This is a genomic window from Streptomyces luomodiensis (genome assembly GCF_031679605.1).
Classification (GTDB): Bacteria; Actinomycetota; Actinomycetes; order Streptomycetales; family Streptomycetaceae; genus Streptomyces; species Streptomyces luomodiensis.
Genome location: NZ_CP117522.1, coordinates 1,431,952 through 1,662,637 on the forward strand (window position 1 = coordinate 1,431,952; position 230,686 = coordinate 1,662,637).

Annotated in this window: 180 protein-coding genes, 3 rRNA genes, 4 pseudogenes and 2 riboswitches (2 of these 189 running past the window's edge); of the genes and pseudogenes, 63 read left to right on the forward strand and 124 right to left on the reverse strand. The window is 72.9% G+C overall.

The genetic code is table 11. The features are described 5' to 3' along the window. Positions 1 to 57, reverse strand: partial view of a helix-turn-helix transcriptional regulator gene (locus PS467_RS05960; protein ID WP_311034325.1) — the beginning only. It extends 756 nt beyond the left edge of the window; only the first 57 of its 813 coding nucleotides appear in the window; the start codon lies at positions 55 to 57; the stop codon falls past the left edge of the window. A 71-nt stretch (positions 58 to 128) separates the two neighbouring features. Between PS467_RS05960 and PS467_RS05965 the strand changes: the two genes are divergently transcribed. Further along, complete coding sequence (locus tag PS467_RS05965; RefSeq protein ID WP_311034326.1) at positions 129 to 845, forward strand: SDR family oxidoreductase; 717 nt, start codon at positions 129 to 131, stop codon at positions 843 to 845. Positions 846 to 922: 77 nt separating this feature from the next. On the opposite strand, the gene PS467_RS05970 is transcribed toward PS467_RS05965, so the two are convergent. The 3 genes from PS467_RS05970 to PS467_RS05980 all read right to left on the reverse strand — a co-directional run bounded on the left by PS467_RS05970 (position 923) and on the right by PS467_RS05980 (position 5,264). Continuing rightward, positions 923 to 2,530: an MDR family MFS transporter gene (locus tag PS467_RS05970; RefSeq protein WP_268970423.1), complete on the reverse strand. Its 1,608-nt coding sequence runs from the start codon at positions 2,528 to 2,530 to the stop codon at positions 923 to 925. A gap of 122 nt (positions 2,531 to 2,652) precedes the next feature. Next, on the reverse strand, positions 2,653 to 3,885 hold the full coding sequence (locus PS467_RS05975) for a glycosyltransferase (protein WP_311034327.1): 1,233 nt from the start codon (positions 3,883 to 3,885) through the stop codon (positions 2,653 to 2,655). 65 nt (positions 3,886 to 3,950) lie between these two features. Further along, a complete protein-coding gene (locus tag PS467_RS05980) occupies positions 3,951 to 5,264 on the reverse strand; it encodes a UDP-glucose dehydrogenase family protein (RefSeq protein ID WP_311034328.1) in 1,314 nt (437 codons plus the stop codon). 179 nt (positions 5,265 to 5,443) lie between these two features. On the opposite strand from PS467_RS05980, the gene PS467_RS05985 reads away from it, so the two are divergent. Beyond that, the gene (locus PS467_RS05985; RefSeq protein WP_311034329.1) at positions 5,444 to 6,088 is read left to right on the forward strand and encodes a TetR/AcrR family transcriptional regulator; all 645 of its coding nucleotides are present in this window, start codon (positions 5,444 to 5,446) and stop codon (positions 6,086 to 6,088) included. 49 nt (positions 6,089 to 6,137) lie between these two features. Here PS467_RS05985 and PS467_RS05990 read toward each other — a convergent pair whose 3' ends face one another. The 22 genes and pseudogenes from PS467_RS05990 to PS467_RS06090 all read right to left on the reverse strand — a co-directional run bounded on the left by PS467_RS05990 (position 6,138) and on the right by PS467_RS06090 (position 37,610). Continuing rightward, complete coding sequence (locus PS467_RS05990) at positions 6,138 to 7,010, reverse strand: peptidoglycan-binding protein (protein ID WP_311034330.1); 873 nt, start codon at positions 7,008 to 7,010, stop codon at positions 6,138 to 6,140. A gap of 78 nt (positions 7,011 to 7,088) precedes the next feature. Then, on the reverse strand, positions 7,089 to 8,609 hold the full coding sequence (locus PS467_RS05995) for a DUF6519 domain-containing protein (protein WP_311034331.1): 1,521 nt from the start codon (positions 8,607 to 8,609) through the stop codon (positions 7,089 to 7,091). Positions 8,610 to 8,694: 85 nt separating this feature from the next. Continuing rightward, positions 8,695 to 10,875 carry a hypothetical protein gene (locus tag PS467_RS06000; protein ID WP_311034332.1) on the reverse strand — a complete coding sequence of 727 codons (2,181 nt, stop codon included), beginning with the start codon at positions 10,873 to 10,875 and terminating at the stop codon, positions 8,695 to 8,697. Beyond that, on the reverse strand, positions 10,872 to 14,771 hold the full coding sequence (locus PS467_RS06005; RefSeq protein ID WP_311034333.1) for a putative baseplate assembly protein: 3,900 nt from the start codon (positions 14,769 to 14,771) through the stop codon (positions 10,872 to 10,874). Before PS467_RS06005 ends, PS467_RS06000 begins: the two co-directional genes overlap by 4 nt. Continuing rightward, positions 14,768 to 17,971 (reverse strand): putative baseplate assembly protein, encoded by a 3,204-nt coding sequence (locus tag PS467_RS06010; RefSeq protein WP_311034334.1) that lies wholly within the window; start codon positions 17,969 to 17,971, stop codon positions 14,768 to 14,770. The genes PS467_RS06005 and PS467_RS06010 overlap by 4 nt, the downstream gene beginning before the upstream one ends. After that, the gene (locus PS467_RS06015; protein ID WP_311034335.1) at positions 17,968 to 18,351 is read right to left on the reverse strand and encodes a GPW/gp25 family protein; all 384 of its coding nucleotides are present in this window, start codon (positions 18,349 to 18,351) and stop codon (positions 17,968 to 17,970) included. Before PS467_RS06015 ends, PS467_RS06010 begins: the two co-directional genes overlap by 4 nt. Next, on the reverse strand, positions 18,348 to 18,695 hold the full coding sequence (locus PS467_RS06020) for a hypothetical protein (protein WP_311034336.1): 348 nt from the start codon (positions 18,693 to 18,695) through the stop codon (positions 18,348 to 18,350). Before PS467_RS06020 ends, PS467_RS06015 begins: the two co-directional genes overlap by 4 nt. A gap of 51 nt (positions 18,696 to 18,746) precedes the next feature. Beyond that, positions 18,747 to 19,280 (reverse strand): phage baseplate assembly protein V, encoded by a 534-nt coding sequence (locus PS467_RS06025; protein WP_311034337.1) that lies wholly within the window; start codon positions 19,278 to 19,280, stop codon positions 18,747 to 18,749. 24 nt (positions 19,281 to 19,304) lie between these two features. Continuing rightward, positions 19,305 to 20,444: a hypothetical protein gene (locus tag PS467_RS06030; protein WP_311034338.1), complete on the reverse strand. Its 1,140-nt coding sequence runs from the start codon at positions 20,442 to 20,444 to the stop codon at positions 19,305 to 19,307. Further along, positions 20,434 to 20,808: a LysM peptidoglycan-binding domain-containing protein gene (locus PS467_RS06035; RefSeq protein ID WP_311034339.1), complete on the reverse strand. Its 375-nt coding sequence runs from the start codon at positions 20,806 to 20,808 to the stop codon at positions 20,434 to 20,436. The genes PS467_RS06030 and PS467_RS06035 overlap by 11 nt, the downstream gene beginning before the upstream one ends. 3 nt (positions 20,809 to 20,811) lie before the next feature. Next, on the reverse strand, positions 20,812 to 21,519 hold the full coding sequence (locus tag PS467_RS06040) for a hypothetical protein (RefSeq protein WP_311034340.1): 708 nt from the start codon (positions 21,517 to 21,519) through the stop codon (positions 20,812 to 20,814). Next, positions 21,516 to 22,295: a hypothetical protein gene (locus tag PS467_RS06045; protein ID WP_311034341.1), complete on the reverse strand. Its 780-nt coding sequence runs from the start codon at positions 22,293 to 22,295 to the stop codon at positions 21,516 to 21,518. The genes PS467_RS06040 and PS467_RS06045 overlap by 4 nt, the downstream gene beginning before the upstream one ends. Before the next feature lie 34 nt (positions 22,296 to 22,329). Beyond that, entirely contained in the window at positions 22,330 to 28,908 is a 6,579-nt protein-coding gene (locus PS467_RS06050; RefSeq protein ID WP_311034342.1) for an eCIS core domain-containing protein, read from the reverse strand. After that, positions 28,905 to 29,198 (reverse strand): hypothetical protein, encoded by a 294-nt coding sequence (locus PS467_RS06055; RefSeq protein ID WP_268970440.1) that lies wholly within the window; start codon positions 29,196 to 29,198, stop codon positions 28,905 to 28,907. The genes PS467_RS06050 and PS467_RS06055 overlap by 4 nt, the downstream gene beginning before the upstream one ends. Further along, entirely contained in the window at positions 29,189 to 31,312 is a 2,124-nt protein-coding gene (locus tag PS467_RS06060) for an ATP-binding protein (protein WP_311039770.1), read from the reverse strand. Before PS467_RS06060 ends, PS467_RS06055 begins: the two co-directional genes overlap by 10 nt. 35 nt (positions 31,313 to 31,347) lie before the next feature. Further along, positions 31,348 to 32,202: a Pvc16 family protein gene (locus tag PS467_RS06065; protein ID WP_311034343.1), complete on the reverse strand. Its 855-nt coding sequence runs from the start codon at positions 32,200 to 32,202 to the stop codon at positions 31,348 to 31,350. 1 nt (position 32,203) lies between these two features. Beyond that, entirely contained in the window at positions 32,204 to 32,965 is a 762-nt protein-coding gene (locus PS467_RS06070; RefSeq protein WP_311034344.1) for a hypothetical protein, read from the reverse strand. Further along, positions 32,958 to 33,353: pseudogene (locus tag PS467_RS06075) on the reverse strand (hypothetical protein); the annotation flags it as partial. The gene PS467_RS06070 and the pseudogene PS467_RS06075, both read right to left, overlap by 8 nt. 441 nt (positions 33,354 to 33,794) lie before the next feature. Beyond that, positions 33,795 to 34,091 (reverse strand): annotated as a pseudogene (locus tag PS467_RS42015) (hypothetical protein); the annotation flags it as partial. A gap of 95 nt (positions 34,092 to 34,186) precedes the next feature. Then, positions 34,187 to 34,711 (reverse strand): phage tail protein, encoded by a 525-nt coding sequence (locus tag PS467_RS06080; RefSeq protein ID WP_014058531.1) that lies wholly within the window; start codon positions 34,709 to 34,711, stop codon positions 34,187 to 34,189. 7 nt (positions 34,712 to 34,718) lie between these two features. Further along, entirely contained in the window at positions 34,719 to 36,566 is a 1,848-nt protein-coding gene (locus tag PS467_RS06085; protein ID WP_311034345.1) for a phage tail sheath C-terminal domain-containing protein, read from the reverse strand. Positions 36,567 to 37,034: 468 nt separating this feature from the next. Beyond that, complete coding sequence (locus tag PS467_RS06090) at positions 37,035 to 37,610, reverse strand: DUF6817 domain-containing protein (RefSeq protein WP_311034346.1); 576 nt, start codon at positions 37,608 to 37,610, stop codon at positions 37,035 to 37,037. Positions 37,611 to 37,790: 180 nt separating this feature from the next. Here PS467_RS06090 and PS467_RS06095 point away from each other — a divergent pair, with 180 nt between their 5' ends. The 4 genes from PS467_RS06095 (at position 37,791) to PS467_RS06110 (ending at position 41,351) form a co-directional block, all read left to right on the forward strand. After that, the gene (locus PS467_RS06095) at positions 37,791 to 38,732 is read left to right on the forward strand and encodes a LysR family transcriptional regulator (protein ID WP_311034347.1); all 942 of its coding nucleotides are present in this window, start codon (positions 37,791 to 37,793) and stop codon (positions 38,730 to 38,732) included. A 325-nt stretch (positions 38,733 to 39,057) separates the two neighbouring features. Next, positions 39,058 to 40,077 carry a sporulation protein gene (locus PS467_RS06100; RefSeq protein WP_311034348.1) on the forward strand — a complete coding sequence of 340 codons (1,020 nt, stop codon included), beginning with the start codon at positions 39,058 to 39,060 and terminating at the stop codon, positions 40,075 to 40,077. A 9-nt stretch (positions 40,078 to 40,086) separates the two neighbouring features. Then, complete coding sequence (locus tag PS467_RS06105) at positions 40,087 to 40,392, forward strand: hypothetical protein (protein WP_311034349.1); 306 nt, start codon at positions 40,087 to 40,089, stop codon at positions 40,390 to 40,392. A gap of 119 nt (positions 40,393 to 40,511) precedes the next feature. Beyond that, positions 40,512 to 41,351: an MBL fold metallo-hydrolase gene (locus PS467_RS06110; RefSeq protein ID WP_311034350.1), complete on the forward strand. Its 840-nt coding sequence runs from the start codon at positions 40,512 to 40,514 to the stop codon at positions 41,349 to 41,351. A gap of 106 nt (positions 41,352 to 41,457) precedes the next feature. On the opposite strand, the gene PS467_RS06115 is transcribed toward PS467_RS06110, so the two are convergent. Next, positions 41,458 to 41,997, reverse strand: a complete 540-nt coding sequence (locus tag PS467_RS06115; RefSeq protein ID WP_268970449.1) for a hypothetical protein — start codon at positions 41,995 to 41,997, stop codon at positions 41,458 to 41,460. 234 nt (positions 41,998 to 42,231) lie between these two features. Between PS467_RS06115 and PS467_RS06120 the strand changes: the two genes are divergently transcribed. Then, positions 42,232 to 43,164: a glycosyltransferase family 2 protein gene (locus tag PS467_RS06120; RefSeq protein WP_311034351.1), complete on the forward strand. Its 933-nt coding sequence runs from the start codon at positions 42,232 to 42,234 to the stop codon at positions 43,162 to 43,164. Further along, positions 43,155 to 44,081 (forward strand): glycosyltransferase family 2 protein, encoded by a 927-nt coding sequence (locus PS467_RS06125; protein WP_268970451.1) that lies wholly within the window; start codon positions 43,155 to 43,157, stop codon positions 44,079 to 44,081. The genes PS467_RS06120 and PS467_RS06125 overlap by 10 nt, the downstream gene beginning before the upstream one ends. A 647-nt stretch (positions 44,082 to 44,728) precedes the next feature. On the opposite strand, the gene PS467_RS06130 is transcribed toward PS467_RS06125, so the two are convergent. The 11 genes from PS467_RS06130 to PS467_RS06180 all read right to left on the reverse strand — a co-directional run bounded on the left by PS467_RS06130 (position 44,729) and on the right by PS467_RS06180 (position 57,890). Beyond that, complete coding sequence (locus PS467_RS06130; protein ID WP_311034352.1) at positions 44,729 to 45,778, reverse strand: glycosyltransferase family 9 protein; 1,050 nt, start codon at positions 45,776 to 45,778, stop codon at positions 44,729 to 44,731. After that, a complete protein-coding gene (gene rfaE2, locus PS467_RS06135; protein ID WP_311034353.1) occupies positions 45,775 to 47,238 on the reverse strand; it encodes a D-glycero-beta-D-manno-heptose 1-phosphate adenylyltransferase in 1,464 nt (487 codons plus the stop codon). The genes PS467_RS06130 and rfaE2 overlap by 4 nt, the downstream gene beginning before the upstream one ends. Before the next feature lie 62 nt (positions 47,239 to 47,300). Further along, positions 47,301 to 47,960 carry a D-sedoheptulose-7-phosphate isomerase gene (locus PS467_RS06140; RefSeq protein WP_311034354.1) on the reverse strand — a complete coding sequence of 220 codons (660 nt, stop codon included), beginning with the start codon at positions 47,958 to 47,960 and terminating at the stop codon, positions 47,301 to 47,303. A gap of 596 nt (positions 47,961 to 48,556) precedes the next feature. Then, positions 48,557 to 49,876 carry a glycosyltransferase gene (locus tag PS467_RS06145; protein ID WP_311034355.1) on the reverse strand — a complete coding sequence of 440 codons (1,320 nt, stop codon included), beginning with the start codon at positions 49,874 to 49,876 and terminating at the stop codon, positions 48,557 to 48,559. Then, positions 49,873 to 50,838: a glycosyltransferase gene (locus tag PS467_RS06150; protein WP_268970455.1), complete on the reverse strand. Its 966-nt coding sequence runs from the start codon at positions 50,836 to 50,838 to the stop codon at positions 49,873 to 49,875. Before PS467_RS06150 ends, PS467_RS06145 begins: the two co-directional genes overlap by 4 nt. Next, the gene (locus PS467_RS06155) at positions 50,835 to 51,887 is read right to left on the reverse strand and encodes a glycosyltransferase family 9 protein (protein WP_311034356.1); all 1,053 of its coding nucleotides are present in this window, start codon (positions 51,885 to 51,887) and stop codon (positions 50,835 to 50,837) included. Before PS467_RS06155 ends, PS467_RS06150 begins: the two co-directional genes overlap by 4 nt. Then, a complete protein-coding gene (locus PS467_RS06160; RefSeq protein ID WP_432280543.1) occupies positions 51,884 to 52,636 on the reverse strand; it encodes a D-glycero-alpha-D-manno-heptose-1,7-bisphosphate 7-phosphatase in 753 nt (250 codons plus the stop codon). Before PS467_RS06160 ends, PS467_RS06155 begins: the two co-directional genes overlap by 4 nt. A gap of 46 nt (positions 52,637 to 52,682) precedes the next feature. Then, the gene (locus tag PS467_RS06165) at positions 52,683 to 53,729 is read right to left on the reverse strand and encodes a glycosyltransferase family 2 protein (RefSeq protein WP_311034357.1); all 1,047 of its coding nucleotides are present in this window, start codon (positions 53,727 to 53,729) and stop codon (positions 52,683 to 52,685) included. Positions 53,730 to 53,797: 68 nt separating this feature from the next. Beyond that, positions 53,798 to 55,474 carry a carbamoyltransferase family protein gene (locus PS467_RS06170; protein WP_311034358.1) on the reverse strand — a complete coding sequence of 559 codons (1,677 nt, stop codon included), beginning with the start codon at positions 55,472 to 55,474 and terminating at the stop codon, positions 53,798 to 53,800. 75 nt (positions 55,475 to 55,549) lie between these two features. Next, the gene (locus PS467_RS06175) at positions 55,550 to 56,521 is read right to left on the reverse strand and encodes an NAD-dependent epimerase/dehydratase family protein (protein ID WP_311034359.1); all 972 of its coding nucleotides are present in this window, start codon (positions 56,519 to 56,521) and stop codon (positions 55,550 to 55,552) included. Positions 56,522 to 56,600: 79 nt separating this feature from the next. Beyond that, positions 56,601 to 57,890, reverse strand: a complete 1,290-nt coding sequence (locus PS467_RS06180) for an MFS transporter (RefSeq protein ID WP_432280544.1) — start codon at positions 57,888 to 57,890, stop codon at positions 56,601 to 56,603. 378 nt (positions 57,891 to 58,268) lie between these two features. Here PS467_RS06180 and PS467_RS06185 point away from each other — a divergent pair. From PS467_RS06185 to PS467_RS06195, 3 genes and pseudogenes are all read left to right on the forward strand, one after another. Next, positions 58,269 to 58,528: pseudogene (locus PS467_RS06185) on the forward strand (ArsR/SmtB family transcription factor); the annotation flags it as partial. A gap of 13 nt (positions 58,529 to 58,541) precedes the next feature. Next, positions 58,542 to 58,961, forward strand: a pseudogene (locus PS467_RS06190) (heavy metal translocating P-type ATPase); the annotation flags it as partial. A gap of 130 nt (positions 58,962 to 59,091) precedes the next feature. Further along, positions 59,092 to 59,451, forward strand: coding sequence for an ArsR/SmtB family transcription factor (locus tag PS467_RS06195; protein ID WP_311034361.1), 360 nt, complete (start codon positions 59,092 to 59,094; stop codon positions 59,449 to 59,451). A gap of 41 nt (positions 59,452 to 59,492) precedes the next feature. On the opposite strand, the gene PS467_RS06200 is transcribed toward PS467_RS06195, so the two are convergent. Both PS467_RS06200 and PS467_RS06205 read right to left on the reverse strand, forming a co-directional pair. Further along, positions 59,493 to 60,503 carry a cation diffusion facilitator family transporter gene (locus PS467_RS06200; protein WP_311034362.1) on the reverse strand — a complete coding sequence of 337 codons (1,011 nt, stop codon included), beginning with the start codon at positions 60,501 to 60,503 and terminating at the stop codon, positions 59,493 to 59,495. 101 nt (positions 60,504 to 60,604) lie between these two features. Then, complete coding sequence (locus PS467_RS06205; protein WP_311034363.1) at positions 60,605 to 61,456, reverse strand: helix-turn-helix transcriptional regulator; 852 nt, start codon at positions 61,454 to 61,456, stop codon at positions 60,605 to 60,607. A gap of 85 nt (positions 61,457 to 61,541) precedes the next feature. Between PS467_RS06205 and PS467_RS06210 the strand changes: the two genes are divergently transcribed. After that, a complete protein-coding gene (locus PS467_RS06210; protein WP_311034364.1) occupies positions 61,542 to 62,345 on the forward strand; it encodes an SDR family NAD(P)-dependent oxidoreductase in 804 nt (267 codons plus the stop codon). A gap of 102 nt (positions 62,346 to 62,447) precedes the next feature. Here PS467_RS06210 and rpsR read toward each other — a convergent pair whose 3' ends face one another. Genes rpsR through rpmG form a run of 4 tightly spaced genes read right to left on the reverse strand, consistent with a single transcriptional unit; the run spans position 62,448 to position 64,330 of the window. Then, on the reverse strand, positions 62,448 to 62,690 hold the full coding sequence (gene rpsR, locus PS467_RS06215) for a 30S ribosomal protein S18 (RefSeq protein ID WP_268970467.1): 243 nt from the start codon (positions 62,688 to 62,690) through the stop codon (positions 62,448 to 62,450). Between the two features lie 49 nt (positions 62,691 to 62,739). After that, a complete protein-coding gene (locus PS467_RS06220) occupies positions 62,740 to 63,906 on the reverse strand; it encodes a GTP-binding protein (protein ID WP_311034365.1) in 1,167 nt (388 codons plus the stop codon). Then, a complete protein-coding gene (locus tag PS467_RS06225; RefSeq protein WP_268970469.1) occupies positions 63,903 to 64,160 on the reverse strand; it encodes a type B 50S ribosomal protein L31 in 258 nt (85 codons plus the stop codon). The genes PS467_RS06220 and PS467_RS06225 overlap by 4 nt, the downstream gene beginning before the upstream one ends. 5 nt (positions 64,161 to 64,165) lie before the next feature. Then, the gene (gene rpmG, locus PS467_RS06230) at positions 64,166 to 64,330 is read right to left on the reverse strand and encodes a 50S ribosomal protein L33 (RefSeq protein WP_009719228.1); all 165 of its coding nucleotides are present in this window, start codon (positions 64,328 to 64,330) and stop codon (positions 64,166 to 64,168) included. Positions 64,331 to 64,424: 94 nt separating this feature from the next. Here rpmG and rpmB point away from each other — a divergent pair, with 94 nt between their 5' ends. Continuing rightward, complete coding sequence (gene rpmB / locus PS467_RS06235; RefSeq protein WP_311034366.1) at positions 64,425 to 64,661, forward strand: 50S ribosomal protein L28; 237 nt, start codon at positions 64,425 to 64,427, stop codon at positions 64,659 to 64,661. Next, positions 64,661 to 64,966, forward strand: a complete 306-nt coding sequence (gene rpsN, locus PS467_RS06240) for a 30S ribosomal protein S14 (protein WP_311034367.1) — start codon at positions 64,661 to 64,663, stop codon at positions 64,964 to 64,966. The genes rpmB and rpsN overlap by 1 nt, the downstream gene beginning before the upstream one ends. A 460-nt stretch (positions 64,967 to 65,426) precedes the next feature. On the opposite strand, the gene PS467_RS06245 is transcribed toward rpsN, so the two are convergent. Continuing rightward, positions 65,427 to 66,527, reverse strand: coding sequence for an enoyl-CoA hydratase/isomerase family protein (locus PS467_RS06245; protein WP_311034368.1), 1,101 nt, complete (start codon positions 66,525 to 66,527; stop codon positions 65,427 to 65,429). 218 nt (positions 66,528 to 66,745) lie between these two features. Here PS467_RS06245 and PS467_RS06250 point away from each other — a divergent pair, with 218 nt between their 5' ends. From PS467_RS06250 to PS467_RS06265, 4 genes are all read left to right on the forward strand, one after another. Next, positions 66,746 to 68,200: a serine hydrolase domain-containing protein gene (locus PS467_RS06250; RefSeq protein WP_311034369.1), complete on the forward strand. Its 1,455-nt coding sequence runs from the start codon at positions 66,746 to 66,748 to the stop codon at positions 68,198 to 68,200. Positions 68,201 to 69,173: 973 nt separating this feature from the next. After that, on the forward strand, positions 69,174 to 69,704 hold the full coding sequence (locus tag PS467_RS06255) for a hypothetical protein (protein WP_311034370.1): 531 nt from the start codon (positions 69,174 to 69,176) through the stop codon (positions 69,702 to 69,704). A 42-nt stretch (positions 69,705 to 69,746) separates the two neighbouring features. Beyond that, positions 69,747 to 71,273 (forward strand): FAD-dependent oxidoreductase, encoded by a 1,527-nt coding sequence (locus PS467_RS06260; RefSeq protein WP_311034371.1) that lies wholly within the window; start codon positions 69,747 to 69,749, stop codon positions 71,271 to 71,273. An 81-nt stretch (positions 71,274 to 71,354) separates the two neighbouring features. Beyond that, the gene (locus PS467_RS06265) at positions 71,355 to 71,603 is read left to right on the forward strand and encodes a DUF5133 domain-containing protein (RefSeq protein ID WP_268970477.1); all 249 of its coding nucleotides are present in this window, start codon (positions 71,355 to 71,357) and stop codon (positions 71,601 to 71,603) included. A gap of 40 nt (positions 71,604 to 71,643) precedes the next feature. On the opposite strand, the gene PS467_RS06270 is transcribed toward PS467_RS06265, so the two are convergent. After that, a complete protein-coding gene (locus tag PS467_RS06270; protein WP_311039772.1) occupies positions 71,644 to 72,552 on the reverse strand; it encodes an SCO4651 family lipoprotein in 909 nt (302 codons plus the stop codon). 403 nt (positions 72,553 to 72,955) lie between these two features. On the opposite strand from PS467_RS06270, the gene PS467_RS06275 reads away from it, so the two are divergent. Beyond that, the gene (locus tag PS467_RS06275) at positions 72,956 to 75,418 is read left to right on the forward strand and encodes a SpoIIE family protein phosphatase (RefSeq protein ID WP_311034372.1); all 2,463 of its coding nucleotides are present in this window, start codon (positions 72,956 to 72,958) and stop codon (positions 75,416 to 75,418) included. A gap of 98 nt (positions 75,419 to 75,516) precedes the next feature. Next, positions 75,517 to 76,827, forward strand: a complete 1,311-nt coding sequence (locus tag PS467_RS06280; RefSeq protein ID WP_311034373.1) for a GAF domain-containing protein — start codon at positions 75,517 to 75,519, stop codon at positions 76,825 to 76,827. A 35-nt stretch (positions 76,828 to 76,862) separates the two neighbouring features. On the opposite strand, the gene PS467_RS06285 is transcribed toward PS467_RS06280, so the two are convergent. After that, on the reverse strand, positions 76,863 to 77,897 hold the full coding sequence (locus tag PS467_RS06285) for an asparaginase (protein ID WP_311034374.1): 1,035 nt from the start codon (positions 77,895 to 77,897) through the stop codon (positions 76,863 to 76,865). A gap of 221 nt (positions 77,898 to 78,118) precedes the next feature. Beyond that, positions 78,119 to 78,874, reverse strand: coding sequence for a FadR/GntR family transcriptional regulator (locus PS467_RS06290; protein ID WP_311034375.1), 756 nt, complete (start codon positions 78,872 to 78,874; stop codon positions 78,119 to 78,121). Positions 78,875 to 78,951: 77 nt separating this feature from the next. Between PS467_RS06290 and PS467_RS06295 the strand changes: the two genes are divergently transcribed. Further along, entirely contained in the window at positions 78,952 to 81,429 is a 2,478-nt protein-coding gene (locus PS467_RS06295) for a SpoIIE family protein phosphatase (protein WP_432280545.1), read from the forward strand. A gap of 155 nt (positions 81,430 to 81,584) precedes the next feature. Then, the gene (gene lnt / locus PS467_RS06300) at positions 81,585 to 83,108 is read left to right on the forward strand and encodes an apolipoprotein N-acyltransferase (protein WP_311034376.1); all 1,524 of its coding nucleotides are present in this window, start codon (positions 81,585 to 81,587) and stop codon (positions 83,106 to 83,108) included. On the opposite strand, the gene PS467_RS06305 is transcribed toward lnt, so the two are convergent. Further along, entirely contained in the window at positions 83,020 to 83,985 is a 966-nt protein-coding gene (locus tag PS467_RS06305) for a Gfo/Idh/MocA family protein (RefSeq protein WP_311034377.1), read from the reverse strand. The two genes, lnt and PS467_RS06305, sit on opposite strands and share 89 nt — an antisense overlap. A gap of 143 nt (positions 83,986 to 84,128) precedes the next feature. Between PS467_RS06305 and PS467_RS06310 the strand changes: the two genes are divergently transcribed. Both PS467_RS06310 and PS467_RS06315 read left to right on the forward strand, forming a co-directional pair. Then, positions 84,129 to 84,803, forward strand: coding sequence for a TetR/AcrR family transcriptional regulator (locus tag PS467_RS06310; RefSeq protein WP_311034378.1), 675 nt, complete (start codon positions 84,129 to 84,131; stop codon positions 84,801 to 84,803). 43 nt (positions 84,804 to 84,846) lie between these two features. Further along, positions 84,847 to 85,353: a DinB family protein gene (locus tag PS467_RS06315; RefSeq protein WP_311034379.1), complete on the forward strand. Its 507-nt coding sequence runs from the start codon at positions 84,847 to 84,849 to the stop codon at positions 85,351 to 85,353. Here PS467_RS06315 and PS467_RS06320 read toward each other — a convergent pair. Both PS467_RS06320 and PS467_RS06325 read right to left on the reverse strand, forming a co-directional pair. Then, the gene (locus tag PS467_RS06320) at positions 85,350 to 85,835 is read right to left on the reverse strand and encodes a hypothetical protein (protein WP_311034380.1); all 486 of its coding nucleotides are present in this window, start codon (positions 85,833 to 85,835) and stop codon (positions 85,350 to 85,352) included. The genes PS467_RS06315 and PS467_RS06320 overlap by 4 nt on opposite strands. Before the next feature lie 45 nt (positions 85,836 to 85,880). After that, a complete protein-coding gene (locus PS467_RS06325) occupies positions 85,881 to 86,912 on the reverse strand; it encodes a helix-turn-helix transcriptional regulator (protein ID WP_432280546.1) in 1,032 nt (343 codons plus the stop codon). A 95-nt stretch (positions 86,913 to 87,007) separates the two neighbouring features. Here PS467_RS06325 and PS467_RS06330 point away from each other — a divergent pair, with 95 nt between their 5' ends. After that, positions 87,008 to 87,424, forward strand: a complete 417-nt coding sequence (locus PS467_RS06330; protein ID WP_311034382.1) for a DUF3224 domain-containing protein — start codon at positions 87,008 to 87,010, stop codon at positions 87,422 to 87,424. A gap of 10 nt (positions 87,425 to 87,434) precedes the next feature. On the opposite strand, the gene ung is transcribed toward PS467_RS06330, so the two are convergent. The 5 genes from ung to PS467_RS06355 form a co-directional block, all read right to left on the reverse strand. Beyond that, complete coding sequence (gene ung / locus PS467_RS06335) at positions 87,435 to 88,115, reverse strand: uracil-DNA glycosylase (protein ID WP_311034383.1); 681 nt, start codon at positions 88,113 to 88,115, stop codon at positions 87,435 to 87,437. Between the two features lie 124 nt (positions 88,116 to 88,239). After that, positions 88,240 to 89,001 (reverse strand): SDR family oxidoreductase, encoded by a 762-nt coding sequence (locus tag PS467_RS06340; protein ID WP_268970488.1) that lies wholly within the window; start codon positions 88,999 to 89,001, stop codon positions 88,240 to 88,242. A gap of 18 nt (positions 89,002 to 89,019) precedes the next feature. Continuing rightward, complete coding sequence (gene fabG, locus PS467_RS06345) at positions 89,020 to 89,781, reverse strand: 3-oxoacyl-ACP reductase FabG (RefSeq protein WP_268970489.1); 762 nt, start codon at positions 89,779 to 89,781, stop codon at positions 89,020 to 89,022. A gap of 163 nt (positions 89,782 to 89,944) precedes the next feature. After that, positions 89,945 to 90,340 (reverse strand): DUF3037 domain-containing protein, encoded by a 396-nt coding sequence (locus PS467_RS06350; protein WP_311034384.1) that lies wholly within the window; start codon positions 90,338 to 90,340, stop codon positions 89,945 to 89,947. After that, positions 90,337 to 91,161 (reverse strand): HipA family kinase, encoded by an 825-nt coding sequence (locus tag PS467_RS06355; RefSeq protein WP_311034385.1) that lies wholly within the window; start codon positions 91,159 to 91,161, stop codon positions 90,337 to 90,339. The genes PS467_RS06350 and PS467_RS06355 overlap by 4 nt, the downstream gene beginning before the upstream one ends. A gap of 138 nt (positions 91,162 to 91,299) precedes the next feature. Between PS467_RS06355 and PS467_RS06360 the strand changes: the two genes are divergently transcribed. Continuing rightward, a complete protein-coding gene (locus PS467_RS06360; RefSeq protein ID WP_311034386.1) occupies positions 91,300 to 91,518 on the forward strand; it encodes an EF-hand domain-containing protein in 219 nt (72 codons plus the stop codon). Positions 91,519 to 91,794: 276 nt separating this feature from the next. Here the strand turns inward: PS467_RS06360 and PS467_RS06365 are convergent, their stop codons facing one another. Beyond that, positions 91,795 to 92,238 (reverse strand): MarR family winged helix-turn-helix transcriptional regulator, encoded by a 444-nt coding sequence (locus PS467_RS06365; protein ID WP_311034387.1) that lies wholly within the window; start codon positions 92,236 to 92,238, stop codon positions 91,795 to 91,797. Between the two features lie 123 nt (positions 92,239 to 92,361). Between PS467_RS06365 and PS467_RS06370 the strand changes: the two genes are divergently transcribed. Together PS467_RS06370 and PS467_RS06375 are read left to right on the forward strand one after the other, a co-directional pair. Continuing rightward, a complete protein-coding gene (locus PS467_RS06370) occupies positions 92,362 to 93,285 on the forward strand; it encodes a quinone oxidoreductase family protein (RefSeq protein ID WP_311034388.1) in 924 nt (307 codons plus the stop codon). A gap of 122 nt (positions 93,286 to 93,407) precedes the next feature. Beyond that, the gene (locus tag PS467_RS06375; protein WP_311034389.1) at positions 93,408 to 93,905 is read left to right on the forward strand and encodes a Rieske (2Fe-2S) protein; all 498 of its coding nucleotides are present in this window, start codon (positions 93,408 to 93,410) and stop codon (positions 93,903 to 93,905) included. Here the strand turns inward: PS467_RS06375 and PS467_RS06380 are convergent. Then, on the reverse strand, positions 93,871 to 94,575 hold the full coding sequence (locus PS467_RS06380) for a cysteine hydrolase family protein (protein ID WP_432280547.1): 705 nt from the start codon (positions 94,573 to 94,575) through the stop codon (positions 93,871 to 93,873). The genes PS467_RS06375 and PS467_RS06380 overlap by 35 nt on opposite strands. A gap of 55 nt (positions 94,576 to 94,630) precedes the next feature. Here PS467_RS06380 and PS467_RS06385 point away from each other — a divergent pair, with 55 nt between their 5' ends. Beyond that, positions 94,631 to 95,098: a pyridoxamine 5'-phosphate oxidase family protein gene (locus PS467_RS06385; protein ID WP_311034391.1), complete on the forward strand. Its 468-nt coding sequence runs from the start codon at positions 94,631 to 94,633 to the stop codon at positions 95,096 to 95,098. A gap of 43 nt (positions 95,099 to 95,141) precedes the next feature. On the opposite strand, the gene PS467_RS06390 is transcribed toward PS467_RS06385, so the two are convergent. From PS467_RS06390 to PS467_RS06400, 3 genes are all read right to left on the reverse strand, one after another. After that, positions 95,142 to 96,050 carry a LysR family transcriptional regulator gene (locus PS467_RS06390; RefSeq protein WP_268970522.1) on the reverse strand — a complete coding sequence of 303 codons (909 nt, stop codon included), beginning with the start codon at positions 96,048 to 96,050 and terminating at the stop codon, positions 95,142 to 95,144. Positions 96,051 to 96,169: 119 nt separating this feature from the next. Next, positions 96,170 to 96,886: a GntR family transcriptional regulator gene (locus PS467_RS06395; protein WP_311034392.1), complete on the reverse strand. Its 717-nt coding sequence runs from the start codon at positions 96,884 to 96,886 to the stop codon at positions 96,170 to 96,172. 29 nt (positions 96,887 to 96,915) lie between these two features. Next, entirely contained in the window at positions 96,916 to 97,806 is an 891-nt protein-coding gene (locus PS467_RS06400; RefSeq protein ID WP_311034393.1) for a dihydrodipicolinate synthase family protein, read from the reverse strand. Positions 97,807 to 97,944: 138 nt separating this feature from the next. Here PS467_RS06400 and PS467_RS06405 point away from each other — a divergent pair, with 138 nt between their 5' ends. From PS467_RS06405 to dhaL, 3 genes are all read left to right on the forward strand, one after another. Further along, complete coding sequence (locus tag PS467_RS06405; RefSeq protein WP_311034394.1) at positions 97,945 to 99,315, forward strand: MFS transporter; 1,371 nt, start codon at positions 97,945 to 97,947, stop codon at positions 99,313 to 99,315. Between the two features lie 91 nt (positions 99,316 to 99,406). Next, positions 99,407 to 100,405, forward strand: coding sequence for a dihydroxyacetone kinase subunit DhaK (locus tag PS467_RS06410; RefSeq protein WP_311034395.1), 999 nt, complete (start codon positions 99,407 to 99,409; stop codon positions 100,403 to 100,405). A gap of 71 nt (positions 100,406 to 100,476) precedes the next feature. After that, positions 100,477 to 101,163 (forward strand): dihydroxyacetone kinase subunit DhaL, encoded by a 687-nt coding sequence (dhaL, locus tag PS467_RS06415; RefSeq protein ID WP_311034396.1) that lies wholly within the window; start codon positions 100,477 to 100,479, stop codon positions 101,161 to 101,163. Between the two features lie 331 nt (positions 101,164 to 101,494). On the opposite strand, the gene PS467_RS06420 is transcribed toward dhaL, so the two are convergent. Then, a complete protein-coding gene (locus PS467_RS06420; RefSeq protein WP_311034397.1) occupies positions 101,495 to 102,823 on the reverse strand; it encodes an aminotransferase class I/II-fold pyridoxal phosphate-dependent enzyme in 1,329 nt (442 codons plus the stop codon). A gap of 36 nt (positions 102,824 to 102,859) precedes the next feature. On the opposite strand from PS467_RS06420, the gene PS467_RS06425 reads away from it, so the two are divergent. Then, positions 102,860 to 103,561, forward strand: a complete 702-nt coding sequence (locus PS467_RS06425; RefSeq protein WP_311034398.1) for a pyridoxamine 5'-phosphate oxidase family protein — start codon at positions 102,860 to 102,862, stop codon at positions 103,559 to 103,561. 112 nt (positions 103,562 to 103,673) lie between these two features. Here PS467_RS06425 and PS467_RS06430 read toward each other — a convergent pair whose 3' ends face one another. Then, positions 103,674 to 104,657: an EamA family transporter gene (locus PS467_RS06430; RefSeq protein WP_311034399.1), complete on the reverse strand. Its 984-nt coding sequence runs from the start codon at positions 104,655 to 104,657 to the stop codon at positions 103,674 to 103,676. A 142-nt stretch (positions 104,658 to 104,799) separates the two neighbouring features. Between PS467_RS06430 and PS467_RS06435 the strand changes: the two genes are divergently transcribed. Further along, positions 104,800 to 105,228: a type II toxin-antitoxin system Rv0910 family toxin gene (locus tag PS467_RS06435; RefSeq protein WP_311034400.1), complete on the forward strand. Its 429-nt coding sequence runs from the start codon at positions 104,800 to 104,802 to the stop codon at positions 105,226 to 105,228. Positions 105,229 to 105,367: 139 nt separating this feature from the next. Here the strand turns inward: PS467_RS06435 and PS467_RS06440 are convergent, their stop codons facing one another. Next, positions 105,368 to 106,042 carry a PadR family transcriptional regulator gene (locus PS467_RS06440; RefSeq protein WP_311034401.1) on the reverse strand — a complete coding sequence of 225 codons (675 nt, stop codon included), beginning with the start codon at positions 106,040 to 106,042 and terminating at the stop codon, positions 105,368 to 105,370. A gap of 186 nt (positions 106,043 to 106,228) precedes the next feature. Between PS467_RS06440 and PS467_RS06445 the strand changes: the two genes are divergently transcribed. Further along, a complete protein-coding gene (locus PS467_RS06445; RefSeq protein WP_311034402.1) occupies positions 106,229 to 107,053 on the forward strand; it encodes a PhzF family phenazine biosynthesis protein in 825 nt (274 codons plus the stop codon). Positions 107,054 to 107,079: 26 nt separating this feature from the next. Here PS467_RS06445 and PS467_RS06450 read toward each other — a convergent pair whose 3' ends face one another. Beyond that, positions 107,080 to 107,889, reverse strand: coding sequence for a CPBP family intramembrane glutamic endopeptidase (locus tag PS467_RS06450; RefSeq protein WP_311034403.1), 810 nt, complete (start codon positions 107,887 to 107,889; stop codon positions 107,080 to 107,082). Between the two features lie 75 nt (positions 107,890 to 107,964). Beyond that, positions 107,965 to 109,467: a glutamate-cysteine ligase family protein gene (locus PS467_RS06455; RefSeq protein WP_311034404.1), complete on the reverse strand. Its 1,503-nt coding sequence runs from the start codon at positions 109,465 to 109,467 to the stop codon at positions 107,965 to 107,967. A gap of 448 nt (positions 109,468 to 109,915) precedes the next feature. On the opposite strand from PS467_RS06455, the gene PS467_RS06460 reads away from it, so the two are divergent. Continuing rightward, positions 109,916 to 110,503 (forward strand): hypothetical protein, encoded by a 588-nt coding sequence (locus PS467_RS06460; protein ID WP_311034405.1) that lies wholly within the window; start codon positions 109,916 to 109,918, stop codon positions 110,501 to 110,503. A 263-nt stretch (positions 110,504 to 110,766) separates the two neighbouring features. Next, positions 110,767 to 110,973, forward strand: coding sequence for a DUF5999 family protein (locus PS467_RS06465; RefSeq protein WP_037964925.1), 207 nt, complete (start codon positions 110,767 to 110,769; stop codon positions 110,971 to 110,973). Between the two features lie 96 nt (positions 110,974 to 111,069). Here the strand turns inward: PS467_RS06465 and gcvP are convergent, their stop codons facing one another. After that, a complete protein-coding gene (gene gcvP / locus PS467_RS06470; RefSeq protein ID WP_311034406.1) occupies positions 111,070 to 113,985 on the reverse strand; it encodes an aminomethyl-transferring glycine dehydrogenase in 2,916 nt (971 codons plus the stop codon). Between the two features lie 65 nt (positions 113,986 to 114,050). Next, positions 114,051 to 114,175, reverse strand: a riboswitch (glycine riboswitch). A gap of 1 nt (position 114,176) precedes the next feature. Then, a riboswitch (glycine riboswitch) is annotated at positions 114,177 to 114,274 on the reverse strand. A gap of 112 nt (positions 114,275 to 114,386) precedes the next feature. Between gcvP and PS467_RS06475 the strand changes: the two genes are divergently transcribed. Then, complete coding sequence (locus tag PS467_RS06475) at positions 114,387 to 114,716, forward strand: PRC-barrel domain-containing protein (RefSeq protein ID WP_268976853.1); 330 nt, start codon at positions 114,387 to 114,389, stop codon at positions 114,714 to 114,716. Here the strand turns inward: PS467_RS06475 and PS467_RS06480 are convergent. The 13 genes from PS467_RS06480 to PS467_RS06540 form a co-directional block, all read right to left on the reverse strand. Then, entirely contained in the window at positions 114,706 to 116,856 is a 2,151-nt protein-coding gene (locus tag PS467_RS06480; protein WP_311034407.1) for a DNA polymerase IV, read from the reverse strand. The two genes, PS467_RS06475 and PS467_RS06480, sit on opposite strands and share 11 nt — an antisense overlap. Positions 116,857 to 116,963: 107 nt before the next feature. Next, the gene (locus PS467_RS06485; protein ID WP_311034408.1) at positions 116,964 to 117,590 is read right to left on the reverse strand and encodes a MerR family transcriptional regulator; all 627 of its coding nucleotides are present in this window, start codon (positions 117,588 to 117,590) and stop codon (positions 116,964 to 116,966) included. 167 nt (positions 117,591 to 117,757) lie between these two features. After that, a complete protein-coding gene (locus PS467_RS06490; RefSeq protein ID WP_014058684.1) occupies positions 117,758 to 118,231 on the reverse strand; it encodes a bifunctional nuclease family protein in 474 nt (157 codons plus the stop codon). Positions 118,232 to 118,283: 52 nt separating this feature from the next. Next, on the reverse strand, positions 118,284 to 119,036 hold the full coding sequence (ftsR, locus tag PS467_RS06495; protein ID WP_311034409.1) for a transcriptional regulator FtsR: 753 nt from the start codon (positions 119,034 to 119,036) through the stop codon (positions 118,284 to 118,286). Positions 119,037 to 119,054: 18 nt separating this feature from the next. Further along, on the reverse strand, positions 119,055 to 119,885 hold the full coding sequence (locus PS467_RS06500) for a double zinc ribbon and FHA domain-containing protein (RefSeq protein ID WP_311034410.1): 831 nt from the start codon (positions 119,883 to 119,885) through the stop codon (positions 119,055 to 119,057). A gap of 130 nt (positions 119,886 to 120,015) precedes the next feature. Further along, positions 120,016 to 120,879: a DUF881 domain-containing protein gene (locus PS467_RS06505; RefSeq protein WP_432280720.1), complete on the reverse strand. Its 864-nt coding sequence runs from the start codon at positions 120,877 to 120,879 to the stop codon at positions 120,016 to 120,018. A gap of 431 nt (positions 120,880 to 121,310) precedes the next feature. Continuing rightward, complete coding sequence (locus PS467_RS06510; protein ID WP_065966735.1) at positions 121,311 to 121,643, reverse strand: small basic family protein; 333 nt, start codon at positions 121,641 to 121,643, stop codon at positions 121,311 to 121,313. Then, positions 121,640 to 122,566 (reverse strand): DUF881 domain-containing protein, encoded by a 927-nt coding sequence (locus PS467_RS06515; RefSeq protein WP_268970545.1) that lies wholly within the window; start codon positions 122,564 to 122,566, stop codon positions 121,640 to 121,642. The genes PS467_RS06510 and PS467_RS06515 overlap by 4 nt, the downstream gene beginning before the upstream one ends. Before the next feature lie 116 nt (positions 122,567 to 122,682). Then, positions 122,683 to 125,178, reverse strand: coding sequence for a sugar phosphate nucleotidyltransferase (locus PS467_RS06520; RefSeq protein WP_311034411.1), 2,496 nt, complete (start codon positions 125,176 to 125,178; stop codon positions 122,683 to 122,685). Between the two features lie 112 nt (positions 125,179 to 125,290). Continuing rightward, entirely contained in the window at positions 125,291 to 125,899 is a 609-nt protein-coding gene (gene clsA, locus PS467_RS06525) for a cardiolipin synthase ClsA (protein ID WP_268970547.1), read from the reverse strand. Positions 125,900 to 126,046: 147 nt separating this feature from the next. Then, positions 126,047 to 126,163, reverse strand: a 5S ribosomal RNA gene (rrf, locus tag PS467_RS06530). Between the two features lie 72 nt (positions 126,164 to 126,235). Further along, positions 126,236 to 129,355 (reverse strand): 23S ribosomal RNA (locus PS467_RS06535). 287 nt (positions 129,356 to 129,642) lie between these two features. After that, positions 129,643 to 131,169: ribosomal RNA gene (locus PS467_RS06540) — 16S ribosomal RNA — on the reverse strand. Together the 16S, 23S and 5S rRNA genes form the textbook arrangement of a ribosomal RNA operon. Positions 131,170 to 131,733: 564 nt before the next feature. Here PS467_RS06540 and PS467_RS06545 point away from each other — a divergent pair. Further along, on the forward strand, positions 131,734 to 132,180 hold the full coding sequence (locus PS467_RS06545; RefSeq protein ID WP_311034412.1) for a PTS sugar transporter subunit IIA: 447 nt from the start codon (positions 131,734 to 131,736) through the stop codon (positions 132,178 to 132,180). Between the two features lie 107 nt (positions 132,181 to 132,287). Continuing rightward, positions 132,288 to 133,958: a phosphoenolpyruvate--protein phosphotransferase gene (ptsP, locus tag PS467_RS06550; protein ID WP_268970549.1), complete on the forward strand. Its 1,671-nt coding sequence runs from the start codon at positions 132,288 to 132,290 to the stop codon at positions 133,956 to 133,958. A gap of 83 nt (positions 133,959 to 134,041) precedes the next feature. Here the strand turns inward: ptsP and PS467_RS06555 are convergent, their stop codons facing one another. Both PS467_RS06555 and PS467_RS06560 read right to left on the reverse strand, forming a co-directional pair. Beyond that, entirely contained in the window at positions 134,042 to 135,001 is a 960-nt protein-coding gene (locus tag PS467_RS06555) for a DUF8829 domain-containing protein (protein ID WP_311034413.1), read from the reverse strand. A gap of 23 nt (positions 135,002 to 135,024) precedes the next feature. Continuing rightward, positions 135,025 to 136,317 (reverse strand): MFS transporter, encoded by a 1,293-nt coding sequence (locus PS467_RS06560; RefSeq protein ID WP_311034414.1) that lies wholly within the window; start codon positions 136,315 to 136,317, stop codon positions 135,025 to 135,027. A gap of 47 nt (positions 136,318 to 136,364) precedes the next feature. Between PS467_RS06560 and PS467_RS06565 the strand changes: the two genes are divergently transcribed. After that, positions 136,365 to 137,684, forward strand: coding sequence for an aminotransferase class I/II-fold pyridoxal phosphate-dependent enzyme (locus tag PS467_RS06565; RefSeq protein WP_311034415.1), 1,320 nt, complete (start codon positions 136,365 to 136,367; stop codon positions 137,682 to 137,684). A 45-nt stretch (positions 137,685 to 137,729) separates the two neighbouring features. On the opposite strand, the gene PS467_RS06570 is transcribed toward PS467_RS06565, so the two are convergent. Then, on the reverse strand, positions 137,730 to 139,748 hold the full coding sequence (locus PS467_RS06570) for an acetoacetate--CoA ligase (RefSeq protein ID WP_311034416.1): 2,019 nt from the start codon (positions 139,746 to 139,748) through the stop codon (positions 137,730 to 137,732). 208 nt (positions 139,749 to 139,956) lie between these two features. Between PS467_RS06570 and PS467_RS06575 the strand changes: the two genes are divergently transcribed. After that, entirely contained in the window at positions 139,957 to 142,398 is a 2,442-nt protein-coding gene (locus PS467_RS06575) for a glycoside hydrolase family 31 protein (RefSeq protein WP_311034417.1), read from the forward strand. A 73-nt stretch (positions 142,399 to 142,471) separates the two neighbouring features. Then, positions 142,472 to 143,272 carry a M15 family metallopeptidase gene (locus tag PS467_RS06580; protein WP_311034418.1) on the forward strand — a complete coding sequence of 267 codons (801 nt, stop codon included), beginning with the start codon at positions 142,472 to 142,474 and terminating at the stop codon, positions 143,270 to 143,272. 52 nt (positions 143,273 to 143,324) lie between these two features. Here PS467_RS06580 and PS467_RS06585 read toward each other — a convergent pair whose 3' ends face one another. The 4 genes from PS467_RS06585 to PS467_RS06600 all read right to left on the reverse strand — a co-directional run bounded on the left by PS467_RS06585 (position 143,325) and on the right by PS467_RS06600 (position 147,406). Further along, positions 143,325 to 144,137: an ABC transporter permease gene (locus tag PS467_RS06585; protein WP_311034419.1), complete on the reverse strand. Its 813-nt coding sequence runs from the start codon at positions 144,135 to 144,137 to the stop codon at positions 143,325 to 143,327. 11 nt (positions 144,138 to 144,148) lie between these two features. Further along, positions 144,149 to 144,994 (reverse strand): ABC transporter permease, encoded by an 846-nt coding sequence (locus PS467_RS06590; RefSeq protein ID WP_268970556.1) that lies wholly within the window; start codon positions 144,992 to 144,994, stop codon positions 144,149 to 144,151. A 1-nt stretch (position 144,995) separates the two neighbouring features. Next, entirely contained in the window at positions 144,996 to 146,183 is a 1,188-nt protein-coding gene (locus tag PS467_RS06595; protein WP_311034420.1) for an ABC transporter substrate-binding protein, read from the reverse strand. 101 nt (positions 146,184 to 146,284) lie between these two features. Then, positions 146,285 to 147,406: an ABC transporter ATP-binding protein gene (locus PS467_RS06600; RefSeq protein ID WP_311039775.1), complete on the reverse strand. Its 1,122-nt coding sequence runs from the start codon at positions 147,404 to 147,406 to the stop codon at positions 146,285 to 146,287. Between the two features lie 354 nt (positions 147,407 to 147,760). Between PS467_RS06600 and PS467_RS06605 the strand changes: the two genes are divergently transcribed. Beyond that, entirely contained in the window at positions 147,761 to 148,534 is a 774-nt protein-coding gene (locus tag PS467_RS06605) for an MIP/aquaporin family protein (RefSeq protein WP_311034421.1), read from the forward strand. Positions 148,535 to 148,777: 243 nt separating this feature from the next. On the opposite strand, the gene PS467_RS06610 is transcribed toward PS467_RS06605, so the two are convergent. From PS467_RS06610 to PS467_RS06625, 4 genes are read right to left on the reverse strand one after another with little or no spacing between them, the layout of a single operon-like run. Next, a complete protein-coding gene (locus tag PS467_RS06610; RefSeq protein ID WP_268970561.1) occupies positions 148,778 to 149,371 on the reverse strand; it encodes a GTP-binding protein in 594 nt (197 codons plus the stop codon). After that, the gene (locus tag PS467_RS06615; protein ID WP_311034422.1) at positions 149,352 to 149,747 is read right to left on the reverse strand and encodes a DUF742 domain-containing protein; all 396 of its coding nucleotides are present in this window, start codon (positions 149,745 to 149,747) and stop codon (positions 149,352 to 149,354) included. Before PS467_RS06615 ends, PS467_RS06610 begins: the two co-directional genes overlap by 20 nt. A 16-nt stretch (positions 149,748 to 149,763) precedes the next feature. After that, a complete protein-coding gene (locus PS467_RS06620; protein ID WP_268970563.1) occupies positions 149,764 to 150,192 on the reverse strand; it encodes a roadblock/LC7 domain-containing protein in 429 nt (142 codons plus the stop codon). Next, positions 150,189 to 152,903: a sensor histidine kinase gene (locus PS467_RS06625; RefSeq protein WP_311034423.1), complete on the reverse strand. Its 2,715-nt coding sequence runs from the start codon at positions 152,901 to 152,903 to the stop codon at positions 150,189 to 150,191. The genes PS467_RS06620 and PS467_RS06625 overlap by 4 nt, the downstream gene beginning before the upstream one ends. A 367-nt stretch (positions 152,904 to 153,270) precedes the next feature. On the opposite strand from PS467_RS06625, the gene PS467_RS06630 reads away from it, so the two are divergent. After that, on the forward strand, positions 153,271 to 153,690 hold the full coding sequence (locus tag PS467_RS06630) for a hypothetical protein (RefSeq protein ID WP_311034424.1): 420 nt from the start codon (positions 153,271 to 153,273) through the stop codon (positions 153,688 to 153,690). Here the strand turns inward: PS467_RS06630 and PS467_RS06635 are convergent. Further along, on the reverse strand, positions 153,638 to 154,855 hold the full coding sequence (locus PS467_RS06635) for an NAD(P)/FAD-dependent oxidoreductase (protein ID WP_311034425.1): 1,218 nt from the start codon (positions 154,853 to 154,855) through the stop codon (positions 153,638 to 153,640). The genes PS467_RS06630 and PS467_RS06635 overlap by 53 nt on opposite strands. Beyond that, positions 154,852 to 155,214, reverse strand: a complete 363-nt coding sequence (locus PS467_RS06640) for a bifunctional 3-phenylpropionate/cinnamic acid dioxygenase ferredoxin subunit (protein ID WP_268970567.1) — start codon at positions 155,212 to 155,214, stop codon at positions 154,852 to 154,854. Before PS467_RS06640 ends, PS467_RS06635 begins: the two co-directional genes overlap by 4 nt. Positions 155,215 to 155,364: 150 nt before the next feature. On the opposite strand from PS467_RS06640, the gene PS467_RS06645 reads away from it, so the two are divergent. The 5 genes from PS467_RS06645 to PS467_RS06665 all read left to right on the forward strand — a co-directional run bounded on the left by PS467_RS06645 (position 155,365) and on the right by PS467_RS06665 (position 171,110). Next, a complete protein-coding gene (locus PS467_RS06645) occupies positions 155,365 to 156,162 on the forward strand; it encodes an IclR family transcriptional regulator (protein WP_311034426.1) in 798 nt (265 codons plus the stop codon). Between the two features lie 326 nt (positions 156,163 to 156,488). After that, positions 156,489 to 157,577 carry an S-(hydroxymethyl)mycothiol dehydrogenase gene (locus PS467_RS06650; protein WP_311034427.1) on the forward strand — a complete coding sequence of 363 codons (1,089 nt, stop codon included), beginning with the start codon at positions 156,489 to 156,491 and terminating at the stop codon, positions 157,575 to 157,577. Then, positions 157,574 to 160,039, forward strand: coding sequence for a GcvT family protein (locus PS467_RS06655; RefSeq protein ID WP_311034428.1), 2,466 nt, complete (start codon positions 157,574 to 157,576; stop codon positions 160,037 to 160,039). Before PS467_RS06650 ends, PS467_RS06655 begins: the two co-directional genes overlap by 4 nt. Positions 160,040 to 160,106: 67 nt before the next feature. Then, entirely contained in the window at positions 160,107 to 161,264 is a 1,158-nt protein-coding gene (locus PS467_RS06660; RefSeq protein WP_311034429.1) for an aromatic ring-hydroxylating oxygenase subunit alpha, read from the forward strand. Between the two features lie 192 nt (positions 161,265 to 161,456). After that, positions 161,457 to 171,110, forward strand: a complete 9,654-nt coding sequence (locus PS467_RS06665) for an Ig-like domain repeat protein (RefSeq protein ID WP_311034430.1) — start codon at positions 161,457 to 161,459, stop codon at positions 171,108 to 171,110. A gap of 10 nt (positions 171,111 to 171,120) precedes the next feature. On the opposite strand, the gene PS467_RS06670 is transcribed toward PS467_RS06665, so the two are convergent. The 8 genes from PS467_RS06670 to PS467_RS06705 all read right to left on the reverse strand — a co-directional run bounded on the left by PS467_RS06670 (position 171,121) and on the right by PS467_RS06705 (position 184,399). Next, complete coding sequence (locus tag PS467_RS06670; RefSeq protein WP_311034431.1) at positions 171,121 to 177,198, reverse strand: hypothetical protein; 6,078 nt, start codon at positions 177,196 to 177,198, stop codon at positions 171,121 to 171,123. Positions 177,199 to 177,251: 53 nt separating this feature from the next. Further along, positions 177,252 to 178,124 (reverse strand): hypothetical protein, encoded by an 873-nt coding sequence (locus PS467_RS06675; protein ID WP_268976856.1) that lies wholly within the window; start codon positions 178,122 to 178,124, stop codon positions 177,252 to 177,254. A gap of 262 nt (positions 178,125 to 178,386) precedes the next feature. Further along, the gene (locus tag PS467_RS06680; RefSeq protein WP_311034432.1) at positions 178,387 to 179,928 is read right to left on the reverse strand and encodes a hypothetical protein; all 1,542 of its coding nucleotides are present in this window, start codon (positions 179,926 to 179,928) and stop codon (positions 178,387 to 178,389) included. A gap of 130 nt (positions 179,929 to 180,058) precedes the next feature. Then, positions 180,059 to 181,120 carry a DUF2891 domain-containing protein gene (locus PS467_RS06685; protein ID WP_311039776.1) on the reverse strand — a complete coding sequence of 354 codons (1,062 nt, stop codon included), beginning with the start codon at positions 181,118 to 181,120 and terminating at the stop codon, positions 180,059 to 180,061. A 77-nt stretch (positions 181,121 to 181,197) separates the two neighbouring features. Then, positions 181,198 to 181,842 (reverse strand): pyroglutamyl-peptidase I, encoded by a 645-nt coding sequence (gene pcp / locus PS467_RS06690; RefSeq protein ID WP_311034433.1) that lies wholly within the window; start codon positions 181,840 to 181,842, stop codon positions 181,198 to 181,200. Positions 181,843 to 181,852: 10 nt separating this feature from the next. Further along, positions 181,853 to 182,821 carry a DUF979 domain-containing protein gene (locus PS467_RS06695; RefSeq protein WP_311034434.1) on the reverse strand — a complete coding sequence of 323 codons (969 nt, stop codon included), beginning with the start codon at positions 182,819 to 182,821 and terminating at the stop codon, positions 181,853 to 181,855. Further along, on the reverse strand, positions 182,818 to 183,540 hold the full coding sequence (locus PS467_RS06700; RefSeq protein ID WP_268970579.1) for a DUF969 domain-containing protein: 723 nt from the start codon (positions 183,538 to 183,540) through the stop codon (positions 182,818 to 182,820). Before PS467_RS06700 ends, PS467_RS06695 begins: the two co-directional genes overlap by 4 nt. A gap of 139 nt (positions 183,541 to 183,679) precedes the next feature. Next, positions 183,680 to 184,399, reverse strand: a complete 720-nt coding sequence (locus PS467_RS06705) for a GntR family transcriptional regulator (protein ID WP_268970580.1) — start codon at positions 184,397 to 184,399, stop codon at positions 183,680 to 183,682. Positions 184,400 to 184,628: 229 nt separating this feature from the next. On the opposite strand from PS467_RS06705, the gene PS467_RS06710 reads away from it, so the two are divergent. Genes PS467_RS06710 through PS467_RS06720 form a run of 3 tightly spaced genes read left to right on the forward strand, consistent with a single transcriptional unit; the run spans position 184,629 to position 187,074 of the window. Then, positions 184,629 to 185,417, forward strand: coding sequence for a LamB/YcsF family protein (locus PS467_RS06710; protein ID WP_311034435.1), 789 nt, complete (start codon positions 184,629 to 184,631; stop codon positions 185,415 to 185,417). Next, a complete protein-coding gene (gene pxpB / locus PS467_RS06715; protein ID WP_311034436.1) occupies positions 185,414 to 186,106 on the forward strand; it encodes a 5-oxoprolinase subunit PxpB in 693 nt (230 codons plus the stop codon). Before PS467_RS06710 ends, pxpB begins: the two co-directional genes overlap by 4 nt. Continuing rightward, positions 186,103 to 187,074 (forward strand): 5-oxoprolinase subunit C family protein, encoded by a 972-nt coding sequence (locus tag PS467_RS06720; RefSeq protein WP_311034437.1) that lies wholly within the window; start codon positions 186,103 to 186,105, stop codon positions 187,072 to 187,074. The genes pxpB and PS467_RS06720 overlap by 4 nt, the downstream gene beginning before the upstream one ends. Here PS467_RS06720 and PS467_RS06725 read toward each other — a convergent pair. The 5 genes from PS467_RS06725 to PS467_RS06745 form a co-directional block, all read right to left on the reverse strand. Next, on the reverse strand, positions 187,071 to 187,337 hold the full coding sequence (locus PS467_RS06725; RefSeq protein WP_268970585.1) for a WhiB family transcriptional regulator: 267 nt from the start codon (positions 187,335 to 187,337) through the stop codon (positions 187,071 to 187,073). The two genes, PS467_RS06720 and PS467_RS06725, sit on opposite strands and share 4 nt — an antisense overlap. A 178-nt stretch (positions 187,338 to 187,515) precedes the next feature. Beyond that, entirely contained in the window at positions 187,516 to 191,124 is a 3,609-nt protein-coding gene (locus PS467_RS06730; RefSeq protein ID WP_311039777.1) for a hydantoinase B/oxoprolinase family protein, read from the reverse strand. A 915-nt stretch (positions 191,125 to 192,039) separates the two neighbouring features. Further along, entirely contained in the window at positions 192,040 to 193,269 is a 1,230-nt protein-coding gene (locus PS467_RS06735; RefSeq protein WP_311034438.1) for a glycosyltransferase, read from the reverse strand. Between the two features lie 281 nt (positions 193,270 to 193,550). After that, a complete protein-coding gene (locus PS467_RS06740) occupies positions 193,551 to 194,717 on the reverse strand; it encodes a glycosyltransferase family 4 protein (RefSeq protein ID WP_311034439.1) in 1,167 nt (388 codons plus the stop codon). A 262-nt stretch (positions 194,718 to 194,979) separates the two neighbouring features. After that, on the reverse strand, positions 194,980 to 196,404 hold the full coding sequence (locus tag PS467_RS06745) for a HEAT repeat domain-containing protein (protein ID WP_311034440.1): 1,425 nt from the start codon (positions 196,402 to 196,404) through the stop codon (positions 194,980 to 194,982). A 313-nt stretch (positions 196,405 to 196,717) separates the two neighbouring features. On the opposite strand from PS467_RS06745, the gene PS467_RS06750 reads away from it, so the two are divergent. Then, positions 196,718 to 198,226, forward strand: a complete 1,509-nt coding sequence (locus PS467_RS06750; RefSeq protein WP_311034441.1) for a PP2C family protein-serine/threonine phosphatase — start codon at positions 196,718 to 196,720, stop codon at positions 198,224 to 198,226. Positions 198,227 to 198,341: 115 nt separating this feature from the next. Here the strand turns inward: PS467_RS06750 and PS467_RS06755 are convergent, their stop codons facing one another. Continuing rightward, on the reverse strand, positions 198,342 to 199,847 hold the full coding sequence (locus tag PS467_RS06755; protein WP_311034442.1) for a DNA-binding protein NsdB: 1,506 nt from the start codon (positions 199,845 to 199,847) through the stop codon (positions 198,342 to 198,344). 247 nt (positions 199,848 to 200,094) lie between these two features. On the opposite strand from PS467_RS06755, the gene PS467_RS06760 reads away from it, so the two are divergent. After that, positions 200,095 to 201,198: an aminoglycoside phosphotransferase family protein gene (locus PS467_RS06760; RefSeq protein WP_311034443.1), complete on the forward strand. Its 1,104-nt coding sequence runs from the start codon at positions 200,095 to 200,097 to the stop codon at positions 201,196 to 201,198. 162 nt (positions 201,199 to 201,360) lie between these two features. Further along, positions 201,361 to 203,391, forward strand: coding sequence for an N-acetylmuramoyl-L-alanine amidase (locus PS467_RS06765; protein WP_311034444.1), 2,031 nt, complete (start codon positions 201,361 to 201,363; stop codon positions 203,389 to 203,391). A 20-nt stretch (positions 203,392 to 203,411) separates the two neighbouring features. Here the strand turns inward: PS467_RS06765 and PS467_RS06770 are convergent, their stop codons facing one another. Continuing rightward, positions 203,412 to 203,912, reverse strand: coding sequence for a hypothetical protein (locus tag PS467_RS06770; protein ID WP_268970594.1), 501 nt, complete (start codon positions 203,910 to 203,912; stop codon positions 203,412 to 203,414). Positions 203,913 to 203,962: 50 nt separating this feature from the next. Continuing rightward, positions 203,963 to 206,890: an ATP-binding protein gene (locus tag PS467_RS06775; RefSeq protein WP_311034445.1), complete on the reverse strand. Its 2,928-nt coding sequence runs from the start codon at positions 206,888 to 206,890 to the stop codon at positions 203,963 to 203,965. A 251-nt stretch (positions 206,891 to 207,141) separates the two neighbouring features. Between PS467_RS06775 and PS467_RS06780 the strand changes: the two genes are divergently transcribed. Further along, a complete protein-coding gene (locus PS467_RS06780) occupies positions 207,142 to 208,299 on the forward strand; it encodes an isoafricanol synthase (RefSeq protein ID WP_311034446.1) in 1,158 nt (385 codons plus the stop codon). Positions 208,300 to 208,455: 156 nt separating this feature from the next. Here PS467_RS06780 and PS467_RS06785 read toward each other — a convergent pair whose 3' ends face one another. From PS467_RS06785 to PS467_RS06805, 5 genes are all read right to left on the reverse strand, one after another. Continuing rightward, positions 208,456 to 208,701, reverse strand: coding sequence for a DUF397 domain-containing protein (locus PS467_RS06785; protein ID WP_311034447.1), 246 nt, complete (start codon positions 208,699 to 208,701; stop codon positions 208,456 to 208,458). A gap of 95 nt (positions 208,702 to 208,796) precedes the next feature. Further along, on the reverse strand, positions 208,797 to 209,963 hold the full coding sequence (locus PS467_RS06790; RefSeq protein WP_268970598.1) for a thiolase family protein: 1,167 nt from the start codon (positions 209,961 to 209,963) through the stop codon (positions 208,797 to 208,799). Continuing rightward, positions 209,960 to 211,027: a thiolase family protein gene (locus tag PS467_RS06795; protein ID WP_311034448.1), complete on the reverse strand. Its 1,068-nt coding sequence runs from the start codon at positions 211,025 to 211,027 to the stop codon at positions 209,960 to 209,962. The genes PS467_RS06790 and PS467_RS06795 overlap by 4 nt, the downstream gene beginning before the upstream one ends. Then, complete coding sequence (locus PS467_RS06800) at positions 211,028 to 211,987, reverse strand: Zn-ribbon domain-containing OB-fold protein (RefSeq protein ID WP_311034449.1); 960 nt, start codon at positions 211,985 to 211,987, stop codon at positions 211,028 to 211,030. Positions 211,988 to 212,078: 91 nt separating this feature from the next. Next, entirely contained in the window at positions 212,079 to 212,885 is an 807-nt protein-coding gene (locus PS467_RS06805; RefSeq protein WP_268970601.1) for a crotonase/enoyl-CoA hydratase family protein, read from the reverse strand. Positions 212,886 to 213,047: 162 nt separating this feature from the next. Here PS467_RS06805 and PS467_RS06810 point away from each other — a divergent pair, with 162 nt between their 5' ends. Together PS467_RS06810 and PS467_RS06815 are read left to right on the forward strand one after the other, a co-directional pair. Further along, a complete protein-coding gene (locus PS467_RS06810) occupies positions 213,048 to 214,676 on the forward strand; it encodes an acyl-CoA synthetase (RefSeq protein ID WP_311034450.1) in 1,629 nt (542 codons plus the stop codon). 35 nt (positions 214,677 to 214,711) lie between these two features. Then, positions 214,712 to 215,269, forward strand: a complete 558-nt coding sequence (locus PS467_RS06815; protein WP_268970603.1) for a GNAT family N-acetyltransferase — start codon at positions 214,712 to 214,714, stop codon at positions 215,267 to 215,269. Between the two features lie 133 nt (positions 215,270 to 215,402). Here PS467_RS06815 and PS467_RS06820 read toward each other — a convergent pair whose 3' ends face one another. The 6 genes from PS467_RS06820 to PS467_RS06845 all read right to left on the reverse strand — a co-directional run bounded on the left by PS467_RS06820 (position 215,403) and on the right by PS467_RS06845 (position 221,629). Further along, positions 215,403 to 216,005, reverse strand: a complete 603-nt coding sequence (locus PS467_RS06820; RefSeq protein ID WP_311034451.1) for a chorismate mutase — start codon at positions 216,003 to 216,005, stop codon at positions 215,403 to 215,405. Between the two features lie 197 nt (positions 216,006 to 216,202). Then, positions 216,203 to 216,649, reverse strand: a complete 447-nt coding sequence (locus PS467_RS06825) for a DUF2267 domain-containing protein (RefSeq protein WP_268970605.1) — start codon at positions 216,647 to 216,649, stop codon at positions 216,203 to 216,205. 49 nt (positions 216,650 to 216,698) lie between these two features. After that, positions 216,699 to 217,124, reverse strand: coding sequence for an Hsp20/alpha crystallin family protein (locus PS467_RS06830; RefSeq protein WP_311034452.1), 426 nt, complete (start codon positions 217,122 to 217,124; stop codon positions 216,699 to 216,701). Positions 217,125 to 217,211: 87 nt separating this feature from the next. Continuing rightward, positions 217,212 to 218,783: an acyl-CoA synthetase gene (locus PS467_RS06835; RefSeq protein WP_311034453.1), complete on the reverse strand. Its 1,572-nt coding sequence runs from the start codon at positions 218,781 to 218,783 to the stop codon at positions 217,212 to 217,214. Between the two features lie 89 nt (positions 218,784 to 218,872). Next, a complete protein-coding gene (locus tag PS467_RS06840; RefSeq protein ID WP_311034454.1) occupies positions 218,873 to 219,976 on the reverse strand; it encodes an NAD(P)H-dependent flavin oxidoreductase in 1,104 nt (367 codons plus the stop codon). Positions 219,977 to 220,069: 93 nt separating this feature from the next. After that, positions 220,070 to 221,629, reverse strand: a complete 1,560-nt coding sequence (locus tag PS467_RS06845; RefSeq protein ID WP_311034455.1) for a phytoene desaturase family protein — start codon at positions 221,627 to 221,629, stop codon at positions 220,070 to 220,072. Positions 221,630 to 221,902: 273 nt separating this feature from the next. On the opposite strand from PS467_RS06845, the gene PS467_RS06850 reads away from it, so the two are divergent. Genes PS467_RS06850 through PS467_RS06860 form a run of 3 tightly spaced genes read left to right on the forward strand, consistent with a single transcriptional unit; the run spans position 221,903 to position 223,400 of the window. Beyond that, the gene (locus PS467_RS06850) at positions 221,903 to 222,061 is read left to right on the forward strand and encodes a hypothetical protein (protein ID WP_311034456.1); all 159 of its coding nucleotides are present in this window, start codon (positions 221,903 to 221,905) and stop codon (positions 222,059 to 222,061) included. Beyond that, a complete protein-coding gene (locus PS467_RS06855; protein WP_311034457.1) occupies positions 222,058 to 222,606 on the forward strand; it encodes a sigma-70 family RNA polymerase sigma factor in 549 nt (182 codons plus the stop codon). The genes PS467_RS06850 and PS467_RS06855 overlap by 4 nt, the downstream gene beginning before the upstream one ends. Then, positions 222,603 to 223,400 carry a hypothetical protein gene (locus PS467_RS06860; RefSeq protein WP_311034458.1) on the forward strand — a complete coding sequence of 266 codons (798 nt, stop codon included), beginning with the start codon at positions 222,603 to 222,605 and terminating at the stop codon, positions 223,398 to 223,400. Before PS467_RS06855 ends, PS467_RS06860 begins: the two co-directional genes overlap by 4 nt. Positions 223,401 to 223,510: 110 nt before the next feature. On the opposite strand, the gene PS467_RS06865 is transcribed toward PS467_RS06860, so the two are convergent. The 4 genes from PS467_RS06865 to PS467_RS06880 form a co-directional block, all read right to left on the reverse strand. Further along, positions 223,511 to 225,844, reverse strand: a complete 2,334-nt coding sequence (locus PS467_RS06865; RefSeq protein ID WP_311034459.1) for a serine/threonine-protein kinase — start codon at positions 225,842 to 225,844, stop codon at positions 223,511 to 223,513. Next, a complete protein-coding gene (locus PS467_RS06870; RefSeq protein WP_311034460.1) occupies positions 225,826 to 226,818 on the reverse strand; it encodes an oxygenase MpaB family protein in 993 nt (330 codons plus the stop codon). The genes PS467_RS06865 and PS467_RS06870 overlap by 19 nt, the downstream gene beginning before the upstream one ends. 114 nt (positions 226,819 to 226,932) lie before the next feature. Beyond that, the gene (locus tag PS467_RS06875; RefSeq protein ID WP_311034461.1) at positions 226,933 to 228,111 is read right to left on the reverse strand and encodes an acyl-CoA dehydrogenase family protein; all 1,179 of its coding nucleotides are present in this window, start codon (positions 228,109 to 228,111) and stop codon (positions 226,933 to 226,935) included. Positions 228,112 to 228,247: 136 nt separating this feature from the next. Then, positions 228,248 to 230,428 carry a pyridoxamine 5'-phosphate oxidase family protein gene (locus tag PS467_RS06880; RefSeq protein WP_311034462.1) on the reverse strand — a complete coding sequence of 727 codons (2,181 nt, stop codon included), beginning with the start codon at positions 230,426 to 230,428 and terminating at the stop codon, positions 228,248 to 228,250. 142 nt (positions 230,429 to 230,570) lie between these two features. Here PS467_RS06880 and dhaK point away from each other — a divergent pair, with 142 nt between their 5' ends. Further along, on the forward strand, positions 230,571 to 230,686 hold the beginning of the coding sequence (dhaK, locus tag PS467_RS06885) for a dihydroxyacetone kinase subunit DhaK (protein ID WP_311034463.1). The gene runs 877 nt beyond the window's last position; 116 of the gene's 993 nt are visible here — the first part of the coding sequence; the start codon lies at positions 230,571 to 230,573; its stop codon lies off the right edge, out of view.

A 230,686-nucleotide genomic window follows, 5' to 3' on the forward strand; every position in this document is an offset into this window, starting at 1 on the left:
GGGGCGCAGTCCCTCGCGGCGGTCCCGCAGGAAGCGGGCCAGTTCCTGTCTCGCCATGCTGCCTCCTTCGGCTGCCTGGTACAGGTTGTCCCTGGCAGGGTCGGCATGGCCAGGGAATCGTTGCTGTCATGAACGATCGCACAGCACTGGTCACCGGTGCCAACAAGGGCATCGGCAAGGAGATCGCACGCCAGCTCGTCGCCGAGGGCTTCACCGTCCACGTGGGGTCCCGCGACGCCGAACGGGGGCGGCGGGCCGTCCAGGAGATCGGCGGCGACGCCCGGCTCCTGGTGCTCGACGTGACCGACCCCGACAGCATCGCCACGGCCGCGGCGCGGGTGGAGCGGCTGGACGTGCTGGTCAACAACGCGGGCATCATGGTGGACGGCAAGACGGCGCCCGAGGCGGACCTCGACAGCTTCCGCCGGACCTACGAGACGAACGTCTTCGGTGTGCTCGCCGTCACCAACGCCTTTCTGCCGGCCCTGCGCCGCTCGGCGGCGCCCCGGATCGTCAATGTCTCCAGCGGCACCGGCTCGCTGACCTGGAGCGCGGATCCGGAGCACCAGTTCGCCGTCGCCGCCGGATCGGCTGCGGCCTACCGCTCGTCCAAGACCGCTCTGAACGCCCTGACCCTCTTCTCCGCGCAGACCCTGGCCGCCGAGGGGTTCAAGGTCAACGCGCTGGCCCCCGGGCTGCGCAGCACCGATCTGAACGCCCGCGCCGCCGCGAGCGACGGTGACCCGGCCGAGGGCGCGGCGGGCGCGGTCCGGCTCGCCCTCCTCCCGGACACCGGGCCCACCGGCGGCTTCTTCTCCTGGGACGGCACACCGGCGGCCTGGTAGACCGCCGGTGTCACGCGGACCGCGCGGCGGCGGGTGCGCCGCCGCGCGGTGTCCGCCGCCGGTCCCGTCGGCTCGGGTCAGTCGGCGGAGAGCTGGGTGTTCGGCACCCGCCAGGCGGCGATCACGAAGGCGATCAGCGCCACCGCGGCGCCGGCGAGGAAGACCACGCGCATGGCGCTGACATAGCCCTCCAGGAACGGCTGCGCCACGCCCGGGTCGAGGTGGCCGAGGAAGGCCGAGTCCTCCAGGTTCACCCCGCCGTCGGCCCGCACGACACCCTTCAGCGCGTCGGCGTTCGCCGGTTCCTCGGCGAGCCTGCGGAACGACGCGTCCTGACGGGCGGCGGCCCAGTGCTCGCTGATCCGGGAACCGGCCAGGGAGAAGAGGATGGACAGGAAGGCGGCGGCGCCCACTGTGCCGCCGTTGGAGCGGAAGAAGTTCACCGACGCGGTGGCCGCTCCCATGTCCCGGCCGGGCACCTCGGACTGGGCCAGTGTGGTGATCGTCTGCATCGCCGCGCCGAGGCCCGCCCCCATGAACAGCATGCCGATGGAGACGTACCACAGTGGGCTGTCGTCCCGCAGCGTGGCGAAGACCAGCATGGCGACGGTGAGCGAGCCGACGCCCGCCACCAGATGGACCTTGAACCGGCCGGTCCGGGACATCAGCCGGCCCACCACCAGGGTCACCGTCACGTTCGCCGCCATGGTCGGCAGCGTGGCCAGGCCCGCCCCCATCGGGCTCATCCCCTTGGCCAGCTGGAGATAGAGCGGAAGCGTGGTCATGGCGCCGAACATGGCGATGCCCACGGTGAAGTGCAGCACGGTGCCGAGCCGGAACGCGCGGATGCGGAACAGCCGGACCGGCAGCAGCGCGGCGTCTCCCATCCGCCGCTCCAGCAGGACGAAGGAGACCAGGCCGGCCAGCCCGATCGCGTACATCGTCAGCGCCCGCGGCGAACCCCAGCCCCAGCCGCGCCCCTGTTCGGCGACGAGGAGCAGCGGCACGATCCCGACCGCGAGGGTCAGCGCCCCGCCGTAGTCCAGGCGGTGGCGTACGGGGCGGTGGGGTACGTGCAGCACGCGCAGGATCACCACGATGGCGAGGATCGCCAGCGGCACGTTGACCAGGAAGATCCAGCGCCATCCGTCGATGCCCAGCAGGCTGGCGCGCTCGGCGAACACCCCGCCCACCAGGGGGCCGACCACGCTGGAACTGGCGAACACCGCCGTGATGTAGCCCTGGTAGCGGCCGCGCTCCCGGGGCGAGGTGATGTCGGCGATGATCGTCATGGCGAGGGACATCAGCCCGCCACCGCCGAGTCCCTGGACCGCCCGGAAGGCCGCGAGCTGGTGGATGGAGGTGGCGAACCCGCACAGCAGCGATCCGAAGGTGAACAGCACGATCGCGCTCAGATAGACCGGCCGGCGGCCGTAGATGTCGGACAGCTTCCCGTACAGCGGGGTGACGATGGTGGCGGTGACGAGGTAGGCGGTGGTCACCCACGCCTGGGCGGTGAGGCCGTGCAGATCGTCGGCGATGGTGCGCAGCGCCGAGGAGACCACGGTCTGGTCGAGCGCGGCGAGGAACATGCCGAGCACCAGCCCGGACAGCACGGTGACGACCTGACGGTGCGTCAGCCGGGCCGGGGCCTCGGGCTCGGTGGTGGTGGATGAGGACGACATACGTACTACCTGCGTACCTTCTCTGCCGCGCGTGGGAAGCGGGGGAAACGCCGCGCGTGGGGGGAGCGGGGGAAACCGGGGCCGGAGCCCGGACGCGGGGTCCGGGCTCCGGCGGCGGGGTGTTATCCGGCGATCTTCTCCAGGTCGGGGACCGCGCTCTCGATCTCCGGCAGCGCCAGCATCTCCAGCCGCGCCCGGCGGGCCGTGGCCCGGATGCCGTCGTCGGCCAGCACCTCACGGCAGGCGGTGGCGATGCCGTCCGGTGTGGTGTCGGTGATGTGCCGGCCGAGGCCGAGCTCCTGGACCCGCCGTGCGTTGCCGGGCTGATCGCCGAACTGGGGCAGCACCGCCAGCGGGGTCGCGGTGCGCATCGCTTCGCGGATGCTGTTGAAACCGCCGTGGGTGAGGAACAGGTCCACGGATTCCAGCAGCAGGGGCTGCGGCAGCCGGTCGGTGATGTGCACGTGCGCGGGCACCCCGTCGGTGTCCACGGGGATGCCGGAGGTGGAGAGGACGACGGTGCACCCCTCCAGTTGCGATACGCCCTGGACCATGGCGCGCAGCGTGTCCACCGGGTCCGGCATCGGCATGACCGACGCGGAGGCGTCCTCGCGTGCCTGGTCGCGGATCATGGGCAACGCGGTGCCGATGGCGGCGAACACCATCGGGCGGTCGGTGGGCAGTTCGGCGACCCAGCGCGGCAGCACGGCACCGCGGTCCACGTCCACCGTCTGCCGGTAGGCCCAGGACGCCGGCAGGTGCTGGGAGAAGGAGAAGGCCGGCGGTACGTAGTCGATGCGTCCGTGCGGGACGAGTGACGCCGGGTCGTCCGAGGTGGCCAGTCCGTGCCGGTCCCGCAGGGCGTTGAGACCCGGCAGCAGCACCGCCGGATCATAGGTGTTGGCGCTCCCGGACGGGGTGGACAGCTGGGGTATGCCGAGGGTTTCGGCGACGAGGCAGGAGCCGAGGTCCATGCCGTCGCGGAGAATGAGGTCGGGGCGGAAGTCGCGGGCCAGCGGGAGCACGGCGTCCAGCAGCGTGGAGGCCATCTGGCCGGACAGGACCTTGGTGATGACGCGCACCTGGAACGCCTGCCGCTCCTGGGCCTCCATCCGGTCCAGGTCCGGCGGACCGTCGGGGCCGGCCTCCTCGGCCAGCGCGGAGCCGAGGAAGGTTCCCGGGTTGAGGTCGTCGAAGCCCGCGGTCACCCGCACATCGTCGCGTTCGAAGACGGGGGCGAGGGTGGGGGTGGTGACCACCAGCACCTGGTGGCCGGCCGCCGCGAGGGCTCGGGCCAGGGGGAGCTGGGCGCGGCCGTGGGAGGGGCTGCCGAGCGTGGTGAACAGAACCCGCAACGCAGGGGCCTTTCTGTGGGAAGGGTCTCGGGTCGAGAGGATGGAGCGGGAATTCCCGAAAGTGGTCAGCGCGCCATCGCGGGCGTGCGGCCGATGCCCTCACAGGTCAGTCCGGCGCGGCGCAGCTCGTCCGGGTCCAGCAGGTTGCGGAAGTCGTAGACGACCGGGGTCTCCAGCAGTCCGGCGAGGTGCTCCCAGTCGAGGTCGCGGAACTCCGGCCACTCGGTGAGGACCAGGCAGGCGCGCGCTCCCCGCAGGGCTTCCTCGGGAGTGTCCGCGATCGTGAGCAGATCGCTGAGATCGGGGCGGGTCTCGCTGAGCGCGGGGTCGTAGGCGTGGAGTTCGGCGCCGCGCTCCTTGAGCAGCCGGGCGATGGCCAGGGCCGGCGAGTCGCGCAGATCGGAGGTGCCCGCCTTGAAGGCCAGGCCCAGCACGGCCAGCCGTACCCCGTGCAGCGAGCCGTCGCCCGGGGTGCACCCGGCCACCACTCGCTCCACGAGCAGCCGCTGGTGTTCGACGTTGGTCTCGATGGTGGCGCGCAGCAGCGGGAACTCCACGCCCGACTCCTGGCAGATCGTCAGCAGGGCGTGGGTGTCCTTGGGCAGGCAGGAGCCACCCCATCCGGGGCCCGGCTTGAGGAAGGCCGAGCCGATGCGGGGGTCGTGGCCGATACCGGCCAGCACATCGTCCACCTCGGCGCCGAAGTGCTCGCACAGGGTGGCGAGGTTGTTGGCGAAGGAGAGCTTCATGGCCAGGAAGAAGTTGGCCGCGTACTTGGCGAGTTCGGCGCCCGCGGCGTCGGTGAGCACCAGCGGGGCGTCGAGCCCGGCGTAGAGGTCGGCCACCCGCCGCGCCGCGTCCCGGTCGGCGGCGCCGACCACGATGCGGTCGGGGTTGAGGAAGTCGCGCACCGCGTAACCCTCGCGGAGGAACTCCGGGTTGCTCACCACGGTCACGTCGGGGCGGTCCAGCAGGGCCGCGACGCGCTCGGCGGTGCCGACGGGCACGGTGGACTTGTTCACCACCACGCTGCCGTGCGGCAGATCCGTGCGGATCTCGTCCGCCACGGCCTCGACGGCGGCCAGGTCGGCGGCGCCGCCGACGCCCATCGGGGTCGGCAGGCACAGGAACACCACGTCGGCGTCGGCGACCGCGGCCCGGGTGTCCTGGACGAACTCCAGCCGCCCGGAGTCCAGTCCCTCCCGGACCAGTTCGGGCAGGCGGGGTTCGAGGATGTCGACCTGTCCGCGGCTCAGCCGTTCGACCTTGTTGCGGTCGGTGTCCGCGCACACCACTCGATGGCCGAGCGAGGCCAGGCAGGCGCCGGTGGTCAGTCCGACGTAGCCGGTGCCCACCACGGCGACGCGTCGTATCTGCAAGGGGATCACCACTTCTGCTGAGGGGGGTTCAGCGGGTAGCCAAAGTCACCACGCGTTGACAAAACATAACGCGTCGGCCCTGATCTTGGTCAACATGTGATGACAAGAAGGGATGACTTCTGGACATGCGCCACTGAACCGGCAGCATGGAGGGACGGTCCAGGCGGAGGTTACGACAGGTGAACAGAGCAGATGACGCGCGACGAGGCGATGCCCTCCCCCCGCGTCCCCGCAAATACGACGCGGCGGGCACGCGCACCGCGCTGCTGAGCGCCGCGGCGCTGCGGTTCGCGCGATACGGCTACGACGGCTGCGGCGTGCGCGACATCGCCAAGGACGCCGGAGTGGACGCCGCCCTGGTCTACCGCTATTTCGGCTCAAAAAAGGGGCTGTTCGACACCGTGTCGGGAAACACCGCCAGTGTGTTCGAACCATTGCGCCATCTGCCGCTGGACGAGGTGTCGGGGTGGATCTGCGAGCTCGTCTCCAAGGCGCCCACGGAGGAGCAGGCCCCGCATCCGCTGCTGACCAAGCTGCGCTCCGCCAACCGGGAGGAGAGCCTGGGGCGGCTCCGCGAGGACATCGCCGAGGTGTTCTCGGAGCGGTTCGCCCGGCGTCTGGGGGGCGAGGACGCCGAGGTGCGGGCGGAGTTGCTGGGGGCGTGGATGATGGGCATCACCCTCATGCGCCTGTCCATCCGCTCACCGGCGCTGTCCGCCGCGTCGCACGACACACTGTTGCGCTACCTCCAGGCGGGTCTCGACCCGCTGCTGCACACGTGCTGCCCCGAGGCCGGCAACGAGGGTGGTGGCGAGGGCCGCTGACCCTCTCCCCGTTCCGGCCCCGGGGCAGCGGAAGCCGGCGTGGCGGCGGCTACACGTTGGGCACGCGCAGCTTGTCCCAGCTGGCCCTGCCGGGAACGCCGTCCGCGTCGTCGCCGGAGTAGCCCAGTTTGCGCTGCCAGGCCGCGTAGGACGTACGGTCCGCCTCGGTCCACTCGGGGCCCGGCCCCTCCTCGTAGCGTCCGCAGCCCTCGGCCACCAGCCGCTTGCCCATGGCCGTGATGATCTTGCTTTCGCGGCCGGTACGGAAGAAGCCGGCGCCCGGGAACGGCTCGTAGCCGGCCGGTGGTTGGGGAGCGGGGCCGTCCGGCTTGGCGCCGAGCCGCTTGGCGATGCGGCCGCGCATGGTGTCCATCGAGAAGCCACGCGGGTCCACCTTGCCCGGCTGCCACTCCAGATGACCGATCACCGAGCGCTCGGTCCAGCCGTGGGCACGGCAGATGGCCGCGGACACCTTCTCGATCGCCAGCTTCTGCGCCTCCGGCCAGGGGTCCTCGCCATCGCCGAGGTTGACGCACTCGAAACCGTAGAAGTGGCGGTTGCCGTCGGTGTCGGCCTCGTTGTCACGGGGCAGCGCGGACTCGTTGACGACGGCTTCGAGCACATCGCCGTCGCCGAGCCCCGCGTGGTTGGCGCGGCCGTTGCCGACCAGGTGGACCGCGCCGGACTTGTCGATGACGCCGTGGCACAGCGGCCCCGGCAGCGAGGAGTGTCCCTCGTAGCACAGCTCCACGGAGGAGGCCGTGCCCTGGGTGACGGTGTGATGGATCATCACCCCGTTGACCGGGCCCCAGGGGCCCTTGGCGTTGCGGTGGTGAGTGCGCCAGTCGCGGTACTCGTGGACGTCCAGTCCCTCGTCGCGCAGCGCCTTGAGCAGACGGTCGGCGGTGAGCGGTGTGGCCATGGTGATGTGCTCCTTAGGGGTGGGGCATGGTGATGTACGGATGCGCGGGGCGGGGGCTCGATCGGTCCCGCACCGGGCCTACGCCTCCTCGGCCCTGGCCTCGGCCTCCGCTTCGGCCTCCGCCGCGAGCGCCGCCGCGTCCGCTGCCGGGGCGGGCGTGGCCAGCGGCCCGAACACCATCCGCAGATCCAGCTCCGCCTGCTCGGCCGTCACCCACGCCAGTGGCGCGTAGTGCACCTCGATCCCGGCCGGGGGCTGGAGCAGCGGTGTGCGGGCCGCGTTCACCGGCCACTCCACGGCGCCCGTGGCGGTACGGGCCGGGATCAGCCAGTGGTCCCCGGCGCGGTAGGTGCCATCGGCGGCGAAGTACACCTCGACCCCGTCCTCCAGCGGCAGCCAGCGGCCCTCCTCGACCCGCAGCGCACCGCGCTTCAGCCGCGCCGCCGCGCCCTTGCGGGGGCGCCGGGTGCCCTCCCGGTGGTCCCAGCGGCGCAGGAACGGCCGCAGCTCAGGGCGGCGCCCGACCCCCGGCTCCGGCTCACCGGACAGCCGCACCCGCCGCCCCGGCGGATCGACCTCCTCCACCCGCAGCAGCGGCAGCGGTTCACCACGGCTGGTGGAGGCCGTGTCCGCGAACTCCACCAGGTCCCCGACGTTCAGATCCAGCTTGTCGTCGCCGCCCAGGGTCGCCAACTCCACCCAGGTGCCGTCCAGTTCGTCGACCGGGAAGACCACCGAGCCGTTCTCCCGCGACCACTTGAAGGTCGCCTCCCGCGCCGTGCCGCCCTCGTGGATCTCCACCCGGTACAGCTGGTTCTCCGGCCCCCGGTAGCGGGCGTCCGGCCGCACCGGACAAGGGTCCTGGTCCGCGTGTTCCGGCCGCTCGGCGCGGGCCGCCAGCCGGGACGCGGGCGCCGTCGCCTTCCCCGCCCACGCCTCGAACGCCTTGCCGACCTGGTCCTTGGTCGCCCCGTCCGGGTTCTCCAGCCCCAGGGCCGAGCCCTCCAGCGGCAGCACCTGCCAGACCACCTTGACCCGCGCCGCCGTGTCCGGCATCGCCGGGCCGAGGGCCACCTCGCGCAGCGCCGGGTCCTCGGCCGCGGAGACCGACCGCTCCCACACCTTGAGGCAGACCAGGAACGGCCGCTGCTCCGGCAGCCGGTCGCCCGGCCGCTCCGGGTCCCGGTAGGCGTCCGGCTGGTCCCAGTAGGTCCAGGTGGCGGGCGGCTCGTCCGGTTCGGACGCGTCCGCCTCGCCCTCCTTGCCCGGGGCCCCTTCCGGCGCCTCGTCGTCGACCGCGGCGGCGGGCCGCGGCCGGGTCGCGTCGCACAGGATGCCGTCGACGTAGTAGCGGCCGCCCTCGATGATCAGGTCGTCCAGATCGCGGCTGCCGCCCTTGAAGGTGATGTGGAAACCGGCGTCCGCGGCCGGGCCGCCGTGCCGCCCGATCAGATCGGCGGCGAGCGTACGGGCCTGGTGGAGCTGGATGGCGGTCTGCTCGTTGGCGTCGGCGTCGAGCTGGACGCGGCCCTGCTGGGCGACGACCGCGGAGTAGTGCCGCTCGGGCCGGAAGGTGAGCCGGGACAGATCGGCGTACATGGCAGGGGTCCCCCTCGATCAGGTTGGGAAGTCTGGCGGGCGCGGGCTCAGGCGAGTGGGCCGGGTTCGGCGGTGTCAGGTCGGCTCAGGTCACGGCGATGACTCCGGCGTCCGTACCGGCCGGTGTGTACTCCGCGAGCCGTGCCCGCAGGCTGTCCTCGCGCTGCGGCTGGTACAGGTCGTGGAAGGCGCCCATCTCGGCGCCGTCCTCGGCGCCCCGGCGGATCTCCTCCGCGCATCCGGCCGCCAGCTGCCCGTACACCGGCGTCCCGTACCGCTCGCCGCTGAACCGCGGCCGCACCCGCCCCGCCTCCTCGGCCCCCACCAGGTCCGGCTGGCAGCGGTAGCGGCGCGGAGTGCGCGAGCCCGGCGGCACATAGCTGAACCGCAGACACCCGATCCCGCGCCGCGCCACGTGCATCCGCCCGGTGAAGAGGCTGTTCTCGCCGATCTCGACGGCGTGGGTGTGCACTTCGCCGATGACGGTGGTGCGGTGGGCGTGCAGTACGGCGTGGGCGTGGCGGCAGTCCGGGGCGGCCAGCGCCGGGCGGTCGTGCCCGGTGGCGTCCAGGATGGAGTCGCGGATGTGCAGGGCGAGCGGGTCGGTGTGCACCTCCTCGCCGATGACCTCGATGGTGCCGAGGACGCTGTGCTCGATCTGGACGCAGGCGGTGGTGCGCTCCAGGACCAGGCTGGGCTCGTCGGGCGAGCGCGGCGCGCACTCCGGCTCCAGGGACCAGCCGGGGACGAGTGTGCAGTGGCGCAGCACCAGGGTGCCGACCGGCCCGGTGACGTTGAGGCCGCGCCCCGCGATCAGCAGCCCGTCCAGCACGATGCGCGGCGCCGCGCCACCGGTGTGCCCGCCGTCCTCCCGCGCCCGGATGTTGAGCGCGTCGGGGCGGTTGCTGTACCAGTCCAGCAGCCGGATCACCGGCCGGGTCCCCTCGGCGGCGCGCAGTTCGAGCCGGTCGCCGGGGTCCAGGTCGAAGTCCAGCTGCTCCTGGTAGGCGCCGCTGTGGGTGATCTCGATGATGCCCTCGGGGCCGCATCGCCCGCCCCGCCGGTCGTGCCGCCACTGCCGGTACGCGTCCATGATCCGCTGGTGGGCGCGGCCCGGCCCGACCCGGTAGACCGCCGCGTCCGGGGCGGTCTCGCGGTCGTCCCGGTCGTACTCCCCGCCGCCCATGTCGTCGGGGTACGCGTAGTGGTAGGTGACCCATACGCCGTGGCGCGGTGCCGTGCGCGAGCCGAAGGCGATCCGGCCGAGCTCGGGGTCGACGACCACCTGACCGCGCCCCGCCCGGTAGCGCCAGTCCGTCAGATCGGCCACCACGATGTCCGACGGCGGCACGGGCTCGTCGTGGCCGTCCCGCCGGATGGAAAAGCTCTTACCGGGCCCGTAGTAGTCGAGCAACCGGTCCGCGAGCTGCCTGCGGCGGATGGCGGCGGGCACGTTGTCCATGGTGGCGATGTGGGCGGCCGACGGCTCGGGTTCGGGGCGGGTCACCAGCGGGGTGTCGTTGCCGAGGATGGAGAACGTGTAGAGGTTGCGGGCCCGGTCCACGCAGTACGCGGGCGCGTGCCGCACGCGGTACGGCTTGAGCCGCCACACGAACAGCCCGACCCCGGCCGGGGTATGACCGCCCTGCCCGCGCCGGGAGCCCGCGCGCCGTACGTCCACCGAGCGCGCCACCGTCCCGAACGGCCCGCCCGCCAGGTCCAGCGCCGCCCCGTCCCGCAGATCGGCGAGCCGGCCGCGGGAGAGCCTGCGGAGGTCGGCCGCCGCGCCGCCCGTCCCCCCGTACAGCCTGACCGGCTGGTGGTGTGCGGTGAGCCGGGAGAACTCCACGGCGCGGGCGGGCCATCCGGCCACCGACACGGACAGCTCCTCCAGCAGCGCGAGCGTGCCCTTGCGCCGCCGGTTGGCGACGGTGGCGGCGACGTCCCGGCGCGGTGCCAGCGCCTCGGCCAGCAGCCGTGGCCGGGACGCGTCCGGCGGCCGGCCGTGGCGCAGTCCGGTGACCAGGACCCGCTCGTAGCCGGGCAGCGGGCGGTAGCCGACCAGATCGCCCAGGTAGGGCAGCACCCATGCGGCGGCGGTCTCCACGAACCAGTCGTCGTAACTTTGCTCGACCCCCTCGCGTACCCGGTCCACCTGTTCGGCGAGTACGGCGAGCAGGGCGCGCAGGGGCTCGCCCGCCTCCTCGTCCCTGAGGCGGTGCCACTGCGGAAGCAGTTCCGCCAGCCCGTCCGGCTCCCTGCTCATGAGGTGACCTCCGTAAGGATCAGCGTGTCCGGGACGTCCGGTGAGAACAGCGCGAGCCGCGCCGGGCGGATGCCGCGGAAGACGGACACCGAGCGGCCCCGGGGAAGCCGGCGGGTGTCGGTGATGTCGGGGTTGAGGCGCAGCAGTTCGGCGAGCGGGATGCCGTGGCGCCCGGCGATGTCGGTGAGCGTCTCGCCGTCCGGCGCGGTGACCCGGTAGGTGTCCTCGGCGTACTCGGCGGACCGGGCGGGAACCACGGCGCTGGGCTCGGTGAGCCGGGCGGCCGCCTCGGCCAGTTGCCGCGGGGTGCTGGAGGCCGGGACACCGGTGAAGACGTCCACGTCCACGTAGTCCACACCGGGCACCGAGTGGGCGGTGGCGAGCACCTCGGAGAGCACCGCCGGCTGCCCCAGCTCCCGGCCCGGATAGCCCAGTTCGCGCAGGAGTGCCTGGCGCAGGCGGGGTTCGACCAGCTCCCAGGCGTGGTCCGGCGCCACTTTCACCCGCGCCACCAGCACCAGCAGCACCAGCTCGCGCACCTGCACCCGGACCGGCAGCCGGGCGTCGCCGTAGGCGGCCAGTGCGGAGCGCAGGGCGCGCAGCACCTCCGCGTCCTCGCCGATCGGCGCGTCGTCCACACCGGCCACCGTCACATGGAGCACCGTGCGCCGCCCGTCGAAGAGTTCACGGGCGGCGGCGCGGCCGATGCCCGCGCGGGACCGGGCGAAGTCCTCGTAGTCCTGGAGGGACACCAGCCGGTCCAGCGCGGAGACCGCGAGCGGGATGGTGCGGCGGGTCATCCCGGGGCCGTCGCCGTCCGCGCCACCGGTGGCGGGCTGCGGGTTGGTGACGGCGGTGACACCGAGGGGCCGGGTCAGGGCCTGGGTGATGCGGTCCGCGGGGACGTTGGCGGCCGCTCCGGTGCCGAAGCGGTAGCGGGCCCGGACGTTCTCGTGGCCGCTGGGCAGCCGCGCACCGTGCACCCCGTCGCCGAAGGTCACCGTGGTCCGTCCGTCCCCGGTGGTGCCGGTGACGTACACGCGCTCCCGCGGGCCGCGGCCGGCCAGGCTGTCCACCCGGTGCCAGAGCAGCCCGTCGACCCGCACCTCCAGGGCGGGGACGGCACCCAGCGGGTTGTCGGCGGGGAGCCAGGTCAGCGGCGACTGCCACAGCGTGAAGCTCTGGTGGGCCAGGGCCGGGTCACCGCTGCCGATGGGCTCGTCGCGGCTCTCGCCGTGGGTGGCGGGCACGACGTTGCCCTGGACGCGGACCGTCTCCCGCCGGTAGCGGTGGGCCAGGTCGGCGGTGAGGGTGAGGGTGGTGTGGACGTGGTCGCCGGGGAGTTCCGGGTCGACCCGCTGGTCCACGGCGGCGATCACCGCGAGTTCGGTGCCCCGGACACCGCTCGCCCGGATGTCGGTGCGCTCACCGGAGACGACGATCCGGCGGCCGGGCCGCAGCCCGTCGTACAGCTCGGCGAGTTCGATCTCGTTGCCGTGCACATCCTCGCCCAGCGGCTCGTCCGCCGGGCGCAGCGGCTCCGCGCCCGCGTGCACGGTGGTGTCGCGGATGGCGGAGAGCACCACGTCGTGTTCGTCGAGCCAGGGGTCGGCGAGCGTCAGCTGGGTGCCCCGGCCGGTGATGCCGTAGTTGGTGTACGCGGCGGTGCGTACGGCGGTGACGCGGGTGGTGACGAGGGCGAGCTCGCGGTCGCCGGGGATGCCGTCCGGCTCGCCGGAGCCCTTGCGGGGGCGCTCGATGGCCACCCAGCTGCCGACCGTGATGGAGTCCTGGACCGAATCCAGCGGCAGGACATAGCGGTTGGCGGGCTCGGGCACGGTCGCGATGCCGATCTCGACGGCGGCGGGCTCGCTGCCGGAGGTGTACCGCAGCGTCAGTTCGTGGCTTCCGTAGGTGATCTGTTTCGGTGCTTCGCCCCGGCTCAGCATCCACTGCCGCTGCTCGCCACCGTCCACGACCACGTGCACCCGCCCGTCCTCGGCGGGCCGGGACACGAACAGGGTGAGCGCGGGCAGACCGGGCAGCAGCGTGGCGGTGACCCCGGGCTCCTGGGAGTCGGTGGGGCGGCTCCTGAGCCAGCCCAGGTCGTGGTCCTGGCCGGTGCGGGTGGACAGTCGGACCTTTCCGGGGCCGAGGTCGAACTCGGCGCTCTGCGGCAGGTTCTCGGTGCGCTGCCACGACGTCCCGGTCTCGATGTGCTGGAACTCCGCCTTCACCGGCACCTTGCCCGCTGTGTCGTAGACGATCCGCACCGCGGTCAGCTCACCTCCGGTCAGCGGCCAGTCGGTCTGCCGGATGACCCGGCCCCGGTCGTCCTGCACGGGCTTGAGCGGCGCCGTCGCCCCGAAGGGCGCCGCCGTCACCCGCAGGGCGAGCAGCTCGCGCAGGAGCGCGGGAGCGGTGGCCTTCGACGGTGCGGCGGCGGCCGGGGCGGCCCGGCGCCACGCCGCGTACATCCCGCTCTCCAGCCGCGGATCGAGGGTGGACAGCAGCCCGGCGGCCACGTCGGACCCCGGCCCGAAGAGCCGCCGCGGATCGTGCGCCGCCGTGGCGCGGGCGCCGGACGGGGGCCGTACCACGCGGGTGCGCAGGGCGGGGAGCACGGCGCCGAGCGCGGTCGCGGCCGCGAGGCCGTGCGCGGACTCGGCGGCGGTGGCCGAGAGGGGCTCGGCGGTGGGCCGGTCCTCGGCGAGCTGGGACCTCGGCCGCACCTCGGCGGGCCCGGCGGCGGCCAGCTCCCCGGCCCGCTCCCCCAGGTCGCCGATCACCGCTTCCAGTCGCTCGAACCAGGCGGCGACCTCCGCGTACGGGGCGGCCAGCACCTGTGCCTCCGCCAACCGGTCATGGGGTTCGGCGAGCCGCCGGACGAGCTGGCCGGGCGTGGTGATCCCGTCCAGATCGCCTCGTAGCGGCGCCAGGACCTGCGCGTCGAACTCCTCGATCAGACGGCTGACGGGGCGCGGCGCGGGGTGGTCCGGCACGGGCTCGGCGTCCCCCCGGTCGTCCGGGTCCTCGTCCGCCTCCGGGTCGGTGATCCACCGGCGTACCTCGTCCACCAGCTCCTTCAGGGAGGGCGGGGCGGACCGCGGCAGTCCGATCGCCGTCACGTCCTCCTCGCGGTCGACGGTCACCCGCGCGACCGGCAGCAGCATCCGGCCGCCGCTCCCGGACTCCGGTGTCCCGTCGAAGACGAAGAGCAGCTTGTCGCCGGCGGTCAGCCCGAGCGCGGTCCCGGACACCAGCAGTTCCGACCGGCGCTCCAGGTCGCCGGGGCCGATCAGGGCCGGGCAACGGCGGCGCACCGCCAGTTCGTTCCAGGCCCAGCGGGCCGTCAGATCCTCACTGGTCTGATAAGTCTGTGACTCCTCGTCGGAGGCCGCCGGGACGCTGTGGCTGATGGCCCCGCGCGGAATCGTCACCACGACGTCCTCGGCGCGCGGATCCCGGTCCAGGGTGTAGGCGAGGTGGGTGTCGGCGGCCACGCCCGGCCGTGGCACATGCCCGACCAGCCGTCCCAGGAGGGCGAGTGAGCGGTGGTCGTGCGCGGTGCGCAGATAGCCCTCGTCGGCGATCCGCTCGGAGTGGAAGGTGAGCAGGTCGGCCAGGACCGCCCAGGCGTCCAGCAGCCCGATGGCCGGGTCGTCCGGGGTGCGTACGGTCAGGCCGCGCAGCGCGGGGTAGGCGGGCGAGGCGAGCCGGTCGAGCATGGCGGCCAGGAAGGAGCCGTACTCGCCGACGCGGTAGTCCAGGGCGGTGCGGCCGGGCGGGTTGTGCGGGACGCCGGGGGCCGCCCGGCGCTCGTCGTGGCCGCCGCAGCCACAGCCGCAGGTGGTGGGGCGGTCGGGGCGGTCGAGGTGGTCGGGGTGGTCGCTCATCGGGCCCCCTTCAGCTCGATGACCAGGCGGCCGTTCTCGGGCCGGTCGGGGTCGTTGTCGCATTGGGCGATCTCCAGGGGACCGATGCGCAGGATGCCCTCCTCCAGCGCCTCGCCGTGTGTCGTCTCGTACGAGGTGCCGTCATCGGGCTCCTTCGGCCCCTCCAGCCCCTCGTGCCACAGCCGTCGCAACCGGGTGACCTCGACACCCAGCACCCCCGGCACCGCCGCGGCGACGGCCACCAGCCGGCTGAGCCGCACCGGTTCGCCGAAGGTCAGCGCGTCGGGGTGGAAGAAGCCGAGCCGCCCGCCGGGCAGCCGGTGGCGGCCCAGCACCCGGTACAGCTCGGCGAGGATCTGCCCGTGCTGGTGTCCGGGCGCGGCGCACACCGCGATCGCGATGTCCAGCGGCACGGCGCGGGCCGGACCGACCACCAGGTCGTGTCCGATGCGGCGGTAGCCCTCCAGGGCGTGCGCGACCGAGCCGAGGAGGGCGGGGGACGGTGCCCCGGTCCCGTGCGCGTCGACCGCGACATGGGCCTCCCGTACGCTGCCGGTCCAGCGGATCTCCGCCGCCGCGCGCCGGACGCCGGGCAGCTGGGCCGCGAGCGCCGCGTAGTCCTCGGCGGTGACGGCCCGCTGCCGGGTGCGCCTGAGGTCCAGCGGGGCGAGCCGGCGGACCTGCTCGACCGGTTCCGGTTCGGTGCCGCCGACGGCGGGGAGCGGGTTGCGCACCCCGGCCACGGGCATCGGCCGCCCGGTATCGGCGGCGTCCGGGTCCCGGCACAGCACGAGGTGGTTGATGGCCTCGGCCCCCACGTTGCCCGCCGTCCCGCCGCCCACCCGGTAGTGGGCCGCGAGGCGCGCCCCCGGCTCGGGCCTGGCGCCGTGCCGTCCGTCGCCGAAGCGCAGCGTGAGCCGCCCGTCGTCCGCCGGCTCCCCGACGAAGTGCCGGTCGCGGGGGCGGGAGTTCAGCAGATCGCGGCGCGGTGTCCAGGTGTGGTCCCCGTCGGTGAGGCGTACGGCGGGGAGCGCGGCCCGTGGGTCCTGGACGAGCGCGGCGGCCGGCCCGTGCAGCACCGGGTCCTCGGGGCGCAGTCCGGCCGCGTACGCCCGGCCCCAACTGTGCGCGATCTCCCAGGCGATGCGCTCGTCCAGGACGGTGCCCGACCGGGCCCTGGCGGTCAGGACGTCAAGGCGCCGCAGCTTGGCGTGGAGCAGCCGGTCGGAGCGGTGCAGCAGCTCGCGCAGGCCGCGCACGGGATGGCGGGCGAGTTCGAGGCGCTCCAGGACGCGCGGCCCGAACAGGACGGTGAGCTCGGCGATCTCCCCGTCGGAGAGCCCGTCGCGGTCGCGGGCAGCGCGCCACAGCTCCGTCAGCCGCCGCCGCACCCGGTCCGGGACGGCGGCCAGGCGCTCGGCCTGTCCGGCGGCGATGTGGCGGGGGTCGGGGAAGGGCACGGCCTGGGTGACGGGCGCGTGGTGCAGTACGGGCCGGAAGCGCGGCACGATGCCCGGGTAGACGGACTGGGCGAGCAGTGTCCGCAGCGCCTCGGCCTGGGCGTACGCGGTGCCGGGCACCACCTTCTCGCGCCGCTGCCCGGCCGACTCCAGCCCGATCCCGGCCCGGCCGGTCGCCTCCGGGCCGACCGTGGTGAACAGCCGCCGTACCTCGTCGGCGGTCAGCGGACGTCCGTGGCGGGTGGTGTCCAGCAGGGCGCCGATGAGCCGCGCGGGCGCGTTCCCGGCGTCCTTCTCGAAGCACCCGAACGCGGGAGGCGCGCAGGAGCCGACGACGGCCGGGACGGGCGGCACGGTGTGGACCTCCGGTGTGCCGCGGCAGAAGGTCAGCGAGCGGCCGTGGTCGACGAGCACCACATTGCCGCGCGCCACGCTCACGTCCTCGACGGGCGCGCAGTCCGTACCGCCCCTGGTGGCCAGGCACAGCGGGAAGGCGAGCGCGTCGTCCGAGGCCCAGGTGACCTCCAGTACGGGCTGTTCGGCCAGCCGGTCGACGGCGGGGGTGACGGAGGTGAGGCGCACGGCCTGCCGGTGGGACGGGTCCGCGTCGCCGGACGTACCGGAGCGCGGCCCCAGCACCTCCTCGAAGAGCAGCAGATCGCCGGGGCGCAGGTCGAGGGCGCGGGTCCGGCACTCCTCGTCGGTCCACTCGTCGCGCAACGTCGCGGACGTGGCGCCGCTCGGCAGCGAGCGCACCTCGCCGCCCCAGGTCCACAGGCGGACGCGGTTGTGTTCCGGCCGCAGCCGTAAGGGTTCATCGGGGACGACGGGCTCGAACACCTCCACCGACCCGCGTTCGTCGAGCGCGGCCAGCTCCCGGTCGTCCAGCACGGCCCCGATGTCCGGCCGGTCCAGCGGGCCGAGGTCGCGGACGTCGACGGCGGCGAAGCGGTACTCCCCGGGGCCCAGAGTCAGGGGCGCGGCCGTCTCCACGGTGACGAAGGCGCGCGCGTTGCAGCCCTCGTGCATCGGATAGTCGATGAGCCGCACATGGCGGCGTACGGACACCCGGCGGCGGGCGGTGTCGAGGTACGCCTCGGTGGCCACCGCGTCCTGCTGGTAGCTGATCCGGTCAGCGGTGTGGGCGAGCAGCTCGACCAGGGTGGTGCCCAGATCGGCGGCGTTGCGTTCGGTCCAGTCGGGGGTGGTGAGGCGGAGCCGGTCCAGGACGACCTGGCGGAGGGTGTCGTAGTCGCGGGCGGTGTAGTCGATGACGGGGGCGGGCGCGGGGCGGACGGCGGGCGGGCGGCCGGGCTCACCGGTCCCGCAGTCGAAGGGGGTCGGGCAGTCGGGCCGGAAGGTGAACTCGGCGGAGAAGTACCGCTGGTCGAAGCCGGGGAAGGGCTCGGTGCCGGGCCGCCCGTAGGGGTCGGTGCCGACGATGGAGAGCCGGTAGGCGGAGGTGTCCCCGGCGCGGTCCACGGTGACGTACAGCTTGTCGTCGAGCTCGGGGTCCTCCTCTCGCTCGACGGAGATCTCCAGGACCTCGATACCGGTGATCCGGCGGCCGCCGTCGACGCGTACGTTCTCCGGGCACAGGCCGTGCGGGGCCTTGCCGAGGAAGGTGACGGTGAGGGTGGTGCCCTGCTGGGTGCTGTCGCCGGCCTCGACGGCGTCGATGCCATGGAGGTGGGCGGCCCTGACGCGGCTGCGCCGCGACGCGGTGGCCGGGTCGCTCATGCGGCGCCCCTCCCCTCGAACACCTCGTCGCGCAGGCCGGCGGTGGAGCGCACCACGTACCGCAGATGGACGCGTACGACGTTCTCCTCGCTCACCACGTCCAGGGACGCCACCTCGATCAGCTCGCCGAGCCAGCGCTGCAACGACGCCTGGACGGACAGTTCGACGGCGGAGGCCAGCTCGGGGCTGGTGGGCGTGAAGACGAGGTCGAGGAGCCCGCACCCGAAGTCGGGCCGCATGACACGTTCGCCGGGACTGGTGAAGAGCAACTGCTCGATCAGATCGCGTACGTGGTCGTCGTGGTCGGCGTGCGCGGTCCGCCCGCGCCGGTCGATCCGGAACGGGAAGGCGATGTCGGTCCGTACGGTGCGCGTCCTCATCCGCACCTCACCCCCTGCCGCGCGGTGGGGACGACGGGTGGCCCCTGCGGCACGAGCCCCGCGCTGAAGCACTGTGCCGAGGAGGTGTCGAGCAGTACGGGCACGCCGTCGATCAGCACCCCGTCGCGGTCCGGAGTCCACCGGACGGTGGTGCACGGCGACGGGACGCGGTCGACGGTGTGCGGGCAGCCGACGACCGTGAAGGCGTCGTCGGCGGTCGGCACGGGCTGCCCGTCGAGCCGTACTCCGGACGCCGACGGCGCGGATACCGGCCGTACGCGTCCGCCGTGCGGGCAACTGATCACGGCGGTGTGGCTGACGAGATTCCCGGAATTCCCGGACACGTCCCTGGTCCCTCCCCGTTCGCTGCTGTTTCTCGCTCGGTTATCGCTCGGTCATCGCTTTTTGGGCACGGTGAGCCGGCCCTCGTTGAGGTCGACCTGAGTTCCGACCAGGGAAACGGACGCCCCCTGGCCGTTGTCGATATGCACCCCGGTCGCGTCGATCCTTATGGACGCACCGCCGGGCGCCTCCAGCAGAATGCCCTCGGCCGGAATGTCGGACATCACGATCTTGTGCTTTCCCGGCGTCTGGATCACCACGGGGTGGGACGTCGCCGGGTCGCCACGCGCGTCCTCCGGCAGCTGGTCCCTGACGCCGAACCAGCACCCCGTCCAGATGGGAAAGCTCGGGTCCCCCTGCTCGAACTCCACCCACACGCCCGCCCCGACGGACGGCACGACGTAACTCCCGGCGGGCCGCTGCTGGTCCCCGGTGAAGGGGAAGCAGGGCATGGCCCAGGTGGACGGCTCGTCGCCGAGGACATCGGGCACCTCGACGGTGATCCGGCCGATTCCGAGCGGGTCCTGGTTGTCCCGCACCCGGCCCCGGAATTTGCCGAGGAAGCGCTGGTTGGGCGTTGCCGCCATGGAGGCTCCTGATCCTTGTGCGGCCTACGGCCGGACGACGTTGCTGCGGGCGATCAGCCCTTCGCGGGTGAGCGTGAAGTTCTGCTGGAACGAGCCGGGCCGGAGGTTATGGGTGACGGATTTGACGAAGTACTCCCCGTCGTAGGTGACCCCCGTGCCCCGGACGCCGACGAGCTGACGCGGCTGGAGGAGGTACCCGTGCCGGCTGACGTCGAGCGAGCCGGACCCGGAGATGGCGTCGGCCGACGTGGCGGCGCGCGCGAGCGCCTCCGCCTCGGCCTGCGCCCGGTCCTTCTTGGCGGTGCCGGAGAGCGTCTTACGCTTGAGGGCGGGCGTGGCCCGTTTGCCCAGGGGCGGGCGGAGCGGACTGATGTCGGGCTGGGCGAGGAGGGTGGCGGTGCGGGTGGCCGGGTCCTGCACCCGGGCCTGCGGCTCCTCCCGGGCGGTCCCGTCATAGGCGAACGTCAGCTGGTCGACGGTGGAATTGACGTCCATGTTGACGGTGAGGGCGTGCTGGGGTGTGCCGATGCGCTTCTCGGGTCCCCAGTAGGCGGTGGAGACCCCGGGCACGGGCCCGGGGATGAGGTAGAAGACATAGCCGTTGGCCTGGGCGAGATCGGTGACGTACTGGAGGTCGGTGCCGGTCTGGTAGTCCACGCGGCGCTGTGCGTTGGGCGGTTGGAGGATCTTCTCCTTGACGACGTCGGCCTCGATGCCGTAGTCGGTGTACTTGGCCAGGATGCGGCTGACGCGCTGCCAGGGTGAGAGGTTGGGGTAGCGGTCGGTGCGCTCCTCGAGGTCCATGAGGAGGGTGAGGTCCTCGCCGGTGACGGTGAGGGTCGTCTGCCCCGGCTGATTGCTGGCCCCCACCTCGTGGCGCACGATGAGCCCGTCGAGGAGGACGATCGGCGTTCCCTTGACGACGGCCGTGACGATCACACGGGTGCGGGGGTCGAAGAACCCTTCCGGGAGCAGCCGGTCGACGATCGCCCCCTTCTTGGTGAGGTCGAACGCCATCTGGAAGCCGCTGCGTTCGCCCGCGGTGGTGGTGATCTGCGCGGACAGCAGCGCCTCGGTGACCTCGGCCGGCACCGGGCGGGTGAGCTGGGGCCCCATGCGTAATTCCAGGTGGATGGGCCCCTGCCCGACGGGCTCATCGGCCATGGCGCCCACCGCCTCCGCCCGGGAACCCGCCCGGGATCGCTATCTCCTCGCCCGGCTCGGCGGTCAGCTCGCGCGGGTCGAGGACGGGGTTGGCGTCGGCGATCCGCCACCAGGCGGCGGGGTCGCCGAAGTAGCGCTGACCGAGGTGGTCGGGGCGTTCGCCACTGCTGACGGTGTGGGTGGCGGTGTCCTCGGGGTCCGCGCTGATGGGCGGCAACAGCCGCCGCTTGACGTACCGGACGGGGGTGCCGTCGGGTTGGGTGTGGACCCCGATCTCGGCGTCGTGGTAGCGGCTGGAGCGGGGGTAGGGATGCGATCCGGGTATCGCGTCCAGCGCGCTCTCGTACGACTGTGGCTCTGCCATCCGCTACACCCTCCCCAGCCCGATGCCGCCGCTGTTCAGCCCGATGTCCCCGCTGTTCAGCCCCAACGCGCCGAGCGCCCCGCCACGCGCCGCCGCCGCGAGCCGCTCCTTCTGCGCGAGGTGCGCGAGGTAGAGCTCGGCGCCACGGTGGCCGGCGGGGAGGTCGCTGACGGTGAGCACCTTCAGCCCGATGCTGAGGGACGCCCGGATGGGATTGAGGTTGACGTCGAATGCCGATTCGTTGATGGAGAGTTCCGTGATGCGGACCGGCATGACGCGCTTGCTGCCCCAGGTGAAGAGCGTCAGCGGCATCTCGATCGGGGTGATCTCGATGGTCCCCTTCTTGGCGAGCCGCATGGCCTCCCGTAACTTCGCGGTGGTCGGCTGCACGAGCATTTCGAGCGTCGCGAGCTGCGGGTGTATCCCGTCGGGCGCGGCCACCTCGAACTGATCGGTCGCATCGATCTCCGCCGTGAACTTCCACGTCTCCTGGGCGGGCCCCTTGAGCCGGAGCGCCTCATTCCGGTCCCCGCTTCCGCTGCCGCCCCCGCCGCTGTCGGCTTGGTCGCCGGCGGATTGGGGTGAGAGCGAGCGTTCCAGGGTGTCGGGGTTGAACTGCAGCACGATGATGCGCTGGGGGGTGCCGCGCTCGGGGTCGACGAGGACGATGCCGGAGCGGATGGGCTTGGGGATGTCGGCGTAGGTGGTCACAGGCGGGCCTCCAGGCGCTCGACCAAGGGAGAGTAGTCATGGTCAGGGAAGATCTCCGGAAACAGCTCCAGCATGCCCTCAAGATATCCACGGATCTCTCCGAATCCCCGGGCGAGCGAAATATCGGTGTACAAATACTGCCACCCGTACGTCCCCTTGGTCAGCAAGATCGCGTCCAAGTACTCCCGGTACGTGATGTCCATTTTGATGAAACCGGGAGGGTAGGGGGAGGCACCAATATCCGCAACGTCGCTGTACCAGACCTCAAGCGGACCGAGGCCAGGCTTGAGCCGGATATACGTGAGCATGCCCGCTCCGGAACGCGGCGTCTGATCCATAACGCGTAGTTCCGACAGGAATTGGCGTTGGAACTCCGTGTCCGCTCCCCGGGCAGGGCCATCAGGCTGACTCAGTATGTCGTGGAAGGGGCGCAGGAAGAACTCGCCACTGATCTCCGGCAGTTCACGAGTATGGAGGATGCCGTTATCGGCCGCTTCTTCTTCGTCGTCGTAAGCGACGTCATCATCCTCGTCATCCTCCCCGGCTCGGGTCGACCATCGACATCCGAAGTCGATGAAGCGCAGTCCGCACGACCTGATGTCTTCATCCAGCACCAGGTCCGCCCATTTCTCGTTGAAGGCGCCCAGCGGAGGGAGGGCCTCCAAGGGAGGGGTCAGCCGGTCGGTGTCTCCACAGTCGGCGTCCAGTACCGGACAGTTCGCAATCTCCTCCAGTGACGTCAGATGCCGCTGTTCATTCGGGGTCAGCTCCGACATTGGCCGTTCCTTTCAGTGGCGCAGAACAGCGCGCTTAGTTGAACCTGAAGTAACCGTACCTTTCCCGGTGTTTCAGCATGGCCAGGAGTCCAGAAAGGTCTGCTATCACTCTCCCGCTCGGGAGGGAATACTTCCGCATCGCGTTTCTCATCTCCTGAAAGTCGTTGAACTTCCCGACCCTGCTCCGCTCCTGCATGAAGGCATCCATGAACGCTTTCCGCTGGGAGCGCTTACTGGAGAGATTCACCCGGAATCCAAATGCGACTTCGATTTCAGGACGCGTGGCCGTATTGATCGGAACCGAGGAGAGCGGGGCGTAGTTGTGCACCGGGACCGGAGGAGGTGGGAACTGCAGCGCCGCCACGTTCCGCGATCCGGGCTGTAGCTTTTTCCAATGCGAGCGGCTGCGTCCCGAACCTCGCTCCTTTTTGTACATGCCCCACGCGGCATCGATCTTTTCGGGGAATCCCCTGGGGTACGCGGGGCCATGCGGATAGGGGCTAGGGCTTTTGCCCGCGTAACGCTTCAGCTTCACCTCGTACCACCCGGGAAGTGGCGGATTCAACTTCGACGGTTCACCGAATATGTTCGCCGGTATCTTCTCGAAATTATCGTAGAAGGGTCCGTTTATGTCGTTCCTGGCAGGAACGAAGTTGGATGTCTTGGCGGGACCTCCCAATTGCCGGGGGATCAGGTGCATGCGATCCCATTGGTGCGGATTGTTCTGGAGGTCATACCTCACCAGGTAATCCCAGCCTTCGGTGTACTGCCCCGACGGTTTCCTCCCGTATTCCTTTCCATACTCTGGATTTATGTACTCGGCCACTGTCGTGATGGCCGGCCGCACATAGTTCTGTGGCGTCGGGCTGATCCCCGGATCCGGTAGTTGATATTTCTGGAGATACCGCATCACGCTCTGCTTGTAGCCTCGCGTCACTGTGCCGCCAGGGTTGAGGCTGGCGCGCACCTGAAATCTCTCGCCGCCCATCACGTAAAGCCGGGTGAGGCGATACCGGCGGCGCAGAACGGAAAGCAGGGAGTCCAGCGTATCCTTGTGCACTCCAGGCTCGAGCTCACCTTCGATGATCGGGCGAATCCTGGCGATGATCAGCGCCAACTGCGCATCCTTGAAGTTGGACGACTCCTCCTCTTCTTTCCGGTCGTCACGCTTTTCGCCCTTGTCCCCCTTATTCCCCTTATTCCCCTTCCCGCGTGGTCCCTTACTCCCTTTACCGTCCTTATCGGGTTTGGGTTTCCGGGAACCCGGCTTGTCTTCGTTCTTGTCGTGCTTGGGCCTCCTGCCGTCATCCTCCCCGGGCTTCTTGGACTTGTGAGGAGCGTCGTTGTCGCCCTTGGGCCTGCGGGGGCCGTCCTTGTCCTCTGTGGACTTGGTCGGGCCCGGATCCTCGGACTTGGCCAGGTCCTGGTCGTCGCGCTTCGGCGGGGAGCCGTTGTCGTCCTTGTCCGGCTTGGGCCTCGTCTCCGGTTCGGGCTTCGGCTTGGCCGGGGGGTCCGGCTTGGGTTTGGGCTTCGGGGACGGGGTCGGGCGGGTGTCGGGCTTGTCGTCCGTTGGGTCCTTCGGCTTGCCGTTCTTGTCCTTGGTTGTGGGGGCCGGGGTCTTGACGGCGGGTGTGGTCTTGGGGCTGCCGGGGGCTTCGGGCCTGGTGGGTTTGGGGTGGGGGCGCGACGGCGTTGTGGGCTTCGGCTTTGTGGTCGTTGTCGTTGTGGGGCGCGTTGCGGGAGTACTCGTCCTCGGTGAGGTCGGCTCTTGCGACTTCTCGTCGGGCTTCGGCTTGCCGCCCCGTCGGTCCGAGCCCTCCCCGTCCGTACCGCCCCTGCCGCCGGCTCCGTCCTTGCCGCCCTTGCCCTGGCCCAGCTTGGCGGCGATGGCCTTGAAGCGCCGGCCCACCTTGGCGACGTACTTGCCGATGCCGGACAGCAGGGCCTCGTAGGCCAGTTCGAGGAGCGCCACGATGCCCGCCGCGACGGCCTTCGCGAAGAGGATTCCCGCGCCGCCCATGCGGACGAGCTTCAGCCAGTCGAGGACCGCGCCCATCGCGCGCAGGATCGCGCCGAGCGCGCCGATGGCCGTGCGGATGGCGTCGATGACGGCCATCACCCAGCCGGCGCCCGGGATGAGCTTGGCGACGACCTTGGTGATGACGATCTCGCCGATGATGAGGGGGAGTTGGGGGACGATCGCGTCCCACGTCTCCTTGACGATCCGCTCCAGGGTGAAGCCGCCCTTGAACAGCTTGTCCAGGACGGCCTTCGGGACGCCGATGATCTCCTCGATCTTGGACTGGAACCACTCCTTGACGGCGGACTTGACCTCCCTGAACAGGTGGTTCTTCGCGCCGTCCACCGCCGAGTTCTTGGCGCCGCTCAGCCAGCCGCCGGGGTCGGAGAGGAAGTCGACCGCGATGAGCATGAAGTCGCCGAGCGCGCCCAGCAGTTTGGAGGCGAAGTCCAGGACTGCCTTGACCGCGTCCACGACGGCCTTCACCACGTCGAGCAGCATCTTCTTGAGGACGTCGAGGATGCTGCTCAGCAGCTTGCCGAGGGCGTTCAGCAGGTCGGTGATGGCCTGCTTGAGCATGGTGGCGAGCTTGTTGACGAGGGCGATCGCCGCCTCGATCAGGCCCGTGATGACGTTCCTGATGCGCTTGGCCAGGTCGATGACGGCCCGCACCATCGCCTTGGCGAACTCGATCAGGTCGTTGATGAAGTTCTTGATCGCGTCGGCGATCGCCTTGCGGGCGTCGTTGATCCAGCGTTCGACCGTCTCCTTGAAGTTCTTGATGAAGCCGACGACCGCGTCACGCGCCTCCCTGATGACGCGGACAATCGCGTTCTTGATCTCGATGACCTTGTTCTTGATCCAGTCGAAGGCCTTGCTGACCCAGTTGCCGGACTCCTGGACGCTGTCGTCGCGCTTCTTCTCGGCGTCCCGTTCGGCCTGGTCGCCCTTGTCCTGGATCTTCTTGTCGCTGTCGTCCTTCTCCTTGTCGACGTCCTTGTCGGTCTGCTCTTCCTTGTCCTTGACGTCCTTGCGGATCTTGTCGTGCCGTTCGGTTTTCTTGTCCCCGAGAGACCGGAGCTCCTTGTCCTGCTCCGTGCGCCAGTCCGCGCGTTCGGCGGTGACCTCTGTCATCGCCTTCTCGCGCTCGCTCGCCTGGCTCTTGGTGTTGGCGGCTATCTCGGCGTCGACCTGTCGCTTGTGTTGCTGCTGGCCGTCCCGGAAGTCGCGGTCCTTGGTCTGCCGCCCTTCGGACATGCGCTGCCGGCCGTCGGTGAATGCCGCCTGGAACTGCGGTCCGCGTTCGTGCTCGGCCACTTCCGACGCGGCCTCGGGCGGTACGGCCCCCGTCGTGGCGCCGCCCTGGGGCGCACCGCCGCCCCCGCCGCCCTGCTGTCCGGGGACCTTCGCGGCCATCTGTTCCTGGGGAGCGTCGGGATAGACCTGGTCCTCGCCCATCCCCCGGCCGGCGTCGTCGCGGCCCGTCGCGACGGTCTCCTGGCCCTTGGTGTCGACGGCGGAGCCCTGCTCACCGGCCGTCTGGTCGGCGGCGCCCCGCATCCGCACGCCCGGTGCGTTGCCCGCCTGGGCCTGCTTGAGCGCTTCGTCCTTGGTCGGCAGCCCGGCGAACTTCGCGGCCAGGGCCTGGGGGTCCACTACGGGTTTGTCGGCGCCGAAAAGGCTCGCGACCCCGTTCACGATCTTGCCGCCGATGAAGCCCAGCGCCATCTTGAAGGTGTCCCAGCCGCCCGGCTCCTCGGCCTTCTCCGCCTCGATCTGGCCCTCGGGCTCCTTGGCGCCCGTGACCTCGGCCTCTTCCTGCTCCGGGGCCTCGGACTTCTGGGCCGGGTCCTGCGAGTACTGGGCCGGTGCGTCGGTCTTCGGCTTGCCCTGGAGGGTCCGCGGGGCGCCTGCCGGGCGCCGCATCGAGGGCGGGGCGGCGGCGAGCGCCTTGTGTTCGTCGCTGACGGTGCGGTCCACCGAGCCGCTCACGCCGGTCATGGCCTCAAGCGCCACATGGGGCTTGAGCTTCGAGGCCGTGGACAGGCCCGCTTCCGGGGACACCTGGGAGAGGTTCGGGGACGGTCCGGAATCCTTCTTCTTGCTCTGGGCCGGGGCGGACGCCTTGCCGCCACCACCGCCCCCACCGCCTCCGCCGCCGCCCGCACCGCTGGGTGCCTTCGCCGCCGGAGCCGACGTGGACTTCTCGGTCTCCGGGGTCGGGGCCGGTGCGGACGCGGGGGCGGGGGCCGACGCCGCGGGTTCGGCGGTCTTCTTGGGTTCCGTGGTGGGCGGCGTCGGCTCCGCTGCCGGAGCCTCGGTCCGAGTCCCCGTACGCTCCCCCGGCGAACTCTGCTCGCTTCGCGCTCCGCTGCTCGCCCCGCCCGGCGTATCCGCGTTCGACCCACCCGTGACCTGGGTGTCCCGCGCGGGTGAGGGGGACGGGGAGTCGGCGGTCGGCTCGCTCCGGCCCGCCGGCGCCGCGGCCGTCTTCTTCTGTTCCCGTTCGGCCGTGGGCTCCTGCGCGGCCGCCTGACCGCCCACCGCCTGCTGGGACGCCTTTTCCCGCGCACCGCCGGATGTCTCGCCCGCCGCGGGAGTGTCCTTCTCCTCCTTCGCGGCCTGTTCCCCGGTCTCGCTGCCGCCGTCGGACCTGCCCGCGGCCTCCTGCACCGTCATCTGGGCGACGACGGGTCCGTCCTTCGGGTCGGCGCCGCTCTTCGGGTCCCTCGTCGCGGCCGGTCCCGGGCGGCTCTCCGCGGCCTGCTCCACGGCGAGACCGCCGAGGCCGCCGAGCCCGTCGCCTCCCGGAGCGCCGCGGTCCGCCTCTGCCGAGGGCTCGGGGGTTCCGGTGGCCACGTCGGCGGCGTCCTCCTCGGGTTCGGCCTCCGCCGCCTCGTCCTCGGCGTCCTCGGCGTCCCGCTCGGCCTGGACCTTGTCGGCCTTGGTCACCGGAGGGGCGGGGAAGGACGGGAGCGGAGGGGCGGCGGACGAGGAGGGGTCGAGCTCGTCCGCGGTCGGTACGCCGGAGACGTCGAGGTCCTGGGCGGGCAGGAAGTCCTCGGGCTGGAGCTTGATGTCCCAGGCGCTCTTCTCCTCGCCCCCGACGTCGACCTCCGACTCGCTGCCGGAGCCGAACGGATCCTCCTCGGCCTGCTCCTCCGGGCCGTCGAGGTCCTGGGCGCGTACCCCGTCGAGGGTGGAGATCGCGCCGGACGGCCGGGGGTCCTTGCCGGACGCCACCGGCGAACCTGTGGGCTTCTCCGCCCCCCGTTTGTCCTCCTGCTTCGGCTGCCTGCCCGCCACGAGCGCATCGACCGCGCCCGGACGGTTCTTGGCCGCCGACTCCTCCTTGCTCGGTGTCGCGACGCCCTGCTGTTCCTGCTCTTCCTGCTCTTCCTGCCCCTGTTGCTCTCTCCCGGCCTTCCCGGAGCCCTCGGACTGCTTCTCGCCGTCCTGTCGCCCATCCCCGGACGTCCGGTCCGAGGGCGAGGACGGTGCGGCCGGCTTCTGGCCCCCGTTCCCGCCCCCGTCCTGACCCCCCTTCTCGCCCTCGTTCCCGCCCCCGTCCTGGCCCTCCTTCCGCGACGCGTCCCCGCCGTTGCGCGGCGTACTGCCGGGGGCGCCCTCCGCGGCGGGCTGGTCCATCTCTGGGCCCGGTGCCGGTGCCGGCCGCCGCTCCTCCGCACGGTCCTCCTCCGCCGTCCGGCGCTCGTTCGCGCGCTCGAACAGCAGCTCCTCGACCGGGTCCGGCTCGACGGCCGGGGCCGCCAGGGGTTCCGGCTCCAGGTTGTCGTCCGCCTCGATCTCGTCGACGAAGTCGAGCACCCGCTCGTGCTCCGCGCTGAGGAGCCTGGTTTCGAGGCGGTCGAGGACCGCGTCCTGCACCTCGTCCGGCATCCGCGCCAGCTGCATTCGGGTGCGCTTGGAGCGGTCCTCCGGATCGCCGCGCAGGGAGCGGACGACGCTGTTGGCGAGGCGGTCGACCAGGGTGGCCGGGTCGAGCTTCTCCATGCGGTTGCGGTCGGCGTCGACCGTGGCGTAGCGGAGCCAGCCCGGGGTCGCGGACTCCTCCGGTGCCACGTCCGTTTCCGGTTGCCCGCCACGTTGCCCGCCGCCTTGCCCGCCGTGTACGAGTTCCTGGGCCGCGCTCTCCGCCTCGCGTTCGATGGCCTGCTGGGGCAGGCTCACCGCGCCCAGGCCGCGGCCCGCGCGGAGGGTGCCGAGGCCGTGGGGGTTCTGGACGGTGTGGAGCAGTTCGTGGGCGAGGAGGCGCCTGCCCTCCGTCGTGCCGGGGCGGTAGGTGTGCTCGCGGAAGAAGATGTCCTGGCCGACCGCCACCGCGTCCGCGCCCAGCAGTTCGGTGAGGTGGCCCGCGTCGCGGTCGGTGTGCAGGCGGACCTGGCCTAGGTCGTGGCCCAGCCGTTCTTCGAGGTCGCGACGGACGCTCGGGTCCAAGGGGTGCCCGGCGCCGCTGACGATGTCCTTGGGCTCGGGCGTACGGGTCGTACCGGCCCGCTCCTTGCGCTTGCGGCGCTTGGCGGACCGGGCGGAGGCGCGGTCGTCCCTTGTGGTGGACGGGGAATCGCTCATGTCCGCTTCCGCCCCCTTCCGGACAGGCCCGCGTGCACGGCCCGTGCCAGGGCCTCGCCCAGCCGGGCCGGGGAGGTGGTGGCGGGAAGCGGGGGGAGGCCGGCGAGCGCCTCGAACTCCCGGCTCTCGCCGTCCGCGGTCAGCGGTACGCCGCGCTCCCGTACGAGGCGGGTCAGCTCCGTCTGGAACGCGGTCCGGACCCGGTCCGGGTCGATGCGCGCGTCGAAGCCGGACAGCGCCAGCTCGCCGATGTCCACGTGGACCGCGCTCGGCTGCTCGTTCAGACCCATCCGTGGACCTCCGAGGGTGTGAGCGAACGGTCCAGCTTCTGGTACTCGGTGCGCGCCGCCGCCAGCATGTGGCGCATCTGGAGGCGGTCGCCCTCCTCGGCGGCCAGGAAGGCGCCGGAGAGCGCGATATTGCGGATGGAGCCGCCGGCCACGGTGAGTTGGGCGAGGCGTTCGGTGTCGATGTCCTTCATCGGCGCCTGGGCGGGCAGCACCCGGCGCCAGATCTCGGCGCGTTCGCCCGCGCCGGGGAAGGGGAAGTCGACGACGAAACGGATGCGGCGCATGAAGGCCGGGTCGAGGGCCTTCTTCATGTTGGTGGTGAGGACGGCCAGGCCCCGGTACGCCTCCATGCGCATCAGCAGATAGCTGACCTCCAGGTTGGCGTACCGGTCGTGGCTGTCCTTGACCTCGCTGCGCTTGCCGAACAGCGCGTCCGCCTCGTCGAAGAGCAGCAGCGCGCCCCCGCGCTCGGCGGCGTCGAAGACCTTGCGCAGGTTCTTCTCGGTCTCGCCGATGTATTTGCTGACCACCTGGGAGAGGTCGATGATGAAGAGGTCCAGGCCCAGCTCCTTGGCCAGCACCTCGGCGGCGAGGGTCTTGCCGGTGCCGGAGCCGCCCGCGAAGAGGGCGGTGACGCCCAGGCCACGGCGCAGTGTCGCGGCGAATCCCCACTCCTGGTGCACGGTGGCGCGCTGCCGTACGTGGGCGACGATCTCGCGCAGGATCCGCGACTGGTGATCGGCGAGCACCAGATCGTCCCAGGCGGCCTCGGGTTCGATACGGCGGCCCAGCTCGTCCAGGCCGATGCGCGCCTCGATGAGCCCGGCGCGCCAGGCGAGCGCGGTGGGGTCCGGGTCGGCCGCGTCCGGGAGGTCACGGCGTACGGCGGCGGCCGCGGACCGGATGACGTGCGGCGGCAGCTGGAACTGGGCCACGAGGGAGCGGAGATGGGTCTCCCGCATCTGGGGGATGTCCGCGAAGGCGTCGGCCCAGAGGGCGAGTTGTTCGGTGTCGTCCAGCGGGGGCACGGTGACGCGCTCGCCGCGCGCGCGGCCGGTCCGGCGCGGGTCCGGGCCGGAGACGACGAGGGGCACGGCGGCCGCGTCGATGAACGCGTCGGTGGCGGCGGCCTGTTCCCGGTCCATCTCGCCGACCTCCAGCAGGAGGGCGGCGGGCAGCAGGACGGCCTCACGCTGCCAGAGACGGGCGAGGCGGTCGCGTTCGGCCGCGTCGGAGGGAACGTCCTCCGAGGCCATGACGTACAGGGCGAGCCCGGTGCGGCGGGCGGCCGTGGCGGCGATATCGGTACGGGTGGTCAGGTCGCCGCCGACGAGCTCGACCCGCAGCGGGGCCTGCGGACGGGACTCGTTCCAGCCCTCGGCCACACGGTCCGCCGCCCGGTCGTACGAGGCGGGCAGCGGCGGTGGGACGGGGGCGCGGCGCAGCAGGCCGTGCAGACGCGCGTCGAGGTAGGGCGATCCGGCCAGGAAGTGCAGGACGCGCTCGTCGATCCGGAGCCGGGAGGTGGTGAGGCGGGTCTTGTCGTCGAGCTCGATCAGCCGCCAGCGGCGGAGCGGGGACACGGGAGTGAGCGCGCTCCAGTGCGGTTCGTCGAGCGCGGCGAGGGCGAGCGAGAAGGTGGGGTGCGTACGGGCCGGGTCGCCGCTCGCGGCGGCGCACCTGGCGGCGGCGGTGGGGTCCAGTTCGGCGGCCGCCGCGAGCAGGACGAGCTGACGCTCGAAGGTGCTGAGACCGAAGCAGGCGGCGAGCGCGTCGAGGGTGGCGGGGCCGTGGATCGCCTGCCGGTCCGCCTGCCGGTCCGCCTTCTGGTCCGCCTTTCGGTCCGCCTTCTCGCCGGACGCGGCCGCACCGCGTGCCCGCTCGCCGTGCGCGGCGGCGCCTGGTCGGTGGCCGTTGGTGGTGGCGTGGTGCGCGTGGGCGTCGACCCGGGCCAGTACGGCCTGGACGGCGGCCGCCAGGGCCTGTCCGTCCTCGGCCACGATGGACCCAGCCGCGAAGGAGTCTCCGCCCGCGCCGGTATTGGCGCCCGCGCCGGTATTGGCGCCCGCGCCGGCATCGGTGGCTGCCGATGCGCGGCGGTCCCGCGTACCCATGCTGTGGTCCACCCCCTTCTCCCCCACCGGGCGCCTCAGCTCTCCGGGTCCCCGGAGCGCCCGCCGCGGCGCCGGGCCGTGGTCTTGCGCGGACGGGTGGGCGCGGCGGCCGTCTTGGCAGCCGCCGTCTTCGCGGCCGCGGCGCGCTTCTTGGTGGGCTTGGCCGGGGCCGGGGGCTCGGTCTCCGGTGCCGTCTTCGCCTCTGCCTCCGCCTCCACCGGGGCGGACTCGGCAGACGGCTCGTGCGGTCCCGGCGAAGCCGGTGGCTCCGGCGCCCCCGGTGCGCCGAAGGGCACCGCGCGCACCGTGTGCCGTTCCACCGGCTTCGCCGGGACCGGCTGTTCGCGGCCCTCGATCAGGACCAGCGAGCCCTGGTAGCAGACCGACAGGACGTACGGGGTCTGGTAGAGCATCCCCCAGAGCTTCGAGGTCTCGTCCACATCCATCTGCGTCGGGGTGAAGCGCACCCGCTGCACCGACTCGGCCAGGTCGCTGCCCGCCAGGTACGAGCGCCGGGCGGCCTCCTCGATCACGTCCTTCGGCAGCATCGGTATTTCGTGCAGGATGCGCACCACGGCGCCGATCAGGCGCTGCCCGACCAGTTCGGATTCCTCCCCGTAGGCGCTGATCAGGTAGTGCAGGTCCATCGCCGCGGCCGGCCGCTTGAGGAGCGTGCCGTCCGAGGCCCGGGTGGGCAGGTCGGTGGCGCGCATGGAGGCGTTCGGGGTGACCTGGTAGAGGAAGATGTTGATCGTCGGTTCGGTGGGGGGCTCCGCCGGAGGTCTGTGGGTGTCCACCGTGACCGCGATGTCGATCTCGGGCCGCAGATTGTTCGCGATGAGCAGCGCGAGGGCCTGGGTGACGGTCGCGAAGGCGAGTCCGTTGCTCATGTCAGTCCCTCCTCTCGCCGCGTGCCAGGTAGTCGTCCAGGCTCAGCGCGGGTGCGCGCCGTCCCGTCGCTCCGGGGCGGGCCGCAGCTGAGCGGTCGGCGCCGGGCGGGGCGGCGGCGGTGACCTCCAGCCGCCCGATCTGGACGTGCACCGTGCGCTGCGCGGATCGGGCGCGGCGGCGCCCGGCGGGGAGCGGTGCGGTCTCCCGCCCCATGGCGGCGGCGGCCGCCCGGGGCGGCAGCGGTACGGCGGCGGCCGGGGACAGCACGCCCGCCGACGGCGGGCCGCTCGCGGGCCCCGCGGCAGCCGGTGCGGCGCCGGGAGCCGGGGACGCCGGGGCGCCCCGCCGGGTGGCCGGGGCCTCGTGGGCGGCCGGGTGCGGCCCGACGGCGATCTGGGTACTGGGGAGCAACAGCGGTGCGGGAGCCGGGATTTCGGCGTACCGGTCGATGTCCTCGTACGGTGCCGGATCGGCGCGTACGACGGTCTGCCGGTCGGTCCTGACCTCGCGCTCGTGCCGGACCACCTCCCGGTGGTGGTCGGCCGCCGGCGGCGGGGCCACCCGGGGAGGTGCGGACTCCTCCGGCAGCGGCGGTTCGCCCCGCAGCGCCTCGATCCGCTCGTACGGACCGGGCAGCCGCGGCCGGACCCGCACCGGGCGGCCGTCGGCGGCGCCGCCCGCCACCGGCTCGGCCCCGAGGCCGGGGCCGGGGCTCGGCGCGGGGGCGTGCCGCGCGAGCAGCCGGTCGAAGTAGTCAGCCATCTGCGCACAGCTCCAGGTAGTAACGGCGCCGCAGCGGGCTGAGCGCCAGGATCTGAGGCTCGCTCCAGCCGTATGCGGTGGCGAGCAGGTGGACGTCGAGGAGCAGGTCCCGTGCCCAGTGGTCGAGTTCGGCCCACAGGTAGGAGGCGATGTCCAGCTCGGCCCGGGTGGCCGCACCGCATGCGGGACAGGTGACGTTGAGCGTCACATCGGCCGCCGGGTCGGCACGTTCGGCGGCCTCCGCGAGCCGCCGCTGTACGGCTTCGGGCAGGCCGGCCACCGCCACGGCGAGGCGGTCGGCGGGGACCGGCCGCCCCGAGCGGTGGACGGACACCACGCATCGGACGAGCAGGGCCCGCCGGGCGCGGGCCGCGGCGGTGGTTTCGGCGGTGTCGGCGGTGTCGGCGGACGTATCTCCGGCAGCGTCTCCGCCCGCGCCCGAGAGTCCGCCCGCGTCCGGGGTCCCGTCCGCGCCCAGGAAACCCTCCACGTCCGAGAACCCGTGCACGTCCGAGAGACCGTCCGCACCCAGGAATCCCTCCGCGTCCGAGAGACCGTCCGCACCCACGAGCCCGTCCGCACCCAGGAGCCCGTCCGCGCCCGGGAGTCCGTCCCCGTCCAGGAGCCCGTCCCCGTCCGAGGGTCCGGGCGGTTCGGCCACGGCTTGCCCACCCACGGCGGCCACCGTCTGCCCGCCCGCCTCGGCCGCCGTCTGCCCGCCCGCCTCGGCCGCCGTCTGCCCGCCCGCCTCGGCCACCGCATGTGCCGCCGCTTCGAGGTCGGCGACGGTGGGCAGCCGGAACTCGACCGTCCACTCGCCCTCCTCCACCCGCAACGGGCCGTCCTGCCCCCGCGGGCGCACCCCCAAGTGGCGTGCGTCGAGGTCGAACTCCATGGCCTCGCCGCACGCCCCGCACTCGGCCCTGACCTGCATCCGCTCGCCGAACAGCGCTCGCCGCAGCGCGTACAGGTCCGCCTCGCGCTCGCCCACCGGCAGCGACCGCAGTTCGCCCGCGGCCGCCCCCGGGCGGGCCGCCCGGTGCAGCAGCAGGGCGCGGCCGGGGCCGTGGTGCGCCAGCCCCGCTTCCCAGATGGCCAGCAGCTCCGCGGGCCCCGTGTTCCCCATCTCTCAGGCCGTCCGCTCCCCGTACCGTGCCGTTGCCCGTACCGTGGCGTTGCCGTACCGCCCTGCTCCCCGTACCGCCCGCTCCCCTCCCCCGCCTACGCGGGGTGGGTGAACGAGGGCTCTTCCGGCTCCGGCACCTCGTAGTCCCGCTCCCAGCCCTCGCACTCCAGCTTCAGGCTCTGGATCGCGACCGCGTTGGCGTTGGCGTCCAGCTCACCGAGCACCTGGTATTCGCTCGGCCAGGTCCGGTAGAGCTTGTGCGAGACGGCCACCTGGCCCGCCTCGTTGAGGACCTGGATGACGATGTCCTTGCGGAAGTCGGCGAGCGAGACCTCGGCGCCGAGCCCCGCGCCGACCTGCCAGACCTTGTTGGCCCAGCGGTCGAACTCGGGGTCGTGGGTGACGCCGCGCTCCAGGGTGATCCCCTCGAACTCGGACCGGCCCGGGGACTTGCGGGGTGAGCTGGGGTCGCCGCCGTTGCGGTGTTTGACGACCTCGGTGGTGCGCTTGAGCGGACTGATCTTGCTGATGCCCGCGACCGTACGACCGTCCCAGAGGACCAGAAACTTGAAGTTCTTGTACGGGTCGAAGCGATGGGCGTTGACCTGGAACTCAGCCATCACATTCCTAAATCTCGAACTGCCCGGCCATCTGCTGGATCTTGACGATCACGAACTCCGCCGGCTTGACCGGCGCGATACCGACCACCACATTCACGATGCCGGCTGCGATGTCCTCGTCCGTCGTCGTGTCCTTGTCGCACTTGACGAAGTAGGCCTGACGCGGCGTACCACCCTTGAACGCGCCCTTCTCGAACAGGGTGTGCAGATAACCGGAGGCGCTCAGTCGGATCTGCTGCCACAACTGCTCCGTATTGGGTTCGAAAACGACCCATTGCAGTCCGCGGCGCAGACTCTCCTCGATATGCAGCGCCAGCCGCCGCACCGGTACGTACTTCCATTCGCTGTCGAGCGCGTCGGCGCCGCTCAGGGTGCGTGCGCCCCAGACCAGCGGGCCCACCACCGGGAAGGTGCGCAGGCAGTTGATGCCCAGCGGGTTGAGCAGGCCGTTCTCGCGGTCGGTCAGCTGGACGCCGAGCGAGTACACCCCGGCCAGCCGGGCCTCGGTCCCGGCCGGGGCCTTCCACACGCCGCGCTCGCCGTCCGTACGGGCGATGACGCCCGCGAGTGCCCCGGAGGGCGGGAAGGCGCGCAGCCGTCCGGTGAGCGGGTCGGTGAGCCGCAGCTGCGGGAAGTACAGCGCCGCGTGGTCGCTGCGGACCGGCTCGAAGGCGCCGATCCCGGCACGGGCCGCGTCCACGCTGCCCCAGGCGGAGGGCGCGTCGACGAGCAGGAAGATCCGCCGCTCCCGGCACAGCCGGTCGGCCGCCGACAGCACGGTGACCATGTCGTCGACCGACTCGTACGCGGCGAGTTCCGGTAGCGACAGCAGATTGACGTCCTCGACGTCGCGCAGCGCCTGGAGGCCGGTCTTGTCCGCCTCGCCGCCGATGAGGTCGCGGGGGCCGGGCGGGGCGCCGTCCTCGCCGCCGGACAGCGGGAAGACGGGCGGGTTGACCGAGGCCTCCAGGCCGAGGTCATTGGCGCATTCGCCCAGGAAGCGCACCACGTCCCCGGGATCGATGGAACCGGCGACGACCTGGAGGCGGCGGCCGAACGCGGTGACCTCGGTGCCCGCGAAGGCGTGCTTGCCGGGGGCGTCGGGCAGCGCGCGCAGCTTGCGCTCCAGGAGCAGGGCCAGCTCGGTGACGTCGCACGGAGCCTCGCCGTCACAGTCCGGGTCGTACAGGGTGAACGCGCGCTCCACCTCGCCGATCTTGACCGTCAGCTCGACGTTCAGATCGGGGAGTTCGCCCGCGAACGGCTTGGAGACCGTGCCGGAGGGGTCCGGCCGGCCCTCGCCGACTGTCTTGACCCGGACCAGCGCCGACCCGGCGTTGATCACGGTCTCGACGTGCCGCCCGTGGGCGGGGTCGGTGGACAGGTGGGTGAAGGACTCCCGGGAGGTGCCCCGTGCGTCGAGCACATGGAGGTTGAAGGTCTCCTCCGGGCACGGGGTGTCGTAGTCCACCGCGAGGCGCAGACCCGAGCCCCAGTGGCCGGGCTCCTTGGCGTACACCTCCAGCACCGGGCACGCGCTGTGGCCCTCGGTGGACTCGAGGGTGACGCGGGCGGCCTTGCCGGTCCCGGCCTTGGTCACGCGGACGACGACCGCCACGGTGCCGCCGTTGCCGAAGAACTGGTGCACCGCGTAGCCGACCGCGCTCTGCGAGGTCAGGCCGCCGAAGCGGCGTTCGAAGTCGGCGAAGCTGGTGACGCGCACCGGGGTGTTCAGCGGGCCCCGCCGGGTGTGGCCCACGAACGCGGTCACCGAGGTGGTGACCGAGGCGATGGTACGGACGCTGCTGGGAAGCTCTTCGATGTAGACACCCGGATAGCCCGCGTGCGTCGGCATTCCCCCTCCATTCTCTTCAGCGCATCAAGAGATGAGGAGGGGAAGTGAAGATCGCTCGCGCGGATTTCCCGCCGCGCCCACACGTTCTCCGTGTACTTCCCCCGGTCGCACGCCCCCGCGAAACCGGTATCGCAGGGCTCGGAACGTCGCTTGCGGCTCCTGATGCGTGAGTGCGATCTGAGTTTCCGCGCCGGACACGATCCCGGTCAAGACATTGATCCGGTCATCTCCTTCACGTCGAAATTCTAGATCGTTTCCCGGCCTCCACGAAGTTGACCAAGCTATTACCGTGCGCAATTCCTTCCAGTAATTCGTGATCGTAAAATTCCGCACGGAGTGCGCCGACGACGAGAACCCGCCGAAAAGGCAATCCGTTCGGCGTGCCGTTTTGCGGTTCCGCGCCCCCGGCGGTACCGACGGACGGTCAGGCGTCAGGCGCCGGGAGCCGGGCGTCAGGGGCGACGGCGGTCAGGCGTCGGGCGTCAGGGGCGACGGCGCGAGGACCGCGTGGCAGTCCAGCCAGGCGGACCGGCTGAGCAGCGGGCGCAGGCGGGTGAACAGGGCGAGGAGTTCGGGGCCCCGCCGCTCGCGGAAGACGGGGTCGCGGCGGGCGAGGTCGAGTTCATTGGCGGCCGACAGCTCGGCGAAGTCCCGGGCCAGCCGGGGTTCGGGAGTGTGGGTACGGCCGGTGAAGCGGTCGTGGAAGGCCGCGCCGGCGTCCCCGAGCCCCGGGCAGGTGGCCCTCCGGTCGCAGCTCGCGTAGAGGTACACGATGGCTTCGGCTTCCGCGCCGATCACCGCCGCCAGCTCACCGCGACGGCCGAGGGAGAGCAGGGTGACCGGAAAGCCGTCGGTTCCGTAGGACGCGTGGCACAGCCCCGCCAGTTGGAGCTCCGGGCGGGCTTCCCAGGCGGCGAGCCGGGCCCGTACGCGCTGGAGGTGGGCGAGGAGGGTGCCGCCGGGGTGCGCGATGCCCGCGGCGCCGAGCCGGCGCAGCAGGGTGACGGCCCGGTCAGCCGCGGCAGGAGGGGGAGCAGCAAGCACAGGTCCGTGTCCTTTCGTGCTCGGCAGGTCGGCACCCGTACCGCGCCGTCACCCGGTCCGGATCCGCGTGCCGGTGCCGTACGGGTTGCCGCCTGAGCCCTGCCACGATCGTCGCGAGCCGTGACCACCCCAGTCAATCCTGGGGATTGCTCGCCAACTCCAAGCTCTAGCTTGGAGGTTATGACTCTGGATGACCTTCGGGTGTTCGTGGCCGTGTGCCGCGCCGGGAGCCTGAGCGCCGTGGCCCGGGACCTGACCTGCACTCAGTCCGCGGTGAGCCAGCATGTGAAGCGGCTGGAACGCGAGACCGGTGTCAGCCTGCTGGAGCGCCAGCCGCGCGGTGTCGTGCCCACCCCGGCGGGACGTCTGCTGTGCGAGGCCGCCGCCGACGGGATCGCCGGTCTCGATCTGGCGCTGCGCCGCCTCGGCGACCTGGTGAACGGGGAGAGCGGTTCGGTGCGGATCACCACCGGCGGCACCACCGTACGGCACTTCATGGCCGAGGCGATCGTCTCCTTCCGCCGGCGCCACCCCAAGGTGAGCCTGGAGTTCCAGACCGAGAGCTCCAGCCGTGGCTGTTTCGACGCCCTCATCGCCAGCAATCTGGACCTGGCCTGGATCACCCTCGGCGCCCCGGTGCGCGGGATCGAGCAGCGGCCCGTGGTCGAGTTGCCGTGGGTGCTCGCCGTACGGGCCGGGGACCCGCTCGCGGCCCGGTCGCGGGTGGAGGTGTCCGACCTCGCCGATGTCCGTCTGGTGCGGCTGCCGCCGAACTCCACGTCCGGCGGACGGCTCGACGCGGCCCTCGCCGCGCTGGGCGTACGGGCCGGTTCCGATACGAGCGTCGCCGACTGGGACACCGCCCTGCTGCTGGCCGAACTCGGGCTGGGACGCGCCGTGGTGCCCGCCCTGCCGGGGCTGCCGGTGCCCGGGGACGAGGGGCCGCTGCGGCTCGTACCGATTCCCGCCCTGCCGCCGCTTCCGGTCGGCTGGGCCGTGCGCCGCTGGGACGCGCTCCCGCCGCTGGCCCGGACCTTCGCCGACACCGTGGCCCGCACTCTGCGCGCGGACGACCCCGACGAGCGGCACTCGACCGGGCGGCACTCGGCCGGGCGGCACTAGACCCGGCGGCACTCGACCGAAGAGCATTCCGACGAGCCGAACTCCGCCGGGCCCCGCGGGTGACCTTTTTCGGACTTCCCCCAGCCGACGCGGGGGATGGGTCACGTCACGGAGGGCACACACCCTATGCTTCTACATGCGTGTAGAAGTCCGGAGGGAGGACGAACTGCCAACGTGCCACCGGCCGCTGAGGTTCCGCGGCGCACGGCCCGTTGCCGCGCGGCCCCCGTCCCCCGCCGCACGCGCTCTCCCCCATCCACCCATGAGCGCGTGATCACACACGCACAACGCGACAGTACGCATACGTGAAGGAGTGAACGCCGCGATGGTGTTCAAACGACTGCTCGGCTCGCTCGGTGTCGGCGGGCCCACCGTGGACACGGTGCTGGACCCCGGCCCGGTATTCCCCGGCGGGCCGCTGACCGGTCAGGTCCATCTCGAGGGCGGCAAGGCGGACTTCGAGGTCGAGCAGATCACGCTGGAGCTCGTGGCCCGGGTGGAGGACGAGCGCGGCGACGAGGAGCGCGAAGGCGTCGTCCTCTTCGACCGCTTCACCGTCGCCGGCGGATTCCGGCTCGGCGAGGGCGAGCGCCGCAGCCTCCCGTTCACGGCCCACCTCCCCTGGGAGACGCCGATCACCGAGCTGTACGGGCAGCCGCTGGGCATCATCCTCGGGGTGCGCACCGGGCTGGAGATCGCGGGTGCGAAGGACAAGGGCGATCTGGACCAGCTGACCGTGAGTCCGCTGCCGGCCCAGGAGGCCGTGCTGGAGGCGCTGGGACAGCTCGGCTTCGGCTTCAAGTCCGCCGACCTGGAACTGGGCCATGTGGGCGGCACTGGGCAGCGGCTGCCGTTCTACCAGGAGATCGAGCTCTCTCCGGCCCCGCAGTACGCGCACGCCATCAACGAGCTCGAGGTGACCTTCCTGGCGAACCCCGGCGGCATGGACGTCGTCCTGGAGGCCGACAAGCGCGGCGGGTTCTTCTCCGAGGGGCACGACGCCCTCACGCTCTTCACCGTCGGCCATGAGGGCGTCGAGCACCGCGACTGGAACGCCGAGGTCGACGCCTGGGTCCGGCAGCTCGTCGAGCAGCGCGCCGCCCACGGCTCGTACGGCTCCTACGGCCACGGCGAGCCGTACCCGCCCGGTCACGGCTACGGGCGCCCGGACCACCACTACGGGCACCACGACGGGCACCACGACGGTCAGCGGCGCTCCGGCCCGAGCACGGCGGCGGTCGTCGGAGGCGTCGCGGCGGGTGTCGCGGTCGGCGTCGTCGGCGGAATGGTCGCCGCGGAGATCGTCGACGAGATCGGCGACGCCTTCGAGGACGACGAGGACTGACCGCCTCCCATGGCCGGGTCCCGGACGGACCCGGCCCTGGGCTCCCTGGCCCGGGACGTGGACTCCCGGGTCCAGGGCCTGGGCTCTCCGGCCCGGGACCTGGACTCCCGGGCCCGGGACGTGGACTCCCGGGCCCGGGGCCTGGGCTCCCGGGTCCAGGGCCTGGGCTCTCCGGCCCGGGACCTGGGCTCCCTGGCCCGGGACGTGGACTCTCGGGTCCGGGGCCTGGGCTCTCCGGCCCGGGGCCGGGCCGGGGAGCCCGGAGGCTGGTTGAAAGGCGCGGAGCTGGGCACCTCGTGGGGGCGCGTTGCCTGATACGGCCTTGCCGCCTCCGGAAGGACGATCATGAGCGAGCCCAGGCCATCCCCCCGCATGCTGCCCAGCGTCCACCCCACCCCCGGCCCGCCGGAGCCGCGGGAGGCGGTGGTCGGGCCATGATGCCGCCCCCGGAGGGCGCCGCCGAGATCCTCTTCATCGGCAACGCCACGCTGCTCATCCGCTACGGCGAGCTGACCCTGCTCACCGATCCGAACTTCCTGCACCGGGGCCAGCACGCCTATCTGGGCAAGGGGCTGACGTCCCGGCGGCTGACCGAGCCCGCCCTGGTCGTCGAGGACATCCCGGCCGACCTCGACGCCGTGGTGCTCTCGCATCTGCACGGCGACCACTGGGACCGGATCGCGCGCCGGCGGCTGGACCGCTCGCTGCCCATCATCACCACCCCGCACGCCTCCCGGCGGCTCCAGGGCCTCCACGGGTTCAGCCGGGCGACCGGGCTGCCCACCTGGCACGACCACGTACTGATCCGCGACCGCACCCAGGTCCGGATCACCGCGCTGCCCGGCAGGCACGCCCCCGGCCGGTGGCAGCGGCTGCTGCCACCGGTGATGGGGAGTCTGCTGGACTTCGGCGAACCGGGACGGCCTCCTCGGCTGCGGGTGTACCTCACCGGTGACACCCTGATGTTCCCGGGCATCCACGAGATCGCCCGACGCTGCCCGGATATGCATCTCGCGGTGGTCCACCTGGGCGGCACCCGGCTCCCGGGAGGGCTCATCGTGACCATGGACGCGCTCCAGGGGGCCGCTCTGGTCAAGGCCGTACGGCCGGAGCGGGTGCTGCCGGTGCACTACGACGACTACGCCGCCTTCAGCTCCCCGCTCTCCGCGTTCCTGGACGAGACCCGGCGCCCGGACTTTCCGTCCGCGGTGGTCTACTGCGCCCGGGGGGAGCGCATCACCGTGAGCGCGCGAGGGGCGCTCACGGCGCCCTGAAGGCGGCCCGCGCGGTCAGGCCGAGCATCGCTGACGGGCGGGCCAGGCCGGCATCGCGCTGACGGGCGGGCAGGCCAGCCACGCTGGGGGCGGGCCAGGCCATGGGTCAGGCCGCGCTGGTGGGTGTCCGGTCGCTGTGCAGCTGCCGCAGCCGCTCCAGCAGCTGCGGGTGGTGCAGCTCCGCGACGGGGGCCATTAGGTCCGGGTGGCGCAGCAGCGGCGCGGCCCGCCGGTCGTACGCGTCGGGCTCCGTGAGCCGCCGGAACTCCCTGGGGGACGCGGCGGCGTGCGGACAGTCGGCGAGCGCCGCCACGGCCTCACAGGCCAGGTCGGCGGAGGTGAGCAGGGCCGCCGCCCAGCTCGCCACGACCTCGTCCACCCAGGTGCGCCAGGCGCAGTCGGGGCCGCGGATCTCGTACGGCTCCGCGTCCACGAGCCAGTCCAGCCGGAAGGAGCCGCCCGGTCCGGCCAGGGCCACCAGGGCGGCGTCGGTGGGGGTCGGGTAGCGCAGCCAGGCGGCCACCGTCACGGCCTGTCGCGCCTGCGCCTCGGAGAGTGACGCGTTCATCGCCCCGTCGGCCGCCGGATAGGCCCTGACCAGCCACTGCGTGGTCGCCGTGATGACGGATGACAGGTCCAGGGACAAACGAAGCCGCTCCTCGCTACGACGGTGACGTCAGCACCGTACCCCCGGAACGGCGGTGTCCGACATGACGCAGATCACGGTGTGCGGCGGGGCGCTGTGGGCATGCCGGCCGCCGGGCCCGGCGCCACCGGGCCCCGGGCACCGCCGGTGCGCGCCGAACAGCGGCCGCCCGGCGGCCGCTTGGCGCATGGCCGGCCGGCGCTTGGCGGCCCGTGCGCCGGGTACCCGGCGGCCATGAACGCGCCAGGCCCCGCGGTCGGTGTGGTCATCGCCACGCGCGACCGCGCCGAGCGGCTCGCCATGACTCTGGCACACCTCACCGCCCTGCCGGAGCGGCCACCGGTCGTGGTCGTCGACAACGGCTCGACGGACCACACCAGGGCCATGGTCGCGGAGCGTTTCCCGCACGTGCGGGTCGTGGCGCACGCGGAGAACCGCGGGGCGCTCGCCCGCAACGACGGCGTACACGCCATCGGCACCCCCTACGTGGCCTTCAGCGACGACGACTCCTGGTGGGCGCCGGGGTCCCTGTCGGCGGCCGCGGATCTGCTGAACGCCCATCCACGGCTCGGACTGCTGGCGGCCCAGGTGCGGGTCGGCCCCGAGGAGCGGCCCGACCCGCTCAACGCCACGCTGGCCGCCTCCCCCGCCGGCCGGGCCGAGGACCTCCCCGGACCGGAGGTGTTCGGCTTCCTCGCCTGTGCGGCCGTGGTGCGCCGGGGCGCCTTCCTGGAGGCGGGCGGCTTCCATCCGCTGATCTTCTTCGGCGGGGAGGAGACCCTGCTCGCCTATGACCTCGCCGCGATGGGCTGGGGCGTCTCGTACTGCCCCGAGGTGGTCGCCCACCACCATCCGGCCCCCTCGCCGCGCGGGGACCGCGCCGCCGTGATGCGGCGCAACGAACTGATCGGCTGCTGGCTGCGCCGCCCGCTGCCGCTCGCCGCCCGGCGCACCGCCGGACTCCTCGCCGACGCCGGGAGGGACCCGGTGGCGCGGACCGCGCTGCGCGGGCTGCTCGCCCGGCTGCCGACCGCGCTGTGGCTGCGCCGGCCGCTGCCGCCGTGGGTCGAGGAGGCCGCCCGGCGGGTGGACGGGCAGCGGGCGGAGGGGTCCGGTACCGGGACAGCGGTCGGCACGCGGGAGGAGGGCCGTCCGCCATGGCCATGACGGATGACGTCGCCGCCGCAACGGCCGATGACCGCACGACGGTCGTCGTCATCACCCGCGACCGGCGGGCGGAGCTGCTGCACACCCTGGACCGGCTGGCCGAACTGCCCGAGCGGCCGCCCGTGATCGTCACCGACAACGGTTCCACGGACGGCACCGCCGAGGCGGTGGCCCGGCTCCACCCGCGCGTACGGCTGTTGCGCCCCGGCCGCAATCTCGGCGCCGTGGGCCGGAACGTCGCGGTACGCCAGGTGCGCACGCCCTACGTGGCCTTCTGCGACGACGACTCCTGGTGGGCGCCGGGGTCCCTGTCGGCGGCCGCGGATCTGCTGGACCGCCATCCGGGGCTGGCGTCGGTGACGGCCCGGATCCTCGTCGAGCCCCAGGGCACCGAGGACCCCATCGTGGCGGAGTTGCGCTCCTCGCCGGTGCCGGGCCCGCGGTGGCTGCCGGGCCCGGCGCTGGGGTCCGTCCTCGCCGCCGCGACCTGCCTGCGCACCGCGGCGTTCCGTGCCGTGGGCGGGTTCTCGCCCCGGCTGTGGCTCGGCGGGGAGGAGGAACTGCTCGCCGCCGATCTCGCGGCCCTTGGCTGGTGGATGGTGTTCGCACCGGAGCCGGTCATCCACCACGCGCCGTCGGTCGCCCGCGACGCCACGGCCCGGCGGGTGCGCGGGCTGCGGAACACGCTGTGGTTCACCTGGCAGCGCCGCCCACTGCCCTCCGCCGTACGCCGCACCCTGTTCCTGGCCCGCACAGTGCCCCGGGACCGGGCCAGCCTACGAGCCTTCGCCCAGGCCCTCGCGGGCCTCCCCGGCACCCTGGCTCGCCGGGCCGTGGTCCCCCCGAGGGTCGAGTACGGGCTGCGACTGCTGGACGAAACCCAACGAGCGTCGACGGCCCGGCGCTACGTGGGCTGACCTGGCGGCCACCGGCGCGACGGGGCTGACCCGCTGCCCCGGGGCCACGCGGGCTGGCCCGGCGGCCCGGGGTCACGTGGGCGGGTCCCGGGGCCCGGAGCTACGCAAGCCGACCCGGCGGCCCGGCACCACGCGAGCCGACCCCGTGGCCCGCCGCTCCGTGGGCTGCCCTGGGTCCGGCGGTACGGGGCTGACCCGCTGCCCCGGCGCCATGTGGGCTGGCCCGGCGGCGGCCCGGGGCTACGGGGGCTGGCCCGCTGCTCGGGGGGCACGTGGGCTGGCCCGGCGGCCCGGCGCGACGGGGGCCCGGGGCCCAGCACGACGTGGAGCCGACCCAGCGGCCCGGCGCTACGGGAGTCCCAGGGCCCGGCGGTACGTCGACCGGCCCAGCGGCCCAGCGTCACCTGAGCCGACCCGGCGACCCGGCGCTACGGGGGCCCTGTGGCCCGCCGCCACGTGAGCTGGCCCCGTGGCCTCCCACTCCATCGGCCGCCCCGGGGTCCGGCGGTACGTCGACCAACCCAGCGGCGCAGCACCACGTCAGCCGACCCAGCGACCACGCGCTACGCGGGCTGGCCCGGCGGTTCGCCGCCGCGTGAGCCGACCCAGTGGCGCAGCACCGTGTGAGCCGGTCCGGCCGGCAGGCGCTACGGGGGCTGGTTCGGTCGGGGGCCGGGGGGTCCGGCGCCGGTGAGGGTGGGCGGTCGGGGGTGGGGGGCGGGTTCGGGGAGTTGGGCCAGGGCTGCCAGGACCTCGGGCACCGTGATCCGCAGCAGCCGCTCGTCCGGGACGTCCCCATGGGCGTCCCCCGGGCGCGCGTGGTCGCCGTCCGGATGCCACAGCGCGCGGTGGAGCGCGCCGGGTGGTGGCCCCCACAGTCGGGGGCCCACCGGGCCGAACAGCACCACGGACGGGGTGCCCAGGGCGGTCGCCAGATGGGCCAGGCCGGTGTCGCCGACGACCACCGCCCGCGCCTGGGCGACCAGCGCGGCCAGTTCGGCGAACGGCGGGTCGGTGTGGCCGCCCAGCACGGCCGGCGCGGGCAGTCCGGCACACCGCGCCACGTCGTGGGCCCGCCCCGCCTCCCCCGCGCCCGCGGTGACGACGACCCGGTGCCCGGCGGCGCGCAGCGCGGCGCCTACGGCCGCGAACCGCTCGGCGGGCCACCGGCGCGCCGCCGCGTCCGCTCCGGGGTGGAGCACCACGGCGCCCGGGGCGGGCGAGGGGCGCACAGGTACGGGAAGGCGCAGGTCGTCGGGGTCGGCCGGGATGCCGTACCAGGACAGCAGACGGCACCAGCGGAGCCGTTCGTGCTCGTCCTCGCGCCACAGGGGCCCGGCGATCCGCGCCGGGGGGTGGGCGTAGGCCAGCAGCCGGGCGGGGCGCAGCCGGGACAGCGGGCGGTTGCTGGCCGGGCCGTTGCCGTGGAGGTCCACCGCGACATCCGGCGGCGGTCCGCTCCAGCCGATCCGGCCCGGGACGCCCCGGCCGGGGGCGGAGGCGGGGATCACCCGGTCGACGGCTCCGGTGGCGGCCGCGGCCGGGGCCTGCCGGGCGGGCGCGGCGAGCAGCAGCTCGTGGTCGGGATGGGCCCGCCGCAGCGCGCGCAGGGCGGGGACAGCGGTGAGCAGATCGCCGAGGCCCAGGGCGCGCAGGACCAGCAGCCGCGGGCGGTCGGCGGCGGGGCGGCCGCTCATCGGCGGGTACGCAAGGGTGGGGCGGCGGTCCGGCCGGAGCCGGGGTCGAGGGCGGGGCCGAGAGCGGCCCGGCGGGCGAGTTCGGTGGTGGAGCGCCCGTCGAGGTAGGGCAGGACGAGGGTCTGGCCGCCCCAGGCGCGCAGCACGGCCGCCTCGGGCAGGGCGTCCGCGCTGTAGTCGCCGCCCTTGACCCACACGTCCGGGCGCAGCCGCCGCAGCAGCCGCTCGGGGGTGTCCTCGTCGAAGACGGCGACGGCGTCCACACAGCCGAGTCCGGACAGGACGCGGACGCGGTCGGCCACCGGGGTGATGGGCCTGCCGGGCCCCTTGAGGCGGCCCACCGAGGCGTCGGAATTGACGCAGACGATGAGGCAGTCGCCGGTGCGGCGGGCGTTCTGGAGCAGCCCGACATGACCGGCGTGCAGCAGGTCGAAGCAGCCGCCGGTGGCGACGACCGTACCGCCCCGGGCGCGGACGGCCTCGGCCAGGGCGTAAGCGTCGGCGGGGCGGCGGGGCTCGGCGGGGCGGGTCCCCGGGCCGCCGGGGAGCTCCCACAGGGCGGGGTTCCCCGCGCCGCCCGCCGTGACGAACGCGGCCGCTTCGGCCACGGCGAGCTGCACCGCCTCCTCGGGGAGCCCGCCGTCGGCCAGCGCCCCGGCCGCGGTGGCGGCGAAGCAGTCCCCGGCGCCGCAGGGGTCGCCCTGGGCCCGGTGGGGCGCGGGCACGTACATGGGGCTGTCGCTGTGCGGGAGGGTGAGGATGGCGCCGCGCTCGCCGAGGGTCACAGCGACGGCGGCGGCCCGCCAGCGCTCGGCCAGACGGGCGCCCCGGCCGCCGTGCGCGTGCAGCGTGTCGGCCCCGCCGGACAGGGCGGGGCGGGCGGCGCCGAGCAGGGCGCGGGCCTCGGCGGCGCTGGGCGTGGCGAGCCGTGCGCCGGGCACGGGCTGCTCACCGCGCGGATGCGGGTCCCAGACCAGGGGGGCCCGGCGCGCGGCCGCGCCGAGTTGCTGCCGCAGCACGGTGGCCGTGCCGCGGCCGTAGTCGGCGACCAGGACGGCGCGGGCGTCCCGGAGCGCGGCGAGGGCGGCCGGGCCGGGGTTCCCGGGGGTGCCGCCGCCGCGGTCGACCCGGACGAGCGGACGGCCCCCGGCGCGGATGCGGGTCTTGACCGGCACGGTGCCCTCCAGCGGCAGCTCCACCAGCTCCAGACACGGTGCCAGCGCGTTCCGTACGGTCTGGCTCGCGGTGTCATCGCCCAGCGCCGTGACCAGGACGACCTCGCGGCCCTGGCGCGCGGCGAGCATGGCGACGAGTCCCGCTCCCCCGGGGCGGCTTCGGTCCACGGCCACATCGACGACGGGTGCCGGGGCGTCCGGCGCCAGGCGGGTGGCCTCGCCGTCGATGTCCTGGTCCAGCAGGACGTCTCCGACGACGACGAGCGGTCGCGGGGCGGTGGTCATGCTCACCTCCGATCAGAGGGGACGGATGCCCAGGAACGGATGCCCGGGGGGGAGGACGGATCTCAGGGCGGCGGATACGGCGCCACCACCCCGCCCCCGGACGCGGCCCCGTCCCCGTCCACCGATGCGGCCCCGTCCGGCAGCTCATCGCCGGGCACTCCGACCTCGTGGTCGAAGGACTCGCACAGCAGGTGCAGGGCGACCAGGTGCGACTCCTGGACGGTGGCGGTGGAGCCGGAGCCGATGCACAGGGCCTCGTCGGCGCGGAAGGCCAGCGGATTGGGGCGTGGGCCGGTCATGGCCCACACCCGCAGCCCTGCGGCCCGGCCGGTGTCGGCTGCGGCCAGCAGGTTGGGGCTGCGTCCGGAGGTGGACAGCAGCATCAGCACATCGCCCGGCCTGCCGTGCGCGGCCACCTGGCGGGCGTACAGCTCCTCGAAGCCGTAGTCGTTGCCGATGGCGGTGAGGGAGGAGGTGTCGGCGTGCAGGGCGATGGCCGAGTAGGCGGGACGCTCGCGCTGGTAGCGCCCGACGAGTTCGGCGGTGAGGTGCTGGGCCTGGGCGGCGCTGCCACCGTTGCCTCCGGCCAGCAGCCGGCCGCCGACGGGGAGGATGGCGGCGAGGTGACGGCCCCACTGGGCCACCTGCTCCAGGCCGCCTTCGCGCAGGGACACCAGGGCCTCTTGGAGCGACTGGCAGTGGGCGTGGGCCGCACGCAGCACGTCAGCCCTGGCCGCCCCCGTCCGGCCCTGGCCGGAGCCCAGCGCCTGAGGGCCGGAGTCAGACGGTCGGGAGTCAGAGCCAGACGCCCGAGAGCCGGACTCAGGCAATCGGGAGCCGGAGCCGGACGCCCGAGAATCGGAGCCAGGCGGCCGGGAGCCGGAGCCGAGCGACTGAGGGCCAGCGCCAGACGGCCAGGAACCAGAGCCAGACAGCCGAGGACCGGACCCAGACGCCCGAGAGCCGGACTCAGGCAGCCGGGAGCCGGAGCCAGACGGCCGAAAATCAGAGCCGGACCCAGACAGCCGGGGGCCAGAGCCAGACGGCCGAAAATCAGAGCCGGACCCAGACAGCCGGGGGCCAGGGCCGAGCGGCCGAGGACCGGACCCAGACGCCCGAGAGCCGGAGTCAGACGGCCGGGGACCGGAGCCAGACGGCTGGGGGCCGGAGCCGGACGGCCCAGAGCCGGACCCAGGCAGCCGGGGGCCAGGGCCGAGCGGCCGGGGGCCGGACCCAGACGGCTGGGGGCCGGAGCCGGACGGCCGGGGGCCGACGGCGGCTTCTTCTTCCTGGGGCTCAGGCCGCCCGTCGCGGGTGCTCATGCCGCCTCCGTCGTGACGGGTGCCGGGCGCAGGGCCAGGACGGCCAGGTAGGCGGCCTCGGTGGCGGCGGCCACTCGGTCCCAGCTGTAGCGGGTCAGCACCCGGCGGCGGCCCGCCACGCCGCATGCCGCGCGCGTCGCGGGGCGGGCGAGCAGGGTGGCGGCGGCGTCGGCGAGGGCGACCGGGTCGCGGGGCGGGACGAGTCGGCCGGTGCCGGGGTCGGCGACGGTGTCGCGCTGGCCGCCGACGGCGGAGGCGACGACGGGCGTTCCGCAGCTCATGGCCTCCAGGGGGACGATCCCGAAGGGCTCGTAGTCGGCGGGGCACAGCACCAGGTCGGCGGCGCGCAGCAGGTCGGGGATCCGTTCCGGGGGCAGTCCGCCGATGAGGCGGACCCGGTCGGCCACGCCCATGCGATCGGCGAGCCGGCGTAGCCGCCGCGCCTCGGGGTCGCCGTTCAGCTGGGCGGAGGGCGGCCCTCCGGCGATGACGAGTTCGGCGTCCGGCAGCAGGGTGAGCGCGGCGATGGAGACGGCGGCCCCCTTGCGCGGTACGAGCCGCCCGATCTGCGCCAGCAGGGCCCGGCGGGCCGGGCGGGGCGCCGTCGGGCCGGTGGGGGTGAACAGGCGCGGGTCGACACCGCAGGGCACCACGGTGATCCGGGCGGGGTCCAGGCCCATGGCGGCCAGTTCGCCGACCTCGTCACGGCAGGTGGCGACGATCCGGTCGCAGCCCTCGCCGACGGCCGTCTCCCAGGCGATGCGGTCCGGCGGGCTGGTGTCGGCGTCCGGCTGGTGGCGTCGCTTGACGGTGCCGAGCGCGTGGTAGGTGTGCGCGAGCGGCAGGCCGAGGGCGCGGGCGGCCTGGAGCGAGGCGACGCCGGACATCCAGAAGTGGGAGTGCACCAGGTCGGGTGGCGCGTCGGCCCATTCACGTGCCAGATACGCGCCGAACCGTGGCATGTACGGCAGGAGGTCGTCCTTGGGCAGCTGCCGGGCGGGCCCCGCGGGCACGTGCCGCACCTCGACGCCCGTGCGCAGGGGGACGCTCGGCGGCAGGTCGGGGGCGTCGCGGCGGGTGTAGACCCGGACGCGGTGGCCGCGGTCGGCGAGGGCCCCCGCGAGCCGGGCGACATGCACGTTCTGGCCGCCGGCGTCCACTCCGCCGAGCACGGCGAGCGGGCTGGCGTGCTCGGAGACGAGCGCGATGTCCAGTGGCTCGGTCAGCTCGGTCGAATCGGTCAGCTCAGTCGGCTCGGTCAGCTCAGTCGGCTCAGTCGATTCGGTCGGCTCGGTCGGTCCATGGCGCGGAGTCATCGGGTCACCTCCTCCATCAGCCGCTCCCAGTCGTCGAGGAAGCGTTTGAGTCCGTAGGCGTCGAGGGCCGCCCGGCGGGCCCGCGCCCCGTCCTCGGCGGCGGCGTCGGGGTCGGCGAGGTAGCCGCGTGCCGCGCGGGCGAGGACGTCGGGGCGGGTGGAGAGCACCCCGGCCCCGGCCGGGACCGCCTCGACGGCTTCGGTGGTGGCCAGGGCGACGACGGGCATGCCCAGGTGCATGGCCTCCAGGAGGGAGAGTCCGAGCGAGGTCCAGCGCACGGGGTGCAGATACAGCCGGCGCCGGGCCATCGCGGTGTGCAGTTCGGCCTGGGGCAGGTCGTGGGCGCGGCAGCGGTCGGCGGGCAGGCCGAGGTGGCGGGCGAGTCCTTCGGTGCGCATGCCGTAGACGTCGAGCGGGGCGGCCTCGCTGAGGGCGGGCAGCAGGTCGGTGCCGGTGTGTCGGCCGCGCCGGACCGGTTCGTTGACGACGACGGCGGCGCGGGCCAGCTCCCCGGTGTAGCGGTGCCCGGGGTCGACGATGCCGTGCTCGACGACGGCGGTGGGGGCGCGGCCGCTGTCCCAGAAGAGCCGGTTGAAGTGGGTGACGTGGACCAGGGTGAGGTCGTCGCGGTCGGCGCAGGGGTGGCGGGTGCCGGGGACGTCGTGGTCCGGGGCGTTGTGCTCCAGGTAGACGGCGGGCACCTCGCGGCCGGGGCGCCGGCCGCCGAGCCAGCGCGCGGCCAGCTCCGCCTCGTGGGGGCGCTGGAGGACGATCAGGTCCACGGGGGTCTTCCGCAGCTCGCGCGGGGTGATCTCGGTGACCGTGTCGGGCCAGGGGTAGGTGCGGGCCCGGCCGCGGCCGTCCGGGCCGCGGCCGGGGAGGACGGGGACCAGGTAGTGGTGCGGGCCCTGGACGAAGGCCGTGGTCCAGGAGCCGTGCACATGCCACAGGAGGATGTTCATCTGGCCTCCGGAGGGTCGTCGGCCCGGCCGGGCGCCAGCAGCGCGGCCACGGCGGTGAGCACCTCGGTGTCGGGGACGGAGTCCAGGCAGGGGTGGCCCGGTACCGGGCAGACCCGGGCGCGGCTGCCCGCGCACACCGCGTCCTGGCGGCCCAGCAGCCGGTGCGGCACGCGGTAGGGGGCCCAGCGTTCGGCGGGGACGACGGGGGCGAAGAGGCAGACCACCGGGGTGCCGACGGCGGCGGCCAGGTGGGAGGGCCCGGTGTTGCCGGTGACCACCACGGCGGCGCCCGCGAGGACCCCGGCGAGTTCGGGGAAGGAGGTGCGGCCGCCGAGGTCGAGGGCGATGCCGTCGGCGATGCCGGCCGTCAGTTCCTTCTCGGCAGGGCCGCCGGTGACCACCACGCGGTGGCCCGCCTCCTCCAGCGCGGCCACCGCCTGGGCGGCCCGGCCGGGGCTCCAGGCGCGGGCGGGCACGGCGGCGCCGGGGTGGACCACGACATAGGGGTCGGTGCCGGTGAGCGGGGCCGTGTCGGGGAGCGCGGTGAGGGCCAGCGCGCCGTCGTCGCCGGGCGGGAGGGCGAACCCGGACGCCTCGGCCAGGTCGAGCGCGGCCCGCGCCTCGTGGCGGTGCGGCGCGCGCCGGTGGCGCAGGTCCAGCAGGGTGCCGGGGTAGTGCTCGCTGTCGGCGGCGGTGAAGGGGATGCCGGCGAGCTTGAGCAGCAGGGCGGCGGGCAGCGGGCTCTGGTGGTACGAGGAGAGGATCAGGGCGCGGTCGAAGCGGCGTACGGCCAGGCAGTCCACGAGGGCGTCGATGAGCTCACGGCGCACCGGCGGGGCCTCGAAGCCCACCCAGGGCGCGTCGTGGACCAGCACCTCGTCGACGCCGGGCAGCATCCGGGCGGCGGGTTCGCCCAGCGGCCCGCACAGCATCGCGGTGTACGCCGACCCGGCGGCGACCGCGCGTACGGCGGGGCCGGCCAGCAGCACGTCTCCCGCGCTGTCGAGCCGTACGACGAGGGTGCGCGGCCCCGTGCGGCGCGGCCTCAAGGGTCGCCCTCCGGCCGGGCCGTGAGCCGCCGTACCGCCGTCAGCAGGTCCGGTGCGGTGCGTGCGGCGGCGGCGGTCTCCTCAGGGCGGGTCACGTCGTTGGGGACGAGCACCCCGTCGGCGCCCTCCGGCCGGGCCGTGAGCCGTCGTACCGCCGTCAGCAGGTCCGGTGCGGTGCGTGCGGCGGCGGCGGTCTCCTCGGGGCGGGTCATGTCGTTGGGGACGAGCACCCCGTGGGCGCCCGCCGCCCGCGCCGCCGCCAGGTCCGCGCCGATGTCGCCGAGGACGGCGGCCCGGCGCGGATCGGTGCCGAGCGCCGCGCAGGCGGCGCGGATCAGCCCGGGGGCGGGTTTGCGGCACGCGCAGCCGTCGCCGGGGCCGTGGGGGCATACGGCCCACAGGTCGAAGGGGCCGAGCAGTTCCTCGACCCGGCGCCGTACGGCCTCGACCGCGCCGAGGGTGAGCAGACCGCGGGCGACGCCCGACTGGTTGGTGACCACCGCGACCGGGATGCCCCGCTCCCGTACCGCGTCGACCGCGGCCCTGGCGTGCGGCATCGGCCGCACCCGGCCGGGGTCGCCGTTGTACGGGACGTCCCTGATCAGGGTGCCGTCCCGGTCGAAGAGCACCGCGCCGGGGAGCCCCCGGCGCACGGGCGCGCGGGCGGGGCCGCGCCGCGCCGGCGGGGCGAACAGCCAGGGCCCCGCACCGGGGACGGAAGGGGCTTTCAGGGCGTATCGGGCAAACACGGGCGTCGAGTAGCCCGAACACTCAATCACCAAACGCGACAGGGCGCTACACATGCCACAGGTCCCTGGCCCGCACCGTCCCAAGCCGCCGTGACACGGCGGCCGAGCGGTGCCGCACCAGCCCGGCCAGCCAGTGGCCGGTGGCCACGGCCGGGATGACCGCGCTGGTCAGGGCCATTGTGGTGATCTCGTCCCGGGTGCGCGGGCCCGGCCGGATGCGGGCCAGGGCGAATTCGGCGGTGCCCGCCAGCCACAGCGCCGCCCCCACCGCGGCCGGCCGCCGCCGGCCCGCCACGGTGCCGACGAGGGCGGCGGCACCGGCCGCCGCGATGGCCACATGGCGCGGCAGCCGGCCGCGCGGCGCGCCCGCCCTCGCCCACCAGTCGCGTCCGTGGATCCTGGTCATCAGCACGTCGTCCGCGTTGCCGGCCTGGGTGCGCACCGACACCCAGCGGTCGGCCGGGCGCACCGGATGGACCGTGCGGCGCGATCCCACCTCCAGCCGCCAGCCGGCGGCCATGATGCGCAGCGCCAGGTCGGCGTCCTCCCGGAAGGCGCGCGGAAACCGCTCGTCGAAGCCGCCGACCGACTCCAGGGCGGCCCGCCGGTACGCCATGTCGGCGGTGATCCAGCGGGCGGCGGCGAGCCCCGCGGTGGTGCGCTCCCAGTCCGTGGGCCGGCGGCCGGGCGGCAGCGGAACGGTGATCCGCGCCTGGACCCCCGCGGTGCCGGGGCCCGCCGCCGCCAGATCGGCGGCGAGGTCGTCGGCCCAGGTGGGGCCGGGGACGACATCGTCGTCGAGGAAGACGGTCCAGGGCTCGGGGGCGGCCCGGCGGCCGATGTTGCGCGCGGCGGCGGGGCCGGCGGCGCAGCCGGGCACGATCTCCACCAGGGGGGCGAGTTCGGCGGGGATGTCGGCGGGCAGCGGGGTGCAGTCCTCCAGCGGACGGTCGTCGACCAGGACGATCCGCCGGGGCGCGGGGCCCTTGGTGTCGGCGAGCGCCCTCAGGGCCACGGAGAGACTGGGGCGGCCCAGCGTCGGGATGACCACGGCGTACTCGGGTGCGTCCGTCCGCTCTCCGGCTTCCGTCATGTCCGGCTCCTCCCTCGTCGCGACGGGCCGTCGGCCGCCTCGTGACGGGCCGTCGGCGCTTCTCGTCGTCAGATCGCCTCGTGCGCGGCCGTGTCCGGACGGCCGCCCGCGAAGAAGGCGCCGCGGCGGATCACGAACGGGCCGATCGCCAGCAGGTCGACGGGGGCCGAGCCGAAGCACTCCAGCGCGTCCCGCGGGTCGTCGACCATGGGCCGGCCGGAGGTGTTGAGGCTGGTGTTGACGACCACGGGCAGCCCGGTGCGCCGTTCGAACGCGCTCAGCAGGCGGGCCACCAACGGTTCCGCGGCCGGGTCGACGGTCTGGATCCGGGCCGTGCCGTCCACGTGCACCACGGCCGGGATGCGGTCCCGCCAGTCCGGCGCGACCTGGTGCACGAAGAGCATGTACGGGCTGGGCAGGGGGCCGTCGAAGATCTCGGCCGCGCGCCCGGCGAGCACCATCGGGGCGACCGGCCGGAACTGCTCCCGCCCCTTGACGTCGTTGAGCCGCTCGAGGTTGCCGGAGCGGCCGGGGTGGGCGAGCAGCGAGCGGTGGCCCAGCGCCCGGGGCCCGTATTCGGAGCGCCCCTGGAACCAGGCCACGATCGCGTCCCGGGCGAGCGCCTCGGCCACCGTCTCGGCGACGTCGGCCGGGCGTTCGAAGGGCACGGCGGCCGTCTTCAGCCAGGCTTCCAGTTCGGCGTCCGACCAGCGGCGCCCGAGGTCGGCGCCGGCCATCGGCGCGGGCCGGTCGCCGCCGAGCGCGCCGAGGTAGAGGGCGCCGCCGAGCGCGGTGCCCGCGTCCCCGGCGGCGGGCTGCACCCAGACCCGGTCGAACGGGCCCTCGCGGGCGATGCGGGAGTTGGCCACGCAGTTGAGCGCCACTCCCCCGGCCAGGGTCAGCGTCCGGTCATGGGTACGTCCGTGCAGCCAGCGGACCAGGTCCAGCAGCGTCTCCTCCAGGCACGCCTGGGCGCTGGCGGCCAGGTCGGCGTGCGGCCGCGACCACGCCTGGCCGGGGCGCAGCGCGGGGCACAGCTCCGCCCAGGGCACCCCGGTGGCGTGGAAACCGCCGTCGCCGGTGGCGTACACGTACCGGCGCAGGGCGCCGAGCATCCGCGGGGTGCCGTAGGAGGCGAGGGCCATCACCTTGTACTCGTCGCTGGAGCGCAGGAAGCCCAGGTGTTCGGTGAGCTCTTCGTAGACCAGCCCCAGGGAGTGCGGCAGCCGCTGGCCGTGCAGCGGTTCGAGCCGATCGCCGGTGCGCCGCGCCGCGAGGTGGGAGGTGGCCTCACCGCGGCCGTCCAGGACGAGGACGGAGCTGGGATCGGCGCCGGGCGCGGCGAGCGCGGTGGAGGCGGCGTGGGCCAGGTGGTGGGGGACGAACCGCACGGCGTCGGGGTCCAGGCCGGGCAGGGCGGTACGCAGGAAGCCGGGGGCCTGGCGGGCGTAGGTGATCCGCAGCCGGTCCCAGGGGTCGTCCAGGCCCATGGCCTCGGCGGGGCGGGCGAGGGAGGGGTCGAAGGAGTAGGCGACGGCGTCCAGGTCCTCGGGGCGCAGCCCCGCCTGTGCCAGGCACCAGGCGGCCGACTTCTCCGGGAGCTCCCAGGCGGAGAAGGGCACCGGCCGCTTGCCGTGTTTGCGCCGGGAGAACCGCTCCTCCTCGGCGGCGGCGACGGTGCGGCCGTCGATGACCAGGGCGGCGGCCGGGTCGTGGAAGAGGGCGTTGATGCCGAGGATGCGCATGGGCGTGACCTTTCGGCGGCCCGGGGCCGCGGCGAAGGGGCGGCCGGGACCGGCGGGGGTGTGGGGGCCGGGGGATCAGGCGGCCTGGTGCCGGAACCAGTCGATGGTGCGGATCAGCCCCTCGTCGGCGGGGACGACCGGCGTCCACTGGAGCTTGCCGCGGGCGAGGGTGATGTCCGGGCAGCGCACGGCGGGGTCGTCGGCGGGGCGGTCGATGTACTCGACGGTGGAGCGGGACCCGGCCAGCTGGATGATCTTCTGGGCGAGGTCCAGCATGGTGATCTCGTCCGCGTTGCCGATGTTGACCGGTCCGAGGAGGTCGGACCCGGCCATGGCGAGGATGCCCCGCACGGTGTCGTCGATGTAGGCGAGCGAGCGGGTCTGGGTGCCGTCGCCGGTGACCGTGAGGGGTTCCCCGGCCAGCGCCTGCCGGATGAAGGTGGGCACGGCCCGTCCGTCGTGTCCGCGCATCCGCGGGCCGTAGGTGTTGAACAGCCGCACGATGCCGGTGTCCGTGCCGTTGGCGCCGGCCTCGGCGGTGGTCAGGGCCTCGCCGAAGCGCTTGGCCTCGTCGTAGACGCTGCGCGGTCCGACCGGGTTGACATGGCCCCAGTAGCGCTCGTTCTGCGGATGCTGCTGCGGATCGCCGTACGCCTCGGAGGTGGAGGCCAGGAGGAAGCGCGCGTCGTGGCGCCGGGCGAGGGCCAGGGCGTTGCGGGTGCCGAGGCTGCCCGTCTCCAGGGTGTGCAGCGGCAGCCGCAGATAGTCGGCGGGCGAGGCGGGGGACGCGAAGTGCAGCACCAGGTCGGCGGGCCGCTTCACCTCGAACGGCTTGGTGACGTCGGCGTGCAGCAGGGTGAAACCGGGCCGGTCCATGAGGTGGGCGACGTTGTCCGGGTTGCCGGTGCAGAAGTCGTCCACACAGGTCACGGCCGCGCCCTGGTCGAGCAGCGCCGTGCACAGATGCGAACCGACGAACCCGGCGCCACCGGTGACCACGGCGTGCGCCCAGGTGCGGACGGGGACGACGGAGTCGAAACGCTCCATGGCCATTCCCTTCCTTCGCGCATGGGGGCCTTCCCCCAGTACCCGCGGCAAAAGAAGGCAATCAGGGCATATCTGGCGGTCAACCGATGGGGGAAAGATCCTCGGAGTGCACCGGCCCGGCGGCGCGGGCCGCCGCCGCGGGTTCCACGGGAACGACATCGCCGGGCCGCGCCGAGACGCGGCGGGCGGCGGCGCGCCGGGCGTGCACCAGCGCGCCCGCACCGATCACTGCCGCGATGACCAGCCCGCCGGTCACCAGGGCGCCGCGCGGCCCCGCCCACTCCATGAGCAGCCCCAGCAGGGGCGGACCGGCCAGGCCCCAGGCCGTCTGCGCGGTACGCCAGACGCCCAGCACCCGGCCGCGCATCCCGGGCGGCGGATCGGTCTGGAGCACCGTGGCGCCGGCCGTGTCGGAGACCGACTCGGCCACCGCCATCGGGGCGACCAGCACCAGCAGCGGAAGCAGCCCCGGCGACAGCCCGGCCACCGCCTGGAGCAGCGCACCGGCGGCGGCGAGCGCGCCGACCAGCCGTACGGACGGCCGCTGCATCCGTCCCGCCAGGACCGCGCCCGCGATACCGCCCACGGCCAGCATGGTCGCGACGGTTCCGAAGTCCTGGGAGCTCCCGGCCAGCGGACCGGTGACCAGCACCGCGAGCGTCAGCCCGTAGTTCCGCCCGAAGACGGCGCTCACCGCCGTGATCACGGTGAGGGCGACCAGCCGCGGCCGCCCCATGAAGAAGGCCAGCCCGTCCCGGGCGCCGGCACCGGAGAACCGCTCCCGTCGCGGGGCGGGCGGGTCCGGGGTGGTGGTGGCCCCGCCCCCGTAGGGGCGCAGGAAGGGGATGACGGCCGTCACGCACAGGAACGACAGCCCGTTGGCGGCGTAGGCGGCCGCGGTGCCGAGCGCGCCCACCGCGACACCCGCGCAGGCCACGCCGATGAGCCGGCCGGCGCTGCTGACCACGGAGCCCAGGGCGATCGCCGAAGGGACGTCGGAGGGGGGCACCAGATCGTTGCCGAGCAGGGCGCAGGCGGGTGCGTCCACGGTGGCGACCAGGCCGGTCACCGCGGCGAGGACCATCAGCGAGACCACGTTGAGCAGGTCGAACGCGACCAGCGCGGCCGTGACGAAGGCGACGAGGCCCAGCACCGCCTGGCTGACGGCCGCGGTCAGCTTGCGCGGCCAGGCATCCACCACCGCCCCTCCGAGCAGCCCCATGAGCAGCCCGGGGGCGGCCTGCACGGCCAGGGAGACCCCGGTGGTGGCGGCGGAGCCGGTGATGTGCAGCACCAGCAGGTTCTGCACGGTCAGCTGCATCCAGGTGCCCACGTTGGACACCAGGTTCGCCGCCGACCACCACCGCATGCCGCGATGGCGCAGACTGCGCCACGGCGTGCGCGTGCCCCGCTCCGGGGAGCGGGGCCTGGGTATGAGGGGCGGCAGGCAGGAGGAAGTCATCGCGGGGTCACGCCGGATTTCCGGGTACGGGGCACGGGCAAGGGCCCTGTCCGGGGCCCGGCCGACAGCGGGCGAGCTGCCGCTCGTCGGCGACCGTCCATGCTCACAGACGGCCCCGGAATCCCCGTAACCGGACCGGGGTGGGTTTCCTCACATACCGGATATTCCCTGGTCAGAGCGGCTGTTCCGGCACATCGCCGACAACGGGTCGGCCGCCGCTCAGACTCCCGCGTCGAGGTCGGCCCGCGCCGGCAGGTCGCGCGCGCCGAGCCGCAGGTGCTCGATGTGGTAGACGGCCTCGTCGCCGACCGACAGACCACCCCGGCAGCGCATCTGGACGCGGACTCCGCCGCCACCATCGCCGCCACCCTCCAGGCCCTGGCCACCCCCTCGCGGCCGATGATCCTCACCCGGCTCCGCCAGGCCCCCTGGCGGTCGGCATGGAGCAGTCCGCGGTCTCCCACCAGCTCCGGCTGCTGCGCGCGCTCGGGCTGGTCACCGGCTCGCGCCAGGGCCGCAGGATCGTCTACAGCCTCTACGACAACCGTCGCCCAGCTCCTCGCCACCGTACGGGAGTGGGAGGACGCCGGGGAGCGGGTCCTGATGGTCGGCGACGGGGTCAACGACGCCCCGGCACTCGCGGCCGCGCACAGCGGTGTCGCCATGGGCCGGGCGGGTTCCGCCCTGACGCTGGAGACCGCCGACGCCGTGATCGTCCGCGATGAACTGGCCGCCGTGCCCTCGGTCGTCGCCCTGTCCCGGCGGGCCCGCCGTCTGGTCACGCAGAACCTGGTCATCGCGTGTGTGTGCATCGGCGCGCTGGTGGTGTGGGATCTGCTCGGCCATCTGCCGCTGCCACTCGGCGTGGCGGGCCACGAGGGCTCCACGGTCCTGGTGGGCCTCAACGGTCTGCCGCTGCTGCGCACCTCCGCCTGGCCGGGCGCCACGGGGACCGATCACCAGGCCGCGGGGAGCTGAGCGGCGTGCGAGCCGGACGGCAGACCCCCTCGGCCCGCCGCCACGAGGACCGATCACCAGGCCGCAGGGAGCCAAGCGGCGTCCGGGCCGGGCGGCAGACCCCCTCGGCCCGCCGCTCTACGATGGGCACATGCCGGTCAGCGAACCCTCCTCATCTGCGACCCGGTCGCATACGCATCCCAGCGGCGCGGCGCAGTTCGCCACGGCCGCGCATGTCTTCTCGCTGCTTTCCGACCCGACCCGGCTGCATCTGGTGTGGTCCCTCGCCCGGGGCGAGGCCGATGTCAACACCCTCACCCAGGCCAGCGGGGCGGCCCGCCCGGCAGTGAGCCAGCACCTGGCCAAGCTCCGGCTGGCCGGGCTGGTCCAGGTGCGCAAGGACGGCCGCCGCTCGGTGTACTCACTCCACGACGGCCATCTGCGCCGGCTGGTCATCGAGGCCGTCAACCACGCGGATCACACGGTCACCGGGGCCCCGCCGCACGACTGAGCGTCAGGCCACGGACCCGCGGCCACGCCCTCCGGAACGTCTCACCCGGTGTGGTGGGCCAGCAGGCGGTGGGGGTCCGCCGCGCCCGGCGCCGGGGCCGGATCGGTGTGCACCAGGGCGGCGGTGAGCCGGGGCACCGCGTGCAGCAGGGCGTGTTCGACCCCGACCGCCACCTCGTGCGCCGCCCGCAGATCCAGGCCGCCGTCCACCTCGACCGCGACCTCGGCGCGCAGCCGGTGGCCGATCCAGCGCATCCGCAGTTCGGTCACTCCTAGCACCCCGGGGACCTCGCGCAGCGCGGCCTCGCCCGTGTCGATCAGCGCCGGGTCGACGGAGTCCATCAGCCGCCGGAACACCTCACGGGCGGCGTCCCCCAGGACGAGCAGGATCGCGGCGGTGATGACCAGACCGACAACCGGATCGGCCCACTGCCGGCCGAGCGCCACGCCGCCCGCGCCCAGCAGCACGGCCAGGGAGGTGAAGCCGTCGGTGCGGGCATGCAGTCCGTCGGCGACCAGGGCCGCCGAGCCGATCCGGCGCCCGACCCGGATGCGATGGCGCGCCACCCATTCGTTGCCGAGGAAACCGACGACCGCGGCGACCGCGACGACGCCCGGATGGGAGAGGTCGCGCGGGTGCAGCAGCCGGTCCACGGCCTCGTAGGCGGCCAGGGCCGCCGAGGCGGCGATGGTGAGCACGATGACGATCCCGGCCAGGTCCTCGGCGCGGCCGTAGCCGTAGGTGAACCGGCGGTTCGCCGCCCGGCGGCCCAGGACGAACGCCACTCCGAGCGGCAGCGCGGTCAGCGCGTCGGCGGCGTTGTGCACGGTGTCGCCCAGCAGCGCCACCGAGCCGGACACCACGACGACAACGGCCTGGAGGACCGCGGTGGCGCCCAGGACGGCGAGGGAGAGCCACAGGGCGCGCATGCCCTCGGCCGACGACTCCAGCGCGGAGTCGACCTTCTCGGCCGACTCGTGCGCATGCGGTTTCAGCAGATGCGCGAGCTGGTGCCGCCGGTGGGACCGGCCTCCGTGACGGTGGGAGTCCATACGGCCATTATGTGCTTACGAGTGCACGCATGCACCAGTCGGTTCGCGGAAGGCTTTCGGGACCGCACCAGCGGCCACCCGAAGGCCGGCCGGGGACCCCGTCACCGCGCAAAACCACCGGCCTCGGCGCCGAGTACGTTCAAAAGGGCCAGCGCCTCGGCGCCAGGGGACCCTGGCGGCGCACTGTAGAGCACCAGGTGCTGGTCGCGGTCGGTGAGCGCGAGCGCATCGCAGTCGACGGTGATCTCCCCGACGACCGGGTGCCGGAAGGTCTTCGTGAGCATCTGCGCGGCCTGCACGTCATGCCGCTCCCAGAGCCGGGCGAACTCGGGGCTGCCGTCGCGGAGTTCGTCGACGAGTCCGGTCACCGCGGGGTCGGACGGATAACGGGCGAGGGTGGCCCGGAGCTGCCCGACGACGCTCAGCCGGAACTCCGCGGCGTCGGAGATTCCGTAGAGCGTGGCATCGGCGTGCGCCGATGCGAGAAACGCCCGGCGGGCGAGGTTGCGGTCCTCGGGGGTGAGGGGGGCGAAGTCCTCCAGGAGCGCGGCCGCGAGGTCGTTCCAGGCGAGCACCTCGAACGCGGCGGACACCACGAAACCGGCCGTCTGCGGCAGCCGCTCGAGAAGCGTGAGGATGCTCGGGCGGACGTCGCGCCGGTGCAGTCCGGTGCGGTTCGGCGCGGTGCCCGCGAGGAGGTGGAGGTGATCGGACTCGGCGTCCGTGAGCCGCAGCGCGCCCGCGATCCCGGCGAGGACCTCACCCGACGGTCGCGGCGCCCTGCCCTGCTCGAGCCGGACGTAGTACTCCGTGGAGATGTGCGCGAGGACCGCCACTTCCTCGCGGCGCAGACCTGGTGTGCGGCGCCGCGGGCCGGCGGGAAGGCCGACGTCCTGCGGGCGCAGCCGCTCGCGGCGGCTGCGGAGGAATGCCCCGAGCTCCTGTTTGTCCATGCGCCCAGTGTGCGCGCCGCCCGGCGGCGGATCCTGGTACTGCCTGTGCCTGTATCCGGCCGGCAGCCGGCCGAACGCTGTTGCCATGACGAACACCACGAACACCACGAACACCACCGACGGCGCCCCCGTCGGCCTGCTCACCGGCAAGGTCGTCTTCATCACCGGCGCCAGCCGCGGCATCGGGGCGGCCGCGGCCCGGCTCTTCGCCGCCGAGGGCGCCGCTGTCGTGCTCGCCGCCCGCGGCACCGACGCCCTCGACCGCATCGTGAAGGAGATCCGCGCCGACGGCGGCACCGCCGACGCCGTCACCCTGGACCTCGCCGACCCCGCGAGCATCCGCACCGCTGTCGACCACGTCGAAAAGCTCCACGGCCGGCTCGACGGCGCCTTCAACAACGGCGCGGTCCCCCAGCGACAGTTCGGCCCGGTCGAGACCACCAGCGACGAGGACATCGACGAGCAGTTCGCCGTGAACTTCCGTTCGCACTGGACCGCCATGAACGCCGAGGCCGCGCTCATGCGGCGGGGCGGCGGCGGGGCGATCGTCAACACCTCGAGCATCGGCAGCCGCCGCGCGAACCCCGCCCTGCCCGCCTACGGCGCCATGAAGCGTGCGCTCAACAGCCTTACCGAGACCGCCGCGGTGAACTGGGCCGGTGACCGTATCCGGGTCAACGGCATCACCCCCGGAGGCACCGCCACGGAGATGATCGACACCTGGGAGGCGGCGACTCCCGGCGTCGTCGAGCAGATGACCGCGACGATCCCGCTCGGTCGGATGGCCGAGCCCCGGCAGATCGCCGAGGCGGCCGCATGGCTGCTCAGTGACCGCGCCTCGTACGTGACCGGCGCGATCCTGCCGGTCGACGGCGGCGCCGGCGCCTGAACCACCGGGCCGGCGAGCCGGCGGGTCGGCGGGTCGGCGGGTCGGCGGGTCGGCGGGTCGGTGGGTCGGCGAGCCAGCAGGCCGGCGGGTCGGTGTGAGGGGTCAGCGCGATCCGTAGGGCAGCAGCGCCATCTCCCGCGCGTTCTTGATGGCGCGGGCGAGCAGGCGCTGCTGCCGGCGGCTCACCCGGGTCACCCGGCGGCTGCGTATTTTGCCGCGGTCGGAGATGAACTTCCGCAGCAGTTCGGTGTCCTTGTAATCGATGTAGGTGATACCAGCCTTGTCCAGCGGGTTGACACGGTCGCGCCGGGCATCCCGGCGGGTGGGGTGGGGGCGTCGGGACATCATCGGGTCCTCGTCTGTTGGTGCGGTGCGTACGGTGTCCGGGCCCGGGTCAGGACACCGGGTCCAGCAGTTCGTCGAAGGCGTGCGGCAGCCGGCTCCAGGCGTCCGGCCCGGCCGCGTACTCGGCGTCGGTCAGCAGACAGGAGTCGAGCAGGGCCAGCAGCCCGTCCCGGTCCAGGCCGGGCGAGGTGAAGGTGAGGTGCTGACAGCGGTCGCCGTGGTCGGGATGCCAGTCCAGCGCGGCGGCGACCCGCCGCTCGGCCGGCACCATCTCCCAGGCGGCGTCCGGCAGCGCGGCCAGCCACGGACCGGCCGACTCCACGCACAGGGCCCCGCCCGCCGCGTCCCACGACAGCAGGGTGTCGCCCCGGTCGGCCAGCCAGAAGCGGCCCCTGCTGCGGGCCGCCGCGCAGGTCAGGTCCTCCAGCGCCGCGTAGAGCCGCTGCGGGTGGAAGGGCCGCTCGCGCCGCCAGACCACGGTGGCCACTCCGTGCGCGTCACCCTCCTGCGGCAGCAGCGCACAGGCCGGGTGCTGACGGGCGGCCGCCGCCGCGATGTCGAAGCCCTGGAGCAGGGCGGGCCCCAGGGCCCCCTCGCCGAGCCGCACCTGGCGGGCGCCCGGGGTGAGCTGGGTGAGCAGCGCATGGTCACCGTCGTCGGCGGCCTCCTCGCCCGTGGGGTCCTCGGCGACGGCGATCAGCGTGGGGTACTCCAGCTGCCGGGCGAAGGTGTCGGCGATGGTGCGCTGATCGGTCGGGGCGGCGGCGAGACCCACCTCGGCCAGGTCGTCGCCGTTCGCGAGGTACGGCACCATCAGGGCCGGATCGATCGCGGTGGCCACTCCGGTCAGCTCCAGCGGGGCGCCCTCGGCCGCGATGACGGCCGCCATGGCCTGGGGTTCGACCGAGTCCCACAGTTCGACCACGGCGAGCCGGTGTCCGCCGCCGGTGGCCAGGCGCAGCAGTTCGGGGACCATGTCCTCGCGCAGCGCACAGCACGCGCAGTCGTTCACCAGCGGCGCCTCGCCACTGCCGAGCGTCCCGGAGGCGTCGCGCACGGTGCGGCGCACGGCCCGGCCGGTGGCGGCGGAGAGATCGTGGTGCAGGGCCACCGAGCCGGGCACGGTGCGCAGGATCTCCTCGACGGCGGCGCGGCGGGCATCCGCGTGCAGCCCGCCCACCACCGCGACGGGCAGCCGGGTCTCGTCCGCGTTCACCGGCCCCTCCGTCCGCGTCCGTAACGCCGCTCGAACCGCTCGACGCGTCCGGCGGTGTCCAGGACCCGCTGGGTGCCGGTGTAGAAGGGGTGGCTCGCCGCGGAGATCTCGACGTCGATGACCGGATAGGTGTTGCCGTCCTCCCATTCGACGGTCTTGTCGCTGGTGGCGGTGGAGCGGGTGAGGAAGGCGAAGTCGGCGGACCGGTCGCGGAAGACGACGGGCCGGTACTCGGGGTGAATGCCGGGCTTCATGGTGGTCAGCGCTCCTCGCGGAAGTCGACGTGGCGGCCGACGACCGGGTCGTACTTGCGCAGGGTCATCCGGTCCGGGTCGTTCCGCCGGTTCTTGCGGGTCACGTACGTATAGCCGGTGCCCGCGGTGGACCTCAGCTTGATGATCGGACGTAGTTCATTGCGTGCCATGAGCCACAGCATACACTGAAGTGGTTTTCATTTTCATCTAGCTGCTACGCTGCCGCGACATCCGCACCACACACCACCACCGAACGGAGGAAGAATGTCCGCCCACTGCCAACTCACCGGCCGGCAGCCCGGCTTCGGCCACCACGTCTCCCACTCCCACCGCCGCACCAAGCGCCGGTTCGACCCCAACATCCAGCGCAAGCGCTACTGGCTGCCCAGCGAGGGCCGCCATGTCCGGCTCACCCTCAGCGCCAAGGCCGTCAAGACGGTCGACATGATCGGCATCGAGGCCGCCGTGGCCCGTATCCGCGCCCGGGGAGGGAAGGTCTGATGGCCAAGAAGAGCAAGATCGCCAAGAATGAGCAGCGGCGGGCCATCGTCGCCCGCTACGCCGCGCGCCGCGCCGAGTTGAAGGCGGTCATCGCCGACCCCCGGGCCTCGGCGGCCGAACGGCTCGCAGCGCAGCGGGAACTGCGCCGCCAGCCCCGCGACGCCAGCGCCACCCGGGTACGCAACCGCGACGCCATCGACGGCCGCCCCCGCGGCCACCTGCGCGCCTTCGGCCTGTCCCGGATCCGGCTGCGCGAGATGGCACACGCGGGCGAACTCCCCGGGGTGACCAAGAGCAGCTGGTAAACCCCGGTTGGGGCGGGGGGCGCTTGGTTGCGGCGGGTTGCTTGTTTGGGCCGGGGCCACTTGTTTGTGGCGGGCTGCTTGGTTGCGGTGGGTCGCTTGGTTGGGGTGGGCTACTTCGCCGCGGCGGGCTGCTTGGTTGGGGTGGGCTACTTCGCCGCGGCGGGCTGCTTGGTTGCGGCAGGTTGCTTGGTTGCGGTCGGCTGCTTCACCGCGACGGGCCGCCCGCCGCGGTGGGCTACCCGCCGCTGTTGGTCACCTCGCCGTGACGGGCTGCTTGGTTACGGTCGGCTGCTTCGCCACGGTGGATCACTTCGCCACAGTGGGCTGCTTCGCGGCTGTGGGCCGCCCGCCGCGGTGGGCTACTTCGCCGTGGTGGGCCGCTTGGCACACTATTTCTACGCTCGCACCGACGACGGTTCCCCCGCCGTGGCCGGCGGGGCATCCGGCTGCCGGGCCTCCGCTACGAGGCGTCGGCGATGCGGAGTTCCCCGTCCCGGAGTGGTGCGAAGAAGCGGGCCACCTCCGCGTCGGTGACCTCGGCGAGATCGGCCGGGGACCAGCGGGGGCTGCGGTCCTTGTCGATCACCTGGGCACGGATGCCTTCGACGAAGTCCGGGCCGGACAGGGCCGCGCAGGAGACGCGGTACTCCTGTGCCAGCACCCGCTCCAGCGAGCCGAGCGCCCGCGCCCGGCGGACGGCTTCCAGGGTGACCTTCAGCGCCGTGGGCGACTTGGCGAGGAGGGTCTCGGCGGTCTCCTTGGCGGCCGGTTCTCCGACGGCCATCAGGCGGTCCACGATCTCCTCGACGGTGTCCGCGGCATAGCAGTGGTCGATCCACTCCCGGTGGCCGTCCAGGGTCCCGGTCGGCGCTTCGACGGCGTACCGGGGCAGGACGTCCGCCACCGGCTCCGCGGCCAGGTCCCGGGCGAGCGCGGGCAGCAGCGAGGAGGGGACGACGTGGTCGGCCAGCCCGCAGCGCAGGGCGTCGGCGGCGCCCACCGACGCGCCGGTGAGCGCCAGGTGCGTGCCCAGTTCGCCCGGTGCGCGAGACAGCAGGTGGGTGCCGCCGACGTCCGGTACGAAACCGATCGTGGTCTCGGGCATGGCCACCCGGGAGCGCTCGGTGACGATCCGCACGCTCCCATGGGCCGAGACCCCCACGCCCCCGCCCATCACGATGCCGTCCATCAGGGCCACATACGGCTTGGGGTAGCGGGCGATCCGGGCGTTGAGCACGTACTCGTCGCGCCAGAACGCCCGGGAGGCCGCGCCCCCGCCCGAGGTCACATCCTGGTGGATCATGCGGATGTCGCCGCCCGCGCACAGCCCCCGCTCCCCCGCCCCGTCGATCACCACGGTCCGCACGGCCGGGTCCCGCTCCCAGGCGGCGAGGTAGTCGGCGATCCGCGTCACCATCGGATGGGTGAGGGCGTTGAGGGCGCGGGGCCGGTTGAGGGTGAGATATCCGGCACGCCCCTCGGTGCGCGCCAGCACGGCGTCGTCGTCGGTCACGGGGACGGTCACGGCGTCGGTCGCGGGGTCGGTCACGGGGTCGGTCACTGGCGTTCGTTCCTTCCGGCGTTGGTGCGTTCGCGGATCTCTACCGATCCGGCACCGCCGATCCTCTCAACGCGCTTCCGGCCCGCGACAGCCGCCCGGATCGCGGCCGCCGCCCGGATGCGCGCGGCGGCCGCCGCCGCGCGAGACCCTCTGGACACCCACCGCCCCCGCCCGGAAGGGTTGGCGCAGTCCGCCACCGACCTCGGAGGACCCGCCTGATGACTCCCCATCCGCTGCCCACCAGTACGCCCGCCGCCGAGGGCGTGGACGCGCGAGGCGTCCACGCCTTCCTCGACGCCGTCGAGGGCGCGCCGGACATCGAACCGCACAGTCTGATGATCCTGCGCCACGGCAGGCTCATCGCCTCCGGCTGGTGGGCGCCGTACACCGCCGAGCGGCCGCATCTGCTGTACTCCCTCAGCAAGAGCTTCACCTCCACGGCCGCGGGGCTGGCCGCCGCCGAGGGGCTGCTGAACCTCGACGATCCCGTGGTCTCGTACTTCCCCGAGTTCGAGGCCGAGATCACCGACCCGGGCAGCCGCGCCATGCTCGTACGCCATGTCGCGGCCATGGCCAGCGGGCACACCGAGGAGACCCTTGAGCGGGCGTTCGGGGGCGACCCGGAGGAGCCGGTGCGGGGCTTTCTGCTGATTCCACCGGACCGCGCGCCCGGCACCGTCTTCGCCTACAACCAGCCCGCCACGTACACCCTGGCCGCGATCGTCCAGCGGGTGACCGGGCAGTCGCTGACGGAATACCTGCGGCCGCGGCTGTTCGACCCGCTGGGCATCGGCGAGACGGCCTGGCTACAAGTGCCGGCCGGCCGTGACCTCGGCTTCAGCGGGCTGTTCGCCACCACCGACGCGATCGCCCGGCTGGGACTGCTGTATCTGCGCGGCGGCGAGTGGGCGGGCGAGCGGCTGCTGCCGGCCTCCTGGGTCGCCGAGGCGACGCGGGTGCAGACCCCGACCGAGGGGGGCATGGGCGAGGGCACGGCGCCGGACTGGCGGCGGGGGTACGGGTTCCAGTTCTGGATGTCCGAGCACGGTTACCGGGGCGACGGGGCGTACGGGCAGTTCTGCGTGGTGCTGCCCGAGCACGACGTGGTGATCGCCACGACGGCGGACACGGTGCAGATGCAGGCCCTTCTGGACGCGGTGTGGGAGCATCTGCTGCCCGCGTTCGGCGACGCGCCGCTCACCGGCCGCGAGGACGAGGACGCCGCGCTGGAACGGCGGCTGTCCCGGCTCGCCCTCCCGCCCCTGGCGGCGAAGCCGGCGCCGCTCACCGACCCCGCCGCGTGGTCGGGCGCCGAGTTCGCCCCCGCGGGTGGTGCCTGCGCCGATCAGCCGACCCTGACGGGGGTCACGGTGGCCGAGGACGGCACCGGCGGGTGGAGCCTCGCGCTGGCCGAGGGGGCGTCCCGGCTGGAGGTGGGGTTCGACGGAGCGGGCTGGCGGACCGACACGGCGCCGGATGCGCCCGTCCCCACGGCGGTGAGCGGGGGCTGGACGGACCCGGACACGCTGACCGTGGACGTGGCGTTCCTGGAGACCCCGCACCACCTGGTGGTCACCTGCTCCCTCGCGGACCGCGCCTTCACCGCCCGGTGGCGCACGGTGCCGCTGCACAAGGGTCCCCTGCGCTCCCTGCGCGCACCGCGGCCGCACTGACCGGGCGGCCGCCGGGGTTGCCCTGGGGTGCGCGGTCAGTTGCGCGGGGGCGGATACGGGGTTGCCCCGGGGTGCGCGGTCAGTTGCGCGGGGGCGGATACGGGGTTGCCCCGGGGTGCGCGGTCGCTTGGGTGGTGGTGCCGGGTGCGGGGCCTCCGGGGCGGGGTCCTGGACCGTATATTTACGGCGCCGACGACAGTTGAACGTGAGGTGGGCCGGAGATTGGCGCCACAAATACACGTAAGCGTCCAGGACCCCGCCCCTCCGACCCCGCCCCCTCCCGCCTCGTCGGCGACCGCCCCCCGGCGGCCCCGCACACCTGCCCGGCCCCGAGTACGCCCGGCGGCACGGGTGCCGGGCGGGGGTGGGCACGACCCCGCCCCCTCCCGCCTCGTCAGCGACTCCCCGCCGGTGACCCCGCACACCTGCCCGGCCCCGAGTCCGCCCGGCGGCACGGGTGCCGGGCGGGGGTGGGCACGACCCCGCCCCCTCCCGCCTCGTCAGCGACCGCCCCCGGTGACACCTGACGCCTGCCCGGTGCAAGTACGCCCGGCGGCACAGGCCCCGGGCGGGGGTGGGCACGACCCCGCCCCCTCCCGCCTCGTCAGCGACTCCCCGCCGGTGACCCCGCACACCTGCCCGGCCCCGAGTACGCCCGGCGGCACGGGTGCGGCCCCGTTCCCTCTTGCCTCGTCGGCAGCCGCGCCCGCCCGGCACCCGATGCCTGCCCGGTGCCGGGCGGGGGTGGGCACGACCCCCGCCCCCTCCCGCCTCGTCGGCGACCGCCCCCGGTGGCACCTGACGCCTGCCCGGTGCCAAGTACGCCCGGCGGCACAGGCGCCGGGCGGGGCGGGCACGGCCCCGCGCCCTCCCGTCTCGTCGGCGGCTCCCCGCCGGTGGCACGCTCTTGGTCGTGCGCGCGGGGGGTACTCGTGCGTGGTGTGACCGCGCTGCCCGCGTCGGGAGGACGACCATGGCTGTACCGGCCGCGACCCGCTCCGGCGGCATCCCCGAGCCGCCGTGGCTCGGGATCTACCTCAACGACCACCTGGCCGCCGCCACCGCCGGGCTGGTGCTGGCCCGGCGGATGACCCGTGGGCACCGGCGCTCGGCGTACGGCGGCGAGTTGGCGAGGCTCACGGCGCAGTTCGCCCAGGACCGCAGGTCACTGCTGTGGTGCATGGCCTCGCTCGACATCCCCGTCCGGCGCGCCAAGGTCTACGCGGCGCGGGCGGCCGGGCGTGCCACCCGGCTGGCGCCGGGTGGTCGGCCACGGCGGCGTTCCGGGGTGAACACGCTGGTGGGGCTGGAGGCGCTGCGGATGGGGGTGGAGGGCAAGGCGCTGCTGTGGCGCTCGCTGCTCGCGGTGGCCGTCCATGACACCCGGCTGCGCACGGACCGGCTCGCCGATCTGCTGGAGCGGGCCGGGCGGCAGCTCACCGCCTTGGACTCGCTGCACGCGCGGGCCGCCTCGGCGCTGTTGTCCTCCCGGGCCCCGGGGTAGGTGTGCCCGCTTCGGTGCGGCGTCGGCGGGCACTCGGGGCCGATGAGTGAACTTCCTGGAGTGTTCGAGTCGTACTGGATGGGCACCGCGCCGCCCGGTGCCCCGCATCCGGCCCTGACCTCGGATGTGGAGGTCGATGTCGCGGTTGTCGGTGCCGGTGTCGCGGGGCTCGCCACCGCCTGGGAGCTGACCCGCGCCGGGTACCGCGTGGCCGTGCTGGAGGCCGGCCGGATCGCGGCGGGTGTCACCGGCCACACCACCGCCAAGCTCACGGCGCTGCACACGCTGGTCTACGACCGGCTGCGCCGCACCCGGGGCCCGGAGGGCGCCCGGTTGTACGCGCGGTCGCAGTCCGATGCCGTCGAGCGGGTGGCGGCGGTCACGGCCGAGCTCGGTATCGATTGCGAGCTGGAGCGGGTCCCGGCGTTCACCTATGTCGAGGACCCGGCGCGCACCGGCCAGGTCCGCGCCGAGGCGGAGGCCGCCCGCGAGGCGGGGCTGCCGGCCTCGTACGTGACGGAGACCGGGCTGCCGTACCCGGTCGCGGGCGCGGTCCGGATCGAGGATCAGGCGCAGTTCCATCCGCGCGCATACCTCCTGGCGCTCGCCGAGGATCTGCGCGCCCGCGGCGGGCGGATCCATGAGCACACTCGCGCCACCGGTCTGGCGGAGGGCACCCCGTGCCGGGTCACCACGGAGAGCGGGGCGGTGGTGACGGCCGGGGACGTGGTGATCGCCACCCACTATCCGGTGTTCGACAGGGCGCTGCTGTTCGCCCGGCTCGCGACGCACCGCGAACTCGTGGTGGCCGCTCCCCTCCCCGCCGACCGGGACCCCCAGGGCACGTACATCACCCCGGAGCGGCACACCCGGTCGGTGCGCACCGCGCCGTACCGGGACGGGCGGCGGCTGCTGATCGTGACCGGGGAGTCCTTCAAGCCCGGCACCGGGGACACCCCCGAACGGTTCGAGCGGCTGGCCGCATGGACCCGGGAGCGCTTCCCCGGCGTGGAGATCACCCACCGCTGGGCCGCCCAGGACAACGACCCCACCGACACCGTGCCGCTGGTCGGCCCCTTCCACCCCGGCGCCCGCCACACCTATGTGGCGACGGGCTTCGGCGGCTGGGGCCTGAGCGGCGGCATCATGGCGGGCCGGCTGCTCACCGCGCTGATCGGCGGTGAGCGGCCGCCGTGGGCCGGGCTGTACGACCCCCGGCGGCTGCGGACCGCGCTGCGCGAGGCCCCGGCGCTGATCGGCCATCAGGTCCAGGTCGGGCGGCATTTCATCGGTGACCGGCTCAGCACCGCGCGCGCCGGGACGGTCGACCGGATCGCGCCGGGCACCGGGGCCGTGGCCCGGCTGGACGGGCGGCACTGTGCCGTCTACCGGGACGAGGACGGCCAGGCGCACGCGGTCTCGGCCCGCTGCACCCATATGGGCTGCCTGGTCGCGTTCAACGCCGCCGAGCGGGCCTGGGAGTGCCCCTGTCACGGCTCCCGCTTCGGCACCGACGGCCGGGTGCTCCAGGGCCCGGCCAACCGGCCCCTGGAGCGGCGCGACATCTGATCCGGTCGGACAGCACATGGCCCCGGGCCGTCCGGGTACACGCGCTGGCGTCACCCCGTCGGCTGAGAAAGGACCACTCCCGTGCTGATGGCCCACCCGGTCGTCCTTCAGAACCTCATCGAGCAGTACGAAACGCTCCGGATGCTGCACGCCGAGTCGGGCGGCACCGAGGTACGGCAGCGGATGGACGACCTCGCCTACACGCTGTGCGTCTCCACCGGGACACGGGATGTGGACGCCGCCCTCATCGCCGCCCGGCACCAGCTGCCCGGCGCCCGGGTGGAGGACGACTCGGCCCTCACGGCCGGGGCGGGCACACCGGGCGCCTGAGCCCGGTGTACCCGCCCACGGTGCGGGCGCCCCGGCCGGATCAGCCCTCGACGCCCTCCGTCAGCTCGGAGAGGTCCATGGTCTGGTCGGCCGGCGGCGCCTTCACGGTGACCGGCTCGTTGAGACCGGAGAAGGTCATGGTCATGTCGAGCGGGCCCTTGTCCCCCTTGCCGCGCATGCGGAACCGCTTGGTGTGGCCGTCCGGGTCGACCCACATGTCCATGGACATCCGGTCGATCCCCATCTCCTCGTACGCCTTGAGGCTCTTCTCGCGGCGCTCGCGGGTGGCCGCGTCCTCGCCCTTCAGGCTCTTGCGCATCTGGCTGAGGGTGATGGTGCCCCGGTAGTGCGTGGTGCGCACCCCGTCGATGGTCTCCTCGCCGACCCGCTTCACATCGTCGGCGCCGGAGAGGAAGGCCGAGTCGTCGGCCGGGTTCCGGTCGGCCTGGCGGGAGAGCGAACCGCCGCTCAGCGCGCCGGTCTGCTTCTCGTCCATGGCCGACATGTCGAACTTGAGCCAGCTCTTGCCGTCCAGCTCGCCGGCGGCCTCCTTGCCCCCGTTGAGGTACATCGCCCCGTCCAGCAGCCGGATCTCCACCGCCGCGTCGGCGCCCTGGCCGACCGCGCGCATCTTCATGCTGACCGCGACCGGCTTGGTGCTCATCGCCGCCTCGCCCTCGATCCGCCCGTCCTCGGGGGTCGTTCCGGTCATCCGGTAGCGGAACGAGGTGAGCTTCTCGCTCTTCTTCGCGGCCGCCCGTACGGCCGCCGCCGGCGCCATCCGCACCTGCTCCGAGGACGTCTCCGCCGACTTGTCGTCCGACCCGGAGGACCCGCAGCCGACCGCGCCGCCGCAGAGCAGCACGCCGGCGAGGACGGCACCGGCCGCCCTGGTGCCCGCGCCGTGTCCCTTGCCGCGCCCCGCGCCATGTCTCTCATGTACGACCATGGCCATGAACCCCACCCCTTGCGGAACTTCTGTTCGTTTCTTGTGCTCCGGGACAGTACCAGCAGCCGACGACAGTCACCCGCGGGCACCGGCCCGGAGGAGCCGGAGATCGCCGCGGGGTTTTCCGTGGTCGAGGCGCTGGAGCGTACGTACTACAGTGGCGATCGGGCCGTGGGAACGGCGGACGTCGTCGTCCCGGCCGGACGGCATCAGCTGGTGTACGAGTTCCCGGTCGACTCCTGGCCGGCGGCTCCCCGACCGCAGCGCCGCGCACCGTGTGCCGACACCTCTCCCCGTCGGCATACTCGAAGACGCGGCCATTGGTTCACTCTCCGCCGAGGGCGCCGTGGTGGGGCGTCGCCCCGCTCCCGGCGGAAGTCCGGGGCAAGGGTGAGATGACGACATGACGCGACCGGACACCCCGCGGGACGAGCGGTCCGTCCGGTCGGGCGATCTCCTCGGCGAGGAGGCCACCGCCAGGGCCACGGTCGACGAGCACGGCATCGTCACGCGGTGGAACGAGGCTGCCCGTGGGCTGCTCGGTTACCGCCCCGCCGACATCGTGGGCAGGCCCGCGGCCGATCTGCTCCACGACGCCTCGCACGCCCGCGCAAAGGTGCGCAACGCGCTGCGCTCGGCCTCCCCGCCCAACCGGCTGAACGGCCGGGCCACCCTGCTGCGCCACGACGGCTCCACCCTGGACGTGCGGCTGCTGGCACACCGCCGCACCTCGGAGACCGGGGCCCCCGAGTGGCTGATCGTCTCCGCCCCGCCGCGCGCCGGACACACCGCCGAGGAGGACGAGGAGCTGATGCGGCGCTCCTTCCTCCAGGCGCCGTGCACGATGGCGGTCTACGACGCCGGGCTGCGGCTGCGCTGGGCCAACCGCGACATGGAGCAGGTGATGGAGCTGGCCCAGGAGGAGATGCGGGGCCTGCGGATCTCGGAGATCATGCCCGGTCCGGAGTCCGAGGTGGCCGAGCAGGCGATCCGGCGGGTGCTGGAGACGGGTGACGAGCAGTGCCTGGAGCTGTCCACGGTCATGCCCGGCGACCCCCGCCTCTTCGCCTGGTCCACCATCGTCTCGCCGCTGCGCGACCCCCTGGGGCGGGTGGCGGCCGTGGCGCTGACCGCCCTCGACACGACCGCCCAGCGGGCCGCCCGGCGGCGGCTGACGCTGCTCAACGAGGCCAGCGTGCGCATCGGCAGCACCCTGGACATCGACCGGACCGCGCAGGAGCTGGCCGATGTCGCCGTCCCGGCGCTCGCCGACTTCGCGGTGGTCGATCTGCTGCCCGCGGTGCACGACGGCGGCGAACCGCGCCCCGGCCCGCCGGGCAGCCGGGTGCTGCTGCGCCGGGTCGCCATCCGGTCGGTCTTCGAGGGCTGCCCGGAGGCCGTGGTGCAGCTGGGGCAGGTGGCCGCCTACCCCGACTTCTCCCCCGAGGCCGAGTGTCTGAAGGCCGAGCGCGGCATGCTGAACAAGGTCGCCGATCCCGCCGTCGCCCGATGGGCCGACGAGGCGCCGGAGCGGGCCGCCATGATCCGGCGGTTCGGGTTCCATTCGACGATGGCCGTTCCGCTGCGGGCCCGCGGCGCCATCCTCGGCGTGGCCGTCTTCTCCCGGCACCGCCGCCCCGAACCGTTCGAGCAGGACGATCTGCTGCTCGCCGAGGAGATGACGGCCAGGGCCGCCGTCTGCGTCGACAACGCCCGGCGGTACACCCGCGAGCGCCACACCGCGCTGGCCCTTCAGCGCAGTCTGCTGCCGCGCACCCTGCCCGAGAGCGCCGCGGTGGAGGTCGCCTCCCGCTATCTGCCGGCCGGCTACCGGTCCGGGGTGGGCGGCGACTGGTTCGACGTCATCCAGCTGTCGGGCGCGCGGGTAGCCCTGGTCGTCGGCGATGTGGTGGGCCATGGCCTCCAGGCGTCGGCCACCATGGGCCGGCTGCGGACCGCGGTGCGCACCCTCGCCGATGTCGATCTCGCCCCCGATGAGCTGCTCACCCATCTGGACGATCTGGTGAACCGGCTGTCCGAGGAGGCGGAGAGCGGTGCCGACGGTGCGGGCGTGACGGAGGAGGACGGCGGGGAGATCGGCGCGACCTGTCTGTACACGGTCTACGACCCGGTCTCCCGCCGCTGCTCCCTGGCCCGCGCCGGGCATCCGCCGCCCGTACTGGTGATGCCGGACCACACCACCACCCTGCTCGACCTGCCCGGCGGACCGCCGCTGGGCCTGGGCAGCCTGCCGTTCGAGAGGGTCGACCTGGAACTGCCGGAGGGCAGCCTGCTGGCCCTCTACACCGACGGTCTGATCGAGTCCCACGACCGGGACGTCGACCAGACGATCGGCACGCTGCGCACCACGCTCGCCCAGCCCGCGGACTCGCTGGACGGCCTCTGCCAGGCGGTGCTGGCCACACTGCTCCCCAGCCGCCCCACCGACGACGTCGCCCTGCTCCTGGCCCGCACCCGGGCCCTGGACGCGGACCGGGTGGCCACCTGGGAGCTGCCGTACGACCCGGCCGTGGTGGCCCGCGCCCGCCGGGACGCCGCCGAGCGACTGGCCGCATGGGGTTTCGGGGAGGCCGCCTTCACCATGGAGCTGGTGGTCAGCGAGCTGGTCACCAACGCCATCCGGCACGCCACGCCGCCCATCGGGCTGCGGCTGATCCATGACCGGGCGGTGATCTGCGAGGTCTCCGACGGCAGCCGTACCGCACCGCATCTGCGCCGGGCCCGCGGCTTCGACGAGGGCGGCCGCGGACTGCTGCTGGTGGCCCAGCTGACCGAGAGCTGGGGCACCCGCCAGACCGAGACCGGCAAGACCATCTGGGCCGAGGTGGCCACGTCCGCCCTGTAGCCAGGGTCCGGCTGCCAGGCGGCCGCTCCCTCGGGACGGCTTCACTACAATCGCGGGACGACGAAGCCCGGTTCAGCAGAGGCTGAAGGCTGCCATCCATGCGTATCCAGCACCCACGCGACGCCGGTCCCCTGGCCGCGCTGAGCCCCGCCGAATCGGCCCGTCTCATGGCGGTGATCCGCGAGGCGGCGCTGAGCCGGGGGCGGCTTCCGCTGCCCGCCCGCCCGGTGATCGGCGCGTCCTGGGACCGGATGCTGCGCCTGGGCCTCGACCCCGACCACGGCCGCGCCCCGCGGCCGCTGGGCCTGGACGAGCTGGAGCTGCGGAGGCGGCAGACCCGGCTGGCCGAGGTGCTGCCCACGCTGCACAGCGGGCTGCTGGAGGCCGCGGAGGCGGCCGGCCACATCATGATCATCGCCGATGCGGAGGGCCGCGTCCTGTGGATCGACGGCCATCGGGGCGTCCGCCGGCAGGCCGACGGCATCGCGCTCGTCGAGGGTTCGCACTGGGCCGAGGACGTCGCCGGGACCAGCGGCATCGGCACCGCGCTCGCCGTGCGATCCCCGGTACGGGTGCATTCGGCGGAGCACTTCGTGAGCGCCTTCCACACCTGGAGCTGTGCCGCCGCCCCCGTGCACGACGCACGGGACGGCCGGCTGCTGGGCGTCGTCGACATCAGCGGCCCGGCCGGGACCGCCCATCCGACGGTGCTCTCGCTGGTCACCGCGACCGCCCGGTGGGCCGAGGGTGAACTGCGGCTGGCCCACAGCCGGGAGCTGGAGGGCCTGCGGGCGGTCGCCGCGCCCCTCCTGGCGCGGGTCCGCGGCAAGGCCGTCGTGGTCGACCGGCACGGCTGGGTCGCCGGGGTCACCGGGGTGACCCCGCGTGAGCGCCGGCTGCCGCTGCCCAAGGCGCCGTACGACGGGCCGGTGTGGCTGCCGGGGCTCGGCGCGTGCGCGGTGGAGCCGCTGCCCGGCGGCCATCTGCTGCGGGTGCTGGACGGCGAGACCCTTGAGGGGGGCGATCCGGCCATCTGGGGCCATCTGCTGCTGGACCTGCGCCAGCCGCACCGCTGGACCCTGACCTTCTCGGGGCCGTCGGGCACCTGGACGCATGAGCTCAGCGCCCGCCACGCGGAGGTGCTGCTGGTGCTCGCCGCGCACCCCGAGGGGCGCACGGCGGCGCAGCTGGCCCAGGACCTGTTCGGGGATGCGACGCGGACGGTGACCGTACGGGCCACGGTGTCCCGGCTGCGCGGACGCGTCGGGGCGGTGCTGGCGCACCGCCCCTACCGGATCGCCGAGAGCGTCCGCATCGACGTGGCGGCCCCGGACCGCCCCGCCGGACTGCTCCCGTTCAGCTCCGCCCCGGCCGTCGCCCGGCTGCGCGGCTCGCGCTCCCTCTTCTGAGGATCGGGGCCTCGGTCTCTTAATCGGGGGCGCCGTCAGGCGGCGGGCGGGGCCAGAAGAGCGGTGGGGTGCAGACAGCCGACGGTGACCCCGCCGCCGTGCACGGGCGTGGTGGCGAACTCGGTGAGGGCACCGGGGTCGATACCGCAGTGGGCGAGGGCCGCGGCGGTCACCGGCATCCGGGCGCGGTCGGCACCGTCGGCGATCTTCACGGCGACGGCCCGGCCGTCGGGCAGTGCCGCGATCTGCACGCCCTCGAAGCCGTCCTTGGCGATCAGACCCGGTACGGCGCGCATCAGCCGGGCCACGTCCCGGTCGCTGCCGGACGCCATGTCCGGGTGGGCGCGCAGGGCGGCCGCCACCCGGCCCTCGGGGGTGTCCGCCGCGCCCGAGGCGATCCGTGCCGCGGCCGTGGCGAGCCCGCGCAGGGAGACGGAGAACAGCGGCGCACCGCAGCCGTCGACGGTGACCCGGGCGACGCGCTGCCCGGTGAGGTCCTCCACGGTCTCGGCGATCAGCCGTTGCAGCGGATGGGCCGGGTCGAGGTAGTCGGCCAGCGGCCAGCCGCGCAGTTGGGCGGTGAGCAGCATCGCGGCGTGCTTGCCGGAGCAGTTCTGGGCCAGCCGGGTGGGCTCGCCGCCGTCGCGCAGCCAGGCGTCGCGCTCGGCGGCGCCGTACGGCAGGTCGGGGACGTTGCGCAGATCGGCCTCGGTGAGCCCGGCCCGGTCGAGGATGCGGCGCGCTCCGTCCAGGTGGCGCCGCTGGCCGGAGTGGCTGGCGGCGGTGAGCGACAGCAGCTCCCCCTCCAGCGGCAGCCCGGCCCGCAGCAGCCCGACGGCCTGGACGGGCTTGAGCGCGGAGCGCGGGTAGAAGGCCGCGTCGATGTCGCCGGCCTGGAACTCGACCCGGCCGTCGGCGCCCAGGACGACGACCGAGCCGTGGTGGACGCCCTCGATGACCCCGCCGCGTACGACATGGGCGAGCGGCACATGGCGGGGTTCACGGATGGCGGGGGGCTCGGCGGGGGTGCGGCGGGTCGCGTCGAGGGTCCGTCCGAGGGGGATGTTCATGGTGGTGCTCTCGTGGTCGGGGGTGTTCAGGGCGCGGTCGGGGTGGTCACGGCGCGCCGGGGTGGTCCCGGCGGGTGTCGGAGGTGTTCAGGGCGCGGTCGGAGGTGGTCGCGGCGTGTCGGAGTGGTCGCGGTCGGCCCGGCGCGGGCCGACCGGCCTGGTGCCGTGGGCGGTCCGCTCACCGGAGGAACGCTCGCCGCTCGCCGGAGGGGACTGCTCGTTCACGCCCGCCGGGTGCCTTCCACCGGTGCGGCCGTCCGGCCGTCCGGCGCGGCGGGCCGCACGATGGCGGTCAGCGTGGTCTCCACCCGCTCGAGGTGGTGGGTCATCGCCTCCACCGCGTCGTGCTCGGACCCGCCGGCGAGCGCGTCGACGATCGCCCGGTGCTCCCGGTTGGACTGCTCGCGGCGGCCGCCGAGTTCGTTGAGAAATGCCGACTGCCGGGCCAGGGCGTCGCGGATCTCCTCGATGACCCGCCGGAAGACCGGGTTCCGGGCCGCCTGGGCGATGGCGAGGTGGAACAGCGTGTCCATCGCCACCCAGGCGGTGGTGTCGGTCTCCCGCTCCATCCGCTCCAGCAGATGGGACAGGTGGTCGAGGTCCTCGGCGGAGCGGCGCCGGGCCGCGTAGCCCGCCACCGGGATCTCGATGTGCCGGCGCACCTCCAGCAGGTCGCTCGCGGCGTAATCGCCGAAGGTGGGGTCCGCCACCGGCCCGCTGGAGATGACGAAGGTGCCCTTGCCGGTGCGCGAGGCGGTCAGCCCCATCGTCTGGAGGGCCCGGAGGGCCTCGCGGAGCACCGGCCGGCTGACCTCGAGACGACGGCACAGCTCCGCCTCGGAGGGGAGTTTGTCCCCCACCGCGTAGTCGCCGCGCTCGATCGCTTCCCGGAGGTGGCCGAGCACCGCCTCCATCGCGCTCACCCGCCGGGGGACGTCGGGTCCGGGACGTCCTGTCTGGCTGTCTGACAAGTTCACACGGGAATCCTCGGGCGGGCGGGAGCGGGTTGTCAAACGCCGCTGCCGCGGGTCCGACAAGCACCGTAAGTCATAGGATGGAGAGAAATGTATCCGCAGTTGGGACGGGGGTGAGGGTCATCCCCCAGGGAATCGCGCCGGCCGAGACCCATGTCCCCTTCGACATGGCGGATGCGGCGACAGTGCTGGTCGACGCCGAGGGGATCATCACCGGCTGGACCCCGGCGGCGGAGCGGCTCCTCGGCTATCCGGCGGCGGAGATGGTCAAGCAGCCGGCCAGGGTGCTGCTGGCGGCACCGGAGGACGCGGCGAAGGCCGAGGCGATCGGCGCGTGGTGCCGGGAACACGGCGGCTGGGGCGGTCTGGGGCAGGTCCGGCACCGGGACGGCCGGCGGATCGACGTGGGGCTGCGGATCTCCGCGATGCGCGATCCGGACGGCGAGACCTCCTGGCTGGTCTCCGGGGTCGATCTGGGCTCCATCCCGGCATGGGCGCTCAGCGGCTCGCTGCTCCAGGCGTTCCTCACCCGGTCGCCGATCGGGATGGCCGTGCTGAGCCCGGATCTGCGGTACGTGTGGATCAACGACACGCTGGAGCGCTACGGAGGGGTGCCGCGCGCGGAGCGGCTGGGGAGCCGGATGGGGGACTTCCTGCCGGGGCTGGACACCGAGGCGATCGAAGCGCGGATGCGGCAGGCGCTGGAGACCGGCGAGCCGGTGATCGACTACGAGTACCGGGGCTGGACGATGGCCGAACCGGGCAGCGAGCGCGCGTACTCGACCTCGTTCTTCCGGCTGGACAACGCCGAGGGCCGGCCGGTGGGCGTGTGCTACATGGCCATCGACGTCACCGACCGCTGGCGGGCCCGGGAGCGGCTGGCGCTGCTCAACGAGGCCGGCGCACGCATCGGCGGCACCCTGGACGTGCTGCGCACCGCCCAGGAGCTGGCCGACTTCGCGGTGGAGCGGCTCGCCGACTTCGTCACCGTCGATCTGCTGGAGGGCGTCCTGCGCGGCGAGGAGCCCGCCAAGCCCTCGGGCGAGACCCTGCCCGCGTTCCGCCGCGCCGGTCAGGCGTCGATCCGGGAGGGGTGCCCGGAGTCCATCGCGGCGCCCGGAGAACCGATCGCGGTCTTCCCCTCGTCCCCGCTCGCCCGCTGCTACTTCTCCGGGGAACCGCTGCTCGACCCGGTGATGGGCGTCTCCATCGACGCGTGGTCCGGCGACGATCCGGCGCGGACGGCGAAACTGCGCGAGTTCGGGATGCACTCGCTGATGGTGACGCCGATCGGGGCGCGCGGCGCCCTCCTGGGCGTGGCCTCGTTCGTCCGCTCCCGGCATCCGGACCCGTTCGAGGAGGACGATCTGCTGCTCGCCGAGGAGTTGGTCGCGCGGGCCGCGCTGTGCGTCGACAACGCCCGCCGCTACAGCCGTGAGCACGCCGCCGCGCTGGCCCTCCAGCGCAGTCTGCTGCCGCACGCCCTGCCCGGCGGCCAGGCCGTCGAGGTGGCCTCGCGCTATCTCCCCACGGACGCGCGCAACGGGGTCGGCGGCGACTGGTTCGACGTGATCCCGCTGTCCGGTGCCCGGGTGGCGCTGGTGGTCGGCGATGTGGTCGGCCACGGCATCACCGCCGCTGCGACCATGGGGCGGCTGCGGACCGCCGTGCACACGCTCGCCGATATGGACCTGCCGCCCGATGAGTTGCTGGCCCACCTCGACGACCTGGTCATCCGGCTCACCGAGGAGGAGGCCGGGCAGGAGGGCGTGGCGGCCGCGGTGCTGGGCGCCACCTGTCTGTACGCGGTCTACGACCCGGTCACCCAGCGGTGCACGATGGCGCGGGCGGGGCACCCCACCCCGGCAGTCGTGGACCCCTCGGGCGAGGTCTCCTTCCCGCCGCTGCCCGCGGGTCCCCCGCTGGGCCTCGGGTCGCTGCCGTTCGAGTCGGCGGAGCTGGAGCTGCCCGACGGAAGCCTGATCGCCCTCTACACCGACGGGCTCATCGAGGGCTGCGACCAGGACATCGACGTCGGTCTGGGCCGGCTGAGCAACGCGCTGCGCCAGTCGGCGCGTCCGCTGGAGGAGCTGTGCTCCACGGTCGTCGACGCCCTGCTGACCTCCCCGCAGTCCGACGACGTGGCCCTGCTGCTGGCCCGTACGCACGGCCTGGACAGCGGACACGTCGTCTCCTGGGACCTGCCCTCCGATCCGGCCGTCGTGGCCGGAGCCCGCTCCCTGGCGGTCCGCCGGCTCGCCGAGTGGGGCCTGGAGGACCTGGCGACGACCACGGAGCTGATCGTCAGCGAGCTGGTCACCAACGCCATCCGCCATGGCACCGGCCCCATCCGGCTGCGGCTGATCCGGCACGAGGTGCTGATCTGCGAGGTCGCCGACACCAGCAGCACCTCACCGCGGCTGCGCCACCCCCGCACCACCGACGAGGGCGGCCGCGGGCTGTTCCTCGTCGCCCAGCTGGCCCACCGCTGGGGCACCCGCTACACCGAGGGCGGCAAGCTCATCTGGGCCGAACAAGACCTCCCGGAACAGGTATGAAGCGCGCCCCGGCGCATCCCCGCCCTGTTCATGATCGGCCGGCTGCCGCACACTGGCCCTGTGCCAACGGGAGGGGAGCGTCCGGAGTGCGGAGGCCGGTCGGCGGCAGGGGCCCGTGGAGGCGGCGGCTCGCCTCCCCGTGGTGGCGCGGTGGGATGGCGCTGGCGGCGGGCGCGCTGCCCGCACCGGCCTTCCCCGAGCCCTCGCTGTGGTGGTGGGCGTATGGCGCCCTGGTCCCCTGGCTGCTGCTGGCGCGTTCGGCGCCCACCGGCCGCCGGGCCCTGCTGGACGGCTGGCTGGGCGGCGCCGGGTTCCTGCTCGCGGTGCACCACTGGCTGATGCCGAGCCTTCATGTGTTCATCGTGGTCCTGGCGCTGCTGCTGGGGCTGTGCTGGGCGCCCTGGGGGTGGCTGACGCACCGGCTGCTGCACGGCCGCCCGGGTCCCGGGCGGGTGGCGGCGGCGCTGGTGCTGCTGCCGTCCGTATGGCTGATGGCCGAGCTCGTCCGGTCCTGGCAGTACCTCGGCGGACCGTGGGGGCTGCTGGGGGCGAGCCAGTGGCAGGTGGCGCCCGCGCTGCGGCTGGCCTCGGTGGGCGGAGTATGGCTGCTGGGCTTCCTGCTGGTCATGGTGAATGTCACGGTGTGCGTGCTGATCGCGGTGGCCCGCGCCCGCGCGGTGGCACTGGCCGGGCTCACCGCGTGCGGCGCGGCGGCGGCCGGGGCGTGGGCGTGGGCGCCACAGGCCAAGGAGCCCGGCACGGCGCGGATCGCGGTGGTGCAGCCGGGCGTCATCCAGGGGCCGGGGCCGCGCTTCGAACGCAGCGCGGAGCTGACCCGGCAGCTGGCCGACCGCCATGTCGACCTGGTGGTGTGGGGCGAGAGCAGCGTCGGGCAGGACCTGACCACCCATCCGGAGCTGAGCCGGCGGCTGGCCGGACTGTCCCGGACGGTCGGCGCGGATCTGCTGGTCAACGTGGACGCGCGGCGCGGCGACCGGCCCGGGATCTACAAGAGCTCGGTGCTGATCGGACCGGACGGGCCGACGGGGCAGCGCTACGACAAGATGCGGCTGGTCCCCTTCGGGGAGTACATCCCGGCCCGGCCGCTGCTGGGCTGGGCCACCTCGGTGGGCAAGGCGGCCGGTGAGGACCGCCACCGGGGCACCGGGCAGGTGGTGATGAGGCTGCCGGACGGCCTGCGGATCGGCCCGCTGGTGTGCTTCGAGTCGGCGTTCCCGGACATGAGCCGGGCCCTGGTGCGGGACGGGGCGCGGATGCTGGTCGTCCAGTCCTCGACCTCGACCTTCCAGGGGAGCTGGGCGCCCGAGCAGCACGCCTCGCTGGCCGCGCTGCGCGCCGCAGAGACCTGGCGGCCGATGGTGCACGCCACGCTGACCGGCCAGAGCGCGGTGTTCGGACCGCGCGGCGAACCGGTGGGACCCCGGATGTCCACCGACACCAGCGCGGCCACCGTCTACACGGTGCCGCTGGGGCAGGGCACGAGCCCGTATGTGCGGATCGGGCCCTGGCCGGTGTACGGGGCGATGGCGGCGCTCGCCGTGTTCTGCGCGGCCGAGGGGCGCCGGGCGCTCAGCCGGCGGGCGGACCGGAGAACGAGCGGGCCGTCGGACCGGCGGACGGACCAGCCGTCGGACCGGCCGACTCCAGAGCGTCCCTGACGACCCGTTCGCACAGCTCATGGGTGAGCAGCGCGTCCTCGGCGCCGATCCGCCGCCCGTCGCGCACCGCGTCCAGGAAGGCGTCGGTGATCTGCTCGATCCCGCGCTGCCGCGCCACCGGCACCCAGTCGCCCCGGCGGCGCACACTCGGCTGACCCTTGTGGTCGACGACCTCGGCGAGGTTGACCACCTGCCGCTTGGTGTCCTGGCCGGAGACCTCCAGGACCTCCTCGGTGGAACCGCTCATCCGGTTCATCACGCCGAGCGCGGTGAACCCGTCCCCGGACAGCTGCACCAGCACGTGGTGCATCAGCCCGTCACGGATCCTGGCGCGCACGTCGATGTGGTCCACCGGACCGGGCGCGAGGAAGCGCAGGGTGTCGACGACGTGGATGAAGTCGTCGAGGACGAGGGTGCGCGGGTCCTCGGGGAGGCCGACGCGGTTCTTCTGGAGCAGTATCAGATCGCGCGGATGGTCCAGGCACTGCGCGTAGCCGGGCGCGTAACGCCGGTTGAAGCCGACCATCAGGCTCACCCCGCGCTCCTCGGCGAGCCGCACGATCCGCTCGCTGTCGGCGAGGTGGTACGCGAGCGGCTTGTCGACGTAGGTCGGCACCCCGGCCTCGATCAGCCGGGTGACGAGGTCGGCGTGGGCGCCGGTGGGGGCGTGCACGAAGGCCGCGTCGAGCCCGGCCGCGAGCAGCGAGTCGAGGTCGGCGTGGCGCTGGGCCTCCGGGACGCGGTAGGTGTCGGCGACCCGCTGGAGAGTGGCGGGGGTGCGGGTGTGCAGATGCGGCTCCAGCCCGGGGCGGGCCATGAGCACGGGCAGATACGCCTTCCGCGCGATGTCGCCGAGCCCTACGCAGCCGACCCTCATATCCGTGGTGCCTCCTCGTGCGCCGCTGGTCATGCCTTCCGCCGTGCCCCCGAAGGATACGTGCGGACGGGCGGCCGCCCGCTAGCGATGCCCCAGGTCACTACGGCCGTAGTGGGAGTGATGGATGGGCTTAGGTTGGCCCCATGACCGCTGATCGAACCGCCGCCTCCGCATCCGGCGCCTCCACGTCCGGCGCGTCCGCGTCCGCCCCGTCCGCGTCCGGCGCCTCCCGGGCCGAGCTGGTCGCCGACACCGCCCTGGCGCTGCTGGCCGAGCGCGGGATGCGGGGGCTGACGCACCGGGCGGTGGACGAGGCGGCCGGGCTTCCGCCCGGCTCGACCTCGAACCACGCCCGGACCCGCGCCGCCCTGCTGAAGGCGGCGGTCCGGCGGCTGGCCCAGCGGGAGGCGGAGGTGCTGACGCCCGACGAGATGCCGCGCCCCGCCAGGGCGGCGCCGGACGGGACCGATCCGGTCGCCGGTCCGGCCGACGCGCTCTCGCTCGCCCTGCACCGCTCGCTCACCGCCCGGCGCGATCTGCTGATCGCCCGCTATGAGCTCGCGCTGGAGGCGACCCGCCGCCCGGAGCTGCGGGAGTTCTACGACGCGACCGGACGCGGCTTCCGGGAGCCGCTCGAGGAGATGATGACGGCGCTGGGTTCCGCCGAGCCCCGGCGGCACGCGCGGTCGCTGGTCGCCTGGTGCGAGGGGCTGATGTTCGGCTGCGCCGCGGGCGCCGACCACGACGCCGTACCGGACCGCGCGACGCTGCGCACCGGCGTCGAGGAACTGCTGCGCGGGATGCTGGGCAGCGGATAAAACGCGTAGCGGGCCGGGTGGCCGCACCGCCATCATGACCGCCATGACGACCGCAGAACGCCTTCAAGCGCCCCGGACCGCCGATGAACGCACCAGCCTGGAGGGGTGGCTGGACTTCCACCGCGCGACCCTCGCCCTCAAGTGCGAGGGGCTGGACGACGCACAGCTGCGTACGGCCTCCGCGCCGCCGTCCGAACTGACCCTGCTCGGGCTGGTACGGCACATGGCCGAGGTCGAGCGGAGCTGGTTCCGGCGGGTGCTCGCCCAGGAGGACGCCCCGCCGATCTGGTACAGCGAGGCGGACCCGGACGGGGACTTCCACGTCACCGACGGCGACACCGCGAAGGACGCCTTCGCCATCTGGCGGGAGGAGATCGCCAAGGCCAAGGAGGCCGCCGCGGGCCGCTCCCTGGACGATGTCGTCACCCGCCCCGACCGCGGCGACTACAACCTGCGCTGGATCTATCTGCACATGATCGAGGAGTACGCCCGCCACAACGGCCACGCCGACCTGCTGCGCGAACGGATCGACGGCGCCACCGGCGACTAGGCAGCCCCCGGCCCGTCCTGGTCCTCGGCGGCACCCTCCAGCGTCAGCGTCAGCCGCGCGATGGCCGCCCGTACCCCGTCGCCGTACGGATCCTCGCCGAGCGCACCGGCGGTCGCCCGCGCCAGCGCCAACTGATCGCGGGCCGCCCGTTCCTGGCCTAGCTTCAGGTAGCCGGCGGCCACGTTGAGGTGGAGGGAGGGGAGGAACGCCCGTGGCGCCAGGGCCCCGGTGAGCCCGTCGGCGGCGGCGAGCGCCCGCAGGTCCCAGATCAGCTCGTCGAGCGGATCGTCCTGGGTGTCGGCCAGATAGTGGGCGAGGGCGCAGCGGTGGAAGGGGGCGCCGTCGCGTTCGATCTCCCGCCACAGCGCGGCGAGGCGGTTGCGCGCCTCCTCCCGGTCCCCGCCCCGGTGCAGCATGACCGCCTGCCCGATCCGGGTCAGTACGGCATCGCCCTCCGGCGCCTCCCGCTGCGCTTCCGTCATCACGGCCTCCCGTCTTTGGGGAGACGCTAGGGGGTGTCCCGCCGATCACGCGCCGTTGGCGCCCGCCGCGCCCGGCGTGTCGTGGGCCGGCGGGGGCGCGCCGGCGCCGGGGGGCGCGCCGTAGCGGCGGGCCAGCTCGGCGACGGCTCGGGCGACGGCCGACCGCAGCTCGGGCGGCCCCAGCACCTCGGCGTCGGTGCCCAGCCGCAGCATGTCGTGGACCGCGACCGGCAGCGACTCCACGGGCAGGACGACACGCACCCGCCCCTGGTCGTCGGGCGGGCCCGCCGCGGCCACCGCCCGCACGCCCACCGCCCCGAACTGCACCGGGAGCAGCTTCACTCCGCGCTCCGACAGCAGCAGTTCGGCCTCGCCCTGGAAGCGCGAGGACTCCAGCCGGCGGGACGACTCCTCCCAGTAGGCGGCGAGGTCGAACCCGGCGGGCCGCTCGAAGACCTCCGCCAGCACCTCGGCGTCCAGGATCCGCGCCACCCGGTAGCTGCGCACGCTGTCCTCGACCCGCGCCACCAGGTACCAGATGCCGCCCTTGAGGACGAGGCCCAGCGGATACAGCTCCCGCCGCACCTCTCCGCGCCAGCGGCGGTAGCGCACCCGCAGGACCCGCCGCTCCCATACGGCCTCGGCGGCCGCCGCCAGATGGGGCACCGGCTCGGCGTCCCGGAACCAGCCGGGCGCGTCGAGGTGGAAGCGCTCCTGGATGCGGCGGGACCGCTCCCCCAGCTCCGCCGGAAGCGCGGCCCGCAGCTTGAGCTGGGCCGTGGTGAGGTCGGCGCCCAGGCCCAGTTCGGCGGCCGCCCCCGGCGTCCCGGCGAGGAAGAGTGAGTCCGCCTCGTCGCCGGTGAGCCCGGTCAGCCGGGTGCGGTAGCCGTCGAGCAGCGAAAAGCCCCCGGCCGGGCCCCGCTCGGCGTAGACCGGCACACCGGACGCGCCGAGCGCTTCCACATCGCGGTAGACGGTGCGCACCGAGACCTCCAGCTCGGCGGCGATCTCGGGCGCGGTCATCCGGCCCCGGTTCTGCAGCAGCAGGAGCAGCGAGAGAAGGCGGTCGGCACGCATGCGGTCCATGGTGATCCCGGTACCTGACAAAAGATGTCAGGTATGGCGGACAGAGTGGGGTCCATCGCCGACCCGGCTTCCGGAAAGGACCCCTTATGACGACGCACACCGCCGGCCACTTCACCTACGCCGACTGGAAGGAGACGGCCCTCGGGGAGGCCGAGGGCGGCGCGAAGGCGGCCCACGCCGTGGTGACGAACAGCTTCTCGGGCGGCATCGAGGCGTCGCGCACCACCTGCGCTTACGCGATCACCTATCTGACCGGGAAGACCGGCGTCTGCTGCGGCTACGAGCTGCTGACCGGCACCCTGGACGGGCGCGCGGGCAGCTTCGTCGTGGTGCAGCACGGCAGCTGGGGCGAGGACGCCACCGTCCACTGCGCCTTCGAGGTGGTGCCCGGGTCCGGCACCGGCGAGCTGGCCGGGCTCACCGGATCGGGCACCTTCTCCGCCGTGCGCGGGGAGACCGAGATCCCCTACAGCTTCGACTACACGCTCCAGCCGGCCTCCTGACCGGCCCCGGTCAGGCGCCGAGGTCCGGGATCCGCCAGTCGATCGGTGTGTGCCCCTGGGCCTTGACCGCCTGGTCGATCTGGGTGAAGGGGCGCGAGCCGAAGAACTTCTTCGCCGACAGCGGGGACGGGTGCGCCCCCTTCACCACCGCGTGCCGCGACTCGTCGATCAGCGGCAGCTTCTTCTGGGCGTAGTTCCCCCAGAGCACGAAGACGGCCGGATCGGGGCGCGAGGCCACCGCGCGGATCACCGCGTCGGTGAACTTCTCCCATCCCTTGCTCTTGTGGGAGTTGGCCTCGCCGCCCCGGACCGTCAGCACCGCGTTGAGCAGCAGCACGCCCTGCCGCGCCCACGGCATCAGATAGCCGTTGTCGGGCACCGGGTGGCCGAGCTCCTCCTTCATCTCCTTGAAGATGTTCCGCAGCGACGGCGGGGTCTTGACGCCCGGCCGCACCGAGAAGCACAGACCGTGGCCCTGGCCCTCGCCGTGGTACGGGTCCTGCCCGAGGACGAGCACCTTCACCTGGTCGAACGGCGTGGCCTCCAGGGCGGCGAACACCTCCTCGCGGGGCGGGTACACCGGCCCCTTGGCCCGCTCCTCCTCGACGAACTCGGTGAGCTCCTTGAAATAGGGCTTCTCCAGCTCCTCGCCGAGGACCCCGCGCCAGGACTCGGGCAGCACATAGGGCACGTCGTCAACCTCCGGTCGGTAGTACGTCCAGGGCACAGAACCTACCGGCGGCCACTGACAGCGCCGCACGCGGACCGTGCCCGGTCCGGCGGCGCCCACGGCGCGGGACCGGACCGGGCGCCGGTCAGCCGAGTCCCGCGCCCAGCAGGACGCCGCCGTCCACCACGAGCGTCTGGCCGGTGATCCACGCCGCCTGGTCGGAGGTGAGGAACGCGGCCGCGCCCGCGATGTCGTCCGGTACGCCGAGCCGCTTCAGCGGATAGGCCGCGGCGGCCTCCTCCTCCCGCCCCTCGTACAGGGCGGTGGCGAACTTGGTCTTCACCACCGCCGGGGAGATGGCGTTGACCCGCACCCGCGGGGCGAACTCATGGGCGAGCTGCACCGTGAGGTTGACCAGGGCGGCCTTGCTGACGCCGTACGCCGCTATGAACGGCGAGGGGGACATTCCGGCGATCGACGCCATGTTGACGATGGTGCCGCCGTTCTCCTTCTGCCATGCCTTCCAGGTCAGCTGGGCGAAGGCCAGGGCCGAGACGACATTGGTCTCGAAGACCTTACGGATCACATCCAGGTCGAGATCGGCGATGGGCGAGTAGACCGGGTTGGTGCCGGCGTTGTTGACCAGGTGGTCGATCCGTCCGAACGCCTCCATCGTCCGCTCGACGGCGGCCGCCTGATGTGCCTGGTCATGGGCCTTGCCGACGGCGTAGACGGCGCGGTCGGCGCCGAGCCGCCGCACGGCCTCCTTGAGCGCGTCCTCGTTGCGCCCGGTGATGCACACCCGGTCGCCGCGGGCCACCATGGCCTCGGCGATGGCGTAGCCGATCCCCCGGCTGGCCCCGGTGATGAGCGCGGTCTTCCCGCTGTCCGGTATCTGAGCGGTCATGTGGTGTGTGGCTCCTGATCAGTTGAGCGGGCCGCCGGCCACGTACATGACCTGGCCGGAGACGAAACCGGCCGCCTCGCCGGTGAAGAAGGCGATCGCGTGGGCGACGTCGGCGGGCACCCCGACCCGCTGCACCGGGATCTGGCTCGCGGCCGCCTTCTGGAAGTCCTCGAAGCCCATGCCGACGCGCTCGGCGGTCGCGGCGGTCATGTCGGTGGCGATGAAGCCGGGTGCCACGGCGTTGGCGGTGATGCCGAACTTGCCGAGCTCGATGGCGAGGGTCTTGGTGAAGCCCTGCATCCCGGCCTTGGCCGCGGAGTAGTTGACCTGGCCGCGGTTGCCCAGCGCCGAGCTGCTGGAGAGGTTGACGATCCGGCCGAACCCGGCGTCCACCATGTGCTTCTGACAGGCGCGCGACATCAGGAACGCGCCCCGCAGATGCACGTTCAGCACCGTGTCCCAGTCGGAGTCGCTCATCTTGAAGAGCAGGTTGTCGCGGAGCACACCCGCGTTGTTGACCAGGATCGTCGGCGCGCCGAGCTCCTCGACGACCCGCGCGACGGCGGCGTCGACCTGCTCGGCGTCCGATACGTCGCAGCCCACGGCGATGGCCTTGCCGCCCGCCTCGGTGATCTTCTCCACGGTGCCCGCGCAGGACCCCTCGTCGAGGTCGAGCACGGCCACGACGCGGCCCTCCTCGGCCAGGCGCACGGCGGTCGCCGCGCCGATGCCGCGGGCCGCGCCCGTCACGATGGCAACACGCTGCTCGGTGGTGGACATGCGGGTTCTCCCTCGCCTCGATGCCCACCGCCCCGCTCCGGGAGTGAGCAACCGCTTAGTCTCTTCTGCGCACGAGACGCTATGAGGCCCGCCACCGCCTGTCAACGACCCGCCGTGATGCCCTTCCTCACCTTGACCCTTCAGCGCACCGGACCCCGGCCGTTCAGCGCACCAGGAGGTCGAGCAACCGCTCGACCTCCGCCGCCGGGTCCGCCGTCAGACCCGTGTGCACCGGGCCCGGCTGGACGACCGTGGAGCGCGGTGCGACGAGCCAGCGGAAGCGCCGCCCCGCGTCCTCCCCCGCCGCCTGACCGGCCTGCTCCCCCCCGCCGCAGACGCACTCCACGGCGCGCAGCGCGGCCCGTACGGCCGGCACGTCCGCCGAGGGGTCGAGGGCGCGCAGCCGGTCCTCGTCCAGATGGACCCGGGCCGCCACGAAGGACGTGGCGCGGCAGTAGACGACGACGCCCGCGTTGATCTGCTCGCCGCGCTCGACCCGGGGAACGACCCGCAGCACGGCGTATTCGAAGACGTCCCGGCCGCCCTGGAACCCACTCACTTCGACGCCTTTCCCTCGACCCACACCCGCAGCCACTCCGGCGCCTGCGACGGCGCCTCACCGGTGCGCTCCCCGAGCGTGATCCTCGTCCCGACCGTGGCCGCCCGCTCCAGCAGCACCTCGACATAGGCGCGGCGCACCGCGTCCGGGCCGTCGAAGCCCGGCTCGTCGGTCAGCCATTCGTCGGGGACGTCCGCCACCACCTCGGTGAGCAGCTCCTCGGTGATCAGCGGTGCCAGGGCCTCGGTGGCCGCGGCGATGTCCGGCGCGAACGGCGCGAGGACGTGGTCGGAGGCGTCGTACGGCTTGCCGGCCGCCTTGTCCAGCCCGCGCCAGCCGTGGTGCCAGATCAGCGTGGCGCCGTGGTCGATGAGCCACAGCTGTCCGTGCCACACCAGCATGTTGGGGTTGCGCCAGGAGCGGTCCACATTGCCGATGAGCGCGTCGAACCACACCACCCGGCCGGCCTCCTCGGCGCCCACCTCGAAGGCGAGCGGGTCGAAGCCGAGCGAGCCGGGGAGGTAGTCCATGCCCAGGTTGAGCCCGCCACTGGCCTTGAGCAGCTCCTGCACCTCCTGGTCCGGTTCGCCCAGGCCGATCACCGGATCCAGCTGGATCCGCACCAGATCCGGGACCCGCAGCCCCAGCCGCCGGCCCAGCTGACCGCATACCACCTCGGCGACGAGGGTCTTGCGGCCCTGTCCGGCGCCGGTGAACTTCATGACGTAGGTGCCCAGATCGTCGGCCTCGACGATGCCCGGCAGCGATCCGCCCTCCCGCAAGGGAGTCACATAGCGAGTCGCGATGACTTCGTTCAGCATTTCCCCAGGCTATCCACGCGCCCCCGCCTCCACCTGCGCCTTCCTCCGACCGATGCGGGCAGATGGGCAGCGCTCACCTCCCTCCTGGCGGACGGATAGCCTGGGCACGCCAGCGAAGATCACAGAAGGGTGGAGCACATGGCGGACATCGTGGAGACCGCGGCGCGGAAGGTCTTCGAGCGCTACGACCTCGACGGGGACGGCCTGGTCACGGCGGACGAATACCAGAAGGTCGTGGCCGAGTTGGAGGGTTCGCAGATCACCGAGTCGGAGGCCCAGGCGCTGATCGACTCGCTCGACACCAACGGCGACCGCCAGATGTCCTTCGAGGAGTTCTGGGCGGCCATGAATGGCTGACACCGTCGGGTCCGGCACGTGAGCGTGCCGGACCCGACTCGTCCTGCGGCCCTCCGTCGTGCGCTTCCCCGACGCGCGACTCCGCCCGCCCCGGGAAGGTGCCGCTCGACGCATATCGCCGGACGTTCTTCGACGGTCGCCGTCCGCCCGGCGCCGGCTCCCCCGCGGGCGGGCCCCGCCGTGACCGGCGGCGGCCCGGACCCGGGCGCCCAGACCTCCCCGCTCAGCGCCTCTCCGCTCCGACGGGCCGCCGAGGCCGCCCCGCGCAGGACGGCGCTACGCCTCGTACACCCGGGTCAGCAGGTCCATCAACTGCCGGGCCTCGGCCGCGCTGAGCGGTGCCAGCAGCTCGGCGTTGGCCCGCTCGGCCAGTGCCGCGCACCGCTCCAGCGTGCGCACGCCCGCCGGTGTCACCCGCACCGCGTTCTTGCGGCGGTCCTTCGGATCGGGTTCCCGCACCGCCAGCCCGGCGTCCTGAAGGTGGTTGAGCAACAGGACCACGTCCTTGGCGTCGAAGCCCAGCCGGCGCACCAGATCCGCCTGGGCCACCGGGCCGTACTCGGACACGGCCGCGAGCACGGCGTGATGCTGCACCTTCAGCCCCTCCTGGGCGATCGCCTCGGCGACCAGGCTCCGGCCACGGGCCGCCACCCGGCCGGCCAGCCAGCTCGGCAGGGACTGGATGTGCGCCAGGGCGCGCGGGTGTTCGGTGTGCGTCATGGGAGGAGGCTACCGTCAAACCATTGGACTTCCCAACGACTTCCTCCTACGCTGACACCCGTTGGTAAGCCCAACGATCGATGGGCGCCGATTCCGCTCCCGTGTCCACACCCGGAGGTGTCCATGCGCCGTGTCCGCTATGAGGTCAACGGAGGCCCCGAAGTCCTCTTCACCGAGGAGGTCCCCGCTCCGGAGCCCGGTCCGGGCGAGTTGCTCGTCCGGACCGAGGCGGTCGGGGTCACGCTGCCGGTCGTACGGAAGGTGCGCGAGGGCACCGAGCCCCTCCCGCTCGGCGGCGAGGTGGCGGGCACCGTCGCCGCCGTCGGTGCGGACGTCACCGGTTTCGCCGTGGGCGACCGCGTCACCGGCCTCTGCTTCGCCCACGCCTACGCCGAACTCGCCCTGCTCCACCACACGATGGCCTCCCTCGTTCCCGACCGGGCCACCGCCGTCGACGCCGTGGCCCTGGTCCGCAGCGGCCTGGTGGCCCGCGGCGCCTACGAGGCCGGCCGCCCCCACCCCGGCGACGCCGTCCTGGTGACCGCGGCGGCCAGTGCGGTCGGCACCCTCGCCCTCCAGTACGCGAAGGCAGGCGGGGCCTCCCGCGTGGTCGCGGCCGTCAGCGGCGCGGACAAGGCGGAGTTCGTACGCGCCCTCGGCGCCGACGAGGTGGTGCTCTACGGGGACGAGTCCTGGGGCGACCCGGTCGACGTCGTCGTGGACGGGGTCGGTGGCGCACTCCTCGGCCCCGCGGTGCGCGCCCTGGCCCGCGGCGGCCGCCTGGTGGCCTTCAGCTCGGGCGGCGGCACGATCGACGCCTACGAGCTGCTGGTGCGGGGGGCCTCGGCCATCGGTTTCCAGACGGCGGCCGTCGCCCGGGACAAGCCCGAGGTGTACGCGCGCTGGCTGGACGAGGTGTGGGAACTCCACCGCGACGGCACGCTGCGCCCCCGCGTAGACGCCGAGATCCCGCTCGCCGAGGCCGCGCGCGCCCACGAGATCATCGAGTCCCGCCGCAACCTCGGCAAGGTCGTCCTGACCCCATGACGCCACGGCCCCGCACGACGATTTTCCGGCCCTCTCGCCGGGCATGGCCCGGGTGGGGTTGAACGCGGGGGCCCCGCCGTCCGTACGGAACCGTGAAACGTCCCCTGACAGGAGGCACCACCATGACGCAGCCGGCAACCACCGGGCGGGGCAGCACCCGCCGTGCCGTCGTCACCGCGGCCGGAGCGGCCGGACTGGCCGCCACGCTCGCCGCATGCGGCGAGGACGACGACGGCGGCGGTTCGGGCGGCGGCGACGCGGGCGGCACCCAGGACACCGGCTCCGCGCAGCCGTCCCAGAGCGCCGGGGACGGCCAGTCGAGTGGCGGGGACGGCATGGAACTGGCCAAGACCTCCCAGATCCCGGAGGGCGGCGGCATGGTCTTCAAGGACCACAAGGTGGTGGTGACCCAGCCCAGCGCGGGTGAGTTCAAGGCGTTCTCGTCGATCTGTACGCACGCGGGCTGCTCGGTCGGCGATGTGAGCGGCGGCACCATCAACTGCCCGTGCCATCGGAGCAAGTTCGACATCACCGACGGCAGCGTGAAGGGCGGCCTGGCGCGAAAACCGCTGCCCGGCGCGCAGATCACGGTGCGGGGAGACTCGATCCGGATGGCGTGACGGCCGCCTCGCGCCAGCAGGCCACCACCTCATCGGCCGTGGTGACGGTGGCCACGAGGGCGAGCGTGTGACGGACCATCGCCGGGGTGTACGAGGCGGGCACCCCGGCGATGGCGTCCTCGGGCACCACCGCCGCATAGCCGAGGTTGACGGCGTCGAAGACGGCGCCCGGGATCGCCACATTGGCCGACACGCCGGTGATGACCAGCGTGCGGCAGCCCAGATTGCGCAGCAGCGCGTCCACCTCGGTCCCGGCGATCGGCGACAGGCCGTGCAGCCGCCGTACCACCAGGTCCTCGGCCGCCACCGGGACCGGTGCGGCGATCTCGACCGCCGCGCTTCCGGTGAGCTGCCGGACCGGCAGCCGCTCGACGGCCCGGAACAGCGGTGCGTTGCGGTTCGCGCCGCGTCCGTCGGCGCGCCGCTCGGCCACCGCGTGCAGCACCTGGACGCCCGTGTCGTGGGCGGCCGCCACCAGGTGGGCGACACGCCCGAGGGCACCGGACTCATGGGCCACGGCGGCCAGTTCGGGCAGCGCGCTCCTGGGCCCCACCACACCGCGTTGGCATTCGACGGTGAGCAGCGCACAGCCGTCCGGCCGGAGCAGCTCCACAAGATCTTCGCGGGGATGCCTGGTCACGGCGCGGGAGAGTAGCGTCCCTTGCCTCATGGAGGAAGAGCCATCATCCTGTGCCGCACCCCCAGTCACCGGAGGTGCGGGTCGGATGACCGTCACCCAGCGGCGGGGACGCCGCATCATGATGAGCCAGGACGAGCTGGACGCCTTCCTCGCCGAACAGCGCACCTGCCGCGTGGCGACCGTGGCCGCGGACGGGCGGCCGCACATCAGCCCGCTGTGGTTCTGCTGGGACGGCGCGGCCCTGTGGCTGTACTCCCTGACCCGCAGCCGCCGCTGGGCCGAACTGCGCCGCGACCCCAGGCTCGCGGTGGTGGTCGACGACGGGCACGAGTACGGCGAACTGCGCGGGGTGGAGCTCTCCGGCGAGGCGGTCTTCGTCGGCGAGGAGCCCCGCTCCGGCGTGTCGTGCCCGGAACTCGACGCGCCGGAGCGGATGTTCGCGGCGAAGTACTTCGGCCTGGACACCATGCCGTACGACGGGCGCCACGCTTGGCTGTGCCTGGTCCCCGAGGCGATCCGCTCCTGGGACTTCCGCAAGATCCCACAGGGCTGAGCGCTCCCCGGGGGCCGGGTCCGACCCGGCTCCCGGCCGGCGGTCAGTCGACGACCTTCTCCCCGACCGAGCGCAGCACCTCGACCGCCGCGCGGATCGAGGGCCTGCGGTCGGCGTCCGCGCGCCAGATCGCGTAGATGTGCCGCCGCATCGTGGGCTGGCTGACGGGCACCATCCGCACCCCCTCGGGCACCGGGCCGCGGCCCAGCCGGGGCACCACGGCGATGCCCAGCCCGGCGGCGATCAGCGAGAGCTGGGTGTGGTGCTCATGCGCGGTGTGCCGGATGCGCGGCTCGATGCCCTTGCCGCGCAGGGTCACCATCAGCCAGTCGTAGCAGAACCCGCCCTTGGGCCAGGAGATCCACTCGTCGTGCACGAAGTCCTCCGGCTCGACCGCGTGCCGGTCGGCGAGGGGGTGGTCGGCGGGCATCGCCACATCCACCGGATCGTCCAGCAGGGCGGCCTTGACCAGCCCGTCGGGCATCGGCAGCGGTTTGTTGTACCAGTCCAGGACCACCGCCAGGTCGATGTCGCCGCGCACCACCGAGGGCACCGACTCGTCCGGCTCCATCTCCTGGAGCCGCACGTTCAGCTGCGGATGCTCGGTGCGCAGCCGGCTCAGCGCCGCCGGGAAGAGACCGCGGACGGCGGTCGGGAACGCGCCCAGCCGCAACTCGCCGACGGCGTGGCCGCGCTGCGCCTCCAGATCCGCCTGGGCCAGCTCCACCTGGGACAGGATGCGCGCCGCGTGGTCGGAGAGCAGCCGCCCGGCGTCGGTGAGGCGGATTCCGCGCCCGTGCTTGGCGAGCAGCTGCTGCCCGGTCTCCCGCTCCAGCTTGGCGAGTTGCTGGGAGACGGCGGAGGTGGTGACGTGCAGACCCTCCGCGGCCCCGCTCACGGAGCCGTGGCGGGCCACGGCGTGCAGGGTCCGGAGGCGATCCAGGTTCAACATGTAAGGAATGCTACGCGATCCCGCCCAGGAAGATCCTCTTGCCCTAAGAGGTTGTAGAACACATCGTAACGGACATGATCACACCGACCGCCCCGGCCCCCGCCAGGCCCGGCCGGCGATCAGTCACCGCCCAGGGCGCTGCCGAGGTCTTCCACCGTCCACCGCTGCACCTCGTCGACATGGAGCGCGGCGGCCGTCATGGCGGCCTCCGCGTCCCGGTCGAGCATGGCGTCGACGATCTCCAGATGGCGGCGGGTGGACCCGGCGATACGGTGCGGACCGGTGGCGCCCAGGACACGCAGCCACTGGACGAACGGCTCGACCGAACTGCGCGCCCGCACCAGGCGGGTGTTGTCCGCGTGGGTCACGATCAGGTTGTGCAGCCGGTAGTCGCTTTCGAAGAAGGGCTCGTAGTCCCCCTTGTCCGCGTGGCGCTTGGCCGTCACGATCTCCTCGCGCAGCTCACGCAGCAGCGCCTCGGGCATCGTGCGGGCCGACAGGCCGGTCGCCACCCACTCGATGCCCTTGCGCAGCTGGCACACCTCGACCACGTCGTCGGCGGTCGGCTGGACCACGAAGGTGCCCGACCGGGGGCGGGTGACGATCAACTGGTCGTACTCCAGCCGGTTGAGCGCCTCGCGCACCGGTGTCTTGGACGTGCCGAACTCCTCGGTGAGGTCGTTGATGGCGATCCGCGAGCCCGCCTTCATCAAGCCGTGCACGATCCGGTGCCGCAGCACGCGGTAGATCTGGTCGGGCAGCTTCTCCACCACCACCCGCTGCTCGGGCGCGCCGAGCGGGGAGGCGGTCGGAAGGGGCGGGTTGGGGGGGTTCATCGAGCTCACCTTCTACGGTCGCGGTCCGGTCAAGGAGCCGTCAGGAGACCGGCCTTCCCCAGGGCGTCGGCGATGACGGCGCGCTCCTCGTCTGTCGCGGGAGTGAACGGGTGGCGCGGCAGGCCGCCGTCACGCCCCTGAAGCGACAGGGCCGCCTTGATCCTGGCCGGCAGGTTGGGGCCGTCGATCGCGCGCCAGACCCCCAGTATGACGTTGTGGAGGCGCAGCGCCTCGCGGTGGTCCCCGCGCTGGACGGCCTCCCACAGCTCCACACTGAGCCGGGGGGTGACGGTGGGGATGGCGGCGAGCGCGCCGTGGGCGCCCATCGCGAACGCCGGGTAGTGCAGGTCGTCCAGGGCGGCGAGGACGGCGAAGCGGTCGCCGACCCGGTGCAGCAGATCGGCCAGCAGATGCATGTCGCCGCCGCTCTGCTTGACCGCGATCACCTCCGGGACGTCGCCGAGCCGCTCGATGACGTCCACCGGGACCAGCGCCCAGGGCACCACGTTGTAGACGACGATCGGCAGGCCCACCGCGGAGCCGATGCGGCGGAAGTAGTCGACGGTCTGGTCCGCGTCGGGGGCGAAGACATAGTGGACCGGGGTGACCTGGAGGGCGTCCACCCCGGCCGCCTTGAGCGCCCGGCCGTAACGGATGGCCTCCGCCGTGGAGTTCTGGATCACACCGCCGATCACCGGGACCCGGCCGTCCACCTCCTTGACGACCCGGGCGCAGATCGCGGCGCTCTCCTCGGCCGACAGGGCGTGGCCCTCGCCGGTGCTGCCGCATGCGCAGATGGCGGTGACGCCGGAGTCCAGCAGGTACTGGATCTCCGGGCCCAGGAGGTCCAGATCCACTTGATCGTCGGCGTCGAACGGTGTCACCACGGTCGAGATGATCCCGTGCAGATCGAGTGTCACATTGTCTCCCTCGTGCGTCGACGGCCGTCCACGGCCCCCACGAGCGCCGCCTGCCGTGATTCCGGAGTGCCGATCCCTGGACGGGACCTGCGATGCAAGCCTAGCATCTGACATCTGGAATATCAGAGGAGATCAAGGATGCCCACCCCTGCCTCAGCGTTGAGTCAGCAGGCGCCTCACGACGCCGACCACACCGCCGCCCGCCGCGTCGCGATCGCCAGTGCCATCGGCACGACCGTCGAGTACTACGACTTCACGCTCTACGCCACCACCGCGGCCCTCGTCTTCGACCACGTCTTCTTCCCCTCGGTGAACGACGCGGTCGGGACCCTCGCGGCGTTCTCCACCTTCTTCGTCGGCTATCTCGCACGCCCACTCGGCGGCGTGATCTTCGGTCACTTCGGCGACCGGCTCGGCCGCAAGACCGTCCTGGTGACCACCTTGCTGCTGATGGGCCTGGGCACCTTCTGCATCGGCCTGCTGCCCTCGTACGGCACCATCGGCATCGCCGCCCCGGTCCTGCTGGTCCTCATCCGGCTGATCCAGGGCCTGGGGATGGGCGGTGAGTACGGCGGCGGGGTGCTGATGGCGCTGGAGTACGCACCGCGTGAGCGGCAGGGCCTCTACACCAGCCTGGTGCACATCGGCACCCCGGCCGGGGTGCTGCTGCCGGTCGGCCTGGTGAGCGTGCTCAGCGCCACCATGTCCGACAGCGCCTTCGACGCCTGGGGCTGGCGGGTGCCGTTCCTCGCCAGCATCGTGCTGGTCGGCCTCGGGATGTATCTGCGCGTCACCGTGAGCGAGAGCCCGGAGTTCCGGCGGCTGCGCGCCGAGCGCGAGGTCAAGAAGATCCCGCTGCGCGGGCTGGCCGACGGCCATCTGGCCTCGGTCGGCTGCTCGATCATCGCCAAGATCGCGGAGAGCGGGCTGTTCAACGTCTACTACGTCGTGGCGCTCGCCTACGCCACGGATGAACTCGGCGTGGACAAGCAGCCGGTGCTGATCGCAATTCTCATCGCCTGTGCGCTGGAGTGTCTGACCCTGCCCCTGTTCGGCACGCTCTCCGACCGTGTCGGACGGCGGCTGGTCTACGCGGGCGGCGCCGTCTTCCAGGCACTGCTGATCGTGCCGTTCTTCCTGCTCGTCCAGACCCGCGAGCCGGTGCTGATCACCCTCGCGATGACGCTGGGCCTGGCGGTCGGACACGGCGCGATGTACGGCGCCCAGGGCGCGCTGTTCGCCAACCTCTACCCGGTCGCCCTGCGGTACACCGGCCTGTCCGTCAGCCAGCAGGTCGGCGCCACGCTGGGCGGGGGCCTGTCACCGCTGCTGGGCACCGCGCTGATCACCGCCTTCGACGGGCGCCCGACCGGCGTGTGCCTCTACGCCGTCGGCGTCGTCCTGCTGTCGGGAGTGTGTACCCTCGCCCTGCGCCGCGGTGACCACAGGCCGCTGCGGTGGCGCCCCGCCGGTGCGGCCGCCGCCGATGTGCACGGCGCCGCGGAATGACCCCGTCCGGAGCCCTCCGCACCTTCTCCCCCACAATGGGCGCGTCCGTAACCGTCCGACTGCTTTCTCCTCATCAAGGAATATCATCACAATGCCGCTCTATTTCGCCGACTCGGCAGAGTCGATCGTCCCCGACGCCCTCGCCGGATTCGCCTCCGCACACGCCGACCTCGTCAGCCACCATCCCGACCACGGCTATCTCCGCGCCCGCGGCGGCTCCGCACAGCGCCGGGTCGGACTGGTCTCGGGAGGCGGCTCCGGCCATGAACCCCTGCACGCGGGGTTCGTCGGCGCCGGGATGCTGGACGCCGCCTGCCCCGGCCGGATCTTCGCCTCGCCGCACAACCGGCAGATCTTCGAGGCCAGCCGCGCCGTCGCCGGGCCCGAGGGGGTGCTGCACATCGTCAAGAACTACACCGGGGACCGCATCAACTTCGGCATCGCCGCCGAACGCCTCGCCCATGAGGGCATACCCTGCGCCCGCGTCCTGGTCGACGACGACCTCGCCACCGACTCCGACGACATCGCGGTCGGCCGGCGCGGCACCGGCGCCACCCTGATCGTGGAGAAGATCCTCGGCGCCGCCGCCGACGAGGGACGCGGCCTGGAGGACCTGGCCGCCCTCGGCGCCGAGGTGACCCGGCGCTCCCGCAGCCTGGCCGTCGCCTCGGCCGCCCACACCGCGCCCGGCTCCGGCACCCCGGCGTTCGAGCTTCCCGACGGGGTCTGGGAGTACGGCGTCGGCATCCACGGTGAACGGGCCGGCAGCACCACCCCCGCGGTACCGCTCACCCAGTTCGTCAGGACGATGACCGACCGGCTGCTGGCCGCGCTGCCCGACGGCCCCCGGCCGCGGGTGCTCGCCCTGGTCAACGGGCTCGGCGCGACGACCTCGCTGGAGCTGTACGGCATACTCCACGCCCTCACCAAGGCTCTGGACGACAACGGCGTCGCGCTCGACCGGTCCCTGACCGGAACCCTGGTCAGCGCCCTCGACATGCGCGGGTTCTCGCTGTCCCTGCTCGCCGCCGACGACGAGCTGCTGCGGCTGTGGGACGCGCCCGCCCGCACCCCCGCCTGGCCGCTGTGACCCACCCGAGGCCCGTCACCGCCGCCGCGCAGGCCGACCGCAGACCACAGATCACCGAGGAGTTCCCCGCCATGTCAGCGATACCCGCACCACACCACCTCACCTACGACACCACCGCGGCCTGGCTCATCCGCTTCGCCACCACGGCCGATTCCGTCGAACCCGAACTGACCGCCCTCGACCAGCGGGTGGGCGACGGCGACTTCGGCACCAACCTGACCGGCGGGATGGCCGGGGTGCGCCGCGCGCTGCAAGCCCTCTCCGACGGCCCCGCCGCCGACCGGGAGTCCCCCGCCGCGCCGCTCGCCACGGCGGCACGGGTCTTCCTCGACGACGTGGGCGGCACCAGCGGCCCGCTGTTCGGCCTGCTGCTCCAGGAACTGGCCGCCGCGGTCGCCGCCAACCCCGCCACCGCGGGCACCCGCGAACTGGCCGCGGGCACCACCGCCGGCGCGGCCGCGATCCAGCGGGTCGGCGAGGCCGAGGTCGGCGACAAGACGCTGATCGACGCCCTCGTCCCGGCCGCCCAGGCGCTCACCGCATGCGCCCCGGACACCGAGCCGGGGCAGGCGCTCCACCAGGCGGCGGTCGCCGCCCACCAGGGAGCCGGCTCCACCACCGATCTGCGCGCACGGCGCGGCCGCGCCAGCTACACGGGCGATCACGCCCGCGGCGTGCCCGACCCCGGCGCCATGGCCATCGCCCTGCTGTTCGCCTCCTACGACGACGCGCTCAGCTCGCTGGACCAGCTGCCGTAGCAGGCCGCGTCCCGGGCCCGGTCCGATGGCTCGTCGCGGCCCCGCGACGCCTGGGCACGGCGCCCCCGGCCACCGCCGGGAGGTGCGCCCCCTGCCCGGACGCCGCGGGGCCGCCCTTCGGGCGACGACGCGCTCAGCTCGCTGGACCAGCTGCCGTAACAGGCCGCGTCCCGGGCCCGGTCCGATGGCTCGTCGCGGCCCCGCGACGCCTGAGCACGGCGCCCCCGGCCACCGCCGGGAGGTGCGCCCCCTGCCCGGACGCCGCGGGGCCGCCCTTCGGGCGACGACGGGAAGGTGACGACAGGCCCTGGTCGAGCCGTGACGACAGGCCCTAGTCGAGCCGCCCGGCCACCGTCGCGCCCGTCGCCGCGGCCACCGCGTCGGCGACCGCCTCGATCTCGTCGGCGGCCAGCGGTGAGACCGTCAGCCGTACCCCGGGCGGCGAGGCCACCCGGAAGCGCGCCCCGGGGGCGGTCGCCCAGCCCGCCGCCAGCAGCCGGGCGACCGCGCCGGTCTCGTCCGGGACCGGCACCCACACGTTCATCCCGCTGTGCCCGTGCGCGGCGATCCCCCGCTCGCGCAGCGCCCGCACCAGCGCCGCGCGCCGCGCGCCGTACGACGCCGCCACCGCCGCCGCGTCCACCGCGCCCGTCCGCCACATCCAGGCCACCGCGTGTTGCAGCAGATGGCTCACCCAGCCCGGCCCCAGCCGCTGGCGGCCGCGCACCCGGTCCAGGGTGACGGGGTCGCCGGTGAGCACCGCGAGCCGCAGATCGGGGCCGTACGCCTTGGCGGTGGAGCGGACCAGCGCCCAGTGGTCGGTGGCACCGGCCAGGGGGCGCAGGGGCACGTCCACGATGCCGTGCCCGTGGTCGTCCTCGATCAGCAGCACGGCCGGATGGCCGGCCAGCACGGCCCGCAGCTCCCGGGCGCGGGTCTCGCCGACCGCCGCGCCCGTCGGGTTCTGCGCCCGGTCGGTGACCACCAGCGCCCGCGCCCCCCGGACCAGCGCCTGCTCCACCCGCTCGGGCAGCGGCCCGTCGTCGTCGACCCCGACCGGGACGGCGCGCAGGCCGAGCGCCGGGATCAGGTCGAGCAGACTGCCCCAGCCGGGGTCCTCCACCGCGACCGCGTCACCGGGCCGCAGATGCGCGGCCAGCACCCGCTCGATCGCGTCGAGCGAGCCGGAGGTGACGGCGACGGGCCCGGCCGGCACCCCGTCCGCGTCGAGCGCGGCGCGGGCGAGTTCGGCCAGCTCGGGGACGAGGTCCGGCGCGCCGTACAGCGTCGGGCGCTCCGCCGCGCGGGCCGCGGCCGCCGCCAGCGGCGCGCCGAGCGGGGGCAGCAGCGCGGGGTCGGGGTTGCCGCTCGACAGGTCGCGCGCGCCGGTGGCGTCGACGCCGATCCACTCGCGGGGCGTGCTGGCGGGGCGGGCGCGCACCCGGCTGCCCCGGCGCCCCGCCGTCTCGATCACGCCCCGTTCGCGCAGCACGCGGTAGGCGGCCGCGACCGTATTGGGATTCACGCCCAGCCGTTCGGCCACCTCCCGCAGGGGCGGCAGCGGTTGGCCCGGCGACAGCTCACCGGCGCCGACCGCGCGCTCCACACTGGCCGCGATATCGGCTGCGCGACGACCTGCGATCGGATAATCTCCTAGCACAAACGCTATTTTGCACTAGTGCAATGGAGGACGCAAATGCCCGCCCCGGACGCCACCGCCGCGACCACCGCGCCCGACAACGCCTACACCCCGACCGACCGGACCGTGCCGACCCGCGCCCGCGAACGCGCCTCGTACGACCGGGAGCTGGTGCACGCGATCCTCGACGAGGGCTACGTCTGCCACCTGGGCTTCCTACGTGATGGCGCCCCCGTCGTCCTGCCGACCCTCTACGGCCGGGTCGGGGAGCGGCTGTACGTCCACGGCTCGACGGGGGCGCGTCCGCTGCGCATGGCGAACGGGGCGGGCGCCGAGGAGCCGGGGCTGCAGGTGTGCCTGACCGTCACCCATGTCGACGGGCTGGTCCTGGCCCGCTCGGCGTTCCACCACTCCCTCAACTACCGCTCGGTGGTGGTGCACGGCACCGCCCGCCCGGTGACCGACCCGGCCGAGCGCGGCACCGCGCTGGACGCCCTGGTGGACCAGGTGGTGCCAGGCCGGGCCGCCGACTCCCGCCCCGCCAACGCCAAGGAGCTGGCCGCCACCGCCGTGCTGCGCCTGGACCTCGAGGAGGTCTCCGCGAAGATCCGCACCGGCGGGCCCAACGACGACGCCGAGGATCTGGGGCTCCCCCACTGGAGCGGCGTGGTGCCCGTCGCCCGCGGCTACGGCGCGCCGGTCCCCGCCGACGACCTGGCGCCCGACACGCCGGTGCCCGCCTACCTCACCCGGCTCTGACCGGCGCCCCGCCGCCCTCCGTACATGATCCGGAGGGCGGCGGGGCAGCGCGGGACGGCGGGGCGGCGCGAGGCCCGTAGGGCGGCGGGGCGGCGCGAGGCCCGTAGGGCGGTCATCCTCCCGCCGAGACCTCCCGTTCCGCCGGAACCGAGCCCGCCACCGGCTCGGCCGCGGCGGCCTTCGGGGTGGAGGTCTGGGCGATCAGGGCGCCGGCCAGCACCACCACACCGCCGACGACCTGCGCCACGCCCAGGTGTTCAGCCAGCAGGACCCACGCCAGAACGGTCGCGACGACCGCCTCCAGACAGGCGACCACCCCGGCCACCTGCGGGGAGAGTCGGCGCACCGACAGCACCCCGGTGAGATACGCGACCACCGTCGCCGCCAGCACGATCCAGCCGAGCAGCAGCACGGCGGGAACGCGGGCGTCCGCCAGGTCGGCACGGCCGGTGAGAACCGACCAGTCCATGCGCCAGGGGCGGCCGACCACGGTCAGCGCCACGGCTCCGATCAGCAGCCCGTACGCGATGACGCCGAGCGGGTCCGCCGCGTCCTGGCCGTCGCTGCCGTGGTCGGAGAGGACGAAGTAGCCGGTCTGGCAGAAGGCCGCGCCGAAGGCCAGCAGCAGTCCGAGGGGGTCGAAGCCCAGTCCGGACCACACCTCCACCACACAGGCGAGCCCGCCGACGGCCAGCACGACACCGGCCGCCGCGGCCCGGCTCACCGGCCGGCGCTGGACGAACCGCACCCACCCCAGCACCAGCGCGGGCGCGAGGTATTCGACGAGCAGGGCGACGCCGACAGGAATCCGGGAGAGCGCCGCGAAGTAGCACGCCTGCACCCCCGCGACGGCCAGCAGCCCGAACCCCACCAGCAGTCCGGGGCGGCGGGTGAGCAGCCGGCGGTGGCGCCAGGCCAGGGGCAGCAGGACCAGGGCCGCTCCCGTCACCCGCAGCCAGGTGACCTCGAGCGGCGCCAGCCCCGCCTCGATCAGTGGTTTGGCGGCGACACCCGATCCGCCGAACGCGAGCGCCGACAGCAGGGCGAGTCCCAGGCCGGCGTTCCTTTGCTGTGAGTGGGCTCCGGATACGTGCACCGGGCCATCATGTCAGCTCACGTCACGGACGGGCACGGCAGAGCTGACGGGCCGTCAGCATTGCATGTTCGAGTCCCCGGGGCTACGGTGCCCGGCACCGTCGCACCACACACCGCCCAGGACGCGCGGAAGGGACTCCCCCATGGCCGAGGTCAGCGCGCAGACACACATCGAGGCACCAGCCGAGAAGGTCTGGGCCCGGCTGACGGACTTCACCACGTACGGCGAGTGGAACGCCACCCACACCAGCTTTCCGCAGGGCGGCCCGGCCACCTTGGACGTGGCGGCGACCTATCAGGAGAACATGAAACTGATGGGCTTTCCGGCCGAGGTGACCTGGACCGTCGAGGAGTGCGAACCCGCCCGGCTGCTGGTCACCCGGGGCAAGGGCCCGATGGGCGTGAACCTCGCCATGCGCTACTCGCTCACACCGGACGACGGCGGCACGACGGTGCGCGTCGACGGGGAGTTCACGGGGGCGGCGATCTCGCTGATGGCCGGGAAGCTGAAGGACTCGGCGACCAGCGCGCTGGGCGAGTCGCTGCGCAAGCTCGGCGCCCTGGTCGGCTAGGACCCGCTCGCCACCCTGGTCGTTTAGGACCCGCTCGGCGCCCCGGTCGGTCAGGACCCGCTCACCGCCGAGATCCGCCAGAAGCGCGCCGCGCACCGCTCCGCCGCCCCCGCGCGGCCGTACCCCCGTCCGCTCGGGCTCAGCTCTCGCCGCCCCGCTCGGTGCCGCCCTTCTCCTCGTCCTGCTCGGCGAGGATGAGATACAGCCGCTTGCGCGACTCATTGATGACGGAGACGGCCTTCCGCCGCTGCTCCGCGCTGCCGGTGCGCCAGACCTGGGAGAACGCCTCCATCAGCCCGAAGCCCGCCTGGCGGACCTCCTGCATGGCCTCCCAGTCGACACCGCGCCCGGCCTCCTCCCACGGGGCCGCGGGTCCCGCCTCGGCCTCGGCGCGGCCGGGGTCGGTGAGCGCGAACAGCTTCTTGCCGCCCTCGCTCTCGCTGCGGATCAGCCCCTCGTCCTCGAGCAGCTGAAGCGTGGGATACACCGAGCCGGGGCTGGGCCGCCAGGCCCCTCCACTGCGCTCGGCGATCTCCTGGATCATCTCGTAGCCGTGCATCGGGCGGTCCTTCAGCAGGGCCAGGATCGACGCGCGCACATCGCCGCGCCGCGCCCGCCCGCGCACCCCCCGGCCGCCGGGCCCGCCGGGGCCACGCCCACCGGGACCCCGGCCGCCGAACGGGGGCCCACCGAAGGGCGGCCCGCCGAAACCGGGGCCGAACGGGCCGAAGGCCGCTCGCCGCCGCTCACCGTCACCACCCCGGCCATGGTGACCGGGTCCGACATGCTCATGTCCGTGTCCATGGGAACGCATCGTGACGCTCCTTTCTTCTTCGATCCATCACGACAACTCAACGATATATCGGAACCGATCGAAGAACAACCCCAACGACAACCTCCAACGACCACCACGCTGAGAACCACGCTGACGACCCCGGTGAGAGCCACGTGCGGACGATTGGCCATGGCTCCCCCGCCACCCGCCGCCTACGGTCGCGCTATGCGGATACGAATCGTCGACGCCTTCACCGAGCGCCCCTTCGCCGGCAACCCGGCCGGGGTCGTCCTCCTCGACACCGACGCCTTCCCGGACGACGACTGGCTCCAGCGGGTCGCCGCCGAGGTCAATCTCGCCGAAACGGCTTTCGCCCACCCGCTCCCCCAGGCCGCGGAGGCCGACTGGGCACTGCGCTGGTTCACCCCGGCCACCGAGGTGGCCCTGTGCGGCCACGCCACGCTGGCCACCGCCCATGTTCTGCGGACCACCGGAGCCGCGACCGGCACGGTCCGCTTCGCCACCCTCAGCGGGGTGCTGTCGGCGACGATCGGCGACGACGGCGCGATCACTCTGGACTTCCCCACGGCCGCACTGACCGAGTCGGCCGTGCCCCGGAAAACGGCCGAGGTCGCCACGGCACTCGGCGCCGAGATCGTCTCCGCGTACGAGGCCGGTCCGTACGTCGACGACCTGTTGCTCGAGCTGGCCGACGAGAAGACCGTGCGCGCCCTGACCCCGGACCTCGCCGCACTGAAGCGGCTCGGCCACCGAGGTGTCATCGTGACTGCCGCCGCCGAGGACCCGGCGGGTGGCTACGACTTCGTCTCGCGGATGTTCGCCCCGGCCGTCGGCATCGACGAGGACCCGGTCACCGGCAGCGCGCACACCGTGCTCGCGCCCTACTGGTCGGCCCGGTTCGGCCGCGACGAGCTGACCGGACTACAGGTGTCCGCGCGCACCGGCCTGGTCCGCACCGCGCTGCGCGGCGACCGTACGCTGCTGACGGGGAGCGCCGTCACCGTGATCGACGGCGAACTGCTGGCCTGAGTCCCGCGGGCCGGGCGGACGGCCGGTCAGGCCGTGGGCAGCCAGTCCACCCGGCCCGCCAGCAGGGCGTAGCCGACGAAGGCCACGATGTCGATCAGCGAGTGGGCGGCGACCAGCGGCCCGACCCGCCCCCAGCGGCGGTAGAGCAGCACGAAGATCACGCCCATCGCCAGATTGCCGAAGAAGCCGCCGATCCCCTGGTAGAGGTGGTACGAGCCGCGCAGCACCGAGCTGGCCAGCAGCGCGGCCATCGGGGTCCAGCCCAACTGCCCGAGCCTGCGCAGCAGATAGCCGACCACGATCACCTCCTCCAGCACCGCGTTCTGTACGGCGGAGGCGATCAGCACGGGGATCTTCCACCACACGTCGGGCAGCGACTCGGGCACCACCGTGAGGTTGCCCCCGGCCGCCCGCGCCCCCAGGTACAGCAGCAGCCCGGTGCCGCCTATCCCGGCCGCGATCGCGGCGCCCCACACCAGGTCGAAGCGCGGCCGGGCGCGGTCGAAGCCGATCACCCGCAGCCCGGCGCCCTCGCGCAGCAGCAGATGGGCGACGAGCGCGACCGGCACCAGCGCGGTCGCGATCCCGAACAGCTGCCAGGCCAGGTCCAGCCAGGGCCGTCCCGGCGCCGCCGAGGAGTTGAGCGTGGCCGCCTGGTCCTTCAGCCCGCCCGGTCTGGTCACCGAGCCGATGAAGCTGATCAGCGCGGAGAGCGCGTTCGCGCCCAGGGACAGCGCCAGCACGAGCAGCGTCTCATTGCGCAGCGTCCGCCGCGAGAGCCCGTCCTCGACCAGGGCGTCCGCGCCCCGCGCCTGTGACCGCACTCCTGTCCCCACTTCCGTTTGTCCGCCTCATCGGTGCACCCGCCCCGCTCACCGGACAATACGGGGTCGTGCTCCGGGATGCGGCGGTCACCCGGAGAGATCGGTGGGCCAGGTGTGCACCGGTGCGTCGGTGCGCATCAGGGCGCAGTAGCGGCGGGTCATGGCCGCGAGCGCGGCGTCCCGGTCGAGCCCGCCGTCCAGCGCCTGGTGGTAGGCGGCCGCCTGCCAGGACGCGCCGTTGACCCGCAGCTTGCAGCGCTCCTCGATCACCCCGAGGTAGCGGTCGCGGTCGGCCGGCTCCACACCCCACCCGTCGAGCCCGGAGGCGGCCAGCGGCAGCAGCTCCTCGCGGACCAGCCGTACGGCCGAGGTGCGCGCCAGCGACGCCGACCGGCCGGATTTGGGCCATTGCAGGACCGCGTCGATGCCGTGCCGGCAGGCGGCGTCGAAGTTGGCGGCGGCGGCCGCGAACGGCAGCCGGCTCCACACCGGGCGGGGCTCCTCGGCCAGCGCCCTGACCAGTCCGTAGTAGAAGGCGGCGTTGGCGATGACATCGGTGACGGTGGGTCCGGCCGGCAGCACGCGGTTCTCCACCCGCAGATGCGGCACGCCGTCCACCACGTCGTAGACGGGCCGGTTCCAGCGGTAGATGGTGCCGTTGTGCAGCGCCAGTTCCTGGAGCTCGGGCACTCCGCCGGCGTCCAGCACCCGCAGCGGGTCCTCGTCCTGGCCGCTGGAGAGCAGGGGCGGGAAGTAGCGCAGATTCTCCTCGAACAGCTCGTAGGCGGACCCGATCCAGCGCTCGCCGAACCAGGTGCGCGGCCGCACCCCCTGGGCGGCGATCTCCGGCGGGCGCACATCGGTGGCCTGGAGGAACAGCGGCGGCCGGGATTCCCGCCACACCTCATGGCCGAAGACGAAGGGAGAGTTGGCGCCGACCGCGATCTGCACGGCGGCCACCGCCTGCGCCGCGTTCCACGCGTCCGCGAAGCGTCCCGGGGTGACCTGGAGATGGAGCTGCACGGAGGTGCAGGCCGCCTCGGGGGCGATGGAGGCGCTGGCGTAGCCGAATCGCTCCCGGCCCTCGATGTCGATGAGGAAATCCTCGCCGCGGGCGGCCAGCATCTGCTCGTTGAGGAGTTTGTAACGGTCGTCATAGGAGAGGTTCGCGGATCCCAGGTCGCTCGCGGTGAGGGTGGGAAGAATTCCGATCATCACGATCTCGGCGGACACTTCCCGCGCCTTGCGATCGGCATATGACAAAGCGGTTCGGAGCTCTTCCGACAGCTGGTCGAGAACGCTTCCGCGCAAACGGTGGGGCACGATGTTTACTTCAAGATTGCACTGCCCGAGTTCGGTCTGGAAATCATGACTCCCGATGCGCTCCAGAACCTCCGCGTTCATCATCCTCGGCAGCCCGTCGGGCCCGGCCAGATTCAGCTCGATCTCCAGCCCCATCAGATTCTGCGGGCGGTCGAAGCGCTTGTCGGCCAGGAGCCGGCCCAGCCCGTCGAGGCACTGCCGCAACCGGACGCGCTGCCGCCGCCGCCCGGACGGGTCGAACTCACCGGCTATGAGCTTCTCCCCCATCGAAGCGTCCCTCCTCGAGTGGATCATCGGTGCCGGCCGCGTGTACACCACGCACGATGATGCCCACCAATGTGATCGATAACGCCCCGCGATCCCCACCCAGCCGGTAGGCTCTCAGGAACTGTGCATTGCGCCGGAGAAATGGACCAGCGAGATCCAGCCTACCGCGCGGGCCACAAAATGCCAGGTCATATCAGTTCATCTGGCACGGAATCGGGGAAAATCCCCGCCCTTCCGGGGTCCGGATAACCTCTTGTCGGCAATATCGGCCACAGCTAGATGAAACACAACGGGAACACTTGTCGTATAAACTCGGCTAACGAGGCAGAGAGATAACGCCCGAACGGTTTGTTCCGGCTCCCCTCTGACCCGTGTTCCACCGACAGCGCCGCCCAAACCCGGCCCGCTATCGCTTCACCGTGTCTCCCCAGCGAGAGGCAGACCCACCATGCCGCTGCATGTTCCCCAGGCCCCCGCGGCCGCCCTGCGCAGCGTCCTCACGGCCCTTGACTCCCCCACCGCCGTCCGCGAGGCCCGCACCCCCGCACTCTCCACGCTCACCGGCCCCTTCGAACCCGAACGCCCGCTCCCCGTCCACGTCCTGGACGACATCACCACCCCCGACGGCCCGCCACGCACCCGGCTCACCGGCTGGCGCTTCCTGATCCGCGACGGCGACCGCACGGTGGCCGCCGCCGAGGCGATGCTCACCGCCGACGGCTGGGCCTTCTCCCACTTCTCCGAGGGCCCCTACGTCCGCTCGGCCGAACTCGCCCTGCACCAGGCCGAGTCACTGCCCTCGGCGTACCAGCCCCGGCTGCTGTCCATCCCCGAGCTCTACATGGTCACGCTCTGGCTGCACGGCGACCTGACGGCGGACGGCGCCGAAGGCGGCCTGGGCGCCGGGGACCTGCTGGTGCCGCTCGCCCCGGCCCCACCCGGCATCGCGCCCCACCGGGCGCATCGCGCGACCGACCTGCTGCCTGTCCTCACCCACCGGCTGACCCCGGCCCCCTTGCTTGGCTCACCCGCCTGACCTGCGCTGTGAACAGGGCAGGAGCGCCCCGTGACCGCCGGGTCACGGGGCGCTCCGACGCATCCTCGTAACAGTCCGGCAGCGGTGAACCGTCCACGCGGCTGATGCGTCATTATCTAGCGAGACCGGTACCGCGAAATCCCTGCGGAATCCAGCCCGCGGGGCAACACTGGAGCAATCGACCGACTCAACCACGGGGGGCGGCCATGAACGCCGCGACGAGCCGCAGGACATTCACCACTCCGCAGCGAAAGAACCCTGCCATGTGCCAGCACCAACCACCCTGCCCATCAGCCGACTCCGCCGACCGGGAGGCCGCGCATCTGGTGGCGCACCACCCGGAGCAGGGATGGAGCCTGCTGTGCAACGGTGTCCTGCTCTTCGAGGACACCGGTGAGCTGTTGCCGGACGGGCGCGTCATCGCACCGTGCCGGCCGCTGGGTTCCGAGCACGTCGTCACCGCGGCCTGACGGCCGCCTCGGCGGCACGTACCACACCAGGGGCCGGCCCGGCGCATCGCCGAACCGGCCCCACTGACGCGTCTTCGCCTCGCCGGGGGATGCCCCTCAGCCCTCGTAGGACTCCAGGGGCGGGCAGGAGCAGACGAGGTTGCGGTCCCCGTAGGCCCCGTCGATCCGCCGCACCGGCGGCCAGTACTTGCCGGCCGCCGACACCCCGGCCGGGAAGACCGCTTCCTCCCGGGAGTAGGGGTGGTTCCACTCCCCGGTCAGCGACGCCGCCGTATGCGGGGCGTTCCGGAGCGGATTGTCCTCCTTGGTCCACTCGCCCGAGGCGACCTTCTCGATCTCGGCCCGGATGGCGATCATCGCCTGGCAGAACCGGTCCAGCTCCGCCAGGTCCTCGCTCTCCGTCGGCTCGATCATCAGCGTCCCGGCGACCGGGAACGACATCGTCGGGGCGTGGAAGCCGTAGTCGATCAGGCGCTTGGCCACATCGTCGACGGTCACCCCGGTGGCCTTCGTCAGCGGGCGCAGATCCACGATGCACTCATGGGCCACCAGCCCGCCGGGACCGGTGTAGAGCACCGGGTAGTGCGGTTCGAGCCGCTTGGCGATGTAGTTGGCGCCGAGCACCGCGACCTGGGTCGCGTGCCGCAGCCCCTCGGCGCCCATCAGCCGGATGTACGCCCAGGAGATCGGCAGGATGCCCGCCGAGCCCCACGGCGCGGCCGAGACGGGGCCGACGCCGGTGGCCGGGCCGGCGGCGGGCTGTAGCGGATGGTTGGGGAGGTAGGGCGCCAGGTGCTCGCGCACCGCGACCGGTCCGACGCCGGGGCCGCCCCCGCCGTGCGGGATGCAGAAGGTCTTGTGCAGGTTCAGGTGCGAGACATCGCCGCCGAACCGGCCCGGCTCGGCGAGCCCGACCAGCGCGTTGAGGTTGGCGCCGTCCACGTAGACCTGCCCGCCCGCGTCGTGCACGGCGGCGCAGATCTCGGTGATGTGCTCCTCGAACACCCCGTGGGTGGACGGGTAGGTGACCATCAGCACGGCCAGTTCCGCACCGTGCTTCTCGATCTTGGCGCGCAGATCGTCGGCGTCGATCTCGCCGTCCTCGCCGGTTTTCACCACGACGACCTTCATCCCGGCCATCACGGCGCTGGCGGCGTTGGTGCCGTGCGCGGAGGACGGGATCAGGCAGATGGTGCGCTGGGTGTCCCCATTGGCCCGGTGGTAGGCGCGCACCGCCAGCAGTCCGGCCAGCTCGCCCTGCGATCCGGCGTTCGGCTGGAGGGAGACCTTGTCGTAGCCGGTGACCTCGGCCAGCCGCTCCTCCAGCTCACGGACCAGGGTCAGATAGCCCCGGGCCTGCTCGGCCGGTGCGAAGGGGTGCAGCGCGCCGAACTCGGGCCAGGTGATCGGCTCCATCTCGGTGGTGGCGTTGAGCTTCATGGTGCAGGAGCCGAGCGGGATCATGCCCCGGTCCAGAGCGTAGTCCCGGTCGGCCAGGCCCCGCAGATAGCGCAGCATCGCGGTTTCGGAGCGGTGCTGGTGGAAGACCGGATGGGTCAGATAGCCGTCCCGGCGCAGCAGGGCCGCGGGCAGCGCGTCGGACGCCGAGGCGTCCAGTTCGTCGATGTCGGGGAGCCCCGGAGCGCCGTCGCCTTGGCCGTCCGTCCCGAAGGCGCACCATACGGCGGACAGCTGCGCCCGCCCGGTCGTCTCGTCACAGGCGATGCCGACGTGGTCGGCGTCGGTCAGCCGCAGATTGACCCCGGCCTCACGGGCCGCGGCCACGACCTCGGCGGCCCGGCCCGGCACCCGTGCGGTGAGGGTGTCGAAGAACGCCTCGTGCACCACCTCGACCCCGCGGGCCCGCAGCCCCTCGGCGAGCACGGAGGCGTAGCGGTGGGTGCGACGGGCGATCGCCGCGAGCCCCTCCGGGCCGTGGTAGACGGCGTACATCCCGGCCATCACGGCCAGCAGCACCTGCGCGGTGCAGATGTTGCTGGTGGCCTTCTCCCGGCGGATGTGCTGCTCCCGGGTCTGCAGCGCCAGCCGGTACGCCTTGTCGCCGTCGGCGTCCACGGAGACCCCGACCAGGCGGCCGGGAAGGTTACGGGCGTAGGTGTCGCGCACCGCCATGAAGCCGGCGTGCGGTCCGCCGAAGCCCATCGGGACGCCGAACCGCTGGCTGCTGCCGACCGCGATGTCCGCGCCCAGCTCGCCGGGCGAGGTGAGCAGGGTGAGCGCGAGCAGATCGGCGGCGACGGTGACGACGGCGCCGAGCTCATGGGCGCGCTCGATGACCGGGCGCGGATCGCGCACCGCGCCGGAGGCGCCCGGGTACTGCACCAGCACGCCGAAGACCCCGCGCTCGGCGATCTCGTCCGGGATGCCCTCGGCCAGGTCGGCGACGACGACCTCGACACCGGTCGGCTCGGCGCGGGTCCGGATGACCGCGATGGTCTGCGGCAGACAGTCGGCGTCGACCAGGAAGACGCCCTCCTTGCCCTTGCCGACGCGCCGTGACAGCGCCATGGCCTCGGCGGCCGCGGTGGCCTCGTCCAGCAGCGAGGCACCGGCGGTGGGCAGCCCGGTCAGATCGGCGACGACGGTCTGGAAGTTGAGCAGGGCCTCCAGCCGGCCCTGGGAGATCTCCGGCTGGTAGGGCGTGTACGCGGTGTACCAGGCGGGGTTCTCCAGCACATTGCGCAGGATCACCGGCGGGGTGAAGGTGCCGTAGTAGCCGAGGCCGATCATCGACGGCAGCACCTGGTTGCGGTCGGCGAGTCCGCGCAGCTCGGCGAGGACCTCCGGCTCGCTGCGGGCCGGGGGCAGGGCACCCAGCGCCTCGGCGCTCTTTATCACGTCCGGTACGGCGGCCTCGGTGAGCTCGTCCAACGAGCCGAAACCGACCTGGGCGAGCATCTTGGCCTGCGCCTCGCCGTCGGGGCCGATATGGCGCTGCTCGAACGGAGTACCGCGTTCCAGGTCGGAGAGAGCGATGCGATTGGCGGTCATCTGCGGGGGCCTCCTGGTCTGTGACGACCGGCGAGGGGCACCACGGCGTAGGTGCCCGGACGGCCTCCCCCTCTGTCATCTCAACCTGAGAGCTTCACCGGCCCACATACCGCCTGACCGGTTTTCACCGTCGGTGAGGAGGGGTTCCGGAGCTCTGCTCGCCCGTGGCCCACCCTGCTTTCCAGAGTGACCTCACCCGCACGGTACGTGTGCCTGAGAGATTCCGGGGAGGGTTTGCTCCTTCGGCGCCTCCGACAGCGTCGGCGGAGGACTCTCCCGCACGGGGTCTGCAGCCACCGTCAGCGTACCAGCGGTTCTGCCACGGGCGCGGGTCACGGGCGTTCGAGTGGCCGAGTGCGACGATGTGTCCTTTGGTAGGTAGCAACGGCCACTTGCCACCTGTGGGAGAGAGCGTGCAGACCGATATCGACCCGCGGACCCTGATCGGCCGCAAGGCATTCGACCGCGAGGGCGCCAAGATCGGCACCGTGGACGAGGTCTATCTCGACGACGCGACCGGCGAGCCCGAATGGGCGGCGGTACGCACCGGACTGTTCAGCCGGGACGTCTTCGTGCCACTCGAACCGAGCGAGGTCGTCGGCGAAACCCTGCGGGTGCCGTACGACCGGGCGCTGATCAAGGACGCCCCGGACTTCGGGGTCGGCCGTCATCTCTCCCCCGAGCAGGAGCTACAGCTCTACCACCACTACGGACTGGACGTCACCGGCTGACCCCACCCCTGCCGGCGCCCGCCACGGGGCCCGGACCCGCCGAGCCGGCCCCACCATGCCCCGACCCGAAGACGCCCCCACCCCGGCCCGCGACCTCGTCCGGGCCCACGGACCCATCCAGACCGCCGCCCCCAGACCCGGCAGTCTCGCCCCGGCCCGCGACCTCCGCCGCATCCACGGACCCGCCCCGGCCCGCGATCTCGTCCGGGCCCACGGACCCGACCGGACCTCCGACCCCAGGACCGACAGTGCCGCCCCGGCCCGCAGCCTCCCCAGGGTCTGCGGGCTTTCCCCGGCGCACGACCTCCGCCGGACCCAAGGTCCCGCCCCGGCCCCGGCCCGCGACCTCGTCCGGACCTACAGACCCGACCGGACCGCTGACCCCAGGACCGACGCCCCTGCCCCGGCCCGCAGCCTCCCCCAGTTCAGCGGAGCCGACCGGGCCCACGCCCTCGTCCAGACCGCCGCTCCCAAAGCCGACAGCCTCCTCCCGGCCCGCGACCTCCGCCGCATCCACGGACCCGCCCCGACCCGGGACCTCCTCCCGGCCCGCAGCGTCCGCCGCCTCCACGACCCCGTCTCGGCCCGCGACCTCCGCCGGCCCCAAGGTCCTGCCCCGGCCGGGCTCTCCCGATTCCACGGGCCCAGTCGGGCCCACAGATCCGGCCGGACCGCCGCCCCCAGACCCGGCAGTCTCGCCCCGGCCCGCGACCTCCGCCGCATCCACGGACCCGCCCCGGCCCGCGGTCTCGTCCGGGCCCACGGTGGCCTCGGCCGGGTGTTGGAGTGGCAGTGGGTCGGCCGGCTCCAGTGCCGGGTCGTCCACGGCGAACGTCCGTACCCGCCCCGGCCTCGACCACGGCTCCTCGAAGCGCACGGTCACCCGGCCCACCCCGCTCCCCTGCACCCAGCCCGCCCCGTACTCGGCGTGCCGCACATCGGAGCCCGGCAGCCAGCGCCGTGGTTTCCCGGCGCCCTCATGAGCCTCTCCCGCGCCCGCTTCCACGGGCTCCGGTATTTCGGGACCCGGTCCGCGCCGCGCGTCCTCCAGCGCCTCGTGAGCGGCCTGGGCAGCCTGCGCGAAGAGATCCTCCTGGGTGTAGTCCGCCAGACCGCTGACCCCCACCCCCAGCAGCCGCACACCCGCCGTGGTGTCCACCCCGTCGATCAGCCGCGCCGCGGCCTCCCGCACCACGCTCGGATCGTCGGTCGGCCCGCGCAGGGTCTCCGAACGGGTCAGCGTGGAGAAGTCGTACCGCCGCACCTTGATCACGACTGTCCGGCCCGAGCGGCCCGCCTCGCGCAGCCGCCGGACACAGCGGTCGGCGAGCCGGGCGATCTCCAGCTGCACCCGGGTGCGGTCGGTGAGGTCGACGTCGAAGGTGTCCTCCACCGAGATGGACTTGGCGTCCCGCTCGGCGACGACGGGCCGCTCGTCCCGGCCGTTGGCCATCAGGAACAGCGATGCGCCGTGGGCCCGGCCCAGCAGCCGCACCAGCTCGGCCTCGCCCGCCTCCCGCGTCTCGGCCACGGTGTGGATCCCGGCCCGGCGCAGCGCCTCGGCCGTGGCGGGGCCAACGCCCGGGAGCGTCCGCACCGACATGGGGCCGAGCAGATCGCGCTCCGTCCCCGGCTCGATGACCGTCAGACCATCGGGCTTGGCCTGCTCCGAAGCGATCTTGGCGAGCATCTTCGATCCGGCGAGCCCCACCGACCCGGTCAGCCCGGTGACCGCCCTGATGTCGGCCCGCAGCCGCTCCCCCACAGCGCGCGCCGCCTCCGCGGTGGGCTCGGTGCCGCCCGCCTCCAGGTCGACGAATGCCTCGTCCAGGCTCAGCGGCTCCACCAGCGGCGAGAGGGTGTGCAGCAGGGCCATGACCTGATCGCTCACCTGCCGGTAGAGGGTGAAGCGGGGGATGAGGAACGCCGCGTTCGGGCACAGACGGCGGGCCTGGGCCATCGCCATGGCCGAGTGCACCCCGAACACCCGGGCCTCGTAGGAGGCCGTGGCCACCACGCCACGCGGCCCGAGGCCGCCCACGACCACCGGCTTGCCGCGCAGGCTGGGTTTGGCCGCCTGCTCCGCCGAGGCGTAGAAGGCGTCCATGTCCAGATGGAGAATCGTCGGCGCACCCCTCACATCTACCGATGCTGCCGCACACCACTGACAATGGGCGCCCGGGACACCTCCCAGCGGTAGCTGGGGGAGAACCGAACCTCGAAAAACCGAACCTCGAAAACCGGGCCTCAGCCGACCCGGTTGCGGCGCGCCGCGAGCTCGTCGGCGGGGTTGGGCCGGATCAGCGTCTCTCCGGTGTCCACCCGCTCGCCGTGCAGCTGGGACAGCGCGCTCTCCACATCCCGCCAGACGACGCCCACGGCGATCCCGAAGACGCCCTGGCCGCCCTGGAGGAGGTCCACGACCTCATCCGGGGAGGTGCACTCATAGACGGTCGCGCCGTCGCTCATCAGCGTCATCTGGGCCAGGTCGTCGAGCTCCCGGGCGCGCAGGTGCGCCACCGCCGCCCGGATGTTCTGCAGCGACACGCCGGTGTCCAGCAGACGCTTCACGATCTTGAGGACGACCACGTCCCGGAAGCTGTAGAGCCGCTGGCTGCCCGAGCCATAGGCGGGGCGCACGCTCGGCTCGACCAGCCCGGTGCGGGCCCAGTAGTCCAGCTGGCGGTAGGTGATGCCCGCGGCCGCGCATGCGGTGGGGCCGCGGTATCCGATCCGCTCCGTCCCCCCCGCGGCGGGCTCACGCGGCGGTGCGGCCTGTGCCGCGACCCGAGCCTTCCGTGCCGGATCGGCCGATGCGCTCCCCTGGAGCGCGTACGGACCTCCGGCCGCCGTGCCGTCGCCGGTGCTTCTCACGCCGACCTCCGTCCTCGACCTGCCATCTTGAAGGTAGGCAGTCACCCGGGGTGCGTCAACGATCGCCACACTCGGCACGCCGAGTGATAATCACCCTAAGGGTGGTTTCCCGTGTCCCTCGTCCGGGAAAGGCTACTCGAATGCGCGAGCGAGGACCGGCAGACCGCTCACTGGCTGCTGGTTCCGAAGTCCTCGGGCGAGATCTGGTCGAGGAACTCGCGGAACTTCTCCACCTCGTCCTCCTGCTCGTCCGGGATCGCGATACCGGCGTCGTCCAGCACGCCGTCGCTGCCGTAGATCGGTGTTCCGGTGCGCAGCGCGAGCGCTATGGCGTCGGACGGCCGGGCGCTGACCTCCACACCGCTGGCGAACACCAGCTCCGCGTAGAAGACGCCCTCCCGCAGATCCGTGATGCGGACCTCCGTGAGCTGCTGTCCGACTGCTTCGAGTACGTCTTTGAAAAGGTCATGGGTCAGCGGGCGCGCCGGAGCCATGCCCTGCTGAGCGAAGGCGATCGCGGTCGCCTCACCTGGTCCGATCCAGATGGGGAGGTAGCGGTCGCCTCCCACTTCACGCAGGAGCACGATCGGTTGGTTGGAGGGCATTTCCACCCGGACACCCACGACGTCGAGCTCGTTCACACAGCAACCCTAGGACGTGCCCGGCCGGTTTGGATAGTCGGGGCCCGGTCGGTCATCGCTCCTGGGCCCCCAAAGCCGACCGCACCAGTGCCTCGTGCAGCCGTACGGAGAGCGTGGCGAGCTCTCGCGCACTGGCCTCCGCATGCGCTCTGGTCTGCGGGTTTCTATGCAACCGCAGCGGGGCGACCACCTGCTCGACCATTCCGGCCTCGCGCTCGGCGGAAGCTTTCATGATTCTCAGGTGACGTGGTTCCAGGCCGAAACGACCGAGCTCGGCGATGAGCCGGGCGACAGTCACCGCCTCGATGTCGTACCCGCCGTCCGCGGTCGCCACGAGCAGCCCGTACGACTCCCATTCGGCCAGCTCCGCCTCGCTGACCTGGGCCGTTGCCAGCAGCTCGGCACGGCCCACCCGGGCGGCCGTGGGGCCGTCCGGGGCGGTCCCGGCGCCGCTGTCGAGCGGTCCGGGTTGCCGCGCCCCCTGCGAAACGGCAGGAAGCTGCAACGGTTCACCCCGCTCCAGGGCGTCCAGATGCTCCCGGATGACCTTGAGCGGCAGGTAGTGGTCACGCTGCATCCGGAGGATATGGCCGAGCCGCGCCACGTCCTGGCGGCTGAACTTGCGGTAGCCGGACGGCGTGCGCCGCGGCTCCACCAGACCCTCCGACTCCAAGAAGCGGATCTTGGAGATGGTGACCTCGGGGAACTCGTCCCGCAACAGATTCAGCACGGTGCCGATGCTCATCGACCGGCTGCCCGTGGTGGCGGTGCCGGTCTCGGCACCGCCCGACGGTGTCTGAAGCATGGACCTCCCCTGTACGGGTCAGATGCCGACGCCCCGCTGGCTCGGGTAGAAGACCAGCCGGTACTTACCGATCTGCACCTCGTCGCCGCTGGCCAGGACCACCGGCGCGTCGATCTGCTCCCGGTTGAGGTACGTGCCGTTGAGGCTGCCGACGTCCGCGACGGTGAAGCCGCCGTCCTGGCCGCGCCGGAACTCCACATGGCGGCGGGAGACCGTCACATCGTCCAGGAAGATGTCGCTCTGCGGGTGGCGGCCCGCCGTGGTGACATCACTGTCCAGCAGGAAGCGGCTGCCCGAGTTCGGTCCGCGGCGGACCACCAGCAGCGCCGATCCCATCGGCAGCGCCTCGACGGCGGCCTGCGCCTCCGGACTGAGCGACGGCAGCGGCGTCTGCCCGGTCACCTCGGAGTCGTACGCCTCGAGACCCGAGATCGAAATGGTGGAGGTGGTCTCCGAGGCACGCTCGGAGGCCGCGCCGCCCCGCAGCGGGGCGCCGCAGTTGGAACAGAACCGGCTGGCCTCCGCGTTCCGGTGGCCGCACCGCTGACATACCGGCAAGCCGAACCCTCCACCACTGTGAGCGGCCGATGGCTCCTGGAAACCTATGGGGCCGGCCGCGGAGGGGTCAACCGACGGCGCGCCCTGCGCGCCGACCTGGTCCCGGAACAGCGGGCGCTCCCCGGTTCCCCCTCCGCTCTCCTCCGCGGCACGCGAGGCGCGGTGGCGAGCGGTGCTGCTGCCGCCGTCCTGGCGGGCACTCTTGCCGAACAACTTCCCGAACAACTTCACGGGCGATTCCCCTTGACTGAAACAGACCCGCCCGTGGGGCAGGACAAACCCTCGATGCACACACCAGACGGCCCGGACATCCTCACAACGTCCGTGACCACCAGACAGTTTCCACCACGCGCGGATCTTCTGGTGCGTTGACCCCCCGCGTCCACATGGTCTCCCCGAGAGACCCTCATTTCGAACCGCCTCACCGTGATGACGACCGAGCGTAGTCAGGCCGCTTCGCCGATCGCAAGGCATCCACAACGATCTTCTTCTCCCGCTGCACGGACACAGTGGCCTGCTCCTTCTCCAGGCTCTGCACCACCCCACCGGGAATGTTCAGCGCCGGCTCCAGATCTTCCGGCTTGCCGATCACCTTCACAACGTACGGTTGCGTCACTTTCCGTCCATCGACCCGCACCGCACCTCCGCTGTCCGAGAAGTAGGTGCCGGCGACCACCCGCACATCGCCGATCTGGATCGCCTCGGCGCCGGCCGCGCGCAGTTCCTGGACCGTATCGAGCAGCATGTCCGACTCCACGGAGCCCGAGGGGTCGTCGATGGTGATCGTGATGCCGGGACCCTGTGCGGCCACCGTACCGGCGAGCACGCCCAGCTGCTGTTCCTTCTGGAGCGTCTGTTTGCGGGCCTCCTCGGCCTGGTCCGAGCTGTTCTCCAGCTCGGTCCGCTGGTTCTCCAGACGGCGCTTCTCGTCCTGGAGCCGCTGGGTGCGGGAGTCCAGCTCGTCGAGGATGCGGACCAGGTCCTCCTGGCGGGCGCCGCGCAGCACGCTGTTCTCGTTGGTCGAGCGCACCTGGATGGCGAGGCCCAGACCGAGGCCGAAGAGCAGCAGGGCGACGATCAGCTGCGCGCGGGTCAGCCGCGGCGGCCACACGCCCTTCATCAGCCGCTGGCGGCCGGTGAGGGCCTCCTGCGGCCCCTGGTCGGCCTCGGGGCCGGGAGCGGGCCCCGCGGGCTCTCCGGGCCCCCTCCTGGGCTCCTCGGCGGACCCGGCGCCCGTCCCCCGGGGACCCTGCGGCCCGGTGGCCGTGGGCGCGCCCGCCGTGATGCGCCGGCCCTGGGCCTGGGGCGGCAGGGCCTCGGGCAGCACGGCCTTGGGCAGGGGCGTCCTGAGGGCGAGGTCCTTGAGGCCGCCGGGGCCGGGGGCGGCGGGCCTGCCGGGTTTCCGCGGTGCGCCGCGCCCGGACGTCTCCGGCCGTCGCGGCTGTCCGGACGTCCGCTGGGACTCCCCGGCCTCTCCGGCCTTTTCGGCGTTTCCCGGCTTTTCGGTCTTTTCGGCCTTCTCGGCCCGTCGCGGCGTTTCGGCCGGCTGCCGCGTCCTCTCGGCCTGCGGTCGGTTTTCGGCCGACCGCGGCTTCCCAGCCTGCGCCGTCTCGGCCTGTGCCGCCTCGGCCCGCGCCGTCTCGGTCTGCGGTCTCTCGGCCTGCGGTTTCTCGGGACGTCCGGGCTTCTCCGGGGTGTCGTCAGTCGTCATCGGCCTCACGCCCGGAACACATGGCGGCGGATCGCGGCCGCGTTGGAGAAGATCCGGATACCGAGCACGACCACGACTCCCGTCGACAGCTGGGCACCGACGCCGAGCTTGTCACCGAGGAAGACGATCAGTGCGGCCACCACCACATTGGACAGGAACGATACGACGAAGACCTTGTCGTCGAAGATTCCGTCCAGCATCGCCCGGAAGCCGCCGAAGACCGCGTCGAGTGCCGCCACGACGGCGATCGGCAGATAGGGCTCGACCACCGTCGGCACCACGGGTCGGACCACAAGTCCCACCACGACTCCCACGACGAGCCCCAATACGGCGATCACGATGTGCCCTTCCCTGTGTCGGCGTCACCCTTGCCGGAGCCACCGGCTATCGGTTCCGCGGTACGTACGATCAGACTCGGCGCGGCCGGAAGCCGGAGCGAGTCCTGGGCGGAGATGCTCGTGCGGATGTCATAGTTCTGCTGCAGCACATGCAGGTACTGTCCGTCCGCACTGTCCTGGAAAGCGGTGCTCAGCCGCTGCCCGTCCCCCACCGCGAGCACCGTATACGGCGGTGCCAGCGGCTTGTTGTCGACCAGTATGGCGTCTCCCGCGGCCCTGATCGCCGAGAGTGCCGTCAGCCGCTGCCCGTTGATCGAGATGGCCTCCGCGCCCGACTCCCACAGACCGTTGACGACGCGCTGCATATCGTGGTCGCGCACCCGCCCGGTGTCGGAGAAGTCGGCGCTCCCCCGTGGCCCCCCGCCGCTGCTGGTCGCCTCCTTGGCGTCGTTGACCACCAGCTTCACCCCGGGCCCCGTCACCTCGTCGGCCCCCGAGAGCAGTGCCACCAGATCGGCCTTGGCCCCGCCGTCCTTCTCCAGTGCCTGCCGCTGCTTCTCCCCGACCTCGCCGCGGAGCTTGTCCACGCTCTTGGCGAGCTTGTCCGCGTTCGAGTTCCCCGTCTCGATGCGGTCGATCAGTTCTTCCCGCTCCTTGGCCAGCGTCGGCGCCGATATCCGGGCTTCGGCGGCACCGATGGTGATGACGACCGCGACCAGGACGAGACCGAGCGCCAGCCCCAGTTTGGCCCGCACGGTGCGCGGCAGCCCCGAGCGCCCGGTCTCCCCGCGCCGCGCGGCGGCCTCCGCGTAACCGTCGTCGAGGCTGTGGTCCATCACATTGGTCAGCAGCGACATGGACGCGTCGAGACGCGGGCGCGGGCGCGGCGAGGCTGTGCTCCGAACGGGGGGCTGCTGCGACATGCCGCACATCGTCGCACGTCGGGGCCGCCGCCACCCAATGGCCCCTCCGGCGTGCCGAATCCGGGGGCGGGGGACGGCGCCCCGACGCGCTCAGACGTGCGCGAACGTCCGCGGCGTCAGCGCCCCGCGCTGTCCACGACGGTCGACCACTCGTCCAGCAGAGCCTGCGCGGACGCGTCGTCCGGGCCCTCCGCCCACAGGTGGGTGACGGCCTCGGCCGGGTCGGGCAGCACCATGACCCACCGCCCGTCGGTCTCCACGACCCGCACCCCGTCGGTGGTGTCCACGTCGCGGTCGCCCGCGGCCTCCACCACATGCCGCATGACCAGACCCTTGACCGCCCACGGGGTGGCCAGATCGCGTCGCTGGACATGCGCCCGCGGAATGCGCGCATCGATCTGACTCAGCGTCAGCTGAGTGCGCGCCACCAGCCCGATCAGCCGGACGAAGGCGGCCGTACCGTCGAAGACGCTGCTGAACTCGGGGATGATGAACCCGCCGCGCCCGTCACCGCCGAAGACGGTGGACTCCGACCGGGCGACCCGGGTCAGATCGTCCGCCGCGGTGGTCGTCCACTCCACCTGTGTGCCGTGGTACGCCGCGACCTGCTCGGCGATACGGGTGGTGGTCACCGGTAGCGCCACCCGTCCGCTGCGCCGCTCCGCGGCCACCAGGTCGAGCATCACCAGCAGCGCCCGGTCGTCCTCCACGATGCGGCCCCGCTCGTCGACGAGCGAGAACCGCTCACCGACCGGGTCGAACCGCACCCCGAAGGCCGCACGCGCCGAGGCGACGATCTCGCCGAGCCGGGCCAGCCCCGACCGCCGGGCGTCGGCGGTCTCGGTCGGCCGCGATTCGTCCAGCCCGGGGTTGATCGTCAGCGCGTCCACCCCGAGCCGGCCCAGCAGGCTCGGGAGCACCAGCCCGGCGCTTCCGTTGGCGGCGTCCACGACGACCTTGAGGCCGGACTCGGCGATACCGCTGATGTCCACGGCGCGCAGCAGCGAGCCCGTGTACGAGTCGAAGACGCTCGACGGGAAGCTGAGGTCACCGATCTCGCCCGGGAAGGCCCGCCGGTACTCCTGGCGCGCGTACACCCGGTCCAGCTTCCGCTGGCGGGCCGCGGACAGATCGGCGCCCCGCTCGTCGAAGAACATGATGTCCACCGAGTCGGGCACCCCGGGCGAGGTCCGGATCATGAAGCCGCCGGCGCTGCCGCGCGCGGTCTGCTGCCGGGCCACCGGCAGCGGTACGTTCTCCAGATCGCGTACGTCGATGGCGCTGGTCTGCAGGGCGGAGATCATGGCCCGTTTGAGCGCCCGCGCGCCCCTGGAGTGGTCACGCGCCGTGGTGACCGTGGAACCCTTCTTGAGGGTCGTCGCATACGCCCCCGCGAGCCGCACCGCGAGCTCCGGGGTGATCTCGACGTTGAGGATGCCGGAGACACCGCGGGCGCCGAACAGATGCGCCTGCCCCCGGGACTCCCAGATCACCGAGGTATTGACGAACGCGCCCGCCTCGATGGTCTTGAACGGATAGACCCGGACATTGCCCTGGACGATCGATTCCTCACCGATCAGGCACTCATCGCCGATGACCGCACCGTCCTCGATCCGGGCGGCGCGCATGATGTCGGTGTTCTTGCCGATGACGCAGCCGCGCAGATTGCTCTGCTGGCCGACGTACACGTTGTCGTGCACGACCGCCTTGTGCAGGAAGGCTCCGCTCTTCACGACGACATTGGAGCCGACGACGGTGTGCTCACGGATCTCGGCACCGGCCTCGACCTTGGCGTAGTCGCCGATGTAGAGCGGACCGCGGAGCACGGCCTCCGAGTCCACGTCCGCCCCTTCGGCGACCCATACGCCGGGCGAGATCTCGAAGCCGTCGAGTTCGACGTCGACCTTGCCCTCGAGGACGTCCGCCTGGGCCTTCACATAGCTCTCATGGGTGCCGACGTCCTCCCAGTAGCCCTCGGCGACATAACCGAAGATGGGCTTGCCTTCCTTCATCAGCTGGGGGAAGACATCTCCGGACCAGTCGACCGGAACATCTGCCTCGACATAGTCGAACACCTCCGGCTCCATGACGTAGATGCCGGTGTTGACCGTATCGGAGAAGACCTGACCCCAGGTGGGCTTCTCCAGGAAGCGCTCGACCTTTCCGGCCTCGTCGACGATGGTGATACCGAACTCGAGGGGATTGGGGACGCGCGTCAGACAGACGGTGACAAGGGCACCCTTTTCCTTATGGAAATTGATCAGATCCGTGAGGTCGAAATCCGTCAGGGCATCGCCCGAGATCACCAGGAAGGTGTCGTCCTTGAGTGCCTCTTCCGCGTTCTTGACGCTGCCGGCGGTGCCGAGTGGCTTCTCCTCGTTGGCGTACGTGAGCTCCATGCCGAGCTCCTCGCCGTCACCGAAGTAGTTCTTGACCAGGGACGCGAGGAACTGAACAGTCACCACGGTCTCGCTGAGACCATGCCGCTTCAGCAGCCGCAGCACATGCTCCATGATCGGCCGGTTGGCCACGGGCAGCAGCGGTTTGGGCATGGTCGAGGTCATCGGGCGCAGACGAGTTCCCTCGCCCCCTGCCATCACGACGGCCTTCATGTCGGAAGCGTCCTCCTTGAAGAGACGACGGTCATGCCGACCGCGCACGCCCGATGGCCCTTACAGCTACCGCGCTACGGGCCCCGGCCTCTATAACGCCGCTTCGGCGAGCTCAGTCGGCCGCGGTGTCCGCCCTGACGAGTCGGCGGACCTGAACCACGTAGAGGACTCCTGCCCACCAATAGAGTGTTGTACCCCATCCGGCGAACGCCCATCCGAAAATCGCGGCGGTCGTGTGAAGCAGGCCACTTCCCTCACTCAGAAGGAGCAAGGGGAAGGCGTACATCAGGTTGAAGGTGGCCGCCTTGCCGAGGAAGTTCACCTGGGGCGGTGGATAGCCGTGCCGCCGGAGGATGCCCACCATCACAAGCAGCACCAGCTCGCGCGCGAGAAGGACCGCGGTCAGCCAGAGGGGCAGGATCTCGCGCCAGGTGAGACCGACGAGAGTCGACAAAATGTAGAGGCGGTCGGCCGCCGGGTCCAGAAGCCGGCCAAGACTGCTGATCTGGTTCCAGCGCCGGGCCAGCTTCCCGTCGAGATAGTCGCTGACCCCGCTGAGCGCCAGTACCAGCAGCGCCCAGCCGTCGCTGTTGGGCCCGCCGAACTCGGGCCGAAGGATCAGCCATAGGAAAAGCGGCACACCGACGAGGCGCGCAGCGCTGAGGATGTTCGGGATGGTGAGCACACGATCCGTCTGGACCCGTGTCTCCTGTACCTCCACCCGGGAGCCTCCCGTGAGAAACAGGCCGATGATGCCCCATGACTCTACCGGTAGGGCCACATGGGCCCCGCACCGGGGCGTACCGGGCAGGACACGAAAAAGACCCCGATGGGAAATTGATTTCCCATCGGGGTCTTTTCAAGAATTGTTCGGCGGCGTCCTACTCTCCCACAGGGTCCCCCCTGCAGTACCATCGGCGCTGAAAGGCTTAGCTTCCGGGTTCGGAATGTAACCGGGCGTTTCCCTAACGCTATGACCACCGAAACACTATGAAGATAACAACCGGAAACAACACGGTTCATTACTTCAGAACCAACACAGTGGACGCGAGCAACTGAGGACAAGCCCTCGGCCTATTAGTACCAGTCAACTCCACCGGTCACCCGGCTTCCATATCTGGCCTATCAACCCAGTCGTCTACTGGGAGCCTTAACCCCTCAAGGAGGTGGGAGCCCTCATCTCGAAGCAGGCTTCCCGCTTAGATGCTTTCAGCGGTTATCCCTCCCGAACGTAGCCAACCAGCCATGCCCTTGGCAGAACAACTGGCACACCAGAGGTTCGTCCGTCCCGGTCCTCTCGTACTAGGGACAGCCCTTCTCAAGACTCCTACGCGCACAGCGGATAGGGACCGAACTGTCTCACGACGTTCTAAACCCAGCTCGCGTACCGCTTTAATGGGCGAACAGCCCAACCCTTGGGACCGACTCCAGCCCCAGGATGCGACGAGCCGACATCGAGGTGCCAAACCATCCCGTCGATATGGACTCTTGGGGAAGATCAGCCTGTTATCCCCGGGGTACCTTTTATCCGTTGAGCGACGGCGCTTCCACAAGCCACCGCCGGATCACTAGTCCCGACTTTCGTCCCTGCTCGACCCGTCGGTCTCACAGTCAAGCTCCCTTGTGCACTTACACTCAACACCTGATTGCCAACCAGGCTGAGGGAACCTTTGGGCGCCTCCGTTACCCTTTAGGAGGCAACCGCCCCAGTTAAACTACCCACCAGACACTGTCCCTGATCCGGATCACGGACCCAGGTTAGACATCCAGCACGACCAGAGTGGTATTTCAACAACGACTCCACCACAACTGGCGTTGCGGCTTCACAGTCTCCCACCTATCCTACACAAGCCGAACCGAACACCAATATCAAGCTGTAGTAAAGGTCCCGGGGTCTTTCCGTCCTGCTGCGCGAAACGAGCATCTTTACTCGTAGTGCAATTTCACCGGGCCTATGGTTGAGACAGTCGAGAAGTCGTTACGCCATTCGTGCAGGTCGGAACTTACCCGACAAGGAATTTCGCTACCTTAGGATGGTTATAGTTACCACCGCCGTTTACTGGCGCTTAAGTTCTCAGCTTCGCGGAGTCGAAACCCCACTAACCGGTCCCCTTAACGTTCCAGCACCGGGCAGGCGTCAGTCCGTATACATCGCCTTACGGCTTCGCACGGACCTGTGTTTTTAGTAAACAGTCGCTTCTCGCTGGTCTCTGCGGCCACCACCAGCTCCGAGTGCAAAACTCATCACCAGCAATGGCCCCCCTTCTCCCGAAGTTACGGGGGCATTTTGCCGAGTTCCTTAACCATAGTTCACCCGAACGCCTCGGTATTCTCTACCTGACCACCTGAGTCGGTTTAGGGTACGGGCCGCCATGAAACTCGCTAGAGGCTTTTCTCGACAGCATAGGATCATCCACTTCACCACAATCGGCTCGGCATCAGGTCTCACCCATAATGAGAGACGGATTTACCTACCCCTCGGGCTACACCCTTACCCCGGGACAACCACCGCCCGGGCTGGACTACCTTCCTGCGTCACCCCATCACTCACCTACTACAGGTCTGGACCGTCGGCTCCACCACTCCCCTTCACCCGAAGGATCCAGGGCGGCTTCACGGACTTAGCATCGCCTGGTTCAGCGTTGGCGCTTCAAAGCGGGTACCGGAATATCAACCGGTTGTCCATCGACTACGCCTGTCGGCCTCGCCTTAGGTCCCGACTTACCCTGGGCAGATCAGCTTGACCCAGGAACCCTTAGTCAATCGGCGCACACGTTTCCCACGTGTGAATCGCTACTCATGCCTGCATTCTCACTCGTGAACCATCCACAACTCGCTTACACGGCTGCTTCACCCGGCACACGACGCTCCCCTACCCATCACAACAGCCGTTAGGCCTTACGCTGCAATGACACGACTTCGGCGGTACGCTTGAGCCCCGCTACATTGTCGGCGCGGAATCACTTGACCAGTGAGCTATTACGCACTCTTTCAAGGATGGCTGCTTCTAAGCCAACCTCCTGGTTGTCTCTGCGACTCCACATCCTTTCCCACTTAGCGTACGCTTAGGGGCCTTAGTCGATGCTCTGGGCTGTTTCCCTCTCGACCATGGAGCTTATCCCCCACAGTCTCACTGCCGCGCTCTCACTTACCGGCATTCGGAGTTTGGCTAAGGTCAGTAACCCGGTAGGGCCCATCGCCTATCCAGTGCTCTACCTCCGGCAAGAAACACACGACGCTGCACCTAAATGCATTTCGGGGAGAACCAGCTATCACGGAGTTTGATTGGCCTTTCACCCCTAACCACAGGTCATCCCCCAGGTTTTCAACCCTGGTGGGTTCGGTCCTCCACGAAGTCTTACCTCCGCTTCAACCTGCCCATGGCTAGATCACTCCGCTTCGGGTCTTGAGCGTGCTACTCAAACGCCCTCTTCGGACTCGCTTTCGCTACGGCTCCCCCACACGGGTTAACCTCGCAACACACCGCAAACTCGCAGGCTCATTCTTCAAAAGGCACGCAGTCACGACCGTGCTCCGAAGAACACGGCGACGCTCCCACGGCTTGTAGGCACACGGTTTCAGGTACTATTTCACTCCGCTCCCGCGGTACTTTTCACCATTCCCTCACGGTACTATCCGCTATCGGTCACCAGGGAATATTTAGGCTTAGCGGGTGGTCCCGCCAGATTCACACGGGATTTCTCGGGCCCCGTGCTACTTGGGAAACAAGCAAGCAAGCCACCACGATTTCAGCTACGGGGGTCTTACCCTCTACGCCGGGCCTTTCGCATGCCCTTCGCCTATCGCAATGGTTTCTGACTCACCCAGCCGCCGGCAGACGACTGAAGCTCACTCCCACAACCCCGCATGCGCAACCCCTGCCGGGTATCACACACATACGGTTTAGCCTCATCCAGTTTCGCTCGCCACTACTCCCGGAATCACGGTTGTTTTCTCTTCCTGCGGGTACTGAGATGTTTCACTTCCCCGCGTTCCCTCCACATACCCTATGTGTTCAGGTATGGGTGACAGCCCATGACGACTGCCGGGTTTCCCCATTCGGACACCCCCGGATCACAGCTCGGTTGACAGCTCCCCGGGGCCTATCGCGGCCTCCCACGTCCTTCATCGGTTCCTGGTGCCAAGGCATCCACCGTGCGCCCTTAAAAACTTGGCCACAGATGCTCGCGTCCACTGTGCAGTTCTCAAACAACGACCCGTACCCCGTCACCCACACTCACGTGCAGTCACCAGGACCGGCCGAAGGAACAAGCGAAACCCTCTCGCCCGTACCCTCAGACACCCAACAGCGTGCCCGACCCGACCGCACCCGATCATCCCGTTCCACGCCCCCGGAGAGGCAGTACTGAAGACACCAGGCCAACGGCCGTGCCGAATAGTCAACGTTCCACCCATGAGCAACCGTGCGAGACATCCGCTCGCAGTCGGCTATGTGCTCCTTAGAAAGGAGGTGATCCAGCCGCACCTTCCGGTACGGCTACCTTGTTACGACTTCGTCCCAATCGCCAGTCCCACCTTCGACGGCTCCCCCCACAAGGGTTGGGCCACCGGCTTCGGGTGTTACCGACTTTCGTGACGTGACGGGCGGTGTGTACAAGGCCCGGGAACGTATTCACCGCAGCAATGCTGATCTGCGATTACTAGCGACTCCGACTTCATGGGGTCGAGTTGCAGACCCCAATCCGAACTGAGACCGGCTTTTTGAGATTCGCTCCACCTCACGGCTTCGCAGCTCATTGTACCGGCCATTGTAGCACGTGTGCAGCCCAAGACATAAGGGGCATGATGACTTGACGTCGTCCCCACCTTCCTCCGAGTTGACCCCGGCAGTCTCCTGTGAGTCCCCATCACCCCGAAAGGCATGCTGGCAACACAGAACAAGGGTTGCGCTCGTTGCGGGACTTAACCCAACATCTCACGACACGAGCTGACGACAGCCATGCACCACCTGTACACCGACCACAAGGGGGCACCCATCTCTGAGTGTTTCCGATGTATGTCAAGCCTTGGTAAGGTTCTTCGCGTTGCGTCGAATTAAGCCACATGCTCCGCCGCTTGTGCGGGCCCCCGTCAATTCCTTTGAGTTTTAGCCTTGCGGCCGTACTCCCCAGGCGGGGAACTTAATGCGTTAGCTGCGGCACGGACAACGTGGAATGTCGCCCACACCTAGTTCCCAACGTTTACGGCGTGGACTACCAGGGTATCTAATCCTGTTCGCTCCCCACGCTTTCGCTCCTCAGCGTCAGTATCGGCCCAGAGATCCGCCTTCGCCACCGGTGTTCCTCCTGATATCTGCGCATTTCACCGCTACACCAGGAATTCCGATCTCCCCTACCGAACTCTAGCCTGCCCGTATCGAATGCAGACCCGGAGTTAAGCCCCGGGCTTTCACATCCGACGCGACAAGCCGCCTACGAGCTCTTTACGCCCAATAATTCCGGACAACGCTTGCGCCCTACGTATTACCGCGGCTGCTGGCACGTAGTTAGCCGGCGCTTCTTCTGCAGGTACCGTCACTTGCGCTTCTTCCCTGCTGAAAGAGGTTTACAACCCGAAGGCCGTCATCCCTCACGCGGCGTCGCTGCATCAGGCTTGCGCCCATTGTGCAATATTCCCCACTGCTGCCTCCCGTAGGAGTCTGGGCCGTGTCTCAGTCCCAGTGTGGCCGGTCGCCCTCTCAGGCCGGCTACCCGTCGTCGCCTTGGTAGGCCATCACCCCACCAACAAGCTGATAGGCCGCGGGCTCATCCTGCACCGCCGGAGCTTTCCACCACCAGACCATGCGGTCAGCGGTCATATCCGGTATTAGACCCCGTTTCCAGGGCTTGTCCCAGAGTGCAGGGCAGATTGCCCACGTGTTACTCACCCGTTCGCCACTAATCCCCGGCCGAAACCGGTTCATCGTTCGACTTGCATGTGTTAAGCACGCCGCCAGCGTTCGTCCTGAGCCAGGATCAAACTCTCCGTGAATGCTTCCGGGATATCCCGGCAAACACTGCACGAGAGCGGAACAGAACCGGAGGAATAATCCAGTCCCGTTCACAGCGTCCTCGCTGTGTTTTTTCAAAGGAACCTCGTCCGAGATGGACGGGGTTATCAACATATCTGGCGTTGACTTTTGGCACACTGTTGAGTTCTCAAGGAACGGACGCTTCCTTCGAAACCCTTTCAACGGTTTCTCCGAGCGCTTCCCTTCGGTGTTTCACACGCTATCAGACCTTTTCCCGCTCTCCGAACCGGTGTCTTTCGCAAGGCATGCGAAAGCCAATCCGAGATTTGGATCAAGTAGCTGATGGCGCCGCCCTGAACCTGGATGTGCACGCGGCTGACCGCGGTGCTTCATCCGGTGGGCAGGGGCACGACAGTACAGCGCCCCGCGCCGCCGTGGCAAATCGATTCCGTGCCCCAGCGTCCTCTCCGGCCTGCGTCGCGCGTACGGAATCCGTAGTTCCTATGACTTACTCTTCTGGGCAGTGCGCTGTCCGGGACAGGCGGTGACGGCGCGTGATGATTCTTCACCCCGGGAGGCTCCCCATGACCACCGTGACCTCGCCGGTCGCCGGCCGCGTGATCGGACTCCAAGCGGTTCCCGATCCGGTGTTCTCCGGCGCCATGGTCGGTCCGGGTACGGCGATCGACCCGGTGCTCGAGCCCTTTGTCGCCGTGGCTCCGGTCGACGGCGTCGTCGTCTCCCTGCACCCTCATGCGTTCGTGGTCGTGGACGGGGAGGGGCACGGCGTGCTCACCCACCTCGGCATCGACACGGTGCAGCTGAACGGCGAGGGCTTCGAGGTTCTCATCAACAAGGGGGACACCGTCCAGCGCGGCGACGCGATCGTGCGCTGGGACCCGGCCACCGCCGTGGCCGCGGGCAAGTCGCCGATCTGCCCGATCGTGGCGCTCGAGGCCACGGCCGACTCCCTCACCGACGTCAAGGAGGACGTCGATGTGAAGCCGGGCGACGCGCTCTTCAACTGGTGAGCCGGGCGTTGCGCCCGGTGACCGGCGGGGACCGGAGCGGGCGGCGCACCGCAGGAACGACATCCACCAATGGCGGGGTTCCGCCGTATCGACCGGGGACGGGTGACATGGAGACAACGCTGCGAGGCGTCGGCGTGAGCCACGGGGTGGCCATCGGCGAGGTGCGCCATATGGGAACGGCGGTCCTGGAGCCGCCGGCGAAGCAGATTCCGGCCGATGAGGCGCCGCGTGAGCAGGGGCGGGCGCGCCAGGCCGTGGAGGCCGTGGCGGCCGATCTGATCGCGCGCGGCAATCTGGCGGGCGGTGAGGCCCAGGCCGTGCTCGAGGCGCAGGCCATGATGGCGCAGGACCCGGAGCTGATCGCCGATGTCGAGCGGCGTATCGCCGTGGGCAGCACCGCCGAGCGCGCGGTGTACGACGCCTTCGCCGCGTACCGCGCGCTGCTCGCCGGGGCCGGGGACTATCTGGCGGGGCGGGTGGCCGACCTCGACGATGTGCGGAACCGGATCGTGGCGCGGCTGCTGGGCGTGCCGATGCCGGGGGTGCCGGACAGTGATGAGCCCTATGTGCTGATCGCGCGGGATCTCGCACCCGCCGACACCGCGCTGCTCGACCCGACGCTGGTGCTGGGGTTCGTGACCGAGGAGGGCGGGCCGACGAGCCACAGCGCGATCCTCGCCCGTGCCCTGGGGGTGCCGGCCGTGGTCGCGTTGCCCGGTGCCGGGGATCTGGTCGAGGGAACCCTGATCGCCGTGGACGGCAGCACGGGTGAGATCTTCGTGTCGCCGAGCGAGGAGAAGCGGGCCGAGCTGACGCGGGCCGCCGAGGAGCGCCGGGCCGCGCTGGCCGCCTCCTCCGGTCCGGGTGCGACGTCGGACGGGCACAAGGTGCCGCTGCTGGCGAACGTCGGCGGGCCGGCCGATGTGCCGGCGGCGGTCGAGGCGGGCGCCGAGGGTGTGGGGCTGTTCCGGACCGAGTTCCTCTTCCTCGACGACAGCACCAAGGCGCCGTCGGAGGAGAAGCAGGTCGCGGCGTACCGGCAGGTGCTGGAGGCGTTCCCCGAGGGCCGGGTGGTGGTGCGGGTCCTGGACGCGGGTGCGGACAAGCCGCTGGACTTCCTCACCCCGGCCGATGAGCCCAACCCGGCGCTGGGCGTACGCGGTCTGCGGACCCTGCTGGACCACCCCGAGGTGCTGCGGACGCAGCTCGCGGCGCTGGCCAAGGCGTCCGAGGGGCTGCCGGTCTATCTCGAGGTCATGGCCCCGATGGTGGCCGACCGGCTGGACGCCAAGGCGTTCGCGGACGCGTGCCGTGAGGCGGGGCTGCGGGCCAAGTTCGGCGCGATGGTGGAGATTCCGTCCGCGGCGCTGCGGGCGCGCTCGATCCTTCAGGAGGTCGAGTTCCTGTCGCTGGGCACCAACGACCTGGCGCAGTACACCTTCGCGGCCGACCGTCAGGTGGGTGCGGTCTCGCGGTTGCAGGACCCGTGGCAGCCCGCGCTGCTCGACCTGGTGGCGGCGTCGGCGGAGGCCGCGCAGGCCGAGGGCAAGAGCTGTGGGGTCTGTGGTGAGGCCGCTTCCGACCCGCTGCTGGCGTGTGTGCTGACCGGTCTGGGTGTCACCAGCCTCTCCATGGGTGCCGCGTCCATTCCGTATGTGCGCGCGACGCTGGCCAAGCACACGCTCGCGCAGTGCGAGCGGGCCGCCTCCGCGGCGCGTGCGGCGGACACCGCCGAGGACGCCCGCCGCGCGGCGCAGGCGGTGCTGTCCGGCGAATGAGCCGGTGAGCTGTCGATGGGCTCTCGGTGCACATCGGTGAGCTGTCGGTGAAGGCGTCCCGCCGCGTGGCGGGACGCCTTCGGTCATTCCGGGCGGCTGAGCGGGATGCCCGCCCGGTATGCGACGCCGTGCTCCGGGGGGATGGGTTCGCCGGTCTCCGCGTCGGTGCAGTATGCGGTGAACACCTCCGCCTCGCTCAGCGGGCGGAGCCAGCCGTCGTGCAGCGCCCAGCCGCGGACCGCTTCAGGGGTGTCCGCCACGATGCTGCGCAGCACCAGGCCGCCGGGGCTGCGCAGGGCGAAACCGCAGGCCAGGACGGTGCGGAAGACCAGCGCCGAGGACTCGGCGAGCTTCGGCGGGCCCGCTTCCCGGGCGTCGGCGTGGAGCACGGCGACCAGCGAGGTGCCGTCCGCCGGGACGCTGCACACCAGGTGGTGGACGCCGGGCCCGGCCGCCTCGACGACCGCGCGCAGCGCGGCCCCGGCGCGGTCGAACGCGGCACGGGCGGTGTCGTCGTCCCGGCAGTCCCCGCGGTGGGCGGCGCGGGAGAGCAGCGCCGAGGCGTACTCCCAGGTGGCCTGCTCCTCCGCGACGCCGATGAGCCGTGGGACCAGGCGGTCGATCGGCTGGCCCGCATAGGTGACGGTGCCGCCTGCGGCGGCCAGCTCCGCCGTATAGCGGGTGCGGCTCGCGGGGGTGTCCGGGTCGAGCCGGGTGTCCGCGCAGAACTCCTCGTAGGCGACGGGGTCGAAGAGGGCGACGGTGATGTGGACGCCCTGGGCCGCGAGCGCCTTCAGCAGCCCCTCCATCTGCCGCAGATACGCTCCGTGGTCGTCGAAGGCGAACGACGCATAGCGCCGCATGGCCGTGAAGTCCCGCTCGTCGGCCAGCAGGGCCACGGTGCTGGGCACCTCTCTGCGCAGCGCGCGCCGGGCGGTCGGCCTTCTCGTGCCGCTCTCCCTCCTGGTGCTGGACTTCCCGTGCTTGCTCCGGTGCCCGCCCGGCCGGTTCCGGTGCCGGTCGCTGTGTCCGGTGTGCGCCATGACTCCCCCCTCAGCGCGGATGTTCAGTGCTCACTCAGCGTAACCGGGGCCACTGACAACGCTCCGTCACCGCGGTCCCGTACCAGGTGGCGCTGGGCGCCGCACATCGCGGCGAGCCCGGCGCCGAGGCCGAGCCAGCCGAGGGGGCCCGCCGCGATCGCCGCGGTCACCGCGAGTGGTCCCGCGCTGCGCTGCACGGCCTGGGCCAGGCCGTGCACGCCGAGGTAGGCGCCCTGTGCGGTGGGCGGGGCGAGGGCGACGGACAGCTCCCAGGAGATCGTGGCGTGCAGCATCTCCGCGACGGTGAAGGCGGTCGCGGCCAGCAGCAGCGTGACGGCCGCGAGCCAGGGCGCGCCGGCCGTCGAGACGGCCAGCGCGGCCCCGCCGAGGAGGAAGGCGCCCGCCAGCGGCCACAGCGAGGTGCGTGCGGTGTGCGGGGTGGCTCCGAAGCGGGCGAACGGGACCTGGAAGAGGACCACGAGCACGTTGTTGAGGACGAGCAGCAGGGGGACCAGCTGGTGCGGTGCGCTGGTGGCGGTCACGCTCCACAGGGGCAGGCCGACCTTGAAGACGGAATCGTCGAGGAACAGGACGGCCTCGCTGGCGGTGTAGGCGAGATAGCGGCGGTCGCGCCAGGGGTTGGGGGCGGCGGTCTTCTCGGCAGCGGGGGCGGGTTCGCTGGGGCTCGGGGCGGGCTCGGCCGCGATGCGGGAGGCCGAGGGCGGTTCGGCACAGCCGAGGGTGAGCAGCGCGGAGGCGAGGAAGGAGAGCGCGTCGCCGATGAGGAGCCAGCGGTAGACGGTGACGGTGCCGCCGGTGAGCGCCGCGGCCGCGATCAGACCGCCGACGCCCCAGCCGATGTTGACGGCGGTGCGGTTGATGGCCTGGTATCGGGCGCGGTCGGGGCCCGCGACGCGGGTCGCGTACAACTTGGTCAGCACCGAGGCCGCGCGGTCGCCGAGGCTGCCCACCGAGGCGATGGCGAGCAGCAGCCGGAGATCGGTCGTGGCGAGCAGGGCGAGTGAGGCGGCGGCGCGCGCCAGTTGCACGGTGATCAGGAGCGGGCGCAGCGGGACGCGGTCGGCGAGGAGGCCGCCGAGGGGCGGGCCGGCGATGCCCACGCATCCGGACACGGCGAGCAGCAGGCCGATCTCGGCGGTGCCGAGTCCGGCGGCGTAGGTGAAGTAGAGGGCGGCGGTCGCGCCCCACAGGCCCGAGCCGATCCGGTCGACGAAGCCGACGATCAGCATGCGGCGGCCGTCCCGGCCGCCGGGGATGCGTTCGATGAGTGCGGTGCGCCGTGCGGACGTGCCCACCCTGGTCCCCCTTGACAGCAATTTTGTATTGGTACAGAGTGTTTTCTGTGGCGACACAATATGAGATCAACGGTGCGTCGGCCAAGGGGATTGCCGCGTCCGTCGAACAGGGCGTGGTGGAGGGTGCGTTGGCGCCCGGCACCGCGCTGCCCCCGGTGCGTCGGCTGGCCGAGCGGCTGGGCATCAGCCCCGGCACCGTCGCGACCGCCTACAAGGAGCTGCGGCGGCGCGGGATCGTGGTGACGCACGGGCGGGGCGGCACGGTGGTCGCCCCGACGCCGGCGGTCGCCTCGCGCCGCCCGCCGCCGGTGCCGGAGGGGGTGCGCGATCTGGCGAGCGGTCAGCCCGATCCGGCCTTCCTCCCCGCGCTGCTGCCGGCCGCCCGGCTGTCCCCCGGGGTCCGGTCGCACCGCGCCCGGCCCCGGCTGGCCGGTCTGGAGGAGCTGGCCCGTGCCTGGTACGAGCGCGACGGCGTACCGGCCGAGCACCTCACCTTCGCCCACGGCGCGCTGGACTGCGTGGCCCGGCTGCTGTCGGTCGAGCTCCGGCCGGGTGACGCGGTGGCGATGGAGGACCCCGGCTACCACCATCTCCTCGACCTCGTCCCGGCGCTGGGGCTGCGCAGTGTGCCGGTGGCCGTGGACGACGAGGGCATCCGGCCGGACGCGCTACGGACGGCGCTGCGGTCCGGGGCCCGTGCGCTGGTCCACAGCCCCCGCGGGCAGAACCCTTACGGCGGCTGGTTCTCGGCGCGGCGCCGGGAGGCGCTGCTGGCGGTGCTGGACGAGGTGCCCGAGGTGCTGGTGATCGAGGACGACCACGCCGCGGACATCGCCGGGGTGCCGCTGCACAGCCTCACCACGGGCGGCCTCGCCCGCTGGGCGCAGGTGCGCACGGTCTCCAAGCACCTGGGCACGGACCTGCGGTGGGGGGCGCTCGCCTGCGACCGTACGACGCTGGCGCGCCATGACGGCCGGATGCTGCTGACCTCGGGCTGGGTCAGCCATGTGCTCCAGGAGACGGTCGCCCGGCTGATGACCGATCCGCGGACCCAGGCCCTGGTCGCCGGGGCGCGGGCCGCCTACGCCAGGCGGCGTGCGGCCCTGCTGGCCGCGCTGTCGGCCCGGGGGATCGCGGCGCACGGGGCGAGCGGGATGAATCTGTGGGTACCGGTCCGGGACGAGGCGGCGGTGGTCAACGGGCTGCGGACGCGCGGGTGGTGGGTGGCGGCCGGGGCGAGGTTCCGGCTGGCGTCCGGGCCGGGGGTGCGGATCACGGCTGCGGCGCTGGCGGAGGGGGACGCGGAGGCGTTGGCGGAGGATCTGGCGGGGGTGCTCGGGGAGGCGCAGGCGACGTATGGGGGGTAGGCGGGTCTTCCCCACCCTGCCCCTCCCCGAACCGGGACAGCACGCCTAGGCGGTCGCGTCGCCCTTCTTCCGGGCCAGGCTTTCGTAGAAGCGCAGCAGTTCCACGTCGTCCACCGAGCCCGGGTTGACCGCCTTGTCCAGGGAGGTGCCCTGAAGGAGGCGCTTGACCGGGACCTCGATGCGCTTGCCCGTGAGGGTGTGCGGTACGCCGGGGACCTCGATGACCTCGTCGGGGACATGGCGCGGGGAGAGCTGGGTGCGGATGGTGGTCTTGATGCGGGCCAGGAGCTCCTCGTCGAGCGTGGCGCCCGGGGCCAGGTGGACGAAGAGGGGCATCCAGTAGCCGCCGTCGGGCTGTTCGACGCCGATGACGAGGGATTCGCGGATCTCCGGGAGCCGTTCGACCGCCTCGTAGATGTCGGCGGAGCCCATCCGTACGCCCTGCCGGTTGAGGGTGGAGTCGGAGCGGCCGTGGATGACCACGGTGCCGCGTGAGGTCAGGGTGATCCAGTCGCCGTGGCGCCACGCGCCGGGGAACATCTCGAAGTAGCTGTCGCGGTAGCGGGTGCCGTCGGGGTCGTTCCAGAAGCGGACCGGCATCGACGGCATGGGCCGGGTCACGATCAGCTCGCCGACCTCGTCGACCACCGGTTCGCCCAGCGGGTCCCACGCCTGGAGGTCGGTGCCCAGGGCGGGGGCCTGGAGTTCGCCGACGTAGACGGGGAGGGTGGGCACGGCGCCCGCGAAGCAGCTGCACACATCGGTGCCGCCGCTGACGGAGGCGATCCACATGTCCTCGGACACCTCGTCGTGGATCCAGCGGAAGCCGTCGGGCGGCAGCGGGGAGCCGGTGGTGGCGACGCACTTCACCCGGGAGAGGTCGAAGTCGCGGCCGGGGTGGACGTCGGCCTTGCGGCAGGCCATGACGTAGGCGGCGGAGGTGCCGTAGAGCGTGGTCCCGGTGCGTTCGGCGACGCGCCACTGGGCGGCGGTGTCCGGATAGCCGGGGCTGCCGTCGTAGAGGACGACGGTGGCGCCCACCAGCAGGCCGGACACCAGGAAGTTCCACATCATCCAGCCGGTGGAGGTGTACCAGAAGAAGCGATCGCCGGGTGTGAGGTCGCAGTGCAGGCCGAGCTGCTTGAGGTGCTCCACCAGGATGCCGCCCTGGGACTGCACGATCGCCTTGGGCAGCCCGGTGGTGCCCGAGGAGTACAGCACCCACAGCGGATGGTCGAAGGGCAGTGGCTCGAACACCGGGTCCGCCGGTTCGCGGACGATGTCGTCCCAGGCCAGCGTGGACTCGGGAGCGGGGGTGCCCAGCAGCGGGATGTGCACGACGGCGCGCAGGGTGGGCAGCTCGGCGCGCAGTTCGGCCACGGTGGCGGTGCGGTCGTGGGTCTTCCCGCCGTAGCGGTAGCCGTCGACGGTGAACAGCACCACCGGTTCGACCTGCTGGAAGCGGTCCAGGACGCTGCGGGCGCCGAAGTCGGGGGCGCAGGAGGTCCATACGGCGCCGACGGCGGCGGTGGCCAGGAGGGCGACGGTGGCCTGGGGGATGTTGGGGACGTAGCCGCTGACCCGGTCGCCGGGGCGGACGCCGAGGCGGCGCAGTTCGGCGGCGACGGCGCCGACCTGGCCACGCAGTTCGGCCCAGCTGATCGGGCGTGGCTCATGGGTCTCGTCGACGTGGAGCAGCGCGGGGGTGTCGGCGCGGCCGGGGTCCTCGGCGGCGCGCAGGGCGTGCTCGGCGTAGTTGAGGGTGGCGCCGGGGAACCAGCGGGCGCCGGGCATGGCGGCGTCGGCGAGCACCCGTTCGTACGGGGTGGTGAAGCGCACCTCGAACCATTCGGTGACCGCCTGCCAGAAGGTCTCCAGCTCCTCCACCGACCAGCGGTGCAGTGCGGCGTAGTCCGCGGCCGGGCCGTCCGGGCCCGGCGCGGGCGCGCCGTGGCGCTCGGCCGCCCAGGCGTGGAAGGCGGTCAGCCGGGACCGGGCGATCCGGTCCGCGCCGGGCTGCCACAGGGGCTGTGGCCGGTGGTCGGGGTGCGCTGTGGTGGTCATGGGTGTCGGCTCCCGGGCTGTCCGCGCCGGCCGCGTCCGCGGGGGCGCAGCCGGCTCATGTGCGTCCGCACAGGACGATGCCATGTGATCGACTCCCGCACCAGGGGCGCCACCCCACATCACAGGCCGGCTTCATATGAGCCGACCACGGGTGAACGGCAGTTGAACCGTATCCCCACCCAGTGCTGTCAATGGCAGGCTGAGCAGTATGAATGCGCGTGACCTGGTGCGGTCGGAGAAGCTGGTGCGGTCGATGAGAGTGATCTGCACGGCGCAGGGGCTGCGGTCACTGCGCTCGGCGTGGCGGCGGCGGCGTTCCGACGCGGTGGGGCTGGCTCGCCGGGGCACCGAGCTGGCCCGGGTGCCGGGTGAGGTGGAGGGGGCCGAGCCGGAGCCGGGGGGCGGGGTGGTGCGGTTCGCCCGCTCCTCGCTGCGGGTGCGGGTGACCACGGGCGGCGCGGTGTTCTGCGGCTGGGACGGGGCCGAGCCGGAGCCGTCGTACGCGCTGGCCGGGCCCTGTCCGGAGGCGGACGAGCGGGCGGAGCTGGAGCCGGACACCGGCGGCGGCTGGCGGGTGGTGTCCGAGCGGGTCACGGTGGTGGTGTCGGGGAACGGCACGGTGGAGGTGCGCACTCCGGGCGGGGTGGTGCTGCGGCGGGACCTGCCGCCGCGCTGGTGGGAGCCGGCCGGGATGCCGAGCGCCCCGGCACCCGATGACCGGGGGGTGCGCGGGGAGGGCGCCCGCTGGCTGCAGCGGTCCGAAGTGGCGGCGGACGCGCGGTTTTTCGGGCTGGGCGGGCGGGCGTCGGGGCCCCGGCTGCGGGACGGGGTGTACCGGCTGTGGAACACCGATCCGGGCGGCAGTTTCGGGCCGGGGGACGATCCGCTGTATCTGACCATGCCGGTGCAGCTGGTGGTGGCCGACGCGGGCACCCATCTGGTGTTCCACGACAACTCCTGGGACGGGGCGGTCACCCTGCGGGAGGGCGAGGAGGGCGCGGGCTCGGGCCACGACCGGCCCGGCTGGTGCCGGACGCGGATGGAGGGCGGCCCGCTGCGCTACTGGGTGATCGTGGGCACCCCGGCACGGGTGCTGCACGGCTGGACGGCGCTGACCGGCGCCCCGGCGGTCCCGCCGCGCTGGGCGCTGGGCCATCACCACGCGCGCTGGGGGTTCGGCGACGCGGCGGAGGTCCGGCGGGTGGTGGCGGGCTACCGGGAGCGGGGTCTGCCGCTGTCCGCGCTGCACCTGGACATCGACCACCTGGCCGGCCACCGGGTGTTCACGGTGGACACGGCGCGCTTTCCGGACCTGCCGGGGCTCGCCGCCGAACTGCTCGAGGACGGGGTGCGGCTGGTGTCGATCGTCGACCCGGCGGTGAAGGCGGAGCCGGGCAACGCGGTGTACGAGAGCGGGGCGGCGGAGGACGTGTTCGTGCGCGACACCCGGGGCCGCGAGGTGCGCGGGGTGGTGTGGCCGGGCGAGTCGGTGTTCCCCGACTTCACCGATCCGCGGGTGCGCAAGTGGTGGGGCGGGCTGTACGCGGAGCGGCTGGCGCAGGGCTTCTCCGGGGTGTGGCACGACATGAACGAGCCGGTGTCGTTCGCCGCCTTCGGGGAGCCCACGCTGCCGCGCTCGGCCCGGCACGCCCTGGAGGGCCGGGGCGGCGACCACCGGGAGGCGCACAACGTCTACGGGCTGGCGATGGCGCGGGCCGGCTACGAGGCGCTGTGCGAGCTGCGCCCCGACGAGCGGCCGTTTCTCTTCTCGCGCTCGGGATGGGCGGGGTTGCAGCGGTACGGGGGCAGCTGGTCCGGCGATGTGGCGACGGACTGGGCGGGGCTGCGGGCCTCGCTGTCGCTGGTGATCGGGCTGGGCCTGTCGGGGGTGCCGTACTCGGGCCCCGACATCGGCGGGTTCACCGGCCATCCCTCGCCGGAGCTGTATCTGCGCTGGTTCCAGCTGGGCGCGTATCTGCCGCTGTTCCGCACCCATTCGGCGATCTCGGCGGGGCGGCGGGAGCCGTGGGAGTTCGGGCCGCGGGTGCTGGAGCACGCGGCGGCGGCGCTGCGGACACGGCAGCGGCTGCTGCCGTACTTCATGACGCTCGCCCAGCTGGCGGCGCGCACCGGCGCCCCGTATGTGCGGCCCGTGTGGTGGCGGACGCCCAAGGACCGGGCGCTGCGGGACTGCGAGGACGCCTTCTTGCTGGGGGACGCGCTGCTGGTGGCGCCGGTGCTGGAGGAGGGCGTGCGCCGGCGGCCGGTGCGGCTGCCGCGCGGCCGCTGGTACGACACGGCGACCGACCGGGCGTACGACGGCCCCGGCCAGGTGGTGCTGGACGCCCCGCTGTCGGGCATCCCGGTGCTGGCGCGGGCCGGTGCGGCGGTGCCGGTGGCGGGGCCGGACGGCGGGGTGGAGCTGGAGGTGTGGACACCGAGCCAGGGCCGCAGGGGCGCGGGGGCGGGCACGCTGGCCGTGCCGGCGGGCGACGGCTGGGAGAAGCCGGAGCTGCTGCGGTTCATCACCCGGCTGCGGGACGGTGCGGTGACGGTCGAGCGGGAGGGCGGCGGCGAAGTGGGGTATCCGGTGCGGATACGGGGTGAGGCGCCTGTGGGGGAGACCAGGCGGCCGCGTCGCAGGAGCTGACGGGGCGGGGGCTGGGCGGGGTTCGCCGGAAGGGGGTTGTCTCCGCCTTCGGTGGGCTGGTTATGTGCTGACCATGCCAAGACTCGCCGTCGCGCTGCGCGCGCTCGCCCTGCCCGTCGCCGCTCTGCTGGCCGTCTCCCCCGCCACCCCGGCGCGGGCGGAGCCGGAGCCGAAGGCCCCCAAGGAGTTCGTGGCCCTCAGCGACGTCGATCCGACCATCCGTCAGGAGATCCGCTACTTCACCCCGCACAACTTCACCGGTCACCCGGTGGACGGCTACCGCCGGCCGATGTGCGTCCTGACCCGCCCGGCCGCCGAGGCGCTGCACCGGGCGCAGCGCCGGCTGCTGCGGCGCGGCTACACCCTGAAGGTGTACGACTGCTACCGGCCGCAGCGTGCGGTGAACGACTTCGTGGCGTGGGCCAAGGACCTCGACGACCAGCGGATGAAGGGCGAGTTCTATCCGGAGGTCGACAAGTCCCGGCTGTTCGAGGACGGCTATATCGCCGAGAAGTCGGGGCACAGCCGGGGCAGTACGGTGGATCTGACGATCGTACGGCTCCCGGCCCTGCCCACCCGCCCCTATGTGCCGGGCGAGGAGCTGGTGCCGTGCTACGCGGCCAAGGCGGACCGCTTCCCGGACAACTCCGTGGACATGGGCACCGGGTACGACTGCTTCGACACGCTCTCGCACACGCTCGATCCGCGGATCACGGGCGCGCAGCGGGCCAACCGGCTGCTGCTCAAGGGCACTCTGGAGGAGCTCGGCTTCGTCAATCTGGCCGAGGAGTGGTGGCACTACACGTACCAGCCGGAGCCGTTCCCGGACACCTACTTCGACTTCCCCGTCGCGCGCCGCTCGCTGACCGGCTGACGCCGCACGGCCGTCCAGCCGCACGACCGTCCAGCCGCGCGGCCGTCCAGTCTCACAGCCGGCCGCCCGCGGTGTCCGAGGACAGCCGCTGGGCGATGTACACGGGCACCACGGACAGCAGGACGAGCAGCGCGGCGACGACGTTGACGACGGGGGCCTGGTGGGGGCGGGCCAGGTTCTCGTAGATCCAGATGGGCAGGGTGCGGGTGCCGGGCCCGGCGGTGAAGGTCGTGACGACGATCTCGTCGAAGGAGAGCGCGAAGGCCAGCAGCCCGCCCGCGAAGAGCGCCGAGCGCATGGCCGGGAAGGTGACGTACCGGAAGGTCTGCCAGGGGCGCGCCCCGAGGTCCGCGGACGCCTCGGCCAGCGAGGGCGCGAGCCGGCTCAGCCGGGCGCCGATGTTGTTGAAGACGATCACGACGCAGAAGGTGGCGTGTCCGACGACCACCGTGAACAGGCCGAAGCCGATGCCGATCGGTTCCAGGACGGTGCGGAAGGCGGCGTTGAGGGCGATACCGCTGACGATGCCGGGCAGCGCGATCGGCAGGACGAGCAGGAAGGAGACGGTCCGCCGCCCGAAGAAGCGGTGGCGGTGGACGGCGTACGCGGCCAGGGTGCCCAGGACCAGGGCGATCGCGGTGGCGGCGAGCCCGGCCCTGACCGAGGTGAGCAGGGCCTGGCGGGCGCCGTCGCTGTGCAGCGCGGCCCGCCACCACCGGCCGGTGAGGCCGCTGGGCGGCCAGCCGAAGGAGCGGTCGGCGTTGACGGAGTTGAGCAGCACCAGCAGCAGGGGGACGTAGACGAGGGCGAGCCCGGCCGCGGTGACACAGCCGAGGACCACTTTGGCGGTGCGCGACAGCCGCATGCGCCCACCTCCTAGAGCGAGTCGAGGGCGCCCGCACGACGTACGGCGGCCAGATAGCAGACGATGAGGACGACGGGGACGGCGGAGAGCGCGGCGGCCATCGGCAGATCCAGGGTGACCTGCGAGGCGATGACATTGCCCAGCAGCTGGGTCTTGCCGCCGACGATCTGCACGGTGAGGTAGTCGCCCAGGCTGAGCGAGAAGGTGAAGACGGACCCGGCGAGCACGGCGGGGCGTACGGCGGGCAGGACGACGGAGCGCAGGGTGCGCCAGGCGCCGGCGCCGAGGTCGGCGGATGCCTCCAGGACGCGCCCGGGGAGCCGTTCCAGGGCCGCGTACACCGGCAGGATCATGTAGGGCAGCCAGAGGTAGCCGAGCACGATGACGGCGGCGGTGGTGCCGTAGCCAGGTCCGTGCAGCCCGAGCGGGGCGAGGGCGGCGTTCACGACGCCGTCCTCACCCAGCATGACCCGCCAGGCGTACGCCTTGACCAGATAGCCGGCCCACAGCGGGGTGACCACGGCGACCAGCAGCGGCCGCCGCCAGCGCCGGCCGGCGACCCGCGCCATGAAGAAGGCCATGGGCAGGGCGAGGAGGGCGTCGATGACGGTGACGGCGGCCGCGATGGACAGGGTGCGCAGGGCGATGGTGCGGTAGACGGGGGTGGTCAGCAGCTCGTGGAAGTTGTCGGTGTTCCAGGTGTGGACGACATCGGAGGTGAAGGAGTCGGTGGCCCAGAAGGCCGACAGCAGCAGGACGGCGAGTGAGCCCAGATAGGCCAGGGTCAGCCAGAGCAGGGGCGGGGCGAGGAGCGCGGTCAGGCGCAGCCGCGAGCCGGAAGCGGGCGCGGCCGGCATCTCAGCCCTTGACCTCCGTCCAGGCCCTGGTCCACTGGGCGTAGTCGGTGCAGTCGGTGTCCTTGCGGCCGTCCAGGCACTGTTTGATGGGCGTGGTCCAGAAGTGGACGCGCTTGAAGTACTTCTCGTCGTCCGCGTGGTAGATCGCGCAGTGGTCGGGGTCGGAGGTCTCGGCGCAGGCCTTACGGTTGGCCGGGGCCTCGCCGAAGTACTCGGCGACCTGGGCGTTGACCTTGGGCGACACGATCCAGTCGAGCCACCGGTAGGCACAGTTGGGGTGGTCGGCCTTCGAGGAGACCATCCAGGTGTCGGACCAGCCGGTGGCGCCCTCCTTGGGGAGCACCGCCTTCACCGGGGCCTTCTCGTCCTTGGTGAGGTTGGCGATGACCTGCCAGGTGGTGCCGATGACGCTGTCGCCGCCCTTGAAGGCGGTGATCTCCTTCTGGTAGTCGCTCCAGTACTCCCCCACCGCCTTGTGCTGCTTCTTCAGCAGGGCGACGGCGGCGTCGAGCTGCTTCTGGTCGAGCGCGTAGGGGTTCTCGATGCCGAGCGAGGGCTTGGCACGCATCAGATAGAGCGCGGCGTCGGCGATGTAGATGGGCGAGTCGTAGGCGGTGACATGCCCCTCGTACCGGGCGGCGTCGTCGAAGACGGCGCGCCAGGAGTCGGGGGCGGGGGTGACCTTGTCGGTGCGGTACATCAGGAGGTTGGCGCCCCGGCCGTGCGGGATGCCGTACATCCGGCCGTCCCTGGAGTTGAACGGCTGCTGTTTGAGCGCCGGGAAGATGTCCTTGTAGTGGGGCACCAGTGCGGTGTTGACGGGGGCAGCGTCGCCGGAGGCGATGAGGCGCAAGGTGGCGTCGCCGGAGGCGGAGACCGTGTCGTACTGCCCGGTCTTCATCAGCGAGACCATCTCGTCGGAGGTGCCGGCCGTCTTGGTGTTCACCTTGCAGCCGGTCTTCTTCTCGAACGGGTGGACCCAGTCGACCTTCGGGTCGTTGGAGCCGTCCTCGGCGTAGCCGGCCCAGGCGATGATGTTGACCTCGCCTTCGCCCTTGCCGAGTTTCTCGGGTGCGTGGCCGCCCTTGCCGTCATCGCCGCCGGAGCCGCACCCGGCGGCGGCCGCGGTCAGCAGCAGCGCGCAGACCGCGGCCACGGACCTCCCCGCAGACATCTTCCGTTTCCGCATCCGGTCCTCCTCGTCCCGCTTGGCACTTGAGGCCCGGCCAGTATCGGGCGGCCGGTATGCCGCCGCCAGGGTGCCGTCGGCAATGACAAGGTCAACTCGGGTCAGCCGGGTACGGGGAAGGCGTCCCGATCGTCCCAGGAAAGCCGGATCTCGCCGCCCGGACGGGCGGATTCGGGGAGTCCGGTGAGGTTCTGGCGGTGCACGGTGAGGCGGTCGCCGTGGGGAAGCGCGATGGTGAAGCGGGTGTGCGCCCCGGCGTGCACGACATCGGTGACGCGCCCCGTGACGGTCCGCCGGCCGTCGACGGGCGGCTCGGCGGGATCGGTGGGACCGGCGGGACCGCTGGGACCGGCGGGCAGCTCGGCGGACGGTTCGGCGGGATCGGTGAGCCGGATCCGCTCGGGCCGGATGGAGTAGGTGCCGGGGCGGCCCACGACACGGACCGCGGCCTCGCCGCGCAGCAGGTTGGTGGTGCCGACGAAGCCCGCGACGAAGACGGTGGCGGGGTGTTCGTACACCTCGACCGGCGGACCGGTCTGCTCGATACGGCCGTCGCGGACCACGGCCAGCCGGTCGCTCATGGTCAGTGCCTCCTCCTGGTCGTGGGTGACCAGCAGGAAGGTGATGCCGGTGGTGCGCTGCAACTCCTTGAGTTCGGTCTGCATCTCCTGCCGGAGCCCCCGGTCCAGGGCGCCGAGCGGTTCGTCGAGGAGCAGCACGGCGGGCCGGTCGACGAGGGCGCGGGCCAGGGCGACGCGCTGGCGCTGGCCGCCGGAGAGTTCGGCGGGGCGGCGGGCGGCGAAGCCGTCCAGCCGTACGGTGGTCAGCGCCTCACGGGCACGGGCGATCCGCTCGGCCTTGCGGACGCCGCGTACGGTCAGCGCGTAGGCCACGTTCTGTTCGACGCTCATGTGCGGGAAGAGGGCGTAGTCCTGGAAGACGGTGTGCACATCGCGGCGGTTGGGGGGCGTCGCGGTGACATCGCGCCCGGCGAGTTCGATCCGGCCGCCGGTGGCCTGTTCGAAGCCCGCGATCAGCCGCAGCAGGGTGGTCTTCCCCGAGCCGGAGGGACCGAGCAGGGAGAAGAACTCACCTTCGTGGACGGTGAGGTCGACGGCGTCCACCGCGCGCACCGTGCCGAAGTCCTTGGTGACGGCATGGAGCCGGACGGCCGTGCGCGTCGTCGTGGTCCGGGTCCGCGTCCTGGTCTCCGTCTCCGCCACCGACCGCTCCCCTCGCCTTGGGCCGATCAGGTCCGTGATCGCGGTCACTGTACCGGGGTTACGCGCGGGTGGACCCCCGGCGCTCCGCACCTGACGCGCCGTCAGCCACAGCCCTTTCGGGGGGTGCCGGCGCTGGGCGGGACTGTTCGGACGTGGCCGGAATACCGTTGCCGTCCATCACCTTGACGCCCCCTGACCACCGGTGAACACTGCTGCGATATCAGTCGGCGTCGCCGCGCGCAGGCCTTCCCGACGCTCACCCCCCATGGGCGATTCCGCCGCATCCGCACGCTCGAAACGACCCAGCACGGAGGACCGGGGCCGACCGCCCCGGGCGAGGTCAGAGGAGCCGCCATGAGCAATGGGGACATCGTCACCGGTGAGGTCATCGGCACCGCGATACTGATTCTCTTCGGGGCGGGCGTCTGCGCCGCCGTCACCCTGAACCACTCCAAGGCCAAGTCGGCCGGGTGGATCGTCATCGCCTTCGGGTGGGGCTTCGGCGTCATGGCCGGTGCCTACACCGCGGCGCCGCTGTCCGGCGCCCACCTCAATCCGGCGGTGACCGTGGGCGTCGCCGTCGACACCGGCGACTGGGACAAGGTGCCGCTCTACCTCCTCGGACAGCTGATCGGCGCGGTGATCGGCGCGGTGCTGTGCTGGGCGCTGTACTACGCGCAGTTCGCCGCCAACGCCGATGAGCGGAACGCCCTTCCCACGCTCGGCATCTTCTCCACCGTCCCGGAGATCCGGAACCCGGTGGCCAATCTCCTCACCGAGATCATCGCGACGGTCGCGCTGGTGCTGCCGCTGCTCGCGTTCGGCAGGGTCGACGGCATCGGGATCGGCCCGGTCGACGGCGGCGGCAGCGGCGACGGCACTGTGATCTACGGTTCGGGTCTGTCCGTCCTGCTCGTCGCCTTCCTGGTGGTCGGCATCGGCCTCTCCCTGGGCGGGCCCACCGGCTACGCCATCAACCCAGCGCGCGACCTCGGGCCACGCCTCGCCCACGCCCTGCTGCCCATCCCCCACAAGGGCACCTCGGACTGGGGGTACGCCTGGATACCGGTGGTGGGCCCGCTGATCGGGGCCGTCCTCGCGGGGCTCGTCTTCAACGCAGCCTTCTGACCGAAGGAGACGCCATGCCGCATCCGACGGACACCTACGTCGCCGCGACCGACCAGGGCACCACCTCCAGCCGCTGCATCATCTTCGACCGGAACGGCGGCGCTTCGGCTGGCACGGCCCCGACCAGGCGGCACAGGGCATCCAGGGCTCGTGAGGCGGGCGCGGCGTTCCGGTGCCGCGCGCGGTGCCGTCACGACGGCGGCCCGTACCCCGGACGGCGGGGTACGGGCCGTGCCGTGCCGCTCAGCGCCCGGCCGTGGAGGCCAGCATCGCGTGCTCCACCACCGAGATCAGGACATGTTTGGCCGACTCGCGCTCCCGGGCGTCGCACAGGACGACCGGGGTGCCGGGGTCGAGGTCCAGCGCGTCGCGCACCGAGTCCTCCGGATAGCGCTCGGCCCCCTCGAAGCAGTTGACGGCCACGGTGAAGGCGATGTGCCGGCGCTCGAAGTAGTCGATGGCGGCGAAGCAGTCCTCCAGGCGGCGGGTGTCGGCCAGCACCACCGCGCCCAGCGCGCCGGTGGCCAGCTCGTCCCACAGGAACCAGAAGCGGTCCTGGCCCGGTGTGCCGAAGAGATAGAGGACCAGGTCCTCCCGGAGCGTGATGCGTCCGAAGTCCATGGCCACGGTGGTGGTCGTCTTGGACTCCACCCCCGCGATGTCGTCGACCGGCCGGCCCGCCTCGGTGAGCAGCTCCTCGGTGCGCAGCGGTTTGATCTCGCTGACCGCGCCCACCAGAGTCGTCTTGCCCGCCCCGAACCCGCCCGCCACCAATATCTTCAGTGTGACCGGTTCGACGATGTGCGGGCGGCCCGGGTCAGAGTGCCCGTAGACCATTGATCACCTCGCGCAGAATACTCTCGTCCGGCAGTTCCGCCGGAGGTACGGGCCGGGACACTCGGACGAGTGCGGCGTGGAGCAGATCGCCGATGAGCACACGGACGACGCCGATCGGAAGGTCGAGCTCGGCCGCCAGTTCGGCGACGGACTGCGGGCTGTCCCGGCTCAGCTCGACGATGTCGATGTGCTCCGGGGACAACGTCTGATCGGCGACGGTCCGGTGGGTGGCGCTGTCGGCGACGACGACCGCGATCAGGTCCAGCTTTCCCTCGGCGGCGCTGCGGGTGCGTCCCCGCGTCATCGCATAGGGTCTGACCACCGGTCCGGCCGCGTCGTCGAACCATCGGGTGGCGCTCTCCCCGTCTCCGCTCATCTCCCCCGGCCTTACGTCACCCACTGGATCGCGGAGCGGAGCCCAGATGCACGCCCACCCGCTTGACCAGCAGCGTCATCTCGTATGCTATCTGGCCCACATCGGAGTCGGCATCGGCCAGGACGGCCAGACAGCTGCCGTCGCCCGCCGCGGTGACGAACAGGAAGGCGTCGTCGAGCTCGACGATGGTCTGACGGACCCGGCCGACCTCGAAGTGGCGGCCGACGCCCTTGGCGAGGCTGTGGAAACCGGAGGCCACGGCGGCCAGGTGTTCACCGTCCTCCCGGGACAGATCGCGGGAGCCGCCGGTGGGCAGCCCGTCCCCGGAGAGCACCAGCGCCTTGCGGATGCTGCCCACTCGTCCGACCAGTTCGTCGAGCAGCCAGTTCAGTTCGCCCGACGCGTTGGGCGAGTCGTTGCGTGCTGCGGCATTCGATGCGGTCATCGACCGTCCCCCTCAGGTGTCGTTCCCTGACTTACGTCCACACCGCCGGATCCGGTGGCCGACTGCCGCCGACCGCGCTGCCATCCCCGTTGCAGTGCGGCCATGGTGGCCCTCGCCTGCTCGGCATCGCGCTCGGGATCGGTCTCGGCAGGAGGTCGGTCTGCCTCGTCCGAAGGTGCGGGGTCGTTCTTCAACTGCGGGGCCAGGCTGGCCTGCCGTACCCGCTTGGGGAGGCCGGAGGCCGCCCGCTGGGTGGGCACCGGGCGCTGTTCCGGGCCCCCTCCCGCGCGCCGCGGGCCCCGCGGGCCCTGGGCCTGGTCCCGGCCCTGCGCCCGCGTCTGGTCCCGGCCCTGGCCGTCGGGACGCTCGGCCCAGGACGGCTGCCCCGGGCCCTGCGGACGGGCGTGCCGTCCGCCGGATGTGTTCTCGACCGGCCGGCCGTGGTCGGCGACCAGGACCGGCGGGACGCGGCGGGGCAGCGGCGCGGGGCCGCCGCCCGGTGCGGGAACCGGGCCGTCCGCGGCCTGCTGGTGCTGCTCCACGGTGGATGGCACCGGCCCGGTGCGCCCGGACCGACGGCCCTTCAGGCCGCGCGCCCGGAAGATTCCGCCCACTTCCTCGTCCTCGTCGGGGTCGTCGTGGCCCTCGTGCGCCGAGGACACCGAGGACGCCGAGGCTGCCGTCAGGGACGCCGCCGGTGCGGCCGGGCCGGGCTCTTCGACGGGCCCCAGCCGGACGTCGCCCACACCGCGCCGCGGGGTGTCGATATAACGGCCGCCGGTGTCGGGGTCGTCGGTGTCCCTCCGGACGTCTTCCTCGGTGAGCAGGGTGGCGGGGATGAGCACGATGGCCGTGGTGCCGCCGTACGGCGAGGGCTGGAGCGAGACCCGCACCCCCTGCCGCTGGGCGAGCCGGCTGACCACGAACAGTCCGAGCCGGTCGGTGTCGGACAGCTGGAACTCGGGGGTCTCGGCGAGCCGGAGATTGGCCTCCAGCAGCGCGTCGGGCGTCATGCCGAGGCCGCGGTCGTGGATCTCCAGCGTGAAGCCCTTGGCGACCCGCTCACCGTGCACATGGACGGCGGTGTGCGGCGGTGAGAAGACGGTGGCGTTCTCCAGCAGTTCGGCGACGAGGTGGGTGAGGTCGCCGACGGCCGGGCCGACCACCGCGATCCGCGGCAGCCGGCGGACCTCGATCCGCTCGTAGTCCTCCACCTCGGCGACGGCGGCCCGCACCACGTCCATCAGCCGGATCGGCTTGCGCCACTGCCGGGAGGGGGCCGCGCCGGAGAGGATGACCAGGCCCTCGGCGTGCCGCCGCATACGGGTGGTCATATGGTCCAGGCGGAACAGGTCGGCCAGCTCGTCGGTGTCCTCGGTGCGCCGCTCCATGGTGTCGAGGAGGGTGAGCTGACGGTGCAGCAGCACCTGGCTGCGGCGGGCGAGGTTGACGAAGACGTCGGAGACGCCCTGGCGGAGCTCGGCCTGTTTGACCGCGGCCTCGACGGCTGCCCGCTGGAGGGTGTTGAGGGCCTGGCCCACCTGGCCCATCTCATCGGGGCCGTAGTCCAGCCGGGGCGCCTCGGTCTCCACGTCGACCTGCTCGCCCGCGCCGAGGCGGCGCATCACGCTCGGCAGCCGGACGCTGGCGACCTCCTGGGCGTCCTTGCGCAGCCGGGAGAGGTCGCGGACCAGGCCGCGGCCGATCCGGAACGAGACGAAGACGGAGACGACGAGGGCCACCAGGCCGAGGATCCCGGCGATGCCCGCCTTGAGCATCACGGCGTCGGCCACCGGGTCGATGCGCTTCTGGAGCCGGTCGGTGGCCTCTTCGCCGAGCCGGTCGTAGTCGTTGAGGACGGGGTGGGCCGCGGCCTCCCAGTGCTCCTGGTCCAGGGCCCGGATGGCGGTGTCGGGGTCCATCGCGGAGAAGAGCTTGCCCTCGGCCACGCGCAGGGCGGCGGGGGCGGCGTTGGTGCGCCGGTAGTCGGCGAAGATCTTCTGCTCGGAGTCCGGCAGGATCGGCAGGTTGACCTCGTAGAGCAGGGTGCGCTCGGCGACGAGGTCGGACATCGCCTTGAGGTCCGCCATCGTCATCTTGCGCGCCGTCAGCGCCGAGGCGAACAGCGCGTCCTCGCGGGAGAGCGCCTCCCGGGCGCGGATCATGGCGACCAGCGCACGGCCCTGCTTGTCGAGATCGGTGTCGGGCACCGCGTGCAGGGAGCTGCGGAAGGTATAACAGAGATCGACAAGCTTGTTGTAATACTCATATGCTTGCGCGGACGAGATCCCCTCGTCCTCGACCTTGCGCCGCAGACTGTCCAGACCGTCGGCGGCCTTGAGGATGTTGTCGAGCTGTTCCTCGGAGTCGCCGTTCATCTTGCCGTGTATATCGCCGTCCGAATCGGCGGCCCGCAGCTTGTCGATGGCCTGGTCGGTCTTGCGTTGCAGGGAGTGGAGCACGGGCAGGGCGTCCGACTGCCGCGGATCGGCGAGCAGGATGAGTGTCTGCCGGCGTTCGTCCTGTACGGCGTGCACCGCGACCTCGGCCGGCTGACCGGCCTTGTCGATGATGTCGGAGGCGTTCAGCAGTTGCATCGCCTCCCGACCGGTGATCACCGTGGCGAAGGCCCAGATCGCCGTCAGTGACACGAGCGGCACCAGCAACAGCGCCACGATCTTCCTGCGGATGGACTTACCGCGAAAGCGCATGGCCTCCCCAACGTCGTCCCCGAATCCGGGGGGCGGTGTTCCGAGTTCCGACAACGAGCGGCGCGAGCCTACTACTGCCAGTTGTACGTATCGAAGGCTTGTCCACTTGATGCAGGGAGTTCCTTACACTCCGTGATCATGAGTTGTCGGGTGATTCCCCGACTTACCCCCCGGCCGCTCGGTGCTCTTCCGCCGGTTCTTGTCCGCCGCCGCACGGCCGCGGTTGGCTGGTTTTCCCCTCCCCGGGGGAACCCCCGGTCGGTGCCATTCGTGATCCAGAGGGGCACACTGGGGGAACATACAAACCCAAGTCCCGTTATCTGACGCGGTGGCACCGGGGGCAGCCGCGGGAAGGGGTGGGAGCGTCATGGACGCGATGGACAAGGATCGCGACATCCCGGCGCACGGGGCCCGGCCGCTGTGGACCGAGGAGCCGGCGCGCAGGCGGCGGCTGCCCGATCCGGTGCGTGCGGCGGCCGTGCGGGCGGTCATCATCGTCGCCGTGACGCTGGTCCTGACGATGGTCGCGATGCTGTGCACGCTGGCGGGCTCATGGTCCGCCTTGCCCGCCGTGCTCGCCACGGTGGCGAGCGTGGTGGTGGCGACCTGGGGTGTGCTGGACGTGTGGGTGACCCGGCAGGTCTGGCGCCAGCGTTACGGGGTGGTGTCCCGGCCCAGCAGCACCGCCCGGGAGGTGCGCCGGCAGCGCCGGCGGGCCGGTGAGTCGGAACCGGTCACCTCCCGGCCGGCTGCGGAGCGCGGGCCAGCTCGCGGCGCAGCCGCGTGAAAGGCCGAGGCCGGTCGATGCCGAGGGCGGCGGTGGGCATCCCGTCACGTTCGTAGACGGCGAGGAAGCCGCCGCCGTCGGCCGGGTCCCCCTCGAGGACGCGGACCGTGTCGCCGGGCGCCCGCCGCCCGGCGTACTGGATGCGCGCGCCGTACTGGTCGGACCAGAAGCAGGGGAGCGCCTCGAAAGGTTCGACGGTGGACCCGGCGAGCAGATTGCGGGCGGCGACGGCGCCTTGCAGCATCCCGCTGGTCCAGTGCTCGGCCCGCACGGTGCGCGCGGTGCCCGGCTGGGCCAGCCGGGCCACGTCCCCGACGGCCACCACGTTGGGCAGCGCGGTGACACAGCCCTGGTCGCACCGCACCCCGTCGTCCAGCGCCAGACCGGAGCCTTCCAGCCACCCGGCGGCCGGACGCACCCCGACGCCGACGACCACCACATCGGCGGGCAGCACCCGTCCATCGGCCAGTTCCACGCCGGTGACCCGGCCGCCGCCGCGCAGACCGGCGACGCCGGCGCCGCACAGCAGGGTGACCCCGCCCCGCGCGTGCAGCGCGGCGCACACCCGGGCCATCTCCTCGCCCAGTTGGGGCACCAGCGGCAGCGGCGCGGCCTCCACGACGGTGACGTCGAGCCCGAGGGCGGCGCAGGAGGAGGCGACCTCGGCGCCGATGAAGCCCGCGCCGATCACGACCACCCGTGCGGCACCCGCGCGCAGCGCGGCGCGGAGCCGGATGGCGTCGTCGAGGGTGCGCAGGGTGTGCACTCCGGCCGGGTGCGGGAAGGGCAGCGTTCGGGGCGTGGCCCCGGTGGCGATGACGACGCCGTCGGTGCGCAGGGTGCGGCCGCCCGCGAGGCGGATCTCCCCGGCCGCGGTGTCCAGTGCCTCGGCCCGGACGCCGAGCAGCCACTCGGCGTCCAGTTCGGCCTCCTCCTCGGGGTCGGTCAGGGCGAGGCGGCCCGGCCCCTCGCCCGGGTCGCCGTCCCCGGTCGGGAACTCCCCGGTCAGGAACTCCTTGGACAGCGGCGGGCGGTCGTAGGGACGGTGGCGCTCCTCCCCGACGATCACCAGCCGCCCGTCGTATCCCTGGGAGCGCAGGCCCCGCGCCGCGTGCAGCCCCGCGAGGGAGGCCCCGACCACGGTGACCGTGGCGACCGTCGTCATGCCACGGCTTCTTCCGGTGCCGTGCGCGCGGGCTCGCCGGGAACAGTGTGCGCCGCGGGGTGGACATACAGCATTCCGTCCACGACCGTGACTGCGTGGGTCCGTACGGGCTGACGTGCGGGCAGGCAGGTCGGCTCGCCGGAGCGCAGATCGAACAGCGCGGCGTGCAGCGGGCATTCGACGTAACAGCCCTCCAGCCACCCTTCGGACAGGGAGGCGTCCTGGTGGCTACAGGTGTCATCGATGGCGTAGTACGCGCCGTCGGTGTGGAACACCGCGATCGCCGCGGTGGCGTCGCCGGCCTCGACCCGCACCGACTCACCCTCCGGCAGGTCCTCGATACGGCAGACGGGAATCATTGGCCCCCCTCACGTTGATCGGTATCATGCGTTGTGGATAGTGCACTGAAATGCGCGATGCGCAACAGAATCCAGATCGCGAAGGCAGCCGTCAAGAGTTCCCTGACCGAGGGGCCCCACGCGAAGCCGCCGGATGGTGAGATCAGAACCATGACGAACACGACCGAGGAACGGGCCGAGGAGAAGCGGGGGGCCGCCGGGGCAGTGCAGTCGGTGGACAGGGCGGTCAGCGTCCTGGAGATCCTCGCCAGGCTCGGCGAGGCCGGAGTGACCGAGATCGCCGACGAGTTGGGGGTCCACAAGTCGACCGCCTTCAGGCTGCTCGGCGTGCTGGAGAACCGCGGACTGGTCGGGCAGGAGCGGGACCGGGGGAAGTACTACCTCGGCGCCGGGGTGCTCAGACTCGCGGGCGCCGCCGCCATCCGCCTGGACATCTCGCAGGAGGGCGCCCCGGTGTGCCGGGCGCTGGCCGACGAGACCGGCGAGACGGCCAACATCGCCGTACTGGACGGGGACGCGGCGGTCAACATCATGCAGGCGCGCGGCGCCGCGGCGGTGACCGCCTTCAACTGGCTGGGGCGGCGCACCGCACTGCACGCCACCGCGAGCGGCAAGGTGCTGCTCGCGCATCTGCCGGGCGAACGCCGGGAGCGCCTGGTGACGCGGAAGCTGCCGCGCTTCACCGAGCACACCATCACCACCTCCGCCGAGCTGCGGCAGCAGCTGGAGACGGCGGCCGAGCGCGGTTTCGCCTACTCCTGCGAGGAGTTGGAGATCGGGCTGAACGCGGTGGCGGCGCCGGTGCGCGGCCACGACGGCGCGGTCCTGGGCGCGATCGGCGTCTCGGGCCCGGCGTACCGGATGGCGCGGGGCCGACTGCCCGATCTGGCCGAGTACGCCATGAAGACCGCCGAGGAGCTGTCCCGCCGGATGGGCTTCCCCGGCTGAGCCACCGCACCACCCCACCCACCCGACGAGGGGGCCGGAGCCGTCCGGCCCCCTCGTCGCCGTTTCGGACGGCTGTGCGGCGGCCGGGTGACCGATACGAAACCCCCAGTCAACGCGGCTTTACAGGCGGTTTGCGCGCAGCCCCTTGACCGCATGGGGCGGCGACTTTCAGGATGTCTCTCATCGCGCAACACACCGCGCTATACGCAACTGGGGGGTAACCGGCGGCCGTTGGCGCGGCCTCCGCCCCGCCCTCCTCCATCACGGCACTCATGCCGGCTCCCGTGCACCGTCCCCGCGCTCGCAGGAGAACAGAGGAGTGAGCCATGCCGCAAGAAGCCCGCGCCGTCGTCGCGGTCAAGAAGGGCGCCCCCGTGGAGGTGCTGTCCGTCCTCGTGCCCGACCCCGGCCCCGGTGAGGTGCTGGTGGGCGTCCAGGCGTGCGGGGTGTGCCACACCGACCTGCACTACCGGGACGGCGCGATCGGTGACGCGTTCCCGTATCTGCTCGGGCATGAGGCGGCCGGCATCATCGAGGCCGTGGGCCCCGGCGTCACCGGGCTCGCCCTCGGTGACTACGTGGTCCTGGCCTGGCGGGCGCCGTGCGGCGGCTGCCGCTCCTGCCGCCGGGGCCGCCCGTGGTACTGCTTCGACAGCCTGAACGCCGCCCAGCCGATGACGCTCACCGACGGCACCCCGCTCAACGCGGCCTTGGGCATCGGCGCGTTCACCGAGAAGACGCTGGTCGCGGCGGGACAGGCGGTGAAGATCGACCCCTCGGCCCGCCCCGAGGCGGCGGGTCTGATCGGCTGCGGGGTGATGGCCGGCTACGGCGCGGCCGTGCACACCGGCGGGGTGTCCAACGGCGACACGGTCGCGGTCATCGGCTGCGGCGGCGTCGGCAACGCCGCGATCGCCGGGGCCGCGCTGTCCGGGGCGCGCCGGGTGATCGCCGTGGACATCGACGACGCCAAGCTGGACGCGGCGACCCGCTTCGGCGCCACCGACACCGTCAACTCCCGGGGTACGGACCCGGTCGAGGCGGTGCGGGAGCTGACCGGGGGCTTCGGCGCGAACGTGGTCATCGACGCGGTGGGCCGCCCCGAGACCTACCTCCAGGGCTTCTACATGCGCGATCTGGCCGGGGTGCTGGTGCAGGTCGGGGTGCCGGACCCTCAGATGCGCGTCGATCTGCCGCTGATCGATCTGTTCTCGCGGGGCGGTGCGCTCAAGTCGTCCTGGTACGGCGACTGCCTGCCCAGCCGTGACTTCCCGGTCCTGGTCGACCTCCACCTCAGCCGCAAGCTCGATCTGGAGGCGTTCATCAGCGAGACGATCACGCTGGACGGGGTCGAGGCCGCGTTCGCCAGGATGCAGCGCGGCGAGGTGCTGCGGTCGGTGGTGGTGTTGCTGTGAGGGAGCACTACGGCGCTGTGGCCCGTGATGCCCGTGTCGTGATCGTCGGTGCCGGGATCGTCGGCTGTTCCCTCGCCGATGAGCTGACCGTCCGTGGCTGGAGCGATGTCACCGTCCTGGAGCAGGGCCCGCTGCTCGCCCCCGGCGGCTCCACCTCGCACGCCCCCGGCCTGGTCTTCCAGACCAGCCCCTCCAAGACCCTCACCGACTTCGCCCGGTACACCGTGGAGAAGTTCTCCGCCCTCGAGGTGGAGGGGCGCTCCTGCTTCAACCCGGTGGGCGGTCTGGAGATCGCCACCAGCCAGGAGCGCTGGGCCGATCTGCACCGCAAGGCCGGTCTGGCCACCTCCTGGGGCGTACGGGGCGAGCTGCTCGGCCCGGCCCGGTGCGCCGAGCTGTGGCCGCTGCTGGACCCGGACCGCATCCTCGGCGGCTTCCACACCCCGGACGACGGGCTCGCCCGTGCGCTGCCGGCGTGCCGCGCCCAAAGCGAGCGGGCCGCCGCCCGCGGCGCCCGGTTCCTGGACCGGCACACCGTCACCGCCATCGGGCGGGAGGGCGGCCGGGTCACCGCCGTCGTCACCGACCGGGGCACCTTCCCCGCCGACGTGGTGGTCTCCGCGGCCGGGTTCTGGGGCCCGCTGATCGGCGCGATGGCCGGGGTCCCCGTCCCGCTCCAGCCGCTGGCCCACCAGTACGCCCTGACCGCGCCGCTGCCCGGACTCGCGGGGGCCGAGGCCCCCCGCACCGAGGCGAGCCGGCCGATCCTGCGCTTCCAGGACCGCGACCTCTACTACCGCGAGCACACCGACCGGATCGGCATCGGCAGCTACGCCCACCGCCCGCTCCCGGTCGACCCGGCACGGCTGCCCGCGTACGACGACGCCCCGGTGATGCCGTCCTCGCTGCCGTTCACCGCGGAGGACTTCGCCCCCAGCTGGGAGGAGAGCGTCGGGCTGCTCCCGGCGCTCGGCGCGAGCCGGGTCGAGGAGGGCTTCAACGGGGTCTTCTCCTTCACCCCCGACGGTATGCCGGTCCTCGGCGAGTCCCGCGAGGTGCGCGGCTTCTGGCTGGCCGAGGCGGTGTGGGTGACCCACTCCGCGGGGGTGGCCCGTGCGGTGGCCGAGTGGATGACGGACGGGCGGCCGGGCATGGACGTCCATGAATGCGATCTGTACCGCTTCGAGGAGGTCCAGCGGTCCCCCGCCTACGTCGCCGAGCGGGGACAGCGGAACTTCGTCGAGGTCTACGACATCATCCATCCGCTGCAACCCATGGAGCAGCCCCGTCCGCTGCGGGTCAGCCCCTTCCACGTCCGGCAGCGGGAGCTGGGCGGCTACTTCCTGGAGGCGGCGGGCTGGGAGCGGCCGCACTGGTACGAGGCGAACGCCCCGCTCGCCGAGGCCGTCGACCTGCCCCCGCGCGACCCCTGGTCGGCCCGCTACTGGTCGCCGATCGCCGCCGCCGAGGCCAGGGCCACCCGGGAGCGGGTCGCGCTGTACGACATGACCCCGCTCAAGCGACTGGAGGTCACCGGGCCCGGCGCGCTCGGCTTCCTCCAGCGCATGACCACCCATCAGCTCGCCAGGAAACCGGGCGCGGTCACCTACACGCTGATGCTGGACGAGGCCGGGGGCATCCGCAGCGATCTGACCGTCGCCCGGCTCTCGGAGCACCACTTCCAGGTCGGCGCCAACGGCGAACCGGACCTGGACTGGCTGCTGCGCCACGCCCCCGATGACGTGCGGATCGCCGACATCACCCCCGGCACCTGCTGTATCGGCGTCTGGGGTCCGCTCGCCCGGGACCTGGTCCAGCCGCTGACCCGCGACGACTTCTCGCACGAGGCGTTCGGCTACTTCAAGGTCAGGCGGACCTACCTCGGCCATGTCCCGGTGACCGCGATGCGGCTGTCCTACGTCGGCGAGCTCGGCTGGGAGCTGTACACCACCGCCGATATGGGTTTGCGGCTGTGGGACACGCTGTGGGAGGCGGGCCGGCGCCACGGCGTGATCGCCGCCGGGCGCTCGGCCTTCAACAGCCTGCGGCTGGAGAAGGGCTATCGCGCCTGGGGCCATGACATGACCACCGAGCACGATCCCTACGAGGCCGGGGTCGGCTTCGCCGTCCGGATGGACAAGGGCGACTTCATCGGGCGTGCGGCGCTCGAGGGCCGGGGCGAGGAGACGGTGGCGCGCAGGCTGACCTGTCTCACCCTGGACGACCCGGCCGCGATCGTCCTGGGCAAGGAGCCGGTGTACGCCGATGGTGTCGCGGCCGGCTACGTGACCAGCGCGTCCTACGGCTACACCATCGGCCGGACCGTCGCCTACGCCTGGCTGCCCGCCGCGATCGCCGTGCCCGGCACCGCCGTCCACATCGAGTACTTCGGCGAGAAGGTCCCCGCGACCGTCGCCGCCGAGCCCCTCTTCGACCCGCGTATGGAACGTATCCGCCGCTGACGCGGGCGCACGCCCTCGAGCTCTTCGCCCCCGCCGGCCGACCGCCGCGCCCCTTGAGGAGATTCCCATGACTGTGGCCCCCGAGTCCCCCGCCGCCACGACCCCCAGTCTGCTCGCCACGCTGCCCGGCCGCTGGTACACCGCTCCCGGGATCTTCCGGCGGGAGCAGCGGCACCTGTTCGAGGCCATGTGGTTCTGCGCGGTGCGGGCGGCCGAGCTGGACCGGCCGGGTGCGTTCCGTACCGTGCCGGTCGGCCGGGAGAGCGTGCTGATCACCCGCAACCGCGGTGGCGAGCTGCGGGCGTTCCTCAACATCTGCCGTCACCGCGGCGCCCGGCTGTGCACCGAGGAGTCCGGTGTGGTGCGGCGTTCGCTTCAGTGTCCGTACCACGCCTGGACCTACGACCTGGACGGCAGGCTCACCGCCGCCCCCAACCTGCGGAAGATGCCCGATATCGACCGGACCGAGCGCGGTCTGATCCCGGTACGGCTTCGCGAATGGCTGGGATATGTCTGGGTCTGCCTGGCCGAGGAGCCACCGTCGTTCGAGGAGACGGTCGTCGGGGCGGTGGCCGAACGGCTCGGCGACGCGGAGTCGGTGGAGCGCTACGGGGTGGCGGGGCTGGCGCTGGGCCGCCGGATCTCCTATGACGTCCGGGCCAACTGGAAGCTGATCGTCGAGAACTTCATGGAGTGCTACCACTGCGCGACCATCCATCCCGAACTCACCGAGGTACTGCCGGAGTTCGCGGACGGCCTCGCGGCGCAGTACTTCGTCGGGCACGGCGCCGAGTTCGCCGAGGAGGCCCGGGGGTTCACGGTGGACGGCAGCGAAGGGTTCGGCCGGTTCGCGGGGATCGCCGAGGAGCAGGACCGCCGCTACTACGCGATCACCGTACGGCCGCAGGTCTTCGTCAACCTGGTGCCCGACCACGTGATCATCCACCGGATGTTCCCGCTCGCGCCCGATCACACCGTGATCGAATGCGACTGGCTCTACGCTCCTGAAGTGGTGGTGTCGGAGCGGGATCTGTCGAAGTCGGTCGAGCTGTTCCACCGGGTCAACGTCCAGGACTTCGACGCCTGTGAGCGCACCCAGCCCGCGATGGACTCCCGCGCCTACCGCGACGGCGGGGTGCTCGTCCCCAGCGAGCACCACATCGGCGCCTTCCACCGATGGGTGACCGACCACGTCCCGGCCCCGGAAGCGGAGGAATGCCCGTGACGGAGCATGTCACCTATTTCACCGGCGCGTCGGGGCCGTGCCGCGAAGGCGCGCGCTGCGCCATCCGGGTGACCTCGGGTCAGGAGCATTGTCCGCCTCTCACCGGAATGGGTTACTGAATCCATCCGATTCCGGTGGGCTGCCCATCCTTATCCGGCGGAGTGGACGACGCCTTGCCAGATCGGAACCGTCATGCCCTGTCGCCCGTGCGGACTCGTCATCGTCACCGACCCCGGTGAGAACTGCATCGCCGTCATCGACCCCGCGTCGCGCAGGTTCGTGCCCACGCTCCGCGCGCCGATCCCGGTCCTGGCCCGGCGCATGACCGATCGCCTGGTGGTGCGCACCGCGGCCGACGGCCTCGACGCGCTGGCGGCCTTCCACAGCGGCGCCCTGCTGGACGCCCTCACCGGCGCCCCGGACCGGCCGGCACCCACCGGAGCACGGCCGGCGCACCGCCCGGCCGCCGGGCCCGCCGCTCCCCCGGGGGACCCGGGGCTCCTCAACCAGTTCGCCGGAATCTTCCCCGACCAGGGGCCCTACAGCGGCGGCACCCTGGTGACCATCATCGGCAGCCACTTCTCGGGCGCCACGGCCGTGTTCTTCGGGAGCCGCCGGGCGGCGAGCTTCTCCGTCCTAGACGACCAGACCATCCTCGCGGTGAGCCCCTCGGGGACCGGAGCGGTTCCGGTCCACGTCACCACTCCGAGCGGCCCGGCGCCCATCGGTTACTTCTTCTACATCCCCTGGCCCACCCTTACCCGGATCACGCCCCTGGCCGGTCCGATCGGCGGGGGCAATGTCGTCGAGCTCACCGGCGCCCATCTGAGCACCGCGCGGCTGGTGCGCTTCGGCGATTCCGTCGCCTTCCCCACGGCCGTCTCCGACCAGCACCTCATCGTGACCGCTCCCCCGGCCCCGGGACCCCGCACCGTCCCGGTGTATGTCATCAGCGTCGGCGGAGTGAGCAACCGGCTGCTCTACACCTACGCGGCCGTCCCGGCCGTCAGCGGGGTCAGCCCGGCCACGGGGGGAATCGCCGGCGGCGACACCATCGTCCTGGCCGGCACCGGGCTCAGCCAGGCCACCGGAGTCACCGTCGGCGGCGCCCCCGCGGCGTCCTTCCGTTCCTTCTCCGACACCCTGCTCGTCGTGGTGACGCCGCCGGGCGTGCCCGGTCCCGCCGACATCACCGTCACCACGGCGGGGGGCAGTGTGACGGTGCCGGGCGGCTTCGACTACAAGGCACCGTCGACGACGGCCGTCACCTCCGCGCCCGACCCCGCCGTGGTCGGCCAGCCGGTGACCTTCACCGCCGTGGTGACGGGCGTCCCGCCCACGACGGGCACCCCCACCGGCACCGTCACCTTCGACTTCGGCGACGGCACCCCGACCGTGACCGCCCCCCTCACGGACGGCACGGCCACGGTCGGCCACGTCTACGCCGCGCCATCGGCCACCCCGTACCCCATCACCGCCGCGTACAGCGGCGACACCGACTTCACCCCCTCCACGGGAACGGATAGCCAGACCGTCGGGGCGGCATCGACCACCACCACGGTGACCTCGGCTCCCGATCCGTCCGTGCCCGGACAGCCGGTCACCTTCGTCGCCCGGGTGGCCCCCGCGCCACCGGGGGCCGGTGCGCCGACGGGGACGGTGACGTTCGACTTCGGCGACGGCACCCCGACCGCCACCCTGCCGTTGGCGAGCGGGGCGGCGACGGTGACCCACGCCTACCCGGACGTCTCCGGGAGCCCGTACACCGTCACCGCCACCTACAGCGGCGACACCGGCTTCACCCCCTCCACGGGGACGGACAGCCAGACCGTCGGCCAGGCGGGGACGACCACCGCCGTGGTCTCCTCGCCGAATCCGTCCCTCGCCGGACAGCCGGTCACCGTCACCGCCACGGTCACGGCCGTACCACCCGGCGCGGGCACCCCCACCGGCACCATCACCTTCGACTTCGGCGACGGCACCCCCACCGCCACCCAACCGGTGTCCACCGGCACCGCAACGGTCACCCACACCTACCCGGACACCGCCGGAAGCCCGTACACCATCACCGCCACCTACAACGGCGACACCGACTTCACCCCCTCCACGGGGACGGGCACCCAGACCGTGGGACAGTCCGCGACGACGACCGCCGTGGCCTCCCCGCCCGACCCGTCGGCGGTGGGCGAACCGGTCACCGTCACCGCCACGGTCACGACCGTGCCCCCCGGCGCGGGCACCCCCACCGGCACCATCACCTTCGACTTCGGCGACGGCACCCCCACCGCCACCCAACCGGTGTCCACCGGCACCGCAACGGTCACCCACACCTACCCGGACACCGCCGGAAGCCCGTACACCATCACCGCCACCTACAACGGCGACACCAACTTCCTGACGTCCCTCGGCACCGACGCCCACACCGTCCAGCCCGCCGCCACCGAGACCGCCGTGACCACCGCGCCCGACCCCTCGGCGGTGGGCGAACCCGTCACCCTCACCGCCACGGTCACGGCCGTACCACCCGGCGCGGGCACCCCCACCGGCACCATCACCTTCGACCCCGGCGACGGCACCCCACCCGTCACCGCACCGGTCCTCGCGGGCTCCGCCATCGCCACCCACACCTACCCCGACACCACCGGCAGCCCGTACACCGTCACCGCCACCTACAACGGGGATACCGATTTCACGGCGTCCAGTGGCACCGACACCCACACCGTGGCCCCGGCCGCCACCACCGTCGCCGTCTCCTCCGTGCCCGATCCCTCCACCGTGAGTCAGCAGACCACGTTCGTCGCGAAGGTCACCCCCCAGGCCCCGGCGGCCGGTTCGCCCACGGGCACGGTGACGTTCGACTTCGGCGACGGCAGTTCGCCCGTGGCGACGCCCGTCACCGGCGGCACGGCCACCGCCACCCACACCTACGCCGACACCAGCGGAAGCCCGTACGCCATCACGGCCGCCTACAGCGGTGACGTCAACTTCCAGCCGGCCACGGGGACGGACACCCATCAGGTCGTCCCGGCCGTGTCCAGCACGGTGGTGACCGCCGCGCCGGTCCCCTCGGTCACCGGCGAGCCGGTGTCCTTCACCGCCACCGTGGCGGCCGTCGCACCGGCCTCGGGCACGGTCACCTTCGACTTCGGCGACGGCACCCCGATCGTCACCGCCCCCCTCACCGACGGTACGGCGACCACCGGCCACGCCTACACCAGCGCGGCGGGCAGCCCGTACCCGGTCACCGTCACCTACGGCGGGCACACCGACTTCTCGGCGTCGACCGGCACGGTCCTGCACGCCGTCGACCCGGCCAGGACCACCACCACGATCACCGCCACGCCCGACCCGAGCGTCACGGGCGAGGTGGTCACCGTGACCGTGACGCCGACCGCGCCCGGAGCGGGCACCCCGACGGGGCCGGTCACCTTCGACTTCGGTGACGGCACCCCGATCGTCACCGCCCAGCTCGTGGCCGGTTCGGCCACCGTCACCCACGCCTACGCCAGCACGTCCGGCAGCCCCTACACCCTCTCGGCCGAGTACGCCGGCGACGCCGACTTCGCCCCGTCCGAGAACACCCTCGTGCACACCGTCGCACCGGCCGCGACCACCACCACGGTGACCTCGTCGCCGAATCCGTCGGCGGTGGGCCAGAGCGTGACGCTGATCGCGCGGGTGGCACCGGTGCCGCCGGGCGCGGGCGCGCCGACCGGCACCGTCACCTTCGACTTCGGCGACGGCACCCCGACCGCCACCGCGCCGGTCGCCGGCGGGGTGGCCACGACGACGCACACCTACGCCGCCACCGCGGGCAGCCCCTACACGATCACCGCCGGCTATGGCGGTGACACCGACTTCGCCGCCTCCACCGGGACCACCGTCCAGCAGGTGGAGATGAGCGTCTCCGCCACCTCGACGACGGTGAGCTCCGCTCCCGATCCGTCCGTCGTCGGTGAGCCGGTGGCCGTCTCGGCGACCGTCGCGGCCGTCCCGCCCGCCGCGGGCACCCCCACCGGCACGGTCACCTTCGACTTCGGCGACGGCACCCCGACCGCCACCGTCCCGCTCACCGGCGACACGGCGACGACCAGTCATGTGTACACCGCCGTCGGCGATCCCCACACGATCATCGCCGTCTACAGCGGGGACGCCGACTTCACCGGGTCGGCCGGGGCCGACCCCCAGACGGTCACCCCGGCCTCGTCGTCGACGACGGTGAGCTCCGCACCGGATCCCTCCGCGACGGGCGAACCGGTCGCCTTCACCGCGACCGTCACCTCGGACCAGGCCGGGGCCGGCACCCCGACCGGCACGGTGACCTTCGACTTCGGCGACGGCACCCCGGCGGTGCGGGCGCCCCTCGACGACGGGACGGCGACCGCGACCGCCGTGCACGCCTACCTCCACACCTCCGGCAGCCCGTACACCGTCACCGCCGCCTACAACGGGGACGCGAGGTTCACCGGATCCACGGGCACCGACACCCAGACCGTGACCCCGGCGGCCACCGCCACCACCGTCTTCTCCTCACCGGACCCCTCCGCGGTCGGCCAGCCCGTGACCATCATCGCGAACGTCGCGACCACCACCCCGGGCACGGGCACCCCCACCGGCACCGTCACCTTCGACTTCGGCGACGGCACCCCGACCGTCACCGCCCCCACCGTGGCCGGGGTGGCGACGGTCACCCATGCCTACGCGGAGACCTCCGGCAGCCCGTACACCATCACCGCCGGCTTCGCCGACGACGGCGACTCCGCCCCCTCCACCGGCACCGACATCCACACCGTGCGGCCGGCCACGACCGCCACCACACTGACCGCCGACCCCGACCCGTCGGTGGTGGGCGAGCCGGTGGCCGTCACCGCGACGGTCGCACCGGTGCCACCGGGCGCCGGAGTGCCGTCCGGTACGGTCACCGTCGACTTCGGCGACGGCACGGCACCGGTCACCGCGCCCCTGTCCGGAGGGGCCGCCCTCCTCACCCACGCGTACACCAGCAGCCTCGGCAGCCCCTACACGATCACCGCGACGTACGGCGGCGGCGACGATTTCCGGTCCTCGGTGGACACCGAGACCCAGTCGGTCCTGCAAGCGGCGACCACCACCACGGTGAGTTCCGCGCCGGACCCGTCCGTCGTGGGGCAGCCGGTCACCTTTACGGCGACCGTGGCACCGGTGGCGCCGGGCGAGGGCTCGCCCACCGGCACGGTGACGTTCGACTTCGGCGACGGCAGCGCCCCGGCCGCGGTCCCGGTCACCGACGGCCTGGCGACCGCCGTGCACGCCTATACGAGCGCGGCGGGCAGCCCATACGCCGTCACCGCCGCCTACGGTGGCGCCCCCGGCTTCACCGCCTCCGGCGACAGCGTCACCCACACCGTCGGCCAGGCCCTGACCACGACGACGGTCACCGGGACGCCCGAACCGTCGGTGGCGGGCCAGCCGGTGTCCGTCACCGCCACGGTGGCGGCCGTACCACCCGGCGCGGGCACCCCCACCGGCACCGTCACCCTCGACTTCGGCGACGGCGCACCGCCCGTCACCGCACCGCTCGTCGCGGGCTCCGCGACCGTCAACCACACCTACCCCGACACCACCGGCAGCCCGTACACCATCACCGCCACCTACAACGGCGACACCGACTTCACCGCCACCACCGGCACCGACAGCCACACCGTCGGCCCGGCCGCCGTCCACACCACCGTGGTGTCCTCGCCCGATCCCTCGGTCACCGGTGAGCCGGTGGCCATCACCGCGACCCTCACGCCCGTCGCCCCGGGGGCCGGAACGCCCACCGGCACCGTCACCTTCGACCCCGGCGACGGCGCACCGCCCGTCACCGCACCGCTCGTCGCGGGCTCCGCGACCGTCAACCACACCTACCCCGACACCACCGGCAGCCCGTACACCATCACCGCCACCTACAACGGCGACACCGACTTCACCGCCACCACCGGGGCCGACAGCCACACCGTCGGCCGCGCCTCGACCACCACCACCGTCAGTGCGCTGCCGCAGCTCTCGGTCACGGGCCGGCAAGTGACGTTCCTGGCGCGGGTGGCGCCGGCCGCGCCGGGCGAGGGCTCGCCCACGGGCACGGTGACGTTCGACTTCGGCGACGGCGGCGCCCCGGCCGACGTCCCGGTGGCGGACGGCGTGGCGACGGCCGTGCATGCCTACCCGAGCGCGGCCGGCAGTCCCTATACGGTCACCGCCACCTACAGCGGGGACGACGACTTCATCGGCTCGGTGGACACCGAAACGCACACCGTCGAGCGGGCGTCGTCGGCGACGACGGTCAGCGCCTCACCGAACCCCTCGGTGACGGGTGAGCCGGTGACCGTCACCGCCACCGTCGCGGCGGTCGCCCCGGGGGCCGGAACCCCCACCGGCACCGTGACCTTCACCTTCGGCGACGGCACCCCGACCGTCACCGTGCCCGTCACAGCCGGGGTCGCGGGCATCACACACGCCTGGTCCATCGCCTTCGACAGCCCGTACACCATCACGGCCACCTACAACGGCGACGCGGCGGTCGCCCCGTCCACGGGCACCGCCACCCAGACCGTCTCCCCGGCCTCGACCGACACTGCCGTGACGTCCTCGCCCGATCCCTCGGTGCCGGGCCAGGCGGTGACCCTCACCGCCACCGTCTCGCCGACCGCACCGGGAGCAGGAAGCCCCACCGGGACGGTCGCCTTCGACCCCGGCGACGGCACCCCGCCCGTCACCGCACCGGTCGTCGCGGGCTCCGCGACCGTCGGTCACACCTACTCCGGCACCTCCGGCAGCCCCTACCCCATCACGGCCACCTACAGCGGCGACGCCGATTTCACGTCCTCGGCGGGAACGGACAGCCAGACCGTCGGCCAGGCAGCCTCCAACACCACCCTGCTCTCTTCCCCGGACGCCTCCGTGGCGGGAGAACAGGTCACCTACACCGCCCGGGTCTCCGCCGTGTCCCCGGGCGCGGGCATCCCCACCGGCACCGTCACCTTCGACTTCGGCGACGGCACACCGACCGTCACCGCACCGGTCACCGGCGGGGTGGCGACCACCACCCACGCCTACGCCACCTCGGTGGGCAGCCCCTTCGCCCTCACCGCCACCTATGACGGAGACGCCGACTTCACCCCCTCCGCCGCCACCGGGACGCATACGGTGCTGGCGAGCGCCGCCACCACGTCGACCACGGTGACGTCCTCCCCGGACCCCTCGGTGACCGGCCAGGCGGTGACCTTCACGGCGACCGTGGCACCGGCCCCGCCCGGTGGCGGAGTGCCCACCGGCACGGTCGCCTTCGGTTTCGGTGACGGCACCGCGACCGTCACCGCGCCGCTCTCCGGGGGCGTGGCGACCGTCGTGCACGCGTACACGACCACGGCGGGCAGCCCGTACACGGTCACCGCCGCCTACAGCGGGGACGTCAACTTCGAAGCCTCCGCGGGCACGGACACCCAGACCGTCAATCGGGCGTCGACGACCACGACGGTGGCCTCCGCACCGGACCCGTCCGTGACCGGCCAGTCGGTGGCCCTCACGGCGACCGTGGCACCCGTCGCACCGGGCGCGGGCGTGCCGGCCGGCACCGTGACGTTCGACTTCGGCGACGGCACCCCGGTCGCGTCGGCGCCGCTCTCCGGCGGTGCGGCCACCATCAACCACGTCTACGCGACCTCCGGTGGCTTCACGGTGACCGCGGTCTACGACGGTGCCACCGGCTTCCTCTCCTCCAGCGGCACCGACACCCAGAGCGTGGGCCGAGCGGCCACCACCACGGCGCTGGTCTCCTCGCCGGACCCCACGGTCAGTGGCCAACCCACCACCCTCACGGTCACGGTGACACCGATCGCGCCGGGGGCGGGTGTGCCGACCGGGACGGTCACCTTCGACTTCGGCGACGGCACCCCGACCGTCACCGCACCGCTCTCCAACGGCCTCGCCTCCACCAGCCACTCGTTCGCGGGGGCCTCCGGCAGCCCGTACGCCCTCACGGCCACCTACAACGGGGACGCCAACTACGCGACGTCCAGCGGAACCGACACCCACGCCGTGGGCCGCGCGACCACCACCACCGCCGTGGTCACCACCCCCGACCCCAGCGTCACCGGCCAAACCGTCACCCTCACCGCCACCGTCACGGCCGTCGCACCGGGCACCGGAACCCCCACCGGAACCGTCACCTTCACCTTCGGCGACAACACCCCGGCCATCACCGCACCCCTGTCCAGTGGCACGGCCACCACCACCCACGCCTACGCCGGCGCCTCCGCCAGCCCGTACACCGTCACCGCCACCTACAACGGGGACACCAACTACGCGACGTCCAGCGGAACCGACACCCACGCCGTGGGCCGCGCGACCACCACCACCGCCCTGGTCACCACCCCCGACCCCAGCGTCACCGGCCAAACCGTCACCCTCACCGCCACCGTCACACCCACCTCCCCCGGCACCGGCACCCCCACCGGAACCATCACCTTCACCTTCGGCGACAACACCCCAGCCATCACCGCACCCCTGACCGGAGGCACGGCCACCACCACCCACACCTACACCACGACCACCGGCAGCCCCTTCCCCATCACCGCCACCTACAACGGCGACACCAACTACACGACGTCCACCGGAACCGACACCCAGACCGTGAGCCGGGCCACCACCACCACGACCGTGGTCTCCACCCCCGACCCCTCGGCGGCCGGGCAGTCGGTGACCCTCACCGCCACCGTGGCGTCCCTCTCCCCCGGCGCCGGAACCCCGACCGGCACCGTGACGTTCACCTTCGGCGACGGCACCCCAGCCGCCACCGCACCCCTGTCCAGTGGCACGGCCACCACCACCCACACCTACACCACGACCACCGGCAGCCCCTTCCCCATCACCGCCACCTACAACGGCGACACCAACTACACGGCCTCCACCGGAACCGACACCCAGACCGTGAGCCGGGCCGCCACCACCACGACCGTGGTCTCCACCCCCGACCCCTCGGCGGCCGGGCAGTCGGTGACCATCACCGCCACCGTGGCGTCCCTCTCCCCCGGCGCCGGAACCCCGACCGGCACCGTGACCTTCGGCTTCGGCGACGGCACCGGCAACGGCACCGTCCCCCTCTCCGGCGGGGTCGCCACGATCAACCACACCTACGCCACCAGGACCGGCAGCCCCTTCACCATCACGGCCGCCTACAACGGCGACACCAACTTCAGCACGTCCAGTGGCATTGACACCCAGACCCTCAGTAGCAAGACCGCGACCACCACCACGGTGACATCGGCCCCCGACCCCTCGGTGGTCGGCCGGCCGGTGACCGTTCAGGCGACCGTCGCGTCCGGGTCCGGCACTCCGACCGGGACGGTCACCTTCTCCTTCGGCGACGGCACGGCGACCGCCACCGCACCGGTCTCCGGCGGGGTCGCCACCGTCACCCACACCTACACGACCACCACCGGCAGCCCCTTCACCATCACGGCCGGCTACAACGGGGACGGCAACTACAACGCCTCCAGCGGCACCGACACCCAGACCGTCAACAAGGCGGCCACCACGACCGCGCTGTCCTCCGCCCCGAACCCCTCGACGGTGAGTGATCCGGTGACGGTCACCGCGACCGTCACCCCCGTCGCCCCGGGCGCGGGAACGCCCACCGGGACCGTCACCCTGGCCATCACCGATCGCACCCCCCAGGTGGTGACACTGGTGAACGGCACCGCTTCCGCGACGTTCAACCCGCTGCAGAAGGGCACGCACACCGTCACCGCCAACTACAACGGCGACGTCAACTACACGGCCTCCTCGGCGTCCATCACCCAGACGGTGAACACCGGCCCGGGATAGCCCACCGCGCTCAACGGCCGTCCGCCGCAACCTCGGCGGACGCGCCCGCGCCCGCGTCCGCGTCCGCGTCCGGCCGCCGGTACATCCGCGTCGCGGTGATCTGGCCGTGCACCTGCTGTTCCTCCTCCGGCTCCCGCACCGGGAGGCCCGGCCGCAGATGCTCCTCGACGCTGATGTACTTCAGCCCGGCCCGCAGATCCGCGTCATTGCGCAACCGGATCACCAGCGGGAACTCGGCCAGCGCCGTGGTGTCGAACAGCCCGGTCGTATAGAGCAGCTGCACACCCAGCGCGTCCGCGACCGCCCGCTGAAGCTCCAGCAGATAGGTGGCGTTGGCGCGGCCGATGGGGTTGTCGAGGAAGAGGGTGCCCGCGTGGCGGTGCTTGTCCCGGCCCCGGTCGTTGCTGCGCAGGGCCGCCATCGTGCAGTACAGCGCGATGGCGGCGGTCAGCAGCTGGCCGCCGGAGAACACATCGCCCATCTGCCCCACCGGCACCCGCTCGGCGCGCAGCACCGCGTCCGGCTTGAGGATCTCCACGGCCACCCCGCGCGGCTGGAGCGCTGCGTGGACCCCGCGCAGCAGCAGGGACATGCCGTCCCGCCGCAGGTCGGAGTTCTTCCGGACGGCGGCGCGGGTCGCCTCGTCGATGACCTCGCCGAGCCGCTCGGTGAGCGTGGCCTGGTCGGGGTCCTCGAAGCGGATGCGCAGGAACTCCTGCCCCGACCACTCGCCGAGCCCCTCCGGCAGCCGGGAGAGCCGCTGCGCCGAGCGCAGGGTGGCCAGACAGGACTCGACCAGGCCGCGCAGCCGGTCCACGATGGAATCGCGGTTGCGCTCCAGCTGCTCCAGCTCGTCGGTGAGCACGCGCAGCCGGGGGGCGAACGCCTCGGCCCAGGCGGCGGCGTGCTCGGGCAGCGCGGCCGCCGGGAGTTCCCGGATCTGCTGACGGGCGGGGGTGCGCACCTGCTCGTAGCGGGTGGAGTTGGCGTGCCGTACGAGGATGTCGCCGGCCTCCCGGACCGCCGCCTCGGCCGCTGACAGGTCGGCGGCGCAGCCGCGCAGTGAGCGGCGGGCCTCGGCGGCGGCCTGACGGGCCTCGGCGAGACCGCCCGCGTACGGCTCGGGCCGTTCGTCGTCGTCCTCCGTGCCGGGGCCGTCCCGCAGCAGATCCCGCAGCAGGGCGGCGGTCTCGTCGAAGCCGCCCGCCGCGTCCTCGGCGGAGCGGTGGGCGCGCACCAGGTCGGCGTGGACGGTGCGGGCGGTGTCCAGGGCGTCGGTACGGGCGGCCAGTTCGCCGTTGGCGGTGCGCAGCAGCTCCTTCGCCTGCTCGGCGTCGGCCGGGACCAGTTCCTCCGGCAGTTCGGTGTGCGCGTCGCCCTCGGCGGGGGCGAGCCGCTCGGCCTCGCCGCGCAGCCGTCCGAGCTGCTCGCTCGCCGCCGAGGCGCGGCTCTCCAGCAACTGGACGAGCGATTCGGCGCGGGCGGCGGCGGCCTGCCGGGAGGGGGCGTCGGCGCCGTCGGCGCCCTCCAGGAGCTGGGCGGCGCGGGTGCGGACCTTGTTGGTGAGCCGGTCGAGAGAGGCGAGGGCCGCGCTTTCGTCGCTTTCGGCGCGGGCCTGTTCAGCACGGAGGTCGGCGCCGACGCCGACCTTCTCGTAGACCTGGGAGGCGGCGCGGTACGCCTCGCGGAGCGCGGGCAGCGAGGCGGAGGGCGGCTCGGAGTCCTCGCCGAGGTCATCGGGGGCGCCCGCGATCTCCGCGCGCTCGGCGCGCAGGGCGCGTGCGGTGCGGCGCGCGTCGTCGGCCGCGCGCTGGGCGGCACGCCGGTCCTCGTCGGCGGCGCGGGCCCGGTCCACGCAGCCGGCCGCGCGCTCCTCGTACTCCGCGGCCTCCTCGGCCAGTTCGCGCAGCCGGGTCTGCCAGGTGGCGCGCTCACGCAGCCGGTACGCCAGACCGGCCAGCGCGTCCGCCACCCGGCGGGCCCGCTGCGCCGCCTCCTGACGCTCGTCCCGGACCCGGGCGGCCTCGGTGGCGGCCTCGTCGGCCTCCGCCCGTGCCGTCCGCGCCTCCACCAGCACGCGCTGCGTGGTGTCGGCCGTCTCGCGGGCCGTCTCCGCCGCCGCCGCGAGCTCGGCGAGCCGTCCGGGCGGGCAGCCGGTGCGCCAGGAGGCGAGCCGCGCGGACAGCGCCCGGTCCCCGGCCAGCCGGGCGGCGAGCGCCCTGATCTCCTCGTCCCGCTCGGTGGCGCGGGCCCGCAGCTCGCGCCGCTCGTCGTCGGCTGCGCGCTCGTCGTGCATCGCCGGGTTCGGCGGCACCAGGAAGACCCCGCTGTCCTCGGTGCCGGGTGCGGGCGTCGGCGCGAGCAGCGCCGCGGACGTCCCGACGGCCACGGCGGACCGGGGCAGCAGCGACGCCTGGCCGAGCACCTCACGGGCGCGGGCGTGGGTGCCGGGGTCGGTGATGACGACGCCGTCCACCAGCTCCGGGCGGGCGGCGAGCACGGCGGCGTGGTCGGCGGGGTCCACGGCCTGGGCGAGGTAACGCCAGCCGGGGAGGGCGGGGATGCCGTGCTCGCCGAGGTACTCGACGGCCGCCAGCACATCGGGGCTGGGCGGCAGCAGCCCCCCGTCGCCGAGCGCGCCGAGGATCCGCGAGTCCTCGGCGGCGGCGGTCCGCAGCTCGAAGAGCTGCCGCTCGGCGGAGGCGACGCTCTCCTCGAGGAGCTCACGCAGCGCGTCGGCGTTACGGTCGAGCTCCTCGGCGGTCAGCGGCCCGTCACCGAGGGGGCGCCGGGCGGGGCGGGAGCGGCCGCTCGGTTCCCCACCGGGGTGGCCACCGGGCTCGGGGGCCCAGCAATCGGAGTCGTCGGCGGCTCCGGTACGGGCGGCGGCGGGCTCCGCCTCGCCCTGGTCGCCGTCGCCGTCCTCGACCCGGGCCGACACCTCGCCGGACGGCCGGGACTCGGCCGCCACGACCCGGCCGCGGCCACGCGAGCCCTCCGGGCGCGGGCCGCCCTCGCCGGACACGCCGTCCTCGGCCTCGTCGATCCGCACCGTCACCCGCCCGGCAGGCCGCGACTCCGCCGCCAAAGGACGCCGCCGCGGGACCTGCCCCGCCTCCGCCGCCACGACCCGGCCGCGGCCACGCGAGCCCTCCGGGCGCGGGCCGCCCTCGCCGGACACGCCATCCTCGGCCTCGTCGATCCGCACCGTCACCCGCCCGGCAGGCCGCGACTCCGCCCCCAGAGGACGCCGCCGCGGGACCTGCCCCGCCTCCGCCGCCACGACCCGGCCGCGGCCACGCGAGCCCTCCGGGCGCGGGCCGCCCTCGCCGGACACGCCATCCTCGGCCTCGTCGATCCGCACCGTCACCCGCCCGGCAGGCCGCGACTCCGCCCCCAGAGGACGCCGCCGCGGGACCTGCCCCGCCTCCGCCGCCACGTCCTGGGCAGGGGCCACCCGGTGCCGAGCCGAGCCCAGCCCCGCCGCGCCGCCCATCGGGTCGGCGTCCGGGCGTTCCGCGCCGACGGGGACGGCGGCCTCCCCCGCCTCGCCAACGTGCCCCGCCGCGTGGCCGACCGGGCGCGGCTCATCCGCACCGGCCGCCGGACGAGAGACAGGAACGCCGCCGGTCGCCGGGCCGACGTCCGGCCGTCCGTCCCCGACTCGCGCGGTATCGCCGACCGCGTGCCCGGCGGAGCCTTCCGCACCCGCCCGGTCGCCGTCCGAGACCCCGTGCCCCGCCGAAGCCGCGTCGCCCTCCGCGCCCGCGACACCACCTGTCGCCCGGTCCGCCTGGCTGGTCCCGGCCGAGCCGGGGGCGGCGCCGTCGTCCGTCGGTGCGGCGGCCGGCCGTCCCGCGCTCGGCCGGCCCATGTCGTCCTCGTCGTCCGCCTCGTCCGAGAGGCGTGCGCGGGCGGCGGTGGAGGGCCCCTCCGTGGCGTAGGCGTGGTCAGCGGGCTCGGGGTGTCCCTCCAGGAGGAACGCGCCGGTGGCGGGGGTCGCGCGGAAGGCGGCCGGGAGTTGGGAGAGGCCGACGTCGTCCATGTCGTCCTCGTCCGCCTCACCCACCTCGTCCACGCGGACCGTGATCCACCCCGGCCGCTCGGAGTCGGCCGGCAGGGCGCGGGTGCTCCGCGGGCCCGGGACGTCCGGGATACGGATCGTCACCCCGCGCGTCCCGCGCGCGTCCGCCGCCGACGGGTGCGCGGCGCCGCCGCGTGGGGCGGGGACGGTGACGGGGGGCTGTGGGAGGCCCAGCAGTTCGATGAGGCGCTGCTCCGCGCCCAGCGCCTCGGCGGCGCGCCGTTCCGCGTCGTACGCGGACTCCGCGGCCCGCGCCGCGTCCACCGCCCGTGCCGCGGCCAGTTCGGCGCGGGCCTCCTCGGCGGCGGTCGACTTCGCGTGGTCGGCGGTGCGCCGGGCGGTCTCGCGGGCCTCGTCGAAGGCGGCGACCGTGGTCTTCTCGGCGTCGCTCGCGGCGAGGGCGGCGCGGGCCGGGTCGGCGTCGGGGGCGGAGTCGTCGAGCCATCCGGCGCGGACGGCCTCGGCGGTCTCCTGCTCGACCTCGACGAGCCGCTGGCGCAGATGGTCGGCCTCGCTGCGGGCGCGCTGGGCCGCCGTGGCGGCGGAGGTGGCGTCGCGGTGGGCGGCCTCGCCGGCCTCCTGGAGGGCGGCGGAGCGCTCCTCCTCCTCGTTGGCGACCCGCTCGCCGTCCTCCGCCGCCGCGTGCAGGGCGCGGACGAGGTCGGCGGCGGCCTTGGCGCGGGCGGCGAGCGCGGGGGCCGCGTCCCGCTCGGCCTCACGGATGGCGGCGGCGACGCGCGCGGAGCGGTCGGCGGCGGCCCGGTGGCGCAGCACCGTCTCGGCGGCCTGCCAGGCGGAGTGCAGGGTGCGGGCGTCGTTGAGCTCCCGGCGCTGCGCCGCGGCGCCCTTCTCGGCGGCGGCGAGCGCCAAGGAGGCGTGGCGGTAGGCGAGTTCGGCGGCGACGAGGCCGCTGCGGCCGCGCGCCCCCTCGGCGTCGGTGACGGCCTGTGCGGCGGCGGCGACCTGTTCGGCGAGCTCGGCGGCGCGTGCCCGCTCCTCCGCGCCGCGCGCGGACAGCCGCCGGGCGAGCGTACGGGTGCGGCGCTCGGCGCCCGCGTGCACCCCGCGGGCCTGCTCACGCCGCTCCGCGGCGTCCGCGATGCGCTGGAGCAGATCGAGCGAACCGGCGGTGAAGTCGCGCTCGGCGGTCAGCTCGGCGCGGCGGCCGAGCTTGTGGGCGAAGCCGTGGACGAGGTCGGCGAGCCCGTCGGTGTCACGGGTGTCGGTGACGGCGCGCAGCAGGAGGTCGGTGAAGTCGGAGTCGTTCTTCACCGCGAAGAGCCCGGCGGCCTCGCCCTCGTCGGCGTTCATCTCCCGCTGGTAGCGGAAGAGTTCGGGGTCGAGGCCGAGTTCGCCGAGGTGTTCGTTCCAGCGTTCGTGGATCTCCACCCAGACCACGTCGAGATGGGGGTACGCCTTGCCGGCCTCCGTAAGGGCGTCACGGAAGCCCTTCATGGTGCGGCGGCGGCCACGTGCGGTGGAGGCGCCCTCGACGGCGGGCCGCACCGCCGCGGACTCGGCGACCGGCAGCGAGTCCAGGCTCAGCCCGGGGCCGGGCCGGAAGGAGTACCACGCCTCGGCGAACTTCCGCGGGTCGTTGGAGACCTGACGGCCGCGCCATTCGCTGACCTTGCCGACGACGACCGTCTCGCCGGTGACGGTGTGCTGCCACTCCAGCGCGACATGCCCGCAGTCGTCGGCGAGCAGGAACTTGCGCAGCACGCCGGAGCTGGCGCCGCCCAGGGTGTTGCGATGGCCGGGCAGCATCACCGAGAAGATCAGCTTGAGCAGGACGGACTTGCCGCCGCCGTTCTCCAGGAAGAGCACACCGGCGGGGGCGGGGCGGCGCGGCGGGCCGACCGGCTCCTCCTCGAAGAACTCCGCCTGGGTGGGTGCGGGGCTGGGCACCGGCTCGCCGACTCCGCGCAGGTCCAGCACGGTGTCGGCGTACCGCGCACCGGCCGGCCCGATGGAGTAGAGGCGGATCCGGGACAGCTCGTACATGGCGGCGGACTCTCGTTGTCGAAAGGGGGTGGGGGTTCCGGGCGGGGCGGGGTTCAGGAGTGGAAGGGGAGACCGGCGTCGGCCACCAGATCGAGGTCGTCGCTGTCGTCCGGCGGCAGCAGGGTCGCGCTGCCGTCGCCGACCGGGACGACCCCGAGCTCCAGCAGCTCGGCCATGGCGGCGGAGGCCGCCATGTCGCGCACCTGGAGCTGATAGCGCGCGGTCGTGCGGTAGGTGCCGCCCGAGTCGTCGCCGGTGCGCTGGAGGAAGCCGGAGTCGACCAGGAAGGCGACGGCCTTGCCGATGATGCCGGTGGTGGAACCGGCGAGCCTGCGCGCGTCCTTGGTGGCGCCGGTGGCGCTGCGCCGGGCGTAGACCCGCCAGGCCGCTTCCAGACCCGGCGCACCGGTGACGGGGTCGCTGTTCTCCCCCTGCTCCTCGGCCCGCTCCTCCAGCCGCCGGCACGCCTGGCGGACGAAGGCGTCGACGCCGTTGACGGTGACCCGGCCGATATAGCCGTCGTCGGCGAGGTCCTCGGGGCGCGGGAACGCCAGGGCGGCGACGGCGAGATGGGCCAGGCCGTGCAGAAAGCGGTCGGCGGAGTCGGTGGCGGCCCGGCGGGCGTAATCGCCCATGCGGACGGCGAAGACGGAGTCCTCGGCGGCCGTCACCGCCATTCCGGCGCGGGTGGACACCTCCAGCACGATGAGTCCGAGCCCGGCGGCGATGGCGTCGGTGAGGCGGGCGAACGCCGGTTCGTCGCGGTGCCGGCGCAGCAGCTCGGCGTATTCGACGTCCCGCGCGGGCAGCAGCTTGGGCTGGAGTCCGAAGGCCACCAGCCGTGCGGCGTCGGCCGCGTCGGCGGGTGTCATCCCGGGGGCTGCGCCGGGTGCCGCCGGGGCGGGTGCCGGGTCCGGCGGTGCCATCTCGTCGACGTCGTACTCGGTCACGGCCGAACCTCCTCGCGCGGGGCGGTCACACGGTGGACTGGGGCTGATGCGGCACCGTCGCCCCCGCCGAGGCGGGCGGCAGGAGGCATCGGCCCGGCCGCTCGCGCCGGGCACGGCACGGGCTCTCCGCCGCGACGGCGGGAATTCCCGTGGCGGAGCCGGGCACCCTCGTGGCGGAGCCGGGCGCTGCCGGGACCGCCGCCGAGGCGGCGTTCGCTCCACGTCGTCCACGTCGGCATCACGCCACCTCCGCCCGGTCGGCCGCCATACCGGCCGCGTCCAGCAGGGCGGTGCCCACGATCAGGTCGGCGCCGCCGAACTCGGGGTCGTCCAGCTCGGTGCCGTCGTCCACGGCGAACAGCAACCGCTGCTCGCCCTGGCGGTAGGCGGTGCCGACCGGGGGGCTGGCGGCGTGGACGGCGAGGAGGGCGATCAGATAGGGCAAGTCGGGGTCGCGGCGGCGGGCGTCGGCGAGCAGCCCGGACAGGCGGCGCGGGGCGTCGGCGGGCAGCTCCAGCAGATCCATGGCCACCGCCAGCTGCTCCTCGCTGAAGCGGCTGTCGTCGGGGGTGGCGATGAGGTCCGGCTCGGGCATCTCCGCGCCGAGGTGCTCCCGCTCCACGGGCGGGGTGAGCAGCATCTCGACCAGGTCGCCCATCCGCACCGAGGTGGGGGTGCGCAGGCCCGTGCCGCGGGCGAAGAAGGCGTCGGTGACCCGGCCCGCGCGCTCGACGGGGAGCGGGAGGACGGGGGCCAGCAGCTGTCCGTACAGGTCGTATCCGGAGCGCGGGGCGGGGGGTGCGAACGCTTGGCGGTCCTGCTCGGCGCGGAACAGCGGACCGGCCTCCAGCAGCCGGGACTGCAGCTGGGTGTGGCGCCGGATGCAGTCCTTGACTATGTCGACGAGCTCGGCGGCGCGCCGCTTGGGCTCGGGGTCCCCCGCGGAAGCGGCCTCGTCGCGCACCTTGCGGATGTTGGTGAGAATCGCGTTCTCATGGCGGTAGCGGTCGGCGACGTGGTCGAGCGCCTCGCTGATCAGATCGGGCACGGTGCTCAGCCAGTCGACGGCGCGGACGTTGCGCCGGGTGGCGTCGAGGGTGCGGCGCAGCGTCTCCGAGTACTGCACGGTGCGGTAGCGGGCCTGCTCGGCGGCGAGTTGGGCATCGGCCAGCCGGCCCCGGCTGATCAGGACCTCCAGCTTGACCTCGGCGGCGATCTGAGCGCTGGTGACATCCGTGTCGAGGGCGCCGACCAAAACGTTGACGGCCTCGTCGGTGGTGCGCAGATAGACGCTGCCGCCGGGGCCGGGCACCTCCTCGATCAGCTTGAAGTCGTAATCCCTGCGGACATACACCCCATCAGGCCCGAAAGTGCCGTAAACCGCGCGGAAGCCGCGGTCCACACTGCCGACGTTGATCAGGTTCTCCAGCACCCAGCGGGCGACCCGGTCGTGCTCGGCGGCGGGGCGCCCGGGGGCCTGGGCCGCCACCCGGGGCAGCAGCCTGGCCACTATCTGCTCGTGGTCGGCGCCGGTGTCGAAGTCCATGTGGAGCGTGACGAGATCGATGGCGGCCAGGGCGACCTCCGCCATCGCATACACCCCGTACTCCCCCGCGAGGTTGGCCTTGCGCGCGTCCAGGTCGTGCAGCGGCGCGGTGCACGCGAGCGCGCGCAGCCGCCGGGCCAGGCCCTCGTCGGCGGCCGGGCCGGGGGCCGGCCGGGCAGCCCCTTCGGCGGTGTTGAGCTGGGGCGCGGCGGCCCCCGGGGGTGGAGATGTCACGTCGCACAGAGTAGGCGCTCGCACCGACAACGTACGAAACGGCACGGAGATCCCGCTATGACACACCAGATCCCCCGCGCACACACGCGCGTACACCGGCGCGTCCCCCGCACCTCACCGATCCGTCAGTCTACGGCTCACCGGCCGGTGGTCCGTCCAGGGCGAGCGCGGCGAAGGTGGCGAGCCAGTGGTCGCCGGTGAAGTCGCCGGAAACGGCGGCCGGGAGCCCGGCGGCCAGATGGTCACGCGCCGCCGTCCGCAGCACGTCCGCCCGCGGGTCGCCGGGCGGCAGGGCGGCGGCCAGGCGGCGCAGCGCGGCGGCCCGGCTGAGGGTGAGGCCGAGGAGATGCCCGATCTGCGGATCGGCGGGGTCGGAGACGACGGGCGGGGTGAGCACGGTGGCCGGCACACCCCATTCCAGGCCGGGGAGGAAGCGTTCCAGCCAGCGTGCGAACTCCTCCTCCGGCAGCACCCGGCACACCGCCTCGGCCTCGGTGAGCGCGGGCGAGAGGAAGTCCTGCCCGGAGGGCTCCCAGTGGACGGGGGCGTCGTGATCGTCCGCGAACCAGCCGAGAACGGCCTCGGTGACCGGTTCGACGACCGTCCCGACGCCGGCGGCGGCCGCGCTGTCCAGGACCAGACCGAGGGCGAAGGCACTGTTGGTGTGGACACCGTGGCGCACCGGGTAGGTGGCACGTTCCAGCCATCCGGACAGCAGTGCGCGGACGGTGTCGGCGGCCGGTTCCAGGGCCTTCGCCCAGCGCTCGCCCGCGGGCCCCGGGAGGCTCCGGCATTCGGCGGTCAGCGCGAGCAGCCAGGCCCAGCCGTAAGGACGCTCGAAGGAGGGACGGGCCCGCAGATACTCCGCCTCGACGGCGAGGGCATCGGCCGTAAGGTGCCCGTCCAGGACGGCGGTGACCTCGTCGGCGCGGACCCGGTCGGGGCAGCGGCGCAACAGCCGGACCAGCAGCCAGTGCATATGGACCGAGGAGTGCCAGTCGTAGGAGCCGTAGAAGGCGGGGTGGCGTTGGCGCGGCTCCACCAGGTCCTGGGGTCCGCGCAGCAGATAGGCCGGGGCGTTGGGGTAGTCCCGGGTGACGTTGGCGGTGGCGAGGGCGGCGAACCGGGCCGCGTACCGGCCCAGTTCGCTGCGGCCCTCGTCCGGGCCGTTCGGCTCGCTCGGCCCGTTCATCCTGCTCGGATCGTTCGGCCCGTTCGTCCTGCTCGGATCGTTCGGCTCGTTCGGCTCGTTCATGCTGCTCGGCTCGTTCAATGCGTTGCCCCCTCGGCGATGCGCGGATCGGTCCGGGTGCTCAGGGCCGCCCCGATGATCGCCCGCAGCGCCTCGGCCGACACGGCGGCCGGCAGTGAGGGCTCGGCCCGGTCCACGACCTGTTCGGGAGCGTACGGGAGATGGATGAACCCGCCGCGCAGGGCGGGCCGCTCGGTGGCGATGAGATGGGCCAGGCCATAGAAGACGTGGTTGCACACGAAGGTTCCGGCCGTCTGGGAGACGGCGGCCGGGATCCCGGCCGCGCGGACGGCCGCGACGCACGCCTTGATGGGCAGGGGCGCGAAGTAAGCGGCGGGGCCGCCCTCCACGACCGGTTCGTCGATGGGCCGACGCCCGGCGTTGTCGGGTATGCGGGCGTCGTCCACGTTGATCGCCACCCGCTCGACGGTGACACCGGGACGGCCGCCGGCCTGGCCCACGCACAGCACCAGTTCGGGGTCGGCCGCCGCCACCGCGGCGGCCAGCTCCTCGAGCGCGGTGCCGAAGACGCAGGCGAGCCGTACGGCCGTCACCTCGGTGCCGGGCGGCGGGTCGGCGGCGACGAGGGAGACGGCCTGCCAGGACGGATTGACGGCCGAGTCCGCGAAGGGCTCGAAACCGGTGAGCAGCACTCGGGTCACAGCGGTCCCCTCAGAAGGCGAAGAGCGAGATGATGACGATGTTGCAGACCAGCAGCGCCCCGGCGGTGGGGAGCTGCGCCTTGATGGGGCCGTACTGGTCCTTGAGTTCGAGCAGGGCGGCGGGCACCAGGTTGAAGTTGGCGGCCATGGGGGTCACGAGCGTGCCGCAGAAACCGGCCAGCATGCCGACGGCGAGGACGAGGGGCGGGTCGCCGTGCATCTGCTGGATGAGCACGGGCCAGCCGATGGCGGCGGTCATCACCGGGAAGGCGGCGAAGGCGTTGCCCATGATGACGGTGAACAGGGCCATTCCGACGCAGTAGACGGCGACGGCGACGTACTTCTGGCCGTCCGGCAGCATCTGTTCGGTGATCTTGCCGACCTGTTCGCCGACCCCGGCCACCTGGAAGATGGAGCCGAGCACGGCGAGCAGCTGGGGCAGCAGCAGCGCCCAGCCCATGGACTCCAGCAGGTTCCGGCCGGCGTGCAGGGGCACGGTGGGACGCCGCTCGCGGACCACGACCATGGCGACCGCCAGCCCGGCGATCGCGCCGAAGCCGAGGCCGAGGATGGTCTCGCTACCGGCCTCCAGGAGCGGTTCGCCCCCGATGCGCCAGTGCTTGACGGCCGAGGCGCAGACGACCGCGACCAGCGGAATGGTGAGCGCCGGGACGAACAGCCTGCTGCCGAGCCGGGCCGCCGAGGCGGTCCGCTGCTCGGGGGTGGTGGTGCGTGGCACACCGCGCCCGGTGAGCTGGAAGCCGCCCAGGCAGACCATGGCGAGGACGGCGACGCCCAGCGGCTCGGCCGGGGCCTTCTTCTCCACCACCCAGCTGCTGTAGAAGAAGCATGCGCCGAGCAGCCCCCAGAAGGCGGCCGAACCATGGCGCTTGGGGTTGCTGCGGTCGACGGCCATCTGTGCGGCCATGGCGAGGAAGACGGCGCCGACGAGCCAGTAGAACCACTCCGCCTTGATCATTTGGCTGCCTCCGCGGTGTGGCTGCCGTCGGCGGCGGACCGGCCGCCCGGGGCGGCGAGGTCGCGGTCCAGGGAGCGGTCCAGGCGCAGCAGCCGGAAGCCGTGGATGAGGAACGCGCAGACGGCGGTGGGGATGGCCCACAGCGCCAGCTGAAGCGGCTCCAGGTGGGTGTGGTAGGTGCTGTTGACGAATCCGGTGATCAGCAGGATCGAGCCGATGGCCAGGAAGCAGTCCTCGCCGAAGAACAGTCCGACCGTGTCGGCGCTGGAGGAGTACGAGCGGATCCGCTCCCGGATCCGCTCGGGCAGCGGGCCGTGGCGGCGCTCCGCGGCACCCTCGGCCATCGGCGCGACCATGGGCCGCACGCTCTGGGCCGGGCCGCCGATGCTGGTGAGGCCGAGGGCGGCGGTGAGCTGGCGCAGCAGCAGGTAGAGGGCGAGGAACCGGCCGGTGGTGAGCTTGCCGAGCCGGCCGATGAGGGTACGGGCCTGTTCCTGGAGGCCGTTGCGCTCCAGGAGGCCGATGACGGGCAGGGTGATGACGAAGATCGTCACAGAGCGGCTGGAGGCGAAGCCGTCGCCGAAGGCCGCCAGGATTTGCTGGGGCGAGAGCTTGGCCAGCAGCCCGGTGGCGATGCCGGCGACCCCCACCACCAGCAACGGGTTGCGTCGTGTGGCGAATCCGACGATCACCACGAGGACGCCAAGGAGAACGATCATGCGTCCCGCCTTCCGCGCACAGGACCTCACAGGGGTGTGAGGAGGGTGCACCGGAGGCTAGGTGTTCGTTCAACGATCCGACAAGAGTCTGAAACCAACTTGTGTCCACCCCGCCGGATCGTTTACCGCTGGGAAACCCCTACCGGCGGGACATCTTCCGCCCATAGGCGTCGGCCAACTGCCCCTGGGAATCGTCCAGATAGGAGGCGAGCAGCCGCTCCGCCTCCACCGCGTCCCCGCTCTGCAGCACTTCCAGGATCTGTCGGTTGCGCACCAGATAGGGGGCGTGGAAGCGGCGGGGGTCGGCCATGATGTGGAAGACCAGTCGCAGCTCGGCCAGCACTCCGCGCATCAGCTCGTCGGCGCGGGGGCTTCCGGCGAGGGAGACGATCGCCTGGTGGAAGCGGATATTGGCGGTGGACAGGTCCTGCCAGGCCCGGTCCTGGGCGGCGCGCTCGCCCGCCAGGACCGCCGCCTCGACCGCCTCCACCGCATGGGGCGGCTCCCCCAGGCCGCGCACCGCGGCGCATTCGACGAGCCGGCGCACCCGGTAGATGTCGTTCAGATCGTCGACGGTCAGGACGCGGACGAACACCCCGCGGTTGAGCTCGTGCACCAGCAGCCGCTCATGGGTGAGCAGGCGGAACGCCTCCCGGAGGGTGTTGCGCGAGACACCGAGCGCGCCGCCCACGCTGTCCTCGGACAGCCGGGTGCCGGGCGGGAAGAACCCCTCGGCGATGCGGTCGCGCAGGATGTCCGCGACGCGCTCCGCCGTACTGGTACGGCCCAGGAGTGCCCGGTCGGCCTCGAGCCCGGCGGCGAGGCCGGAGCCCCGGGGGTACTCCGCCGCGTCCGTCACCTCCGCCTCCCCGGCCCGATCCGACGGTCCGCCGGATCGGCGCTTCGCACCTTTTGCCCCGTTAGTCACATCAACCCCTATTTGATGTCTCGTTCGTCCCGTATAGCGAGAAGTCAAGCCCAGAAACGGTCACCGGACAACATGCTTCTTGTCGGATCGTTCAACGATCGCTTACCTTGTGGTGCCATCCACAGCGCACCACCTGTCCCCCACGCCCGAACGGACGGATATGACCGCACCCTTGGCGAACGCGTCCATCGACTCCATCGATCTCAACGCCGACCTCGGCGAGGGGTTCGGCCGTTGGCGGCTCACCGACGACGAGGCCCTGCTGTCCATCGTCACCAGCGCCAATGTCGCCTGCGGATTCCACGCCGGGGACCCCTCGACCATGCGCCGGGTGTGCGAGCTGGCCGCCGGGCGCGGGGTGCGCATCGGGGCCCAGGTCTCCTACCGGGACCTGGCCGGTTTCGGACGGCGCAGCATGGACGTCCCGCCGCGCGAGCTGACCGACGAGATCGCCTACCAGATCGGCGCGTTGGAGGTCTTCGCGCGTGCCGCCGGGGCGCGGGTGGACTACGTCAAACCGCACGGCGCCCTCTACAACCGCAGCGTGCACGACGAGGCCCAGGCTGCCGCCGTGGTCGAGGGCATACGGCTGGCGGACGGCGGTCCGCTGCCGGTGCTGGGGCTGCCCGGGTCCCGGCTGCACGAGGCGGCCCGCGCGGCCGGGCTGCCGGTGGTCGCCGAGGCGTTCGCCGACCGCGCCTACACCGCCGCCGGGACCCTCGTCCCGCGCGGTGAGCCCGGCGCGGTGGTCTCCGATCCGGACACGGTGGTCAAGCGGGCCCTCGGCTTCGCCCGTGACCGCGCGGTGACCTCGATCGACGGACAGCGGATCGAGGTGGACGTGCGCTCGCTGTGCGTCCACGGCGACACCCCCGGCGCCGCCGACCTCGCCCGCCGGGTGCGGGCCGAGCTGACCGCCGCCGGGGTGCGTGTGGCGGCGTTCGCATGACCATGAGGAGCCTGCCGGTGGGCGAGCACGGGCTGCTCATCGAGCTCGACAGCGGCGAGGCGGCCGAGGCACTCCACGCCGAACTGCTGCGCCGCGCCGCCGCGCGCCGGCTCCCCGCCGTACGGGAGATCGTGCCCGCCGCCCGCACCGTCTTCCTCGACGGGCTCGCCGACCCCGGGCGGCTCGCCGCCGAGCTGCCCGGCTGGCGGATACCGCCCCTGGACCGCGACGACAGCGCCACCGTCGAGGTGCCCGTGCGCTATGACGGGCCCGATCTGGCCGGGGTCGCGGAGCGGTGGGGGGTGACGCCCGAGGAGGCCGTACGGATTCACTCCGGCACCGAGTTCCGGGTGGCCTTCTGCGGCTTCGCGCCCGGTTTCGGCTATCTGACCGGGCTGCCCGAGCGGTTCCACGTGCCGCGCCACGCGACGCCGCGGACCCGGGTGCCGGTCGGCTCGGTGGCCCTCGCGGGGGCGTACACGGGCGTCTATCCGCGCTCGTCCCCCGGCGGCTGGCAGCTCATCGGCACCACGGACACCGTGCTGTGGGACCCCGCACGGGAGCCGGCGGCGCTCTTCACCCCCGGCACCCGCGTCCGTTTCGTACCGGAACCGGAACCGGGCCCGGCGGCCGCGGACCGGGGCACGGACACGGCCCCGCGCTCGGTGTCGGAAGGGGCCGCACCATGACCGACAGCGCCTTCGTGGTCGTACGGCCGGGAGCCCTGACCACCGTCCAGGACCTGGGCCGCTTCGGCCACGCCCATCTCGGGGTGCCCCGCTCCGGGGCGCTCGACCAGCCCGCCCACCGGCTCGCCAACCGCCTGGTGGGCAACGCCGAAGGGGCCGCCACCCTGGAGACCACGCTGACCGGCTGTGCGGTGCGGCTGCGCCGGACGGCGACGGTCGCGGTCACCGGCGCGCCCTGCCCGGTGACGGTCGACGGCCGCCCCGCCGCGTGGGGCGCGGCCGTACGGGTACCCGCGGGCGCGCTCCTGGAGGCCGGGGCCGCCGCCCACGGGGTGCGCAGCTATGTGGCCTTCGACGGTGGTGTGGAGGCCGAGACGGTGCTCGGCAGCCGGTCCACGGACGTGCTCTCCGGGCTGGGTCCGGCACCGCTCGCGCACGACGCGGTGCTGCGGCTCGGCCCGCCGCGCGGCCCCGTGCCCGGTGTGGACGGGGTGCCGCACCGGGGCGCGGCCCGGGAGCTGGTGCTGCCCGTGGTGCTCGGCCCGCGCGACGACTGGTTCACCACGGCGGGACTGCGCACCCTGGCCACCGGGGAGTTCCGGGTCTCGGCCGCGAGCAACCGGATCGGACTGCGGACCGAGGGCCCCGCCCTGGAGCGGGCGAAGGACGGTGAGCTGGCCAGTGAGGGAATGGCGCTCGGCGCGCTCCAAGTGCCGCCGGACGGACGGCCCGTGCTCTTCCTGGCCGACCATCCGACGACCGGCGGCTACCCCGTCGTGGGGGTCGTACCGGAGCCGTATCTGGCCGCCGCCGCGCAGGCCGTCCCCGGCACCCCGGTGCGGTTCACCCCGCTGGGCCGGGTCTCCTGGCCGCTGTCTGCCCGGCGGGACGTCCCGAGCGACGGCACGGGGGGCGTCGCGGAGGGCGTCGCGAAGAACGTCGCGGAGGGCGTCGCGGACCGGGACTAGCGGGCGCGCCGGGCACCGACCCGCTCCGTGCGCTGCGCCTTGCGGCGCAGTGCGCGGCGCTCCTCCTCACCGGTGCCGCCCCAGACCCCGTGGGTCACACCGGCCTCCAGCGCATACTCCAGGCACTCCTGGATCACCGGACAACTGCGGCAGACCTCCTTGGCCCGCGCCTCCTGACGCTGGGCGGCCGGGCCCGCCACCCCGACCGGGAAGAACAACTCCGGGTCCTCGTGCGTGCATGCGGCCTTCTGCCACCAGGCCATGGCTGCCCCTTCCATGAACGACTGCCGTCAACGACGGCGCTGACGCCGCCCGCCGTCGGGCTCACCGCGCAGGGTTCGCGGGCGGGCGCCCAGGACCGTGCGGGCGCGTGCGTGCGGGCTGTGACAGGGGTCGGGTTACCGATCGCGGCGGCGGCAAACGACCCGAACGCGCCACGCCTCAGCCGGACTTCCCCGGCGGGCCGTAACCGCCGCCGCCCGGCGTATGGACGACCAGGACGTCGCCCACCCCGACATCCGCCGCGTCGCGGCCCGCCAGGTGGTCCACCGAACCGTCGGCACGCTCGATCGCGTTCGCGCCCAGGGCGCCTGGTGCGCCGCCCGCCATGCCGTACGGGGCCACCCGGCGGTGGCCGGTCAGGAGGGCGACGGTCATCGGCTCCAGGAAGCGGATGCGGCGGGTGACGCCGTGGCCGCCGCGCCAGCGGCCGCGGCCGCCGCTGCCCCGGCGGATCGCGAAGCTCTCCACCCGCACCGGATAGCGCCACTCCAGCACCTCGGGGTCGGTCAGCCGCGAGTTGGTCATATGGGTCTGCACGGCGTCGGCGCCGTCGAAGCCGTCACCCGCGCCGGAACCGCTGGCGACCGTCTCGTAGTACTGGACGCGGTCATTGCCGAAGGTCACGTTGTTCATCGTGCCGGAGCCCTCGGCCTGGACGCCCAGGGCCGCGTACAGGGCGCCCGTGACGGCCTGGGAGGTCTCCACGTTCCCGGCGACCGTGGCGGCCGGGAAGACAGGCGCCAGCATGGAGCCCTCGGGGATGCGGACCTGAAGGGGTTTCAGGCAGCCGCTGTTGAGCGGGATGTCCTCGGCCACCAGCGTCCGGAAGACGTAGAGCACGGCCGCCATCACCACCGAGCTGGGCGCGTTGTCGTTGCCGGGGCGCTGGGGCGAGGTGCCGGTGAAGTCCAGTACGGCGCCACGCGCCGCGCGGTCCACCGTAAGGGTGACGCGGATGACCGCCCCGTCGTCGGTCTCGTAGCGGTAGGAGCCGTCCCGGAGGCCCGCGACGATACGGCGCACCGACTCCTCCGCGTTGTCCTGGACGTGGCCCATATAGGCGTGCACCACGTCGAGCCCGAACTGCCCGATCATCCGCCGCAGTTCCTGGATGCCCTTCTCGTTGGCGGCGATCTGGGCGCGCAGATCGGCGAGGTTGGCCTCCGGGGCGCGGGACGGATACGGCCCGCCGGTCAGCAGTTCCCGCGTCGCGCGCTCGCGCAGCGCCCCGTCCCGCACCAGCAGCCAGTTGTCGAAGAGGACGCCCTCCTCCTGGACGGTGCGGCTGAAGGCGGGCATGGAGCCGGGGGTGATACCGCCGATCTCGGCGTGGTGGCCGCGCGAGGCGACGAGGAAGAGCAGTCCGGTCCCCGTCTCGTCGAAGACCGGGGTGACGACGGTGACGTCCGGCAGATGGGTGCCTCCGTGGTACGGGTCGTTGATCGCGTACACATCGCCGGGGCGCATCGCGTCCCCGTTGCGCCGCAGCACCTCCTTGATGGACTCGCCCATGGAGCCCAGGTGCACCGGGATGTGCGGGGCGTTGGCGATCAGATTGCCCTCGGCGTCGAAGAGCGCGCAGGAGAAGTCGAGCCGCTCCTTGATGTTGACGGAGTGGGCGGTGTGCTCCAGGCGTACGCCCATCTGTTCGGCGATGGCCATGAAGAGGCTGTTGAAGACCTCCAGCATCACGGGGTCCACCTCGGTGCCGACCGCCGTGGTGCGCGGCCGGGGGCGGACCCGGGTGAGCAGCAGATGGCCGCGTTCGCCCATGGTGGCCCGCCAGCCGGGGTCCACCACGGTGGTGGCGTCCTCCTCGGCGATGATCGCGGGGCCGGTGACCTGGTCCGAGGGGTCCATACGGTCGCGTTCGTACAGCGCCGTACGCTGCCGGCGCCCTTCCGCGAACATCCTTACGGTCGTCACGGGAGTCAGCTCGCCCTCCCTGGGCGGCCGTTCCACGGCATGGCCGCCGGTGGGTCCCGACGCGCCGACCGCCTCGACCGACACCGCCTCCACGACGAGCGGCTTGTCCATGGTGAAGGCATAGCGCGTACGGTGCGCCCGGACGAACTCCTCGGCCATCGCGGGGGCGGAGTCCAGCGGGACGGGGAGGGCGGAATCGGTGCCCGCGTACCGCAGATGGACCCGGGCGACGGTGTCCAGGGTGTGCTCCGGGACGCCGTCCGCGAGCAGTTCGCCGCGGGCCCGGTCGGCCAGCCGCGCGCACACCTCGCGCACCCGCGGCAGCGTCTCCTCGTTCAGCTCCGCCTCGACGGCCTGCTCGCGCATGGCGGTGGCGTCGGCCACGCCGATGCCGTACGCGGAGAGCACCCCCGCGAGCGGCGGCACGATCACCGTGTCGATGCCGAGCGCGTCGGCGACCGCGCAGGCGTGCTGGCCGCCCGCGCCGCCGAAGCTGGTGAGCGCGTAGCGGGTGACGTCGCGGCCGCGCTGCACGGAGATCTTCTTGACCGCGTTGGCCATGTTGAGCACCGCGATGTCCAGGAAGCCCGCCGCGACCTCCTCCGGTCCGCGCCGGTCGCCGGTCGCCGCCGCGATCTCCTCGGCGAGCGCGGCGAAGCGCTCCCGGACCGTCGCCGCGTCCAAGGGCTGGTCGGCGTGCGGGCCGAAGACCGCCGGGAAGTGGTCCGGCTGGATCCGGCCGAGCATCACATTGGCGTCGGTCACGGTCAGCGGGCCGCCGCGCCGGTAGCAGGCGGGGCCGGGCACGGCACCGGCCGAGTCCGGCCCCACGCGGTAGCGCCGGCCGTCGAAGTGGAGCACCGAACCGCCGCCCGCCGCCACGGTGTGGATGTTCATCATCGGGGCACGCATCCGCACCCCGGCCACCTCGGTGCCGAAGACCCGCTCGAACTCGCCCGCGTAGTGCGAGACATCGGTCGAGGTGCCGCCCATGTCGAAGCCGATGACGCGGTCGTGGCCGGCCTCGCCCGAGGAACGCGCCATGCCCACCACACCACCGGCCGGACCGGACAGCACCGCGTCCTTGCCCCGGAAGTGCGTGGCCTCCCGCAGCCCGCCGTTGGACTGCATGAACATCAGCCGGATACCGCGCAGTTCGGCGGCCACGTCCTCCACATAGCGGCGCAGGATCGGCGAGAGATACGCGTCGACCACGGTGGTGTCGCCGCGTGACACCAGCTTCATCAACGGGCTGACCTCGTGCGAGCAGCTCACCTGCGGAAAGCCGAGGTCGCGCGCCACCGCGGCGACCTCCTGTTCGTGCCCGGCGTGCCGATAGCCGTGCAGCAGGACGACGGCGGCACTGCGGAAGCCGTCGCGGTGCGCGGTGCGCAGCGCCTCGGCGGCGGCGTCGAGGTCCACAGGGCGCACGACGTCGCCATGGGCGTCCACCCGCTCGGGGATCTCCACGACCCGGTCGTACAGCGCCTCGGGCAGCAGGATCCGGCGGTCGAAGAGGCGGGGGCGGTTCTGGTACGCGATGCGCAGCGCGTCCCGGAAACCCTCGGTGACGACGAGGACGGTCGGCTCGCCCTTGCGTTCCAGCAGGGCGTTCGTGGCGACCGTGGTACCCATCTTGACGACGGCGATCCGCTCGGCCGGAACCGGTTCGCCGGAACCGAGCCCCAGCGTCTGCCGGATTCCGGCGACGGCGGCGTCGGGATAGCGCTCGGGGTGGTGGGACAGCAGTTTACGGGTGACCAGGCGGCCGTCCGGACGTTTGCCGACCACGTCCGTGAAGGTTCCGCCCCGGTCGATCCAGAACTCCCAGCGACCCGTCACTCCGCCATTGTCGCAGCGTGCGACGGTACACCGGCGGTGAGCGGACCGGCGGCCGGGTGAGACTGCGAGTCGGCGGCCGGGGACGGAGACGGGGCCTGGGACGGGGACGGGGATGGGAGCTGCTCGGTGCGGGGGCGCGGGCTGCCTGGTGCGCGGAGGCGCGGGCGGAACGGTGCCCGGGGACGCGAGCTGCCCGGTACACGGCAGCGCTGGCGGAACGGCGCGCGGTTCGGGGGGCCGGAGGGGGAGGCGGGCGGGGGCCGGGCCACGGGTCACCGCGGTGAGCGCGGCGCGCGTCGCCCGCCGGTCCCGCTCCTCAAGGAGGTGTCCGGTGCCTCGGAGGCGGTGGCTCCATTCCAGCGCCGCCAACGCGACCAGGCCGGGCAGAAGGTCGGTGCAGCGGTCCACGATCCAGCGGGTGCCGCGGGTCGCCATCCACCATGCGGCGCCGGCGCGCGAGGGCGCGGGGCCGTCGAGCTCCGAGGTGGGCGGCGGGCCGGTCGCCATGGACCGGGCGCACAGGGCGCTGTGGAACTCCCCGGCCAGCAGCCGCTGCCCGAGCTCGCTCGGATGCAGTCGGTCCACACTCCACGCCCGCCGGCCGGCCACCCAGGCGTGGTCGCCCAGCTCCACATGGACCGCGTCGTAGCGCTGGGACAGCGCGTGCACCACGGTGTTCACCGCACGCATCCGGCGCCCCAGCGGGCGCGCGAGCGCGGACGGCAAGCCCAGCATCCGCCCGGGGTCGGGCAGGCAGGCGGTGAGCACCACGGCGCCATCGGCACGCAGCGCGCCGATCGTGCGGTCGAGGGCCTCGGCGACCCGGTGGATGCCGGAACGACACGCTGCGCGATGTGGCCGCCACACCAGCCGGTTCCGTACCAGCGCGGTCCCCCGTGTGAGCGTCGGGTGCGCTCACCGCGCACCGCCGGCCGTCTGGTGGGCGGAGGCCGCCGGGGCGGACGGGAGGGCGGTGGCCGGGGCCCGGCCGCCGTCGGCGGACCGGACGCCCTCGGCGGACGGGTCATGGGCGGCCAGGAAGGAGGCCACCGCCGCGGGCCAGCCGTAGCGCTCGGCACGTGCCCGCGCCGCCGCGCGGCGGAGGGACTCCGAGCGGTCGAGGACGCGCTCGACGGCGTCCGCGAAGGCCGGTCCGCTGTCGGCGGCGGTCTCGCCCGCCGGGCCGACGATGTCCGGCAGCGCGGAGAGCGCGCTGACGACGACGGGCGAACCGCAGGCCAGAGCCTCCAGCGCCGCGAGACCGAAGGTCTCCGCGGGGCCCGGCGCCAGTACGACATCGGCGCTCGCCTGGAGGGCGGCGAGCCGCGCCCGGTCCGCCACATGGCCGAGGAAGGCCGCCGGAAGCCCCTCGGCGCGGGCGCGGTCCTCCAGACGCGACCGCAGCGGACCGTCCCCCGCGACCACGAGCGCCGCCGAAACCCCCCGCCGCCGCAGCTCGGCGAGCGCGTCGAGGGCCCGGCCGGGCCGCTTCTCCGGCGAGAGCCGCGAGCACATGGCCAGGAGCACGGTGGCCTCGCCACGGTGGTGGTCCCGCAGCGCGGCATCGTGGTGGGACGGGTGGAAGTGGCCGAGATCCACGCCCAGAGGGGCGCGTACGACATTCCGCGCGCCGATCCGTACAAACTCGCGCGCCGCCCATTCGGTGGTGCAGACGATCCGCGAGTACGCCCGCGCGGTACGGCGGTTGAGCCGGTCCGCGGCTCCCCTGGCCACCGCGTCCGGCACACCCCAGGTGCGCAGTACGGCGTCCGCGCTCTCGTGGGAGACCATCACGGCCGGTACGCGGGCGCGCCGCGCCCACTCCCCGGTCCAGCGGAGGGTGGTGCGGTCCGACACCTCGAGCCGGTCCGGTGCCAGCCCGTCGAGCAGCCGGGCCAGCCGCCGCCGGTCGGTCAGGACGCGATAGCCGCCGGTGCCGGGGATGGTCGGTCCGGGCAGCGTGATCACCCGCCCCTGGCGGGTGTGCTCGTCCGAGGCCCGTTCGCCCGGCACCACCAGCACGGCCTCGTGCCCGGCCGCCTGATAGCCGGCCCCGAGTTCGCGCAGCGCGGTGCGGAGGCCGCCGGAGGCGGGGGTGACGAAGTTGGCGAGCCGGACGATGCGCAGCCCCTGGTCGTCCCTCATGCAGTGCCCCATTCACCCGCTCCTCCACCCGCGCGACGCACAACCGCGGGCATCGTCACCAACCGCGGCCCGGCGGCCGCCCGTGCGGCGCTCATGCCGCGTCCCCTTCACTCGCTTCTCCGCCCGCACGGCGCAGCAGCGCGGGCATCGTCACCAACCGCGGCCCGGCGGCCGCCCGTGCGGCGCTCATGCAGTGCCCCATTCACCCGCTCCTCCGCCCGCGCGGCGCACAACCGCGGGCATCGTCACCAACCGCGGCCCGGCGGCCGCCCGTGCGGCGCTCATGCCGCGACCGCCGTACGGGCCGCCAGCACCTCGCCGTAGTGGTCGATCAGCTGGTCGCCGATCGCCTCCCAGGTGCGGTCCTCGACCGCTTCCCGGCCGGCCCGTCCCAGCGTCGCGCGCAGTCTCGCGTCGGCCGCGAGGAGCGATACCGCGTCGCTCACCTCGGTCGCGTCCCCGGGCGGCACCAGCAGTCCGGTGCGTCCGTGGTCGACGAGGTCGAGCGGGCCGCCCGCCGCGGGGGCGACCACCGGGACGCCGCTGGCCTGGGCCTCCTGCACCGTCTGGCAGAAGGTCTCCTGCGGCCCGGTGTGGGCGAAGACGTCCAGCGACGCGAAGACGCGGGCCAGGTCGTCGCCGGTCCGGCGGCCGAGGAAGCGGGCCCTGGGCATCGCCGACCGCAGCGCGGGTTCACTCGGTCCGTCCCCGACCACGACCACCTGGATGCCGGGGAGCTCGCTCAGCGGCGCGAGCAGTTCGACGCTCTTCTCCGGGGCGAGGCGGCCGATGTATCCGACGATCAGCTCACCGCCGGGGGCGAGGGAGCGGCGCAGCTCCGGGTCGCGGCGCGACGGGTGGAAGCGCTCGGTGTCGACCCCGCGCGGCCACAGCCGGACCCGCGGCACGCCGTGCTCGTCGAGGTCGCGGGCGGCGGCGGTGGAGGGGGCGAGGGTGCGGTCGGCGGCGGTGTGCACGGCGCGGATGCGCCGCCAGGCCGCGCTCTCGCCCGCGCCCAGGTACGTACGGGCGTAAGCGCCCAGGTCGGTCTGGTAGACGGCCACCGCCGGTATGCGCAGCCGGAGCGCGGCCGTCATCCCGCGCGCGCCCAGGACGAAGGGGCTGGCGAGGTGGACGACGTCGCTGTGGTGGGAGGTGATCGCGGCCGCGAGCCGCCGGCTGGGCAGCGCGACCCGGACCTGGGGATAGCCGGGCAACGGGAGGGACGGGATGCGGACGACGGGGTACGGATGCGACCGGTCGAGCTCCCCTTGGCTCTCGGGTGGCCCGCCGGCCGTGGCGGGCGGTGGGCCTCCGGGAGGGCCTGCCGGGGCGATGACCAGGGGGTGATGGCCCCGGCGGTGCAGGTGGTCGGCGGTCTGCAGGGTGCAGTGGGCAACGCCGTTGATGTCGGGCGGGAAGGATTCAGTCACGATGGCGACACGCATACCGGTGTTGTCGGCGTCCGAAGGGTGGCCCCGGCATCGAGCACGTTTCGCGCCGTGGAACGTCCCATGAGCGTTGACCCTCGCGCTCCCCGGATACCGCCCCAGGGCGCCGACGAGGCCCCATCGAACCCGGATGAATCCCTCCGAAGCGGCGATCGGTCACCCTGCGTTGACCAGCGATCGCGGCAATGTCCCGTTCGGGCGAATCGGGGATACGTACGGTGACGTTCCCCTCACTCCGCGGAGGGGGCGGCCGGCCGGGTCAGAAGCCCGGGGCCTCGGGGCCGATGCGGCTGCGGACCGCCGTTTGGACCTCGGCCTCCTCGGCCGGGTCGGCGGCCAGCCGGCGGAGTTGTTCGACGACGCGGGCGTCGGCGGTGGCGGCGTGCCGAGCGGCGAGTTCGCGGGTGCTCTCCTCGCAGTCCCAGAGGCATTCGACCGCGAAGCCCGCCGCGAAGGACGGATCGGTGGCGGCCAGCGCGCGGGCGGCGCGGCCGCGGAGGTGGGAGGAGGCCGTCTCCCGGTAGATGTGGCGCAGTACGGGCGCGGCGCAGGAGATGGTCAGGCGCCCGGCGCCGTCGACGAGCGTCCACAGGGTCTGGGCGTCCGGACCCTCGGCCCGGACCGTGCGGCGGAGGGCGGCGAGCACGAGCGGGGTGTCGTACTGTCCGCCGCGGCAGGCGAGCATCGCGGCCGCCGCGTCGCCGAGGGCGTCGGGGCGGTGGGCCCAGAGGCGGGCCCGGTCGAGGGCGGAGATACTGCGCATGCGTTCGAAGGCGGAGAGGGCCGTCTGGGAGACCAGCTCCGAGGCGTCCGGCTCGGTCACGGCCGCCTCGATCAGGTCGAGCACCTCCGGGTCGCCGGTCTCGGCGAGGTGCCGCAGCGCCGCGGCGCGGGCGGCGCCGGGGGCGGAGGCGGCGGCGGTGAGGAGCTCGGGCCGGTCCTCGGGTCCGGCGACGGCGGCCAGACAGCGGGCGGCCGCGTCGGGGCGGCGGGCGGCCGGCTTCAGATCGTGCTCCCGCTGGGCCCACAGCAGGATGTCGCGGACGCTCCAACCGGGCCGCGGCCCCGAGGGCCGCAGCTGCCGCTGCCAGCGGTCGAAGGCGCCCTGTTCCGCCGCCGCGCGCACCCGCGGCCCGTGGTGCGGATCGTCGGCCCACAGCCGCCAGGGGCGGGGCTCATAGGCGCCGCGTACGACGGCGGCCAGTGCGGCGTCGCCGTCGGGGGTCTCGGGGAAGTGGGCGAGGACGGCGGGGGCGAGGCCGCGCAGCCCGGTGTCGTCGTCGCGCAGGGCCAGCTCGTCCAGGGCCCATTCCCAGTTGCTGCCGGCCGCGGCGTAGCGGCGCAGCAGCCGCAGGGCGTCGGCCCGGCCGTAGGCGGCCAGGTGGCCGAGGACGGAGAGGGCGAGCCCGGTGCGCTCCTCGTCGTCGTTGATCAGGTCGTCGGGGTGGAACAGATGCTGTTCGATTTCGTCGAGTCCGGCGTCGAGGTCCAGACAGAGCCTGGCGTAATAGAGCGAACGATTCTCGACCTGCCAGTCGCGGCGGGGGTCGCGCAGCACACAGTGGTGCAGTGCCGCGAGCGCCTCGGCCCGCGGCGCGGCGAGGGCGTGCAGGGTCCCGTCGCCGCGGCCTCGCTGGAGGAGGCCGAGCAGGGTGCCGCTGGGCGCTATGTCTGGATCGAACATGAGGTCAGCATCCGGTGCGGGAGGTTCGCTGGCAACGGGATTTCCGTCGATCGGCATTCTTGCCGATGTCCTGGCGCCGTATGTCCGATGAACGGCGTGGGACTGAGGGATTCCCGAGCGCCGCAGCCTACCCGGAATCTCGCCTTCCGCCGACTCCCGGCCAATCCACCCCCGGAAGGCCATCGGCATATGCCATAAGCACCACCGGATCGGGTATTGCCAAACCGCTTACGGGATGTCGCAGCCTGTGCAAGAGTCGTCACCGGTCCCTCCCTCAAGACCCGGCCGCGCCGCGCCCGTATCGGAGAACGTCATGCCGTCCCCCCGCTCCGCGGACCATCCCGCCGTTCAGCCTCCCCAGCGTGACACGGTGGACGCCCTGATCTCCCAGACGCGGCGGCTCCGCGGGGGGCTCGACGCCGTCCGCCGCGACACCGTGGCCGACCCGGGCGGTGCGGACGGCGCGCAGCTGCGCTGGCAGCGCGCGCTGTGCGAGCTGGCCGTCCACCAGCTGGACGATCTGGGCCGGCATCTGGGCGAGCTGCGCGAGGGACTGCCCGCCGATCACCCGGAGGCGGACCCGGGGACCGGAGCCGACGCGACGGCGGAGAACGCGGCCGGGGCCCCGGCCGGGAGCGCGGCCGCCGCCCCCGGTTCGCTGCTGAGCCGGGTCGGCAGCGCCGAGTGGAACCTGCTCACCGACGAGGTGACCTGGTCCGACGAGCTCTGCCGGATCTTCGGCCGCGACCCCGGGGACGGCGGGCTCACCCTCGACGAGCTGCCCTCCTGGGTCTTCGCCGAGGACCAGCCGATCCTGACCGCGATGGTCACCGACTGCCTCGTGGACGGAAAGCCGATCGACGGGGAATTCCGCGTCGTGCGCGCGGACGAGGTGGTGCGCACCATCCATATGGCGGGTGAGCCGGTGCTCGCCGCCGACGGCAGCACCGCCTCCATGTGGGCCGTGCTCCGGGACGTGAGCGAGCTGCGCCGCAGCGAGCGCGCGGTGCGCGAGAGCCGGGACACGCTGCGGCACCAGCAGCGGATCGCGCGGACCGAGCGCCGGCTGGCGGTGGAGGTGCAGGAGGCCGTGCTGCCGCCCTGGCGGGGGTCGCTCCGGCTGCCGGCCGGTGCCGGCTTCCCGGGCACCGGCCCGGCGGCCGACGGCGCCGCCCTCGACCTCGCCGCCCACTACCTCCCCTCCGAGTCCAGCGCCCAGATCGGCGGCGACTGGTACGACGCGCTCGAGCTGCCGGACGGGCGGACCCTGCTGAGCGTCGGCGGCCTCACCGGCCATGGGGTGAGCGCGACCTGCGGTATGGCGATGCTGCTGGGCGCGGTGCGCGGCATGGCGGTGGCCGGGATCGAACCGGGCCCGCTGATGGGGCGGCTCAATCAGCTGCTCGCCGTCTCCTCCCAGCCCGCGCTGGTCGGCGCCGTCTGCGGACAGTACGACCCGCGCACCCGCACCCTGGTGTGGGCGCAGGCCGGACACCCCGCCCCGCTGCTCTTCCGCGACGGGACGGGGCGCCCGCTGCGCTCGCCCGGCGGCGTGCTGCTCGGCGCCACGACGGGCGCCGCGTACACCCAGGCCGAGGAGCGGCTGGAGCCGGGCGATCTGCTGGTGCTGCACACCGGCCGGCTGGCCAGGGACGCCGAGGGCGTCACCGAGCGGCTGCTCGCGCTCGCGCCACGGCTGACCGCCGCCCGTGGCACCCAGGAGTGCGTACGGACCGTGGCCGAGGCGTTCGGCGACGAGCCGCGGGGGAACGACGCCTGTGTGCTGGTCGCCAGGGTCACCGGAACCGGCTCGCCCGCATAGGGGCGGACCGCGGCCGTCGAGTGCTCGTAACGTGTCGTCGCGTCCTCGTGAGGCGTGGCCGGGCCGCCGGGCCCGGTCCGGCGGGCCTTCCCGACGGACCTCCGCCTGCCGGGGCCTAGATGGCCGCGCTCGTGGCGATGGAACCGGCACCTTTCAGCCCCGCGCCCCCCTTCCCCGCCCCCTTCGGCATCGTCTGCTGGATCTCCTCACGCAGCTCCCGGATGGCCGATGACGTGGCGTACCGCTCGGTGAGCCGGTACATCTCGCGCAGCCGGTCCCAGGTGCGGTGCGAGGAGTTCTGGTCGATCGTCAGCAGGGCCTGCCGGGCGTGGTGGTCGGCCTGCTCCGGATCGCCGCCGATGAAACAGGCCGAGGCGATGGAGATGTGGTCGAAGATCTGGGACCGCTGGCGCCCGCCCTCCCGCATCCGCAGCGCCTGCTTGGCATGGCTCTGGGCGATGGCCGCGACCCCCGGCTCGTGCTCGGCCAGGGTGCGGTAGACCAGCCCCTGCATCCCGTGCAGATCCGCCTCGTTGAACAGCTGCATCCAGCTCGGCGCCGGCTCGTCACCGCTGTCGGCGGCGAACAGCTCCTCCGCCTCGCCCAGGGCGCGGCGCACCGCCTGGCCCTGGCCCATCGACGCCCGCGCCCACGCCTCGATGGTGCGGAACATGGCCCGGGTGCGCGGCAGCGCCTCCTCGCCCGCACCGGAGGTGGCCAGCTTCATCAGCTCCAGGGCGTCGTCCGGGCGGCCCAGGTGCACCATCTGCCGGGCGGCCCGGGAGAGCGCCTCGCTCGCCCGTGGCCGGTCGCCGCCCTCACGGGCCGCGTGTGCCGCGATGACGAAGTACTTCTGGGCGGTCGGCTCCAGGCCGACGTCATGGGACATCCACCCCGCGAGCACCGCCAGATTGGCCGCCACCCCCCACAGTCTGCGCTGGAGACGCTCGGGGTGGCGGTAGGCGAGCATGCCGCCCACCTCGTTGAGCTGGCCGACCACGGCCTTGCGCTGGAGCCCGCCGCCGCGGGCCGCGTCCCAGGCGCGGAAGACTTCGACCGATGTCTCCAGCGCATCGATCTCCTGGGAGCCCACCGGGGCGGCCTCGTAGCGGTCGAAGCCCACGGGCTCGGCGGACAGGGGGTCGTCGGTACGGGGCGCGTCGGTGGCGAGGGTGGGGTCGGAGAGCAGCCAGTCGCTCATGGCACCGGTGATGGCGGATCCTGCGGCGAGCGCGGCGCCCGCACCCACCAAGCCGCGTCGGTTGAACATAAGGTCCATTCCCGTGAATTCGGTGAGGACCTCGGCCGTGGACTCGGGCGGCCAGAACAGCCCGTCGGCGGACTGCCCCTTTCCGGCGCGTCCCCCTCGTCCGAACCCGAGATCCTCGATGGTCACGACTCGACCGAGGCGCTCGGTGAACAGGACCGCCAGCACCTTGGGCACGGGATCGCGCGGCGTCTCGCCGGTGTCGATCCAACGCCGCACCCGCGAGGTGTCGGTCGCCAGCTGCGGATGGCCCATGGCCGCCGCCTTCCGGTTCACGAGCCTCGCGAGTTCCCCCTTGGACCATCCGGCGAGGCCGAACAGGTCCGCAAGACGGGTGTTGGGTTCCCTCGTCACGTCAAGCCCCCAGGTTCCTCGGCTGACTTGACAGTAACGGTCCCGTCACGGGCCGTGCGACTATTCGCCAGGGTTCGCCAGGGTGCGCCAGATGGTGTGCCACCCGCGCGTGGGTGTGGTGTAGGAGCGCGTTACCCGGCCCGGTGACGGCTCGAGCTGTACCGGCCGCATTCCCCAGGGTGCGGTCCCGTCCCCGGGGCCGGGTGCGTACGCAACTCGTCGGCACACGAAGGGATCTGTCTCGCCCATGTACGCAGCGTCGTCCTCCGTGTCCGCCCCGCCCCGGCCGTACCGGCGGCAGCTGCCCGGCACTGGGCCGTACCTCGATCCCGCCCCCGGCGGCCGGGCCCGGCGGACCGCCGCCATCGGCCCCGTGCCGCCTCGCGGGAGACTCGACTTGTCCGGTCCACAGGGTGCGCAGCTGCGCACCGCGATCACCTCGGTCCACCGCATCTGCCCGGAGTTCAACCCGGTGCAGGTGCTGCGGCGCAGCGGACGGTCCGTGCTCCTGGTCGGCACCGCCGGGCGCGGCACCGCGGTGGCCAAGTGCCTGCTGGACCACTCCTCCGCGTGGGCCGAGCGGTTCCGCCGGGAGATAGCGATGTACCGGGCGTTCGTCCGTCAGCGCCCGCCGGTGCGGGTGCCCCGCCTGATCGCCGCCGACCCGGACAACTGCGCGCTGGTCATCGAGCGGATGCCCGGACGGATCGCGTCCGCGCAGCGCCATCCCACCGAGCCCCCGCCGCGCGCCGACCTGGGGGCGGTGCTGGGCGCGATCCACCGTGTCAACCAATGGCGGCCGCCCGCCGACGTGTTCGACGCCCCCATCGACTACGCCGCCCGGCTGGTCCGCTATCACGAGCTGGGCCTGCTGACCGACCGGGACATGGGCGATCTCCAGAAGCTGCTGCGCGGTGTCTCGCACGGCTCGGGGCGGCAGGCCCCGGCGCAGTTCTGCCATGGCGACGCCCTGTTGAGCAATGTCCTGCTGTCCCCCGCGGGCCCGGTGCTCCTCGACTGGGACCACGCGGGCTGGTATCTGCCCGGCTATGACCTGGCCACGCTGTGGACGGTGCTCGGCGACGCCCCCGTCACCCGGCGTCAGATCAGCCAGCTGGCACAGGCCGCGGGCCCGGCCGCGCGGGACTCCTTCCTGGTGAATCTGATGCTGGTGCTGACGCGGGAGATCCGCCAGTACGAGATGGCGGTGCAGCGCACCATGCGGGACCCCGCCCCCGTGGTGCCGGGCGCGGTCCCGGCCGGTGAGGAGCAGCGGCTGCTGCTGCGCCGGCTGCATGACGACTGCGCGCTGGCCCGGCGCGCGGTGCGGGCCGCGGTCGGCACCCGCTAGGCCGCGTGGCGGCCCGAGGGCGCGTCACCGGTCTGGACCAGTGACGCGCCGCAGGCGGGCTGACATGCGAACATCCGTCTGGGTGACGGCGATTGACGCGGCGCCTGGCAGCGCATATCTCTAAGTGGCTCGGGTCGGCCCGGCCCGCTTGAGGAGGCTGCCATGCCAGGATCCGCACAGGACAGCGCCCACGACGCGAACGGAAGCGCGTCCGGCCCCAGCCGGAGAGCCACTCTGGCGGGAGCCGCGGCGTCCGCCGCCCTTCTGCTGCCGCTGGTCTCCGCGACGCCCGCCGCCCATGCCGACCAGCCGCGGGCCGACAGCGCTCCTGCCGGTGGTACTCCTGCCGACGGCGCCCTCCAGCGGGCCTTCGCGGCCGCGGCCGCCGAGTACGCGGTTCCGCTCAGCGTGCTCCTGGGCGTCTCGTATCTTCAGTCGCGCTGGGACGGCCACCGCGGCGCGCCCAGCGTCACCGGTGGCTACGGCCCCATGCATCTCACCGACGCCCACACCGCCCTGCTCACCGCCCCGCACCACAGCCAGGGCACCGAGGACGCGCGGGGCGACCTCGCCCGGCCCCTGAAGGTCCCCGAGGCCACCGTCGCCGAGCCCCGGCAGCTGCCCGCCCGGCTGCGCACCCTCGGCCGGGCCGCGCAGCTCACCGGGCTGTCCGCGGAGGCGCTGCGCGGCGACGCGAGCGCCAATGTGCGCGGTGGCGCGGCCCTGCTGGCCGCCACGCAGAAGCGGCTGGGGCTGCCGCCGAGCGAGGACCCCGCCGACTGGTACGCGGCGGTGGCGGCCTACTGCGGCGCCGATGACGCCAGGGCCGCGGCCGTCTTCGCGGACGAGGTGTACGAGGTGATCCGCGGCGGTGCCGCGCGGACGACCGGGGACGGGGAGCGGGTCGCCCTCGACGCGGTGCCCGGTGTCACACCGGACACCCGGCAGCTGCGGGCGCTCGGTCTGCCGTCCCGTGCGCGGGACCCGCGTGTCGAGGCCCCCGAGAACGTGTCCTGTGAGTGGATGCCGGCGCCCTACCAGGAGCTCGGGGACGACGACTACGGCAATCACGACCTGGGCGACCGGCCCGCCTCGCAGTCCATCGACTACATCGTCATCCATGACACCGAGGGCTCCTGGGACACCACCGTCAAGCTGGTCCAGGACCCCACCTATGTGTCCTGGCAGTACACCCTCCGCTCCTCCGACGGGCATATCGCCCAGCACGTGCCGCTCAAGGACGTCGCCTGGCACGCGGGCAACTGGTACGTCAACGCCAAGTCCATCGGTCTGGAGCACGAGGGCTTCCTGACCGCCCCGGACGCCTGGTACACGGAGGCGATGTACCGCTCCTCGGCGCGGCTGGTGCGCTATCTCGCCCAGCGGTTCGACATTCCGCTGGACCGCCAGCACATCCTGGGCCATGACAATGTGCCCGGCACCACCACCTCCACCATCAAGGGCATGCACACCGACCCCGGCCCCTACTGGGACTGGGCGCACTACTTCACCCTGCTCGGCGCGCCGTTCCGGCGCACCGCGGGCGCCTCGGGCGGTCTGGTCACCATCCGCCCCGACTACGACACCCACCAGCCCGTCTACACCGGCTGCGAGACGGCGGGCGAGCCGTGTGCCCCGCACGGCTCGGCCGCGGTGCGGCTGCACACCGCGCCGAGCGCGGACGCCCCGCTGGTCAAGGACATCGGGCTGCGCCCCGACGGCACCGACTCGACCACCGGGGTCAACGACACCGGCGCCCGCGCCAGCACCGGCCAGCAGTTCGCCCTCGCGGGGCGCGAGGGCGACTGGACGGCGATCTGGTACCTCGGCCGGCGGGCCTGGTTCCACAACCCCGAGCGGCGGCCCACGGCGGTGAGCGCCAAGGGGCTGGTGGTGACGCCCAAGGACGGGGTGGCGGAGGTTCCGGTGTACGGCCGCGCCTACCCGGAGAAGGAGGCGTATCCGGAGGGGGTGCCGGTGCAGTCGGTCTCGCCGCTGCCGTACAAGCTTCTGTCCGGGCAGTCCTATCCCCTGGGGCTGCGGACGCGGGGCGAGTATCTGTGGGCGATCACCTTCGACCAGGCCGGTCACAAGGTGGTGCGCGGCCAGGACGTGTACTACCAGATCCAGTTCGGGCACCGGGTGGCGTTCGTCCGGGCCGCGGATGTGACGGTCCGGCCATCCGGGACGTGACCCTGACGGGCCGTCGCCGCTCAGCGCTGCTGGAACATCTCCGCGGGCAGCGGCTTGAGCAGCCGGTACAGATCGTCGGTGATCGGCCGGTCCCAGCTGGCGATGGTGACGAGCACACCGTCGCTGCGGTCGAACTGGGAGCAGGAGATCCGGCCCTCGGAGAGCTTGATCCGGCGGACGATGAGGAGGTTGTCCTCGTGCATGACCGGGCTGTCCTCGGTGTCCACCACATGGACCGGTTCGTCGTTCCCGAGCGCCGCCAGCAGCTGTGTCACCTCGAACGGCGGCTGGCCCTCGGCCACCTCCCGGGCCGGGGACCCCTCCGGCAGATTACCGATGATCATCGCCGGTCCGCGTCCGCCGAACAGGTCGTAGCGCAGGAAGACGCCCTGGCAGGTGCCGTCCGGAGCGGGCAGCAGCCCCGCCCCGAGATCGCCGGGCCAGTCTCCCGGGTCCATGGCGAGGACATCGAAGTCCGGCCCGGTGGGCGTGGCGGCGCTGCGGCGGCGGAGGAAGGACATGCGGACATGGTACGTGGCCGCGCGCCGGTTGCCGTGCCGGGCCGCACCTCTCAGCCGGGGTCGGACCCGGGGCGCCGGGGCAGACCGGCGGTGGGGGTGATCAGCAGCTTCGCCAGCCCGGCCCGGTCGGTGCCGACCTTACGGTAGACATCGGACAGCAGCCGGGCCACCTCGCGCTCCGCCAGCCCCGTCGCCTCGGCGATCCGGGCGTCCGCCCAGCCCTCCGCGGCCCGCTCGGCGACGGCCTGTTCCTGCGCCGTCAGCGGGCTGGTGTGATCGACCCGCAGCTGCATCGGGCGCAGCCCGGCCGCGGACAGCTCGTCGCGGGCCCGGACCGCGAGCGCGTCGGCGCCGCACTGCACCGCTCCCTCCAGACCGCGGTAGAGCCGGTCGCCGGCCTCCTGGGGCAGGCCGATACGGCGCAGCGCGGCGCCGTGGTCGACCAGCGCCACGGCCAGGTCGTAGGCGGACGGTGACCGCATCAGATGGCTGACGGCCTCGGCCAGCAGCTTGATCCGGTCCGGCCCCTGGGTGACGGTGGCCGCGGTGTGCAGCGCCTTGCCGATCGCGGAGTGGGTGCCGAACTGACGGGCGCGGCGCACCGCATCGTCGGCGACCTCGGCGGCCTGCCGGGGATCGGTCAGCGCGAGGGCCTGGGCGAGGTGGAGCTGCCAGGGACACCAGGCGGGGTTGCGCATACCGCGCCCGTCCATGCGGCGGCCGGCCTCGGTGAGCCGGTGCCGGGCCTCGCGGTGCAGATTGGCGGCCAGCAGCAGCTCACCGCGGACCGCCGGCACATCGGGGCAGAGCGTGGCCTGCGGCAGGGTCTCACCGGCGTGCCCGGCCGCGAACTCCTGCGCCTGCTGGACCCGGCCCCGGCAGATCAGGGTTTCGATGAGGGTACCGACCGCGGTCCAGTGCGCGGGGGTCGAGGAGCCCACCAGATCGGCGATCCGCATCCCCTCGCGGGCCAGCTCCTCCGCCTCGCCGAGCGCGCCGCGGCGGAGCCGGGCGTAGCCGAGGAGGGTGAAGCCGAACGCCAGGTGGGAGCCGCGCCAGCCCTTGCGCTCGCATTCGGCGATGCCCCTGTTGAACAGCTCCTCGGCCCGTCCGGGCTGGTCGCAGTGGAGGAAGACCAGGGCGACCAGGATGGGCACCTCGAAGCCCCAGTCGTCGTCGGTCCAGCTGAGGCCGTCGCCGAGGGCCTCCTCCGCGTAGTGCAGTGCGGTGGCGGCCGGTTCTCCGCGCGTCATCGCGTCGAAGGCGCGCAGTCCCAGCAGATAGCGCTCGGCCATGCCACGGCCGGTGAGGTGGTCCGCGAGCCGGGCCAGCCGCCGGGAGCGGGCGGGTGACTCCTTCTCGTCGGCCCGGAACATGTTCCACATCAGCTGCTCGGCCTGCATCCGCAGCCGGGTGCGGGCGCTGGTGGCGCGCCCGGCCTCGACGGCGAAGACCTGGGCGGCCTCCTCCATACGGCCGCTGTGGCCGTACGCCTGGGCGAGCCGGTAGGTGATCGCCTCGCGCAGTTCGGGGCCGAGCTCGGGCTCCTCGAGCGCGGCCCGCAGATGGTTGACGGTGACCTCGGGCTCGGTGAGCTGTGCGGCGCAGCCCAGCTCGTACAGCACGGCGGCGCGCTCTTCCGGGGCGGGTGGTTCGCGCAGGGCGCGGGCGAGACAGCGGCGCCCGGCGTCGGGGGCTCCGGCGCGCAGATACTCCTGGGCGGCCGCTCGCAGATGGCGCACCACCCAGGGGTCGCCCTCGGGGTGCATCTCCAGCAGATGCCGGCCTGCGGCCGCGGAGCCCAGGCCCGCGGCGAGCACCACGGTGGCGGCCTGGCCGTGCATGGCCACCCGCAGGGCGCCGGGGATGGCCTGGTAGACGGCGGTGGCGATGAGCGGGTGGAGGTATTCGAGGGGCCGGGTGCCGTTTCCGGGGCGCGGCGGGGCCAGGATCCGCGCCTCGACGAGCCGCGCCACCACATCGGCGGCCTCGGTCTCGCTGAGCCCGGCGACATTGGCGGTGAGCGCCGGGGTGGCCTCGATGCCGAGGACGGCGACGGCCCAGGCGAGGCGGACGGCGGCGGTGCCGAGGCGGGTCAGCCGGTCGTTGAGCCCGCTGTCCTTGGCCGAGGAGACCAGTTGGCGCAGTGCGGGCAGGTTCTCCGACTGCGGTTTCAGCTCCCGGTCGCGGATCTTGGCGGTGAGCTCGGTGACCTCCCAGGGGTTGCCGCCGGTGATCGCCCAGCACTCGCGGCAGAACGCGTCGTCGGCGTCTTCGCCCAGGATCTCCCGGACGATGCTGCCGACTCCGCTCGGGGTGAGCGGCGCCAGCACATGCGGCCGTGATCCCTGGCGTTCGACCAGGCGGCGTATCGCGGCGACGTCGGCGGTCAGGTCCTCCGGGCGGTAGCCGACGGCCAGCAGCAGGGGCAGGTCCGCGGTGCGGGAGGCGAACCGGGTGAGCCAGTCCAGCGATTCGGGGTCGGCCCAGTGGACGTCGTCGAGGATCATGACGACCGGGGCGTGTTCCATGGCGAAGCGGGTCACCAGCCAGTCGAGGCCGTCGCGGACGCCCTGCGGATCGGGTGCGCCGCCGCTGCCCGAGACCACCAGGCCGACCGCGGGCGCGACGATGTCGTACCAGGCGCCGAGGATGCGGCGGTGCTCGTCCTCGCCGGTCGCCGCGAGCACCGGCTGGAAGAGCTGACGCACCACGTGGAAGGCCGCGCCCTGTTCGTGCTCACCGCCGCGGGCCCGGAGCACGGTGCAGCCGCGGGCGGCGGCCCGCCGGCGCGCCTCGCCGAGCAGCGCGGTCTTGCCCACGCCGCCGGGCCCCTCGAAGGCGATCACGCCACCGCCGCGGATCTCGGTCCGATTCCCGGGGTCCGTGCCGCACAGTTCGGTCAACGCGCCGTCCACGGCGCTCAGTTCGCGCTCCCTCTCCAGCAGTGTCCGGCGCGTCCGGTTCTGTTGGCTCATGTACTCCGCCACGTTCTTCCCCTCCGGCAGGTGCCGCCGAGGGTAGCGCGGATGGCACGCTGCGTAGCTCTCGATGGAGGGATTTCCGCCTGTCATTGCCAGTGGCACACGCCACTTCACTGTGCCCTCTATCGATGACATGGTTCGCACGCGAGGATGACCGGATTCATCGGGTCGGCCGGCTGCCGCGTATGCCTCCGGTATACGCGGCACTCGGGCCACCCGGACGACGAAGGGGGCCGACACGACTCATGCACACACAGACTTCGCGACCACATGCCCGGCAAAGGGCACTGCTGCGCCGGGCGGCGCTGTTCGACTTCCCGGCCTCCGCCGACCTCAGTCCCGACACCGAGGCGGCCAGGCAGCACACCATCCGATGGCTTTCACGGTACGGCGTCTTCCAGGACCGCGCGTCCGCCGCGGAGTACGACGCGCTCCGCTTCGACGTGCTGACGGGGCTGTTCTACCCCCGGGCGAGCGGCGCCGAGCTGAATTTAGGCAATGACCTCGTGGGCTGGTACTTCGTCTTCGACGATCAGTTCGACGGGGAGCTGGGCCACCGTCCGGAGGCGGTGGCGCGGCTGGTGGCGGACGTCATACGGATCACCGAGGAGGACGAGGCACACGGCGCGGCGCGGGGCGGCGAAGGGCCGCTCCTGGAGAGCTTCCGCGACCTGTGGCGCCGGATCAACTCCGGCCGGCCGCCGGTGTGGCGGGACCGCTTCCGCCACCACTGGCTGGAGTATCTGCACTCCTACCACCGCGAGGCCCTGGAGCGGACCGGCGACCTGCCCGGACCCGGCGGCGGGGGCGCCCCGCGCTCGGTGGAGGCCGTGCTCGCGCTGCGCCGCCATTCGATCGGGGTACAGCCGTGTCTCGATCTGAACGAGCCGTTCGGCGGGTACACCCTGCCGCCCGCGCTGCACGGCGGCTTTCCGCTGGCCCGCATGCGGGAGGCCACGGACGATGTGGTGGTCTTCACCAATGACATCGCCTCCCTGGACAAGGAGTTGGCCGTCGGCGACGTCCACAACAGCGTCATCGTCCAGTGGCAGCGCACGGGTGGTGACCTGGAGGACGCGGTACGCCATATCGCCGATCTCGCCAACGCGCGCTACCGCTGGTTCGAGGAGACCGCGGCGAGGCTGCCGGCGCTGCTCGCCGAGGCGGGGGCGGACCCGGACACGCACGCTGCCGTGGCGCGCTATGTGGACGGGATGCGGCATGTGATGACCGGCAATCTGGGCTGGTCGCTGCGTACGGCCCGGTACGACGAGCGGGGCACCGAGGCGGTCAGCGACGGCCGGCAGCGGCCCTGGGCGCAGCTGGCCGGCGCGGAGGAGCTGATCCGCGCCGGGCGGGGCGCCTCGCTGCCGTCACCCACCGGCGGCGCGCGTCACCGGTAGGCACCCGCGGTGGCCGGCGCGCGAGCCGAGCGCGCTGACGGCGGGTCTTTCGGCCATACGAGATCGGCGGGAATGTGCCGCCGGTCACGGGGCCGATCCAGGGGGCGGGCCGTCCGGTGTGGCCGGATCCGCCCGCCCCTGATCGGCGGCCCGGGTTCAGGTGAGGTCGAACTCGCCGTCGCGCGCGCCCAGGACGAAGGCGCGCCACTCGGCCGGGGTGAAGATCAGCGCCGGGCCTTCGGGACGACGGCCGTGGCGCATCGCGATGAAGCCCTCGACGAAGGCGATCTCCACATCGCCCACGCCCTGGCTGCTCGACTGCCACTGGGCTTGGGAGAGGTCGAGTTCGGGCTGCTCGCCGGTCCCTGTCAGTGGCTGTGTGGTGGTGGTGGTGTCGGCCACGTCGGCTCATCCTCCCTGATCGTCGTCCCGGCCCCACCTTAAGCTTTCGTGGCCGGTGCCGGACAGGCCACGAAAGGAGTACGGAGCACCGGGCCTCAACCGGTCGGCGGCGTGTCCGCGACCACCCACATCGAGAAGAACTGCGAGCCTCCGCCATAGGCGTGGCCGAGCGCCTTACGGACGCCGTCGACCTGGTGCTCGCCCGCCCGACCGCGCACCTGGAGCGCGGCCTCGGCGAACCGCAGCATGCCGGAGGCCCCGATGGGGTTGGTGGACAGCACCCCGCCGGAGGGGTTGACCGGGAGCTCGCCGTCGATCTCGGTGATCCCGGACTCGGTGAGCTTCCAGCCCTCTCCCTCGTCCGCGAAACCGAGGTTCTCCAGCCACATGGGTTCGTACCAGCTGAAGGGCACGTACATCTCCACCGCGTCGATCTCCCGGCGCGGATCGGTGATCCCGGCCTGGCGGTAGACATCGGCCGCGCAGTCCCGGCCGGCCCGCGGCGAGACGAAGTCCTTGCCCGCGAAGAGGGTCGGCTCGCTGCGCATCGCGCCGCCGTGCATCCAGGCGGGCGGATAGGGGGCGCGGTCCGCGCCGGCGCGGTCGGTGAGCACCATGGCGCAGGCGCCGTCCGAGGAGGGGCAGGTCTCCGAGTAGCGGATGGGATCCCACAGCATCGGGGACGACCGCACCTTGTCCAGCGTCAGATCGTGTTCGTGGAGGTGCGCGTAGGGGTTGCGCAGGGCGTTGCGACGGTCCTTGTACGCCACGAGGGCGCCGATTCCGGGCGGCGCGCCGGTGCGCCGCAGGTACGCCCGTACGTGCGGGGCGAAGAAGCCGCCCGCCCCGGCCAGCAGCGGCTGCTGGAAGGGGATGGGCAGGGACAGGCCCCACATGGCGTTCGACTCCGACTGCTTCTCGAAGGCGAGGGTGAGGACGGTCCGGTGGACGCGGGCGGCGACGAGGCCGGCGGCGACCAGCGCGGTGGAGCCGCCGACCGAGCCCGCGGTGTGCACGCGCAGCATCGGCTTGCCGACCGCGCCGAGCGCGTCGGCGAGGTAGAGCTCGGGCATCATGACGCCCTCGAAGAAGTCGGGGGCCTTGCCGATGACGACGGCGTCGATGTCCGCCCAGCCCAGCCCGGCGTCGGTGAGGGCCCGTACGGCGGCCTCCCGGACCAGCCCGGCGATGGAGACGTCGCGGCGGGCGGCGGTGTGCTTGGTCTGGCCGATCCCGACGACGGCCACCGGCTCCTTCGTCACAGGACATCCCCTTCCAGGACGGCCACCAGGTTCTGCTGGAGACAGGGGCCCGAGGTGGCATGGGCGAGGGCGCGGCCGGCGGCGCCGCGGTGGATGGCGGCGGCCGCCTCGCCGAGGCGGATCAGCCCGGCGGCCATCATGGGGTTGGCGGCCAGCGCCCCGCCGGACGGGTTGACGCGCACCGCGTCCGCCAGCCGCAGTTCACGGCGGAGGATCAGCTCCTGGGAGGTGAACGGCGCATGCAGTTCGGCCAGGTCGACGGGGGCCTGGAAGGCGCCCGCGCGCTCGGCGGCGAGCCGGGTGGACGGGGAGCGGGTGAGGTCCCGGACGCCGAGGCTGTGCGCCTCCGTCCGGTGGTCCATGCCGCGGATCCAGGCGGGGCGGGGGCAGAGCCGGCGCGCGGTGTCCCCGGCCGCGAGGACGACGGCGGCCGCGCCGTCGCCGATGGGCGGGCAGTCGTGGCGGCGCAGCGGCCGCACCAGATAGGGCTCGTCCAGGAGCGCCTCGGGCGGCGGTGAGCCGGTCAGCTGGGCATGCGGGTTGGTCTCGGCCGCGGTCCGGCTGCGCGCCGCGACCCCGGCCAGCGCCCGCTCGTCGGCGCCGGTGTCCGCCGCGTCGATGAGCGCCTGGGCCTGGAGGGCGGCCAGGGAGACCGAGTCGGGCCACAGGGGCGCCATGTAGTACGGGTCGAGCTGGCGGGTCAGGACCTCCCGCAGATCGCCGGGTGAGGACTTGCCGTAGGCGTAGACGAGCGCGGTGTCCGCCTCGCCCGTCAGCAGCCGGGTCCACGCCTCGTACAGCGCCCAGGCGCCGTCCATCTCTACATGGGACTCCGAGATGGGCGGCCAGGCGCCGACGCCGTCGAGGGCCATGGTGAAGGAGAAGGCGCGGCCCGCCAGGTAGTCGGAGGAGCCGGAGCAGGTGAAGTCGATCTCACCGGCCCGCAGGCCGACGGTGTCCAGCACCTGGTGCAGGACCGGCATCAACATCTCCACCTCGGAGGTCTCCGCGCTGTCGGGCCGGTGGTCGCTCTGGCCGAAGGCGACGATGGCAACCTGGCGCATCTACAACAGCTCCTTGTAGGTGTCGTAGTCGGCGTCGGGTTCGCCGGTGGGGCGGTAGTGGTCGGGGTAGCGCCCGTCCGCGCTCCATACGGGCTCCACGCGCAGCCCCATGCGCACCTGGTCGTAGGGGATGCCGCCGATGCGTCCGTGGAGGGCCAGGTCGGCGCCGTCCAGGGCGATGTGGGCGTAGACGTACGGCACTTCGATGTCGAGGTTGCGGGCCTTGATGTTCACGATGCAGAAGGTGGTGACCGTGCCGCGCGGACCCACCTCCACCTGCTCGTCGGTGGCGACACCGCAGGTGGGGCAGGCGCCCCTGGGCGGGACGTACACCTTGCGGCAGGACGGGCAGCGCTCCCCGTAGGTGGTGCGGCCGGCGAGGGCCTTCAGATAGCGCGACTGGGCGCGGCCGGGTGCGTAGGTGTAGTCGAGGCGGGCGGGGGCCACGATGCCGCTGACGGGGTCGGCGAACTCGCCGCTGTGCGGCACGGCTTCACCGGCCCCCGCGCCGTCGTACGGCTCGAAGCAGGCGATGTCGGTGATGGCGCCCACGCGCTCGCCGGCCCAGCGGATCCGTACCCGCATACCGGTGCGCACCGCGTCGGGACCGGGGGCGTCGAGGGCGTGGAGGAGCGCGGTGTCCGCGCCGTCCAGCCGCACCAGCACCCAGGCGAAGGGGGTGCGCAGGGGCTGGCCGCGGCGCGGCGCGGGGTTCCAGGCCCAGGTGGTGACGGTGCCGGTGGGGGCGACCTCGACGAGGTCGGCCAGCTCGTCGGCGGTGACCGGGTCGTATTCGACGGGCGGCACCAGCACCCGGCCGTCGGTGGTGCGCACGCCGAGCACGGTGCGGTTCCGCAGTCCGGTGAGGAAGGCGCTCTGGACCGGGCCGAGGGAGCGGGTGAACGGGAACTCGACGACCAAAGGCGCCTGGAGCACCTCGGGCGAGGGGGCCGGTGTCATGGGGTGGGTCTCCTTCCGCGCGGCCGGCGGGGTGGGGCGGGGACCTGGGGGTGCGGCGCCCTGGGAGTGCGGGGACGCGGAGGTGCGGGGATCAGGCCCGGCGGTAGACCGGCGGCCGTTTCTCCGCGAAGGCTTTCGAGCCCTCTTTCGCGTCGGCGGTGTCGAAGATCGGCCAGCCGCGGCTCAGTTCCGACGTCAGGCCGTCGGCCTCGGTCATCTCGGCGGTCTCGTAGACGGACGCCTTGACCGCCTCGACGGCGAGCGGCCCGTTGGCGTTGATCAGCTCGGCGATCTCCAGGGCCTTCTCCAGCGCCGTGCCGTCCGGGACGACATGGCCGATCAGCCCGATCCGCGCCGCCTCCTCCGCCGGATAGGGACGCCCCGTCAGCAGCATCTCCAGGGCGTGGGTGCGGGGCAGCTGGCGGGCCAGCCGCACGGTGGAGCCGCCGATGGGGAACAGCCCGCGCCGGACCTCGAAGAGCCCGAAGGTGGCGCCGCGGCCCGCGACCCGGATGTCGGTGCCCTGAAGGATCTCGGTGCCGCCCGCGACACAGGGGCCCTCGACGGCGGCGATCACCGGTTTGCGCGGCCGGTGGTGGCGCAGCATCGCCTTCCAGTGCAGATCGGGGTCGGCTTCGAGGCGGGCGCGGAGATGCTGTCCGTCCAGCCGGCCGCCGCCCGCGAGCGCCTTGAGGTCCATTCCGGCGCAGAAGGCGCCGCCGGCGCCGGTGAGCACCACCGACCGTACGGCGTCGTCCTCGTCGGCCTCGGTCCAGCCGTCGTACAGCCCGACCAGCATCGGCAGCGAGAGCGCGTTCCTGGCCTCGGGCCGGTTCAGGGTGAGCACCAAGGTCGCGCCGACGCGCTCGGCGATGAGGTGTTCGGTCCCGCTCGTCACGGCATCCTCCCGTCTCGACGAGAACAGGTTGCAGCAGCCGTGGGCCGACTTCAAGAGAAACCTGATGGGCAGTCAGATTTTCTGGCCGTGGGCCTTCCCACCTCATCCGCGCGCGGCTCTAATGAGCGCCGAGCCCGCCGGATCGAGGGATCAGGAGGAGCCGTGGAGTACAACCTTGCCGACCTGTTCGAGTCGATCGTCGACACGGTGCCCGGCAGAGAGGCGCTGGTGTACCTCGACCACCCCGGGACCGGGGCCGAGCGGCGGCTGACCTACGCCCAGCTCGACGCGGCCGCCAACCGGCTCGCACACCATCTGCGGGACAGCGGGGTCGCCCCGGGCGAGCATGTCGGGCTGCATCTGTGCAACGGCGTCGAGTACCTCCAGACGGCCCTGGCCTGTCTGAAGATCCGGGCCGTGCCGGTGAACGTCAACTACCGCTATGTGGAAGACGAGCTGGTCTACCTCTACCGCGACGCGGACCTGGCCGCCCTGGTCTACGACGCCGAGTTCGGCGAGCGGGTGGCGGCCGCGCTGCCGCGCGCCGGCTCCTTGCGCCATCTGGTGCGGGTCGGCACCGGCGACGGTCCCCCTGGGGCGGTGGCGTTCACCGAGGCCGAGGCGTCCGGGCCGCCCGAGCGCGGCTTCCCGGCGCGATCCGCCGACGACCGGTTCATCATCTACACCGGCGGCACCACCGGGATGCCCAAGGGCGTGCTGTGGCGGCAGGAGGACCTCTTCTTCGCCGGGCTGGGCGGCGGCGCGCCGACCGGTGTGCCCGTCGGGCGCCCGGAAGAGCTGGCCGAGCGGGTGGCGGCGGGCGGCGAGGGGCTGGTCTTCTTCCCCACCCCGCCGCTGATGCACGGCACCTCCACCCTGACGGCCTTCATCGCGTTCAACTTCGGCCAGAAGGTGGTCCTGCACCGGAAGTTCGTGCCCGAGGAGGTGCTGAGGACGGTCGAGAGGGAGGAGGTCACCGCCGTGTCGCTGGTCGGCGACGCGATGCTGCGGCCCCTGGTGGACGCCCTGACCGGCCCCCTCAAGGGCACCGACCTCTCCTCGCTGCTCAGCGTCAGCAGCTCGGGCGCGATCCTGTCGGAGACCGTACGCGCCCAGTTCGCCGAACTCGCCCCGCACACCCTGCTGCTCAACAACTTCGGCTCCTCGGAGTCCGGGTTCAACGGCACGGCCACCGCCGACTCCGGCCCCGAGAAGGGCTTCCGGCTGCGGGTCAACGCCCGTACGACGGTGGTGGACCCGGCGACCCGCGCCCCCGCGGCGCCCGGTGAGCCGGGCCGGATCGCCCAGCGCGGCCATGTGCCACTGGGCTACTACAACGATCCGAGGAAATCCGCCGAGACGTTCTTCGAGGCGGACGGGGAGCGCTGGGTGCTGCTCGGCGACATGGCGACCGTCGACGAGGACGGTGTGATCACCGTCCTCGGGCGCGGTTCGCAGTGCATCAACACCGGTGGCGAGAAGGTCTATCCGGAAGAGGTGGAACAGGCCCTGAAGGCCCATCCGGAGGTGTACGACGCACTGGTGGCGGGCGTCCCGGACACCCGCTGGGGCCATCGTGTCGCGGCCGTCGTCCAGCCCCGGGCGGACGCGTCCGGGCTCACCGCCGACGCGGTCCGCGAGCACTGCCGGGAGCGGCTCGCGGGCTACAAGATCCCCCGTACGGTCGTCTTCACCGACCACGTCCGGCGCTCCCCCAGCGGCAAGGCCGACTACCGCTGGGCGCGCGCGGTGGCGCAGGAGGCGGACCCGGGGCCGCGGTCGGCCGGCTGAGCCGTCCGGAAGACCGGGCAGACTAAGCTGACCGGATGATCATTCCTCCGGTGACCCTGGCCGACGGCATCGTCATGCGGCCCGCCGTCCAGACCGACGCCGAGGCGCTCGCGGACGCGTACGTCCGTAACCGTGAGCATCTGGCGCCCACCAGCCCGCACCGCGACGAGAGCTTCTTCACCGCCGAGGGCCAGGACGCCCGGCTGCGGGATGAGCTGGCGCAGTGGGAGGCCGGCCGGCTGGTGCCCTGGGTGCTGGCCGGGGACGGGCGGATCCTGGGGACGGTCACGCTGTCGCAGATCGTCCTCGGCCCGTGGCGCAACGCGAATCTGGGCTACTGGATCGACGCCGGGCACCTCGGGCGCGGGCTGGCCACCCGAGCGGCCCGGTCCGCCTGCCGGGCGGCCGATGAACACCTCGGACTGCACCGGGTGGCGGCGGGCACGCTGACGGATAACGTGGCCTCCCAGCGCGTCCTGCTCGGCAGCGGGTTCACTTGGATCGGCAGGGCGCCCGACTATCTGTACATCGCCGGCGCCTGGCGGGAACATCTGATCTTCCAGCGCATCCTCAACGAGCGTCCCGCGGTGTGACCCGCCGCCTCGGGCCCCGCCCGGCGGTCACACCAGCGGCTGATGCGGGGGCGCCTCCCAGCGGTAGCCGGGCGCGCGGTGCCAGGCGTCCCGAGCACGGCGAGATGTGCCGGCGGGATGTGCCGGACAGGGCCTAGGGCTCCGCGCGCTCGCACACCGACGGCAGCGAGCGGCCCAGCGCCACGGTGTGCAGCGCGTCCAGGTGCCGCCCGTGGATCACGGCGGCGGCCCCGGCGGTGAGCCGTCCCGCGCAGGAGGGGGTCTCGCGCACGGCCGCCGAGTCCGCGATGGCGCGCACGAGTTCGCCGTTGATCCGGTTGATCTCCAGCCGGATCCGCCCGAGGTCGGGGCGTTCGGTGGGCGCCTGGGAGGGGTCGGCGTCCCAGCGGCGGTAGAGACCGCGCTGGACGACCTTGCTGGCCTCGATCTGGTCGCGGAAGATCCTCGCCGTCGCCTCCGGGTCGGCGCCCAGCTCCTCGGCCTGCCGCGCCACCGCGTCCAGCACCTCCCGCTCCCGCGCCGGGTCGTCGATCGGGCTGTCCGTGCCCCACTTCGCGGCGGCGACCTCATCGGCCACCAGCACCCGCTCCGCGGCCAGGTCGACCAGCGGCCGCAGGGAGGCGTGCGCGGGAGCGGGGCCGGCCGGAGCGGCGGTGGCGGCCGTGGCTCCCGTGGCCAGCACGGCGGTGGCCAGCGCGGCGATCAGCGCATGACGCGCGGACAGATGCGGTCGCATGAGCGGGCGTTCCTCTCTCGGCGGTACGGCGGCGGTACGGCGGCCCGGGGCATCGTCCGGGCGGTCCCGGGCGCGCGACGGGCCCTGGCACGATAGGCCGCCGCCCCGGCTCGACGCCACGGGGCCGGTCCCGCTCGACGCCACGGGGCCGGTCCCGCTTGACGCGCGGGACCGGCCCCGTGGCGCGATGGCCGGGATCAGGCTGGCTGTGGCGGCCGGGCGAGCTCGGCCTGGCCGAACAGCAGGGCGTACCCCTCGGGAAGGTGGTCCAGGACGCGGCGCCGCAGCTCGGGGCCTGCCAGCCGGCCGATGACACCCAGGACCGATCCGGCATCCCAGCGGGCGGTCGCCCTGGTGGATCCGGGGATGTGCGCGGCGATGTCCTTGACGAACCCCCAGCCGGTCAGCCGCTCGGAGGCGGGGATCTCGGCGGCGAGCACCCGCGCCGCCCTCCTGGGCAGCGCCCCGGCGAGGGCGACCCGCTCATCGCCGGTGAGCTGACGCCCCAGGGCGGCCAGCACGGTACGGGTCACCTCCTCGGCCCGCTCCCGGGTGGGGTAGAGACCCTCGTACCGCACCGCCTCGATCAGCTCGTCGTACGTCATACCGGGTTCTGGCCGCCCCGGGCGACGCTGCTGGAACATGGCTGTGGTAGCGCCTTTCTCGTGAACTCGTGACGGGGTGGGAGCTGCGTCAGGCGGTCAACTGGCGGGGGGAGCCCGTCCCGTCGCTGATCTTGATCTTGCGCGGCCTGGCCTTCTCCGAGATCGGCAGCCGGAGGGTGAGGACGCCCGCGTCGTAGGTGGCGTCGATCCGCTCGGTGTCGAGGGTGTCCCCCAGGATGAGCTGACGGGTGTGGAGGCCGGAGGGGCGCTCCGAGGCGATCAGTTCGGCGCCTTCGGGGGCCGGGGAGCGGCGCTCGGCGCGGACGGTCAGCACATTGCGCTCGACGTCGAGGTCGATGGTGTCGGGGTCGATGCCCGGGAGATCGAAGTGGACGACGAACTCGTCCCCGGCGCGGTAGGCGTCCATCGGCATCGCGGCCGGCCGTGCGGCGGTGCCCAGAAGCTGCTGGGAGAGCCGGTCGAGTTCCCGGAACGCGTCGGTGCGCATGAGCATCACAGATCACTCCTTTTCGTATCGCTGCGTGCGATGCCCTATGTCTTTTTATATAGCGCGGCCGACACAAAGTTGACAACCCCACGCTCAAGGACGGGCGTGACCTGCGCCTTCCGTACCTCCTCCGTATGACTCACGCAGCCGCCGCTTGTAGAGCTTGCCGTTGGGATCCCGTGGCATCTCCGCAATGAAATCCACCGACTTGGGACATTTGTACCCCGCCAATCGGGTGGCGCAGTGGCCGAGGATCCCGGCGGCCAGGTCGGGCCCCGGCGCATGTCCCTCGGCGGGCTCCACGACCGCCACGACCTGCTCGCCCCAGTCCTCGTGGGGCACCCCGAAGGCGGCGGCGTCGGCGACGGCCGGATGGGTGAGCAGCGCGGCCTCGATCTCGGCGGGGTAGATGTTGACCCCGCCCGAGATGATCAGGTCGATCTTGCGGTCGCGGAGGTAGAGATAGCCGTCCTCGTCCAGCAGGCCGAGGTCGCCGACGGTGAAGAAGTCACCGATGCGGTTCTTCTCGGTCTTGCCCTTGTCCTTGTGGTAGGCGAAGCCCCCGGTACTCATCTTCAGGTAGACCGTGCCCAGTTCACCGGCCGGGAGCCGGGTGCCCTCGTCGTCGAAGACGGCGATCTCGCTGATGGGCCAGGGGCGGCCGACGGTCCCCGGCTTCTTCAGCCACTCCTCGGCGGTGGCGAAGGTGCCGCCGCCCTCACTGGCCGCGTAGTACTCCTCGACACAGCCGCCCCACCAGTCGATCATCGCGCGTTTGACGTGGTCGGGGCAGGGCGCTGCCCCGTGGATGGCGTGGCGCATCGACGAGACGTCATAGGACCGCTTGACCTCGTCGGGGAGGGCGAGCAGCCGGTGGAACTGGGTCGGCACCATATGGGTGTGCGTACAGCGGTGGGTGTCGATGAGGCGGAGCATCTCGCGCGGCGTCCACTTGTCCATGACCACCAGGGGGTGGCCGATGTGCAGCGACGAGCTCGCGAACTGGAGGACGGCGGTGTGGTAGAGCGGTGAGCACACCAGATGGACGTGGTCGGGCTCTTCGGCGCGCGGCTTGATGCCGAAGAAGCGCAGGAAGCCGCCGAGGTGGCTGTCCTCGGGGAGCCGCCCGGTCAGCGGGCGGCGGATACCGCGCGGACGGCCCGTGGTGCCGGAGGTGTAGTTCATCACCCAGCCCAGCTCGCGCTCGGCGGGCGGCTCCCCGGACTGCCCCTCCAGGAGCTCGGCGTACGGGCGGAAGCCGTCGATCGCGCCGACCGCGTAGCGGTGGGTCGCGGGCAGCCCCGCCTCGTCGGCGGCCGCGGCCGCCGGCCCGCCGTAGCGCTCGTGGGCGATCAGCGCCTTGGCGCCGGAGTCGGAGACGATCCAGGCGATCTCGGGGCCGACCAAGTGGTGGTTGACCGGCACCAGGTAGAGCCCGGCCTGGGTGGCGGCGAGCGCGGCGACGAAGAACTCCACCCCGTTGGGCAGGACGACCGCCAGGGCGTCGCCGCGGCGCAACCCGGCGGCGCGCAGCCCGCCGACGAGCCGGTTGCACGCGCTGTGCAGCCGCCCGGCGGTCCACTGGGCGCCGTCCGGGGCGATGAGCACGGTGCGGTCGGGCTCGAGCGCGGCCTGGGCCCAGAAGCCGTTGGGTGTAGGGGACATGGCGGTCCGGTCCTCCTTCTGACGGCGGTGTCAGGCGATCTGACGGCGATGGCAGGCGATGCGGAAACGGGCGGGTCGGGCGGACGCGGTCAGGCGCGTCCGGCGATGCGGTTGACGCGGTCGATGGCGCGCTCGAAGCCGCGGGTCAGCTCGTCGAAGACGGTCTGGACCGGGCGGACGGAGTCCATCCGGCCGACGATCTGGCCGACCGGCGTGCCGAGCAGCGGTTCCACCTCGTACTTCTGGATGCGGGAGACGGCCTCGGCGACCAGCAGCCCCTGGAGCGGCATGGGCAGCGGGTCCGGGCCGTCCCGGTCCTCCCATGCGTCGGTCCACTCGGTGCGCAGCTGGCGGGCGGGTTTGCCGGTGAGGGCACGGGAGCGCACGGTGTCCCCGGAGCCGGCCGCGAGCAGCTTGCGGGTGAGCGCCGCCGAATGCAGTTCGGCCTCCTCAGTGGTGAGCCAGAGGGAGCCGATCCAGACGCCCTGGGCGCCCAGCGCCAGCCCGGCGGCGATCTGTTCACCGCTGCCGATGCCGCCCGCGGCGAGCACGGGCAGCGGGTCCACGGCCCGTACCACCTCGGGGGTGAGCACCATGGAGGCGATCTCGCCGGTGTGGCCGCCGGCTTCGTAGCCCTGCGCGACGACGACGTCGAGTCCCGCCTCCTTGTGGTGGCGGGCGTGGCGGGCGCTGCCGGCGAGGGCGGCCACCAGGATGCCGTGGTCATGGGCGCGGTCGACGACATCGGCCGGGGGTGAGCCGAGGGCGTTGGCCAGGAGTTTCACGGGGTAGTCGAAGGCGACGTCGAGCTGGCTGCGGGCCACCTGCTCGAGCCAGCCGGTGATCCGCCAGCCGGACGCCTCGCCCTCGGCGAGCTCCGGGACGCCGTGTTTGGCGAGGGTGTCCCGGACGAACGCACGGTGACCCTCGGGGATCATCGCCTCGATATCGGCCTCGGTGACCCCCTCCACCTTCTTCGCCGGCATCACGACGTCCAGGCCGTAGGGTGTGCCGTCGGTGTGTTCCTGCATCCAGTCGAGGTCGCGGGCCAGCTCCTCGCCCGCGCCGTAGCGGACCGCGCCGAGCACGCCGAACCCGCCGGCCCGGCTGATCGCCGCGGCCACGGCGGGGAACGGCGTGAAGCCGAAGACGGCGTGCTCGACACCCAGCCTTGTGCTCAGCTCCGTCTGCATGGGCGGCAGGATGCCGCAGGGGGCCGGACGAGGGAAGAGTTTTTCTGACGCTACGTCAGATTCTTTGGGTGCCGCCGCCCACCGCCCGCCCGGTCATCGCCTCTCCAGCACCGCCATGGCCGCGTTGTGCCCGGGGATTCCGCTCACCCCGCCGCCGCGCACCGCCCCCGCGCCGCACAGCAGCACATTGGCGTGGCGCGTCTCCACCCCCCAGCGGCCGGTGCCCTCCTGGGCGTACGGGAAGGCCAGGTCCCGGTGGAAGATGTTGCCGCCGGGCAGCCGCAGCTCGGCCTCCAGGTCCAGCGGGGTCTTGGCCTCGACGCACGGCCTCCCGTCGGCGTCATGGGCGAGACAGTCGGTGATCGGCTCGGCGAGGTGCGCGTCCAGCTCGGCGAGGGTGGCCCGCAGCAGCGCGGTGCGCGCCGCGTCGTTGTCCTCGGCGAACAGCCGGGCGGGGGTGTGCAGTCCGAACAGGGTCAGGGTCTGATAGCCCGCGCGGGCCAGCTCGGGGGCGAGGATCGACGGATCGGTCAGCGAGTGGCAGTAGATCTCCGAGGGCGGCCGGTGCGGCAGCTCCCCCGCGGCCGCCTGACGGTACGCCTCCTCCAGCGCGCCGTACCCCTCGGCGATGTGGAACGTCCCGGCGAACGCCTCGCGCGGGTCGACCTCGCGGTCCCGCAGCGCGGGCAGCCTGCGCAGCAGCATGTTCACCTTGAACTGCGCCCCTTCGGCGGGCGGGGTGGGCGGCTCCTCGCCCAGCAGCCGGGCCAGCTCCCGCGGCGCGGCCCCGACCAGCACGTACCGGGCCGTCGCGGTGGACTCCCCCGCCTCGTCCGCGTACCGCACCTCCGCCCAGGTGCCGTCGGTGGCGATCGCGGTGACCTCGCGTCCGGTCACGATCCGCGCGCCCGCCGCGCGGGCGGCGCCGGCGAGGGCGTCGGTGAACGCGCCCATGCCGCCGACGGGGACGTCCCAGTCGCCGGTGCCGCCGCCGATGACGTGGTACAGGAAGCAGCGGTTCTGCCGCAGCGACGGGTCATGGGCACGGGCGAAGGTGCCGATGAGCGCGTCGGTGAGGACCACGCCCCGGATGAGGTCGTCGTCGAAGGCGGCCTCGATCGCCTCCCCCAGCGGCCGTTCGAACAGCGCCTCCCACACCGCGTCGTCCCCGACCCGCGCCCGCAGCTCCGCCCGGGTGGGTAGCGGCTCGGTCAGGGTCGGGAAGACCCGCTCGGCGACGCGCTGGGTCATGCCGTAGAAGCGCTGCCAGGACTCGTACTCCCGGTCCGACCCGGTCAGCCGCGCGAAGGCGGCACGGGTCCGGGACGTGCCGCCGGCCTCCACCAGCAGTCCGGTGTGGCGCCCGCCCCGGACATCGGGCGTGTACGAGGAGACCGCGCGCTTGCGCACCGCGAAGCGCAGTCCGAGGTCGTCGACGATCCGCCGGGGCAACAGGCTGACCAGGTAGGAGTAGCGGGAGAGCCGCGCGTCCACACCGGGATAGGGCCGGGTGGACACGGCGGCGCCACCGGTGCGGTCCAGCCGCTCCAGCACCAGCACGCTGCGCCCGGCGCGGGCGAGGTACCCGGCGGCGACCAGACCGTTGTGACCACCGCCGACGATGACGACGTCATACGCATCGCTGTGAGACATGTCCTCTGGTTAGCACGGGGTGATCGCCGGGGCCATGCCGTGGGGCCCGGTGTGAGCGTGGTGGGGAAGGTGTGGCGTGGGTTTTTGCTCGAGCGAAGCTATCTGATTTTCATATTTGCGTAATTGGATCGCTGCGTTCCGTAAGATTTTAGGCTCATCCGATGCACGAACCGGCTTCCATGAGCGCTATCTGAACAGAGGGCGCAACACGGCGCACTCGCGGGGCGTGTGGGGGCCACTCCCCGTACGACGAACAGAAGGACAACGAAGTCCGTGAATCTTCAAACCGTGGTGAACGTCGCCACCGCCGTACTCGCCGCACGGGTATTCGGCAGTGACGCCATCGCCCTCCTGCGCCGAGCGGCCGCCATGGGAGTCCGCGTCGGCGTATCGGAACTCCATCGCAGCGACCAGAGGGGAGGGGAACGGTGACCCACGACTTCCTGCGCTCGCGCGACACCGCCTCGATGACCACCGGACTTCCCGCGGACTTCCGTGCCTTCCACCAACTCCACCGCAAGGCGTACATCGACCGGGCCATGGTCTACCTCGGCAACCACGCCGACGCCGAAGAAGCCGTCGACGCCGCCTTCGAACAACTGCTGCGCTGCTGGCCCAAGGTCCTGACCATGGAGAACCCGGCCGCCTACGCCTGGAAGGTGATGAAGAACCGGGTCTTCGACCTCGCCCGCGCCCGCAACCGCGGCCCCGCCCTCCTGGACAACGCGACCTTCGAGACCGCGATCCTCAAGGACGCGGTCGACCCCATCGCCGTCCTCGAGGAGAGCCTGAACCTCTATCAGGCGATCAAGCAACTCCCCGAGCGCCAGCAGGACGTGGTCATCCTGCTCCACTGCCGCGGCTACACCGTCGCCGAGACCGCCACCCACCTCGGCATCACCGAAGCCGGCGTCCGCTCCACCGCCCGCTACGCCCGCCGCCGTCTGCAACAGCTCCTGACCAAGGAAGACCGATGACCTCACCCATTGACCGCATCCTCGCGCGGGCCCTGCTCAACCCCGCCCCTCCCGTCGACCTCGACGCCGCCGAGGCCCGGCTCGCCGCCCGCTACGCCGACCCCGGCGGCACCCCGCCCCATGAGCGGCCCCCGAAAAACCCCCGGCGGACGGCCGCGGCCGCCGGGTGCCCGGCGCCGGGCGTGGACGAACGGATGGCGCAGGACCTGCACACCCTGTGCGAGGCGATCATCGCCCGCCCGGCCGCCCTGACCCAGCTGCGGGACTTCCTCACCCGCCGCATCCTCGAACCGCCCGGCGCCCGTGTCCTGGGCTGCGTCCTGCAACTGGCCTGCCATGAGGACCACGCCCAGTTCTGGTGGCAGTTCGCCGCCGGCGCGGGCGACCCCGCCGCCGCCTACTGCCTCTATCTGCACCACATGGCCCTGAACGAGGACGGCCAGGCGCATGCGTGGCTCGAATGGTGGCACCAGCAGGCGGGCCACGACATCCCGCCGGTCACCGACACGGTGGAGGACTGGGCCACCACCGACCACGAAATGGCCGCCGCCCTCCGCATTCTGCACGGACTCAAAAGGGGGCAGGAGGTCCCGCCCGCCACCACGGCGGTGATCGACTACGTCGCCCGTGCCGTCGACTTCACCGACGACCCCGACATCGATCTCCCGCTGCCCGAACCGGGATTCGCCGACCGCATCGAGGACCTCACCACCGCGGAGACCAGGTCGGCCGCCTCGCCCCCGCCGGACCGGGCGGTGCTGCCCGAGCGGCCCCGCAGCGGCTCACCCGCGTAGGGGTACGCCCGCGTAGTGGTACACCCGCGTGGCGGTTCATCCGCGTGGCGAACCGGGCTCACCGGGCTCACCGGGCTCACCGGGCTCACCGGGCTCACCGGGCCGTGGTATCAGCTCTGCCGCGCCCGGCGCGCCGCCGCCTCCGCCGTCTCGGCGCGCCCGCCCAGCTGCTTCCGGCAGTGGGCCTCGTCGCCGCGGCTGACCAGGGTGTCGGGGTGGTCGGGGCCCAGCACCCGGGCGCGGGCGCGGGTCACCTCGCGGTAGTCCGCCAGCGCGTCGGACCAGCGGCCGAGCCGGCCCAGGGCGACGGCCACCTCGCGACGGCTGACCAGGGTGTCCGGGTGGTCGGGGCCCAGGGCGCGCTCCCGCAGGGCGCACACCTCGCGCGCCTCGGCGAGCGCCTCCTCCCAGCGGCCCAGCCGGCCGAGGCTGACGCCGAGGCCGTGCCGGGCGCGCAGGGTCTCCGGATCGGCCGGGCCCTGGGCGCGGGTGCGGTCCTCGACGAGAGCGCGGTAGACCGCGAGCGCCTCCGTGTCCCGGTCCAGCTTCCCCAGGCTGATGCCGGTCTCGTAGCGGGCGGCGAGGGTGCCGGGGTGGTCGGGGCCGAGGGTGCGGGCGCGGGCGGCGGCCACCTCGCGGAAGATGTCCAGGGCCTCCGCCCAGCGGTCGAGGCGGCCCAGGGCGCACGCCACCTCGTAGCGGCTGATCAGGGTGTCCGGGTGATCGGGGCCCAGCACCCGGGCGCGGGCGGCGGCCACCTGCTCCGCCATGCGGTGGGCCTCCCCCAGGCGCCCCAGACAGCCCAGGTTGAAGGCGAGGTTGTGGCGGCAGCGCAGGGTGTCGGGGTGGTCGGCGCCCATGGTGCGCTCACGGGCGGCGAGCACGGCCGTGTAGATGTCCTGGGCCTCGGCACAGCGGCCGAGCCGGCCCAGGACGAACGCGGTCTCCTGCCGGGCGGCGAGGGTGTCGGGGTGGTCGGCGCCCAGCACCCGCCGGCGGCCCGCCGCGACCCGTTCGTACTCGCGCAGCGCGTCGGCCGGGCGGCCCAGGACCCCGAGGGCGAAGGCGATCTCATAGCGGCTGGCGAGGGTGTCGGGGTGGTCGGCGCCCAGGGCGCGCTCGCGCTCGGCGGCCACCGCCCGGTGCGTTGCCACCGCCTCCTGCCAGCGGCCCAGCCGCCCCAGGTGCAGCCCGGCGCGGTGCCGGTCGGCGAGCCGGGCCCGCACCCCGGGCGGAAGCGGCGGCGGAGTCGGCGGAGTCGGCGGGGCGGGCTGCGCGGCGTGGCCCCCGGTCCAGGCGCCGGTGAGCGCGGCCGCCGCGTCGGGCGGGGTGGCCGACAGCGGCCACGCCTCGCCGGTGTGCGCCTTGGAGCCGGTGGTCATGTGCCGGGCCCAGTCCGGAAGGCGGGGAGCGCGCCGTCCCGCGGCCGGAGGCATACCGCGCGGCTCGGACGGCTGAGGCTGCTCGGACAGCTCGGACGGCTCGGACGGCTCGGACGGGTGAGCCTGCTCGGACGGCTGAGGCTGCTCCGGCGGCTGAGGCTGCTCGGACAGCTCATGCGGCTCGGCTAGTGACGGCGCCGTCGGCCGCCGGGACGGGCGTGCCGGGGCGAGTCGCTCGACGAGCTCGAAGGCGCCCCCCGGGCGGCCTTCCGGGTCCTTGGCCAGCAGATCGAGGACGGCGCGCTCGAACCGCTCGGGGAGTTCGGGCCGGCGTTGGCGCGGCGGCGCGGGCGGGGTGTCACGGTGGCCGACGAGGACGCCCCATGCGTCCTCGAGGTCGAACGGCGGCGCCCCCGTGGCCAGTTCGTAGAGCACACAGCCCAGGGAGTACAGATCGCTGCGATGGTCGACCGGGCCGCCCGCGATCTGCTCGGGCGACATGTAGTGCGGGGTGCCCATGGCCACGCCGGGGCCGGTGAGCCGGGCGGTGAAGCCGACGTCATGGCCGAGGCGGGCGATGCCGAAGTCGCAGAGCTTCACGGTGCCGTCGGTGAGCCGCATGATGTTGGCGGGCTTCAGGTCCCGGTGCACCACGCCCTGGTCATGGGTGTAGGCGAGGGCCGCGGCCGTCTGCTCCGCGATGTCCAGGACATCGGGCACCGGCAGCGGCCGCCGCTCGTTGTCGGCCAGCAGCCGGCTGAGGTCACGTCCCTCCAGCAGCTCCATGACCAGGTACAGCACACCCTCGTGCTCACCGAAGTCATGCACCACCGTGACCCCGCGGTGCTGGAGCGCGGCGGCCACCCGCGCCTCCCGGCGGAAGCGCTCCCGCAGCACACCGGTGAACGCTGGGTCGTGCCGCGACCCCAGCGGTTTGAGGCATTTGACGGCGACGCCCCGGCCGAGCGACTCGTCGCGCGCCCGCCACACCTCGCCCATTCCCCCGCGCCCGATCCGGTCCAGCAGCCGGTACCGGCCCTGGATCAGCCTGGTGTCCGCCATTCTCCCCCCTGCCCTGGCGGAAGCCGGCTCGCGCCGCCCCCGTGGAGGCCGGCCGCGTGCGGCCCCGCCCCCGTCGCATCCCCGCTGCCCAGTATGGCCGCGTTTCGGCGGAGCTTGTAGGGCGAGGGGCGGCTGCCCGGACCGAGTCGCTCGACCGCCCGCAGAATGTGCTTGGGCGGCAGCTGCCAGCGGGCCCTGGGCGGGATGCAGCGCAGCGCCCTGCCCATCGCCCGCAGCCGTCGGGTGACCACCTGGGGCGGGGGCGCGGGGCGCCCGTACAGCTCGTGGGCGTACGAGGGCAGGGACCCGTAGGCGAGCGCGGCGAAGCGCCCCCAGATCACCTCGCGCGCCGGGACGAGCAGGGCGTGGACCGGAGGCCGCCGCAGAAAGGTGTCCACCTCGTGGGCCTCGGGGGTGCCGGCGAGTTCGGGGCGCACCTTCTCGAAGTACGCGGCGAGCGCCGCCGTATCGGCCGGTACGTCGGCCGGGGCGAGCCCGACCAGCCGGGCGGACACCACGTTCTCGGCGACATAGGCGTCCGCCTGGGCGTCGGTGAGCGGGTAACCGGAGCGCCGCATCACCTGGAGGTACGAGTCGATCTCGGCGCAGTGCACCCACAGCAGCAGCTCGGGCTCGTCGACCCGGTGCCGGGCGCCGGTGACGGGGTCGGTCAGGGAGAGCCTGCGGTGGATGCCGCGGACCTTGGCGCCGGCCCGCTCGGCCGCCTCGGTGGTGCCGTAGGTGATGGTGGCGACGAACCGCGCGGTGCGCAGCAGCCGGCCCCAGGCGTCCTGGCGGAAGTCGGAGTTCTGGAGGACACCGCGCACCGCGAGCGGATGCAGGGCCTGGAGGTACAGGGCGCGCACCCCCGCGATCCACATCACCGGGTCGCCGTGCATCTGCCAGGTGACCGAACGGGGGCCGTAGAGCCCCGGGTCGGCATCGGTTCCGCCCTGCCGTATGGCCGCCGCCATCGCCACCACCTCCCGACGGCCAGCCTAGGCCCTGTCCGGCACAGGGCGCCGTCCGCCGGAGGCGGTGGCCGCGGCGTCTGGCGCGGGGGCACCTGAGCGCGGGGGCACGGCGGCTCAGCGGCGCACCCGGGGCATCTTCAGGCCGATCCAGGAGATGATCTCCCGCTGGATCTCGTTGTTGCCGCCGCCGAAGGTGAAGACGACGCTGCTGCGGTAGCCGCGCTCCAGCTCACCGTGGAGGACCGCGCCCGCCGAGCCCTCCTTGAGCGGGCCGGCGGCGCCGACGACCTCCATCAGCCAGGCGTAGGCGTCGCGGCGCGCCTCGGAGCCGTACACCTTGACGGCGGAGGCGTCCTGCGGGGTCAGGGCGTCGCGCTGGAGGGCGTCCACCATCTGCCAGTTGAGCAGCTTCATGGCGTCCAGCCGGGCGTGGGTGCGGGCCAGCCGGGCGCGCACCCAGGCCAGGTCGATCACCCGGCGGCCGTCGGGGAGCTTCGTGTCGGCGGCCCACTGGCGGACGCCGCGCAGGGCCCGGATGGCCATGGTGCCGTGGGCGGCGAGGGTCACCCGCTCGTAGTTGAGCTGGGTGGTGATCATGCGCCAGCCCTCGTTCTCGGCGCCGACGCGGCGGGTGACCGGGACGCGGATGTTCTCGTAGTAGCTGGCGGTGGTGTCGTGGGAGGCGAGGGTGGTGATGGGGGTGGCGGAGTAGCCGGGGTCGTCGGTCGGGACCAGCAGGATGCTGATGCCCTTGTGGGGTGTGGCGTCGGGGTCGGTGCGGACCGCGAGCCAGACCCAGTCGGCGGTGTCGCCGTTGGTGGTCCAGGTCTTCTGGCCGTTGACGAGGTAACTGTCGCCGTCCCGTACGGCGCGGGTCCGCAAGGAGGCGAGGTCCGTGCCGGCGTCGGGTTCGCTGTAGCCGATGGCGAAGTCGATCTCGCCGGAGAGGATCCGGGGCAGGAAGTACGCCTTCTGCTCCTCGGTGCCGAACCGCATGATCGTGGGCCCGACCGTGTTGAGCGCCATCAGCGGCAGCGGCACCCCGGCCTGGGCCGCCTCGTCGAAGAAGATGAACTGCTCGACCGGGCCGAGCCCGCGTCCGCCGTACTCCCGCGGCCAGCCCACCCCCAGCCAGCCGTCGGTGCCGAGGCGGCGGATGGTCTCGCGGTAGAACCGCTTCTGCCCGGTGGAGTCGGCGAAGCGGGCGTAGGCGTCGTCGGGGACCAGTTCGGCGAAGTACCCGCGCAGCTCATCGCGCAACCGCCGCTGATCAGGGGTGTATTCGAGGTCCACGGCCCCTCCTGGAGTCTCGCGTGCGCCATGACGGCGGTCTGGGAGCGTCCTGGGATCGAGGGGCACGGTAGAACGTGTTCCAGCAATACGGAAGGGCCGTGGACCGGACCGGCGGGCCCGGTCCACGACGCCGCCCTCAGCCCTCCGCCCGGGGCGGGGCGTCGTCGGTGCCGCGCCGCACGACCTGCACCGGCCGGCCCGGACGCCAGGTGCGCAGCACCATCTCCCCGCCCTCCGAGGCGGTGTGCACCACCTCGGTCACCTCGGCGCGGAAGAGGTGGAAGGGCTCGGGCGGCCGGACCTGCGCGGCGAACCGGGCCACCGTCTCGGGGTCGGTCACCTCGACCGCCCGGCCGCTCACCCGCACATCGCCCTCGGCGAGCCCCTCGCCCGGACCGGGGTTGGCCTGCACCGAGAACCGCGGATCGCGGCGCAGGTCCAGCGCCTTGCGCGAGTCGGGCATCATGCCCAGCCACAACTCGCCGGAGAGGAAGGTCACTTCGAGCGGTGTGACCCGCGGGGAGCCGTCCTGGCGCAGGGTGGCCAGCACATGGTGGCGGTAGCGCCGGAAGCGGTCCTGGGCGTAGCCGGCGAAGGCGGGTTCGGCCGCCTGGAATCCGGCCCAGCTGGTGGTCGGGTAGGTCATCGTCATGGCGCCCATGCTCGCGGCCTTTCCGGACGTCTCCTGTCGGGATTTCTCGGCCTCACGGGATTTCTGGGCCTCGCGGGCCTTCTCGGCCTGCCGGGATTTCTCGGCCTCGCGGGCCTTCTCCGCCTCCCACTCCCGCGCCTGGTCCGGTGGCCGGTAGGCGTTCCACCCGGTGCCGGCCAGCGGATAGGACACCCAGGTGCGGGCGTAGGCCGGGGGCCGGTCCCGGCCGCGCCGGAGCAGCAGCGCGGTGGGTTCGCGGGAGGCCCGCCGCAGTAGCGCGGGCAGGGTGGTGGACCGGTTGTTGCCGCTGGTCTGGGCGGAGGAGCAGCCCGCGTGGTAGGCGACGGGCAGGGCGCGGTCGCCGGTCACCAGACAGGGCGGTCGCAGCCCCAGCCGCTGGAGCCCCTGTGCGGCGGTGCGGTACCGCCCGGTGGTGCGGTCCGACTGGGCCGCGGTATGGCCGAGGACGACGAGCTGGCTCGCGAGGTGGAGCGTGATGACGACGCCGAGGGCGGCCGCCAGGTGCCGCGGTGAGCGTGCGGTCCGCACCGCGCGGGGGATCAGCCCGGCGATCGGCAGCGCCAGCAGCGCGTAGGCGGGCATCAGGAAGCGCGGTGCGGAGTAGCCGATGAGCAGCAGATACGGCAGGGCGAGGGCGGCCGCGCAGACGACCGGCAGCACGGTCAGCGGTACGGCGGGAAGCCGGGTGCCGGGGCGCCCGAGACCCACCCGCACCCGGCGCAGCGCGTGGCGGTCGCGCAGGGCGGCGCTGACGGCGAGGAGGGTCAGCACCGGCAGCGCCAGCCACCACACGGTCAGCTCCGGGTGGCGCAGCGGCACCTCGCAGGGGCGGCACAGCTGCGGTCCGTTGAGGCTGCGCAGCGCGGCCCCCACGCCGAAGTGCAGGCCCATACCGCCCTCGACGTCGCTGGAGACGCCCAGCCGCTCCCCGATGCCGCCGAACCGGTCGTACGCCTCGCCGATCCACTGGGCGGCGCCGAGCAGCGATCCGCCGATCAGCGCGGGCAGCGCGGGCCGCCACAGGCGCGTCCCGATCGCGCCGATCAGCAGCGGCAGCGCGAGCCATCCCCCGTCGGGGGTGCGCACCAGGGTGACGCCCGCGAGGACGGCGGCCAGCCACCAGCGGGCGCCCGGTTCACCGGGGACGCGGAGGAACCAGCCGACGGCGGCGACGGCGCCGATCGCCACCCACAGGTTGGGCATCACCGCGGGCCCGCTGATCTGGGTGATCCACAGTCCGGAGAAGAGCAGCGCGGCCAGGGCGACCTGAGCCGGGGGCAGCAGCCGGGTCCAGACCCGGAAGGCGCCGTAGAGCGCGCCCGCGGACGCCAGCACGAGCAGGACGCGCAGCGCCCAGACCGAGTCGGTGGCGGCCACCACGGGTGCGACCAGGAGACTGATGCCGCGCGAGCGGGGTGCGCTGAAGTACGCGGACGGGGTACGCGGATCGACCTGGGAGACGTACACGGACTCGTCCCAGCCCAGCGCGTGCCCGGTGTGCGGGATCACCACGGCGAACTGGACCACGGCGTAACCGACGGCGACCAGCCCGAGCCAGGGGGCCGGGCGGCGGTACCGCCGCGGCTGACGGGGCTGAGAGCGCGGGGGCAGGACGGCGGCCGCCGGTGCGGCAGTATTCTCCATGCGCGCACCATATGATGTCTATGTACCTTTTTCGTCCTATTGGGCCATTCGGCCCAGCGTCCCAGGGGTGCATGGCCGCGACGGATCCGTACGCTGTTGCAGCGGTGCACAGCCCCCCACCCGGCGGAGGACGGACACACCCATGAAGATGCTCATCAACGTCCCCGAGACCGTGGTCGCCGACGCGCTGCGCGGACTGGCCGCCTCGCACCCCGAACTGATCGTCGACGTGGAGAACCGGGTGATCGTCCGGCGGGA

Coding starts and splice junctions, on each gene's coding strand:
- PS467_RS06045 (WP_311034341.1), bottom strand. CDS start 22,295: ATGTCGGAGCTGACCCCGAATGAACAGCGGCATCTGACGTCACTGGAG.
- PS467_RS06780 (WP_311034446.1), top strand. CDS start 207,142: ATGCACACACAGACTTCGCGACCACATGCCCGGCAAAGGGCACTGCTG.
- PS467_RS06725 (WP_268970585.1), bottom strand. CDS start 187,337: ATGGCCTGGTGGCAGAAGGCCGCATGCACGCACGAGGACCCGGAGTTG.
- PS467_RS06130 (WP_311034352.1), bottom strand. CDS start 45,778: ATGAGCGGCCGCCCCGCCGCCGACCGCCCGCGGCTGCTGGTCCTGCGC.
- PS467_RS06640 (WP_268970567.1), bottom strand. CDS start 155,214: ATGATTCCCGTCTGCCGTATCGAGGACCTGCCGGAGGGTGAGTCGGTG.
- PS467_RS06355 (WP_311034385.1), bottom strand. CDS start 91,161: ATGCTGAACGAAGTCATCGCGACTCGCTATGTGACTCCCTTGCGGGAG.
- ptsP (WP_268970549.1), top strand. CDS start 132,288: ATGGAGACAACGCTGCGAGGCGTCGGCGTGAGCCACGGGGTGGCCATC.
- PS467_RS06650 (WP_311034427.1), top strand. CDS start 156,489: ATGCCGCAAGAAGCCCGCGCCGTCGTCGCGGTCAAGAAGGGCGCCCCC.
- rfaE2 (WP_311034353.1), bottom strand. CDS start 47,238: ATGACCACCGCCCCGCGACCGCTCGTCGTCGTCGGAGACGTCCTGCTG.
- PS467_RS06200 (WP_311034362.1), bottom strand. CDS start 60,503: ATGGACTCCCACCGTCACGGAGGCCGGTCCCACCGGCGGCACCAGCTC.
- PS467_RS06250 (WP_311034369.1), top strand. CDS start 66,746: ATGACTCCCCATCCGCTGCCCACCAGTACGCCCGCCGCCGAGGGCGTG.
- PS467_RS06800 (WP_311034449.1), bottom strand. CDS start 211,987: ATGACACCGGCCCCCTCGCCCGAGGTGCTCCAGGCGCCTTTGGTCGTC.
- PS467_RS06575 (WP_311034417.1), top strand. CDS start 139,957: ATGAATGCGCGTGACCTGGTGCGGTCGGAGAAGCTGGTGCGGTCGATG.
- PS467_RS06545 (WP_311034412.1), top strand. CDS start 131,734: ATGACCACCGTGACCTCGCCGGTCGCCGGCCGCGTGATCGGACTCCAA.
- rpsN (WP_311034367.1), top strand. CDS start 64,661: ATGGCCAAGAAGAGCAAGATCGCCAAGAATGAGCAGCGGCGGGCCATC.
- PS467_RS06310 (WP_311034378.1), top strand. CDS start 84,129: ATGACCGCTGATCGAACCGCCGCCTCCGCATCCGGCGCCTCCACGTCC.
- PS467_RS06325 (WP_432280546.1), bottom strand. CDS start 86,912: ATGCGTGCCGACCGCCTTCTCTCGCTGCTCCTGCTGCTGCAGAACCGG.
- PS467_RS06760 (WP_311034443.1), top strand. CDS start 200,095: ATGTACGCAGCGTCGTCCTCCGTGTCCGCCCCGCCCCGGCCGTACCGG.
- PS467_RS06555 (WP_311034413.1), bottom strand. CDS start 135,001: ATGGCGCACACCGGACACAGCGACCGGCACCGGAACCGGCCGGGCGGG.
- PS467_RS06635 (WP_311034425.1), bottom strand. CDS start 154,855: ATGACGACGGTCGCCACGGTCACCGTGGTCGGGGCCTCCCTCGCGGGG.
- PS467_RS06720 (WP_311034437.1), top strand. CDS start 186,103: ATGACCGACAGCGCCTTCGTGGTCGTACGGCCGGGAGCCCTGACCACC.
- PS467_RS06280 (WP_311034373.1), top strand. CDS start 75,517: ATGCGTATCCAGCACCCACGCGACGCCGGTCCCCTGGCCGCGCTGAGC.
- PS467_RS06375 (WP_311034389.1), top strand. CDS start 93,408: ATGACGCAGCCGGCAACCACCGGGCGGGGCAGCACCCGCCGTGCCGTC.
- PS467_RS06735 (WP_311034438.1), bottom strand. CDS start 193,269: ATGAGGGACGACCAGGGGCTGCGCATCGTCCGGCTCGCCAACTTCGTC.
- PS467_RS06770 (WP_268970594.1), bottom strand. CDS start 203,912: ATGTCCTTCCTCCGCCGCCGCAGCGCCGCCACGCCCACCGGGCCGGAC.
- PS467_RS06775 (WP_311034445.1), bottom strand. CDS start 206,890: ATGAGCCAACAGAACCGGACGCGCCGGACACTGCTGGAGAGGGAGCGC.
- PS467_RS06610 (WP_268970561.1), bottom strand. CDS start 149,371: ATGGTCTACGGGCACTCTGACCCGGGCCGCCCGCACATCGTCGAACCG.
- PS467_RS06120 (WP_311034351.1), top strand. CDS start 42,232: ATGAACGCGCCAGGCCCCGCGGTCGGTGTGGTCATCGCCACGCGCGAC.
- PS467_RS06845 (WP_311034455.1), bottom strand. CDS start 221,629: ATGTCTCACAGCGATGCGTATGACGTCGTCATCGTCGGCGGTGGTCAC.
- PS467_RS06630 (WP_311034424.1), top strand. CDS start 153,271: ATGGACGCGATGGACAAGGATCGCGACATCCCGGCGCACGGGGCCCGG.
- PS467_RS06035 (WP_311034339.1), bottom strand. CDS start 20,808: ATGGCAGAGCCACAGTCGTACGAGAGCGCGCTGGACGCGATACCCGGA.
- PS467_RS06570 (WP_311034416.1), bottom strand. CDS start 139,748: ATGACCACCACAGCGCACCCCGACCACCGGCCACAGCCCCTGTGGCAG.
- PS467_RS06465 (WP_037964925.1), top strand. CDS start 110,767: ATGTGCCAGCACCAACCACCCTGCCCATCAGCCGACTCCGCCGACCGG.
- PS467_RS06830 (WP_311034452.1), bottom strand. CDS start 217,124: ATGCTCATGCGCACCGACGCGTTCCGGGAACTCGACCGGCTCTCCCAG.
- PS467_RS06260 (WP_311034371.1), top strand. CDS start 69,747: ATGAGTGAACTTCCTGGAGTGTTCGAGTCGTACTGGATGGGCACCGCG.
- PS467_RS06195 (WP_311034361.1), top strand. CDS start 59,092: ATGCCGGTCAGCGAACCCTCCTCATCTGCGACCCGGTCGCATACGCAT.
- PS467_RS06670 (WP_311034431.1), bottom strand. CDS start 177,198: ATGTACGAGCTGTCCCGGATCCGCCTCTACTCCATCGGGCCGGCCGGT.
- PS467_RS06455 (WP_311034404.1), bottom strand. CDS start 109,467: ATGGGGGAGAAGCTCATAGCCGGTGAGTTCGACCCGTCCGGGCGGCGG.
- PS467_RS06620 (WP_268970563.1), bottom strand. CDS start 150,192: ATGACCGCATCGAATGCCGCAGCACGCAACGACTCGCCCAACGCGTCG.
- PS467_RS06360 (WP_311034386.1), top strand. CDS start 91,300: ATGGCGGACATCGTGGAGACCGCGGCGCGGAAGGTCTTCGAGCGCTAC.
- PS467_RS06390 (WP_268970522.1), bottom strand. CDS start 96,050: ATGTTGAACCTGGATCGCCTCCGGACCCTGCACGCCGTGGCCCGCCAC.
- PS467_RS06105 (WP_311034349.1), top strand. CDS start 40,087: ATGGCCGGGTCCCGGACGGACCCGGCCCTGGGCTCCCTGGCCCGGGAC.
- PS467_RS06615 (WP_311034422.1), bottom strand. CDS start 149,747: ATGAGCGGAGACGGGGAGAGCGCCACCCGATGGTTCGACGACGCGGCC.
- PS467_RS06515 (WP_268970545.1), bottom strand. CDS start 122,566: ATGTCGCAGCAGCCCCCCGTTCGGAGCACAGCCTCGCCGCGCCCGCGC.
- PS467_RS06125 (WP_268970451.1), top strand. CDS start 43,155: ATGGCCATGACGGATGACGTCGCCGCCGCAACGGCCGATGACCGCACG.
- PS467_RS06205 (WP_311034363.1), bottom strand. CDS start 61,456: ATGGACAAACAGGAGCTCGGGGCATTCCTCCGCAGCCGCCGCGAGCGG.
- PS467_RS06100 (WP_311034348.1), top strand. CDS start 39,058: ATGGTGTTCAAACGACTGCTCGGCTCGCTCGGTGTCGGCGGGCCCACC.
- PS467_RS05995 (WP_311034331.1), bottom strand. CDS start 8,609: ATGTACGCCGATCTGTCCCGGCTCACCTTCCGGCCCGAGCGGCACTAC.
- PS467_RS06295 (WP_432280545.1), top strand. CDS start 78,952: ATGGAGAGAAATGTATCCGCAGTTGGGACGGGGGTGAGGGTCATCCCC.
- PS467_RS06825 (WP_268970605.1), bottom strand. CDS start 216,649: ATGTTCCAGCAGCGTCGCCCGGGGCGGCCAGAACCCGGTATGACGTAC.
- PS467_RS06180 (WP_432280544.1), bottom strand. CDS start 57,890: ATGCGGTGGTGGTCGGCGGCGAACCTGGTGTCCAACGTGGGCACCTGG.
- PS467_RS06340 (WP_268970488.1), bottom strand. CDS start 89,001: ATGACCGCTCAGATACCGGACAGCGGGAAGACCGCGCTCATCACCGGG.
- PS467_RS06395 (WP_311034392.1), bottom strand. CDS start 96,886: ATGAACCCCCCCAACCCGCCCCTTCCGACCGCCTCCCCGCTCGGCGCG.
- PS467_RS06385 (WP_311034391.1), top strand. CDS start 94,631: ATGACCGTCACCCAGCGGCGGGGACGCCGCATCATGATGAGCCAGGAC.
- PS467_RS05965 (WP_311034326.1), top strand. CDS start 129: ATGAACGATCGCACAGCACTGGTCACCGGTGCCAACAAGGGCATCGGC.
- PS467_RS06685 (WP_311039776.1), bottom strand. CDS start 181,120: ATGAACGGGCCGAGCGAGCCGAACGGCCCGGACGAGGGCCGCAGCGAA.
- PS467_RS06425 (WP_311034398.1), top strand. CDS start 102,860: ATGCCCGCCCCGGACGCCACCGCCGCGACCACCGCGCCCGACAACGCC.
- PS467_RS06520 (WP_311034411.1), bottom strand. CDS start 125,178: ATGAAGGCCGTCGTGATGGCAGGGGGCGAGGGAACTCGTCTGCGCCCG.
- lnt (WP_311034376.1), top strand. CDS start 81,585: ATGGCGCTGGCGGCGGGCGCGCTGCCCGCACCGGCCTTCCCCGAGCCC.
- PS467_RS06085 (WP_311034345.1), bottom strand. CDS start 36,566: ATGCCGACGCACGCGGGCTATCCGGGTGTCTACATCGAAGAGCTTCCC.
- PS467_RS06660 (WP_311034429.1), top strand. CDS start 160,107: ATGACTGTGGCCCCCGAGTCCCCCGCCGCCACGACCCCCAGTCTGCTC.
- PS467_RS06700 (WP_268970579.1), bottom strand. CDS start 183,540: ATGATCGTTCTCCTTGGCGTCCTCGTGGTGATCGTCGGATTCGCCACA.
- PS467_RS06095 (WP_311034347.1), top strand. CDS start 37,791: ATGACTCTGGATGACCTTCGGGTGTTCGTGGCCGTGTGCCGCGCCGGG.
- PS467_RS06070 (WP_311034344.1), bottom strand. CDS start 32,965: ATGGCTGACTACTTCGACCGGCTGCTCGCGCGGCACGCCCCCGCGCCG.
- PS467_RS06815 (WP_268970603.1), top strand. CDS start 214,712: ATGATCATTCCTCCGGTGACCCTGGCCGACGGCATCGTCATGCGGCCC.
- PS467_RS06710 (WP_311034435.1), top strand. CDS start 184,629: ATGACCGCACCCTTGGCGAACGCGTCCATCGACTCCATCGATCTCAAC.
- ftsR (WP_311034409.1), bottom strand. CDS start 119,036: ATGCTTCAGACACCGTCGGGCGGTGCCGAGACCGGCACCGCCACCACG.
- PS467_RS06370 (WP_311034388.1), top strand. CDS start 92,362: ATGCGCCGTGTCCGCTATGAGGTCAACGGAGGCCCCGAAGTCCTCTTC.
- PS467_RS06865 (WP_311034459.1), bottom strand. CDS start 225,844: ATGGCGGACACCAGGCTGATCCAGGGCCGGTACCGGCTGCTGGACCGG.
- PS467_RS06255 (WP_311034370.1), top strand. CDS start 69,174: ATGGCTGTACCGGCCGCGACCCGCTCCGGCGGCATCCCCGAGCCGCCG.
- PS467_RS06050 (WP_311034342.1), bottom strand. CDS start 28,908: ATGAGCGATTCCCCGTCCACCACAAGGGACGACCGCGCCTCCGCCCGG.
- PS467_RS06320 (WP_311034380.1), bottom strand. CDS start 85,835: ATGACGGAAGCGCAGCGGGAGGCGCCGGAGGGCGATGCCGTACTGACC.
- PS467_RS06060 (WP_311039770.1), bottom strand. CDS start 31,312: ATGGGTACGCGGGACCGCCGCGCATCGGCAGCCACCGATGCCGGCGCG.
- PS467_RS06750 (WP_311034441.1), top strand. CDS start 196,718: ATGCCGTCCCCCCGCTCCGCGGACCATCCCGCCGTTCAGCCTCCCCAG.
- PS467_RS06405 (WP_311034394.1), top strand. CDS start 97,945: ATGCCCACCCCTGCCTCAGCGTTGAGTCAGCAGGCGCCTCACGACGCC.
- PS467_RS06605 (WP_311034421.1), top strand. CDS start 147,761: ATGAGCAATGGGGACATCGTCACCGGTGAGGTCATCGGCACCGCGATA.
- PS467_RS06675 (WP_268976856.1), bottom strand. CDS start 178,124: ATGGCACCGCCGGACCCGGCACCCGCCCCGGCGGCACCCGGCGCAGCC.
- rpmG (WP_009719228.1), bottom strand. CDS start 64,330: ATGGCACGCAATGAACTACGTCCGATCATCAAGCTGAGGTCCACCGCG.
- PS467_RS06110 (WP_311034350.1), top strand. CDS start 40,512: ATGATGCCGCCCCCGGAGGGCGCCGCCGAGATCCTCTTCATCGGCAAC.
- PS467_RS06820 (WP_311034451.1), bottom strand. CDS start 216,005: ATGCGACCGCATCTGTCCGCGCGTCATGCGCTGATCGCCGCGCTGGCC.
- PS467_RS06055 (WP_268970440.1), bottom strand. CDS start 29,198: ATGGGTCTGAACGAGCAGCCGAGCGCGGTCCACGTGGACATCGGCGAG.
- PS467_RS06625 (WP_311034423.1), bottom strand. CDS start 152,903: ATGCGCTTTCGCGGTAAGTCCATCCGCAGGAAGATCGTGGCGCTGTTG.
- PS467_RS06870 (WP_311034460.1), bottom strand. CDS start 226,818: ATGGCGGCGGCCATACGGCAGGGCGGAACCGATGCCGACCCGGGGCTC.
- PS467_RS06410 (WP_311034395.1), top strand. CDS start 99,407: ATGCCGCTCTATTTCGCCGACTCGGCAGAGTCGATCGTCCCCGACGCC.
- PS467_RS06585 (WP_311034419.1), bottom strand. CDS start 144,137: ATGCGGCTGTCGCGCACCGCCAAAGTGGTCCTCGGCTGTGTCACCGCG.
- PS467_RS06030 (WP_311034338.1), bottom strand. CDS start 20,444: ATGGCCGATGAGCCCGTCGGGCAGGGGCCCATCCACCTGGAATTACGC.
- PS467_RS06305 (WP_311034377.1), bottom strand. CDS start 83,985: ATGAGGGTCGGCTGCGTAGGGCTCGGCGACATCGCGCGGAAGGCGTAT.
- PS467_RS06765 (WP_311034444.1), top strand. CDS start 201,361: ATGCCAGGATCCGCACAGGACAGCGCCCACGACGCGAACGGAAGCGCG.
- PS467_RS06150 (WP_268970455.1), bottom strand. CDS start 50,838: ATGAACATCCTCCTGTGGCATGTGCACGGCTCCTGGACCACGGCCTTC.
- PS467_RS06580 (WP_311034418.1), top strand. CDS start 142,472: ATGCCAAGACTCGCCGTCGCGCTGCGCGCGCTCGCCCTGCCCGTCGCC.
- PS467_RS06435 (WP_311034400.1), top strand. CDS start 104,800: ATGGCCGAGGTCAGCGCGCAGACACACATCGAGGCACCAGCCGAGAAG.
- PS467_RS06835 (WP_311034453.1), bottom strand. CDS start 218,783: ATGTCCCCTACACCCAACGGCTTCTGGGCCCAGGCCGCGCTCGAGCCC.
- PS467_RS06000 (WP_311034332.1), bottom strand. CDS start 10,875: ATGAGCAGGGAGCCGGACGGGCTGGCGGAACTGCTTCCGCAGTGGCAC.
- PS467_RS06315 (WP_311034379.1), top strand. CDS start 84,847: ATGACGACCGCAGAACGCCTTCAAGCGCCCCGGACCGCCGATGAACGC.
- PS467_RS06165 (WP_311034357.1), bottom strand. CDS start 53,729: ATGACGGAAGCCGGAGAGCGGACGGACGCACCCGAGTACGCCGTGGTC.
- PS467_RS06015 (WP_311034335.1), bottom strand. CDS start 18,351: ATGAGGACGCGCACCGTACGGACCGACATCGCCTTCCCGTTCCGGATC.
- PS467_RS06795 (WP_311034448.1), bottom strand. CDS start 211,027: ATGCGCCAGGTTGCCATCGTCGCCTTCGGCCAGAGCGACCACCGGCCC.
- PS467_RS06170 (WP_311034358.1), bottom strand. CDS start 55,474: ATGCGCATCCTCGGCATCAACGCCCTCTTCCACGACCCGGCCGCCGCC.
- PS467_RS05970 (WP_268970423.1), bottom strand. CDS start 2,530: ATGTCGTCCTCATCCACCACCACCGAGCCCGAGGCCCCGGCCCGGCTG.
- PS467_RS06665 (WP_311034430.1), top strand. CDS start 161,457: ATGCCCTGTCGCCCGTGCGGACTCGTCATCGTCACCGACCCCGGTGAG.
- PS467_RS06270 (WP_311039772.1), bottom strand. CDS start 72,552: ATGGTCGTACATGAGAGACATGGCGCGGGGCGCGGCAAGGGACACGGC.
- PS467_RS06840 (WP_311034454.1), bottom strand. CDS start 219,976: ATGCAGACGGAGCTGAGCACAAGGCTGGGTGTCGAGCACGCCGTCTTC.
- PS467_RS06595 (WP_311034420.1), bottom strand. CDS start 146,183: ATGCGGAAACGGAAGATGTCTGCGGGGAGGTCCGTGGCCGCGGTCTGC.
- PS467_RS06440 (WP_311034401.1), bottom strand. CDS start 106,042: ATGCGTTCCCATGGACACGGACATGAGCATGTCGGACCCGGTCACCAT.
- PS467_RS06275 (WP_311034372.1), top strand. CDS start 72,956: ATGACGCGACCGGACACCCCGCGGGACGAGCGGTCCGTCCGGTCGGGC.
- PS467_RS06645 (WP_311034426.1), top strand. CDS start 155,365: ATGACGAACACGACCGAGGAACGGGCCGAGGAGAAGCGGGGGGCCGCC.
- PS467_RS06225 (WP_268970469.1), bottom strand. CDS start 64,160: ATGAAGCCCGGCATTCACCCCGAGTACCGGCCCGTCGTCTTCCGCGAC.
- dhaL (WP_311034396.1), top strand. CDS start 100,477: ATGTCAGCGATACCCGCACCACACCACCTCACCTACGACACCACCGCG.
- PS467_RS06080 (WP_014058531.1), bottom strand. CDS start 34,711: ATGGCTGAGTTCCAGGTCAACGCCCATCGCTTCGACCCGTACAAGAAC.
- PS467_RS06590 (WP_268970556.1), bottom strand. CDS start 144,994: ATGCCGGCCGCGCCCGCTTCCGGCTCGCGGCTGCGCCTGACCGCGCTC.
- PS467_RS06175 (WP_311034359.1), bottom strand. CDS start 56,521: ATGGAGCGTTTCGACTCCGTCGTCCCCGTCCGCACCTGGGCGCACGCC.
- PS467_RS06025 (WP_311034337.1), bottom strand. CDS start 19,280: ATGGCGGCAACGCCCAACCAGCGCTTCCTCGGCAAATTCCGGGGCCGG.
- PS467_RS06010 (WP_311034334.1), bottom strand. CDS start 17,971: ATGAGCGACCCGGCCACCGCGTCGCGGCGCAGCCGCGTCAGGGCCGCC.
- PS467_RS06365 (WP_311034387.1), bottom strand. CDS start 92,238: ATGACGCACACCGAACACCCGCGCGCCCTGGCGCACATCCAGTCCCTG.
- PS467_RS06005 (WP_311034333.1), bottom strand. CDS start 14,771: ATGAGCGACCACCCCGACCACCTCGACCGCCCCGACCGCCCCACCACC.
- PS467_RS06380 (WP_432280547.1), bottom strand. CDS start 94,575: ATGAGGCAAGGGACGCTACTCTCCCGCGCCGTGACCAGGCATCCCCGC.
- PS467_RS06330 (WP_311034382.1), top strand. CDS start 87,008: ATGACGACGCACACCGCCGGCCACTTCACCTACGCCGACTGGAAGGAG.
- PS467_RS06285 (WP_311034374.1), bottom strand. CDS start 77,897: ATGAACATCCCCCTCGGACGGACCCTCGACGCGACCCGCCGCACCCCC.
- PS467_RS05990 (WP_311034330.1), bottom strand. CDS start 7,010: ATGGCCACACCGCTCACCGCCGACCGTCTGCTCAAGGCGCTGCGCGAC.
- PS467_RS06745 (WP_311034440.1), bottom strand. CDS start 196,404: ATGTTCGATCCAGACATAGCGCCCAGCGGCACCCTGCTCGGCCTCCTC.
- PS467_RS06695 (WP_311034434.1), bottom strand. CDS start 182,821: ATGATCAAGGCGGAGTGGTTCTACTGGCTCGTCGGCGCCGTCTTCCTC.
- gcvP (WP_311034406.1), bottom strand. CDS start 113,985: ATGACCGCCAATCGCATCGCTCTCTCCGACCTGGAACGCGGTACTCCG.
- fabG (WP_268970489.1), bottom strand. CDS start 89,781: ATGTCCACCACCGAGCAGCGTGTTGCCATCGTGACGGGCGCGGCCCGC.
- PS467_RS06065 (WP_311034343.1), bottom strand. CDS start 32,202: ATGAGCAACGGACTCGCCTTCGCGACCGTCACCCAGGCCCTCGCGCTG.
- pxpB (WP_311034436.1), top strand. CDS start 185,414: ATGACCATGAGGAGCCTGCCGGTGGGCGAGCACGGGCTGCTCATCGAG.
- PS467_RS06460 (WP_311034405.1), top strand. CDS start 109,916: ATGCCGCTGCATGTTCCCCAGGCCCCCGCGGCCGCCCTGCGCAGCGTC.
- PS467_RS06210 (WP_311034364.1), top strand. CDS start 61,542: ATGACGAACACCACGAACACCACGAACACCACCGACGGCGCCCCCGTC.
- PS467_RS06145 (WP_311034355.1), bottom strand. CDS start 49,876: ATGACTCCGCGCCATGGACCGACCGAGCCGACCGAATCGACTGAGCCG.
- PS467_RS06445 (WP_311034402.1), top strand. CDS start 106,229: ATGCGGATACGAATCGTCGACGCCTTCACCGAGCGCCCCTTCGCCGGC.
- rpmB (WP_311034366.1), top strand. CDS start 64,425: ATGTCCGCCCACTGCCAACTCACCGGCCGGCAGCCCGGCTTCGGCCAC.
- rpsR (WP_268970467.1), bottom strand. CDS start 62,690: ATGTCCCGACGCCCCCACCCCACCCGCCGGGATGCCCGGCGCGACCGT.
- PS467_RS06880 (WP_311034462.1), bottom strand. CDS start 230,428: ATGGAGAATACTGCCGCACCGGCGGCCGCCGTCCTGCCCCCGCGCTCT.
- PS467_RS06860 (WP_311034458.1), top strand. CDS start 222,603: ATGACCTCACCCATTGACCGCATCCTCGCGCGGGCCCTGCTCAACCCC.
- PS467_RS06740 (WP_311034439.1), bottom strand. CDS start 194,717: ATGCGTGTCGCCATCGTGACTGAATCCTTCCCGCCCGACATCAACGGC.